At 64.3% G+C, this 223,057-nt stretch carries 209 protein-coding genes, 11 tRNA genes, 1 other RNA gene and 3 pseudogenes (1 of these 224 cut by a window edge); 130 read left to right on the forward strand and 94 right to left on the reverse strand.

All coding sequences use genetic code 11. The features are described 5' to 3' along the window. Nucleotides 1–167 precede the first annotated feature (167 nt). Complete coding sequence (locus tag BLW02_RS00005; protein ID WP_092696463.1) at nt 168–1,406, reverse strand: FAD-dependent oxidoreductase; 1,239 nt, start codon at nt 1,404–1,406, stop codon at nt 168–170. Nucleotides 1,407–1,456: 50 nt separating this feature from the next. Then, nucleotides 1,457–2,800 carry an amidase gene (locus tag BLW02_RS00010; RefSeq protein ID WP_092696464.1) on the reverse strand — a complete coding sequence of 448 codons (1,344 nt, stop codon included), beginning with the start codon at nt 2,798–2,800 and terminating at the stop codon, nt 1,457–1,459. A gap of 187 nt (nt 2,801–2,987) precedes the next feature. Between BLW02_RS00010 and rpsB the strand changes: the two genes are divergently transcribed. The 21 genes from rpsB (at nt 2,988) to kdoO (ending at nt 24,801) form a co-directional block, all read left to right on the forward strand. Then, entirely contained in the window at nt 2,988–3,740 is a 753-nt protein-coding gene (rpsB, locus tag BLW02_RS00015) for a 30S ribosomal protein S2 (protein ID WP_092696465.1), read from the forward strand. Nucleotides 3,741–3,846: 106 nt separating this feature from the next. Next, on the forward strand, nt 3,847–4,773 hold the full coding sequence (gene tsf / locus BLW02_RS00020) for a translation elongation factor Ts (RefSeq protein ID WP_092696466.1): 927 nt from the start codon (nt 3,847–3,849) through the stop codon (nt 4,771–4,773). 50 nt (nt 4,774–4,823) lie between these two features. After that, the gene (pyrH, locus tag BLW02_RS00025) at nt 4,824–5,546 is read left to right on the forward strand and encodes a UMP kinase (protein WP_092696467.1); all 723 of its coding nucleotides are present in this window, start codon (nt 4,824–4,826) and stop codon (nt 5,544–5,546) included. A 49-nt stretch (nt 5,547–5,595) separates the two neighbouring features. Beyond that, complete coding sequence (gene frr / locus BLW02_RS00030; RefSeq protein ID WP_092696468.1) at nt 5,596–6,156, forward strand: ribosome recycling factor; 561 nt, start codon at nt 5,596–5,598, stop codon at nt 6,154–6,156. Between the two features lie 30 nt (nt 6,157–6,186). Next, nucleotides 6,187–6,918 carry a polyprenyl diphosphate synthase gene (gene uppS, locus BLW02_RS00035; protein ID WP_092696469.1) on the forward strand — a complete coding sequence of 244 codons (732 nt, stop codon included), beginning with the start codon at nt 6,187–6,189 and terminating at the stop codon, nt 6,916–6,918. Between the two features lie 9 nt (nt 6,919–6,927). Then, nucleotides 6,928–7,785, forward strand: coding sequence for a phosphatidate cytidylyltransferase (locus BLW02_RS00040; RefSeq protein WP_092696470.1), 858 nt, complete (start codon nt 6,928–6,930; stop codon nt 7,783–7,785). Continuing rightward, on the forward strand, nt 7,782–8,972 hold the full coding sequence (ispC, locus tag BLW02_RS00045) for a 1-deoxy-D-xylulose-5-phosphate reductoisomerase (RefSeq protein WP_092696471.1): 1,191 nt from the start codon (nt 7,782–7,784) through the stop codon (nt 8,970–8,972). The genes BLW02_RS00040 and ispC overlap by 4 nt, the downstream gene beginning before the upstream one ends. Nucleotides 8,973–8,998: 26 nt before the next feature. After that, nucleotides 8,999–10,363: an RIP metalloprotease RseP gene (gene rseP / locus BLW02_RS00050; protein ID WP_092696472.1), complete on the forward strand. Its 1,365-nt coding sequence runs from the start codon at nt 8,999–9,001 to the stop codon at nt 10,361–10,363. A 44-nt stretch (nt 10,364–10,407) separates the two neighbouring features. Continuing rightward, nucleotides 10,408–12,705: an outer membrane protein assembly factor BamA gene (gene bamA, locus BLW02_RS00055; RefSeq protein WP_092696473.1), complete on the forward strand. Its 2,298-nt coding sequence runs from the start codon at nt 10,408–10,410 to the stop codon at nt 12,703–12,705. After that, entirely contained in the window at nt 12,705–13,223 is a 519-nt protein-coding gene (locus tag BLW02_RS00060; RefSeq protein ID WP_026436863.1) for an OmpH/Skp family outer membrane protein, read from the forward strand. The genes bamA and BLW02_RS00060 overlap by 1 nt, the downstream gene beginning before the upstream one ends. Nucleotides 13,224–13,247: 24 nt before the next feature. Then, nucleotides 13,248–14,228, forward strand: coding sequence for a UDP-3-O-(3-hydroxymyristoyl)glucosamine N-acyltransferase (gene lpxD, locus BLW02_RS00065; RefSeq protein ID WP_092696474.1), 981 nt, complete (start codon nt 13,248–13,250; stop codon nt 14,226–14,228). 16 nt (nt 14,229–14,244) lie between these two features. Further along, nucleotides 14,245–14,685: a 3-hydroxyacyl-ACP dehydratase FabZ gene (gene fabZ, locus BLW02_RS00070; RefSeq protein ID WP_026436865.1), complete on the forward strand. Its 441-nt coding sequence runs from the start codon at nt 14,245–14,247 to the stop codon at nt 14,683–14,685. A gap of 29 nt (nt 14,686–14,714) precedes the next feature. Further along, a complete protein-coding gene (gene lpxA, locus BLW02_RS00075; protein WP_092696475.1) occupies nt 14,715–15,503 on the forward strand; it encodes an acyl-ACP--UDP-N-acetylglucosamine O-acyltransferase in 789 nt (262 codons plus the stop codon). 9 nt (nt 15,504–15,512) lie between these two features. Further along, nucleotides 15,513–16,670, forward strand: a complete 1,158-nt coding sequence (gene lpxB / locus BLW02_RS00080; RefSeq protein WP_092696476.1) for a lipid-A-disaccharide synthase — start codon at nt 15,513–15,515, stop codon at nt 16,668–16,670. Beyond that, nucleotides 16,642–17,259 carry a ribonuclease HII gene (gene rnhB, locus BLW02_RS00085; protein WP_026436868.1) on the forward strand — a complete coding sequence of 206 codons (618 nt, stop codon included), beginning with the start codon at nt 16,642–16,644 and terminating at the stop codon, nt 17,257–17,259. The genes lpxB and rnhB overlap by 29 nt, the downstream gene beginning before the upstream one ends. A 46-nt stretch (nt 17,260–17,305) precedes the next feature. Next, nucleotides 17,306–18,079 carry a TrmH family RNA methyltransferase gene (locus BLW02_RS00090; protein WP_092696477.1) on the forward strand — a complete coding sequence of 258 codons (774 nt, stop codon included), beginning with the start codon at nt 17,306–17,308 and terminating at the stop codon, nt 18,077–18,079. Nucleotides 18,080–18,333: 254 nt separating this feature from the next. Continuing rightward, nucleotides 18,334–19,521, forward strand: coding sequence for a glutamine-hydrolyzing carbamoyl-phosphate synthase small subunit (gene carA, locus BLW02_RS00095; RefSeq protein ID WP_092696478.1), 1,188 nt, complete (start codon nt 18,334–18,336; stop codon nt 19,519–19,521). Then, nucleotides 19,521–22,787 (forward strand): carbamoyl-phosphate synthase large subunit, encoded by a 3,267-nt coding sequence (gene carB, locus BLW02_RS00100; protein ID WP_092696479.1) that lies wholly within the window; start codon nt 19,521–19,523, stop codon nt 22,785–22,787. Before carA ends, carB begins: the two co-directional genes overlap by 1 nt. Nucleotides 22,788–22,976: 189 nt before the next feature. Next, complete coding sequence (greA, locus tag BLW02_RS00105) at nt 22,977–23,453, forward strand: transcription elongation factor GreA (RefSeq protein WP_092696480.1); 477 nt, start codon at nt 22,977–22,979, stop codon at nt 23,451–23,453. Between the two features lie 11 nt (nt 23,454–23,464). Continuing rightward, on the forward strand, nt 23,465–23,884 hold the full coding sequence (locus BLW02_RS00110; protein ID WP_092696481.1) for a DUF4149 domain-containing protein: 420 nt from the start codon (nt 23,465–23,467) through the stop codon (nt 23,882–23,884). Nucleotides 23,885–23,925: 41 nt separating this feature from the next. After that, nucleotides 23,926–24,801 carry a Kdo hydroxylase KdoO gene (gene kdoO, locus BLW02_RS00115; protein ID WP_092696482.1) on the forward strand — a complete coding sequence of 292 codons (876 nt, stop codon included), beginning with the start codon at nt 23,926–23,928 and terminating at the stop codon, nt 24,799–24,801. A 22-nt stretch (nt 24,802–24,823) separates the two neighbouring features. Here kdoO and BLW02_RS00120 read toward each other — a convergent pair whose 3' ends face one another. After that, a complete protein-coding gene (locus BLW02_RS00120; protein ID WP_092696483.1) occupies nt 24,824–25,588 on the reverse strand; it encodes a glycosyltransferase in 765 nt (254 codons plus the stop codon). A 4-nt stretch (nt 25,589–25,592) separates the two neighbouring features. Continuing rightward, the gene (locus BLW02_RS00125) at nt 25,593–26,069 is read right to left on the reverse strand and encodes a YhbY family RNA-binding protein (protein WP_026436876.1); all 477 of its coding nucleotides are present in this window, start codon (nt 26,067–26,069) and stop codon (nt 25,593–25,595) included. 106 nt (nt 26,070–26,175) lie between these two features. Here BLW02_RS00125 and BLW02_RS00130 point away from each other — a divergent pair, with 106 nt between their 5' ends. The 9 genes from BLW02_RS00130 (at nt 26,176) to sixA (ending at nt 37,126) form a co-directional block, all read left to right on the forward strand. After that, a complete protein-coding gene (locus tag BLW02_RS00130; protein WP_092696484.1) occupies nt 26,176–26,838 on the forward strand; it encodes an RlmE family RNA methyltransferase in 663 nt (220 codons plus the stop codon). A 166-nt stretch (nt 26,839–27,004) separates the two neighbouring features. After that, nucleotides 27,005–28,924 carry an ATP-dependent zinc metalloprotease FtsH gene (ftsH, locus tag BLW02_RS00135; RefSeq protein ID WP_092696485.1) on the forward strand — a complete coding sequence of 640 codons (1,920 nt, stop codon included), beginning with the start codon at nt 27,005–27,007 and terminating at the stop codon, nt 28,922–28,924. Nucleotides 28,925–29,000: 76 nt separating this feature from the next. Then, on the forward strand, nt 29,001–29,843 hold the full coding sequence (gene folP / locus BLW02_RS00140) for a dihydropteroate synthase (protein WP_092696486.1): 843 nt from the start codon (nt 29,001–29,003) through the stop codon (nt 29,841–29,843). Nucleotides 29,844–29,965: 122 nt separating this feature from the next. Then, nucleotides 29,966–31,300, forward strand: a complete 1,335-nt coding sequence (gene glmM, locus BLW02_RS00145) for a phosphoglucosamine mutase (RefSeq protein WP_092696487.1) — start codon at nt 29,966–29,968, stop codon at nt 31,298–31,300. A 427-nt stretch (nt 31,301–31,727) separates the two neighbouring features. Then, complete coding sequence (locus tag BLW02_RS00150; RefSeq protein WP_425285631.1) at nt 31,728–32,465, forward strand: GNAT family N-acetyltransferase; 738 nt, start codon at nt 31,728–31,730, stop codon at nt 32,463–32,465. Beyond that, nucleotides 32,465–33,334: a UDP-2,3-diacylglucosamine diphosphatase gene (locus BLW02_RS00155; RefSeq protein WP_092696489.1), complete on the forward strand. Its 870-nt coding sequence runs from the start codon at nt 32,465–32,467 to the stop codon at nt 33,332–33,334. Before BLW02_RS00150 ends, BLW02_RS00155 begins: the two co-directional genes overlap by 1 nt. Further along, the gene (locus BLW02_RS00160; protein ID WP_092696490.1) at nt 33,331–34,392 is read left to right on the forward strand and encodes a glycosyltransferase family 4 protein; all 1,062 of its coding nucleotides are present in this window, start codon (nt 33,331–33,333) and stop codon (nt 34,390–34,392) included. Before BLW02_RS00155 ends, BLW02_RS00160 begins: the two co-directional genes overlap by 4 nt. Nucleotides 34,393–34,472: 80 nt before the next feature. Next, complete coding sequence (gene ppk1 / locus BLW02_RS00165; protein WP_092696491.1) at nt 34,473–36,665, forward strand: polyphosphate kinase 1; 2,193 nt, start codon at nt 34,473–34,475, stop codon at nt 36,663–36,665. Next, nucleotides 36,665–37,126, forward strand: coding sequence for a phosphohistidine phosphatase SixA (gene sixA / locus BLW02_RS00170; protein WP_092696492.1), 462 nt, complete (start codon nt 36,665–36,667; stop codon nt 37,124–37,126). The genes ppk1 and sixA overlap by 1 nt, the downstream gene beginning before the upstream one ends. 35 nt (nt 37,127–37,161) lie before the next feature. Here the strand turns inward: sixA and BLW02_RS00175 are convergent, their stop codons facing one another. From BLW02_RS00175 to BLW02_RS00190, 4 genes are all read right to left on the reverse strand, one after another. After that, the gene (locus tag BLW02_RS00175; RefSeq protein WP_092696493.1) at nt 37,162–37,680 is read right to left on the reverse strand and encodes a hypothetical protein; all 519 of its coding nucleotides are present in this window, start codon (nt 37,678–37,680) and stop codon (nt 37,162–37,164) included. A 53-nt stretch (nt 37,681–37,733) separates the two neighbouring features. Beyond that, nucleotides 37,734–39,215 (reverse strand): Ppx/GppA phosphatase family protein, encoded by a 1,482-nt coding sequence (locus BLW02_RS00180; protein WP_026436807.1) that lies wholly within the window; start codon nt 39,213–39,215, stop codon nt 37,734–37,736. Between the two features lie 70 nt (nt 39,216–39,285). Further along, nucleotides 39,286–40,380, reverse strand: coding sequence for an ABC transporter substrate-binding protein (locus BLW02_RS00185; protein ID WP_244273580.1), 1,095 nt, complete (start codon nt 40,378–40,380; stop codon nt 39,286–39,288). A gap of 117 nt (nt 40,381–40,497) precedes the next feature. Further along, a complete protein-coding gene (locus tag BLW02_RS00190) occupies nt 40,498–40,989 on the reverse strand; it encodes a fasciclin domain-containing protein (RefSeq protein ID WP_026436805.1) in 492 nt (163 codons plus the stop codon). Nucleotides 40,990–41,197: 208 nt separating this feature from the next. Between BLW02_RS00190 and pstS the strand changes: the two genes are divergently transcribed. The 7 genes from pstS (at nt 41,198) to phoR (ending at nt 47,879) form a co-directional block, all read left to right on the forward strand. Further along, a complete protein-coding gene (gene pstS, locus BLW02_RS00195; RefSeq protein ID WP_026436804.1) occupies nt 41,198–42,238 on the forward strand; it encodes a phosphate ABC transporter substrate-binding protein PstS in 1,041 nt (346 codons plus the stop codon). Between the two features lie 154 nt (nt 42,239–42,392). After that, nucleotides 42,393–43,319 carry a phosphate ABC transporter permease subunit PstC gene (pstC, locus tag BLW02_RS00200; RefSeq protein ID WP_348688363.1) on the forward strand — a complete coding sequence of 309 codons (927 nt, stop codon included), beginning with the start codon at nt 42,393–42,395 and terminating at the stop codon, nt 43,317–43,319. Further along, nucleotides 43,316–44,197 carry a phosphate ABC transporter permease PstA gene (gene pstA, locus BLW02_RS00205; RefSeq protein ID WP_092696495.1) on the forward strand — a complete coding sequence of 294 codons (882 nt, stop codon included), beginning with the start codon at nt 43,316–43,318 and terminating at the stop codon, nt 44,195–44,197. The genes pstC and pstA overlap by 4 nt, the downstream gene beginning before the upstream one ends. Nucleotides 44,198–44,212: 15 nt before the next feature. Next, nucleotides 44,213–44,998, forward strand: a complete 786-nt coding sequence (gene pstB / locus BLW02_RS00210) for a phosphate ABC transporter ATP-binding protein PstB (protein WP_092696496.1) — start codon at nt 44,213–44,215, stop codon at nt 44,996–44,998. A gap of 12 nt (nt 44,999–45,010) precedes the next feature. Further along, complete coding sequence (phoU, locus tag BLW02_RS00215) at nt 45,011–45,715, forward strand: phosphate signaling complex protein PhoU (RefSeq protein ID WP_026436800.1); 705 nt, start codon at nt 45,011–45,013, stop codon at nt 45,713–45,715. 15 nt (nt 45,716–45,730) lie between these two features. Then, nucleotides 45,731–46,438 (forward strand): phosphate regulon transcriptional regulator PhoB, encoded by a 708-nt coding sequence (phoB, locus tag BLW02_RS00220; RefSeq protein WP_092696497.1) that lies wholly within the window; start codon nt 45,731–45,733, stop codon nt 46,436–46,438. Between the two features lie 58 nt (nt 46,439–46,496). Next, nucleotides 46,497–47,879: a phosphate regulon sensor histidine kinase PhoR gene (gene phoR / locus BLW02_RS00225; RefSeq protein ID WP_092696498.1), complete on the forward strand. Its 1,383-nt coding sequence runs from the start codon at nt 46,497–46,499 to the stop codon at nt 47,877–47,879. Here phoR and BLW02_RS00230 read toward each other — a convergent pair. From BLW02_RS00230 to trxA, 5 genes are all read right to left on the reverse strand, one after another. Next, complete coding sequence (locus BLW02_RS00230) at nt 47,794–49,161, reverse strand: MATE family efflux transporter (RefSeq protein WP_092696499.1); 1,368 nt, start codon at nt 49,159–49,161, stop codon at nt 47,794–47,796. The two genes, phoR and BLW02_RS00230, sit on opposite strands and share 86 nt — an antisense overlap. Continuing rightward, complete coding sequence (locus BLW02_RS00235) at nt 49,161–50,882, reverse strand: hypothetical protein (RefSeq protein WP_092696500.1); 1,722 nt, start codon at nt 50,880–50,882, stop codon at nt 49,161–49,163. Before BLW02_RS00235 ends, BLW02_RS00230 begins: the two co-directional genes overlap by 1 nt. Before the next feature lie 103 nt (nt 50,883–50,985). Next, the gene (locus BLW02_RS00240; protein ID WP_026436795.1) at nt 50,986–51,243 is read right to left on the reverse strand and encodes a type B 50S ribosomal protein L31; all 258 of its coding nucleotides are present in this window, start codon (nt 51,241–51,243) and stop codon (nt 50,986–50,988) included. A gap of 142 nt (nt 51,244–51,385) precedes the next feature. Further along, nucleotides 51,386–52,648 carry a transcription termination factor Rho gene (gene rho / locus BLW02_RS00245; RefSeq protein WP_026436794.1) on the reverse strand — a complete coding sequence of 421 codons (1,263 nt, stop codon included), beginning with the start codon at nt 52,646–52,648 and terminating at the stop codon, nt 51,386–51,388. A 273-nt stretch (nt 52,649–52,921) separates the two neighbouring features. Continuing rightward, nucleotides 52,922–53,254 (reverse strand): thioredoxin TrxA, encoded by a 333-nt coding sequence (gene trxA / locus BLW02_RS00250; RefSeq protein WP_026436793.1) that lies wholly within the window; start codon nt 53,252–53,254, stop codon nt 52,922–52,924. Nucleotides 53,255–53,363: 109 nt separating this feature from the next. Here trxA and BLW02_RS00255 point away from each other — a divergent pair, with 109 nt between their 5' ends. The 3 genes from BLW02_RS00255 to BLW02_RS00265 all read left to right on the forward strand — a co-directional run bounded on the left by BLW02_RS00255 (nt 53,364) and on the right by BLW02_RS00265 (nt 60,909). Next, nucleotides 53,364–55,910 carry a PD-(D/E)XK nuclease family protein gene (locus tag BLW02_RS00255; RefSeq protein ID WP_092696501.1) on the forward strand — a complete coding sequence of 849 codons (2,547 nt, stop codon included), beginning with the start codon at nt 53,364–53,366 and terminating at the stop codon, nt 55,908–55,910. A gap of 165 nt (nt 55,911–56,075) precedes the next feature. Continuing rightward, nucleotides 56,076–59,513 (forward strand): UvrD-helicase domain-containing protein, encoded by a 3,438-nt coding sequence (locus tag BLW02_RS00260; RefSeq protein ID WP_092696502.1) that lies wholly within the window; start codon nt 56,076–56,078, stop codon nt 59,511–59,513. A 37-nt stretch (nt 59,514–59,550) separates the two neighbouring features. Then, on the forward strand, nt 59,551–60,909 hold the full coding sequence (locus tag BLW02_RS00265; protein WP_092696503.1) for a TIGR03862 family flavoprotein: 1,359 nt from the start codon (nt 59,551–59,553) through the stop codon (nt 60,907–60,909). A gap of 31 nt (nt 60,910–60,940) precedes the next feature. Here the strand turns inward: BLW02_RS00265 and mepK are convergent, their stop codons facing one another. The 4 genes from mepK to ffs all read right to left on the reverse strand — a co-directional run bounded on the left by mepK (nt 60,941) and on the right by ffs (nt 63,540). Next, complete coding sequence (mepK, locus tag BLW02_RS00270; protein WP_092696504.1) at nt 60,941–61,507, reverse strand: peptidoglycan L,D-endopeptidase MepK; 567 nt, start codon at nt 61,505–61,507, stop codon at nt 60,941–60,943. Between the two features lie 33 nt (nt 61,508–61,540). Next, nucleotides 61,541–63,139, reverse strand: a complete 1,599-nt coding sequence (locus BLW02_RS00275; protein ID WP_092696721.1) for a L,D-transpeptidase family protein — start codon at nt 63,137–63,139, stop codon at nt 61,541–61,543. Nucleotides 63,140–63,153: 14 nt separating this feature from the next. After that, the gene (locus tag BLW02_RS00280; protein WP_092696505.1) at nt 63,154–63,369 is read right to left on the reverse strand and encodes a hypothetical protein; all 216 of its coding nucleotides are present in this window, start codon (nt 63,367–63,369) and stop codon (nt 63,154–63,156) included. A gap of 74 nt (nt 63,370–63,443) precedes the next feature. Then, nucleotides 63,444–63,540: signal recognition particle sRNA small type (gene ffs / locus BLW02_RS00285), an RNA gene on the reverse strand. Between the two features lie 177 nt (nt 63,541–63,717). Here ffs and dnaX point away from each other — a divergent pair. The 4 genes from dnaX to BLW02_RS00305 all read left to right on the forward strand — a co-directional run bounded on the left by dnaX (nt 63,718) and on the right by BLW02_RS00305 (nt 67,431). Beyond that, nucleotides 63,718–65,712 carry a DNA polymerase III subunit gamma/tau gene (gene dnaX, locus BLW02_RS00290; RefSeq protein ID WP_092696506.1) on the forward strand — a complete coding sequence of 665 codons (1,995 nt, stop codon included), beginning with the start codon at nt 63,718–63,720 and terminating at the stop codon, nt 65,710–65,712. 41 nt (nt 65,713–65,753) lie between these two features. Then, complete coding sequence (locus tag BLW02_RS00295) at nt 65,754–66,086, forward strand: YbaB/EbfC family nucleoid-associated protein (protein ID WP_010457931.1); 333 nt, start codon at nt 65,754–65,756, stop codon at nt 66,084–66,086. Nucleotides 66,087–66,336: 250 nt separating this feature from the next. Next, complete coding sequence (recR, locus tag BLW02_RS00300; protein ID WP_092696507.1) at nt 66,337–66,927, forward strand: recombination mediator RecR; 591 nt, start codon at nt 66,337–66,339, stop codon at nt 66,925–66,927. A gap of 81 nt (nt 66,928–67,008) precedes the next feature. Then, nucleotides 67,009–67,431 carry an MAPEG family protein gene (locus BLW02_RS00305; protein WP_092696508.1) on the forward strand — a complete coding sequence of 141 codons (423 nt, stop codon included), beginning with the start codon at nt 67,009–67,011 and terminating at the stop codon, nt 67,429–67,431. Here BLW02_RS00305 and BLW02_RS19870 read toward each other — a convergent pair. Beyond that, nucleotides 67,422–67,559, reverse strand: a complete 138-nt coding sequence (locus tag BLW02_RS19870) for a hypothetical protein (protein WP_159433756.1) — start codon at nt 67,557–67,559, stop codon at nt 67,422–67,424. The two genes, BLW02_RS00305 and BLW02_RS19870, sit on opposite strands and share 10 nt — an antisense overlap. On the opposite strand from BLW02_RS19870, the gene BLW02_RS00310 reads away from it, so the two are divergent. Both BLW02_RS00310 and BLW02_RS00315 read left to right on the forward strand, forming a co-directional pair. Beyond that, a complete protein-coding gene (locus BLW02_RS00310) occupies nt 67,558–68,607 on the forward strand; it encodes an ABC transporter substrate-binding protein (protein WP_092696509.1) in 1,050 nt (349 codons plus the stop codon). The genes BLW02_RS19870 and BLW02_RS00310 overlap by 2 nt on opposite strands. A gap of 119 nt (nt 68,608–68,726) precedes the next feature. Then, nucleotides 68,727–68,879 (forward strand): DUF3096 domain-containing protein, encoded by a 153-nt coding sequence (locus BLW02_RS00315; protein ID WP_092696510.1) that lies wholly within the window; start codon nt 68,727–68,729, stop codon nt 68,877–68,879. 27 nt (nt 68,880–68,906) lie between these two features. Here BLW02_RS00315 and BLW02_RS00320 read toward each other — a convergent pair whose 3' ends face one another. Both BLW02_RS00320 and gloB read right to left on the reverse strand, forming a co-directional pair. Next, nucleotides 68,907–70,409 carry a transglycosylase SLT domain-containing protein gene (locus BLW02_RS00320; RefSeq protein WP_092696511.1) on the reverse strand — a complete coding sequence of 501 codons (1,503 nt, stop codon included), beginning with the start codon at nt 70,407–70,409 and terminating at the stop codon, nt 68,907–68,909. Beyond that, nucleotides 70,409–71,182: a hydroxyacylglutathione hydrolase gene (gene gloB, locus BLW02_RS00325; RefSeq protein WP_092696512.1), complete on the reverse strand. Its 774-nt coding sequence runs from the start codon at nt 71,180–71,182 to the stop codon at nt 70,409–70,411. Before gloB ends, BLW02_RS00320 begins: the two co-directional genes overlap by 1 nt. Between gloB and BLW02_RS00330 the strand changes: the two genes are divergently transcribed. The 4 genes from BLW02_RS00330 (at nt 71,181) to BLW02_RS00345 (ending at nt 74,790) form a co-directional block, all read left to right on the forward strand. After that, nucleotides 71,181–72,077: a class I SAM-dependent methyltransferase gene (locus tag BLW02_RS00330; protein ID WP_092696513.1), complete on the forward strand. Its 897-nt coding sequence runs from the start codon at nt 71,181–71,183 to the stop codon at nt 72,075–72,077. The genes gloB and BLW02_RS00330 overlap by 2 nt on opposite strands. After that, a complete protein-coding gene (gene rnhA, locus BLW02_RS00335; protein WP_026436780.1) occupies nt 72,074–72,523 on the forward strand; it encodes a ribonuclease HI in 450 nt (149 codons plus the stop codon). The genes BLW02_RS00330 and rnhA overlap by 4 nt, the downstream gene beginning before the upstream one ends. Before the next feature lie 222 nt (nt 72,524–72,745). After that, complete coding sequence (locus BLW02_RS00340) at nt 72,746–73,405, forward strand: SagB/ThcOx family dehydrogenase (protein ID WP_092696722.1); 660 nt, start codon at nt 72,746–72,748, stop codon at nt 73,403–73,405. Beyond that, entirely contained in the window at nt 73,402–74,790 is a 1,389-nt protein-coding gene (locus BLW02_RS00345; protein WP_092696514.1) for a phenylacetate--CoA ligase family protein, read from the forward strand. The genes BLW02_RS00340 and BLW02_RS00345 overlap by 4 nt, the downstream gene beginning before the upstream one ends. 114 nt (nt 74,791–74,904) lie before the next feature. On the opposite strand, the gene BLW02_RS00350 is transcribed toward BLW02_RS00345, so the two are convergent. Then, nucleotides 74,905–75,531, reverse strand: coding sequence for a c-type cytochrome (locus tag BLW02_RS00350; RefSeq protein WP_092696723.1), 627 nt, complete (start codon nt 75,529–75,531; stop codon nt 74,905–74,907). A 439-nt stretch (nt 75,532–75,970) separates the two neighbouring features. Between BLW02_RS00350 and BLW02_RS00355 the strand changes: the two genes are divergently transcribed. Then, entirely contained in the window at nt 75,971–77,128 is a 1,158-nt protein-coding gene (locus BLW02_RS00355) for an MFS transporter (RefSeq protein ID WP_092696515.1), read from the forward strand. Between the two features lie 167 nt (nt 77,129–77,295). On the opposite strand, the gene BLW02_RS00360 is transcribed toward BLW02_RS00355, so the two are convergent. From BLW02_RS00360 to moaA, 4 genes are all read right to left on the reverse strand, one after another. After that, nucleotides 77,296–77,631 carry a thioredoxin family protein gene (locus BLW02_RS00360; RefSeq protein WP_092696516.1) on the reverse strand — a complete coding sequence of 112 codons (336 nt, stop codon included), beginning with the start codon at nt 77,629–77,631 and terminating at the stop codon, nt 77,296–77,298. Between the two features lie 167 nt (nt 77,632–77,798). Next, complete coding sequence (gene moeA, locus BLW02_RS00365; RefSeq protein WP_092696517.1) at nt 77,799–79,154, reverse strand: molybdopterin molybdotransferase MoeA; 1,356 nt, start codon at nt 79,152–79,154, stop codon at nt 77,799–77,801. A 46-nt stretch (nt 79,155–79,200) separates the two neighbouring features. Beyond that, complete coding sequence (gene mobA / locus BLW02_RS00370; RefSeq protein WP_092696518.1) at nt 79,201–79,833, reverse strand: molybdenum cofactor guanylyltransferase MobA; 633 nt, start codon at nt 79,831–79,833, stop codon at nt 79,201–79,203. Between the two features lie 104 nt (nt 79,834–79,937). Continuing rightward, the gene (gene moaA, locus BLW02_RS00375; RefSeq protein WP_092696519.1) at nt 79,938–81,074 is read right to left on the reverse strand and encodes a GTP 3',8-cyclase MoaA; all 1,137 of its coding nucleotides are present in this window, start codon (nt 81,072–81,074) and stop codon (nt 79,938–79,940) included. Between the two features lie 203 nt (nt 81,075–81,277). Between moaA and BLW02_RS00380 the strand changes: the two genes are divergently transcribed. Further along, entirely contained in the window at nt 81,278–82,114 is an 837-nt protein-coding gene (locus BLW02_RS00380; protein ID WP_092696520.1) for a type IV pili methyl-accepting chemotaxis transducer N-terminal domain-containing protein, read from the forward strand. A 45-nt stretch (nt 82,115–82,159) separates the two neighbouring features. Here BLW02_RS00380 and BLW02_RS00385 read toward each other — a convergent pair whose 3' ends face one another. From BLW02_RS00385 to BLW02_RS00400, 4 genes are all read right to left on the reverse strand, one after another. Then, complete coding sequence (locus BLW02_RS00385) at nt 82,160–82,921, reverse strand: SDR family oxidoreductase (RefSeq protein ID WP_092696521.1); 762 nt, start codon at nt 82,919–82,921, stop codon at nt 82,160–82,162. 98 nt (nt 82,922–83,019) lie between these two features. Beyond that, on the reverse strand, nt 83,020–83,628 hold the full coding sequence (locus BLW02_RS00390; protein ID WP_092696522.1) for a DUF2889 domain-containing protein: 609 nt from the start codon (nt 83,626–83,628) through the stop codon (nt 83,020–83,022). A 97-nt stretch (nt 83,629–83,725) separates the two neighbouring features. Then, nucleotides 83,726–85,159, reverse strand: coding sequence for an aldehyde dehydrogenase family protein (locus BLW02_RS00395; RefSeq protein ID WP_092696523.1), 1,434 nt, complete (start codon nt 85,157–85,159; stop codon nt 83,726–83,728). A 213-nt stretch (nt 85,160–85,372) separates the two neighbouring features. Then, nucleotides 85,373–87,454, reverse strand: a complete 2,082-nt coding sequence (locus BLW02_RS00400) for a sodium-translocating pyrophosphatase (RefSeq protein WP_092696524.1) — start codon at nt 87,452–87,454, stop codon at nt 85,373–85,375. A 232-nt stretch (nt 87,455–87,686) separates the two neighbouring features. Here BLW02_RS00400 and ppa point away from each other — a divergent pair, with 232 nt between their 5' ends. From ppa to BLW02_RS00415, 4 genes are all read left to right on the forward strand, one after another. Continuing rightward, nucleotides 87,687–88,223, forward strand: a complete 537-nt coding sequence (ppa, locus tag BLW02_RS00405; protein ID WP_092696525.1) for an inorganic diphosphatase — start codon at nt 87,687–87,689, stop codon at nt 88,221–88,223. A gap of 98 nt (nt 88,224–88,321) precedes the next feature. After that, entirely contained in the window at nt 88,322–88,453 is a 132-nt protein-coding gene (locus BLW02_RS20295) for a hypothetical protein (protein ID WP_280140356.1), read from the forward strand. A gap of 205 nt (nt 88,454–88,658) precedes the next feature. Further along, the gene (locus BLW02_RS00410) at nt 88,659–89,849 is read left to right on the forward strand and encodes an NnrS family protein (protein ID WP_244273581.1); all 1,191 of its coding nucleotides are present in this window, start codon (nt 88,659–88,661) and stop codon (nt 89,847–89,849) included. A 96-nt stretch (nt 89,850–89,945) separates the two neighbouring features. Further along, complete coding sequence (locus tag BLW02_RS00415; RefSeq protein WP_092696527.1) at nt 89,946–90,236, forward strand: DUF2249 domain-containing protein; 291 nt, start codon at nt 89,946–89,948, stop codon at nt 90,234–90,236. 91 nt (nt 90,237–90,327) lie between these two features. Here the strand turns inward: BLW02_RS00415 and sufT are convergent, their stop codons facing one another. From sufT to BLW02_RS00450, 7 genes are all read right to left on the reverse strand, one after another. After that, entirely contained in the window at nt 90,328–90,873 is a 546-nt protein-coding gene (sufT, locus tag BLW02_RS00420; RefSeq protein ID WP_092696528.1) for a putative Fe-S cluster assembly protein SufT, read from the reverse strand. Then, nucleotides 90,873–91,352: a Fe-S cluster assembly sulfur transfer protein SufU gene (gene sufU, locus BLW02_RS00425; RefSeq protein WP_092696529.1), complete on the reverse strand. Its 480-nt coding sequence runs from the start codon at nt 91,350–91,352 to the stop codon at nt 90,873–90,875. The genes sufT and sufU overlap by 1 nt, the downstream gene beginning before the upstream one ends. After that, nucleotides 91,349–92,623 carry an aminotransferase class V-fold PLP-dependent enzyme gene (locus BLW02_RS00430; RefSeq protein WP_208859667.1) on the reverse strand — a complete coding sequence of 425 codons (1,275 nt, stop codon included), beginning with the start codon at nt 92,621–92,623 and terminating at the stop codon, nt 91,349–91,351. The genes sufU and BLW02_RS00430 overlap by 4 nt, the downstream gene beginning before the upstream one ends. Further along, nucleotides 92,616–93,857 (reverse strand): SufD family Fe-S cluster assembly protein, encoded by a 1,242-nt coding sequence (locus tag BLW02_RS00435; protein ID WP_092696531.1) that lies wholly within the window; start codon nt 93,855–93,857, stop codon nt 92,616–92,618. Before BLW02_RS00435 ends, BLW02_RS00430 begins: the two co-directional genes overlap by 8 nt. 3 nt (nt 93,858–93,860) lie before the next feature. Continuing rightward, nucleotides 93,861–94,631, reverse strand: coding sequence for a Fe-S cluster assembly ATPase SufC (sufC, locus tag BLW02_RS00440; protein WP_092696532.1), 771 nt, complete (start codon nt 94,629–94,631; stop codon nt 93,861–93,863). 83 nt (nt 94,632–94,714) lie between these two features. Beyond that, nucleotides 94,715–96,169, reverse strand: coding sequence for a Fe-S cluster assembly protein SufB (gene sufB, locus BLW02_RS00445; RefSeq protein WP_092696533.1), 1,455 nt, complete (start codon nt 96,167–96,169; stop codon nt 94,715–94,717). Nucleotides 96,170–96,376: 207 nt separating this feature from the next. After that, the gene (locus BLW02_RS00450) at nt 96,377–97,666 is read right to left on the reverse strand and encodes a GNAT family N-acetyltransferase (RefSeq protein WP_092696534.1); all 1,290 of its coding nucleotides are present in this window, start codon (nt 97,664–97,666) and stop codon (nt 96,377–96,379) included. Between the two features lie 83 nt (nt 97,667–97,749). Between BLW02_RS00450 and BLW02_RS00455 the strand changes: the two genes are divergently transcribed. Beyond that, nucleotides 97,750–99,408, forward strand: a complete 1,659-nt coding sequence (locus tag BLW02_RS00455; protein ID WP_092696724.1) for an NAD+ synthase — start codon at nt 97,750–97,752, stop codon at nt 99,406–99,408. A 50-nt stretch (nt 99,409–99,458) separates the two neighbouring features. Next, nucleotides 99,459–99,797 carry a P-II family nitrogen regulator gene (locus BLW02_RS00460; protein ID WP_026436763.1) on the forward strand — a complete coding sequence of 113 codons (339 nt, stop codon included), beginning with the start codon at nt 99,459–99,461 and terminating at the stop codon, nt 99,795–99,797. A 111-nt stretch (nt 99,798–99,908) separates the two neighbouring features. Here BLW02_RS00460 and BLW02_RS00465 read toward each other — a convergent pair whose 3' ends face one another. From BLW02_RS00465 to BLW02_RS00490, 6 genes are read right to left on the reverse strand one after another with little or no spacing between them, the layout of a single operon-like run. Continuing rightward, nucleotides 99,909–100,502 (reverse strand): LOG family protein, encoded by a 594-nt coding sequence (locus BLW02_RS00465; protein ID WP_092696535.1) that lies wholly within the window; start codon nt 100,500–100,502, stop codon nt 99,909–99,911. Continuing rightward, nucleotides 100,495–100,899, reverse strand: coding sequence for a diacylglycerol kinase (locus tag BLW02_RS00470; RefSeq protein WP_092696536.1), 405 nt, complete (start codon nt 100,897–100,899; stop codon nt 100,495–100,497). Before BLW02_RS00470 ends, BLW02_RS00465 begins: the two co-directional genes overlap by 8 nt. A 51-nt stretch (nt 100,900–100,950) precedes the next feature. Next, nucleotides 100,951–101,490, reverse strand: a complete 540-nt coding sequence (locus BLW02_RS00475; protein ID WP_092696537.1) for an RDD family protein — start codon at nt 101,488–101,490, stop codon at nt 100,951–100,953. A gap of 5 nt (nt 101,491–101,495) precedes the next feature. Beyond that, the gene (locus BLW02_RS00480; RefSeq protein ID WP_092696538.1) at nt 101,496–102,371 is read right to left on the reverse strand and encodes a DUF3106 domain-containing protein; all 876 of its coding nucleotides are present in this window, start codon (nt 102,369–102,371) and stop codon (nt 101,496–101,498) included. 17 nt (nt 102,372–102,388) lie between these two features. Then, nucleotides 102,389–102,829 carry a DUF3619 family protein gene (locus tag BLW02_RS00485; protein WP_092696539.1) on the reverse strand — a complete coding sequence of 147 codons (441 nt, stop codon included), beginning with the start codon at nt 102,827–102,829 and terminating at the stop codon, nt 102,389–102,391. Further along, nucleotides 102,826–103,395 (reverse strand): RNA polymerase sigma factor, encoded by a 570-nt coding sequence (locus tag BLW02_RS00490; RefSeq protein WP_092696725.1) that lies wholly within the window; start codon nt 103,393–103,395, stop codon nt 102,826–102,828. Before BLW02_RS00490 ends, BLW02_RS00485 begins: the two co-directional genes overlap by 4 nt. A 288-nt stretch (nt 103,396–103,683) precedes the next feature. Here BLW02_RS00490 and BLW02_RS00495 point away from each other — a divergent pair, with 288 nt between their 5' ends. The 6 genes from BLW02_RS00495 (at nt 103,684) to BLW02_RS00520 (ending at nt 111,250) form a co-directional block, all read left to right on the forward strand. After that, nucleotides 103,684–105,474, forward strand: a complete 1,791-nt coding sequence (locus tag BLW02_RS00495) for an acetolactate synthase 3 catalytic subunit (RefSeq protein ID WP_092696540.1) — start codon at nt 103,684–103,686, stop codon at nt 105,472–105,474. 143 nt (nt 105,475–105,617) lie between these two features. Further along, a complete protein-coding gene (ilvN, locus tag BLW02_RS00500; protein ID WP_015013659.1) occupies nt 105,618–106,109 on the forward strand; it encodes an acetolactate synthase small subunit in 492 nt (163 codons plus the stop codon). A gap of 158 nt (nt 106,110–106,267) precedes the next feature. After that, nucleotides 106,268–107,284, forward strand: a complete 1,017-nt coding sequence (gene ilvC / locus BLW02_RS00505) for a ketol-acid reductoisomerase (RefSeq protein WP_005796248.1) — start codon at nt 106,268–106,270, stop codon at nt 107,282–107,284. Between the two features lie 201 nt (nt 107,285–107,485). Continuing rightward, complete coding sequence (pssA, locus tag BLW02_RS00510; RefSeq protein ID WP_092696541.1) at nt 107,486–108,319, forward strand: CDP-diacylglycerol--serine O-phosphatidyltransferase; 834 nt, start codon at nt 107,486–107,488, stop codon at nt 108,317–108,319. Between the two features lie 207 nt (nt 108,320–108,526). Further along, the gene (locus BLW02_RS00515; protein WP_092696542.1) at nt 108,527–110,065 is read left to right on the forward strand and encodes a 2-isopropylmalate synthase; all 1,539 of its coding nucleotides are present in this window, start codon (nt 108,527–108,529) and stop codon (nt 110,063–110,065) included. Nucleotides 110,066–110,179: 114 nt separating this feature from the next. After that, on the forward strand, nt 110,180–111,250 hold the full coding sequence (locus BLW02_RS00520) for a serine hydrolase (protein WP_092696543.1): 1,071 nt from the start codon (nt 110,180–110,182) through the stop codon (nt 111,248–111,250). Between the two features lie 36 nt (nt 111,251–111,286). Here the strand turns inward: BLW02_RS00520 and BLW02_RS00525 are convergent, their stop codons facing one another. The 6 genes from BLW02_RS00525 to BLW02_RS00550 form a co-directional block, all read right to left on the reverse strand. Beyond that, nucleotides 111,287–112,096, reverse strand: a complete 810-nt coding sequence (locus BLW02_RS00525; RefSeq protein WP_092696544.1) for an IclR family transcriptional regulator — start codon at nt 112,094–112,096, stop codon at nt 111,287–111,289. A 30-nt stretch (nt 112,097–112,126) separates the two neighbouring features. Next, the gene (locus tag BLW02_RS00530) at nt 112,127–112,912 is read right to left on the reverse strand and encodes an arginyltransferase (protein ID WP_092696545.1); all 786 of its coding nucleotides are present in this window, start codon (nt 112,910–112,912) and stop codon (nt 112,127–112,129) included. A 17-nt stretch (nt 112,913–112,929) separates the two neighbouring features. Next, a complete protein-coding gene (aat, locus tag BLW02_RS00535) occupies nt 112,930–113,664 on the reverse strand; it encodes a leucyl/phenylalanyl-tRNA--protein transferase (protein ID WP_092696726.1) in 735 nt (244 codons plus the stop codon). 253 nt (nt 113,665–113,917) lie between these two features. Beyond that, nucleotides 113,918–113,993, reverse strand: a tRNA-Asn gene (locus tag BLW02_RS00540). Between the two features lie 51 nt (nt 113,994–114,044). Continuing rightward, nucleotides 114,045–114,120 (reverse strand) — tRNA-Asn (locus BLW02_RS00545). Between the two features lie 54 nt (nt 114,121–114,174). After that, nucleotides 114,175–114,603, reverse strand: a complete 429-nt coding sequence (locus BLW02_RS00550; RefSeq protein ID WP_092696546.1) for a YbaN family protein — start codon at nt 114,601–114,603, stop codon at nt 114,175–114,177. A gap of 86 nt (nt 114,604–114,689) precedes the next feature. On the opposite strand from BLW02_RS00550, the gene def reads away from it, so the two are divergent. From def to BLW02_RS20075, 14 genes are all read left to right on the forward strand, one after another. Beyond that, nucleotides 114,690–115,229 carry a peptide deformylase gene (def, locus tag BLW02_RS00555; protein WP_092696547.1) on the forward strand — a complete coding sequence of 180 codons (540 nt, stop codon included), beginning with the start codon at nt 114,690–114,692 and terminating at the stop codon, nt 115,227–115,229. A gap of 268 nt (nt 115,230–115,497) precedes the next feature. Continuing rightward, entirely contained in the window at nt 115,498–116,670 is a 1,173-nt protein-coding gene (locus tag BLW02_RS00560) for a DUF4382 domain-containing protein (RefSeq protein ID WP_092696548.1), read from the forward strand. 540 nt (nt 116,671–117,210) lie between these two features. Next, nucleotides 117,211–118,530, forward strand: a complete 1,320-nt coding sequence (locus tag BLW02_RS00565; RefSeq protein ID WP_092696549.1) for a tyrosine-type recombinase/integrase — start codon at nt 117,211–117,213, stop codon at nt 118,528–118,530. Between the two features lie 55 nt (nt 118,531–118,585). Beyond that, on the forward strand, nt 118,586–118,864 hold the full coding sequence (locus BLW02_RS00570) for a BrnT family toxin (protein ID WP_092696550.1): 279 nt from the start codon (nt 118,586–118,588) through the stop codon (nt 118,862–118,864). After that, the gene (locus BLW02_RS00575; RefSeq protein WP_092696551.1) at nt 118,851–119,132 is read left to right on the forward strand and encodes a BrnA antitoxin family protein; all 282 of its coding nucleotides are present in this window, start codon (nt 118,851–118,853) and stop codon (nt 119,130–119,132) included. The genes BLW02_RS00570 and BLW02_RS00575 overlap by 14 nt, the downstream gene beginning before the upstream one ends. Before the next feature lie 104 nt (nt 119,133–119,236). Next, nucleotides 119,237–120,478 carry a hypothetical protein gene (locus BLW02_RS19540; RefSeq protein WP_139285311.1) on the forward strand — a complete coding sequence of 414 codons (1,242 nt, stop codon included), beginning with the start codon at nt 119,237–119,239 and terminating at the stop codon, nt 120,476–120,478. 125 nt (nt 120,479–120,603) lie between these two features. Further along, entirely contained in the window at nt 120,604–120,858 is a 255-nt protein-coding gene (locus BLW02_RS00580) for a hypothetical protein (RefSeq protein WP_092696552.1), read from the forward strand. Nucleotides 120,859–121,027: 169 nt separating this feature from the next. After that, nucleotides 121,028–121,402, forward strand: coding sequence for a hypothetical protein (locus BLW02_RS00585; RefSeq protein WP_092696553.1), 375 nt, complete (start codon nt 121,028–121,030; stop codon nt 121,400–121,402). Beyond that, the gene (locus BLW02_RS00590) at nt 121,389–122,633 is read left to right on the forward strand and encodes a plasmid recombination protein (RefSeq protein WP_092696554.1); all 1,245 of its coding nucleotides are present in this window, start codon (nt 121,389–121,391) and stop codon (nt 122,631–122,633) included. Before BLW02_RS00585 ends, BLW02_RS00590 begins: the two co-directional genes overlap by 14 nt. 16 nt (nt 122,634–122,649) lie before the next feature. After that, nucleotides 122,650–123,063 (forward strand): hypothetical protein, encoded by a 414-nt coding sequence (locus BLW02_RS00595; protein WP_092696555.1) that lies wholly within the window; start codon nt 122,650–122,652, stop codon nt 123,061–123,063. Between the two features lie 1,298 nt (nt 123,064–124,361). After that, complete coding sequence (locus BLW02_RS00600) at nt 124,362–124,742, forward strand: hypothetical protein (RefSeq protein ID WP_208859668.1); 381 nt, start codon at nt 124,362–124,364, stop codon at nt 124,740–124,742. A gap of 2 nt (nt 124,743–124,744) precedes the next feature. After that, nucleotides 124,745–124,954 (forward strand): hypothetical protein, encoded by a 210-nt coding sequence (locus BLW02_RS00605; RefSeq protein WP_092696556.1) that lies wholly within the window; start codon nt 124,745–124,747, stop codon nt 124,952–124,954. A gap of 3 nt (nt 124,955–124,957) precedes the next feature. Continuing rightward, complete coding sequence (locus BLW02_RS00610) at nt 124,958–125,740, forward strand: hypothetical protein (protein ID WP_092696557.1); 783 nt, start codon at nt 124,958–124,960, stop codon at nt 125,738–125,740. 3 nt (nt 125,741–125,743) lie between these two features. Beyond that, nucleotides 125,744–126,562 (forward strand): hypothetical protein, encoded by an 819-nt coding sequence (locus BLW02_RS20075; protein ID WP_208859669.1) that lies wholly within the window; start codon nt 125,744–125,746, stop codon nt 126,560–126,562. A 459-nt stretch (nt 126,563–127,021) separates the two neighbouring features. On the opposite strand, the gene BLW02_RS00620 is transcribed toward BLW02_RS20075, so the two are convergent. From BLW02_RS00620 to BLW02_RS00645, 6 genes are all read right to left on the reverse strand, one after another. After that, nucleotides 127,022–127,097, reverse strand: a tRNA-Thr gene (locus BLW02_RS00620). Between the two features lie 12 nt (nt 127,098–127,109). Beyond that, nucleotides 127,110–128,117 carry a class 1 fructose-bisphosphatase gene (locus tag BLW02_RS00625; protein ID WP_026437633.1) on the reverse strand — a complete coding sequence of 336 codons (1,008 nt, stop codon included), beginning with the start codon at nt 128,115–128,117 and terminating at the stop codon, nt 127,110–127,112. A gap of 10 nt (nt 128,118–128,127) precedes the next feature. After that, complete coding sequence (gene pepN / locus BLW02_RS00630; RefSeq protein WP_208859670.1) at nt 128,128–130,854, reverse strand: aminopeptidase N; 2,727 nt, start codon at nt 130,852–130,854, stop codon at nt 128,128–128,130. Between the two features lie 8 nt (nt 130,855–130,862). Then, nucleotides 130,863–131,967, reverse strand: a protein-coding gene (prfB, locus tag BLW02_RS00635) for a peptide chain release factor 2 (protein ID WP_099049582.1) whose coding sequence is annotated in 2 segments (ribosomal slippage) — nt 130,863–131,885 and nt 131,887–131,967 — 1,104 coding nt in all. Because the reading frame shifts where the segments join, the coding sequence is not laid out codon by codon here. Between the two features lie 177 nt (nt 131,968–132,144). After that, nucleotides 132,145–133,068, reverse strand: coding sequence for an alpha/beta fold hydrolase (locus BLW02_RS00640; RefSeq protein WP_092696558.1), 924 nt, complete (start codon nt 133,066–133,068; stop codon nt 132,145–132,147). A 78-nt stretch (nt 133,069–133,146) separates the two neighbouring features. Continuing rightward, nucleotides 133,147–134,136, reverse strand: coding sequence for an NAD(P)H-dependent flavin oxidoreductase (locus BLW02_RS00645; protein ID WP_092696559.1), 990 nt, complete (start codon nt 134,134–134,136; stop codon nt 133,147–133,149). 204 nt (nt 134,137–134,340) lie between these two features. Between BLW02_RS00645 and BLW02_RS00650 the strand changes: the two genes are divergently transcribed. After that, nucleotides 134,341–135,165, forward strand: a complete 825-nt coding sequence (locus BLW02_RS00650) for an IclR family transcriptional regulator (protein ID WP_244273584.1) — start codon at nt 134,341–134,343, stop codon at nt 135,163–135,165. Nucleotides 135,166–135,213: 48 nt separating this feature from the next. On the opposite strand, the gene BLW02_RS00655 is transcribed toward BLW02_RS00650, so the two are convergent. Genes BLW02_RS00655 through BLW02_RS00665 form a run of 3 tightly spaced genes read right to left on the reverse strand, consistent with a single transcriptional unit; the run spans nt 135,214 to nt 138,187 of the window. Continuing rightward, a complete protein-coding gene (locus BLW02_RS00655; protein WP_092696560.1) occupies nt 135,214–135,831 on the reverse strand; it encodes a 2-hydroxychromene-2-carboxylate isomerase in 618 nt (205 codons plus the stop codon). A 52-nt stretch (nt 135,832–135,883) separates the two neighbouring features. Next, on the reverse strand, nt 135,884–136,612 hold the full coding sequence (locus BLW02_RS00660) for an SDR family oxidoreductase (RefSeq protein WP_092696561.1): 729 nt from the start codon (nt 136,610–136,612) through the stop codon (nt 135,884–135,886). A 36-nt stretch (nt 136,613–136,648) separates the two neighbouring features. Further along, on the reverse strand, nt 136,649–138,187 hold the full coding sequence (locus BLW02_RS00665) for a class I adenylate-forming enzyme family protein (protein ID WP_159433757.1): 1,539 nt from the start codon (nt 138,185–138,187) through the stop codon (nt 136,649–136,651). 187 nt (nt 138,188–138,374) lie between these two features. On the opposite strand from BLW02_RS00665, the gene BLW02_RS00670 reads away from it, so the two are divergent. From BLW02_RS00670 to plsY, 3 genes are all read left to right on the forward strand, one after another. Continuing rightward, nucleotides 138,375–139,436 (forward strand): aldo/keto reductase, encoded by a 1,062-nt coding sequence (locus BLW02_RS00670; RefSeq protein ID WP_092696563.1) that lies wholly within the window; start codon nt 138,375–138,377, stop codon nt 139,434–139,436. 62 nt (nt 139,437–139,498) lie between these two features. Continuing rightward, nucleotides 139,499–140,002, forward strand: a complete 504-nt coding sequence (gene ybaK / locus BLW02_RS00675) for a Cys-tRNA(Pro) deacylase (protein ID WP_092696564.1) — start codon at nt 139,499–139,501, stop codon at nt 140,000–140,002. A 48-nt stretch (nt 140,003–140,050) separates the two neighbouring features. Beyond that, on the forward strand, nt 140,051–140,704 hold the full coding sequence (gene plsY / locus BLW02_RS00680) for a glycerol-3-phosphate 1-O-acyltransferase PlsY (RefSeq protein ID WP_092696565.1): 654 nt from the start codon (nt 140,051–140,053) through the stop codon (nt 140,702–140,704). Between the two features lie 36 nt (nt 140,705–140,740). Here plsY and BLW02_RS00685 read toward each other — a convergent pair whose 3' ends face one another. The 3 genes from BLW02_RS00685 to BLW02_RS00695 all read right to left on the reverse strand — a co-directional run bounded on the left by BLW02_RS00685 (nt 140,741) and on the right by BLW02_RS00695 (nt 142,976). Next, the gene (locus BLW02_RS00685) at nt 140,741–141,766 is read right to left on the reverse strand and encodes an HD-GYP domain-containing protein (RefSeq protein WP_092696566.1); all 1,026 of its coding nucleotides are present in this window, start codon (nt 141,764–141,766) and stop codon (nt 140,741–140,743) included. A gap of 10 nt (nt 141,767–141,776) precedes the next feature. After that, nucleotides 141,777–142,427 carry a retropepsin-like aspartic protease family protein gene (locus tag BLW02_RS00690; RefSeq protein WP_092696730.1) on the reverse strand — a complete coding sequence of 217 codons (651 nt, stop codon included), beginning with the start codon at nt 142,425–142,427 and terminating at the stop codon, nt 141,777–141,779. Nucleotides 142,428–142,490: 63 nt separating this feature from the next. After that, nucleotides 142,491–142,976: a YajQ family cyclic di-GMP-binding protein gene (locus tag BLW02_RS00695; protein WP_026437620.1), complete on the reverse strand. Its 486-nt coding sequence runs from the start codon at nt 142,974–142,976 to the stop codon at nt 142,491–142,493. A 237-nt stretch (nt 142,977–143,213) separates the two neighbouring features. Between BLW02_RS00695 and murB the strand changes: the two genes are divergently transcribed. After that, entirely contained in the window at nt 143,214–144,287 is a 1,074-nt protein-coding gene (murB, locus tag BLW02_RS00700; protein WP_092696567.1) for a UDP-N-acetylmuramate dehydrogenase, read from the forward strand. A 104-nt stretch (nt 144,288–144,391) separates the two neighbouring features. Here the strand turns inward: murB and BLW02_RS00705 are convergent, their stop codons facing one another. The 5 genes from BLW02_RS00705 to BLW02_RS00725 form a co-directional block, all read right to left on the reverse strand. Next, complete coding sequence (locus tag BLW02_RS00705) at nt 144,392–144,757, reverse strand: SPW repeat protein (RefSeq protein ID WP_092696568.1); 366 nt, start codon at nt 144,755–144,757, stop codon at nt 144,392–144,394. A 194-nt stretch (nt 144,758–144,951) separates the two neighbouring features. After that, entirely contained in the window at nt 144,952–146,295 is a 1,344-nt protein-coding gene (gene argG, locus BLW02_RS00710) for an argininosuccinate synthase (RefSeq protein ID WP_026437617.1), read from the reverse strand. 77 nt (nt 146,296–146,372) lie between these two features. Next, a complete protein-coding gene (gene ppnP, locus BLW02_RS00715) occupies nt 146,373–146,690 on the reverse strand; it encodes a pyrimidine/purine nucleoside phosphorylase (protein WP_026437616.1) in 318 nt (105 codons plus the stop codon). 142 nt (nt 146,691–146,832) lie between these two features. Beyond that, the gene (locus BLW02_RS00720; protein WP_092696569.1) at nt 146,833–147,501 is read right to left on the reverse strand and encodes a glycine zipper 2TM domain-containing protein; all 669 of its coding nucleotides are present in this window, start codon (nt 147,499–147,501) and stop codon (nt 146,833–146,835) included. Between the two features lie 123 nt (nt 147,502–147,624). Beyond that, entirely contained in the window at nt 147,625–148,023 is a 399-nt protein-coding gene (locus BLW02_RS00725) for an ArsC family reductase (protein ID WP_208859671.1), read from the reverse strand. A gap of 68 nt (nt 148,024–148,091) precedes the next feature. On the opposite strand from BLW02_RS00725, the gene folC reads away from it, so the two are divergent. The 11 genes from folC (at nt 148,092) to BLW02_RS00780 (ending at nt 154,648) form a co-directional block, all read left to right on the forward strand. Then, the gene (folC, locus tag BLW02_RS00730) at nt 148,092–149,417 is read left to right on the forward strand and encodes a bifunctional tetrahydrofolate synthase/dihydrofolate synthase (protein WP_026437613.1); all 1,326 of its coding nucleotides are present in this window, start codon (nt 148,092–148,094) and stop codon (nt 149,415–149,417) included. A 22-nt stretch (nt 149,418–149,439) separates the two neighbouring features. Next, on the forward strand, nt 149,440–150,270 hold the full coding sequence (locus BLW02_RS00735) for an SPOR domain-containing protein (RefSeq protein WP_092696570.1): 831 nt from the start codon (nt 149,440–149,442) through the stop codon (nt 150,268–150,270). 27 nt (nt 150,271–150,297) lie between these two features. Next, on the forward strand, nt 150,298–150,786 hold the full coding sequence (locus tag BLW02_RS00740; RefSeq protein ID WP_092696732.1) for a CvpA family protein: 489 nt from the start codon (nt 150,298–150,300) through the stop codon (nt 150,784–150,786). Between the two features lie 73 nt (nt 150,787–150,859). Then, nucleotides 150,860–152,365, forward strand: coding sequence for an amidophosphoribosyltransferase (gene purF / locus BLW02_RS00745; protein WP_092696571.1), 1,506 nt, complete (start codon nt 150,860–150,862; stop codon nt 152,363–152,365). Nucleotides 152,366–152,462: 97 nt separating this feature from the next. After that, nucleotides 152,463–153,878, forward strand: coding sequence for a glutamate--tRNA ligase (gene gltX, locus BLW02_RS00750; RefSeq protein WP_092696572.1), 1,416 nt, complete (start codon nt 152,463–152,465; stop codon nt 153,876–153,878). A 66-nt stretch (nt 153,879–153,944) separates the two neighbouring features. Continuing rightward, a tRNA-Ala gene (locus BLW02_RS00755) sits at nt 153,945–154,020 on the forward strand. Nucleotides 154,021–154,060: 40 nt separating this feature from the next. After that, nucleotides 154,061–154,136: transfer RNA gene (locus BLW02_RS00760), tRNA-Glu, on the forward strand. A 51-nt stretch (nt 154,137–154,187) separates the two neighbouring features. Further along, nucleotides 154,188–154,264, forward strand: a tRNA-Asp gene (locus tag BLW02_RS00765). 64 nt (nt 154,265–154,328) lie between these two features. Continuing rightward, nucleotides 154,329–154,404 (forward strand) — tRNA-Ala (locus BLW02_RS00770). A gap of 40 nt (nt 154,405–154,444) precedes the next feature. Then, nucleotides 154,445–154,520 (forward strand) — tRNA-Glu (locus BLW02_RS00775). A gap of 51 nt (nt 154,521–154,571) precedes the next feature. After that, a tRNA-Asp gene (locus BLW02_RS00780) sits at nt 154,572–154,648 on the forward strand. A gap of 91 nt (nt 154,649–154,739) precedes the next feature. Here the strand turns inward: BLW02_RS00780 and BLW02_RS00785 are convergent. The 5 genes from BLW02_RS00785 to BLW02_RS00805 form a co-directional block, all read right to left on the reverse strand. After that, a complete protein-coding gene (locus BLW02_RS00785) occupies nt 154,740–155,498 on the reverse strand; it encodes a 3-hydroxyacyl-CoA dehydrogenase (protein ID WP_092696573.1) in 759 nt (252 codons plus the stop codon). Between the two features lie 135 nt (nt 155,499–155,633). Next, nucleotides 155,634–156,686 carry an extracellular solute-binding protein gene (locus BLW02_RS00790; protein WP_092696574.1) on the reverse strand — a complete coding sequence of 351 codons (1,053 nt, stop codon included), beginning with the start codon at nt 156,684–156,686 and terminating at the stop codon, nt 155,634–155,636. Between the two features lie 229 nt (nt 156,687–156,915). Beyond that, nucleotides 156,916–156,992, reverse strand: a tRNA-Arg gene (locus BLW02_RS00795). A gap of 87 nt (nt 156,993–157,079) precedes the next feature. After that, complete coding sequence (locus BLW02_RS00800) at nt 157,080–158,939, reverse strand: M14 family metallopeptidase (protein WP_425285629.1); 1,860 nt, start codon at nt 158,937–158,939, stop codon at nt 157,080–157,082. Between the two features lie 342 nt (nt 158,940–159,281). Then, nucleotides 159,282–161,030 (reverse strand): DEAD/DEAH box helicase, encoded by a 1,749-nt coding sequence (locus tag BLW02_RS00805; RefSeq protein ID WP_092696576.1) that lies wholly within the window; start codon nt 161,028–161,030, stop codon nt 159,282–159,284. A 243-nt stretch (nt 161,031–161,273) separates the two neighbouring features. Here BLW02_RS00805 and ettA point away from each other — a divergent pair, with 243 nt between their 5' ends. Beyond that, nucleotides 161,274–162,935, forward strand: a complete 1,662-nt coding sequence (ettA, locus tag BLW02_RS00810; RefSeq protein WP_092696577.1) for an energy-dependent translational throttle protein EttA — start codon at nt 161,274–161,276, stop codon at nt 162,933–162,935. A 59-nt stretch (nt 162,936–162,994) separates the two neighbouring features. Further along, nucleotides 162,995–165,376 (forward strand): DUF1631 family protein, encoded by a 2,382-nt coding sequence (locus BLW02_RS00815; RefSeq protein WP_092696578.1) that lies wholly within the window; start codon nt 162,995–162,997, stop codon nt 165,374–165,376. A 48-nt stretch (nt 165,377–165,424) separates the two neighbouring features. Here the strand turns inward: BLW02_RS00815 and BLW02_RS00820 are convergent, their stop codons facing one another. The 7 genes from BLW02_RS00820 to BLW02_RS00850 all read right to left on the reverse strand — a co-directional run bounded on the left by BLW02_RS00820 (nt 165,425) and on the right by BLW02_RS00850 (nt 170,694). Continuing rightward, on the reverse strand, nt 165,425–166,747 hold the full coding sequence (locus BLW02_RS00820) for a TAXI family TRAP transporter solute-binding subunit (RefSeq protein WP_092696733.1): 1,323 nt from the start codon (nt 166,745–166,747) through the stop codon (nt 165,425–165,427). Between the two features lie 198 nt (nt 166,748–166,945). Continuing rightward, entirely contained in the window at nt 166,946–167,950 is a 1,005-nt protein-coding gene (locus BLW02_RS00825; protein WP_026436992.1) for a P1 family peptidase, read from the reverse strand. 84 nt (nt 167,951–168,034) lie between these two features. Next, the gene (locus BLW02_RS00830; protein WP_092696579.1) at nt 168,035–168,421 is read right to left on the reverse strand and encodes a copper-binding protein; all 387 of its coding nucleotides are present in this window, start codon (nt 168,419–168,421) and stop codon (nt 168,035–168,037) included. Further along, nucleotides 168,418–168,942: a DUF411 domain-containing protein gene (locus tag BLW02_RS00835; RefSeq protein ID WP_092696580.1), complete on the reverse strand. Its 525-nt coding sequence runs from the start codon at nt 168,940–168,942 to the stop codon at nt 168,418–168,420. Before BLW02_RS00835 ends, BLW02_RS00830 begins: the two co-directional genes overlap by 4 nt. A gap of 41 nt (nt 168,943–168,983) precedes the next feature. Then, nucleotides 168,984–169,481 carry a cupredoxin domain-containing protein gene (locus tag BLW02_RS00840; protein ID WP_092696581.1) on the reverse strand — a complete coding sequence of 166 codons (498 nt, stop codon included), beginning with the start codon at nt 169,479–169,481 and terminating at the stop codon, nt 168,984–168,986. Nucleotides 169,482–169,606: 125 nt separating this feature from the next. Then, entirely contained in the window at nt 169,607–170,014 is a 408-nt protein-coding gene (locus BLW02_RS00845; protein WP_092696582.1) for a hypothetical protein, read from the reverse strand. Nucleotides 170,015–170,061: 47 nt separating this feature from the next. Beyond that, the gene (locus tag BLW02_RS00850; RefSeq protein WP_092696583.1) at nt 170,062–170,694 is read right to left on the reverse strand and encodes a YitT family protein; all 633 of its coding nucleotides are present in this window, start codon (nt 170,692–170,694) and stop codon (nt 170,062–170,064) included. A 247-nt stretch (nt 170,695–170,941) separates the two neighbouring features. Here BLW02_RS00850 and BLW02_RS00855 point away from each other — a divergent pair, with 247 nt between their 5' ends. The 5 genes from BLW02_RS00855 (at nt 170,942) to BLW02_RS00875 (ending at nt 176,650) form a co-directional block, all read left to right on the forward strand. Further along, the gene (locus BLW02_RS00855; RefSeq protein WP_092696734.1) at nt 170,942–171,742 is read left to right on the forward strand and encodes an MlaE family ABC transporter permease; all 801 of its coding nucleotides are present in this window, start codon (nt 170,942–170,944) and stop codon (nt 171,740–171,742) included. 34 nt (nt 171,743–171,776) lie between these two features. Then, nucleotides 171,777–172,775 carry an MlaD family protein gene (locus BLW02_RS00860; protein ID WP_092696735.1) on the forward strand — a complete coding sequence of 333 codons (999 nt, stop codon included), beginning with the start codon at nt 171,777–171,779 and terminating at the stop codon, nt 172,773–172,775. Beyond that, the gene (locus BLW02_RS00865; protein ID WP_244273585.1) at nt 172,772–173,464 is read left to right on the forward strand and encodes a hypothetical protein; all 693 of its coding nucleotides are present in this window, start codon (nt 172,772–172,774) and stop codon (nt 173,462–173,464) included. Before BLW02_RS00860 ends, BLW02_RS00865 begins: the two co-directional genes overlap by 4 nt. Before the next feature lie 322 nt (nt 173,465–173,786). Further along, nucleotides 173,787–175,895 carry a YjbH domain-containing protein gene (locus tag BLW02_RS00870; protein ID WP_092696584.1) on the forward strand — a complete coding sequence of 703 codons (2,109 nt, stop codon included), beginning with the start codon at nt 173,787–173,789 and terminating at the stop codon, nt 175,893–175,895. A 170-nt stretch (nt 175,896–176,065) separates the two neighbouring features. Beyond that, complete coding sequence (locus BLW02_RS00875; protein ID WP_139285312.1) at nt 176,066–176,650, forward strand: hypothetical protein; 585 nt, start codon at nt 176,066–176,068, stop codon at nt 176,648–176,650. A gap of 220 nt (nt 176,651–176,870) precedes the next feature. Here BLW02_RS00875 and BLW02_RS00880 read toward each other — a convergent pair whose 3' ends face one another. After that, entirely contained in the window at nt 176,871–177,053 is a 183-nt protein-coding gene (locus BLW02_RS00880) for a hypothetical protein (RefSeq protein WP_092696586.1), read from the reverse strand. Nucleotides 177,054–177,593: 540 nt separating this feature from the next. On the opposite strand from BLW02_RS00880, the gene BLW02_RS00885 reads away from it, so the two are divergent. The 14 genes from BLW02_RS00885 (at nt 177,594) to BLW02_RS00955 (ending at nt 193,960) form a co-directional block, all read left to right on the forward strand. Next, nucleotides 177,594–178,838, forward strand: coding sequence for a polysaccharide biosynthesis/export family protein (locus tag BLW02_RS00885; RefSeq protein WP_092696587.1), 1,245 nt, complete (start codon nt 177,594–177,596; stop codon nt 178,836–178,838). Nucleotides 178,839–178,851: 13 nt separating this feature from the next. Next, on the forward strand, nt 178,852–179,295 hold the full coding sequence (locus tag BLW02_RS00890) for a low molecular weight protein-tyrosine-phosphatase (RefSeq protein ID WP_092696588.1): 444 nt from the start codon (nt 178,852–178,854) through the stop codon (nt 179,293–179,295). Between the two features lie 42 nt (nt 179,296–179,337). After that, nucleotides 179,338–181,557 carry a polysaccharide biosynthesis tyrosine autokinase gene (locus tag BLW02_RS00895; protein ID WP_244273591.1) on the forward strand — a complete coding sequence of 740 codons (2,220 nt, stop codon included), beginning with the start codon at nt 179,338–179,340 and terminating at the stop codon, nt 181,555–181,557. 3 nt (nt 181,558–181,560) lie between these two features. After that, nucleotides 181,561–182,289, forward strand: coding sequence for a polyprenyl diphosphate synthase (gene uppS, locus BLW02_RS00900; RefSeq protein ID WP_092696590.1), 729 nt, complete (start codon nt 181,561–181,563; stop codon nt 182,287–182,289). Between the two features lie 23 nt (nt 182,290–182,312). Beyond that, on the forward strand, nt 182,313–183,449 hold the full coding sequence (locus BLW02_RS00905) for an MraY family glycosyltransferase (RefSeq protein ID WP_092696591.1): 1,137 nt from the start codon (nt 182,313–182,315) through the stop codon (nt 183,447–183,449). Continuing rightward, nucleotides 183,446–184,885 (forward strand): mannose-1-phosphate guanylyltransferase/mannose-6-phosphate isomerase, encoded by a 1,440-nt coding sequence (locus BLW02_RS00910; RefSeq protein ID WP_092696592.1) that lies wholly within the window; start codon nt 183,446–183,448, stop codon nt 184,883–184,885. The genes BLW02_RS00905 and BLW02_RS00910 overlap by 4 nt, the downstream gene beginning before the upstream one ends. A 48-nt stretch (nt 184,886–184,933) precedes the next feature. Next, nucleotides 184,934–186,028 (forward strand): GDP-mannose 4,6-dehydratase, encoded by a 1,095-nt coding sequence (gene gmd / locus BLW02_RS00915; RefSeq protein WP_092696593.1) that lies wholly within the window; start codon nt 184,934–184,936, stop codon nt 186,026–186,028. Next, complete coding sequence (locus tag BLW02_RS00920; protein ID WP_092696594.1) at nt 185,976–186,962, forward strand: GDP-L-fucose synthase family protein; 987 nt, start codon at nt 185,976–185,978, stop codon at nt 186,960–186,962. The genes gmd and BLW02_RS00920 overlap by 53 nt, the downstream gene beginning before the upstream one ends. Further along, nucleotides 186,959–188,125 (forward strand): DegT/DnrJ/EryC1/StrS family aminotransferase, encoded by a 1,167-nt coding sequence (locus BLW02_RS00925; RefSeq protein ID WP_092696595.1) that lies wholly within the window; start codon nt 186,959–186,961, stop codon nt 188,123–188,125. The genes BLW02_RS00920 and BLW02_RS00925 overlap by 4 nt, the downstream gene beginning before the upstream one ends. A 649-nt stretch (nt 188,126–188,774) precedes the next feature. After that, nucleotides 188,775–189,821 (forward strand): EpsG family protein, encoded by a 1,047-nt coding sequence (locus BLW02_RS00935; RefSeq protein ID WP_139285313.1) that lies wholly within the window; start codon nt 188,775–188,777, stop codon nt 189,819–189,821. Between the two features lie 212 nt (nt 189,822–190,033). Next, nucleotides 190,034–190,972 (forward strand): glycosyltransferase family 2 protein, encoded by a 939-nt coding sequence (locus tag BLW02_RS00940; RefSeq protein ID WP_092696598.1) that lies wholly within the window; start codon nt 190,034–190,036, stop codon nt 190,970–190,972. Next, complete coding sequence (locus tag BLW02_RS00945; RefSeq protein ID WP_092696599.1) at nt 190,973–192,154, forward strand: hypothetical protein; 1,182 nt, start codon at nt 190,973–190,975, stop codon at nt 192,152–192,154. After that, nucleotides 192,151–193,029 carry an alpha-1,2-fucosyltransferase gene (locus BLW02_RS00950; RefSeq protein ID WP_092696600.1) on the forward strand — a complete coding sequence of 293 codons (879 nt, stop codon included), beginning with the start codon at nt 192,151–192,153 and terminating at the stop codon, nt 193,027–193,029. The genes BLW02_RS00945 and BLW02_RS00950 overlap by 4 nt, the downstream gene beginning before the upstream one ends. 100 nt (nt 193,030–193,129) lie before the next feature. Next, nucleotides 193,130–193,960, forward strand: coding sequence for a glycosyltransferase (locus BLW02_RS00955; protein WP_092696601.1), 831 nt, complete (start codon nt 193,130–193,132; stop codon nt 193,958–193,960). Nucleotides 193,961–194,011: 51 nt separating this feature from the next. Here the strand turns inward: BLW02_RS00955 and BLW02_RS00960 are convergent. The 5 genes and pseudogenes from BLW02_RS00960 to BLW02_RS00975 all read right to left on the reverse strand — a co-directional run. After that, nucleotides 194,012–194,236: pseudogene (locus BLW02_RS00960) on the reverse strand (transposase); the annotation flags it as partial. Between the two features lie 63 nt (nt 194,237–194,299). After that, nucleotides 194,300–194,410, reverse strand: a pseudogene (locus tag BLW02_RS20130) (transposase); the annotation flags it as partial. Nucleotides 194,411–194,532: 122 nt separating this feature from the next. Further along, nucleotides 194,533–196,416 (reverse strand): acyl-CoA synthetase, encoded by a 1,884-nt coding sequence (locus BLW02_RS00965; protein ID WP_092696602.1) that lies wholly within the window; start codon nt 196,414–196,416, stop codon nt 194,533–194,535. A 21-nt stretch (nt 196,417–196,437) separates the two neighbouring features. After that, nucleotides 196,438–197,412: an NAD(P)H-dependent flavin oxidoreductase gene (locus tag BLW02_RS00970; protein WP_092696603.1), complete on the reverse strand. Its 975-nt coding sequence runs from the start codon at nt 197,410–197,412 to the stop codon at nt 196,438–196,440. 89 nt (nt 197,413–197,501) lie between these two features. Beyond that, nucleotides 197,502–198,449 (reverse strand): Bug family tripartite tricarboxylate transporter substrate binding protein, encoded by a 948-nt coding sequence (locus BLW02_RS00975; RefSeq protein ID WP_425285632.1) that lies wholly within the window; start codon nt 198,447–198,449, stop codon nt 197,502–197,504. A gap of 186 nt (nt 198,450–198,635) precedes the next feature. Between BLW02_RS00975 and BLW02_RS00980 the strand changes: the two genes are divergently transcribed. Further along, entirely contained in the window at nt 198,636–199,550 is a 915-nt protein-coding gene (locus tag BLW02_RS00980; protein ID WP_092696604.1) for a LysR family transcriptional regulator, read from the forward strand. Between the two features lie 120 nt (nt 199,551–199,670). Here the strand turns inward: BLW02_RS00980 and BLW02_RS19875 are convergent, their stop codons facing one another. After that, on the reverse strand, nt 199,671–199,814 hold the full coding sequence (locus tag BLW02_RS19875; protein ID WP_159433758.1) for a hypothetical protein: 144 nt from the start codon (nt 199,812–199,814) through the stop codon (nt 199,671–199,673). 342 nt (nt 199,815–200,156) lie between these two features. Between BLW02_RS19875 and BLW02_RS00985 the strand changes: the two genes are divergently transcribed. Together BLW02_RS00985 and BLW02_RS00990 are read left to right on the forward strand one after the other, a co-directional pair. After that, nucleotides 200,157–200,435: a prevent-host-death protein gene (locus tag BLW02_RS00985; RefSeq protein ID WP_092696605.1), complete on the forward strand. Its 279-nt coding sequence runs from the start codon at nt 200,157–200,159 to the stop codon at nt 200,433–200,435. Continuing rightward, nucleotides 200,432–200,854, forward strand: a complete 423-nt coding sequence (locus BLW02_RS00990) for a PIN domain-containing protein (RefSeq protein ID WP_092696606.1) — start codon at nt 200,432–200,434, stop codon at nt 200,852–200,854. Before BLW02_RS00985 ends, BLW02_RS00990 begins: the two co-directional genes overlap by 4 nt. A gap of 55 nt (nt 200,855–200,909) precedes the next feature. On the opposite strand, the pseudogene BLW02_RS19460 reads toward BLW02_RS00990, so the two are convergent. From BLW02_RS19460 to BLW02_RS01010, 5 genes and pseudogenes are all read right to left on the reverse strand, one after another. Continuing rightward, nucleotides 200,910–201,060 (reverse strand): annotated as a pseudogene (locus BLW02_RS19460) (IS5/IS1182 family transposase); the annotation flags it as partial. Nucleotides 201,061–201,082: 22 nt separating this feature from the next. After that, complete coding sequence (locus BLW02_RS00995) at nt 201,083–201,715, reverse strand: DUF2026 family protein (protein ID WP_092696607.1); 633 nt, start codon at nt 201,713–201,715, stop codon at nt 201,083–201,085. A gap of 169 nt (nt 201,716–201,884) precedes the next feature. Further along, nucleotides 201,885–201,974 (reverse strand) — tRNA-Ser (locus tag BLW02_RS01000). A 73-nt stretch (nt 201,975–202,047) separates the two neighbouring features. Next, nucleotides 202,048–202,962, reverse strand: a complete 915-nt coding sequence (locus BLW02_RS01005; RefSeq protein ID WP_026437361.1) for an SPFH domain-containing protein — start codon at nt 202,960–202,962, stop codon at nt 202,048–202,050. Nucleotides 202,963–202,998: 36 nt separating this feature from the next. After that, entirely contained in the window at nt 202,999–203,424 is a 426-nt protein-coding gene (locus BLW02_RS01010; RefSeq protein ID WP_092696608.1) for an NfeD family protein, read from the reverse strand. 140 nt (nt 203,425–203,564) lie between these two features. On the opposite strand from BLW02_RS01010, the gene BLW02_RS01015 reads away from it, so the two are divergent. Further along, nucleotides 203,565–205,928 carry an arginine/lysine/ornithine decarboxylase gene (locus tag BLW02_RS01015; RefSeq protein WP_092696609.1) on the forward strand — a complete coding sequence of 788 codons (2,364 nt, stop codon included), beginning with the start codon at nt 203,565–203,567 and terminating at the stop codon, nt 205,926–205,928. Between the two features lie 78 nt (nt 205,929–206,006). Here the strand turns inward: BLW02_RS01015 and BLW02_RS01020 are convergent, their stop codons facing one another. After that, a complete protein-coding gene (locus BLW02_RS01020) occupies nt 206,007–206,858 on the reverse strand; it encodes a DNA ligase (protein WP_092696738.1) in 852 nt (283 codons plus the stop codon). A gap of 82 nt (nt 206,859–206,940) precedes the next feature. Beyond that, nucleotides 206,941–207,741, reverse strand: coding sequence for an enoyl-ACP reductase FabI (fabI, locus tag BLW02_RS01025; protein ID WP_092696610.1), 801 nt, complete (start codon nt 207,739–207,741; stop codon nt 206,941–206,943). 104 nt (nt 207,742–207,845) lie between these two features. Between fabI and BLW02_RS01030 the strand changes: the two genes are divergently transcribed. The 6 genes from BLW02_RS01030 to BLW02_RS01055 all read left to right on the forward strand — a co-directional run bounded on the left by BLW02_RS01030 (nt 207,846) and on the right by BLW02_RS01055 (nt 214,387). Beyond that, nucleotides 207,846–209,645, forward strand: a complete 1,800-nt coding sequence (locus BLW02_RS01030; RefSeq protein ID WP_092696611.1) for an extracellular solute-binding protein — start codon at nt 207,846–207,848, stop codon at nt 209,643–209,645. A gap of 116 nt (nt 209,646–209,761) precedes the next feature. After that, nucleotides 209,762–210,793, forward strand: coding sequence for a microcin C ABC transporter permease YejB (locus tag BLW02_RS01035; protein WP_092696612.1), 1,032 nt, complete (start codon nt 209,762–209,764; stop codon nt 210,791–210,793). Between the two features lie 58 nt (nt 210,794–210,851). Beyond that, nucleotides 210,852–211,139 (forward strand): type II toxin-antitoxin system Phd/YefM family antitoxin, encoded by a 288-nt coding sequence (locus BLW02_RS01040; RefSeq protein WP_026437368.1) that lies wholly within the window; start codon nt 210,852–210,854, stop codon nt 211,137–211,139. A 5-nt stretch (nt 211,140–211,144) separates the two neighbouring features. Then, nucleotides 211,145–211,549, forward strand: a complete 405-nt coding sequence (locus tag BLW02_RS01045) for a type II toxin-antitoxin system VapC family toxin (protein WP_026437369.1) — start codon at nt 211,145–211,147, stop codon at nt 211,547–211,549. Further along, nucleotides 211,546–212,580, forward strand: coding sequence for an ABC transporter permease (locus tag BLW02_RS01050; protein ID WP_026437370.1), 1,035 nt, complete (start codon nt 211,546–211,548; stop codon nt 212,578–212,580). The genes BLW02_RS01045 and BLW02_RS01050 overlap by 4 nt, the downstream gene beginning before the upstream one ends. A 166-nt stretch (nt 212,581–212,746) precedes the next feature. Then, nucleotides 212,747–214,387, forward strand: coding sequence for an ABC transporter ATP-binding protein (locus BLW02_RS01055; protein ID WP_034713080.1), 1,641 nt, complete (start codon nt 212,747–212,749; stop codon nt 214,385–214,387). Between the two features lie 40 nt (nt 214,388–214,427). Here BLW02_RS01055 and BLW02_RS01060 read toward each other — a convergent pair whose 3' ends face one another. Beyond that, on the reverse strand, nt 214,428–214,703 hold the full coding sequence (locus BLW02_RS01060; protein ID WP_026437372.1) for a metal/formaldehyde-sensitive transcriptional repressor: 276 nt from the start codon (nt 214,701–214,703) through the stop codon (nt 214,428–214,430). Between the two features lie 66 nt (nt 214,704–214,769). Between BLW02_RS01060 and dmeF the strand changes: the two genes are divergently transcribed. Both dmeF and BLW02_RS01070 read left to right on the forward strand, forming a co-directional pair. Then, complete coding sequence (gene dmeF, locus BLW02_RS01065) at nt 214,770–215,729, forward strand: CDF family Co(II)/Ni(II) efflux transporter DmeF (RefSeq protein WP_026437373.1); 960 nt, start codon at nt 214,770–214,772, stop codon at nt 215,727–215,729. A gap of 89 nt (nt 215,730–215,818) precedes the next feature. Next, complete coding sequence (locus BLW02_RS01070) at nt 215,819–216,787, forward strand: cation diffusion facilitator family transporter (protein ID WP_026437374.1); 969 nt, start codon at nt 215,819–215,821, stop codon at nt 216,785–216,787. Between the two features lie 33 nt (nt 216,788–216,820). Here the strand turns inward: BLW02_RS01070 and BLW02_RS01075 are convergent, their stop codons facing one another. Both BLW02_RS01075 and BLW02_RS01080 read right to left on the reverse strand, forming a co-directional pair. Then, complete coding sequence (locus BLW02_RS01075) at nt 216,821–219,454, reverse strand: cation-translocating P-type ATPase (protein ID WP_034713085.1); 2,634 nt, start codon at nt 219,452–219,454, stop codon at nt 216,821–216,823. Nucleotides 219,455–219,475: 21 nt separating this feature from the next. Then, nucleotides 219,476–220,102: a class I SAM-dependent methyltransferase gene (locus BLW02_RS01080; protein ID WP_026437376.1), complete on the reverse strand. Its 627-nt coding sequence runs from the start codon at nt 220,100–220,102 to the stop codon at nt 219,476–219,478. Between the two features lie 381 nt (nt 220,103–220,483). Between BLW02_RS01080 and BLW02_RS01085 the strand changes: the two genes are divergently transcribed. The 3 genes from BLW02_RS01085 to BLW02_RS01095 all read left to right on the forward strand — a co-directional run. After that, on the forward strand, nt 220,484–221,956 hold the full coding sequence (locus BLW02_RS01085; RefSeq protein ID WP_026437377.1) for an RNB domain-containing ribonuclease: 1,473 nt from the start codon (nt 220,484–220,486) through the stop codon (nt 221,954–221,956). Nucleotides 221,957–222,009: 53 nt separating this feature from the next. Next, nucleotides 222,010–222,546, forward strand: a complete 537-nt coding sequence (locus BLW02_RS01090) for a flavin reductase family protein (RefSeq protein WP_026437378.1) — start codon at nt 222,010–222,012, stop codon at nt 222,544–222,546. Nucleotides 222,547–222,610: 64 nt separating this feature from the next. Next, nucleotides 222,611–223,057: the 5' portion of an acetate and sugar kinases/Hsc70/actin family protein gene (locus BLW02_RS01095; RefSeq protein ID WP_202900055.1), read on the forward strand. The gene runs 123 nt beyond the window's last position; the window shows 447 of its 570 coding nt (coding positions 1–447); the start codon lies at nt 222,611–222,613; its stop codon lies beyond the right edge, outside the window.

Genomic DNA, 223,057 nt, shown 5'->3' on the forward strand with positions numbered 1-223,057 from the left:
TTTTGCAGCAGGATCGACAAAATAAAAAGGGAACGTGAAACACGTTCCCTTTTTACTGCCAATCAGATCAAGCCAAGCTTAACTGACTGGCATTGGCCATCGGCCCCCTTGTTTTATGGCGGTGTGGCGCACGCGGTCGCACGCCGCCATCTCCCGCCCTTGGCCATTCAAAAGCGCTGGATTCCGAGCCCCTCCAGGCTGATATCCGGGCTGCGCTGGCCGATCAGGTCTGCCACGGCGCGGGCGCAGCCGCTGGCCAGTGCCCATCCGCCCGCGCCATGGCCGGTGTTGAGCCACAGGCCCGGCACGCCGCTGGCACCCACCACGGGCGCGCCGTCGGGCAGCGTGGGGCGTGCGCCGCGCCATATCTGAAGCCCGGATGAGAGCAGGGCGCCACCGGGGAACCAGTCGTTCAGGGTCCGGTAGAGCTGCTGCAGCGTGGGGGCGTGGTGTGCGGCATCCGGCGCGCCCAGTTCGGCGCCACCCGCGATGCGCACACGCTGGCCCAGCCGCGTGATGCTGATCTGCAACTGACTGTCCACCACGCTGGCCACCGGCGCATGCAGGGTCTCGCGCAGCGGGGCACTGACGGAATAGCCATGCACTGCCGCCATCGGCAGGCGCGGGCCCAGGGGGCGCAGCAGGGCGGCCGATGCCATGCCGGCGCACAGCACCACGGCATCGAAGGACCGCGTGCCGCTTTCGCCCTGCACCTGCACGCCCAGGGGCTGGGAAGTCAGCCGGGCCACGCGGGTGCCAAACGCAAAATGCACTCCGCCGGCCTGGGTGCCCTGGCGCAGCAGTTGGGCGAAGAGTCGGCAGTTGCCGGCCTTGGCGTCGGGCAGGTGCAGCGCCCCCGCCAGCGGGGTTTCGGGGCACAGGCCGGGCTCGATCTGGCGTGCGGCGTCGGCATCGATCTCGCGCAGCGCAATCCCGGCGTCGCGCAGAACCTGCAGGGTGGGTTGCCAGCGGGCCTGTTCCTGCGCGGTGCGCAGCAGGATGAGGCGCCCCTGGCTGCTTTCAAAATCCAGCTCGTGTTGCACGGCGATGTGCTGCAGGCGCCGCTGGCTGTAGCGTGCCAGGCTTTCCAGTGTCGACAGCTGTGCGGCCGATGCGCCGCGCCGCGCTGCGCGCCGCCAGCGCCACAGCCATGCCAGGTCTGTGCCTTTGAAGCCTTCGGCCAGCCGCAGCGTGGCGCGGCGGCCCAGGAGCTTCAGAGGCGTGCCCAGGCCGGGTGTGCCCCAGGGTGTGAGCAGGTGCGGCGCCAGCAGGCCGGCGTTGGCAAAGCTGGCCTCCTCGGCGGCGGCGTTGCGTTGTTCGAAGACGGTGACCTCGTGGCCGTCATGGGCCAGCTCGTATGCGGTGGACACGCCGACAATGCCGGCGCCCACGATGGCGATTTTCATGAATTTGAATGTTTTTTCTCTAGCGCTTGATGGTAAAGCGCTGACAGCTATTATTTTTGTAGTATCTGCTCGATCTGCAGGCCCACGTTGAGTACCGCGTCGTCGTGCAAGGCAGCGTGCCAGACCATCAGCCCGACCGGGAGTTCCCCGGCCACATGGCAGGGCAGCGACAGCGCACAGCCATCGAGCATGTTCACCACGCTGGTGTTGCGCAGCAGCAGGGCGTTGATGCGGAAGAACTCGGCATCGTGCTTGGCGCCGGGCGCCACCTCGGCGATGGGGGGCGCCACCATCGGCACCGTGGGCGAGAGCAGGGCGTCGTAGGGGGCCAGTGCGGCTTCCATGCGGGCTATCCAGTTCTGGCGGGCCTGCAGCAGATCGATGTAGTCTGCGGCCGCCATGGTGGCGCCACGCTCGATGCGGCTGCGCACCCGTGGATCGTATTGCGCCGCCTGCCGTGCCAGCAGGCGGCGGTGCCAGGCATGGCTTTCTGCCGCCGACAGGCTGCCGCCCGCCTGCATGGGCCCAAGTTCGGCCGTCAGCGGCAGGTCGATTTCTTCAATGTGGGCGCCCGCTTGGCGCAAGGTATCCAGCGTGCGGCCGAATGCCCGCGCCACTGTGGCATCCAGGTTGTCGAGGAAGGTGGTGGATGGCACGGCCAGACGCCACCAACGCAGGGGAGCGGGGCTGCGCGTGACGCGTCGCGCGGCCAGTACCTCGTGCACCACGATGGCATCGCGCACGCTGCGCGTCATGGCGCAGGCCGTATCCAGCGTGGTGGCCAATGGAATGGCGCCCGCCGTGGGAACCAGCCGGGCCGTGTTCTTGAAGCCCACGATGCCGTTGAGCGCCGCGGGAATGCGGATGGAGCCGCCTGTGTCCGAGCCCAGGCCCACAAAGGCCGCGCCAGTAGCCACCGATACGGCCGCGCCCGAGGATGAGCCTCCGGGAATTCTCGGCGCCCCCGGCAACGCGCCAAAGCGCCCATCCCATGCTGCAGGCGTGCCGAAGTGCGGATTCACGCCGACACCCGAGAAGGCAAATTCCACCATGTTCGTGCGGCCGATGACCGTGCCGCCGGCGGAGCGCAGGCGGGCGACGGCGGGGCAATCGTGCGGCGCCGGCGCCGCGTCGGCCAGGGCCGTGGAGCCGGCGGTGGTGGGTTGGCCAGCGATGTCAAACAGGTCCTTGACCGACACGGAAAGCCCGGCCAGCGGCAGCCGGAGGGGATCGCCTTGCACCACGATGGTGCGCACCGCCTCCGGCATCAGGCGCAAGAAGGCATGGCCGCAGGCGGCAGACTGCGCCGCATCCAGGCACTGCTCCAGTTCCGCGGTGGCGGTGTGGGTGCCGTCCTGCAGGCGTTGGCGGGTGGAGGTGAGGTCAATAAGCATGGCTGTGCTAGAATCTTTGGGTTTTGCTGAGAGCCGCGGCGCGTGCAATGCCTTCGGTGGTGTATGCGCTGCGAAGGCGGCAAAACCAATCGCAAACCAGCCCTGTCAAGGTGTTGCGTCTTCGTGCAGATGCACGGCGGCGCAAGTATTGGGGCTGGATTTTAGACCCAACCTTTGGAGTATTTTTATGTCCGTTACCATGCGCGAAATGCTGGAAGCCGGTGTCCACTTCGGTCACCAGACCCGCTTCTGGAACCCCAAGATGGCCCCCTACATCTTCGGCCATCGCAACAAGATTCACATCATCAACCTGGAAAAGTCGCTGCCACTGTTCCAGGAAGCCCAGAAGTTCGCCAAGCAGCTGGCTGCCAACCGCGGCACGATCCTGATGGTCGGCACGAAGCGCCAGGCCCGTGAAATCCTGGCCACCGAAGCACAGCGCGCTGGCGTGCCTTTTGTGGACCAGCGCTGGCTGGGCGGCATGCTGACCAACTTCAAGACCGTCAAGACCTCGATCAAGCGCCTGAAGGACATGAAGGCCCAGCTCGAAACCGGCCTCGACAGCCTGAGCAAGAAAGAGCAGCTGACGTTCAGCCGCGAAATCGCCAAGCTTGAAAAGGACATCGGCGGCATCCAGGACATGGCAGCCCTGCCCGACGCGATCTTCATCATCGACGTGGGTTTCCACAAGATCGCCGTGGCCGAAGCCAAGAAGCTGGGCATCCCGCTGATCGGCGTGGTGGATACCAACCACTCGCCCGAAGGCATCGACTACGTGATCCCCGGCAACGACGACTCGGCCAAGGCTGTGACGCTGTACGCCCGTGGCATCGCTGATGCGATCATCGAAGGCCGTGCGAACGCCGTGAACGAAGTGGCCAAGGCGGCTGCTCCTGAAGGTGGCGACGAATTCGTGGAAGTGCAAGAGTCCGCTGCCTGAAGTCCCGGCTGCGCGATGTATCGCGGATAAAAGCGGGGCCCCTGGTGAGCCCCCTTTTTTTTAGCCCGAATCTGAACTGACTGAACTGAATACTGAAGGAATAAAGATGGCTGCAATTACCGCAAGCATGGTGGCTGAACTGCGTGGCAAGACCGACGCTCCCATGATGGAATGCAAGAAGGCCCTGACCGAAGCCGACGGCGACATGGCCAAGGCCGAAGAGCTGCTGCGTGTCAAGCTCGGCACCAAGGCTGGCAAGGCTGCATCGCGCGTGACGGCTGAAGGCGTGGTCGCCAGCTACATCGACGGCACCACCGGTGCTCTGGTCGAAGTCAACAGCGAAACCGACTTCGTCTCCAAGAACGACAGCTTCATCGCCATGGCCAACGCCGCTGCCAAGCTGGTGGCACTGCACAACCCCGCCACGGTGGAAGCCCTGGGTGCACTGCCCTACGAGCAAGACAGCTTCGGCCCCACGCTGGAAGACGTGCGCAAGGGCCTGATCGGCAAGATCGGCGAGAACATGTCGTTCCGCCGCTTCAAGCGCTTCAGCGGCTCCAGCCTGGCTGCCTACCTGCACGGTTCGCGCATCGGCGTGGTCGTCGAGTTCGACGGTGACGCCACCGCTGCCAAGGACGTTGCCATGCACGTGGCCGCCATGAAGCCCGTGGCCCTGACCAGCGCCGACGTGCCTGCCGAACTGATCGCCAAGGAGCGTTCGGTTGCCGAAGGCAAGGCCGACGAAGCCAACAAGGAGCTGGTGGCTGCCGGCAAGCCTGCGCAAAGCGCGGAAATCACCGCCAAGCGCATCGACGGCGCTGTGCAGAAGTACCTCAAGGAGGTCTCGCTGGCCGACCAGGTCTTCGTGAAGGCTGCCGACGGCAAGCAGACCGTGGCCCAGATGCTCAAGGCTGCCAGCACCAACGTGAAGGGTTTCACGCTGTATGTCGTGGGTGAAGGCATCGAGAAGAAGGTGGACGACTTCGCCGCCGAAGTGGCTGCGCAAGTGGCTGCTGCCAAGGCTGCCGCCTGATCGTTTCCGTTATCCCCAAAGCCCCGTTCCTATCACCGGAGAAAATCCCCATGTCCCACGCTGCACCAGCCCACAAGCGCATTCTGCTCAAGCTGTCTGGTGAGGCGCTGATGGGGGATGATGCCTTCGGCATCAACCGCACCACCATCGTTCGCATGGTGGAGGAGATCGCCGAGGTCACCCGCCTGGGCGTCCAGGTGGCGGTGGTGATCGGTGGGGGCAATATTTTCCGTGGCGTCGCGGGTGGCTCGGTCGGCATGGACCGGGCCACCGCCGACTACATGGGCATGCTGGCTACCGTGATGAACGCGTTGGCTCTGGCTGACGCCATGAACAAGCAGGGCCTGGTGGCGCGTGTGATGTCTGCCATCGCCATCGAGCAGGTGGTTGAGCCCTACGTGCGCCCCAAGGCCTTGCAGTACCTCGAAGAGGGCAAGGTCGTCGTGTTTGCTGCGGGCACGGGCAATCCTTTCTTCACCACCGACACCGCCGCTGCCCTGCGCGGTGCCGAAATTGGCGCCGAGCTGGTGCTCAAGGCCACCAAGGTGGACGGCGTTTATACTGCCGACCCCCAGAAGGACCCTTCGGCCACGCGCTACACCAAGCTCAGCTTCGACGAGGCCATGTCCCGCAATCTGGGCATCATGGATGCGACCGCTTTTGCCCTGTGCCGCGACCAGAAGCTGCCGGTGAAGGTGTTCTCCATCATCAAGCATGGCGCCTTGAAGCGCGTGGTGATGGGTGAAGACGAAGGTACATTGGTTTACGCTTGATCACGATGGATGGACCTGCACCGGATGCAGGTCGGCCCCAGGAGAAAACATGACGATTGCCGACATCAAGAAGACTGCCGAAACCAAGATGGACCAGTCCATCACAGCATTCAAGAACAACCTGCAGAAGATCCGCACCGGCCGTGCCAATCCTGCGCTGCTCGACACGGTGCAGGTGGAGTACTACGGCTCCATGGTGCCCCTGAGCCAGGTGGCCAACGTGGCCCTGATCGACTCGCGCACCATCAGCGTGCAGCCCTGGGAAAAGGGCATGGGCGCCAAGATCGAAAAAGCCATCCGCGAAAGCGATCTGGGGCTGAACCCTGCGTCCATGGGCGATCTGATCCGGGTGCCCATGCCGCCCATGAGCGAAGAGCGCCGCAAGGAAATGACCAAGCTGGCGCGCAATGAAGGCGAGAGCGCCAAGATCGCCGTGCGCAACCTGCGCCGTGACGCCAACGAATCCGTCAAGAAGCTGGTCAAGGACAAGCTGGCATCGGAAGACGACCAGAAGCGCGCCGAAGCCGAAGTGCAGAAGTTCACCGACAGGCACATCGCCGAAATCGATGTTCTGGTAGCGGGCAAAGAACAGGAAATCATGGCGGTCTGAGCCGTCCATTGACGGGCCTGATCGTTCTACATGTCTGAACCAAAGGTGGTGCCACACCACATTGCCATCGTCATGGATGGCAACGGCCGCTGGGCTACACGCCGCTTCCTGCCGCGCCTGGCGGGCCACAAGCAAGGGGTTGATTCGCTGCGCCGCTGCGCACGCGCTTGCGTGCAGCGGGGCGTGGCCGTGCTGACCGTCTTTGCGTTCTCATCCGAAAACTGGAACCGTCCGGTCGATGAGGTCTCTGGCCTCATGGAACTGTTGGCGATGGCGCTGGCGCGCGAGGTGCCGCAGCTCAAAAAAGATGGCGTTCGCCTGTACTTTGTGGGCGAGCGCGCGGGTCTGTCGCCCAAGGTGCGTGACGGTCTGGCGCAGGCGGAGGCCGCCACAGCGGAAAACACCCGCCTCGTGCTCAACGTGTGCTTCAACTACGGCGGCCGCTGGGACATCGCCCAGGCCGCTGCGTCGCTGGCCGCGCGCGGCGAGCCCATCACCGAGGCCAGCCTGAATGGCGCGATGGGCCTGGCCCATGTGCCCGACCCGGACCTGGTGATCCGCACCGGGGGCGAAATGCGGATCAGCAACTTTTTGTTGTGGCAGGCTGCATACTCCGAGTTGTTTTTCAGCGACCGGCTCTGGCCGGATTTCGACGAGTCGGCACTGGACGAGGCGATTGCCGCCTTCAGTGCACGCGAGCGCCGTTTTGGCAAAACCTCCGAACAGATCCTGACCGCGCATCCCGTCCCGGTGCTCGGCTGAATAGGCCCCATGCTTCTACAGCGTGTCATCACCGCTCTTGTCCTGCTGGCCATTCTGCTGCCCGCGCTCTTTTATCCCTCCGCGGTGCCATTCACGCTGGTCGTGCTGGTGCTCATGGCTGCCGGCGCATGGGAGTGGGGGCGCCTGAGCGGTTTTGGCCAGGCAGGTTCGCTGGCCGTGGGCGCCGCCTGCGTTGCCCTATGTGCAGCGTCGTGGGTGCTGGGCTGGATTGATCGGCCCCTGACCGCCCTGTGGATCGTTGGTGGCGGCCTGTGGGTGCTGTGCGCTGCCTGGCTGTTGCGCGCCGGCGTGCCGGGCTGGCCCCGCATTCCTGCGGGCGTTCGGCTGGTGGCCGGGGTGCTGGCACTTTGGCTCGCCTGGCTGGCCGTGGTGCAGGCCCGCCATCTGGGCGTCAATTTTCTGCTGTCGGTGCTGGTTCTGGTGTGGGTGGCCGATATCTTTGCCTACTTTGCCGGCCGTGCCTTTGGTTTGCGTTTCACCAAGAACAAACTGGCACCTTCCATCAGTCCCGGCAAGAGCTGGGAAGGGGTGTGGGGCGGGCTGGCGGGCGTGGTCGTGCTGGCATTTGCCTGGGTTGCCGCAGATACCTACTGGCAGGCCGCAGTGCCCAGTTTTTATAGCCGCCTGGCGCAGCAGGGGGGTTGGCTGCTGGTGATTTCGGTCCTGTTCATGGTGGCCATGAGTGTGGCAGGTGACCTGGTGGAGTCGCTGATCAAGCGCAGTGCGGGTGTGAAAGACAGCAGTGGCCTGCTGCCGGGGCATGGCGGGGTACTGGACCGCGTGGATGCCTTGTTGCCCACGCTTCCTCTGGCCCTGATGCTGACGCGCCTGACGACACCCCTATGAAACAACGACTCACTGTTCTGGGCTCTACAGGCTCTATCGGTACCAGCACGCTCGACGTGGTGGCGCGCCATCCGGATCGATTCGAGGTGTTTGCCCTCAGCGCAGCCACCCAGGTGGACCTGATGCTGGCGCAGTGCGCGCAATTCAGGCCCTGCTTTGCCGTGATGGCCAGTGCACCCCATGCCCGTTTGCTGGCGGAGAAAATCAAGGCAAATGGGCTAAAAACGCACGTTCTTCAATCCCCTGATGCTCTTGAAATAATAGCCTCCAACGAGGAGGTGGATACGGTCATGGCGGCCATTGTCGGGTCGGCGGGGCTGGCGCCTTGTCTTGCGGCGGCCTGGGCCGGAAAGCGCCTGCTGCTGGCCAACAAGGAGGCGCTGGTCGTGGGGGGGGACGTGTTTCTGGACGCGGTGCGCGAAGGGGCGGCCACGTTGCTGCCAATCGACAGTGAGCATTCGGCCATCTTCCAGTCCTTGCCCGAAGATGCCGCCACCTGGGGCCAGCGGGTCGAGAAAATCATTCTGACCGCCTCCGGGGGGCCGTTTCGCACCCGGTCGCCCGACACGCTGCGCGATGTCACGCCGGAGCAGGCCTGCGCCCATCCCAACTGGAACATGGGGCGCAAGATTTCGGTGGATTCGGCCACCATGATGAACAAGGCACTCGAAGTCATCGAGGCGCGCTATCTGTTTGGCCTGGCTCCGTCGCAGCTGGATGTGGTGATCCACCCCCAAAGCATCATCCACTCCATGGTGCAGTACCGGGACACTTCGGTGGTGGCGCAACTGGGCACCCCGGACATGCGTGTTCCCATCGCGTACGGCCTGGCCTGGCCCGAGCGGGTCGAGTCGGGGGCTGCGGCGCTGAATTTCCATGCGCTTTCCGCCATGACCTTCGAGGCCATCGACGACCATGGGCATCGTGACCGCTTTCCTGGGCTGCAGCTGGCGTGGGACGCCCTGGTGGCCCCGCAGGGCACGACGGCGGTGCTGAATGCGGCCAACGAGGTGGCCGTGGCGGCGTTTCTGGAGCGCCGCATCCGTTTCGATCAGATACACCATCTCAATCTTGCAACTTTGGAAGCGGTTGCTCCCTCCAACCCCGATTCACTCAAGGCCTTGCTGGCTCTGGATGCCCAGGCGCGCAGTGTGGCCGAGCAGGTTGTTGGCCGTCTGGCCGGCTGAATGCGGTTGATTCACGGAGCCATTGCATGCTGTTGACCCTTGTCGCGTTCGTTGTTGCCCTGGGTGTGCTGATCGCAGTGCACGAGTATGGGCATTACCGGGTGGCGGTGGCCTGTGGCGTCAAGGTGCTGCGGTTTTCTGTGGGTTTTGGCAAGCCGCTCCTGCGCTGGCAACCCAAGGGTTCAGCCACCGAGTTTGTGCTGAGTGCGTTCCCGTTGGGGGGCTATGTGCGCATGCTCGATGAGCGCGAGGCACCCGTGCCCGAGGCTGAGCGCCATCTTGCGTTCAATACCCAGCCCCTGCGCTCGCGTGCGGCCATCGTGGCGGCAGGTCCACTGGCCAATCTGCTGCTGGCCGTGTTGCTGTATTCGGCGGTCAACTGGATCGGGATCCAGGAGCCCAGGGCGTTGCTGGCCAGTCCCGTGGCAGGTTCGGTGGCGCAGGCTGCGGGTTTGCGCGGCGGTGAACTGGTGCACAGCGCGGCCCTGGGGGCGAACGAACTGGAGCCCGTGCGTTCTTTCGAGGACTTGCGCTGGTTGTTGACCCGCGGCGCGCTGGAAGGCGAAAGGGTCCGGCTGGAGGTCGAGCCAGCACCCGGTGCCATGCACCGGGAGGTGTTGCTGGATATGGCGCAGCTCGACACGCGCGAGGCCGATGCGCAACTGTTTCGCAAGGTGGGGCTTCTGGGGCCCTGGACGCGTCCGGTGCTGGGTGAAATCATGGCCGGCGGTGCTGCGCAGCGCGCGGGGCTTCGCCAGGGCGATGTGGTGCTCCGGATTGGCGCGGCAGAGGTGGTGGATGGCCAGCAGCTGCGTGAACTGATTCGCCAGTCCGTGCGCGCCGAGGCGGCCGTGGTGCAACCCTGGCGTATCGATCGCGGTGGCCAGCAGATCACCGTGGATGTCATGCCCGATGTCCAGAAGGAGCAGGGTGGCAGTGTGGGCCGCATCGGTGCCTATGTGGGCGCACCGCCTGAGCTGGTGATCGTGCAGCACAGTGCGGTGGAGGGCTTGTGGAATGGCGTTGTGCGTACCTGGGACGTGTCCGTCCTGACGCTTCGCATGATGGGCCGCATGGTGCTGGGTCAGGCGTCCCTGAAAAACCTCAGTGGACCCTTGACGATTGCCGACTATGCCGGCCGCTCGGCCAGCATGGGTTTCACGCAGTACCTGGTGTTCCTGGCGCTCATCAGCGTGAGTCTGGGTGTGCTGAACCTGCTGCCCTTGCCAGTCCTCGATGGGGGGCACCTGATGTATTATCTTTGGGAGGGTGTGACCGGCAGGAAGGTGTCGGATGCTTGGATGGAGCAGTTGCAGCGCGGTGGCGTGGCAGTGCTTCTTCTCATGATGTCCATTGCCCTATTCAACGATATCACCCGGCTATTTGGCTAACCTTTTTGCCGCTTTCCCCTGCGTCTGCGGCCTCCGCTTCACTCATGAAAAAACACATCAATCGCCTGGGCGTGCGTACTGCAGCGGCCGTTGCCGCCATGGTTTTTGTCGCCAATGCGGCCTGGGCTCTGGAGCCCTTCAAGGTGCAGGACATCCGGGTGGAAGGGCTGCAGCGTGTGGAGCCTGGGACCATTTTTGCTTCCATGCCGCTGCGGGTGGGCGATGACTACAACGATGAAAAGGGCGCGGCCGCCATCCGGGCACTGTTTGGTCTGGGATTGTTCAAGGATGTGAGGCTGGAAGCCACCGGCAATGTGCTGGTGGTGGTGGTGGAAGAGCGCCCCACCATTGCAGATGTCGATTTTGCAGGCTCCAAGGAGTTCGACAAGGAGGCCCTCAAGAAGAGCATGCGCGACGTGGGGCTCACCGAAGGGCGTCCCTATGACAAGGCGCTGGCCGACCGGGCAGAGCAGGAACTCAAACGCCAGTACATCAACAAGAGCCTGTACGGCGCCGAAGTGGTGACCACTGTGACGCCGATTGAGCGCAACCGTGTCAATCTCACCTTCACGGTGGTGGAGGGCGAGCCTGCACGCATCAAGGAAGTGCGCATTGTCGGCAACAAGGCGTTCAGCGAGTCCACGCTCAAGGGGCTCTTTGACCAGGACACCGGCGGCTGGCTGAGCTGGTACACCAAGTCGGACCGCTATGCCCGTGCAAAGCTCAACGCCGATCTGGAGACCCTGCGTTCCTACTATCTGCAGCGCGGCTATCTGGAGTTTCGCGTGGACTCCACCCAGGTGGCCATCTCGCCCGACAAGCAGGACATCTCCATTGTGGTCAATGTCACCGAAGGCGAGCGTTTCGTGGTGTCGGGGGTCAAGCTCGAAGGCAATTACCTCGACCGCGACGACGAGTTCAAGTCGCTGGTCACCATTCGCCCGGGGGAGCCCTACAACGCCGATCAGGTCACTGAAACGACCAAGGCTTTTTCCGAATATTTTGGGCGTTTCGGTTTTGCCTTCGCGCGCGTCGAGGCGGTGCCCGACATCGATCGCGAAAACAACCGCGTGACCTTGGTGCTGCAGGCCGAACCGGCCCGCCGCGCGTATGTGCGGCGCATCAATGTGAGCGGCAACAACCGCACCCGTGATGAAGTCGTGCGCCGTGAATTCCGACAGTACGAGGCCTCCTGGTATGACGGCGAGAAGATCCGCCTGTCGCGCGACCGCGTGGACCGGCTTGGCTACTTTACCGAGGTGGGCATCGAAACCCAGGAAGTGCCCGGATCGCCAGACCAGGTCGACCTCGTGATCAATGTGGCCGAGAAGCCCACTGGGTCACTGCAATTGGGCGCCGGTTTTTCCAGCGCTGAAAAGGTGGCCTTGTCCTTTTCCATCAAGCAGGAAAACGTTTTCGGTTCCGGCAACTATCTGGGGGTGGATGTCAACACCAGCAAGTACCGCCGCACCTTGGTGTTCAGCACCACCAATCCGTATTTCACCCAGAATGGCATTTCCCGTACGATGGATCTCTACTACCGTACCGACAAGCCCTATGACCATCAGGGTGGCAATTACCAGCTGGTCACCACGGGTGCATCCATTCGTTTCGGGGTGCCCTTCAGCGAAACCGACACCGTGTTCTTCGGTGGCGGGGTGGAGCAGATCAAGATCAAGGCAGGCACCCTCATACCGGCCGCTTACCTGGCCTACGCGGACACCTATGGAAGCAGCAGCATCGCCGCCCCCCTGACCATTGGCTGGTCGCGCGATGACCGCGACAGTGCGCTGGCACCCAATTCGGGGCGTTATCAGCGGCTCAATTCCGAATGGTCTGTGGCAGGTGATGCGCGCTATCTGCGGGCGAACTACCAGTACCAGCAGTACATCCCGCTGAACAAACGTTTCACGGTGGCCTTCAATGGCGAACTGGGCTACGGCAAGGGCATGAACGGTCGGCCGTTCCCGGTGTTCAAGAATTTTTATTCCGGTGGTCTGGGTTCCGTGCGTGGTTTCGATCAGGGCACACTGGGGCCGCGCGATGTCACGGGCGCTTCCTTGGGCGGACCCAAGAAAGTCACGCTCAATGCCGAGTTGATGGCGCCTTTCCCGGGGGCCGGCAATGACCGCACGCTGCGCATTTTCACTTTCGTGGATGTGGGCAATGTGTATGGCGAAGATGACAAAGTCAGTTTTAATGACATGCGTGCATCCGCAGGTGTGGGCCTGAGCTGGATTTCCCCCCTGGGTCCGCTGCGTCTTGCCTATGCGCAGCCGGTGCGCAAGTTCGCCGGCGATAGAATCCAGAAACTTCAATTCCAGATTGGTACGTCCTTCTAATGAAATCCCTTTCCCGCCATTTCACTCTGGGTCTGCTGCTGAGCGCACTGGCCGTGGCTGCTCCTGCGCTGCAGGCACAAGAATTCAAGGCCGGTTTTGTCAATACCGACCGTATCTTCCGCGAAGCCACCACCGCCAAGGCGGCCCAGGCCAAGCTGGAGCAGGAGTTTTCCCGTCGCGAGAAAGAGCTCATCGACATGGGCAACACCTTGAAGACGGCGACGGAGAAATTCGAGCGCGAGGCCCCTACCATGGCCGAGAGCCAGCGCACCACCCGCCAGCGCCAGCTGGTGGACCAGGACCGCGAATTCCAGCGCAAGCGCCGTGAGTTCCAGGAAGACCTGAATGCCCGCAAGAACGAAGAGCTCGCACAGGTTCTGGAGCGCGCCAACAAGGTGGTCAAGCAAGTGGCCGAGGCGGAGAAGTACGACGTCATCCTGCAGGAAGCTGTGTACATCAATCCCAAGCACGACATCACCGACCGGGTGATCAAGGCGCTGAATGCCGCTGGCAAATAAGCTGCGGCTCAGGGTGGGTGGCGCGTGAGTTTGCTCCTCGGGAACATTGTCGATGCGCTGGGCGGATCGCTGGAAGGGGGGCTGCGGGAAACCGAGGTTCTTCGCATTGCGCCGCTCGAAACCGCCGGGCCGGGAGACATCAGTTTCCTGAGCCACCCGCGTTATCAGCAGCAACTGGCCGCCTCCCGGGCGGCCTGCGTCATTGTGGCGCCTGCCATGCGCGAGCTTGCGCTGGCGCGCGGCGCGTGCATCGTGGCGGACAACCCCTATGCCTATTTCGCCCGGGTGACGCAGCTTTGGCGGCAGCGCCATGGCGAAGCCGTGCCAGCCGGTGTGCACCCCAGCGCCGTGGTGGATGCGACCGCCGTGGTGCATCCCAGCGCTTCGGTCGGTCCGCTGTGCGTTGTCGAGCGCGGTGCCCGCATTGGCGCAGGCACGGTGCTCAAGTCGCGCGTGACGGTGGGTGCAGATTGCCACATCGGTGCGCGCTGCATCGTGCACGCCGGTGTGGTGATTGGGGCCGACGGATTTGGTTTTGCACCAGAAAACGGGCAATGGATCAAGATCGAGCAACTGGGCGCCGTGCGCATTGGCGACGATGTCGAGATCGGTGCCAACACCTGCATAGATCGCGGTGCGCTGCAGGACACGGTGATCGAAGACGGGGTGAAACTCGACAATCTGATCCAGGTGGGCCACAACGTGCACATCGGCAAGCATGCTGCGATGGCCGGGTGTGTGGGCATCGCGGGCAGCGCCACCATTGGAGCGCATTGCACCGTTGGTGGGGGCGCGATTGTGCTGGGCCACCTGGAATTGGCCGACAACGTGCATATTTCCGCGGGCACGGTGGTCACACGCTCCTTGAACAGGCCGGGCCAGTACACCGGCATGTTCCCCATCGACGACAATGCCCGCTGGGAAAAGAACGCTGCGACACTCAAACAACTGCACAGCCTGCGCGAGCGCATCAAGGCGCTGGAGCAGGCCCTGAAGGCAGCATGAACGGAAGAACAACTCGATGATGGATATCCACGCAATTCTCAAGCAGCTGCCCCACCGCTACCCGTTTCTGTTGGTAGACAAGGTGATCGAGCTTGAGAGCAACACCCGCATCAAGGCCATCAAGAACGTCACGTTCAACGAGCCTTATTTCATGGGGCATTTCCCAGGTCGTCCCGTGATGCCCGGTGTGTTGATCCTTGAAGCCTTGGCGCAAGCCGCAGGCCTGCTGGCTTTTGATGCCATGGGCAAGGTGCCCGATGAAAACAATATCTATTATTTTGTCGGTATCGACGGCGCGCGTTTCAAGCGCCCCGTGGAGCCGGGTGACCAGCTGATCCTGTCCATCACCATCGACCGCGTGCGCGGCGGCATCTGGAAGTTCAAGGGCGTGGCCAGCGTGGGCGACGAGGTGGCTTGCGAAGCCGAACTCATGTGCACCATGCGCAGCGTAGGCTGACTGGCCAAACTGTTCAGACCTGTTGGACCGTGAGCAATATTCATCCCACAGCCATTGTCGAGGCGGGTGCCCGCATCGATCCCTCCGTGACGGTGGGGCCGTACACCGTGATAGGCCCTGATGTTTCCATCGGTGCCGGCACCACCGTGGGACCGCATTGCGTGATCGAAGGGCGCACCACCATCGGTGCGGACAATCGCATTTTCCAGTTTGCATCGCTCGGTGCCGCGCCGCAGGACAAGAAGTACGCGGGCGAGCCCACACGGCTTGTCATCGGAGACCGCAACACCATCCGCGAGTTTTGCACCTTCAACCTGGGAACCACCCAGGACAAGGGCGTGACGACCATAGGCGATGACAACTGGATCATGGCCTACGTGCACATCGCGCACGACTGTGTGGTGGGCAACCAGACCATCCTGGCCAACAATGCCACCCTGGCGGGGCATGTGCAGGTGGCGGACCAGGCCATCATCGGCGGGCTCACGGGCATTCACCAGTTTGTGAAAGTGGGCGCGCATGTGATGGCCGGTTTTGCCAGCCATATCTCGCAGGACGTTCCGCCCTTCATGATGGTGGACGGCAACCCGCTGGCTGTGCGCGGCCTGAACCTCGAAGGCCTGCGTCGCCGTGGTTTTTCGGCTGCGCGGATGGCTGGCATCAAGCAGATGCATCGCGTTCTGTACCGGCAGGGGCTGACCCTGGAGTCTGCCCGCACCGCCATCGCCGAGTTGCCGCTCACCCATCCGGAAGCCAGCGCCGACATCGCTCTGGTGCTGGCCTTTCTGGATGCCTCCACGCGCGGCATTGCGCGCTGAGGGGCTCCCATGAGTATTTCCCCCCGCGTCGCCATGGTGGCGGGCGAGACTTCGGGCGATCTGCTCGCAGGCCTGCTGATCGACGGAATGCAGGCCCACTGGCCACAGTTGCAGTCCTGCGGCATTGGTGGTCCGCAAATGCAGCGGCGTGGTTTTGAGGCCTGGTGGCCCAGCGAGAAGCTGGCCGTCCATGGCTACAGCATGGAAGTGCTGCGCCGGCTGCGGGAGTTGCTCCGAATCCGCAAACAGCTGCGCGAGCGTTTGCTCAGGGACCGTCCCGATGTTTTCATCGGTGTGGACGCCCCCGACTTCAATCTGGGGCTGGAGGCCGACTTGCGTGCTGCCGGCATCAAGACGGTGCACTTCGTGTGTCCGTCCATCTGGGCCTGGCGTGCTGACCGGGTCGAGAAGATCCGCCGCAGCGCGGACCATGTGCTGTGCATTTTCCCGTTCGAGCCGGAGCTTCTGGCGCACCATGGCATTGCGGCCACGTACGTGGGCCACCCCCTGGCGGGTGTGATTCCCATGCTGCCAGACCGCGCTGCTGCCCGGGCGCAACTCGGTCTGCAAGATTCGGACGAGGTGCTGGCCATCCTGCCCGGCAGCCGTTCTTCCGAGATTCAGTACATTGCCCAGCCCTTCTTCGAGGCGGCGGCGCTGGTGCTGAAAGCGCGACCCGCCATCAAATTGATCGTGCCGGCGGTGCCCGCCTTGCGTGACCGGATCGTTCAGATCGCCCACCACTGTGGCCTGGGTGGGGCGGTGCAGATCATTGCGGGGCAGTCCCACACCGTGCTTGCCGCCTGTGATGCCACCTTGATCGCCAGCGGTACTGCAACGCTGGAAGCGGCACTCTTCAAGCGCCCCATGGTGATCGGCTACCACATGCATCCCTGGAGCTGGTGGCTCATGCGCCGCAGGCAGTTGCAGCCCTGGGTGGGGTTGCCCAACATCCTTTGCCGCGAGTTTGTGGTGCCTGAACTCATCCAGGATGCGGCCACGCCGCAAGCGCTTTGCGCGGCAGCGTTGGACTGGCTGGATGCGCGGCGCAGCAACCCCCAGAAAATCGCGGCCCTGGAGCGGCGCTTCACGGCGCTGCACGAAAGCCTGCAACGCAACACCCCTCAACTGGCTGCCGATGCGATCCAGAAAATCCTTGCCGCCTGAACAGGCCAGCCTGCCCTGGCATCCCCCGGGTCTGGTGGCGGGGGTAGACGAGGCTGGCCGCGGCCCGTTGGCCGGGCCCGTGGTGGCCGCAGCGGTCATCCTCGACGACCTGCACCCCATCGCCGGACTGGCCGACTCCAAGAAGCTCACCGCTGCACGGCGCGAGGCCCTGTTTGACGAGATCCGGGCCAAGGCGCTGTGCTGCAGCATTGCCGAAGCCAGTGTCGAGGAAATCGACCGTCTGAACATCCTGCAGGCCACGCTGCTGGCCATGCGCCGCGCCGTGCTGGGCCTGCGGCTCAAGCCGAAGATGGTCCTGGTCGATGGCAACCGGCTGCCCACGCTGGACATGCCGGCCGAGGCCATTGTCAAGGGCGATGCGCTGGTGCCTGCCATTTCGGCGGCCTCCATCCTGGCCAAGGTGCACCGGGACCGCTGGTGCGTGCAGGTCGATGCGCAGTACCCGCAATACGGCTTTGCCGGCCACAAGGGCTACGGCACGGCCATGCACATGGCCGCCCTGCGCGAGCATGGTGCCTGCATTCACCATCGGCACAGCTTCGCGCCCGTGGCCAGGGTGCTGGCCTGAATCGCCGGGTGCTGCACGCCATTTCATTGCTCGCACGGGACACCGCATGACCTCCGCACCCCTGACCGTGATCCACTCGCGTGACAACGCCTTTGTCAAAGACCTGCGCCGGCTGGCGCAGGACAGCACGGCCTACCGCAAGCAGGGCCGTGTCTGGCTGGAGGGCGACCACCTGTGCAGCGCGGCCCTGCAGCGTGGCGTGCGGCCCGTGGTGGCGGTGTTTTCGGAGTCTTTTTGGCCTCTGGCGCCTGCTGCATATGCGCAAGCAGCTATGAAGCTAGTAGTGATCGCCGATGCCCTGTTTGCCGACATCAGTGGCCTGGAATCACCGGCGCCCGTGGGGTTTGTGGTGGATGTCGCCGCGCCGAGGGGGTTGCAGACGGGGGTGGCCACGGTGGTGCTGGACCGCGTGCAGGATGCCGGCAATGTGGGTTCCATCCTGCGCAGTGCATCGGCATTTGGCTTCCGGCAGGTGGCGGCGCTCAAGGGCAGCGCGGCGCTGTGGGCGCCCAAGGTGCTGCGCGCGGGCATGGGCGCGCACTTTGCGCTCGATCTCGTGGAAGGGCTGGAGGTGCAGGATCTCCAGGCGCTTCAGGTGCCACTGCTGGTGACCCATGTGCACGATGGCGACTTCCTGCACCGCGCCGCCTTGCCGTGGCCTTGCGCCTGGGTGCTGGGCCATGAGGGGCAGGGCGTGTCGCCCGCGCTGGAGGAGCGTGCCACCCGGCGTATCCGCATTGCGCAGCCTGGCGGCGAGGAGTCCCTGAACGTGGCGGCCGCCGCAGCCATCTGCCTGCACGCCAGTGGCGCCACGCGCTGAAATTTGGAACGCGCCGGCTGGGTCGGTTGTGAAGGAGAGGCGCATTGCGTGGCGTGCTGCAGCCCCTGTCTCGATGCCGCATTGCAGCATGAGGGCATTCGAAGCGGGACTCAGCTGGGTATAATCAAGGGCTTTTCTCGCAACAGCGTCGCCCGATCGCACCCAAAGCAACAACCCATCTGAGAGCAGCCGCCGGCACACCTTGCGCGAGCGGCCTGCAGGCGCCGGGCGACCGTAACCATCCGGAGAATCCAGTGCTCTTGTCTCTACAGGGAAACTTCCCGCCCGCCATCCTGGCGCTCGCAGACGGCACGGTCTTTATCGGTAATTCGATCGGTGCTTCATCCGCAGATGCGGGCACCACCGTCGGCGAAGTGGTGTTCAACACCGCCATCACCGGCTACCAGGAAATCCTCACCGACCCCAGCTATTGCCAGCAGATCGTGACGCTCACGTATCCGCACATCGGCAACTACGGCGTCAACACCGAGGATATCGAAGCCGACAAGGTCCATGCCGCAGGCCTCATCATCAAGGACCTGCCCCTGCTGGCCAGCAACTTCCGCCAGACCGAAACCCTCTCGCAATACCTTGTGCGCCACAAGACGGTGGCCATTGCCAACATCGACACCCGCAAGCTGACCCGCCTGCTGCGCAACAAGGGCGCGCAGAACGGCGCCATCGTCGGCCTGGCGGCCGGCGAAACCGTGACACAGGCACGCGTTGACGCAGCGCTGGCTGCAGCCAAGGCCGCGCCCAGCATGAAGGGCCTGGACCTGGCCCAGGTCGTGACCACCCCTGCCGCCTATTCCTGGGAGCAGACCGAGTGGAAGCTGGGCTCTGGCTACGGCAAGCAGGAGTCGCCGCGCTTCCATGTGGTGGCCTACGACTACGGCGTGAAGCTGAACATCCTGCGCATGCTGGCCGAGCGCGGCTGCAGGCTGACGGTGGTGCCTGCCAAGACGCCGGCCGCCGAAGTGCTGGCCATGAACCCCGACGGCGTGTTCCTGTCGAACGGCCCTGGCGACCCCGAGCCCTGCGACTACGCCATCACGGCGGTGCGCGAGATCATCGACAGCGGTATTCCCACTTTCGGTATCTGCCTGGGCCACCAGATCATGGCCCTGGCCTCTGGCGCCAAGACCTTCAAGATGCAGCACAGCCACCATGGTGCCAACCACCCGGTGAAAGACCTGGACAACGGGCGCGTCAGCATCACCAGCCAGAACCACGGCTTTGCGGTGGAGCTGGAGTCATTGCCCGCCAACCTGCGCGCCACGCACATCAGCCTGTTCGACGGCACGCTGCAGGGCCTGGTGCGCACCGACAAGCCCGCCTTCTGCTTCCAGGGGCACCCCGAGGCATCGCCCGGCCCGCACGACATTGCCTACCTGTTCGACCGCTTCACGGCATTGATGGCCACGGCCCAGGAGAAAAAATAATGCCAAAGCGCACAGACATTAAAAGCGTCCTCATCATCGGCGCCGGCCCCATCATCATCGGCCAGGCCTGCGAGTTCGACTACTCCGGCGTGCAGGCCTGCAAGGCCCTGCGCGAAGAGGGCTACAAGGTCATCCTGATCAACAGCAACCCTGCCACGATCATGACCGACCCGGCCACGGCCGACGTCACCTATATCGAGCCCATCACCTGGCAGACGGTCGAGAAGATCATCGCCAAGGAACGCCCCGACGCCATCCTGCCCACCATGGGCGGCCAGACCGCGCTGAACTGCGCGCTGGACCTGTGGCACCACGGCGTGCTCGACAAGTACCAGGTCGAACTGATCGGCGCCACGCCCGAGGCCATCGACAAGGCCGAAGACCGCCTGAAGTTCAAGGATGCCATGACCAAGATCGGTCTGGGCTCCGCGCGCTCAGGCATCGCCCACAGCATGGACGAGGCCTGGGCGGTGCAGAGGCAAGTGGGTTTCCCCACCGTGATCCGCCCCAGCTTCACGCTGGGCGGCACGGGTGGCGGCATTGCCTACAACCCCGAAGAGTTCGAGACCATCTGCAAGCGCGGCCTCGAAGCCTCGCCCACCAACGAGCTGCTGATCGAAGAGTCGCTGCTCGGCTGGAAAGAGTACGAGATGGAAGTGGTCCGCGACAAGGCAGACAACTGCATCATCATCTGCTCGATTGAAAACCTCGACCCCATGGGCGTGCACACCGGTGACTCGATCACCGTGGCTCCCGCGCAGACCCTGACCGACAAGGAATACCAGGTCCTGCGCAACGCCAGCCTGGCAGTGCTGCGCGAGATCGGCGTGGACACCGGTGGCTCCAACGTGCAGTTCTCGATCAATCCGCAGGACGGCCGCATGGTCGTCATCGAGATGAACCCGCGCGTCTCCCGCTCCTCGGCGCTGGCCTCCAAGGCCACGGGCTTTCCGATCGCCAAGGTGGCGGCCAAGCTGGCCGTGGGCTACACGCTGGATGAGCTCAAGAACGAAATCACCGGCGGCGCCACGCCCGCATCGTTCGAGCCCTCGATCGACTACGTGGTCACCAAGATCCCACGTTTTGCCTTTGAGAAGTTCCCCACTGCCGACAGCCGCCTGACCACGCAGATGAAATCGGTGGGCGAGGTCATGGCCATGGGCCGTACCTTCCAGGAGTCCTTCCAGAAAGCCCTGCGTGGCCTGGAAGTGGGGGTGGACGGCATGAACGAGAAGACCCAGGACCGCGAAGTCCTGGAGAAGGAGCTGGGTGAGCCCGGCCCCGAGCGCATCTGGTACGTGGGCGATGCGTTTGCCATGGGCCTGTCGGTCGATGAGGTGTTTGACCTCACCAAGATCGACAAGTGGTTCCTGGTGCAGATCGAGCAGATCGTGAAGATCGAGCTCGATATCGACAAGCTGGTGGCCGAGAAGGGCGCGGGCGCCCTGGCGGCAATCGATGCCGGCACGCTGCTCACGCTCAAGCAAAAGGGCTTCTCCGACCGCCGCTTGGCGAAACTGCTCAAGACCACCGAGAAGGCTGTGCGCGAAGCGCGCCGTGCGCTGAACGTGCGCCCGGTGTACAAGCGCGTGGACACCTGCGCGGCCGAGTTCGCCACCGACACCGCTTACCTGTACTCCACTTACGAGAATGCCACCTACGGGGGCGTCGCGGAATGCGAGGCAGAGCCCACCGCCAACAAGAAGATCATGGTGCTGGGCGGTGGCCCGAACCGGATCGGCCAGGGCATCGAGTTCGACTACTGCTGCGTGCATGCGGCCCTCGCCATGCGCGAGGACGGCTACGAGACCATCATGGTCAACTGCAACCCCGAGACCGTCTCCACCGACTACGACACCTCCGACCGCCTGTACTTCGAGCCCGTCACGCTCGAAGATGTGCTGGAGATCGTGGACAAGGAAAAACCGGTCGGTGTGATCGTGCAGTACGGCGGCCAGACGCCACTCAAGCTCGCCCTGGGCCTGGAAGCCGAAGGCGTGCCGATCATCGGCACCAGCCCCGACATGATCGATGCGGCCGAAGACCGCGAGCGCTTCCAGAAGCTGCTGGGCGAGTTGGGCCTGCGCCAGCCACCCAACGCCACGGCCCGCACCGAGCCGGAAGCGCTGGAAAAGGCATCCGCCCTGGGCTACCCCCTGGTGGTGCGCCCCAGCTACGTGCTGGGTGGCCGCGCGATGGAAATCGTGCACGAGCAGCGTGACCTGGAGCGCTACATGCGCGAGGCCGTCAAGGTGAGCAACGACTCGCCCGTGCTGCTCGACCGTTTCCTCTCCAACGCCATCGAGTGCGATGTGGACTGCGTGCGTGATTCCGCGGGCGTCACCTTCATCGGCGGCGTGATGGAGCACATCGAACAGGCCGGCGTGCACAGCGGCGACTCGGCCTGCTCGCTGCCCCCGTACTACCTGTCGCAGCCCACCATCGACGAAATCAAGCGCCAGACGGCCGCCATGGCCGAGGGCCTGAACGTGGTGGGCCTGATGAACGTGCAGTTCGCCATCCAGGAAGTGGATGGCAAGGACATCATCTATGTGCTGGAAGTGAACCCCCGCGCATCGCGCACGGTGCCCTTCGTCAGCAAGGCCACCGGCATCCAGCTGGCCAAGGTGGCTGCGCGCTGCATGGCGGGCCAGACCCTTGCCAGCCAGGGCATCACCCAGGAAGTGACGCCCCCGTATTTCAGCGTGAAGGAGGCCGTGTTCCCGTTCGTCAAGTTCCCTGGCGTGGACACCATCCTCGGCCCCGAGATGAAGTCCACCGGCGAGGTGATGGGCGTGGGCAAGACCTTCGGCGAAGCCTTCGTGAAGAGCCAGCTGGGCGCGGGCACCAAGCTGCCCACCTCGGGCAAGGTGTTTCTCACCGTGAAGAACAGCGACAAGGCACGCGCCGTGGCCATTGCCCGCGACCTGGTGGCGATGGGCTTCGAGCTCGTGGCCACCAAGGGCACGGCGGCGGCCATTGCCGAGGCCGGCGTGCCAGTGGCGGTGGTCAACAAGGTGACCGAGGGCCGCCCACACATCGTGGACATGATCAAGAACGACGAGATCGCCATGGTCATCAACACGGTGGAAGAGCGCCGCAACGCGATCGCCGACTCGCGGGCCATCCGCACCTCGTCGCTGCTGGCGCGCGTGACCACGTTCACCACCATCTTTGGTGCGGAAGCCGCGGTCGAGGGCATGAAGTTCCTCGACAAGCTCGACGTGTATTCGGTGCAGGAACTGCACGCCCAGCTGGCCGCCTGATGGTGGTCGGCACCCGGGCAAACGCGGCATAATCTGCCCTGACCAGACACCGCCGCGCGGCAACGTGCGGCGGTTTCCTTTTTAGGGTCGCCAAAGGCATGGACAGCGAAGCTTCCTGTCCATGTCGGGTGACTGACCGGCGGGGTTGCTTCGTGCCCCCACCGCTTTGTTTGACGGAGATTCATCGCAATGGCCACCATTCCCATTACCAAGCGCGGCGCTGAAATGCTCAAGGCCGAGCTGCACCGCCTCAAGACCATAGAGCGGCCCGCAGTGATCACGGCAATTGCCGAGGCGCGTGCGCAGGGAGACCTCAGCGAAAATGCCGACTACGACGCAGCCAAGGACCGCCAGGGCTTCATCGAGGGCCGCATTCAGGAAATCGAGGGCAAGCTCTCGGTGGCGCAGGTCATTGATCCGAGCGGTGTGGACGGCGGCGGCAAGGTGGTGTTTGGTGCCACGGTCGAACTGGAGGATGAAGACTCGGGCGACACGGTGAAATACCAGATCGTGGGCGAGGACGAGGCCGATCTGAAGCAGGGCCTGATCAATATCTCCAGCCCGATTGCCCGGGCCCTGATCGGCAAGGAAGAGGGCGACACGGCGGAAGTGCAGGCGCCGGGCGGCGTGCGCCGCTATGAAGTGGTGGCCGTCAGCTACCTGTGATCCGAAGCACCATGCACACCCGCCTTCCTGCCTTTCTGGCGGCCCTCTGGTGGGGCAGTCTGACGACCATCGGGCTGCTGGTGGTGCCGTTGTTGTTTGCCCATTTGCCCACCCCGGCACTGGCGGGCGGCATGGCGGCAAGGCTGTTTGCCGCCCAGACCTGGGTGACGGTAGTGTGTTGCGTGCTGTTGCTGCTGGTTTCAAGGCCAAAAGGCGAGGTGACCCAATATCCATGGGCGCAAGCGACTATGGTTTTCATAGTTGCAGGCCTGCTGCTGGCATTGCTGACCCAGTTTGGCGTGGCGCCGCGCATCGTCGCCCGGCAGGATTTGCGCCTGTGGCACACGGTGGGTAGCCTGATGTATGCCGTGCAGTGGGTGTGTGCCGGCATGGCGCTCTGGCGAACGCTGCCGGCCCGACATCCACAATGACGGCTGGGTCGTGGCTCTGTGATCGCAACGGGAGGCAGGTGATGGTTTCGCAAGTCGTACGCATCGAAGCAACGCAATGGCAGGGGCTGCAGGGCAATCCCGCCTGGACGACTGCGGTGGAGGGGGGGCAGGTGCTGTTCTTTCCCCAGCTCGCTTTTGCACTGCTGCCGGAGGAGAAAACATACCTGCGCCCGGACATCCGCGACCCGGGCGCACGCAACATCAGCCTGGATGCCCAGGGCCGCCTGAAGGGGGCGGCGGGCGACGCGGCAACGCAGGCGGGCCTGGCGGCGATGGTGGGGCGCTTTCGGGAGCAGGCCATGGCGCTGGTCTCGGGTCTGCTGCCGGACTATGTGCCCGCGCTGCGCCTGGCGCCCACGAGCTTTCGGCCCATGCAGGTGGAGTCGCGCGTGCAGTCGTGGCGCGCGGACGACCGTCGCCTGCATGTGGACGCCTTTCCATCGCGCCCCAATTACGGTGAGCGCATTTTGCGCGTGTTCACCAATGTCAATCCCGAGGGCCAGCCCCGGGTGTGGCGGCTGGGTGAACCGTTTGAAACGGTGGCGCGTAATTTCCTGCCCAAGGCCAAGCCCTATGTGCGCTGGCAGGCCCATGCCCTCCAGGCGTTGCATGTGACCAAGTCGCTGCGCAGTGAATACGATCACCTGATGCTGCAACTGCACGATGGCATGAAGCGCGACCTGGCCTACCAGAAAGAGGCGACGCAGGAAACCGTGCCATTTCCTGCCGGATCGACCTGGATCTGTTTTTCCGACCAGGCTTCGCATGCGGTGATGTCGGGCCAGTACATGCTGGAGCAGACCCTGCACCTGGCCCCCGGCCATGAGTACGACCCCGCAGCGAGTCCGCTGGCGATCCTGGCGCGCCTGACGGGACGCCCCCTGGTGGGGGTTTGAGGGCCCGCCCGGTCGGGCGTGGCTATTCGTTCCAGTAGCGCGCAATCCAGCGCGCGGGCTCCATGTGCCGAAAGCGCTTGTTGCGGCGGCCGGCGAGGGCGTCGGGCGGGTTGCACTCGCCATGAAATATCACCACCCGCGCATCTGCAGGCACGATCGGCTCGCACCAGTAATTGCTGGGCCAGGCGGGAATGCAGCTGTACTTGAAACTGGGGCACCAGGCTTGCGGCCAGTACTGCAGTTTTCCCTGGCTGTGCAGCCGGTGTGACAGGTAGGCCTGCTCATTGCGAAATTGTGAGCGTACCTCGTTGATATGGGTGCGGAAGTAGTCCAGCAGGTCGGCGTGTGCGCCCAGTTCGAAGCGGTAGATCGACGAGTTGCCGGTGATGCGCCCGAACTGCCACGGCCGCACATAGTCGCGGATGATGCGAAAGCTGCCGGGTTGCTCGAAAAAACCATCGAGGCTGCCCACCACCACCACGTCCAGGTCCATGAACAAGGCCGTGCCGCGCAGGCCATGCAGATCCGCTTCGAAGGTGGTGAGCTTTTGCCAGGCGCCATCGCGCTCGCCGGGCGCCAGATTCAGGTCCAGATCGGGAATCGGCAGGCAATGCACCTCCTGGCGAATGCCTGTGCTGTCGTCGGTCAGGCAAACGAAGTGAAAATCACCCGTGAGGTTGCGGCGCACCATCGCGTACAGCCGGTTGACGTATTCGGGGCCGTATTTTGTGCCCCATTTCATGCAGATCACATGGCGCTGCTGCGCCGCGGCAGTGGGTGCGGCCATGGCGTCAGTCAGCCTGGCTTTTCTTGATCGACTTCAGCTTGGGCTTTTTTGCCCGCTTGATCTGCCCGCCGGACGTGAGGCGCTGGTTGCCCAGCACGCGCAGTTGCTTGATTTCGGGCCGCTGGCCGCCGCGTTTGCTGTATTTGAGCACCTTGACGTCGCGCGGGCCGGGCATGCGGTCTTCGTCCGGTGTGCGCTCCTTGGCGGGCTGGGGGCGCCAGAGCACCAGAAGTTTGCCGATGTGCTGGATGGGGGCCGCGTTCAGCTCCGCAGCCAGCTGCTGGTACATCAGTTCACGGGCCGTGCGGTCATCGTTGAAGATGCGCACCTTGATCAGCCCATGGGCGTTCAGGGCGGCATCGATTTCTTTTTGCACCGCGGCGGTCAGGCCATCTCCCCCTACAAGGACCACGGGGTCGAGGTGGTGGGCATTGGCGCGATGTTCCCGGCGCTCCGCGGGAGTCAGTTGAATTTGGGGCATGGCCGTATTATGTCTGCGGCCCGTCGCGGAGCGACTTCACCCCGTTGCGCGTGGTGAGCCCTTGACGCAATCAGCGGTGCCGATTGTCGAGAGACAATGGAGCGGTATGAAAGTCAAAACCCAAAGCAAGAAGGTCAACAAGGCCTGGTTGAACGACCATGTCAATGACACCTACGTCAAGCTGGCCCAGAAAGACGGCTATCGCGCGCGCGCGGCCTACAAGCTCAAGGAAATCGACGAGCAGCTGGGGTTGATCAAGCCGGGCCACACGGTCGTGGATCTGGGCTCCACCCCCGGGGCCTGGAGCCAGTATGTGCGCCGGCGCCTGTCACCTGCAGGGGCGGCGGCCGGGCAGCTCAATGGCTGCATCATTGCGTTGGACATTCTGCCCATGGAGCCCGTCGAGGGCGTGACTTTCCTGCACGGCGACTTGCGGGAGCCCGAGGTATTGCGGCAGCTGGAGGACGCATTGCAGGGCAGGGCGGTGGATGTGGTGGTGTCCGACATGGCGCCCAACCTGTCCGGCATCGAGTCGGCCGATGCGGCGCGCATTGCGCATCTCGTGGAGCTTGCCGTGGACTTTGCCTGCCAGCACCTGAAACCCGAGGGCGCGCTGGTGGTGAAGCTGTTCCATGGCAGCGGCTATGGCGAGCTGGTGGCGCTGTTCAAGCGCAGCTTCAAAACCGTCAAGCCGATCAAGCCCAAGGCCTCACGAGACAAGTCCTCCGAAACTTTCCTGGTGGGCATGGGTCTCAGAAACAACGCCTGAGTGGGGTGGGTCGGGGCCATGATTTATGCCATTTGGCGCCAAAGTCCGTGCTGAGTCCATGGCAGGCAGGGGGAATAAGACCCCCCAAGGCTTGAAACACTTAAAATGGGACATACGTAAGCCGTGACGGCTTCGTGACCGTTTTTTCCCGCGACTGGAGTCCTGCTTGAACAATCAGTGGTTTTCAAAAATTGCCGTGTGGCTTGTCATCGCCATGGTGCTGTTCACTGTGTTCAAACAGTTCGACACCCGCACCGGTGCGAGTGCCGGCCATGTCGGCTATTCGGAGTTCCTGGAGGAAGTCCGCAGCAATCGCATCAAGAGCGCCACGATCCAGGAAGGCCAGGGTGGCACCGAGATCGTTGCCGTCACCAACGATGACCGCAAGATCCGCACTACCGCCACCTACCTTGACCGCGGCCTTGTCGGCGATCTGATCAACAACAACGTCAAGTTCGACGTCAAGCCGCGCGAAGAAGGCTCTTTGCTCATGACCCTGCTGGTCAGCTGGGGCCCCATGCTGCTGCTGATCGGCGTGTGGGTGTATTTCATGCGCCAGATGCAGGGTGGCGGCAAGGGCGGTGCCTTCAGCTTTGGCAAGAGCAAGGCGCGCATGCTGGACGAAAACACCAACCAGGTCACGTTCGCCGACGTGGCTGGCTGCGATGAGGCCAAGGAAGAAGTCAAGGAAGTCGTCGACTTCCTGAAAGATCCCCAGAAGTTCCAGAAGCTCGGTGGCCGCATCCCCCGTGGTCTGCTGCTGGTCGGGCCACCGGGTACCGGCAAGACCTTGCTGGCCAAATCCATTGCCGGTGAAGCCAAGGTGCCGTTCTTCAGCATCTCGGGTTCGGACTTTGTGGAAATGTTCGTCGGTGTCGGCGCGGCCCGCGTGCGCGATATGTTCGAGAACGCCAAGAAGAACGCCCCCTGCATCATCTTCATCGACGAAATCGACGCCGTGGGCCGCCAGCGCGGTGCGGGCCTTGGCGGCGGCAACGACGAGCGCGAGCAGACCCTCAACCAGATGCTGGTCGAGATGGATGGCTTCGAGACCAACCTGGGCGTGATCGTGGTGGCTGCCACCAACCGCCCCGACATTCTGGACGCTGCTCTGCTGCGCCCGGGCCGCTTCGACCGCCAGGTGTATGTGACGCTGCCCGACATCCGCGGCCGCGAACAGATCCTGAACGTGCACATGCGCAAGATTCCGATCGGCCAGGACGTGAATGCCGGCATCATCGCCCGTGGCACGCCCGGCATGAGCGGTGCCGACCTGGCCAACCTGTGCAACGAAGCCGCCCTGATGGCTGCCCGCCGCAATGCCCGCACCGTCGAGATGCAGGACTTCGAGAAGGCCAAGGACAAGATCCTCATGGGTCCAGAGCGCAAGAGCATGGTCATGCCCGAGGAAGAGCGCCGCAATACGGCCTACCATGAGTCCGGCCATGCACTGATCGGCAAGTTGCTGCCCAAGTGCGACCCGGTGCACAAGGTCACGATCATTCCCCGTGGCCGCGCCCTGGGCGTGACGATGAGCCTGCCTGCGCAGGACCGCTACAGCTACGACCGTGAATACATGCTGAACCAGATCAGCATGCTCTTTGGTGGCCGTATTGCCGAAGAAGTGTTCATGAACCAGATGACGACCGGCGCCAGCAACGACTTCGAGCGGGCCACCCACATTGCCCGCGACATGGTCACGCGCTACGGCATGACCGATGCCTTGGGGCCGATGGTCTATGCCGAGAATGAAGGCGAGGTGTTCCTGGGTCGTTCGGTGACCAAGACCACCACCATGAGCGAGCAGACCATGGAAAAGGTGGACATGGAAGTGCGCCGCATCATCGACGAGCAGTACAACCTGGCCCGTCGCCTGATTGAGGAGAACAGCGACAAGATGCACGCCATGGCCAAGGCTTTGCTCGAATGGGAAACCATCGACACGGAACAGCTCGACGACATCATGGCTGGCAAGGCACCGCGCCCACCCAAGGACTGGACACCGCGTACGCCCCCATCCTCCGGCGATGGCCCCAGCGGTGGGTCGCCCGCTGTGACCACGGAGCCCGCCCCTACCGTTGCTTGACGCGGGAGCACCTTCATCACCAAAACGGGGCTTGTGGCCCCGTTTTTGTTTTCACCACCCATTTTCCCGGAGTCCTATGTTCTGGCAAACCACCCGATTCACCCTGGATCTGACCCGCCCTCACACCATGGGCATTGTCAATGTGACGCCAGACTCCTTCTCCGACGGGGGGTGCCATGGATCCACTGCGGCGGCGCTGCGCCACTGCGAGCAACTTTTGAAGGATGGCGCCGACATCCTCGACATCGGCGGTGAATCCACCCGTCCCGGCAGCCCGGCCGTGGGTCTCGATGAGGAACTGGCGCGTGTACTTCCCCTGGTGCGCGAAGCGGTGGGCCTGGGCGTGCCGATCTCGGTGGATACCTACAAACCCGAGGTCATGCAGGCGGTGCTCGATCTGGGGGCCGATATCGTGAACGACATATGGGCTTTGCGCCAGCCCGGCGCGGCGCAGGTGGTGGCGCGGCACCCGCACTGCGGTGTGTGCCTGATGCACATGCACGGCGATCCGCAGACCATGCAGGTGGCACCCATGGTGGGTGATGTAATGCCGCAGGTGCTCTCATTTTTAGAGCTTTCAGCGCATGACCTGCAGGCGCTGGGGGTCAACAAGACCAGAATTGTGCTGGACCCGGGTATTGGCTTTGGCAAAACAGTGGCACAGAACTTCGCCCTGCTGGCGCGCCAGCGCGAGTTGCTGGCACCGGGCTATCCGTTGCTGGCAGGCTGGTCGCGCAAATCATCACTGGGTGCGGTGACGGGCCTGGACGTGGAGCAACGGCTGCAGCCCAGCGTGGCCGCTGCGCTGCTCGCAGTGGAGCGCGGCGCCCGCGTGGTGCGCGTGCACGATGTCCGCGAAACGGTGCAGGCACTGGCGGTCTGGCGTGCCATGGAGTCAGACCCCGTGGTGGCTGGGTAAGGGCAGTCTGGCGCTATTGGCAACGCCTCGCGGGGTACTTGGCTGCGATGGGGTCGCAGGACGGAGGTGGGCTTGCCATGCGCTAGACTCAAAATTCACAATATCAGCGCAAAGCCGTTTCCATGACTCAAAAATATTTTGGTACCGATGGCATTCGTGGCACCGTCGGGCAGTTTCCCATCACCGCTGACTTCGTATTGCGTCTGGCGCATGCCGTCGGTCGGGTATTGAAACAGGCCGAAGAGCGCCCCACGGTGCTGATTGGCAAGGACACGCGCATTTCAGGCTATATGCTGGAGAGCGCCCTGGAGTCGGGCTTCAACTCTGCGGGGGTGGATGTGGTGCTGCTGGGGCCTATACCTACACCGGGTGTGGCTTACCTGACCCGGGCGCAGCGGGCCAGTCTGGGGGTGGTCATCAGTGCCAGCCACAACGCCTATCCCGACAACGGCATCAAATTCTTCAGCGCCCAGGGTACCAAGCTGCCGGATGCCTGGGAACTGGCCGTGGAAGCCGCACTGGATGAGCCCCCCAAGTGGGCTGATTCGGCCTCCCTGGGCAAAGCCCGCCGCCTGGACGATGCGGCAGGCCGGTACATCGAGTTCTGCAAGAGCACGGTCCCGCACGCGATGTCCTTGCGAGGCCTCAAGATCGTGGTGGATGCAGCCCATGGTGCTGCCTACCAGGTGGCTCCCAAGGTGTTCCATGAACTCGGTGCCGAAGTGCTGACCATAGGCTGTGCGCCGGATGGTCTCAATATCAACCACGAGGTGGGGGCCACCCATCCCGATGCACTGGTACGGGCGGTGCGCGCCAACCATGCCGACTATGGCATCGCGCTCGATGGGGATGCCGACCGGCTGCAGATGGTGGACGCGGCGGGACGTTTGTACAACGGGGATGAGTTGCTGTACCTCATGGCAGCCGATCGCATGGGGCGCGATGAGCATGTGCCTGGTGTGGTGGGCACCGTGATGACCAACATGGCCGTCGAGGTCGCTTTGCATGCCCGTGGCGTGAAGTTGGTGCGGGCGCGCGTGGGCGACCGCTATGTACTGGAAGAATTGGCACGCCACCACTGGGTGTTGGGTGGCGAGAGCTCGGGCCACCTGTTGGCGCTGGACCGCCATACGACGGGCGACGGCATCGTCAGTGCCTTGCAGGTGCTGCAGGCATGCGTGCGCAATGGGAAAACCATGGCACACATGCTGTCTGACGTGGTGCTTTATCCCCAGGTGCTCTTGAATGTCCGCCTGGTGCCGGGGCAGGACTGGAAGTCCAACAAATTGCTTGCACAGACCACTCAGGCTGTTGAGCAGGAGTTGGGTTCCACCGGGCGCGTCCTGATCCGCGCCAGCGGCACGGAGCCCCTGCTGCGGGTGATGGTGGAGGCGCGTGATGCGCAAATGGCCAGTCGCTGCGCGCAGGCGCTGGCCGATGCGGCCCGCGCGGGCTGAGTTTTTGTGCCTGAAGGGCGGGAAAGCGCCGGAGCGTTTTCCTGAGCGCTAAGGAGCAGGGTACTCCGGCATTTCGCTCGCGCTCTTGAGTGCGCCGCTGAACCTGTGGCAAATGTTGAGTGGCTGCAGGGCAATCCCTGGTTGCCGGCATCGTCTTGTGGACGGCGTTTGCCCGGTGCCACCGTTGTTTGTGGGCAATGCGTCATGCAATCGACATGACAACGACATGGCGTTGTCACGGGAGTCTTTCACACTGCTTTGCGAGGAAGCGGTGCCCGAATAGGTAGCGATTTCCGGAGAAAGCCATTTTCCTGCCCCTCGGAGACGTCCCATGAATGAGTTGACCAACCTGCCGCTGCTACCTGCTTCACCGTCAACCGGGGGGGCGCATGCGCGCACAGAGGGCAAAAGCAGCGTTGCCCCGTTGATGCAGGTGCAGGGCAATATTCAGGTGGGTTGGGCGCGGCACCTTGATGAAGTGCGTCAGGCGCAGCGACTGCGCTTCGATGTCTTTGCCGCAGAAATGGGCGCCCGGCTGGCAACGACCCTGCCGGGCCACGATGTGGATCTGTTTGACGACTACTGCGAGCATCTTTTGGTGCGCGATGTACCAAGCCAGCAGGTGATCGGAACCTACCGGGTGCTCACCCCGGCACAGGCAAAGCGTGTGGGGGGGACCTACAGCGACAATGAGTTTGATCTGACCCGATTGCGCAGTTTGCGTCCCCGCATGGTCGAGCTGGGCCGCAGTTGCGTGCATCCGGACCATCGCCATGGGGGTGTCATTCTGGCCCTGTGGGGGGCGCTGGCGGACTTCATGGTGCGCAACCAGCTCGATACGATGATTGGCTGCGCCAGTATTCCGATGCTGCACAACGGCGTGGTGAGCGGCGATGCAGCTGCCAGCATCTGGCAGCAATTGCGCCAGACCCACATGGCGCCCATTGATTTCCATGTGCGGCCCCGGCTGCCATTGCCGGTAGAGCAGCTCGATGGTTCTCTGCTGATCGAGCCACCTGCCTTGATCAAGGGCTATCTGCGCCTGGGAGCCCGGGTTCTGGGGGCGCCGGCCTGGGATCCGGATTTCAATACGGCCGACCTGCCGATGCTGATGCGCATTGCCGATCTGCCCTCCCGCTATCGCAAGCACTTTCTGGGGGCCTGATGCGTACGGCGTTCGACGCCTTGGGACCGTGGAGCGCAGCCTTGGGCACGGAGGGAGTCGCCAGCCATACGGGTGACGTGCATGTGCCCGAGCCGCACCGTTTCCGGGCGGTGTTCATTTCCGATCTGCACCTCGGAACTCCGGGCTGCCAGGCAACGGCGCTGCTGGATTTTCTCAAGCACCATCCCAGCGAAACGCTTTATCTTGTGGGGGATATCGTGGACGGGTGGCAGCTGCGTCGCAGATGGTTTTGGCCGCAGGCCCACAACGATGTGGTCCAAAAACTGCTGCGCAGTGCCCGCAAGGGATGTCGCGTGGTGTTCGTGCCGGGCAATCATGATGAATTTGCCCGTGCGTTCGTCGGCCATTCGTTCGGCGGTATCGAAGTGGTTGCCGATGCCGTGCACCTGACGGTCGATGGCCGGCAGCTTTGGGTCACCCATGGTGACTACTTTGACGGAGTTATCCAGTGTGCCAAGTGGCTGGCCTACCTGGGAGATAACCTCTATGAGTTCACTCTCAAGCTCAATCGGCATCTCAATTCGTTGCGTGCGCGCATGGGCTTGCCGTACTGGTCGTTGTCGGCCTATCTCAAGGGCAAGGTGAAAAAAGCGCTCAACTATGTAACGGACTTCGAGATCGCCGTTGCGGCAGAGGCGCGCCGGCGGGGGCACCATGGCGTGGTTTGCGGACATATCCACCGTGCAGAAATGCGGGAGATCGACGGCATTCTGTATTGCAACGATGGCGACTGGGTCGAGAGCCGTACTGCACTGGTGGAGCATCTCGATGGTCGATTGGAGTTGTTGCAATGGCCTGCCCGGCCCGCGGTGCCATCTATAGCCCCGGTCTCGGAATTGGTTGCATGAAGATTGTTCTGGTGACGGATGCGTGGCATCCGCAGGTGAATGGGGTGGTGACCACTCTTGTGGAGTTGGTGCAGCAACTGCAGGGGCTGGGGCACGAAGTCCATGTGATTCACCCAGGCCAGTTTCGCACCCGCCCTTGTCCCGGCTATTCAGGCATCGATCTCGCGGTTCGACCGGCAGCGTCTTTGGGGCGCGCCATGGACGCCATCAAGCCGGACGCCATCCACCTCGCCACGGAGGGGCCTCTTGGATGGGCTGCCCGAGGCTATTGTCTGCGCCACAAACTGGCTTTCACCACGGCATTTCACACGCGATTTCCTGAAATATTGAATGCAGCCGTGCGTGTTCCGCTGGCATGGGGCTATGCATTGTTCAGGCACTTCCATCGTCCGTCCTCGGGAATCATGGTGCCCACGCAAGGAGTCCTGCAAATGCTGGAGCGTCGTGGGTTTCGCAATTTGCGCCAGTGGACCCACGGTGTGGATACGCAGGCGTTCCCTTTCCAGGGGGAGGCTTCACCCAGCCCCCTGGTTGGCGCATTGGCCCATCCCGTGAGCCTGTATGTGGGTCGCGTTTCGTACGAAAAGAACATTGAGTCCTTCCTGCAGATCAGGATGCCCGGCACCAAGATTGTGTGCGGCGTGGGTCCATTGGAGCAGCGGTTGAAGGAGCGTTATCCCGAGGTGCGGTGGGTGGGCCTGCTGGATCGGCAATCCCTTGCAGCACTGTATGCCTGTGCCGATGTGTTCGTATTTCCCAGCCGCTCAGAGACCTTTGGGTTGGTCATGCTGGAGGCCATGTCCTGCGGAACCCCCGTGGCGGCGTTTCCGGTGGATGGTCCGCTGGAAGTCCTGGGGGCTCTGGATCCACAAGGCGTGCGGGGCGGTGTTCTGCATGAAGACCTGCTTTCGGCATGCCAGGCAGCATTGGCTGTGCCGCGTCACGAGGCCCGTCGCCGGGCGCTGGATTTCACCTGGGCCAATGCAACAAAACTCTTCGTTCAGCATCTGGTTCCCGCCCGATCAGATGGGTTGTTGCATCTTATGTCTGTCACATAAAGCGCCATATGAATTGACACAAGAATGTCATATTCGTATTGAATACTGGGAAAGTCTGTACAACCCCTGATTGCGTGCCCATGTCTCCACTGTCCCCTGACGCTGCCGTGGCCCCATCGCGCGCCAAACTACCTGTCGTCGCAGCGGGTTCTGGCGCCGCAGAAATACTGGATCCGCAGCCCGCAGCACCGGTGGCGCAACTTTCTGTGGTGGAGCTTCTGGACAGGGACCACAGCATTCTGGCCTTCAATGAGCGTGTGTTCGATTGGGCTGTCCGGACCGACGTGCCGCTGCTGGAACGGCTGCGCTATCTTTGCATCGTGTCTTCCAATCTGGATGAGTTCTTTGAGGTGAGGGCTGCGCCGCACATCACCGCAGCCAAAAACGGAGAGACCAAGGGTCTCTACACCGAAGCATCATTCGAGGCCCTGTCGGTCTTGGCGCACGACCTGGTGGCGCGGCAATATGCTCTGTACAACGAATCCCTGGTTCCGGCTTTTGCAGCGCACGGAATTCGCATTGTTCCGCATGGTGAGCGCTCAGCTATCCAGAAGCGCTGGGTGCACGACTATTTCATGCGCGAAGTGCGGCCGCTGCTCATTCCCGTGGGGCTGGATCCTGCCCATCCATTTCCGCAGGTCGCCAACAAATCCTTGAATTTCATCGTGCGACTCAAGGGGCGCGATGCGTTTGGGCGTGAAAACGAAATTGCCATTGTCAAGGTCCCCCGCGCCTTGCCGCGGCTTGTTCGCATGCCGCCGAAGGTTGCACCCAAGGAGGCCTTGTTCGTCAGTCTCTCCAGTATCGTGCGGGCGCACCTGCATGACCTTTTCCCGGGGCGGGAGGTCACCGAGTTTTCGCAGTTCCGCGTGACCCGCCATTCCGATCTGGCACTCGATGAAGAGGACGTCCGCAACCTGAGAACGGCACTGCGCCAGGGCTTGCAGCATCGCCACTATGGCCAGGCGGTTCGGTTGGAAGTTTCTGCCGGCTGTTCGGCGTTTCTTTCGAACTTTTTGCTTGAGCAGTTTGAATTGCCCGCTGCCGCGCTTTACCGTGTCAGTGGGCCGGTCAATCTGGTGCGCCTGACCCAGTTGGTGGATCTGGTCAACGATCCCGCGTTGCTGTTTTCCCCCTGGCGTTCTGCCTGGCCGCGGCAGATTCAGCCCGGTGTTTCCATCCTGGAGCAATTGCGGCACCGCGATATCTTGATGCACCAGCCGTTCGAGAGCTTTGACGGTTTGCTGGCCTTTCTGCGCGAGGCGGTCAATGACCCCCAGGTGCTGGTTATCAAGCAGACCATTTACCGCACCGGTTCAGACTCTGAGCTCATGGATCTGTTGACCGAGGCAGTGCGCCGCGGCAAGGAGGTCATGGCCGTGGTGGAACTCAAGGCGCGCTTTGACGAAGAAGCCAATATCAACTGGGCTGAAGCGCTGGAATCCATTGGTGCCCAGGTGGTGTACGGTGTGGTGGGGCTCAAGACACATGCCAAGATGCTGCTGGTCACCAGGCGGGAGGGGCGTCAGCTTCGTCGCTATGGCCATTTGTCCACGGGCAACTACAACATGCGCACCGCGCGCCTGTACACCGACCTGAGCTATCTCACCGCGGACGAAGAAACCACCGCCGACATGGATGGGGTGTTCAACCATCTGGCCAGTCAGAATCGCCCACCCAGGTTGCGCAGGCTGCTGTTGGCGCCGTTTCACCTGCACCGCCGCATGCTGGAAAAAATTGAGCAGGTGGGGCTGGCAGCCAGCCGAGGAGAAGATGCGCGCATTGTGGCCAAAATGAACGCCCTGACGGATGAAGCGTTGATCCGGGCGCTGATCCTTGCCGGGCAGCGCGGTGCTCGGATTGACCTCATTGTGCGGGGTGCCTGCATGCTGCCGGCCCAGTTGCCAGGAGTCACTGAAAACATCCGGGTGCGCTCGGTGATTGGCCGTTTTTTGGAGCACACACGGGTGTTCTATTTCCGCTCAGGCAGCCAGGAAGATTTGTACCTGTCCAGCGCCGACTGGATGAACCGCAACATGATGCGGCGGGTGGAACTGGCCTGGCCCGTGACGGACCCGGTTTTGCGTCAGCAGATCGTGGACGAATGCCTGGTCGCCTATCTTCATGACGACAAGGACGCCTGGATGCTCAAGGCGGATGGAACCTATGAGCGCGCCAGCCAGCCTATCGCCGGCCAGGGGGCTCAGAATGCACTGATGGTGCGATACGGCGGCATGTCGGCTGCGGCTCTGCAGGATCAGGGAGCGGCGTGATGGACCTCATCCTCTGGCGTCACGCCGAAGCCGAGGAGGCGGCTGATGGTGTGGATGATGCGGCGCGTCCTCTTACGCCGCGAGGCGAGAAGCAGGCGGCACGCATGGCAGCCTGGCTGGACCGGCAATTGCCGGAAGGTTTGAGGGTGCTCGCAAGCCCGGCTCGGCGTACGGAGCAGACGGCCAGGGCTTTGGGGCGCAAGTTCAAGATGCGTGCCGAGCTTCTGCCCGGGGGCAGCGTGCAGGACTTGCTGGAACTGGCCCAGTGGCCGCGTGCCCGTGGAGCCGTGCTGATCATCGGGCATCAGCCTGTGCTCGGACAGGCGATTGCTCAATTGCTGGAAATGCAATCACCCGAATGCACCGTGCGCAAGGGCGCCGTGTGGTGGCTCCGCCAGCGCCAAAGACTGGACCATAGCCAGACCGTGCTCATGACAGTGCAGTCCCCGGAATTCCTCTGACCTGCAATCACCGGGCCATTCCGGTACTGTCCAGCTCACTTGCCTTGCTTGCGGACTGTTTTTGCCGAGGGCTTGGCGGCTGGGGTCTCCGCTTTGGGACGCCCCGTCTTGATGGATGGAACCGCTTGCAAGGCATTGCGCAGGGCCGCGTCCGACAGCCCTGCCAGCACCTTCAGACCGGCGCGCAGCAGTTCGCTTTTCTTGGCTGGCTGGGCGAGCAAGTTCGCGCGTTGCTTGAGTGTCTCGATGACGGCGTACTCGTCCTTGGGGATGGTGAAGCTGTCGCGAACCAGTTTGGGCTTTTTGGCGCGAACTTCCTTGGCTTGCAAGGCGGGCGCAGGCGCTGGTGCTGCCTTGGCTGGAGCGGGCGTTGCCGAACGCTTGACGGGTTTGGCCGGTGCCTTTTTGGCAATTGTCTTGGGTTGACTCGTCGCTGATGTCTTTGCACCGGCCGCGGTTGCCGTTGCAACGGTGCTCGCTGCTGCGGTCTTGGCGGCAGGTTGTGTGGGTGTTGTGCTGGCGTTTTGGCCTGGAACAGTGCTGGAGGTGTTCATGGTGAATGAATGAATAAACGGTATAAACAGTTTATACCGTTTATTGCATCACGTCACCCAAGTCTGAGTTCCAGCTCCCAGGGCGTTTTTTGCCAGGCTACCAGTTCTTCCCGCAGCAGGTAGGCCGATTGGGGGTAGGCAGCCGTCCATCCGGCCCGGGTGCTGACGGTGTGGCGCGTGCCCAGTGTCTGCAAGGACAGGCCTTCCACATCCGGGTCGCGTCGTGCATGGCAGAGCGCGACCGCCATGCGCAAACTCAACAATTGCAGGGCAAAGCCAGGGTCGTTGATCAGGGCTGCCTCCAGCTTGCGGACTTTGCCCCGCTGCCCCAGCACCAGCGCCCCGAGCCTGTGCAGTTCGGACACGGCAAACCCTGCCGCGTCGGTGTGATCCAGGATGTAGGCGCCATGGCGGTGGTATTCGCTGTGAGAGATGATGCCGCCAATCTCGTGCAGGCGAGCGGCCCATTGCAGCTTCCGTGCTGCGCGCTCGCTGTTCTGGGGCGCCGCCTGGGTGAAGAGGTCGGAGGCAACGCGTGCCACCCGTTCGGCCTGTGCTGCGTCCACCGAGAAACGCTGCATGAGGCCTTTCACCGTGGTGGTTCTCAAGTCGGTCTCGGGCTGCTCGCGGTCCAGCAGGTCGTAGAGTGCGCCCTGGCGCAGCGCGCCCTGGGCCACTTGCATCTGCCGGATCTCGAGAAGATCAAAAACAGCCCGCAGCACGCTGATACCTCCGCCAATCACTGCCCGCCGGTCTTCCTTGAGCCCCTCCAGGCGAACGCGATCTGCATGGTGCGCGCGCAGCAGGCGGTCATGCAGCCATTCCAGTCCTTCCAGGGTGATCAGCCCCTGCGGGCCACCCGCGGCAAAGAGGATGTCGCCTACTGCTCCAGCCGTACCCGAAGACCCATAAGCGATATCCCAGGTTTCTGGCCGGAATGTGCCAAGGGCCTCATCGAGCACCGCCTTGGCCGCGATTTCTGCGGCCATGAATGCCTGCCGTGTGAACTGGCCATTGGCAAAGTAGCGCGTGGACCATGCCACGCTGCCAACCCGGAACGAGGCCACCGTGTGGGGGTTGAATTGCTGGCCGAGAATGAACTCCGTGGACCTGCCGCCAATGTCCACCACGAGCCGGCGTTCGTCCGATTGGGGTAGCAGGCGTGCAACCCCCTGGTAGATCAGCCGGGCTTCTTCCGGGCCTGACACCACATCGATGGGGTAGCCCAGAATTTCTCCACCGCGGATCAGGAAGTCTTCCCGGTTGCGGGCTTCGCGAAGGGTCTGGGTTGCCACGGCGCGCACTTGTGCGCGCTCAAACCCCGCCAGGCGCTCGCCAAAGCGCGCCAGGCAATCCCAGCCGCGCTGCATGGCTTCGGGGGTGAGGTTGAATTCTTCGTCAAGGCCATTGCCCAGGCGCACGGTTTCCTTGAGATATTCCATCCGTTGGATGTGACCGTGCTCGTAACGGCCGATTTCAAGGCGAAAGCTGTTCGATCCCAGATCGACAGCTGCGAGCAGTGTTCCGTTGTGCATGTTTCTGCGCGTGATGCGCTTGATCTCCAGCGGGCAGCATAGCACCCGCGCCCCTTTTCTCGGGCCTGTATCAACCGATGATGCGCCCGTCCTGCGTCAGCATGCTTTGCGTGACGTAGGCGTTTGAACGCTTGGTTCCTTGATAGGCAACGGTATACCCGCCCACATTGACGTCGGCACGCCTTTGCAATGCCGAGAGCATGCTGGCGCGCGTCAATGGTCCTGAAATTCCGCCCAGGATTTCGGCGGTATAGCGCGCTGCAATGAACCCGGCCAGACCTTGCGGGGAGGGGGCCTCATCAAAGAATCGGCTTAGCGCGGCACGGTATGCGCGCACCACGGGCAGGCTGGATGTGATCAATGGAACGGGCTGGGTGGCAATGATGGAGATGCCTTTGGGCGTGCCTCCCATCTGGGCCAGCACCTGCAGGTTCACATCGGCCAGGGCCACGACAAAGCACTGGCGGCCTGCCGGGGCAATCAGCTTGCTGGTGAATGCATGCAGCTCTGGTGTTCCGCCCACGAACAAGATGATGGTCTGGGTTGGATTGATGAGCTGATTCGCTGCCTGTCCTTCCGTGCCCGGAAGCGGCAATATCTGTGCCTGCAAACCCAGGCTCTTTGCTGCCTGGAAAACATAGGCTTGAGATTGGTGTTGTACCTGTGCGGAAGCAAACACCACGCCGATCTGCTTTACGCCCAGGGATGCATGGGTCTGGATGGCATGCGCTATCTGAATCTGGTGGCCCGGGAACACCTCGAACACTGTCTCTGCCTCGTTGTCGGTGACGGCGTTGTGCAGCCACGGGGCCACGAGCGCCAGGGGTGACGCCGAACCCGCCGAAGTCTGCAGGGCCACAAGCCCGGCGGCTGCGGCATTGCCCACGCAACCAGACAGCGCTATGCACTCGGGTTGACGGTGGGCGGCCTGCCATGCGGCCGCGAGGCCTTGGGGGGTGCCATCGGTCTCGATGGTGACGTGCCGCACTGTCCGCCCGCGTACACCGCCGCGCGCATTCAGGTCTTGCCAGGCCGATCGGGAGCCCGCCAGAAAGTCGCGGCTCACATCCTGCTGGCCGAAAGTCAGGTCAACAATCTGGGCCACCACCAGCGAGCGTTCTCCGTCGCTGTTGCGAGGAGGGCTCGCCGAGGAGGGCTGGGCCATTACTTCGCCTGCCATGACGGCACTTGCAGCAGCGGACCATTGAATCCAGTGTCGGCGATTCAGTGAAACCGCGGGGAAGTCGGAGAAGTACATGGCCATGGAAGCTCTGAGCGGTGCTTATTTCTTCGGCGGCATCAGCACGCGGTCCACCACATGCACCACGCCATTGGTGGCCGCGATGTCGGCTTGCTCCACCATGGCGTCTTCCACGGTCACGAACGTGCCAGCGCGCGCCAGTGCGACGTTTGCGCCCTGCACGGTCTTGAAATTACCTGGCTTCACTTCTGCAGAGGCCAGGCGCGATGGCACGATGTGGTAGCTGAGCACGGATTTCAGCAACGCTTTGTCTTGCTTGAGTGCTTCCAGGGTCTTGGCGGGAACTGCTTTGAATGCCGCATCGGACGGCGCAAAAACGGTGTAGGGGCCTGCAGCCTTGAGGGTGTCCGTCAGGCCGGCTTCTGCAACCAGGGTATTGAAAGTCTGCAGCGAGGGGGTCTTGGCGACCGTGTCGGCCAGCGTCTGGGATGTTGGGGCGTGCGTGGCGCAGGCGCCCAGAGCGGTCACTGCCACCAGGGCGATGGCAGATTGAAGTGCATGACGGCGAAACATGGAATTCTCCTGGAAGTAGATAGCCGACGCATGTCGGTCGCAGGAGACTACGCAACGGCCGTGACAAAAATATGACGATTTGATTCAATACGGCCCCGTGGGAACGGGAAAATAGGTGTGTGACAGGTATTGGTAAATGTCACGGTGTTGTCATATATGACACCTAGAGTCGCGGCATCCCAACTTTTTCAACCCAAAAGGTATCTTCATGAAAATGTCCGTGATTCGAGTTCTGGTGGCTGGTGTCGCTTCTGCTGGAGCATTCTCCAGTGCCATGGCGCAGCAGGAAGCCACGGGGGCTGGTGCTAGTTTTCCTGCGCCGCTGTACTCCAAGTGGGCGTCTGACTACCACAAGGCCACTGGCGTGAAGATCAACTACCAGTCGGTGGGTTCGGGTGCTGGCCTGCGCCAGATCGAAGCCAAGACGGTGGATTTCGGTGCTTCCGACGCGCCCCTCAAGGACGAGGATCTCGCCAAGAAGGGCCTGGTTCAGTTTCCCACCGTGATCGGCGGCATCGTTCCGGTGGTCAATATCAAGGGTATTGCACCCGGGCAGCTCAAGCTGAACGGTCAGGTGCTGGGGGATATCTATCTGGGCAAGATCACCAAGTGGAGCGATCCTGCCATCAAGGCGCTGAATCCTTCGCTGCCGCTGCCGGATGATTCCATTGCGCCAGTGCGTCGCGCCGACGGTTCGGGCACCACTTTTGGCTTTACGAACTACCTGTCCAAAGTCAACGCCGAGTGGAAGAGCAAGGTGGGTGAGGGTACCGCCGTGAACTGGCCCACGGGTGCGGGCGGTAAGGGCAATGAAGGTGTGGCTGCATTCGTGGGCCGCCTGCCCAACTCGATCGGCTATGTGGAGTACGCCTATGTCAAGCAGAACAAGCTGACCTACGCACAGCTGCAAAACTCGGCTGGCAATTATGTTTCACCCGATGATTCGACCTTCAAGGCGGCTGCCGCGGGTGCTGACTGGGCCAAGAGCTTCTATCAGATCCTGACGAACCAGCCAGGCAAGGATGCGTGGCCAATCACTTCTGCCACGTTCATTCTGTTCCAGAAGACCCAGGACAAGCCGGTGCAGGCTGGTACGGCTCTGAAGTTCTTCGAGTGGGCTTACAAGTCGGGTGACAAGACGGCGTCCGAACTGGACTATGTTCCCATGCCAGACAGCGTCAAGAACGTCATCATCAAGTCCTGGGGTGACATCAAGGACACCTCTGGCAAGGCTGTGTCGTTCAAGTAATCTCCTGGGCCGGCATCCTGCCGGCCATTTGATTTAACCTTTCAAGGCTACCAACGTGTCTACTACGATGCCGGCTCGCCAGAGTTCGCCCTCAGAGGCTGCCTCTGGCATCAAGCGGAGCACGCCTCCACCCCGCAAACCGCTGATATCAGGCATGTTGGCAGACCGAATTTTTGGATGGCTCGCGCGTGGCGCGGCCATCCTCACGCTGTTGCTGCTGCTGGGCATCATGGCGTCGCTGGTGGCGGGGGCCTGGCCCTCCATTTCCCAATACGGCCTGAGTTTCCTCGCCCGCAGCGTCTGGGATCCCGTGCAAAACGAGTACGGCGGCCTGGTCATGATCTATGGCACGCTGGCCACGTCGTTCATCGCGTTGCTGATTGCCGTACCTGTGAGCTTTGGTATCGCCTTGTTCCTCACCGAGCTGTCTCCCGCCTGGCTGAAGCGGCCCCTGGGAACGGCGATCGAGTTGCTGGCCGCCGTGCCGTCGATTGTGTATGGCATGTGGGGGTTGATGGTTTTTGGCCCCATCCTCGCGCGTTTTGTGCAGCAGCCCTTGCAGTCCTTGTTTGCCGGTATTCCCTATCTGGGTGCGCTGGTCTCGGGTCCCCCGGTAGGCATTGGCATTTTGTCGGCGGGCATCATTTTGGCCATCATGATCATTCCCTTCATTGCTTCGGTGATGCGGGATGTTTTTGATGTCACGCCAGCGCTCCTCAAGGAGTCGGCTTATGGCCTGGGTTCGACCACCTGGGAGGTGATGTGGAAGGTGGTGCTGCCCTATACCAAGACGGGGGTGCTGGGGGGCATCATGCTGGGGCTGGGGCGTGCGCTGGGGGAAACCATGGCGGTAACGTTCGTCATCGGCAACATGAACCAGCTCGATTCCCTGTCGATTTTCGAGGCAGCCAACAGCATCACGTCGGCCCTGGCGAATGAATTTGCAGAGGCTGGCGAAGGCCTGCACCAGGCATCGCTGATCTATCTGGGGCTGGTGCTCTTCTTTATCACTTTTGTGGTGCTGGCCTTGTCCAAGGTCTTGCTGTCACGCCTTCAAAAGAACGAAGGAGTCCGCACATGACCACCTCGCAGCCTCTTATCTCGGCGGCCGATGTCGCGAAGGCGCGCCAGGCACGCTACAACGGTCGCAAGCGCGTCAACCAGATTGCCCTGACCCTGTCGTTGGCCGCCATGGCTTTTGGCTTGTTCTGGCTGGTATGGATCTTGTGGGAAACCGTGCGCCTCGGGGTTGGGGGGTTGAGCCTGACACTGTTCACCGAAATGACGCCGCCGCCCAATGAGGCGGGGGGCATCGCCAATGCCATCTACGGCTCGGTGGTGATGGTATTGCTGGCCACTTTCGTGGGAACCCCCATCGGCATCATGGCCGGGGTTTACCTGGCCGAGTACGACGTGCGCGGCTGGCTGGCATCCACGACACGCTTCGTGAACGACATTCTGCTGTCGGCACCCAGCATCGTGATCGGCCTTTTTGTTTATGCCGTGGTGGTGGCGCGCTTCAAGAGTTTTTCGGCCTACGCCGGGATTATGGCCCTGGCATTGATCGTTATTCCGGTGGTCATCCGGACCACTGAAAACATGCTGATTCTGGTGCCCGCCAGCCTGCGCGAGGCGGCCTACGCCCTGGGCACACCCAAGTGGAAGGTGATCACCATGGTCACCCTGCGGGCGGCGCGGGCCGGCGTCATTACGGGGGTATTGCTGGCGGTGGCGCGCATTGCGGGTGAGACGGCGCCCTTGCTGTTCACGGCGTTGAGCAACCAGTTCTGGACCTCGGACTTGTCCAAACCCATGGCCAGTCTGCCCGTCACCATTTTCAAGTTCGCCATGAGCCCCTATGAAAACTGGCAGCAACTGGCCTGGGCGGGAGTGTTCCTGATCACACTCGCCGTTCTCGGACTCAATATCCTCGCGCGGGTTCTGACCCGGCAGAAATAAGCAAGGAAGACTTTCATGCCCTCCACTCTCCAAAAATCGCAACCGGGCCCGTCGAAGATCACGGTCAGGGACCTGAACTTCTATTACGGCAAGTTCCACGCCCTCAAGGCCATCAATCTGGATATTCCGGAAAACAAGGTCACGGCCTTTATCGGACCGTCCGGTTGTGGCAAGTCCACGCTGTTGCGCACCTTCAATCGCATGTTCGAGCTGTATCCCGAGCAGCGTGCCGAAGGCCAGATCGTGCTGGATGGCGAAAACCTGCTGACCACCAAGCAGGATGTGGCGCTGATCCGGGCCAAGATCGGCATGGTGTTCCAGAAGCCAACGCCTTTTCCCATGTCGATCTACGACAACATCGCCTTTGGTGTGAAGCTGTTTGAAAGCCTCAGCGCCACGGACATGGATGACCGCGTGGAGTGGGCATTGCGCAAGGCGGCGCTGTGGAATGAGGTCAAGGACAAGCTCAGTCAGAGTGGCTCCAGCCTCTCGGGTGGGCAACAGCAGCGCCTTTGCATTGCGCGTGGCATTGCCATCAAGCCAGAGGTGCTGTTGCTGGACGAACCGTGCTCGGCCCTCGACCCGATCTCCACCGCCAAGATCGAGGAGTTGATCGCCGAACTGAAGGAAGACTACACCGTGGTGATCGTCACGCACAACATGCAGCAGGCAGCGCGTTGCAGCGACTACACCGCCTACATGTACCTGGGGGATCTGGTGGAGTTCGGTGAGACAGAACAGATGTTCTTCAAGCCCCAGCGCAAGGAAACCGAAGACTATATTACCGGCCGTTTTGGCTGAGGAGGCAAATTCATGGCTGACAAGCACCTTTCATCGCAGTTCGACAGCGAACTCAACGGCGTCTCTGCCCGCGTCATGGAATTGGGGGGACTGGTGGAATCGCAGATTCGCCAGGCCATTTACGCGCTTTCACATTTCAGTCTCGAAGCGGTGGAGCAGGTGGCATTGATAGAGCAGCGCGTGAATGCCATGGAAGTCGAGATTGACCACGAACTCGCGTCCATCATTGGCCGGCGCCAGCCCACTGCCCGCGACTTGCGGCTGCTGCTCTCCATTTCCAAGGCCACCGCCAACCTGGAACGCGTGGGTGACGAGGCCAACAAGATGGCCCGCATGGTGAAGTCGATCATTGAGAGCGGTGCGGCCCGTTCACTGCCATCGAGCGACCTGCGCGTATCGGCCGACCTGGCCTCGGGCATGCTGCGCAAGGCGCTGGATGCCTTTGCGCGCCTGGACACCAAGGCGGCGCTGGCCATCCTCAAGGAGGACGATCTCATTGACAAAGAGTTCGATGGCTTTGTCCGCAAGCTCATCACCTACATGGTGGAAGACCCGCGCACCATCTCCGCCAGCCTGGACCTGTTGTTCCTGGCCAAGGCGATCGAACGCATTGGCGATCACTCCAAGAATGTGGCCGAACTCGTCATCTACCTTGTCAAGGGCAAGGACGTGCGGCACACGGCACTTGATGAAATTGAAACCACTTTGTTGCAGTGAGCGATTGGCGTTGACATGAAAAAGCTTCCTCGCGTATTGATTGTGGAAGATGAGCCGGCGATTGCCGAGCTGATTGCCGTCAATCTGCGCCACAACGGTTTTCAACCCATCTGGTCGGAAGATGGTGATTCGGCCCAGCGTGAACTCGATGCTGTCCTTCCCGATGTCATCCTGCTCGACTGGATGCTGCCCGGTCAAAGCGGCCTCGTGCTGGCGCGTAAGTGGCGTGCAGACAGTCGGACCAAACCCATCCCCATCCTCATGCTGACCGCCCGGGGTGATGAGCCCGACAAGGTGGCCGGGCTCGATGCGGGGGCGGACGACTACATCACCAAGCCGTTTTCCACGCAGGAGCTGCTGGCGCGCATCCGGGCGGTGCTGCGGCGCCGCGCGCCCGAGCAGGTGAGCGACAGCGTCACCATTGGCGATCTCGTGCTGGACGCGGGTACCTACCGGGTCACTTTCCATGGGCAGCCGCTGAAGGTGGGGCCGACCGAGTTCAAGCTGCTGCATTTCTTCATGAAGCACTCGGAGCGCGTGCACAGCCGCTCACAACTGCTGGACAAGGTGTGGGGCGACCATGTGTTCATTGAAGAGCGAACCGTGGACGTGCATGTGAAGCGGCTGCGGGAGGCCCTGGGTGCGGCGGGCGTCATGGTGGAAACCGTGCGCGGCGCGGGCTACCGGCTCACCGCCCAGCCGCCCGCGCTGATGCAGGCCTGAATGTTGCAGTCCGGGGGCGGAGTGCCTTCGTGACCCCCGAGAAAGTTGTGTAGTCCGCATGCTCTGGCGTTTTCTTTATTTTCTGGCCTGGCAATTGGCTGGAGGCGCGCTCGGCTGGTGGCAAGGTGGCCCCTGGGGCGCAGTGCTGGGGGCCGGGGTGGCTGCATGGTTGTGGTTTGTCGGAGATTTGTGGCGGGGGGTGCGGGTGCTGCAGTGGCTGCGCTCGGGTGACCTGTCGGCGGCTCCGTCAACCTTCGGCATGTGGGGTGAAGCGGCAGATCGCGCGCGGCGTCTGTTGCGCCAGCGCCAGGCGCAGGTCAACGAAAGCGAGGATCGTCTGCAGGAAATTCTGGCGGCACTCCAGGCCACGCCCAATGGCATTGTCCTGCTCGATGGTGAAGGGCGCATTGAATGGTGCAATCAGCTTGCGGCTGCACAGTTTGGGTTCGATGCCCAGCGGGATGTCATGCAGTCTGTCGGCAACCTGGTACGGGATCCTGATTTCAGTGCCTACTATGCGGCCCAGGATTACACCCACGATGTGGTGCTGCAGGGCAGGAACAGCACGCTGTCCCGGCCCGTGCGCATTTCGGTGCATCTGCATCCGTATGGCGATGGGCGCAAGCTGATGCTGTCCCGGGATGTCACGGCGCTGGAGCAGGCCGACGCCATGCGCCGCGATTTTGTGGCCAATGTGTCACATGAAATCCGCACGCCCCTGACCGTGCTGACGGGTTTTGTGGAAACCCTGCAAACCCTGCCGCTGGATGCCGAGGAGCGTGCACGCTACCTGGCCATGATGGCCCAGCAGGCGGCGCGCATGCAGAGCGTGGTGCACGATTTGCTGACGCTCTCGCGCCTGGAAGGCAGTCCCCTGCCTGGTATTTCCGAATGGACGTCGGTACAGGTCCTGATGCTGCGGTGCGAGGAAGAGGGCCGGGCCTTGTCGGCACTGTTGACGCAAAACAACCATCGGCACCATGTGCTGCAGTTTCCTGCGGCGCAGGATTTGCGATCCGCGGGCGAAATTGCCGGTGTGCAGGCCGAGTTGCAAAGTGTGCTGTCCAACCTCATCAGCAATGCCGTGCGCTACACGCCCGCAGGCGGCACCATCACGGTGCAATGGCGCTACACGACCGATGGCAATGCCATCTTTTCCGTGAGCGACACCGGGCCCGGCATTGCGCCGGAGCATATTCCGCGCATCACCGAGCGGTTCTACCGCGTCGACCGCAGCCGGTCGAGGGAAACGGGTGGCACGGGCCTGGGGCTGGCCATCGTCAAGCATGCCGTGCAGCGGCATGGCGCCACGCTTGATATCACCAGTGCACTGGGCAAGGGATCGGTCTTCTCGGTTACTTTTCCTGCCAACCGGCTTCGCCGCTCCGCGTTGCCGGCCGAATTGCAACCCGCAGCATCAGCACAAACAGCCCTGCCGTGATGGCCAGTGCCAGGGCACTGGCCGCCCAGAACGGCACGGGAGACGTTATGGGTGCCCAAGGGCCCAGCCCTTGGTACGCCAGCACATAGCCCCCGCCAAGCCCGGCGCCCCACAGCAAGGTGCAATAAACCACCAAGGGGGCGATCGTGACGCGGTAACTGCGCAGCACAAAGACACACAGGGTCTGCACGGCGTCAGCGGCATGGTAGGTCGCAACCCAAAGCAGCAATCCACCGGTGGTTGCCACCACGGCGGCACTGCTGGAATACAGGGCAGCGACGGTTTCATTTGCTATGAATAATAGAGCTGATAGCGCAATACCCACAGGTACTGCGAGCCTGAAACCTATCAAAACGACGCTGCGTGCCTGCACAGCGTTGCCGGCACCCAGCCAGTAGCTCACCCGGGCGCTGGTGGCAATGGCCAGTGAAAGGGGCGCCATGTACAGCACGGCCGCCACGTTGGCAGCGATCTGGTGGGCTGCGGTGGCCACCGTGCCCTGGCGGGCAATGAAAAGGGCCATCAGGGTGAACGAGGTCACTTCCACCAGGATGGCAAGCCCCGCAGGCACGCCCAGCCGGGCGAAGCCGAGAAGGGTGGGCCAATGGGGTGGCTCCATGCGCTGCCAGATGCGCAGCGGCCTGTAGAGATCCTGGCTGCGCAACAGCCAGAAAGCCAGGGCCAGCATGCTTACATTCACCACCAGGGTGGCCCAGGCGCAGCCCACGGCGCCTTGCGCCGGCAGGCCGGCGCCGCCAAAAGTGAACCAGATGGACAGGGGCACCTTGATGAACAGCGACCCCACCTGCAGCCAGGTCACCAGTTGCGGTCGTCCAATGGCTTGGTTCAGCGTGCTGTACAGGCGAAAGAGCAGGGCGGGTGGCAGCGCCAGGGCCAGCACTGCAAGGTATTGTTCTACCTCGGTGCGCAACGCCTGTGGTACCTCGGTCCAGCGCAGCAGCGGACCGGGCGACAACAGGATGAGCATGCCGACGGCTGCCGTCACGGCACACAGATAGAGCGCCTGGCGCAGCGATTGGCCAATGGCGCCGGGGTTGTGCGCACCCCGCTGCTCGGCCCAGACGGGCATGAGGGCCTGGAAGATGCCCATCAGGGCGACATAGACGCTGATGAAGATGGCCGAGCCCACCGACAGTGCCGCCAGAGAGGTTTCGCCGTGGCGCCCGGCCACGATGGTGTCGGTCACGCCGAAGGCCATCACGGCCAGCTGCCCCGTGAGCACGGTCAGTGCGTGGCGGGAGATGGTGGAATACTCCGACATCAGTCGGGCGATTCCGTTCTCCGGAACAGCAGGATGGACTCCTTCTTGTCGGTAGGGCGGCCGATGGTGGCTTGCCTCTTCCAGTGGTCAGGATTCACCAGGTTTGCGGGTGCCGGCCAGGCGTTGTTGTCTGCAATCAGCCAGGGGCAGTGAATTGCCGGGTTGGTCGGTTGCAGGCGCAGCCGGGCGTGGTATTGCAGTGCGGCCACCTGCGCCCGGCTCAGGCCGACCATCTGCACGCATCCGGGGTGTGGGCCCAAGGCAGCCGCCAGTTTGTGCGCCTGCGGTGCATAGCTGCGGGCATAGTCGAGCAGCGGGAGCCACAGGGTGGTCAGCAGCAGCCAGCCCAGAGCCGCCCCGCTGGCGGGCAATACCAGGCTTTTCCAGATGGCGGCACGGTTGCGTGCTGCGCGCCACCAGACCAGCCGGCACCAGGCCGCCGAGGCGGCCAGTGCCACCGCCAGTGCCAGCCATGAGAACTCGGGCGTGAATCCGGGGGCTAGTTTGGCCACGTTGGCTGCAGGCTGTGCCGGAACGCCCGTCTGCATGGCAAACCAGATGACCCAGATGGCCAGGGCCGATATGCTGAAGAACAGCAAGGTGAACCAGTCGATCAGCGACGCCATGCTGCGCCGGAATGTGGGCAACGCAAACGCGGCCAGCGTGGCGATGGCCGGCAAACCGACGAGCAACGCCCGGTCTGCCGGCTGTGTGGTGAAGGTGGCACCCACCGAGACCAGCGAAAACCACAGGGGCAACCACAGGTGTCGATGCAACTGGCGGCTGAACAGCTGTCTGCGCCAGCGCCACAGCGTCCAGGTGGCCATGGGCCAGGCTGGCCAGCCAAACCAGAGCAGCAGCCGTATCAGGCTTCTGAATTCCTTGCCCTCGGTGGCCGCATCGACCAGGCGCCAGCGCCACAGATCCAGTTGCCATGCCACGGCGGCGGCCAGCAGCGTGATGGCCGCCAGCGCCGCGACCCAGTGCAGACGTCGATCGGAGTGATGGGCCGGGTCGGCGGGGCCGGGTGGGGCCAGCGCAACCAGAGCAATGCAGCCCCCCCCCAGCAAGGCGGCGAACGTGGGCGCGCCGGCCAGCGTGAGTCCCATCATGCCCGCAACCAGAGCCACGGCGGGCACCACCGTGCGGTAAGGCAAGGTGGCTACGGCAAAGAAGATCAGTGCCGCACATGCCAGTTGCAGCAGATAGCCGGTGGCTTCGTGCGAAAGCTGTGCCAGGCCCAGGCAGGCGATCAGGGCCAGCAAGGCGCCATCGGCGATGGCGCGGGCGTAATCCAGGGGTTTGGCCTCGCCGCCAAAGGCAAATGCCACAGGCTGAGCGCCCGGACTGCGCGCCAGGTAGTAAACGCCATACCAGGTGGCAGCCAGCGTCAGCGCCAGCAGCAACATGAAGGGCAGGCGGGCCGCCATCTCGGGCGCCATCAGACCATCGGGCGTGATCCGGATGGCCCAGGCTCCCAGCCAGTAGGGCAGCAAACCGTCGGTTTCGGGGGGGACCCCCCCCAGCAGCGGTTTCAGCCACGGGGTGTGCCCGTTGGCCAGTTCCAGCATGTAGCCAAAGGCCGTCACATCGGCGTTCTTCCACGGGCCTCGGCCGACAAAGCCAGGCACCACATAAGCCAGGCACAGCAGCAGCAAGGCCCAGCGAGGAAGCTGGCGTGCAGCATTTCGGGTAACGATGGCAGGGGTGGGAGCGTTCACGCGTCAGGAGGATGGCAATGGCTGGCTGTCGAGAATAAGGGCAAATCCAAACAAAAAGGCAGCGCGGTTGCCCGTGCTGCCTTTTTGGCGGAAACGCGGTGAATTACTTCGCTGCGGTCTTGCCGAAACGGTTGCGGAAACGCTCCACACGGCCGCCCATGTTGTCCACGGATTTTTGCGTGCCGGTATAGAAAGGATGCGATTCGCTGGAGGTGTCCAGCTTGAACAGGGGCAGCTCACGGCCGTCGTCGGTCTTGCCCATTTCCTTGGTGTTCACGCACGAGCGGGTGACAAACTTGAAACCGTTGGACAGGTCCACGAACAGAACTTCGCGGTAGTTGGGGTGAATGCCTTCTTTCATGATCAATCCTTGTCAAGTGCGGGAGCCGTGCGGGACCCGAAGCAACCTTTGCCTCGTGAAACATCCAGCGTACTTTCCGCAGAAAAAGCCTTCCATTATAGCCCGGAGCGGCAGTCGGCGATGTTTGCCGTGGCGCGCGGAATTATCCGCCCCTTCGCATCATGTCGAAAAACTCGACATTGCTCTTGGTGGCCTTCATGTTCTTGATCATGAGCTCCATGGACTCGATCTCGTCCATGTTGTACATGAACTGGCGCAGGATGCGGGTTTTTTGCAGAATCTCGGGGGCCAGCAGCAGCTCTTCGCGGCGCGTGCCGCTCTTGTTGAGCTCGATGGCGGGGAACACGCGCTTTTCATACAGGCGGCGGTTCAGGTGGATTTCACAGTTGCCCGTGCCCTTGAATTCTTCAAAGATCACCTCGTCCATGCGGCTTCCGGTATCGACCAGCGCCGTGGCGATGATGGTGAGCGAGCCACCTTCCTCGACCTTGCGTGCGGCACCGAAGAAGCGCTTGGGGCGCTGCAGCGCGGCGGCGTCCACACCGCCCGACAGCACCTTGCCGCTCGACGGCACGACGTTGTTGTAGGCGCGGGCCAAGCGGGTGATGGAGTCCAGCAGGATCACCACGTCTTTTTTCAGCTCGACCAGGCGCTTGGCGCGCTCGATCACCATCTCGGCCACGTGCACGTGGCGGGCGGCGGGCTCGTCAAAGGTGGAGGCGATGATTTCGCCCTTCACCGTGCGCTGCATTTCCGTCACTTCTTCAGGGCGCTCGTCCACCAGCAGCACCATCAGGTGCACATCGGGGTTGTTGGCCGTGATGGCATGGGCGATGTGCTGCATCATCACCGTCTTGCCGCTCTTGGGCGGAGCGACGATCAGGGCGCGCTGGCCGCGGCCGATGGGCGCGATGATGTCGATGATGCGGCCGGTGATGTTCTCTTCGCTCTTGACGTCGCGCTCCAGGCGCATCTGCTCCTTGGGGAACAGGGGCGTCAGGTTCTCGAACATCACCTTGTGCTTGTTCTGCTCGGGCGGACCACCATTGACGGAATCGAGCTTGTTCAGCGCGAAGTAACGTTCACCGTCTTTGGGGGTACGGACCTCCCCTTCGATCATGTCGCCGGTGTGCAGGTTGAAGCGGCGCACCTGGCTGGGGCTGATGTAGATGTCGTCCGTGCTGGCCGTGAAGCTCGTGTCGGGGCTGCGCAGGAAGCCGAAGCCGTCGGGCAGGATTTCCAGCACGCCGTCGGCAATGATTTGTTCCCCGGTCTTGGCGCGCTTCTTGATGATGGCAAACATCAACTCCTGCTTGCGCATGCGGCCCGTGTTTTCGATTTCGAGTTCTTCGGCCTGCTTCAGGACTTCAGACACGTGCAGTGCCTTGAGTTCGTTTAAGTGCATGGATTGACTCCTTGGCGGAGCTGGTATGAATCTTTGGGGAGGGGGGCCGGGGCCGGATGGGCTGCTGTTTGCAGCTCCGGCGCGCCTGGGATCTTGGTCCGGCTGCCAATGCATGCAGCCCGGTGATCTGGAAGAATTATGACAGGAAAAAAAGCGAGGACTTCATGCGAGCGCAATTGAGTCGATGATTGCCGCCGACCCTGGTGCCTGTGTGTGCACAATGCATCCGATAAAAAGCCCCGGTGGCGGCACAGCCAGCGGGGCGTCGGTGAATCAGGCCAGTTGCTGATCGATGAAGGCGGTCAGTTGCGCCTTGCTCATGGCGCCGACCTTGGTGGCGGCCAGCTGGCCGTCCTTGAACAGCATCAGCGTGGGGATGCCGCGGATGCCGAACTTGGCAGGGATCTCGCGGTTTTCATCCACGTTCATCTTGGCGATCTGCAGCTTGCCCTGGTAGGTGCCAGCCACTTCATCCAGGATGGGGGCGATCATCTTGCAGGGGCCGCACCATTCGGCCCAGTAGTCCACCAGCACGGCGGTGCCGGGTTGGAGCACGTCGGCTTCAAAGCTGGCGTCAGAGACATGTTTGATGAGTGCGCTGGCCATGGCGGATTCCTTGATTTTGAGCGGTTTGCTACCGGTGTACGTTTAAAGTCTGGGCATTGTGACAGAAACCAATCCCATGTTCACCGGTGTGGCCGGGTCTTGCGACGCTATGACAGTCATAGCGAAAAGCGATCAGTGCGCGGCCTTGTGGCAGCGCGTTCTGGCCCAGGTGGAGGCGCACATGCTGGGGTTGCAGGCCCATCCGGCGCGCACCGTGGTGCTGCTGCCCTATGCCCAGCTCATGCCCTGGGCGCAGCGTTACTGGGCCTTGCACCATGCCGACGGATTTGCACCCCGTTTCGAAACCACGCGCAACTGGGCCCGCCAGCTGGCCGCTTTTGTACCGCAAGGCGACGATCTGGCCGGTGACGTGGCGCGCGACACGCTCACCGCACGCGCCTTGCTCGACCGCGCCGGCTTGGCCGCGCAACGCGACGTGCTGGCGGTGCCCTTGCAAGAGGCTGCCGCCCAGCTGGCAGTGGCTGTGGCCGCCATGGCCCCGGCGCAGCGCGAGACTTGGGGGATGCAGGCGCGCAGCCTGATGACGGAGCCTGACGAAGGTTCGACCCTGCGTTTCGAGGCCGTCGTAGCCCGCATTGCGTTCGAATGGGTACTGGCATCGCGCCATGCCACCGATGTGTTGTTCGAGCCCGGCGTGCGCCAGTCGGTTGATGCCCTGGTGGTTCTGCAAGGCTTTCAGGTGGAGCCCTTGGCACAGGCCCTGCAGGTCCATTGGGGCGACAAGGCAGCGGCCCTGGCATTGCCGCCTGCGGCACCGGATGCCAACGCGCGCGGCCGCATTGCCCTGCATGCGGCCCAGGATGCCGAAGACGAAGCCCAGCGGGCGGCGGCCTGTGTGCTGGCCCATCTGGTGGCGGGCCGCACACCAGTGGCGCTGGCGGCCAACGACCGCGCCCTCACGCGCCGCATCGGGGCGCATCTGGCCAGCTGTGGTGTGGCGGTGCGCGATGAAAACGGCTGGACGCTCTCGACCACCCGGGCGGCCGCGCAGCTGATGGCCGCGCTCAAGGCCTGCGCCTGGAACGCATCGGCCGACGAGGTGCTGGACTGGCTCAAGCATGCACCGGCCATTGAGCCCGCTGTGCTTGGCGCCTTGGAGCGTGCGTTGCGCAAGGCTTCGGTGGCCGCCTGGGCGGGCGCGGCCGGACGCAACTGGGCCGACAAGCCCGCGCTGGCGGCCTGTGTGGCCCAGGTGCAGGAATGGTGCGAAGGCCTGCGCGCGCCGCGTCCGCTGGCGCAGTGGCTGCAGTCCCTGCGTGGCCTGCTGGTGGCCAGTGGCCAGTGGCCCCGGCTCGAAGCGGAGGCCGCAGGCGCCCGCGTGCTGACGGCACTGCGCCTGCAAGCGGGCCAGGAGGCCGAGCTGGAGGGCTGGGGCAGCGCCGGCCGGCGCATGGCCCTGGCCGAGTTCACCCGCTGGGCCAACGAGGTGCTGGAAGCCGCGCGCTATGTACCCAGCCAGATGGGCGATGCGCCCGTGATCGTATTGCCCATGCCCCAGTTGCTGGCCCGCCCGTTTGCCGCCCTGGTGCTGCCCGGCTGCGATGAAAAGCGCCTGCAGCCCTCGCCCGAACCAGTCGGCGACTGGACCCCCGCGCAGCGCCAGGCCTGGGGCCTGCCCACGCGCGAATCGCTGGAGACCGCCCAGCGCGCCGCCTGGCAGCATGCTCTGCAGACACCGGCCGTGGATGTGCTCTGGCGCACGGGCGACGAAGGCGGCGAGCCCCTGCTGGCCAGCGCGCTGGTGCTGGCGCTGCACCTCGAAGGCGCGGCCACCCAAGGTGCCGACGACCGCAGCCAGCGCACCGTGGCGGCGCATCCCACGGCGCGGCCCTTGCCCGATGGGCGCGCGCTGCCCGTGCTGCGCCTGTCGTCCACCGCGTATTCCGATCTGCGGCATTGCCCCTACCGTTTTTTTGCGCTGCGCCAGCTGGGCCTGCAGGAGGCCGACGAGCTGGCCGCCGAGGTGGACAAGCGCGACTTCGGCAACTGGCTGCACGCGGTGCTGCAGCACTTTCATGAAGGCTTGCTGGCTGAGCCAACGGACGACGCAGCCACCCGCATCGCCCGCATGGATGGCGCAGCGCAGGCCGTCACGCTGCAACAAGGCTTGGGCGAGGGTGACTTTCTGCCGTTTGCCGCAGGCTGGCCGCAGGTGCGTGACGGCTATCTGCGCTGGCTCGCGCAGCATGAACAGGCCGGGGGGCACTTTCGGCAGGCCGAGGTGCAAGCCAGCCAGCCGCTGGGCGCCCTGCAGCTCGTGGGCACCATCGACCGCATCGATGCCGTTTCGTCCACGGGTGAGCCCGCGCCGCTGGTCATCGACTACAAGACCGAGAACGACACCGCCACGCGCCAGCGCATCAAGGCGGGCGCGGAAGACACCCAGCTCGCGTTCTACGCCGCCTTGCTGAGCCACGACACGCTGCGTGCCGCCTACGTGAACGTGGGCGAGCGCGGCGAGACGCAAATGCACGAACAGGACGAGGTGGTGCACCTGCGCGACCTGCTGGTGGAGGGCATTCAGCACGACTTCGCCCGCATTGCGGCTGGCGCGCCCATGCGCGCGCTGGGCGAGGGCAGCGTGTGCGACTACTGCGCCGCGCGGGGACTGTGCCGAAAAGACTTCTGGAAATGAACAGGAACACCCCCCTGAGCCGCTTCGCGGCTTCCCCCCTCTCTCGGCTGCGCCGGGAGGGGGAACGACGCCAGCGCGGCGGGGTGGCCCTTGCGCGACGTCTCTCGCCCGGGCGCGCGCCGGGTTCACAGATCACTTGCGGGCAGAGCACCGTGGATCACCAGAATGACTGAACAAGCGGCTTACGAACACAACGGCCACCCGGTCTCGCGCGCGGCCTTCTACGCCATCGCCTGCGACCCCGCGCGCAGCGTGGCCGTGGAGGCCTGCGCGGGCGCGGGCAAGACCTGGATGCTGGTCTCGCGCATGCTGCGCGCCTTGCTCGACGGCGCTGCGCCGCATGAAATTTTGGCCATCACCTTCACCAAGAAGGCCGCCGGCGAAATGCGCCAGCGGCTGCAGGAGTGGCTGGAGACGTTTGCCCAGGCCCCGCTGGATACCTTGGGCGCAGAGCTGGTTTCAAGAGGAGTCAGCCCCGAGCGCGCCCTGGAAAAACGCGAGGCGCTGCAAAATCTATACCGCCAGATACTGGCCAGCGGCCGTCCGGTGCAGATCCGCACCTTTCACAGCTGGTTTGCGGCGCTGCTCGGCACGGCCCCGCTGGCGCTGCTGCAGGCGCAGGGGCTGCCGGCCAATTTTGAGCTGCTCGAAGACGATGCCGAGGCCGTGCGCGAGGTGTGGGGGCCGTTCCTGCAGACTGTCGCCACCAGCGCCTCGCTGCGTGCCGACTACGAGGCCGTGGTGGCCCGCCATGGCCGCTCGCAAACGCACAAGGCGCTGGCGGCGGCGCTGGCCAAGCGGGTGGAGTTTGACCTGGCCGATGCGGCGGGCGTGGTCGATGCCTCGGTGCCGCCGGCAGGGGCGCTGTTCCCCGATCTGTCGGACGAAAACGACCCGGCCCTCGCGCTGCTGCGCCGTGAGCGCGATGCCCTGTTGGCCGCGGCGCTCGCGTTGGGGCGGGCCAGTGCGCCCACCTTCTCGGCCAAGGGCGTTGCGCTGGAAACGGCGGTCAGCCACGAAGACGCCGATGGCCTGATCGACGCCTTGCTCACCCAAAAGGGCGAGCCGCGCAAGTTCAACGACAAGCTGGCCGGGATCGAGCAGGTGCGCCACGTCCAGACGCTGTGCCAGCGCGCACTCACCGCCCGCCGCCAGCACGAGGCCTGGCAGCACCAGCAGCGCATGGCCCGCCTGGCGCGCTGCCTGATTGCGGAGTTTGCCGCCGTCAAGCACCAGCATGGCTGGGTGGACATGAACGATGTGGAACGCACGGCCCTGGTCATGCTGGCCGACCCCGTGCTCTCGGGCTGGGTGCAGGAGCGGCTCGATGCGCGCATCCGCCACCTGCTGGTCGATGAGTTCCAGGACACCAACCCGCTGCAGTGGCAGGCACTGCACGCCTGGCTGGCGGGCTATGCGGGCTCGGGCGGCGGTGCCACGGCGCCCAGTGTGTTCATCGTGGGCGACCCCAAGCAGAGCATCTACCGCTTTCGCCGCGCCGAGCCGCAGGTGTTCATTGCCGCGCAGGCCTTTGTGCGCGACGGCCTCTCGGGTGACCTGCTCAGTTGCGACCACACGCGCCGCAACGCCACGGGCGTGATCGCCGCTGTGAACCATGTGATGGGCACAGCGCAGGCGCAACACGAGACGAGCGGATTTGGTGAAACCTTCGGTTTTCGCGACCACACCACCGAATCCAAAGACCCCGGCGTGTTGCTGCGCCTGCCCGCCATCCTGCCGCCCGATACGGGTGGTGGTGGGGCGGCCGACCCGCTCGCCTGGCGCGACAGCCTGACCGAGCCACGTCACGAAGCCGAAGAAACCCAGCGCATGCGCGAATGCACGCAGGCCGCCGCCTGGGTGGCGGCGCAGATTGCGCAAGGCACGCCGCCCAACGAAGTGCTGGTGCTGGCCCGCAAGCGCGACCGGCTCGCTGTCATGCAGGAGGCCTTGCGTGCCCTGCATTTGCCCTGCGTGCAGCCCGAAAAGGCCGACCTGTTCGATGCGCCCGAGGTGCAGGACATGGTGGCGCTGCTCGATGCGCTGGTTTCCACCGGGCATGACCTGTCGCTGGCCCGTGCGCTCAAGTCGCCGCTGTTCGGGCTGAATGATGATGCCCTGGTAGCGCTGGCCTTGCTGCGCCGCCAGCCCGGGCATGCCAGCAGCAGCTGGTTTGAGTTGCTTCAAAAAAGTGAGCTGCTACCGATTGAGCTGCAAGCGCTAGCGACCCATCTGATTCAGTACAAGGCGTGGGTGGATGCGCTGCCGCCACACGATGCGCTGCACGCCATCTACCAGCATGGCGACGTGCTGGCCCGCTTTGCCGGCGCCGCCCCCGCCGCGCAGCGCATGGCGGTGCTGGCCAATCTGCGCGCGCTGCTGTCGGCCGCGCTGCAGCACGACGGCGGCCGCTACCTCACGCCCTATGCCTTTGTGCGCGCCATGAAAAAGGGCGGCGTGCGCGCACCCGGCCGGGTGGATGCGCAGGCCGTGCGCCTGCTCACCGTGCATGGCGCCAAGGGGCTGGAGGCGCGCTGCGTGCTGCTGCTCGACACCGACACCCGCCCGCAGAAGGCAGAGACCATGGGCGTGCTGGTGGATTGGCCCGGCGAGCAGGCCGTGCCCGCAGGTTTCGTCTTTCTGGCCAGCGAATCCAGCCCGCCGCCCAGCGCTGAAGCCGCCCTGGCCACCGAGCAGCAGGCCCGCCAGCGCGAAGAACTCAACATGCTCTACGTAGCCATGACGCGCGCCAAACACTGCCTGGCGCTGTCGTCGGTGGCGCCCAGCGTGTCTGCGCCGGGCAGCTGGTGGAACCGGCTGGAGCCGCTGCTGGCGGATGTGGAGGCCTTGGACGAAGCGGTTGCATCCGATGGGTTTGTCGCCACGACGGACAGCGTTCACGACCAGTTCACCTTGGCTGAGTTGCCGGGGCTTCCTGCCGAATTGCGCGCCACTCCCGGGGCTGGGCAAGAGGGCGTCGGCCCGGCTGACCCGGAGGCATCGCTGTCCACCCCCGCATCGCGCTTGGGCGAGGCCATGCACCAGTTGCTGGAGCAGGCCGGTGTGGCCGGTGCGCCGCTGGCCGAGCTGCGTGCCAACGGCTGGTCCATGGCCCGCATCGCGCGCCTGGCGCAGGACTTCGACATCACCGTGGGCGCCGCGCGCACCGCCGCCCAGACCGCCCGGCGCATCCTGGCGGGCGAGGGTGCCTGGGCCTGGGATGCCACGGTGGTGGACACCGCCATCAACGAGGCGCCCCTGCGCCACCAGGGCCAGAGCCTGCGCATCGACCGCCTGGTGCACTGCCACCAGCCGCCCGAGCGCAAGGGCTGGTGGGTGCTGGACTACAAAAGCGCTGCCGAGCCCGAGCGCCAGCCCGCGCTGATGGCGCAGTTGCAGCGCTACCGCGCGGCGGTATCGGGGCAGGCACCCGGCGAGCCGGTGCGGGCGGCGTTCCTCACGGGCGACGGGCGCATGGTGCCGCTGTCCGATGGCGCCCCTCCCGCCGAAGCTGCCTTGACGGCTGGCGCGGATCGGGCGGCGCAGGCCTTGCGGCATACTCTCGCCCCCGCGCCGGGGCCTGCCCAAGGCTCCTTGTTCTGAGCGCCGAACGTTGTCGATGGATTGAAAGGTTTTCCCCATGAATGCACCTACCCCCCTGGCCACCGATGCGTCCAGCCCGTTGCACTGCGATGCCGTCATCGTGGGGGGCGGCCCCGCCGGGCTGATGGCGGCCGAGGTGCTGGCGCAGGCGGGTGTGGCGGTGCATCTGTTTGATGTCATGGCCTCGGTGGGACGCAAATTCCTGCTGGCGGGCAAGGGCGGGCTCAACCTCACGCATTCCGAGTCGCACGCGCCTTTTGTCAGCCGTTACGCCGGGCGCCAGCCGCAGATCGAGCCGCTCGTCCAGGCCTTTGGCGGGCCCGAGGTGCGTGCCTGGGCGCAGGGGCTGGGGGTGGAAACCTTTGTGGGCACGTCGGGCCGCGTGTTCCCGACCGACATGAAGGCCGCGCCGCTGCTGCGTGCCTGGCTGCAGCGCCTGCGCGGGCTGGGGGTGCGGTTCCACATGCGCCACCGCTGGCTGGGTTGGGGCGGGGACGGCGCCCTGCGTTTCGCGGCGCCTGTGGGTGAGGTGCAGGTCACGGCGCGCGCCGTGGTGCTGGCGCTGGGCGGCGGCAGCTGGGCGCGTCTGGGGGCCGATGGCGCCTGGGTTTCGCTGCTGGCGCAACGCGGCGTGGCCGTGGCGCCGCTGCGCCCCGCCAATTGCGGCTTCGATGTGCCGCGCGTGGATGCACCCGCCGGCGAAACCCGCCGCGCATTCCTGCAGGAGCTGCTGGGCCGCTCGCCCGAGGGCGCCGTGGGCTGGACGCCGCACTTTGCCGAGCGGTTTGCCGGCCAGCCTTTCAAATCGGTGGCGCTCAGTTTTACCGACAGCCAGGGCCGCCATTTCAGCCGCCGCGGCGAGTTCGTGGCCACGGCCACGGGCGTGGAGGGCAGCCTGGTCTATGCCGCATCGCAGCTGCTGCGCGACGAGATCGAGGCCCATGGCCATGCCACGTTCCACCTCGATCTGCTACCGGACCATGCGCCTGAGCGTGTTTTGGTGGAAGTGCGCCACCCGCGCGGCTCACGCTCGCTGTCCAGTCACCTCAAGAGCCGCCTGGGGCTCGACGGCATCAAGGCCGGCATCCTGTATGAACACTTGGGCAAGGACGGCATGAACGACCCGTTAGCTCTGGCCCATGCCATCAAGGCCCTGCCCATCACCGTGGTGGCCGCGCGCCCGCTGGACGAGGCCATCAGCACGGCCGGCGGCGTCGCGTTCGAGGCGCTGGACGAGCACCTCATGGCCATCGCCGCGCCCGGTGTGTTCTGCGCGGGCGAGATGCTCGATTGGGAGGCCCCCACCGGGGGCTACCTGCTCACGGCCAGCCTGGCCAGCGGCATGCGGGCGGGGCAAGGGGTTTTGAGGTTTTTGGGCACCGGCGCTGGAGGATAAAGCGCCAGCAGCTGTTGAAAACAGAGCTTTTTCACCACCGGCGCACGGGGCCGGTGTCCACATGCACGAACTGCTCGCGCGGGTAAAAACCCACGCCGCCCAGGCCCAACGCCAGCGCCGCGTCGCGCAGGCTGGCCAGTTGCACGCCGGGCAGGCGCACGTCGATGGCCTTGCCTTCCATGTGCAGGCTGCGCTTGGCCACACCGCCACCGCGCGTGGTGCGCAGCGTCTGGTTGGTGGCCGCGCTGCGGTAGCCTGAAATGACCTGGAAGGGCTGCTGCGCGCGCAGCTCCTGCCTGATCTGGTGCAGCAGGTTGAAGAGCTGCGGGTCCATCAGGCCCGCCTCGCCGCTGTAGTGGTCGCGCAGGAAATGGTTGAGGCTGCTCAGCGCCTGGGGTACGAACTGCTCGCCCAGCGCATACACCAGGGCCAGGCGCTCGCTGGTGTGGGTGTGGTCCAGCGACAGGCTGCGGGCGTCGGGCAGGCCGGCCAGGGCGGGCTGCGCCAGCGGCAGCAGGGCTCCGGTTACCAGCCAGCGGCCGCCCGTGCCCAGAAAGCGGCGGCGGCCCGATGCAAGAGGGTGGGTGGGCTGGGTCATGGCATGTTCCAGGAAGGGGTGAAACCGGTTTGTTCAGGGTACACCGGCGCGCATGCGGCGCTGCTCGGATTGCTGGCGCAGGGCCTGCTCCAGCAGCCTGTCCTGCCCGTACAGGTCGGCAAAGAAGTGCAGCTGGCCCTGCTTGACGATGGTGGTGCTGTAGGCAATCACCACGGGCAGGGGTTCGGCCAGGCGCAGTGTGGCCGACTGGCCCCGGGCCATGGCTTCGCGGATGCGCGCTTCGGGCCATGCCGGGTCGTTGCGCAACACAAACTGGGCCAGCGCCACGGGGTCTTCGACGCGGATGCAGCCATGGCTGAAGTCGCGCCGGTCGCGCTGAAACAGCAGCGGTGCGGGCGTGTGGTGCAGATAGATGTTGCTGTTGTTGGGAAACACGAACTTGATGTCGCCCAGTGCATTTTTTGGCCCGGGGCGCTGGCGTATGCGCATCTGCCCGCGCAGCACGGCATCCAGGTACTCCGGCGCCAGAGTGCTGTGCACCTGTCCGTTGGCGCCTACAAATTCCATGCCCTGCTGCTGCAAATAACCAGGGTCGCGCCGCAGCCGGGGAATGGTTTCGCTGCGCGCAATGGAAGGCGGAATGTTCCAGTAGGGGCTGAATTCGATGAAGCGCATGTCTTCGTCGAACAGCGGCGTGCGGGTGTCCAGCGCCTTGCCCACGATCACCTTCATGGCCAGTTGCAGCGACACCCGTCCGTCCTGCACCTCGTAGGCGCGCAGCACGAATTCGGGGATGTTGACCACGATCATGCGCGGGCCGCGCAGCAGGGGCGTCCAGCGCAGCCGCTCCATGGCCAGCTCGATCTGGCGGACGCGGGCGGCGGGCGAAATGGCCAAGGCATCCAGCGTGGCCTTGCCGATCACGCCGTCAGAGGCGAGCGCGTGGCGTTGCTGGAAGGCCTTCACGCCGTTCTGCAGGGCCTCGTCGTAGAGCGCTGGCGGCTGCGCATCCGCAGGCAGGTCGCCCAGCACCACCAGGCGCTGGGTCAGCTGTGCCAGGCCTGCCCAGGCCTGGCCGGCCTCCAGCTTGCGGCCCGGCAGCGCTGGCAGGGGCGTGGCCCAGGCAGCGGGGGCGCCCAGCGCCCGGTAGCGGGCCAGTTCGGTGCGCAGGCTGGCATACAGCGGCACCTGGGGCGCGGCGGCACGCACGGCATCGGCCAGCGAGGGGGCGGCCAGGGCCTGCTGCAGGGTGGTGGTGGCGTCGATGCGGGGGGCTGCGGGCGGGGTGTAGTTCTGCTGGATCTGGCGCGGATCGATGCGGCCCGATCGCAGGTCACCCAGGTAGCGCTGCAGGGCGGTGGTGAGCGCATTTTCGAGCTGCTGTGCGGCATCGGGGCCCAGCGCGGGGCCGCGGGCTGCGGAGGCCACGGCCTGCGCCAGCGCGCTGGCGCGGTAATCGTCGGGTTGCAGGCCTTCGGTGGCCGCTGCCGCCAGAATGTCCACGGCCTGCTGCGCCACAGGCGCGGGGCGCCCGTCCACCAGCCAGGGCGCGGCGCCTGCCACAGGGGCGCAAACAGCCAGCCAGAGCGCCAGCCATGTGCTGCGCCAACTCAAACGGATGCCAAGGCGTGGAAACAAAGTGGATGCAAGGGCGAGAAAGGGGCTGGGCATGCGCCGCATCGTGGTCAATGGTCGCTCATGCCGGGCCATTCACCGACCAGACCGCAGGCCGGGCACTGGGCGTAGAGGCTGGGGCTGACCTGGAACTTGGCCTGGTGCTTGTCGGTTTCCGGCGCCTTGTCGTGGGCTTCGCCGTCGATTTCGACCAGCCCCGTGGCGTGGCAACGTGGGCACCTGGCAGCGGCCAGGGCAGCGAGGGGGTTGAAGTTCTCTGCGAACACGGGCGCCTCGTCGTGTTGTCTGGTGGCTGCAGGGTTTTCGCAACCCTGCCTGTCGCAAGCAATATCAGAAAGAAGTTGACGAGCCTTACCCCCGGCACTGGCTCCACAGTTAGGGCTGCTTGGTTCCCCACCTGACCCGGTTGGCCGCTTCACCATGCGGGGAGGCCCGTCAACCAGCATTCTACCCCCTGTGGCGCTTCGCGCCTTCCCCCTTCTCTCGAATTGCTGCGCAATTCGGAAAGGGGGGCGACACCAGTGCGGCGGGGCGGCCCTTGCGCGGTGTCCCTGGTGTGGGGCGCACGCCGGTTTTAGAAGGTGGTGGCGTTGCGGGCCCTAGAATCACCCCCCATGTCCTACCTCGTGCTCGCCCGCAAGTACCGTCCCCGCAATTTCACCGAAATGGTGGGGCAGGAGCATGTGGTGCAGGCCCTCACCAACGCGCTCACCCAGCAGCGGTTGCACCACGCCTACCTGTTCACGGGCACGCGCGGCGTGGGCAAGACCACGGTATCGCGCATCCTGGCCAAGTCGCTCAACTGCCAGGGTACAGACGGGCAGGGCGGCATCACGGCCACGCCCTGCGGCGTGTGCCAGGCATGTACCGATATCGACAGCGGCCGGTTCGTGGACTACACCGAACTCGACGCCGCCTCGAACCGTGGCGTGGACGAGGTGCAGAGCCTGCTGGAGCAGGCGGTGTACAAGCCGGTGCAGGGGCGCTTCAAGGTCTTCATGATCGACGAAGTGCACATGCTCACGAACACGGCGTTCAACGCCATGCTCAAGACGCTGGAAGAGCCGCCCGAATACCTGAAATTCGTGCTCGCCACGACCGACCCGCAGAAAGTGCCCGTCACGGTGCTGAGCCGCTGCCTGCAGTTCAACCTGCGGCCCATGGCGCCCGAGACCGTGCTGTCTCACCTCACGCAGGTGCTGGCAGCCGAAAACGTAGCGGCCGAGCCGCAGGCCTTGCGCCTGCTGTCGCGCGCGGCGCGTGGCTCGATGCGCGATGCGCTGTCGCTCACCGACCAGGCCATTGCCTTTGGCAGCGGCCAGTTGCAGGAAGCCGCCGTGCGCCAGATGCTGGGGGCGGTGGACCGCTCCTACGTGTTCCGCCTCATCGAAGCGCTGGCCCGGGGCGATGGCAAGACCGTGGTGGAAACCTCGGACACGCTGCGCCTGAATGGCCTGTCGGCCGCGTCCACGCTCGAAGAAATGAGCGCCGTGCTGCAGCGCATGGCGGTGTTCCAGGCCGTGCCGCAGATGGCCGGCGCCGTGGATGCCGACGACCCCGAGGCCTCTGAGACGGCCCGCCTGGCCGCCCTGATGCCCGCTGACGAAACCCAGCTGCTCTACAGCCTGTGCCTGCACGGGCGGGGCGAGCTGGGCCTGGCGCCCGATGAATATGCCGCGCTGACCATGGTGCTGCTGCGTCTGCTGGCCTTCAAGCCCCAGAGCGAACCGGCTGAAAAAAAAACTCTGACGCGGCCTGAGGCGGCGTCTTCGGGCCGGGTAGCCGCTGGTTCTGTCGGGTTCCAGGCTTCCCCTGCGCGCCCTGCTGCCCCTGTGTCGGCACCGATGGCCCCTGCGGTAGCGGATCCTGGGGCGCAGCCCGCAGCGTTGGTTGCCCCGGCTGCCACCGCCCCGGTCCTGTCGGTTCAACCGTCCCCGTCCGCCTCCGCGCCGTCAGAAGACGTACCTTCCGATGCCTCCGAGCCGCCTCCTTGGCCGGGTTCGGACGAGCTGGATACCGTGCGGACCGAAGCGCCCACTGCCACCGTTCTGCCGGTGCGCACCACCGAAGATTTTGATGGGAACCAGGCCCCGGTGCATGCCGTTCTTGCGCAAAATGCTCCTGAATATGTAGCGATTCCCGTGCGAGAGTTGCCCGAGCCTGGTGAGCGACTGCAGCCGTTGCCCCTGTCTGCGCCCACCCCCGTCTCGGCGCGCTACACCCCTACGGACGAAGGCGACATATGGCACCGCACCGTGCAGCAGCTGGTGGTGGCCGAAACCATTACCGCCCTGGTGCGCGAGCTGGCCCTGCAGTCCCAGCTGGTGGCGCGGGATGGCGGCCACTGGCTGCTGCGCGTCGAGCGCGAATCGCTCAACCAGCCCCTGGCCCGCGAGCGGCTGCGTGCCGCGCTGGAGGCCGCCGGCCATGCCAACCAGATCAGCGTGGAAGTGGGCGTGGTGATTGACAGCCCCGCCCGCCGCAACGCCGCCGCCGCCGCCGAGCGCCAGCGCGTGGCCGAAGACATCGTGATGAACGACCCCTATGTGCAGTCGCTGGTGCGCGACTACGGCGCGAAAATCGTGCCGGGCAGCATCAAGCCTGCGTGACCAACAACCTCCATTCCACAGAAACGAAAAGGAAACACACCATGTTCAACAAGGGACAACTCGCCGGCCTCATGAAGCAAGCCCAGGCCATGCAGGACAACCTCAAGAAGGCACAGGACGAGCTGGCTTTCATCGAGGTGGAAGGCGAGTCGGGCGCGGGCCTGGTCAAGGTGCTGATGACCTGCAAGCACGACGTCAAGCGCATCACCATCGACCCCAGCCTGCTGGCCGAAGACAAGGACATGCTCGAAGACCTGGTGGCGGCAGCGTTCAATGCGGCCGTGCGCAAGGCCGAGGAGACTTCGGCGGAGAAGATGGGCAAGCTCACGCAAGGCATGCCAGGCCTCCCCGGCGGCATGAAATTCCCTTTCTGATGCCCTGGCTACTGCGCGCCAGCCATGCGTCGTTGGGCGGTGCTCGCAATCCTCACGTACAGGAAGTACGTTCCGGTTGCTGTGCTCCGTCCGCCTAGCCTGGCAGGCGCTCGCTACGCCCTTGAGGGCGGAGTTTTGGGGAGTTTCAAGTTGAAACTGCGCCCTCCGCATACCGTTCGGGCTGAGCCTGTCGAAGCCTGGCCCCGATTCCTCCTCCTCCCACACCGTCACCCCGATCGCTCACCCACCGATGTCCACCACCAACTCCCTCGACGTTCTGATCCAGGCGCTGCGCCGGCTGCCTGGGGTGGGGGTGAAGTCTGCGCAGCGCATGGCGTTTCATTTGCTGCAGCATGACCGGCAGGGGGCGCTGGCGCTGTCGCGGGCGCTGGAGGAGGCCGTGGGGTCGGTGCGCCACTGCACGCTGTGCCATACCTTCACCGAGGCCGAGGTGTGCAGCACCTGCCTGGACCCGGAGCGCGACGCCACGCGGCTGTGCGTGGTCGAGACGCCCGCCGATCAGTCGGCGCTGGAGCGCACGGGGGCGTTCAAGGGGCTTTACTTTGTGCTGATGGGGCGGCTCAGTCCGCTCGACGGCATCGGCCCCCAGGAGATTGGCCTGCACAAGCTCATGGAGCGGGCCTGCAACGGCGTGGTGCAGGAGGTGATCCTGGCCACCAATTTCAATGCCGAGGGCGAGGCCACGGCCCATGTGATCAGCGAGGCTCTCAAAAGCCGGGGCCTGCATGTCACGCGGCTGGCGCGGGGCGTACCCGTGGGCAGCGAGCTGGAGTATGTGGACCTGGGCACCATCGCGCATGCGCTGGTAGACCGTCGCTAGCCTCTTTTCGTCGCTAGAATACTCCCGATTTAATAGCGAACAGCGCTTGTCGGTGCTGCGCTATATCCGTCTAGGGACAAAATGAATTCCTTGCATGTGGCGCGTTTCACGGTGGCCTACTGGTGTGTTTTCATGGCCGTGCTGCTGCCCCTGGTGTGCGCGTGGCTGGCCAAGAGCGGTGGCCTGGGCAGGCCGCGCCGCGAAGGGGGCTACGACAACCATGACCCGCGTGCCTGGATGGCCCGCCAGTCCGACTGGCATGCCCGCGCGAACGCAGCGCAGGCCAACAGTTTCGAGGCGCTGCCATTCTTCATCGGAGCGGTCGTCATTGCACACCAGCTGGGTGCGGCGCAGACCCTGCTCGACATCCTCGCTTTCCTGTTCATCATGCTGCGCGTTTTCTACATCCTGATGTATGTCTCGGACATGCCCAAGGCCCGCAGCGCGGTGTGGGGTGCGGCGTTCCTGGTGAACATCGCCATTTTCTTCATCGGCTACCGCTGAAACGGTGTGGGCTGATGCCCGCACAGCAATACGTAGAAGCGCTCAGGGGAAGACCCTGATGCGCCCATGCAGCGGCTGCGGCACGATTGTTGCGTTGCAGCAATTTCCTGCTTTTCCGTTTTTTCCATGTCCCTTCCTCCTGTCAGCCGCCGTGCCTTTGGTGCCCTGTCTGCCCTGTCGGCAGTCGCGGCATGCACTTCTGGCGCCTGGGCGTATGCGCCCGGCGCCGCGGCGCGGCGCGTCACCATCGCGGTGGGCGGGCAGGCCGTGCTGTACCACCTGCCCCTGACCATCGCGGGCCGGCTGGGTTTTTTCCAGGCCGAAGGACTGGATGTCACGGTGCTTGACTACCCCGGTGGTGCCCTGGCCTTGCGGGCGGTGCAGGACGGAGTGGCCCAGGTCTGCTCGGGTGCCTATGAACACACTCTGCGCCAGCAGAGTCGGGGCCACGATTACCGCGCTTTCGTGGTGCAGGGGCGGGCGCCGCAGCAGGCGCTGGGCGTGTCGCTGCGGGCGGTGCCGAGCTATCGGGGGCCATCGGACCTGCGGGGACGGCGCATCGGTGTTTCGGCCCTGGGCTCGTCCACCCAGGTGATGGCGAGCATGCTGCTGGCCCGCGCGGGCGTGGATGTGCACACTGTCTCCTTCGTGGGCGTGGGAACGGGGCTTGCTGCCCTGGCGGCGCTGCGCACAGGCCGCATCCATGCGCTGTGCCATGCCGACCCCATCATGGCGCTGCTCGAGCAACGGGGCGAGGTGCGCCTTGTCGGCGACCTGCGCACGCTCCAGGCCACGCAGGAGGTGTTTGGCGGCGCCATGCCTGCCAGTTGCCTGGTTGCCCCCCAGTCATTTCTGCACCAGGAGCCCGTGGTGGCACAGGCGCTGGTCAATGGCATCGTGCATGCGCTCAAGTGGCTGCAGACAGCAGCGCCGGCCGATCTGGTCAAGGCGGTGCCTGCCAGTTACCTGCTGGGTGACAGGGCGGTCTATCTGGCGGCGTTCAACCGGGTGCGCGAGACGTTTTCGCCCAATGGGCTCATGCCCGAGGACGGGCCGGCAACCGCCTTGCGGGCGCTTGCGCAGTCCTATCCCGGCATGTCTGGCACACGGGCCAGCCTGGCACGCACCTTCACCGATGACCTGACCCGAAAGGCGCGGCAGAAATTCGGGGTGTGAGATGTGCGCCCTGGCGGTGCGAAGGCGCTGATGGCCTGCGCAGTGGGTGAGAATGCCGGGCCAACGGGGCTGTGCCCGGTGTTCGCCACTCTTCCTCACTCATTTCAAGGGACCCTCTCATGTCGCTGAGCCTCAGCATTGGCCCGCTCGTTTCCCTGATCGCGGGCATCCTCATCCTGGTCATGCCGCGCCTGCTGAGCACCATCGTGGCGCTTTACCTGATCGTGATCGGCGTGTTGGGCTTGCTGGGCATGCACACCCTGCGCTTGTAAGTGCCCACGGCACAGCAGCACTCGTGCTCAGCGGCGTTTCTTGGAGGGCTTGCCACCCTTGCGTGTGGGGGCTGGGGCCTTGCTTCCTGTTGTGCGACTGGCTGAGCCGCTGGCCGATGATCCTTTGCTCATGCGCACCGGCAGGAACATCACCACCTGCTGGCCGGCCTTGAAGGCTGCGCCGGTCTTCACATCGTTCCAGTCGGCCACGTTGTCGACGCTGACGCGGTAGCGCTGTGCCATGCTGCGCACGGTGTCGCGCTTGCCGGCGCGCACCGTGGTGCGGCGGGTCACGATTTCAGGTGTGAGGGCCAGCTGGCCGTTGTCTGCCAGGTGGGCCGAAACATCCTGGCGGGTAGTGGTGGTTCGCGGCACCATCAGCGCCGATCCGGCCTTGATCAGCATGCGCGGCGGAATGTTGTTGAGGCTGCGCAGGTCGTTTTCGCTCATGCCGGTACGCTGGGCGGCATCGGCCACGCTCATGGTGGTGGGCACGGACCACACCGTCCAGCTGGCGTATTGCCCCTGGTTTTTGGCGTCAAGGTTGCGCTGGAAGACCCGCGCGTTGTCCCAGGGCAGCAGGATCTGGGGGGTGCCTGCGGCAAAAATGGTCGGACGGTGAAACGAGGGGTTCAGCGCACGAAAATCCGCTTCGCGCACCCCTGCCAGCTGGGCCACCACCGCCACGTCGATGTCGTGGGTGATGTCCACCATCTGGAAATAGGGGTGGTTTTCGATCAGTGGCAGTTCGGTGCGAAAGGCCTCGGGGTTGGCCACGATGTTTTTGACGGCCTGCAGCTTGGGCACATACAGCCGCGTTTCCGCAGGCATGTTCAGGTCGGTGTAGCGCGTTCCCAGCCCGGCTTTCTGGTTGCGGGCAATGGCGCGGCCCACGCTGCCTTCACCCCAGTTGTAGGCGGCCAGGGCCAGGTGCCAGTCGCCAAACATGCCGTACAGCTTTTGCAGGTAGTCGAGCGCGGCGCGGGTGGATGCCAGCACGTCGCGGCGGTCGTCGCGAAAGGCGTTCTGCTTGAGATCGAAGTAGTTGCCCGTGGCCGGCATGAACTGCCACATGCCGGCGGCCTTGGTGCTGGAGACGGCCTGCGGGTTGAAGGCACTTTCGATGTAGGGCAGCAGCGCCAGCTCGGTGGGCATGCCCCGGCGTTCGAGCTCTTCAACGATGTGGAACAGGTATTTGCTGGAGCGCTCGGTCATGCGCTGCATGTAGTCGGGGCGGCTGGCGTACCACTGCTCGCGGTCCTGCACCAGTTCGTGCTGCAGGTCGGGCATGGCAAAACCGCGGCGAATGCGCTCCCACAGGTCGGCGGGCGTGAACAGCGAGGCCACTTCGCTGCTGGCGGCGCGGCCGGCCGTGATCGGGCTCAGCGGCCCATTGGGGATGACGGGGATGTGGCTGGCGGTGCCCGCGGGCGAATCGGTGTCGAACGGGTTGCTGGAGGGGGTGCCGGTGGTGGCGCAGCCGGTGAGCCACAGCAGTCCTGCAAGGCAGGCGAAGCGCAGAATTTTCATCAGAAGTCGTTTTTCCATTGGCGCAGGGCGGCAAATACCGCCACGGCGTCGTGTTGTGGGACCCGGGCGTCAAAGCCCTGGGCAGCTGCGGCGACTGTGGTTTCGCGCACACGCAGAAAGGGGTTGATGTCACGTTCCAGCGCCATGCGTGATGGCAGCGTGGGCTGGTTTTGCGCCCGCAAGGCCGTGCAATGGCTGCTGTAGTGGAGCAAGGTGGCGTTGCCGGGTTCCACGGCACGCGCAAATTTCAGGTTGGACAACGTGTACTCATGGGTACAGCACACCAGCGTGCTGCCCGGCAGGGCGGCCAGCTGGTCGAGCGATGCCAGCATCTGCGTGGGCGTGCCTTCAAAAAGGCGCCCGCAGCCGCCCGAGAAAAGGGTGTCCCCGCAAAACAGCAGGGGCGCGCCCTCCATATCGGGGCAGTAATAGGCGATGTGGCCAGCCGTGTGGCCCGGAACATCGAGCACGGAAAACCGCAGGCCCAGCAGATCCACGCTGTCGCCCTGCGCCAGGCGCACCAGCGGCTCGGGGATGCGCTCGCGCGCCGGGCCGAACACCTGGGCGCCGGTGGCAGCGCGCAAGGCATCCACGCCGCCCACATGATCGGCGTGGTGGTGCGTGACTAGAATGGCCTGCAACTGCAGCCCCTGGGCCTGCAGCGCCTGCAGCACGGGCGCCGCGTCACCGGGGTCCACCACGATGGCCTGGCGGCCGTTGTGCAGCATCCAGATGTAGTTATCGGCAAAGGCGGGCAGCGGTAGCAGGTTCATGAGCGATCAAATTATAAGTTTGCACCACTGGTTCGACTCCCCCCCCGGCCGTTACCTGCTGGCGTGGGAGCAGCAGCGCTTCGATGAGGCGGTGGTGGACATCTTTGGTTACCACGGCCTGCAGATCGGCATTCCGATGCTCGACGGCCTGCGCGCCAACCGCATGCCGCACCAGTGGCTGGCCCTGGGCGAAGAGGGTATGGCCCTGCTGCCGGGCACCTGCGCTGCAGGCCCGCCACCCGCTGGCGCCGCGCCCGCGCCAGACCCCCTGCGCCTGCTGGCCCTGCTGGCCGACCCGGTGGCGCTGCCGTTTGCGGACAACAGCCTGGACCTCATCGTGCTGCCGCACACGCTGGAGCAGAGCGTGGACCCGCATGCCGCGCTGCGCGAGGTGGAGCGCGTGCTGGTGCCCGAGGGGCGGGTGGTGATCAGCGGGCTCAATCCGGTCAGCCTGTGGGCCTTGCGCCAACACCGCGCGCGCCTGTACCAGCGCCTGGGGCGGGGCCGCCTGTACCTGCCGGATGCGGGCGAGTTCATTGGCTACCGGCGGCTGCGCGACTGGTTGCGGCTGCTCAATTTCGAGGTCGAGTCGGCGCGCTTTGGCTGCTACCGGCCGGCCGTGCGCAGCAGCCACTGGCTGGAAAGATTTGCCTGGATGGACCGCCTGGGCGATCAATGGTGGCCGATACTCGGGGCCGCGTACTTTCTGGTGGCCGTCAAGCGCGTGCATGGCATGCGCCTGCTCGAACCCGCCTGGCGCACCGCACCGCAGCGCGCTGCCGCGTCGGTGCCGGTGGCCCACCGCGGTGCCAGCCAGAAACCGTCGCACCGCACCAGCCTGGTGCCCACCATGGCACCGGGCGCCACAGACCGCACCCACAGGAAAAAAGTTTGAATCAGATTGAGATCTACACCGATGGCGCCTGCAAGGGCAATCCGGGCCCCGGCGGCTGGGGCGTTTTACTGCGCTCCGGTGCCACTGAAAAAGAGCTGTTTGGCGGCGAGCTCGGCACCACCAACAACCGCATGGAACTGCTGGCCGTCATCGAGGCGCTGTCTGCGCTCAAGCGGCCTTGCGCGGTGACGCTGTACCTCGACAGCGAATATGTGCGCAAGGGCATCACCGAATGGATCCACGGCTGGAAGGCGCGCGGCTGGCGCACCGCCGCCAGGCAGCCGGTGAAAAACGTCGAGCTGTGGCAGCGCCTGGATGCGCTGGTCACCGGGGCCGGCCACCGCATCGACTGGCGCTGGGTGCGGGGGCATTCGGGCGATCCGGGCAACGAGCGGGCCGATGCCCTGGCCAACCGCGGTGTGGAACAGGCCCTGGGGCGGCGCTGAAGTTCTCGACCAGATCTGGCGGGTATGCGCTACCGATTTCTTGTTGATTGCTACTTTATTGGTAGCTACAAGCGCACATGACTTAGGCGCTTCAGGTGTTTTTACCCAAATTCCTGGTGTGTGAGCGCTCTGCCGGTGGGCGTCGGCCTACGCCTTTCCAGTAGGCAGCGGCGCGGCGCTGTGGTCTGATGGCGGCCGGTGGAACTCTGCACAGGAGTGAACGTGAACCCGCTGACCAAGATGGCGCTGGGGCTGATAGGGCAGTTGCGCCCCGAGCCCCCCACGGGCGATGGCAGTCCGGTGCTGGCCTTGCCCCCGCCGCGGTGCGACGGCGGCATGCCGCTCATGCAGGCGCTGGCCCGGCGGCAGTCGCAGCGCGAATTCGATCCCGTGGCGCTGCCAATGCCGGTGCTGTCGGACCTGCTGTGGGCTGCGGCGGGCGTCAACCGGCACGACAGCGGCGGGCGCACGGTGCCGAGCGCCATGAACGCGCAGGAGGTGGACCTGTACGTGGCCCTGCCCGAAGGCCTGTACCTCTACGACCCCCAGGCCCACGCACTGCAGCGCACGGTGGTCACCGATGTACGGCGCGTCACGGGCTACCAGGACTTTGTGGACAGCGCGCCGCTCGACCTCGTCTATGTGGCCGAACATGCACGCATGAAGCTGGTGCCGGCCGAACAGCGCAGCACCTACGCCGCAGCCGCGGCGGGTGCCATGGCGCAAAACGTCTATCTGCAGGCCGCATCCACCGGGCTGGCCACCGTCATCCGCGCCTGGCTGGACCGCACCGCACTGGCGCAGGCCATGGGCCTGGGCACCAACCAGCAGGTGCTGCTGGCGCAAACCGTGGGCTGGCCGGCCGGGGCGGCGCCGCCATGAGCACCGTGTTCGACCCGCTGCGCCTGTCGGCGGTGTCGCTGGAGGTGATGGCGGCCAACCGCGATTCGGTGCAGGGCCTGGCGCGGCGCCAGCAGGCGCGGCTGGCGCGGCTGCTGGAGGCCGCGCTCAAGGGCTCGCGCCTTTACCGCGAGCTGCTGCCCGCAGGCACCTCGGCCCGCACGCCGTTGCAGGATTTGCCGGTGGTCACACGCCACCAGCTGATGGCGCGCTTTGACGACTGGGTGACCGACCCGTGCCTCACGCTCCATGCGCTGCGCGCCTTCACCGCCGACCCGGCGCGCATCGCCACGCCCTGGCAGGGCCGCTACATGGTGTGGGAAAGCTCGGGCACCAGCGGCCAGCCGGGCATCTTTGTGCAGGACGCACAGGCCATGGCCGTGTACGACGCGCTGGAGGCGCTGCGCCGCAGCACGCCGCGCCCCCTGCTGCGCTGGCTGGACCCGCTGTGCCTGTCCGAGCGCATTGCCTTCGTGGGGGCGACCAGCGGGCATTTCGCCAGCTATGTCTCGGTGCAGCGGCTGCGCACCCTCAACCCGTGGCTGGCGGGGCGCATCCGCAGTTTTTCCATCCAGGAGTCCGCACCCGAGCTGGTGGCCGCCCTGAATGATTTTGCACCCACGGTGCTGGCCACCTACCCCACCGCGGCCGCGCTGCTGGCCGACGAGGCGGACCGGGGGGCCTTGCGCATCGCGCCGCACGAGGTCTGGACCGGCGGTGAAACGCTGAGTCCGGCCGTGCGCGCGCACATCGAACGGGCGCTGGGCGCCGTGGTGCGCAACAGCTATGGCGCCTCGGAGTTCCTCTCCATGGGCTGGGAGTGCGCCCACGGCCAGATGCACCTGAACGCCGACTGGGTGATCCTGGAGCCCGTGGACGAGCACCACCGCCCCGTGCCGGTGGGCCATGCCGCCTGCAGCGTGCTGCTGACCAATCTGGCCAACACCGTTCAGCCCCTCATCCGCTACGACCTGGGTGACCAGGTGACGCTGCAGGCCGGGCGCTGCGGCTGTGGTTCACCCTTGCCGGTGATGGTGGTGCAGGGGCGCCACGACGACCTGTTGCACATGGCAGGGCCGGGCGGGCGGCCGGTAACGCTGTTGCCGCTGGCCTTGTCCACGGTGCTGGAGGACGACGCGGGCGTGTTTGATTTCTATCTGCGCCAGCAGGACGCGCACACGCTGGTGCTGCGCCTGCCCGTGGCGGGCGAGGCCGGGCAGGCGGCCATGGAGCGCGGCTGCAAGGCGCTCAAGGCCTTTGCCAGGGCCCAGGGCCTGCCGCGGCTGCGGGTGCTGCAGGAACTGGACCTGCCCGTGCCACGCGGGCGCAGCGGCAAGGCCTGCCGCATCATGGCTTGTTGTGTCTGATACGGTCTTGCATTCAAGCGGATAACTAGGCGGGAAGCCGCAGACAGTGCTTCAGCACGGCAAGGCAAACCAACGAAGTGATACGTTTGGAGGCAAGACCGTATGAAACGGCGTTCAAGGCATGGACGACACATAGGCCACCACCGCTTCGATGTCGGCATCCGACATCTGCCTGGTGTTGGGGGTCATGATGGAACCGGCGCGCGCCCCCGTATCTTCTCGGTAGCGGTGCAGGGTCATGCGCAGGTAGTCGGGCTGCTGCCCGGCGATGCGGGCAATCTGCTCGTTTCCCCGGCCTGCGGCGCCATGGCAGCGGACGCAGGTTTTCTCGAAATAGGCCTGCCCCTTGGCGGTCAGTGCGGGGCTGGCGGTGGTCTGGTGGGCCACTGGCTGTGCTGCATAGAACAGCACCATGCCGATTTTTTCGTCGCTGTTCATGGCGCGGATCATGCCTTCCATGAATTCGTTGCGCCGGCGGCCGTCGGCAAACTGCCGCATCTGCTCCAGCAGATAGGCCGGATTCTGGCCGGCCAGGTTGGGAATGGACGGCTTGATGCTGGTGCCGCCTTCGCCATGGCAATGGGCGCACACGGCGGCCACCTTGCGGCCCACCTTGTAGAGGTTGTCGGCCAGCGGTGCGCTGGTTTGCGCTTCCTTGAAGCGGGCGTCCAGATCCACGTTGGCGGTGGCGCGGGCCTTGGCTTGCTGGGCCACCACGGGCGGGACCACGAGTGCAGCCATCCATCCGATCGTCAGAGCTGTGCGCAGGAGCATGGCGGTAACCACTTTATTGAAAAGGTCATTCTAGGCCCGGGATTCGCCACCGTTCGCACGCGCAGGCGGGGTTGGATCAAAGAGTGTGCTTTGGGCGGGGGAGGGGGTGCAGGCGGCGCCCGGGGCAGGCAATGGCACGCCTGCCGGTAGGGGCAGGGCCTGCGGCGCAGGCGCGCTTGGGGGTGTTCTTCGTAAAATGACCGCCCGGGAATGCACCGTCGTGGCTGCTTTGCACCCCATCGGATGCAACCCTGGAGCCTGAGAAAGCCGTGTGCGCCCCTGGGTCGCATGCGGCTTTTGCCGTTTTTCCCCCGTCCGTTTTTTCGCCAACACGGCCCTCTCGCGGCCGGTCGGCCTACCATTTATGCCACGCCATTGGCCTCCATTTGCCTGGGTTTGTTTTGCCATGTGCGTGGGTGTCATGGGCACCGCCCTGGCCAGCCCGCTGTACCCGCTGTACCAGGCCCACTGGGGCCTGCAGCCCAGCCACATCACGGGCATCTACGTGGCCTACATGTTTGGGGCGCTGGCCAGCCTGCTGTTCCTGGGGCGGCTGAGCGACCGGTTCGGCTTTCTGCCCGTGTTGCGCCATGGCCTGGTGCTGGTCACGGCCGGCGTGTTGCTGTCGGCGCTGGCCTGGAGCGTGGCGTCGTTCGTGGTCAGCCGTGTGCTGATCGGCATTGCCTCGGGAATGATCACCACCTCGGCCTCGATCGGCCTCACGCAGCTCAACCGCAGCCGCAACGTGATGCGCGCCTCGGCCATGACCAGTTTTGCCATGGCGCTGGGTTTTGGCCTGGGGCCGCTGGTGGGCGGCCTGATGGCGCAGTGGGTGCCGCTGCCGCTGGTGACGGCCTATGCGCCCAGCGTGGTGCTGGGGGTGCTGGCCATTTATGCCCTGTACCAGGTGCAACGGGCTTCACCGGGTGCGGCCGCGGTGCAGCAGCCTTTGGCCTTGCGCGACTGGCTGCCGCGCATCACCCTGCCGCAACCCACCCTGCGGCGCCCGTTTCTGATTGCCAGCCTGGGGGCGTTCAGCACCTTCGGCATCTTTGGCCTGTATGCGTCGCTGGCACCGAGTTTCATGGCGCACATGGTGCCCTGGCACGGGCCGGCCGTGAGTGGCCTGTCGATTGCCATGATCCTGTTTCTCTCGGCCGGCTTTCAGTGGCTGGCCCGGCCGGTGCACACCAAGACCTGCGCCATCGCCGGGCTGGGGCTGCTGGCGGCCTGCAATCTGCTGCTGATTGCCACCACCTACACCAACCTGCCGCTGCTGTTCGTGCTGAGCGTGCTCAGCACCGCCGCAGGCCATGGCCTGGTGAACCTGGCAGGCATTGCCATCGTGAACAAGGTGGCGGGCCCCGAGAACCGGTCCGGGCTGCTGTCCACCTACCTGGTGGTGGGCTATCTGGGCACCATCGTGCCCATTCTGGGCGTGGGCTGGCTGTCGGACCACCTGGGCCTGCGGGTGGCCATCGTGGTTTTCTGCGGAGCGATGGCGGCGCTGACCGGCGTGCTGGCCTGGCTGGCCCAGCGCACCCCGGTGATCGAGCAGGCTTGAAGCGAGACACCCCTCTGAGCGGCGTTGCCGCTTCCCCCCGCTCTCGCACCGCTGCGCGCTGTGGGCAGGGGGACGCAGCCCTCGCTGCGGGGCGGCCCTTGCTTGGCTGCCCTGGCCTGGGCTGCGTCTGTTTCATGGGTCGCTGGCGGTGCAGGACACCATGAAAATCAGCCCGGTGCCGGCCGGTCTGCGCCAAGCAGCTGTTCCATGGTCAGGGCGTCCTGGGGCCGCACCACACGCGCCAACTCTTGTCCATCGCGCAGCAGCACCAGGGTGGGCCAGAGCTTCACGCCAAAGCTGCGGCCCAGGCGCTGGCCGGGGCCGTCTTCCACCTTGATGTGGGCCATATCCGTCCGGTCGCGCAGGGCCTGCTCGATGAGGGGCTGGGCGCGCTGGCAGTGGCCGCACCAGGGGGTGCCGAATTCGAGCACGGTGGCGCCGGGCAGGCGGTCCACTTCGGCGCGGGTGGGTGCTTGTGCAAGGTGTTGGGCGGCGTAGGGCATAGGCTCAATGATTTCAAGAAGAGGGCAGATACGAAACCCATTGTGCTGCGCGTCGCCCGCTCGGCGCGCAACTGGCGCGTCACCTGCCAGGGACGCCGAGCAAGGGCCGCCCCGCAGCGAGGGCGTCGTCCCCCTCGGGGGAAGGCGCGAAGCGACACAGGGGGGGCTCAAATTACTCCGTCGAACATCATCACATCCACCGTGTCGCCCACGGCCACGTTGCCCTGGCCGTGGTGCAGCACGATCAGGCCGTTGGCCTGCACCATGGAGCTGAGCACGCCTGAACCCTGGTTGCCCGTGGTGCAGACCTGCAGCGTGCCGTCGGCAGCGGTGGTGACGGTGCCACGCTGGTATTCGGTGCGGCCGGCCTTCTTGCGGAGGACCTCGGTGCTCACGGCGCGCAGCAGCGGCGGGGCCGGGCGGGTGCTGCCCATCATGCGCAGCAGGGCGGGGCGCACAAAGGCCAGAAAGGTCACCATGACCGCCACGGGGTTGCCGGGTAGGCCGAAAAGAACGGCACCGGTGGCGGCTTTGCCAGTATCGTTCTGATAGCTGTCAGTGCTTTCTGCATCTGCGCTGGAGGCCTCTTTTTTCTGAAAACCTGCGCTGGCAATGCGTCCCACGGCCATGGGCCGGCCGGGGCGCATGGCGATGCGCCAGAAAGCCACGTCACCGAGCTGCTTCATCATGGTGCGCGTGTGGTCGGCCTCGCCCACGCTCACGCCGCCACTGGTGATGATGGCGTCGGCCCGCTGCGCGGCATCGCGGAAGGCGGCCTCCAGCAGGGCGGGGGTGTCGGGCACTACGCCCAGGTCGATCACCTCCACGCCCAGCCGCGTGAGCAGGCCGAACACGGTGTAGCGGTTGCTGTCGTACACCGCGCCTTCGCGGGGCGGCTCGCCCAGGCTCAGGATTTCGTCGCCGGTGGAAAAATAGGCCACGCGCAGGCGGCGGTACACCGCCACGGTTTTCAGCCCCAGACTGGCCACCAGCCCCAGCGCGGCAGGAGCCAGCAGCGCTCCTTTGGATAGCGCCACACCGCCTTCCATGAGGTCTTCGCCCTTGAAGCGGCGGTTGTCGCCCAGGCGCAGCACGTTGGCGGCAATGGTGATGTGGTCGCCATCGGCGGCGGTGGTGAACTCCTGCGGCACCACGGTGTCCAGGCCCGGGGGCATGATGGCGCCGGTCATGATCTTCAGGCATTCGCCCGCGCCCACGGTGCCGGTCCAGGCCTTGCCCGCCAGCGCCGTGCCCACCACGCGCAGCGTGAGCGGCTGGCCCGCCACCAGTTGCGCACCGGCAAAGGCGTAGCCGTCCATGGCCGAGTTGTCGTGGGGCGGCACGCTCAGGGGCGAGACCACGTCGCGTGCCAGCACGCGGCCCAGGGCCTCGAAAATGCCGATCTCTTCGGTGGCCGTGACCGGCTGCACCAGCTGTTCCAGAAAGGCCGACACCTGGTCGGCACTGAGTGCCTGGGGGTCGTAGCCCTGCAGTTCGGCGGCAATCTGTGCAATGGTTTTCATGGGTGCGTTCGCGCTGAGCGGGTGGGGGTGCAACCGGTGCACCCGGTCAGGGAATGCCGGCGCTTTCAAGGCGGTGCAGCTCGTCCAGCGTGTTGGCGTTGAAGAAGGCCAGCGGGTCGTCGCCCGGCTGGTCGAAGGGCACCACCACATGCGGGTGCTGTGCGGTCCAGGCGTCGATCTTGCGGCCACCGGCCTGGGTGAAGGCGACCAGGCTTTCGAGCAGGTCCACACGCAGCAGGCAGAACACGGGCTGGGTGCGCACGGCGGTGCCGCCCGCGCCATCGTCCTCGGGGGCGGCGGCCATGGCGATGTCGGCCCCTTGGGCGTCCGCAGCGGCCGCCAGCCGTGCCGCCAGGTCCAGCGGAAACAGCGGGGTGTCGCAGGGCACGGTGAGCAGCCACGGGGTTTCGCAACGCTCCAGCCCGGTCAGAAAGCCCGCCAGCGGGCCGGCATAGTCGGCAATCACGTCGGGCCACACGGGTGCGCCAAAGGCCTCGTAGGCGGCCAGGTTGCGGTTGGCGTTGACCATGGTGGCGCCCACCTGCATCTGCAGGCGCATCAGCGTGTGCAGCGCCAGCGGCAGGCCGCGAAAATTCTGCAGGCCCTTGTCCACGCCGCCCATGCGGGAGCCGCGACCGCCGGCCAGCACGAGGCCGGTGATGTCGTTCGTTTCAATCATGTCTTTGATGGTCGTTGCCGATTCAGCGAGGGCTGCGTCCCCCTGCCCGCGCGCAGCGCAAGAGATGGGGGAAGCGGTGAAGTCGCTCAGGGGATTGTTGCATCTCATCCGCCGATGTAGCTCATTTCCACCCGGCGCGCGCCCTGCGTGGTGTCGGCCGGCAGGCTGCTGCGCAGCTCCGAATAGCGGTCGGTGCGTTGCTGCCAGATGGGCGCAATGGCCGATGCAATGGCCTCGTCGCTGGCGCCGCCGCGCAGCAGGCTGCGCAGATCGTAGCCCTGGGTGGCAAAAAGGCACAGGTACAGCCGGCCTTCGGTGGAAAGGCGCGCGCGGTTGCAGTCGCCGCAGAAGGCCTGCGTCACGCTGCTGATCACGCCCACTTCGCCCAGGGCCGGGTCGTGCTGGCCTGCAGCGCTGGCGTAGCCCCAGCGCTCGGCGGTTTCGCCGGGGCTGGTGGGGCTGAGCTGCACCAGCGGCAGTTCGGCGCGCAGGCGGGCTATCAGTTCGGCGGACGGCAGCACCTCGTCCATGCGCCAGCCGTTGGTGGCGCCCACGTCCATGTATTCGATGAACCGCAGCGTGGTGCCCGTGCCGCGAAAGTGGCGCGCCATGGGCAGGATTTCGTGGTCATTGGTGCCGCGCTTGACCACCATGTTCACCTTGATCTGCGACAGCCCCGCCGCGTGCGCCGCCTCGATGCCGGCCAGCACATCGGCCACCGGAAAATCCACATCGTTCATGCGGCGGAACACCGCGTCGTCCAGGCCATCGAGGCTCACGGTGACGCGGTTCAGGCCCGCCTCCTTGAGGGTCCGCGCCTTGCGCGCCAGCAGCGAGCCGTTGGTGGTGAGGGTGAGGTCGGGCGCGGTGCCGTCCACCGTGCGCAGCCGGGCCAGCTGGGCCACCAGTTCTTCAAGGTTCTTGCGCAGCAGGGGCTCGCCCCCGGTCAGGCGGATCTTGCGCACGCCGTGGGCCAGAAACAGCCGCGCCAGCCGCGTGATCTCCTCAAAGCTCAGCAGGGCGTTGTGCGGCAGGTAGGCATGGTCCTTGTCGAACACTTCCTTGGGCATGCAGTAGTTGCAGCGGAAGTTGCAGCGGTCGGTCACGCTGATGCGCAGGTCGCGCAGGGGGCGGCCCCGGGTGTCGGTCAGCAGGCCGGTGGGGGCGGCGGCCTGCGCGGGCACCCTGGCCGCCAGAGCGGCGATACGTTGGTCCACCAGAGGAATCACACGTTCAGACATGGGGTGATTCTGCCGTATCGCCCCCGCCATCGAGGCCATGCCCCTGCTGGCGAGGTTGACTGGGGTCAATGGAGCGGGTCAATGCGGGTTCGTCCCGCCAATGTCCCGCCAATGTCCGGCGAATGGCAGTTGCTTGACATGGCGCAGGGGGCGCAGGTGGTGTGTCACAACAATCGCAGCACACAAAGTTTCAAGGAAATGACATGACGAATGCGAGGTCGATTGCACAAGCGCTTCCCTGCCAGCGCCGGGTGGCCGTGCAGTGGGTGGCGGCGGGCATCCTGCTGCCCACCTGGGCCGGCGGGGCCCAGGCGCAAATGGCACTGTCGGGGGCCATCAACCACGCGGGATGGTTTCGGGCACTGTCGCAGCGCATGGCCAAGGCGTATTGCCAGCAGTATTTGCAGGTGCTGCCCGAGGCTGCCAGGGACGTGCTGGGCCATGCGCGCAAAAGGGTGCAGCAGGGATCTGGCGAGCTGGCGCGCGGGCTGCAGTCGGGCCAGTGGCCCGCCGAAGTGGCGCGGCAGCTGGACGAAGTGCAAAAGCAGTTTGCACTGCTCGATCAGTTGACAGCGGCGCCCACGTCGCGGGCGGCCTTGGCCGCGGTGTCCGAGCAGTCCGACCGCACGCTGCTGGTGGCCCAGGCGGTGACCGAGTCCATCGAAAAGATGGCACGGGTGGCCAGTGCGCGGCTGGTGAACCTGGCCGGGCGCCAGCGCATGCTGTCGCAGCGCCTGGCCAAGAACTATTTTCTGGTGGCCGCCAAGGCGGACACCAAGCTGGTGCACGCGCAACTGGCGGCAGACGCCGCCGATTTCCGGCAGGCCATGCAGACCCTGACGGCCGCACCGGTCTCCACGCCCGCCATTCGTGGCGAGCTGGAGCTGGCGGCCCCGCAGTGGGTGTTTTTTGAGGCGGCCCTGCGCCGGCCCGCCGACGAGCAGGGACTGAGCGCGGTGGCCACTACCAGCGAACGCCTGCTGAGCGTGATGGACCGGCTCACCGGCCTGTACGAAGCCGCCTTGCGCGAGGTGCTGTAGCCAGGGGCTTGCCGGCAGCGCCGTCCGGGGGGCTGTGGTGTGCTGCTACACGCAGCGTGCCCCATCCACCTCGATGCACACGCCGCTGATGAAGGCGGCCTCGTCGCTGGCCAGGTACAGCGCGGCGTTGGCCACGTCGAGCGCCGTGGAAAAGCGGCCCAGCGGAATGGTGGCCAGGAATTTCGCGCGGCGCGCTTCGTCCACCGGTCCCCCCGCAAACTCGGCGACCAGGCCCGTGTCGGGGTTGAACACGGGGTTGATGCAGTTCACGCGGATGTTGTCGGGGCCCAGCTCGGCGGCCATCGACTTGCTGGTGGTGATGACGGCGCCCTTGGAGCCGTTGTACCAGGTCAGGCCCGGCCGGGGGCGCAGGCCCGCCGTGGAGGCAATGTTGATGAAGCTGCCGCCGCCGCCCTGGCGCATCGCGGGCACGGCGTGGATGGCCGAGAGGTAGATGCTCTTGACGTTGATGGCATAGACCTTGTCGAACTCGTCCTCGCTCACTTCCAGCATGGGGCGGTTGCGGTGCGTCCAGCCGGCGTTGTTGACCACCACGTCCAGCCGGCCATGCAGGCGCACGGCCTCGTCGACCAGGGCCTTGACATCGGCGGACTTTGTCACATCGGCCTGGAAGAAGGCCGCCGTGCCACCCGCCGCGATGATCTCGGCCACCACACGCTGGCCGCCAACTGCGTTGACGTCATTCACGATGACCTTGCCCCCTTCAGCCGCCAGGCGCTTGGCAATGCCTTCGCCAATACCGTTGCCGGCGCCGGTGACGATGATGGATTTGTGCTGCACGCGCATGGTGTTGTCTCCTTGCTTTATAAATTGGATAGCGGCTTGCGCTTTAGGGGTAGGCGATAGCGCCTGTTTTTATTCATATTGTTCCCCCGCCACACGGGCTAGGGCTGCAGCGCGGGGCGGGCGTCGTCGGTCGCAGGGGGCGGGCCCACCGGCACCGTCAGACCGTCCGGGCCGCGGCGGTAGAACTGCGGAAAATATTCCTTCACGCCGTTGCCGTTGAAGTCCCAGCCGGTGCACTGGCCCAGGTGGCGGGGCGGCTCGTCCGCATTGGCGGCAGCAAACACCGCGGGCACCGACTGGAATGCTGCCGTGGCCAGGTTGAACAGCAGTTCGCGCAGGTGGGTGCAGCTGGCCACGCCGCCCAGGTTCTTCTGGATGGCCTGGCGCCAGCCGCGCGCCATGCTGCAGCCCACCATGGATTGCAGCGCGGGCTGGGCCTGGGGACAGTCCTTGAGCGGGTGGGTGTCCATGGCCACGTCGATGGCCTGCACCACCAGCTGGCGGTTGACGGTGACGCGCAGCCACATGTGGTGGATGGGCTCGCCAGCGCGGCGCAGGCCGGCCTCGCGGAACGAGGGCGCATCGTAGGTCTTGCTGTCGTGCAGCTCGCCTTCGATGTCCCACAGCCCATCGTCGCGTTCAAAGCCTTGGTAATGGACGCGGCGCTGGTGCCGGGCGGTGCGGGGGGCGGGGGGGCTCAGGGGCATGGAGAAAAGAAACCGTCGGGCAAAAAGGAAGGGCGAGAACACATGCTACCGGCACACCGCCGCGCCGCCTTGCGCGGGCGCGACAGGCGGGCCTGGGTCAGCCGTGCCGGATGGCCACGGTCTTGAGCGTGGTGAAGCCGTGCAGCGCCTCCAGGCCCTTTTCGCGGCCGTAGCCGCTCGATTTGACGCCGCCAAACGGCAGCTCCACGCCGCCGGCAGCGCCGTAGTTGTTGATGAACACCTGGCCGCTGTGCACGCGCCGGGCCATGCGGAACTGGCGGGCGCCATCGCGCGTCCAGATGCCGGCCACCAGGCCAAACTGGGTGGCGTTGGCCAGCTCCACCGCATGGTCCTCGTCCTGGAAGGCCATCGCGCTGAGCACGGGGCCAAAGACTTCCTCCTGCGCCAGGCGGTGCTCCACCGGCACATCGCGCAGCAGCGTGGGGGCCTGGTAGAAACCGGTTTCGGGCGCATCGTCCACGATCTGGCCCTGGGCCACCATGGGGATGCCGGCCACCTGCGCGTCGGACAGAAAATCCCATACGCGCTGCTGCTGCGACTGGCGGATCAGCGGGCCCACGTCCAGGTCCATCGCGGCGGGGCCCACGCGCAGCGCTTCAAAGGCCTGGCCCAGGCGCTCCAGCAGGGGCTCGTAGATGAGCGAGTCGATCAGCACGCGCGAGCCGGCCGAGCAGGTCTGCCCCGCGTTCTGCACGATGGCATTGATGACCACGGGCACGGCGGCGTCCAGGTCGGCATCGGCAAAGATGATCTGCGGGCTTTTGCCGCCCAGCTCCAGCGTCACGGGGCAGTGGCGCTCGGCGGCCACCTGCTGGATCAGCGTGCCGATCTTGGGGCTGCCGGTGAAGCTGATGTGCTGGACGCCCGGGTGGCGCGCCAGTGCGTCGCCCACCTCGTGGCCGTAGCCGGTAACGATGTTGAGCGCACCCGCCGGAAACCCCACCTCGGCCGCCAGCTGCGCCACGCGGATCAGGCTCAGGCAGGCATCTTCGGCCGGCTTGACCACGCACACATTGCCCGCCGCCAGCGCGCCGCCCACGCTGCGGCCAAAGATCTGCATGGGGTAGTTCCACGGAATGATGTGGCCCGTCACGCCGTGGGGTTCGCGCCAGGTGAGCACACTGTAGCCATCGGCGTAGGGGATGGTCTCGCCGTGCAATTTGTCGCAGGCTCCGGCATAGAACTCGAAGTAGCGCGCCAGCGCCAGCGCATCGGCCCGGGCCTGGCGGGTGGGCTTGCCGCAGTCGCGCCGCTCCAGCGCGCTCAGCTCGTCCGCGTGTTCCAGTATCTTGGCCGAGAGCTGGTGCAGCAGGCGGCCCCGGTCGGCGGGCGCCATCTTCTGCCACACGGCGTGGTAGCACTGCTGCGCCGCGCGCACGGCGGCGTCGATGTCCTCGGCCGTGCCGCGCTGGATCTCGTCGAACGGCTGGCCGTCGGAGGGGTCGATCACCGGGATCGTGCGGCCGGAGGTGGAGGGAACGGGGGCATTGGCGATGAAGTGCAGTGGCATGGCCAAATTGTGCGGTAAAAGCCAGGTGTTCCTCGGGGGATGATGTCAAAAATGGATTCAGCGCTTGTCTGTAAAGCACTTATAGCTATTGATGTAATAGCGTTTTGGTGAATCGCTGCCCGCTGGCGGTGCTGCCTATCATCTGAAAAACGGCGTTGTCGGGCACAAAAAAGGCCCGCCGCAGCGAGCCTGTGGGGAGAGGCGGCGGTGGAATCAGCCGCCGTGGAATTTCACGACCAGCGGCACGATCAGCAGTGCCACGATGTTGATGATCTTGATCAGCGGGTTGATGGCGGGGCCGGCGGTGTCCTTGTAGGGGTCGCCCACCGTGTCGCCGGTGACGGCGGCCTTGTGCGCCTCGCTGCCCTTGCCGCCGTGGTGGCCGTCCTCGATGTACTTCTTGGCGTTGTCCCAGGCGCCGCCGCCGGTGCACATGGAAATCGCCACGAACAGGCCGGTCACGATGGTGCCCATCAGCAGCCCGCCGAGCGCCTTGGGCCCCAGCAGCAGGCCCACCACGATGGGCACCACCACGGGCAGCAGGCTGGGGATCACCATTTCCTTGATGGCGGCGGTGGTCAGCATGTCCACGGCCTTGCCGTACTCGGGCTTGCCCGTGCCGTCCATGATGCCCTTGATGGTGCTGAACTGGCGGCGCACCTCCACCACCACGGCGCCGGCGGCGCGGCCCACGGCCTCCATGGCCATCGCGCCGAACAGGTAGGGGATGAGGCCGCCGATGAACAGCCCGATGATCACGAGCGGATCGCTCAGGTCAAAGCTGATGGCCCGGCCATAGCTTTCGAGCTTGTGCGTGTAGTCGGCAAACAGCACCAGCGCGGCCAGGCCCGCCGAGCCGATGGCGTAGCCCTTGGTCACGGCCTTGGTGGTGTTGCCCACGGCGTCGAGCGGGTCGGTAATGTCACGCACGCTGCTGGGCAGCTCGGCCATTTCTGCGATGCCGCCCGCGTTGTCGGTGATGGGGCCATAGGCATCGAGCGCCACCACGATGCCCGCCATGGAGAGCATGGACATGGCCGCCACGGCAATGCCATACAGGCCCGCAAGCTGGTAGGCCGACAGGATGGCCAGGCACACAAAGATCACCGGCCAGGCGGTGGAGCGCATGGACACGCCCAGGCCGGCAATGATGTTGGTGCCGTGACCCGTGGTCGATGCCTGGGCGATGTGCCGCACGGGCGAGTATTGCGTGCCGGTGTAGAACTCGGTGATCCATACCAGCGCGGCCGTCAGCACCAGCCCCGTGGCGCAGGCGCCAAACAGCTTCATCTGGCTGCCGGTGGCGGTGATGGCGTTGTCCGGCATGATCCAGACGGTGACGAAGTAGAACGCGACGAGCGACAGCACGCCCGCAATCGCCAGGCCCTTGTACAGCGCGGGCATCACGTTCTTCATGCCGGGCGATGCCTTCACGAAGAAGCAGCCGATGATGCTGGCCACGATGGACACGGCACCCAGCGCGAGCGGGTACACCACGGCGTTGACCGGGGCGGTGGCCACCAGCAGCGCGCCGAGCACCATGGTGGCGATCAGCGTCACCGCGTAGGTTTCGAAGAGGTCCGCCGCCATGCCGGCGCAGTCGCCCACGTTGTCGCCCACGTTGTCGGCAATCACGGCGGGGTTGCGCGGGTCGTCCTCGGGGATGCCGGCCTCCACCTTGCCCACCAGGTCGGCGCCCACGTCGGCGCCCTTGGTGAAGATGCCGCCGCCCAGCCGCGCAAAGATAGAGATCAGCGACGAGCCAAAGGCAAAGCCGATCAGCGGGTTGAGCAGCACGGACAGCTTGGCCGTGGGCGTGAGGTTGCCGTTGCCCGCCAGAAACCAGTAAAACCCGGTAACGCCCAGGAGGCCCAGGCCCACCACCAGCATGCCGGTGATGGCGCCGCCGCGAAACGCCACATCCAGCGCCGGGCCAATGCCCTGCGTGGCCGCCTGTGCCGTGCGCACATTGGCGCGCACCGACACGTTCATGCCGATGAAGCCGCAGGCGCCCGAAAGCACTGCGCCCACCACGAAGCCCACGGCCGTGGTGCCGTCCAGGAAGATGCCGATGAGAATGGCCAGCACCACGCCGACGAGGGCAATGGTCTTGTACTGGCGGGCCAGATAGGCGGCGGCGCCGGCCTGGATGGCGGCGGCGATTTCCTGCATGCGGGCGTTGCCGGGGTCTTTGGCAAGAATCCATCCCCGGGCCCAGATGCCATAGGCCACCGCAATCAATCCACACACCACAGCCAGTATCAGAGGGGCAGTCAGCGCTGTATTTCCAGCCATTCGTCACTCCTTGAAATATTCACTTGCACGGAAGGAAACACAACGCATCGGCGTGCTTCCGCTGCGTTGCTTCCTCGTGCCCCAGCGTACCGGAGTCGATTGGCCAACAGGGTCAATTTACAGCCAAACCCCCATTTGCAAGCCGGCAGAAAGGGCCATGTGCCTAAAATCAGGGTTAATCCCGACGCGGCATGCTGCGCGGATTGCCGTCCATCAACTTTTCATACAAGACATGTCCCTCAACAACGTCCCCCCAGGCAAGAACGTTCCCGATGCCTTCAACGTCGTCATCGAGATCCCGATGAACTCCGACCCCATCAAGTACGAGGTGGACAAGGAATCGGGCGCCATTTTTGTGGACCGTTTCATGACCACGGCCATGCACTACCCCACCAACTATGGCTATGTGCCGCAGACCCTGTCGGGCGACGGCGACCCGGTCGATGTGCTGGTGATCACGCCTTACCCCCTGCATCCCGGCGTGGTGGTCCCCTGCCGCCCCCTGGGCATCCTGATGATGGAAGACGAGGCCGGTGTGGATGGCAAGGTGATTGCCGTGCCCACGTCCAAGATCCTGCCCATGTACGACCACTGGAAGACCATCGACGACGTGAACGCCATGCGCCGCAACGCCATCGCCCATTTCTTCGAGCACTACAAGGACCTCGAAAAGGGCAAGTGGGTCAAGGTGCTGGGCTGGGAAGGCATCGACGCCGCCAAGAAGGAAATCACCGACGGTATCGCGAGCTTCCAGAAGGGCGCTGCCTGAAGTTCGTTCACCGATTTTTCGGTGAAATAGGGGCTTTGCGCTTTACCATAAAGCGCTGACAGCTATCACGATAAAAGCATGCAAACCGCCTGGTTTGCATGCTTTTTGCGCCACTGGACAGCATGGCGAACGGTGCTGCAACGGCCAGGCGGGGTATGGGGCGCGTGGTGGATGCCGTGGCGGATGTGGTGGCCCTCACGGCCCGGCGCCCTCTGAACCGTTCGCCCTGAGCGCCTCGATGGATTTCGGCCGGCGCACGCTGAACGGTTTCTGATCCATAAAGAACGAAGAACGGGCTCCATGGCATGCATCGGAGCTTGCATTGGTGGGTGCACTGCGTTAATATTCATTTGAAATGAATCTTATAAGCACCCACTCTCGCCCTTGTTCCCGCGCAGTGGGCATCACCGTATGAAACCACTCTCCACACCCGTCATGTCTGCCGCGAGCGGGGCTGCGGCCCCCGCTCTCCAGGGGATGCCCCTGCTGCGGCTGGGTTTTCGCCCGTTTTATCTGGGCGCAGCCCTGGTGGCGTGCCTGGCCGTGCCACTGTGGATCGCTTCCATGATGGGGTGGGTGGTGCTCAACCTTCCGGTCGCTCCCTTGCTGTGGCACGCCCATGAAATGCTGTTCGGGTTTGCCGCCACCGTCATCATCGGGTTCCTGCTCACGGCCGTGAAGGCGTGGACCGGCCTGGCCACTCCGCGCGGCGCGCTGCTGGGGGCTCTGGCCTTGCTCTGGCTTGCCGCCCGGGTGGCGGCCGTTGTGGCGCCCTATGTGGTCTATGCCGTGCTGGATGTCGTCTTGCTGCCCGTGGTGGCTGGCTTGCTGCTTGCGGTGCTGCTGCGGGCGCGCAACCGCCGCAACCTGCCGCTGATGGGGGTGCTGGTGCTGCTGTCCGTGGCCAACGGGGTGTTCCACCTGGCGGTGCTGGGTGTCCTCAACCTGCCGCCCGTACAGGCGCTGTACGCGGGTCTGACGCTGATCGTGATGATCGAGTGCGTGATGGCAGGGCGTGTGGTGCCGGCTTTCACCATGAGCGTGAACCCGGGGCTCAAGCTGCAGGCGCAGCGTCCGCTGGAGCTCGTGATTCTGGCCGTGACGGCGCTGGCACTGGCGTCCTGGGTGTGTGCTCCTTTCGGCGTGGGTGCGGTCACGGCGGTGCTGGCCGGGTTGGCAGCGCTGCTGCATGGATGGCGCATGTGGCGGTGGAAGCCATGGATCACGCGCAATCGCCCCATCTTGTGGATCCTGCATGCATCGTATGCATGGATTCCTGTGGGGTTGGTTCTGCTGGCATTGGCGCAACTGGGTGCCGTGGCGGTGTCGGCCGCGGTGCATGCCTTCGCCGTGGGCGCCACGGGCGGACTCATCGTCGGCATGATCACCCGCACGGCGCGCGGCCACACCGGCAGGCCGCTGCAGGCCGGGCGGCTGGAGGTGCTGGCCTATGGGCTGGTGATGGGGGCCGCTGTGCTGCGGGTCCTGCTGCCGCTGGCTGCACCGCAGTGGTATGCCGCCGCACTGGTGCTGGCGGCGCTGGCCTGGGCCACGGCCTTTGCCATCTACCTGGGCCTGTACACCCCTTGGCTGACCCAGACGCGGCTGGACGGCAAGGACGGTTGATGTTTTCGCCATGCAGGCCCTGGCTGCCTGCATGCATGTGCCGCTCGGCCAGAGCGGTTCCTTTGGTTTTTCACACCCTTTCAGAAAGGTCTTGCCATGCTTCCTACCCAGAGCTCCGTCATCGATGTCCGCGAGATTGCACCCCGCGAGCGCCACACCCTGATTTTTGGCCGCTTTGACGCGCTGTTGCCCGGCGAGGCGTTGCAACTGGTCAACGACCATGATCCGCAGCCCCTGCACCACCAGTTCCAGGCCCGCTCAGCCGGTGCCTTCAAGTGGGCCTATCTGCAGCAAGGCCCGGATCTTTGGCGCGTGCTGATCAGCAAGACCGAGCCTGCCGCGGCCCGGGAAGACTCCTGCTGCTCGGGTGGCGCCTGCGGGGGCTGAGGCACCATGGCACCGGCGGTGCAATGCCGCCGGGATCGCACCCGCAGGACGGGACCAGCGCCCGCAAGGGGCTTCCGGTGATGGCAGTTTGCTACAGGCCCAGGGCCAGCATCGCGGCCTCGGACATCCTGGATCGATCCCAGGGGGGATCGAACACCAGATTGAGGGTGATCTCGCCCACGCGGGGCAGTGCCAGCACCTTGTCGCACACTTCCTCGGCAATCGATTCGCCCATGCCGCAGCCCGGCGCGGTGAGCGACATGTCGATCCAGACCTTGACCTGGTCGCTGTCCAGCGGCTCGATGTCACAGCGGTAAATCAGACCCAGTTCGACAATGTCCACGGGGATTTCCGGGTCGTAACAGGTCTTGAGGGTCTGCCAGACCAGGTCGCTCACATCCTCCAGTTCAACCTTGTCGGGCAGAGCCAGGGTGGCTGGCGGGGGTTTGCCGATGGCATCGGCATCCACGCCCTTCAGGCGCACCAGCTGCCCGTCCACCAGCAGCGTGAACGACGATCCCAAAGCCTGCGTGAGTTGCGCGAGCTCGCCCGCTGCAAGATCCAGTGGCGAGCCTTCGGGAATGCGCTCCACCCGTACCGGACGGTTGATCAGCACGTCTTCGCGGTGTCGTTTCATCATGGTGTGTTCCCCGGCGGCGTGGCATCCGCTGCAGCAGGCGATGCGTCGGGTGCCTGCGCCAATGCGTGCATCAGGGCATGCCAGCCCAGCAGGGCGCACTTGATGCGGCTCGGGTAGCGGCGCACGCCGGCCAGGCTGACGAGCTTGCCCAATTGCGCTTCCTCGGGTTCGATCTCGCCGGTGAGCACGGCACGGAAATGCTGCTGCAACTGCTGCGCCGCCTCCACGTCGTGGCCCTTCACGGCCTCGCCCATCATCGAGGCCGAGGCGATGCAGATGGCGCACCCTTGTCCGCTGAAGCGGATGTCGCGCACCTGGCCGGCCTGCACATCCAGCTCCACGCTCAGGTCATCGCCGCACTGCGGGTTGGTGCCGCGCGCCTGGTGGTTCGGAGCGGGCAGGTGGCCGAAGTTGCGCGGGGCGCGCTTGTGGTCCATCACCACCTCCTGGTACAGGTCGTTTTCAGCAGCACTCATCGCAGTACCTCCAGGGCATGTGCCACGCCGGCGATGAGCCGTTCCACCTCGTCATGGGTGTTGTACAGACCGAACGAGGCGCGCGTGGTGGGGCCGGTGCCCAGGTGGTCGAGCAGCGGCTGGGCGCAGTGGTGGCCGGTGCGCACGGCAATGCCTTGCGCGTCGAGCAGGGTGCCGATGTCGTGCGGGTGCGCGTGCGGCGTGACGAAGGAAGCAATGGCAGACGTGGTGGCATGCGGCGCCAGCACCGTGATGCCTTCGATGGCGGCGAGGCCGGCCACGGCGTGCGCTCGCAGTGCCTGCACATGGGCATCGATGGCGGCGCGGCCGATATGGCCGATGAACGTAGCCGCCGCCGCCATGCCGACGGCGCTGGCGACGTTGGGCGTGCCGCCTTCGAGCCGGCTGGGAAGCGGGGCAAAGGCCGCGTCGGTGTAGCTCACCCGCTCGACCATGTCGCCGCCATAGCGCAGCGGCGCCAGGCGCTCCAGTGCCGCCATGCGTCCGACCAGGGCGCCGGTGCCCATGGGGCCGTACATCTTGTGGCCCGAAAAGGCCATGAAATCGCAGGCCAGGGCCGACAGGTCGATGACCGTGTGTCCCACGGCCTGCGCGGCGTCGAGCACGGTGAGCGCGCCGGCTTGCGCGGCCTGTGCCAGCAGGGCCGCGAACGGCGGTGTTTCGCCCGTGGCGTTGGCGCAGGCCGTCAGGGCGAAGACGCGGGTGCGCGGGGTGAGCAGGCAGGCCAGGTCTTGCGCATGCAGTCGGCCCTGTGCATCGGGCAGCAGCACGCGAAGCATGGCGCCGCTACGCCGGGCGGCCTGCTGCCACGGTACCAGGTTGGCGTGGTGCTCCAGGCCGCTGACGATGATCTCGTCCCCCGGCTGGAGGAAAGCGCCACCCGGCTGCGCGGCCGAGAGCCCGTGCGCCACCAGGTTCAGCGCCTCGGTGGTGCCCGAGGTGAAGACCAGCTCGTGCCCGGCGCCCGCACCAACGAAGCGCTTGAGGTCGCTGCGGGCCTGCTCGAAAGCGTCGGTGGCGCGCTGGCTCAAGGTGTGCACGCCGCGGTGGATGTTGGCGCGGTCATGCGCTTCGAAATGGCGCATGGCGGCCAGTACCGGCAGCGGCACCTGTGTCGTGGCGGCGTTGTCGAGGTAAGCCAGCGCCGCGCCGTGGATGCGCTGCTCCAGCACCGGAAACAGGGTGCGCACGCCGCTGGCGAGTGCGCCGGGGGTGGCGACCAGTTCCTGCAGGAAATGCATTTCACCCATGGTGTGGCTCCTCGGTTGTGGTCAGGTGGCGTGCCAGGGTGCGCGCCAGCAGGCCATCTTCCTCCAGCGTGGCCAGCAGGTCGGGGGCGTCGAAGCAACGTTCCAGCAGCGCGGTGGCCATGCCTTGGATGATCAGCGTGCGCGCGCTGGCTTCGTCCAGGCCCCGCTGGCGCGCGTAGAACAGGGCGTCTTCGGGCAGTGCACCCCAGGTGGCGCCGTGCGCGGCCTGGACGTTGTCGTGGTGGATTTCCAGGTGCGGGCGCAGCACCAGCCGGGGCTGGCCCGCCAGCGGGATGCCGCTCAGGCGCTGGCGCACATTGGCTTCGCTGGCGCCCGGGGCGATGCGGGTGTGGGCGTTGGCCACCGCATGGGCCTTGCCGCTGGCCAGCACCAGGGCCTCCACGGCACTGTGGGTGTGGGCGGCGTTGTGCAGGGTCTGCACCTGCTGCTCCAGCACCGAGCTGCTGGCCAGCAGCACGCCGGCGGTGCGCGTGCTGGCGTGGGCACCCTGCAGATCCAGCGCGCTGCGTTGCAGATGGTATGCGCTGTCCGACGCGATGAGCGCCTGCGCATACTGCGCGCCCTGGTCCAGGTGCGCCTGCACGATGTGGGAAATCTGGTCCTCTGCGGCGGGGGTTGCCATGCGCAGATGCTGCAGCGTCGCGCCTTGCCCGACATGGAGGTGGATGCGCAGGTTCTGCACGAGCGGGGGCCCGCATGGGGCTGGCTCGCGTTCGTGGGTCTCGATCAGCACGCAGCGCACGCCGTCCTGCACTTCCACCACGAGCAGCGGGGCTTCCACCCGGGTGCGTGGCTGGTGGCGCAGGTGCAGCCACACGGTTTGGCCCGTGTGGGTAACGGGCGTGCCACCGATGCGCAGGCGCAGGCCCTGGCGGCACAGGGCGCGGTGCGCCCAGGCAAAGGGGGCGGCGTCGCCTTCGCCGGGCAGCGGCAGGCCGGCGAACAACTCGGCGCGCTGGGCCGGATCGCTGGCATCCAGCCAGCGGGCGCTGACGCCCACTGGCGGTGTGCCGCCCACCGGGTGCAGTGTCCAGCCGGCACCCGCAAGGGATGAAGCGTTGCCGTCTGCCGTGGCAGGAGGGGCGGCGTCTCCCAGCCAGGTCTCAAGCCCGGGTGGTGGCAGGTGGCGAAAGGATTCGCTGCGTGCGGGTATCCAGCCCCGCAGGGCCAGGTGCTCCCGGGCGGTCAGTGCGTCGGCTCTTGCGGTGTCCATGGCTCAGGCCTCCACGGGTTCGGCCGCGCGCGCGAAGCCGGTGCGGGCAATGCCGCGCGCCAGTTCCAGGTTGCCGGTGTCAGCGATGCAGCCTTGATCGAGCCGCAACACGGTGTCGGGCTGCAGCGATTCGATGAGCTGCAGGTAGTGCGACACCACCACGAAGGCAGTGCCCTGGGCGCGCAGCTTCTGCACGAGCTGGACCACGGCGCGCACGCCATCGACGTCCATGCCCGAATCGATTTCGTCGAGCAGCGCCAGGCGCGGCTGCAAGAGCGCGAGCTGCAACAACTCATTGCGCTTGCGCTCGCCCCCCGAGAAGCCTTCATTGACCGGGCGGCCCAGCATGGCTTCGGGCAGGCCCAGCTGCCGGGCAGCGGCGCGGGCACTGCCCAGGAAATCGAAGGCATCCAGTGGCGCCTCGCTCCGGGCCTCGCGCACCGCGTTGAGCGCAGTGCGGATGAACAGATTGTTCTTCACGCCCGGGATGTCGGGCGGCGTCTGGAACGACAGGAACAGGCCGGCCCTGGCGCGCTCCTGCGCATTCATGGCCAGCAGATCCTGCCCGGCAAACTGCGCCTGGCCGCTCGCGACGCGGTAGTTCGGATGGCCGGCCAGCGTCAGGCCCAGCGTGCTCTTGCCGCTGCCGTTGGCGCCCATCAGCACCACCAGGGAGCCGGGTGCCACATCGAGCGAGACCGAGTGCAACACGGTGCGCTCGCCCACATTCACGCGCAGGTCGCGCACTTGCAGCAGGGGGGAGGGGGTTGTCATGGGGTGTCCTTGGTTCAATTGGATAGCTTGCAGCGCTTGATGGATAAGGGCTAAAGGCGGTTTTTTGACTGCAAACCGGTGTTTCAGCCCACCGCGCCTTCGAGGGATACCGCCAGCAGAGCCTTGGCTTCGAGGGCGAATTCCATCGGCAGCTCTTCGAGCACCGCCTGGCAGAAGCCGCCGACGATGAGCGCCGTGGCTTCCTGCGGGTCGATGCCGCGCTGCTGGCAGTAAAAAAGCCGCTCCTCGGAGATGCGCGTGGTGGTTGCCTCATGCTCGACCACGGCGTCGCTGCGTGCGGTGTCGATGTACGGGAATGTGTGGGCGCCGCAATCGGGACCGATCAGCAGCGAATCGCATTGCGTGTGGTTCGCGGCGCCGGCGGCGGTGGGTGCCACGCGCACCAGGCCGCGGTAGCTGTTGTGCGCGTGTCCGGCGCTGATGCCTTTGGAGACGATGCGGCTTTTGGTGTTGCGCCCGAGGTGGATCATCTTGGTGCCGGTGTCGGCCTGCTGGAAGTGGTTGGACACCGCGATCGAATGGAACTCGCCGCTCGATTCGTCGCCGCGCAGCACCACGCTGGGGTATTTCCAGGTGATGGCCGATCCGGTCTCGATCTGCGTCCAGGCGATGTGGGCACGCTTGCCGGCGCACAGCCCGCGCTTGGTGACGAAGTTGTAGATGCCGCCGCGCCCGTTCTCGTCGCCGGGGTACCAGTTCTGAACGGTGGAGTACTTGATGTGCGCGTCCTCGTGCGCCACCAGTTCCACCACGGCGGCGTGCAGCTGGTGTTCGTCGCGCTGCGGCGCCGTGCAGCCTTCGAGGTAGCTCACATGGCTGCCTTCCTCGGCAATGATCAGCGTGCGCTCGAACTGCCCGGTGTTGCGCGCATTGATGCGGAAATACGAGGACAGCTCCATTGGGCAGCGCACACCCTGGGGGATGTAGACGAACGAGCCATCGGAGAACACCGCTGAATTCAACGCGGCATAGAAGTTGTCGCCCGGCGGCACCACGGTGCCCAGGTAGCGCTCGATCAGCGCGGGGTGGTGCTCCACCGCATGCGAGAACGAGCAGAAGATCACGCCGACCCTGGCCAGCTGCTCGCGGAACGTGGTGCCCACCGAGACCGAGTCAAACACCGCATCCACGGCCACGCCGGCCAAACGCGCGCGTTCGTGCAGCGGCACGCCGAGCTTTTCGTAGGTTTCCAGCAGTTTGGGGTCCACATCGGCCAGGCTCTGGGGTCCGTCCTGGAGCGATTTGGGGGCCGAGTAGTAGCTCAGCGCCTGGAAGTCCACCGGCTCCATCTGCAGCTGGGCCCAGGCGGGCAGGGGCATGGACAGCCAGCGTTCAAAGGCCGCCAGGCGCCATTGCAGCAGAAATTCGGGCTCGCGCTTGCGCCGCGAAATGGCGCGGATGGTGCCTTCGTCCAGGCCTGGCGGCAGGGAATCGGACGCAATGTCGGTCACAAACCCGTGCCGGTAAGGGCGCTCCAGCGCCTGGGCCAGCGGCGCGGCCTGTTCAACGGTGGACATGGCATTTCCCCCACAGGTTGACGGTTGCTGCCCGGATGGCCCGGCGATAGGTGGCTGCGGGGTGGGGAACCATGGTGAGCCCTTTGGAGAGAGTGTGTTTTAAAGATTCATATGTTATGCATGTTTATTGATGGGTACAAGCATGGCAGGTGGTAACCGTGCCTGGCCCATGGGCATCGGCGGGTGCCGCGGTGGGTTTTTGCGGGGTTAGGTGGCGCGAAACGGGCTGCGCGCCTGCAGGTGGTCCAGATAGTCTTCCACGCCGGCGCCTTCGCGCTGTAGAAATCGCTCCACCGCATCGGCAAACGCCGGGTGTGCCAGCCAGTGCGTGCTGGTCGCCTGCACCGGCAGCAGGGCGCGCGCCATCTTGTGTTCGCCCTGGGCTCCCCCTTCAAAGCGCTGCACGCCTTGGGCTATGCACCATTGCAGCGGCTGGTAGTAGCAGGCCTCGAAATGCAGGCAGTCCACGCGCTCCAGCGCGCCCCAGTAGCGGCCATACGCGGCGCGGGGTGGGTTTTTTGCAGGATGAATTGCGCTGGTGCAGGTCGGATCATCGTCAATAGCTATCAAACTGCTAGCGATTGATCGGCCCTCCCGCTCGGCAATGAACAGCAGCCAGTGCCCGGGCATCCGGTCGGCCATCTGCTGAAAGAAGGCCTGCGTGAGGTAGGGCGGGTTGCCATGTTCCAGGTAGGTGCGCTCGTAGCAGCGGTAAAAGAAGTCCCAGTCGGATGTACTGATGTCGGCCCCCAGCGCCCAGCGGAAGGTGACGCCCGCATCGGCCACGCGCCGGCGTTCCTGGCGGATCTTCTTGCGCTTGTCCTGGGACAGGCTGGCGAGGAAGTGGTCGAAGCTCTCGAAAGCCAGGCCTGGGCCGTCGTCGGGCCGTCCCAGGGCGGCGAGCGCCCCCTCGGAGGGCTGCGAACCACGCGAAGCGGGGAGCGTGGGGGCCGCATTCTGCCAATGGAACTGCACCGTATGCCGCAGCATCAGACCTTGCCGAGCGCTGGCCAGCACGTCGTCGTCGCTGGCAAACAGCATATGCAAGGACGACAGGCCCTCGTCTTCGCACCACCGGCGCAGCGCCTGCACCAGCAGCTGGCGTGTGGTTTCGTCGCGCGCCAGCAGACGGGATCCGGGCACGGGCGTGAAGGGCACGGCCACCACCGCCTTGGGATAGTAGGGCACGCCATGCTGCTCGTAGGCACTGGCCCAGGACCAGTCGAACACGTATTCGCCGTAGGAGTGGCTCTTGAGGTACAGCGGGCAGGCGGCCACCAGCACCGCGTGTTGATCCTGGCCCTCCCAGAGCGTCATGAAGCGGGGCGTCCAGCCCGTGCGGGGAACGGCGCTTTCGCTGGTGTGCAGGGCCGCCAGGTATTCGTGGCGCATGAAGGGCGTGGCGTGCGGGTGCCGCGCCAGCAGGGCGTTCCAGGCGCTGGCGTCCACCTCCAGCGGCGATGCCAGCACGCGCGCGATAATGTTGCCTTCAGCCATGCTGCCTCCATGGGCCGCCGCCCAGCGCGGGGCTCCAAGGGGTGGCGGTGTCCAACCTGGCCGCAGGGGCCGATCCCAGTTCCATGACGCTCTCCATTTGCACCGCTCAGCTCAATTTTGTCGTGGGCGACATGCCCGGCAATGCGCAAAAAATCATCGCTGCCGCGCGTGAGGCCCATGCGCAGGGCGCGCGGCTGCTGCTGACGCCCGAGCTGGCCATCTGTGGCTACGCGGCAGAAGACCTGTTTTTGCGCCACGCATTTCTTGCGGCCTGTGATGATGCCGTGAAAACCGTGGCCCGCGAGACCGCAGGGTTGAGGGGCCTCGCGATCGTGCTGGGTCATCCGCAAAAGCAGGCGCCGGATGACCCGGCGTTCAGCCCCTGCCTGAATGCGGCCAGCGTGTTGCGGCATGGCCAGATCGAGCAGACCTATGCCAAGTGCGAGCTGCCCAACTACCAGGTGTTCGATGAGCGCCGCTATTTCGTTGCCGGCCAGTCGCCCTGCGTGTTCGAGGTGGAGGGCGTGCGGGTGGGCGTGCTGGTCTGCGAGGACGCGTGGTTTGCCGCGCCCGCGCGCGCTGCAGCACAGGCGGGGGCGCAGCTGCTGGCGGTGATCAATGCCTCGCCCTTTCATCTGGGCAAGAGCGCCGAGCGCGAGCAGACCATGCGCGAGCGGGTGGCCGAGACAGGCCTGCCGCTGGTCTATGCCCACCTGGTGGGCGGGCAGGACGAGGTGGTTTTCGAAGGCCGTTCCTTTGCCCTGAATGCCGATGGCTCGGTGGCCGGTCGGGCACCCGGTTTTGAAGAGAAGCTGGTGTTTGCGCGCATCCATGAAGCGCAGGAGGCTATCAAAATAGAAGCAGAGGTGGCGCCCGAGCGCAGCCTGGAGGCCGACCTGTGGGACGCGCTGGTGCTGGGCGTGCGCGACTATGTGCGCAAGAACGGCTTTCCGGGCGCCTTGCTGGGCCTGTCGGGCGGCATCGATTCGGCGCTGGTGCTGGCGATTGCCGTGGATGCCCTGGGCGCCGACAAGGTGCGCACCGTGATGATGCCCTCGCCCTACACGGCGGACATCAGCTGGATCGACGCGCGCGACATGGCCGAGCGCATGGGCGTGCGCCATGACGAAATCGCGATTGCACCCCAGTTCGAGACCTTCAAGGCGGCGCTGGCGAGCCAATTTGCCGGCCTGCCCGAGGACACGACCGAGGAGAACCTGCAGGCCCGCATCCGCGGCACGCTGCTGATGGCGTTGTCGAACAAGTTTGGCGCCATCGTGCTGACCACCGGCAACAAGAGCGAGATGGCCACCGGCTACTGTACGCTGTATGGCGACATGGCCGGCGGCTTTGCGCCCATCAAGGATGTGGCCAAGACCCGGGTGTTCGATCTGGCGCGCTGGCGCAATGCCCACGATCCGTATGGCACCGGCACCAACCCCATCCCCGAGCGCATCATCACGCGCCCGCCCAGTGCCGAGTTGCGCCCCGACCAGAAAGACCAGGACAGTTTGCCGGCCTACGAGGTGCTCGATGCGATCGTGGCGCGTTACATGGAAAATGACGAGCCGATAGAGTCCATCATTGCCGCCGGTTTTGAGCGCGCCGATGTCGAACGCGTCACCCGGCTGATCAAGCTGAATGAATACAAGCGCCGCCAGGCCCCCGTGGGCGTGCGCGTCACGCGCCGCAGCTTCGGCAAGGACTGGCGCTACCCTATCACCAGCCAATTCAGGGCCTGACGGGCACCCGCCAGTTCCACCGCCTTTTTTATCCTCCAGGAGACTCCCCCATGAAAATGATCACCGCCGTCATCAAGCCGTTCAAGCTGGAAGAGGTCCGTGAAGCCTTGGCCGAATGCGGTGTGACGGGCCTCACCGTGACCGAGGTGAAGGGTTTCGGGCGCCAGAAAGGTCACACCGAGCTGTACCGCGGGGCGGAGTATGTGGTGGATTTCCTGCCCAAGGTGAAGGTGGAAGTCGTGGTCAAGACAGAAGACCTGGAGCGCTGCGTGGACGCCATCGTCAATGCGGCGCGCACGGGCAAGATTGGCGACGGCAAGATTTTTGTGACCGCCGTGGAGCGCGTGGTGCGCATCCGCACGGGTGACCTGGACGACGCCGCGGTATAGGCTCCCCCTGTGTCGGTTCGCGCCATCCCCCTGAGGGGGGGGCGCCCCCAGCGCGGCGGGGTGGCCCTTGCGCGGGGGCGCTGGCTTGGGTCGCGCTCGTTTTGCGGGCTGTCAGATCACCGAGCGCAGCGGTACCTGCTCCAGGCTGTGGCCCGCCGACTGCACCAGGGTGCGCAGCAGGGCGTCGCTGTCGGTTGCGATGTGCAGCAGGTCCATCTGCCACCCTCTCATGAACCCACTCGCCACGCTGGTCTGCAAAAAGGCCAGCAGACCGTCGTAGTAGCCGCCCACGTTGAGCAGGCCCAGTGGCTTGTCGTGGTAGCCCAGCTGGCGCCAGGTCCAGACTTCAAACAGTTCCTCGAAGGTGCCAATCCCGCCGGGCAGCGCCACAAAGGCGTTGCTGCGCTCGGCCATCATGGCCTTGCGCTCGTGCATGGTCTGCACGATGTGCAACTCGTCGCATTGGCGATTGGCCAGTTCCTTGTCCACCAGCGTCTGCGGTATCACGCCCACCACCCGGCCACCGGAAAGGCGTGTGGCCTCGGCCACCGTGCCCATGAGGCCGCTGAGGCCACCGCCGTACACGAGCTGGCCACCATGCGAGCCGATCCACTGGCCCACGGCCTGGGCGGCCTGGGAAAACGCCGGATTCTCACCGGGACGCGAGCCGCAGTACACGCAGATGGAGAAAGCGGGTTCAGCCATGGAAAAACCTCTGAAAAAGAGCGGCACACCAGATGCCGATGCACAGCAGCAGCGACAGCAGCACCGCAGCGCTGCCCATGTCCTTGGCACGCTTGGACAGGTCATGCCACTCGGGGCCGATGCGATCAATGGCGGTCTCGATGCCGGTGTTGAGCAGCTCGACGATCATCACGATGATGACCGACCCGGCCAGCAGCGCCACCTCCATCCAGTTGCGGCCCAGCCAGAACGCCAGCGGAACCAGGACCACGGCCGCAATGACTTCCTGGCGAAACGCCTTTTCGTTCCAGCCGGCACGCAGGCCTGCGATGGAGTAGCCCGTGGCATGCCAGACCCGGTTCAGTCCAGTCCGGGCTTTCTGGGGGTTGGCGGGGTGCGGGGAGTCGAGTGATGGCATGCGGCAATTGTCGGGGCCGGATGTGTCCGGCAAGGGCATATCCGAGCAAGTTTATTTTTTGACAGGTTCGTGGTGCACCAGGCGGGTGCCCGCCAGTGCGTCGTGCCAGAACTGTTGCTGGGGGTGAAAGCGGCTCAGCAGCGCCCATACGGCGACCCAACCCAGCATGATCACCGTGGCTTCCCCGCCCGGTAGCGAAAAGGGTGCCACCGCGGCCAATGGCGGCAGAAACCACAGCCAGGAAAGAACATAGCGCAGCAGCGCACGCGCCTGCGTGAGCGGGCGGCCGCCACGGTCCACCACACGGATGTTCCAGGTTTTCATGGCCAGGGTCTGCCCCTTGGCCCAGAACCAGGTGAAGTAGATGCCAAACACCACAAACAGGAAGGCCTGCAGGGCATGGCGGTTGTCCAGGGCATTGCGGGTCTGGCTCAGGGTGCCAAACAGGTAGCCGGCGATGAAGACCACGCCGAACATCAGGATGCCTTCGTACATCCAGCATGCCATGCGGCGGACCAGGCTCGGGGCCTGAAGCTTCGTGGAGGCGGGGACCGGGGAAGGCAGCGCTTCAGGCGGGGGCAGGACGGGCATGCAAATTACTGGGGAGTCAGGAGGGGCGCATCGGGTACGGCCGGGGTCGCATGGTCGCTGGCAACTGGCGCAGCCGGCAGTGGTGGCAGCGTGATTGGCACAGCCATCGGGACGTTGACGGGGGCGGTTTCCACCAAGGCTGGGGGTGGTGAAACCGGTGCATCACTTCCGTGCCCCGCAGCGGCAGGGGTGGACAGTGCTGGCTTCGCCAGCCGTGGCGAGAGGCTTTGTACCGGTGGGATCTTGGGCTGATTGGGGCGGTTGGGGTTGGCCTCCGAGGCCGCCGGAATCTGTGCCAGCTTGCGGGGGGAAACCGGTTTGAGCGCAGTGGCTGCACCTTGCGGCTTGGGGGCCGCGCGCGCAGCCAGCTTGCGCTTTTCTTCATCGCTCAGCGCCTGGTAAGCCTGCCATTGGGCGAGCTTGTTGTCACGGGCCAGGCGATTGGAGTCGGCATAGTTGAGCCGTGCCTGGTTGCGCTGCTGCACGCTCAGGCTGGCCCATTCCGTCATGCGGTCGTGGAGTTTTTCCTGCTCATGTTCTGGGAGCGTGGGGAAATTCTGGGCCAGGGCGAGCCAGCGCCGTTTCTGCGCTTCGCTGAGCAGCGCCCAGCGTTCCGCGAGAGGGTAGAGCGCCAGTTTCTGCGGAGTGTTCAGAACCTCCCAGCCCGGGCCCGCAGGGGTTTGTCGGGATGGATGGACTGCCGTGCCTGCACCTTTGCCATTGGGGCTGGAGGCCAGCGCGGCCACGGGTACCAAGGTGCCCGGCGCCATGCGCACCTGGTTGAGCACCGCCATGCCGCCGGCTGCAAGCGCACCCAAAAGCACCAAAGCCAGCACGAAGGCTGGCATGGTGGGATGGCCGTCAGGGGGACTTGCGTGCATGCAGAAAAAGAAGTCGATCAGTTGCTGGAATGGGCGGTTTTCAGGAACTGTACAAAACCCGGGTCGGAGTAAGCCGCTGGGGGCAACTCGTCGGTCAGCAGGGCGGCATCCACTTCCGCCACCTCATTCGTTCCCTGTTCGTCCTGGGCCACATTGATGACTACCAGACCCACCAGCAGTGCCATCACGGGAACCGCCGAAACCAGGGCGCTCCACCAGCCACTCCGTTCGCTGCCACCACCGAGCGCTGCGGCATGGCCCGAGTGCACAACGGCGGGTGCAATGCGACGCACCTGGACGGTGACTTTGCGCTTGGCCAGCGCCTGCGTGCGGGCCGCGCGCAACCGCTCGGAAATATCGTAGGGCAGATCATTCGCTCCACTGCTTAACCGTGCAGTGATGCGGCGAGCAAAACGATCCGCCGCCATTTCATGGGAGGGGGTGTTTGCGGTGTTCATGGTTCGATTCCTTTTGCCTTCAGCGCCTTGCCGAGAGTCTGTACTGCACGAAAACAGTGTGTCTTGACGCTGCCTTCGGAGCAACCCATGGCGGCTGCTGTTTCTGCTACATCCATTTCTTCCCAGTAACGCATGAGAAACGCTTCCCGTTGACGTGCCGGCAGCGCCTCGATTTCTTCTTCAATGCCCTTGAAGATCTGTGCGCGCCGGGTCAGATCTTCCGCGCTTTCGGCCCGCTCCCCATTGTCTGGGCCGGTGTAGGCTTCGAGCAGATCAAATTCCGTGCCGTCTTCTCCGGGTCCGTCAAAGTCGCTCATGCTCGAAAACAGTGCATTGCGGGTCTTTTGGCGGCGAAACCAGTCGAGTGTGCAGTTCGACAGGATGCGCTGAAACAGCATGGGCAATTCGCTCGTGGGCTTGTCGCCGTAATGCTCGGCCAGCTTGAGCATGCTGTCCTGGACGATGTCCAGGGCCGCTTCCTCATTGCGGACGTGGTAGAGCGAGCGCTTGAATGCGCGCCTTTCTACACTTTTGAGGAAGTCGGAGAGTTCTTGTTCAGTGGCCAAGAGGAAGCAGCCCGGAAGGGGCGATGCAGTCATGCGTGAAAGCGCGGTGCAGCCCGCGCAACAGTTCGATTATTGCATTGCCCCCCGATTTTTTTGGAAGCGGCTGGTTTTGCGCGTGTTGCAGTGCGATAATTTCAACTGCAATTCAAAAGGCAAACGGGTCACGGTCCGGCGCGGCAATCATCCCGCCCATGTCCTTGGCCTCAAGTTCCGAGCTGGCTTCACAAGAGTCCGTGCAAGGAGCACCCAAGGTTTTTCGTCAGAGAAATTCACAAAGGTTGATCGATCATGGAAATCTCCAAGGCTGAACTCACTTCAGCAGCCGCTGCCTCCCACGGCAATTCTCCCGCCTCCGGCTCGCAGGACCTCATGGGTTCTGAAATTCTCGTCAAGGCGTTGCAGGCGGAGAACGTGCAGTACATCTGGGGCTACCCCGGCGGCGCAGTTCTCTATATCTACGACGCGCTCTACAAGCAAGACACCATTCAGCATGTGCTGGTGCGCCATGAGCAGGCCGCGGTGCATGCTGCCGATGGCTACGCGCGCGCCACCGGCGAGGTGGGCGTGGCGCTGGTCACTTCGGGCCCCGGGCTGACCAATGCCGTCACCGGCATCGCCACGGCCTACATGGACAGCATTCCCATGGTGATCATCTCGGGCCAGGTGCCCACGGCGGCCATCGGTCTGGATGCGTTCCAGGAATGCGATACGGTGGGTATCACGCGCCCCATCGTGAAGCACAACTTCCTCGTCAAGGACCCGCGCGATCTGGCCATGACGCTGAAGAAGGCCTTCCATATCGCCCGCACCGGCCGACCCGGCCCCGTGGTGGTCGATATCCCAAAGGACGTTTCGTTCAAAAAGGTGCCCTACACCGGTTATCCCGAGAGCGTGGAAATGCGCTCTTACAACCCGGTGAGAAAAGGCCATGGCGGCCAGATCCGCAAGGCGCTGCAACTGCTGCTGGCAGCCAAGCGCCCCTATATCTATACCGGGGGCGGCGTGCTGCTGGGCAATGCCACCAACGAACTGCGCACGCTGGTGGATATGCTGGGCTACCCAGTGACCAACACGTTGATGGGCCTGGGCGCCTATCCCGCGTCGGACCGCAAGTTCCTGGGCATGCTGGGCATGCACGGCACCATCGAAGCCAACAACGCCATGCAAAACTGCGATGTGCTGCTGGCCGTGGGCGCCCGTTTTGACGATCGCGTGATCGGCAACACCAAGCATTTCGCGCAGAACGAACGCAAGATCATCCATGTGGATATCGACCCGTCGAGCATCTCCAAGCGCGTCAAGGTCGATATTCCGATCGTCGGCGACGTGAAGGATGTGCTCACCGAGCTGATCTCCATGATCCGCGAAAGCAGCACCCGCCCCGACGCCGGCGCACTCGCTGCGTGGTGGGACACCATTGAAGGCTGGCGCAAGCGCGACTGCCTCAAATACAGCATGGGCAGCGGCGATGTGATCAAGCCGCAGTATGTGGTCGAAACGCTGTGGAACATGACCAAGGACGCGGACACCTACATCACGTCCGACGTCGGGCAGCACCAGATGTGGGCCGCGCAGTACTACCGTTTTGACGAGCCACGCCGCTGGATCAATTCCGGTGGCCTGGGCACCATGGGCGTGGGCATTCCCTATGCCATGGGGATCAAGCTGGCCAAGCCACAGTCCGAGGTGTTCTGCATCACCGGCGAAGGCTCGGTGCAGATGAACATCCAGGAACTGTCCACCTGTCTGCAATACAACACGCCGATCAAGATCTGCTCGCTCAACAACCGCTACCTGGGCATGGTGCGCCAGTGGCAGGAGATCGAATACTCCGGCCGCTACAGCCACAGCTACATGGACGCGCTGCCCAACTTCGTGAAGCTGGCCGAGGCCTATGGCCACGTCGGCATGCTGATCGAGCACCCCAAGGACGTGGAGCCCGCGCTGCGCGAAGCCCGCAAACTCAAGGACCGCACGGTGTTCATGGACTTCCGCACCGACCCCACCGAGAACGTGTTCCCGATGGTGCAGGCCGGCAAAGGCATTACCGAGATGTTGCTCGGGTCGGAAGACCTTTAAGACAAATTGGCCTCTGGCGTATGCCCTGCATGCGCTCTTAGCTATCGAATGGGTAGCGTTCAATTTTTTGACGAATCTATTGCCTGTCAAGCCTGCGCATTACCGTGCGCGGGGGAGGGCAGCGAAAAGAGGAATCTCTCATCATGAAACACATCATTGCTGTTCTGCTGGAAAACGAGCCTGGTGCTCTTTCCCGCGTCGTGGGCCTGTTCTCGGCCCGTGGCTACAACATCGAATCGCTCACCGTGGCGCCCACCGAGGATGCATCGCTCTCGCGCATGACCATCCAAACCACGGGCTCCGACGATGTGATCGAGCAGATCACCAAGCACCTGAACCGCCTCATCGAGGTCGTGAAGGTGGTGGATCTCACCGAAGGTGCTTACACCGAGCGCGAGCTCATGATGGTGAAGGTGCGCGCGGTGGGCAAGGAGCGCGAGGAGATGAAGCGCATGGCCGACATCTTCCGTGGCCGCATCATCGACGTGACCGAAAAGAGCTACACCATCGAGCTCACCGGTGACCAGTCCAAGAACGATGCTTTCCTGCAAGCCATCGATCGCACGGCCATCCTGGAAACCGTGCGCACCGGTGCCAGCGGCATCGGTCGCGGCGAGCGCATCCTGCGCGTGTAACGGATTTGCCTTCGACCGGCTGGCGTCGTTGGAGAGCCTTGCGGTGCTAAAGCACTGTCTGCGGCTCCCCGCCTAACCATCCGGCCGAATCCAAATCCGATGTAAGACAATCGACTGTTTATTTTTCAACCCCATACGAATTTCAACCGGAGCGACCCATGAAAGTTTTCTACGACAAAGACTGTGACCTGAGCCTGATCAAGGGCAAGACCGTTGCCATCATCGGCTACGGCTCGCAGGGCCACGCCCATGCACAAAACCTGAACGACAGCGGCGTGAAGGTCGTGGTCGGCCTGCGCAAGGGCGGAGCCTCGTGGGACAAGGTCGGCAAGGCCGGCCTGACGGTCATGGAAGTCAACGATGCCGTGAAGGCCGCTGACGTGGTCATGATCCTGTTGCCTGACGAGCAGATCGCCGAGGTCTACACCAACAATGTGGCCCCGAATATCAAGCAAGGCGCTTCGCTGGCTTTCGCCCACGGCTTCAACGTGCACTACAACCAGGTCGTGCCCCGCGCCGACCTGGACGTGTGGATGGTGGCGCCCAAGGCCCCTGGCCACACCGTGCGCAACACCTACACCCAGGGTGGCGGCGTGCCCCACCTGGTGGCGGTGCACCAGGACAAGTCCGGCAAGGCCCGCGACCTGGCCCTGAGCTATGCCATGGCCAACGGTGGCGGCAAGGCCGGCATCATCGAGACCAACTTCAAGGAAGAGACCGAGACCGACCTGTTCGGCGAGCAGGCCGTGCTGTGCGGTGGCGCCGTCGAGCTGATCAAGATGGGTTACGAGACCCTGGTCGAAGCCGGTTATGCCCCCGAGATGGCCTACTTCGAGTGCCTGCACGAGCTCAAGCTCATCGTGGACCTGATCTACGAAGGCGGCATTGCCAACATGAACTACTCGATCTCGAACAACGCCGAGTTCGGCGAGTACGTGACCGGTCCCGAAGTCATCAACGAGCAGTCGCGCGCCGCCATGCGCAACGCTCTGAAGCGCATCCAGAACGGCGACTACGCCAAGATGTTCATCCAGGAAGGCCGCCTGAACTACCCGAGCATGACGGCTCGTCGCCGCAACACGGCCGACCACAGCATCGAAGTGGTGGGGGCCCAGCTGCGCGCCATGATGCCCTGGATCGCCAAGAACAAGCTGGTCGATCAGACCCGCAACTGATGCTGCCTCGCCAAGGCATTGCCAGCATCCAAAGGCCACTTCGGTGGCCTTTTTTGTGGGCGGGCACGGTGTTGACTGGCGCTACACTGCTGCCCTCGCCTGGTACCCGTGCGGCGTTCTGCCAGCACAGCGGGTCAAAATCGAACGCTATAAATTTGAGAGCTTCTTGCGCCTGACAGGCAAGGGCTGGAGGTCTATTTGATGCATGATGGCAATGAATCCACCGAGAATGCTGGTGTGATGGTGCGCAAGCGGCGCAAGGGCATTTACATCCTGCCCAATCTGTTCACGCTGGCGGCATTGTTCGGTGGTTTCTATTCCATCGTGATGGCCATGAACGGACGTTTCGACATGGCGGCCGTGGGTGTGTTCTGTGCCATGGTGCTGGACAGCCTGGACGGCCGCGTGGCCCGCATGACGAACACCCAGAGCGCTTTCGGCGAACAGATGGATTCGCTGTCCGACATGGTGTCGTTTGGCGCGGCGCCTGCCCTGATTGCATACGAGTGGTCGCTCCGGGGGCTGGGCCGCTGGGGCTGGATTGCCGCCTTCGTATATTGCGCCTGCGCTGCACTGCGCCTGGCGCGCTTCAACGTCAACACCAGCGTGGTGGACAAGCGCTATTTCCAGGGATTGCCATCGCCCGCCGCTGCGGCGCTGGTGGCGGGTTTCATCTGGTTGCTGACCGAGCTGGGGGTGCACCGCGACCAGGACGCCTGGCTGACATGGTCGCAGGTGAGCTGGGTCATGTTTGCCTTCACGCTGTATGCGGGCCTCACCATGGTGACCAATGTGCCGTTCTACAGCTTCAAGGACGTGCAGATGAAAAAGAGCGTGCCTTTCGCCGCCATCGTGCTGATTGCCCTGGGCATTGCCGTCATCAACATCCATCCGCCCATTGTCCTGTTTGGCGTGTTCGTACTGTACGGCCTGAGCGGCTATGCCGTGTATGCGTGGCGCAAGGCCAAGGGACAGCACAGCAGCGTGATCAGCATATCGACCGATGAGCCCGATGAGCGGGGTTTGCACAAGTGATGGCGGCGGTATGCAGAAAACTGTGCTACATTGATCCGCATGAACACGTTTGCACTGGCCCTACTGCTACCTCCCCACGGGCGGAGACGGTAGGCGCACGCGCACACTTTTTCCACAAAGGCCCGTATGCACCCGCAACGGGCCTTTTGTTTTGGGCGCCAGAATTTCGACGTTGCGGGCAACCCCACCAGTACCAGGAGAGACCAAATGGCTGACAAACTCATCATTTTTGACACCACCTTGCGCGATGGCGAGCAATCGCCCGGCGCCTCGATGACCAAGGACGAGAAGCTGCGCATTGCCCGCCAGCTCGAACGCCTGAAGGTGGACGTGATCGAAGCCGGTTTTGCTGCCAGCTCCAACGGGGATTTCGAGGCGGTGCAGGCGATAGCCAACGCGATCAAGGATTCGACCATCTGCTCGCTGTCGCGCGCGAATGATCGCGATATCGCGCGCGCCGCCGAGGCCCTGCAGGGCGCGGCCAGTGCACGTATCCACACCTTTATCGCGACGTCTGCGCTGCATATGGAGAAAAAGCTGCGCATGACACCCGAGCAGGTGCTGGAGCAGGCCAAGCAGTCGGTGCGCTTTGCCCGCAACCTGGTGGGGGATATCGAGTTCAGTCCCGAGGATGGTTATCGCAGCGACCCGGATTTCCTGTGCCGCGTGATCGAAGCCGTCATTGCCGAAGGCGCCACCACGATCAATGTGCCTGACACCGTGGGTTATGCCGTGCCCGAGCTGTACGGCAACTTCATCAAGAGCCTGCGCGAACGGGTGCCCAACAGCGACAAGGCCATCTGGTCGGTGCACTGCCACAACGATCTGGGCATGGCGGTGGCCAATTCGTTGGCTGGAGTGAAGATCGGCGGCGCACGCCAGGTGGAGTGCACTATCAATGGTCTGGGCGAGCGCGCAGGCAACTGCTCGCTCGAAGAAGTGGTCATGGCGGTCAAGACGCGCCGCGACTACTACGGGCTGGACGTGGGAATCGACACCAGGCACATCGTGGCGGCCAGTCGCATGGTGAGCCAGACCACGGGCTTTGTGGTGCAGCCCAACAAGGCCGTGGTGGGGGCCAATGCCTTTGCCCACGCCAGCGGTATTCATCAGGACGGTGTTCTGAAGGCCCGTGACACCTATGAAATCATGCGGGCGGAAGATGTGGGTTGGAGCGCCAACAAGATCGTTCTGGGCAAGTTGAGTGGACGCAATGCCTTCAAGCAGCGCTTGCAGGAATTGGGTGTGCAGCTCGAAAGCGAAACCGACGTCAACAACGCCTTCGCCAAGTTCAAAGAGCTGGCCGACCGCAAGAGTGAAATCTTTGACGAAGATATCCTGGCGCTGGTGAGTGATGAAAGCGTGACCAGCGAGAAGGAGCAATTTGGATTTGTTTCGCTCGCGCAGCACAGCGAGACCGGCGAGCGGCCGCAGGCTTCGATTGTGTTCACGGTGGATGGCAAGGAGGTGCGCGGGCAATCCGACGGCAATGGCCCGGTGGATGCGTCGCTGAAGGCCATCGAATCGCATGTCCAGAGTGGTGCTGAAATGGTTCTGTACTCGGTGAACGCCATCAGCGGTTCGACCGAGAGCCAGGGGGAGGTCACGGTGCGCTTGCAAAACAGCGGTCGGGTAGTGAACGGCGTGGGAGCTGACCCCGATATCGTGGTTGCGTCAGCCAAAGCCTACCTGAGCGCGTTGAACAAATTGCAAAGCAAATCCGACCGTGTCGCAGCACAGGGCTGAGATGTGAACCTGTAATTCACTCACTTTATTGAAAAGTCGTGCAACGTATTGATCTTGCGCGACTTTTTTCAATTCTGTACACTGCCCACACTTATTACCGTTTGGAGCATTCTGATGCACCATCGCCGCCCCACTGCAGTGAATCGTCTCTTCCAGATTTTTGGCCTGTTTGTTGTCAGCGTTGCGCTGCTATCGCCCTCCGCCCAGGCGAGCGAACGGAAGAAACCCGTCGCCAAGAAGCACCAAGCCCAGACCGTCAGCGCCAAGCGTGCCGCAGCGCCGCGCAAGGCTGCCAGCGCGGGCAAGGCGGTGCGTGCCACGGCGCGCACTGCAAAGGCCCCCGTGCGGGTTGTCTATGAGCCGGCCAAGCCGACTTTTGGTCAGATGGCTGGACTTCACCAAGTTGCCGATCCCCTCGATCTCAAGTCCAGTGTGGCATTCGTGATTGATCAGGACACGAACGAGGTTCTGGTCAGCAAGAACGACCATGCGGTGCTTCCCATCGCATCGCTGACCAAGTTGATGACAGGCCTTCTCATCACCCAGGCCGGCTTGCCCATGGACGAGCCCCTGACCATTACCCAGGATGATGTGGATATGGAAAAGGGGAGCCGTTCGCGCCTGAGCGTAGGCACCACCTTGACCCGTGGCGAGATGCTGCATCTGGCGCTGATGTCCAGTGAAAACCGCGCTGCGCACGCACTGGGCCGGACCTATCCGGGCGGACTCGATGCTTTTGTGGCACTGATGAACAGCAAAGCGCGTTCGATTGGCATGATCGACACGAAGTATGTCGAGCCCACCGGTCTGTCTAGCCGCAACCAGTCGAGTGCCCGCGATCTGGCCCGGCTGGTGAACGTGGCCCACGGGGATCCGGTCATGCGGGAGTTTTCCACCTCTCCCGGTTATGAGGTCGCAGTGGGGCAAAGGACACTGCAGTACAACAATACCAATGGACTGGTGAAGAATCCGGAATGGACGATCGGGTTGCAGAAGACGGGGTATATCTCGGAAGCTGGCCGGTGCCTGGTGATGCAGACCCACATCGCTGGGCGCAAGCTCATCATGGTTTTTCTTGACTCGGCAGGCAAGTTCAGCCGGCTGGGAGATGCGCAGCGGGTGCGCCATTGGGTGGAATCCTTGCCCACGCTGGGCGCCAAACTGCAGGCCACCCGCGCGGGCTGACCTGCCCCCTTATTGCGCAAACCTTCTGCTGCTGCTTCAGGATTCGCGGTTCGTGCGGGTTGTGTCCTGGGTGGAGAGGTAGCCCAGAGCCAGGGAGATCTCATGGGCGGTGGCCTGAAGCTTGGGCAGCCAGCCTTCATCAAGGCGATCGGCCGGGGCCGATATGGACAGGCCGGCCACCAGCTTGCCCTGATCGTCAAAGACGCCTGCCGCCATGCAGCGCACACCAAGTTCCAGCTCTTCATTGTCACGGGCGATGCCGTATTGGCGTGCCTTGGCCAGTTCTCGTTCAAGTGTCTGAAGCTGGGTGATGCTGTTGCGTGTGTGCCCCGCCAGTCCGGTGCGCGTGGCATATGCGCGCACGCGTTGCGGATCGTCGAGCGCCAGAAACAGCTTGCCAGTGGATGTGAGGTGCAGCGGTGCCCGCCCGCCGATGGCGCGCACCACCTGCATGCCAGATCGCTCGCTATAGGCGCGCTCGACATAAACAATTTCATCGCCCTGGCGCATGCTGAGATTCACCGGCTGTTGAATGAGCTTGTGCAGATTGCGCATCGGGCCAAGTGCCGCGTCGCGCACACTCAGGCGTGCCTTGACGAGATTGCCCAGCTCCAGCAGTCTCATGCCCAGCCGGTAACTGCCTGACTCGGGCCGGTCAACGAACCGGCCAATCGTCAGGTCGTTCAGGATGCGATGGGTCGTCGAAGGATGCAGGCCTGTCTTTTCGCTGATTTCCTTGAGCGAAATTGCTTCTTCGCGTGATGCCAGTACATCCATCAGCGTGAACATGCGTTCCAGCACCTGAACGCTGGGCTTCACGGGGATGCCTGGATCTCTTTTCTTCATGGGGTGGAATATGGGGGAGAGTTTGTAATTTTATCTTGTGAAATTTGATGTGTGCCGTGGGGCACCACCTGCATGCTGATCGGTCGGGCGCATCCACTGGTCGGCCTCCAGAATCTCGTGGGGAATGAACCGGGCTTTGTAGTTCATCTTGGCACTCTGCTGGATCCAGTAGCCCAGGTAGACATGGGGCAAGCCCAGGGAGCGAGCCTGCTCAATCTGCCACATCACGTTGTAGGTGCCGTAGCTGCAATGTGGTTCCGGCGCATAAAAGGTGTACACGGCCGAGAGACCGTCTTCCAGGATATCAAGGATGGACACCATCTTCAGCGGACCTGCCTCGCCCGATGCATCGACTTCGCGAAACTCCACGAGGCGGGTGTTCACCTGGCTTTGCAGCAGAAACTGCGTGTATTGGTCAACGCTGTCGTGGTCCATGCCTCCGCCGGGATGGCGGGCATTCTGATACCGCCGATACAGGTGGTAGTGCTCAGGAACGAAACAAAGCCTCAGCACCCGTGCCTGCAGGTGCCCATGGCGTGCCGCAGCTCTGCGCTGGCTGCGATCGGGCTTGAAATCGTGGGCCTTGATGCGCAGGGGTACGCACGCCTGGCAGCCGTCGCAATAAGGGCGATACGTGAACATGCCGCTGCGCCTGAACCCCTGGGCCACCAAGTTCGAATAGACATCGCCTTGAATCAGATGGCTGGGGGTGGCGACTTGGGAGCGCGCCTGCCGGTCGGGCAGATAACTGCACTGGTAGGGTGCCGTTGCGTAAAACTGCAGCGTTTGCAGCGGTAGGTCGTTGAGTTGCGTCATGCCGTGGGTACCGCCGATTACAGCAGCGCATTCCAGTATACGGGCTCAAAGTGCCATGCCATCGGGGGCTGGGTGGTCTGCTTCTGCACGTGTTGCATGAATTCAGCGCGTGGCATTTCGCGTGCGCCCAGGGATGCCAGATGCGCGGTGTTTTGTTGGCAGTCAATCAGTTCAATGCCGTTGCGCAGACACATGCAAACCAGTGCCGCCAGTGCGATCTTGGAGGCATCGGTAGCGTGGGAAAACATGGATTCGCCAAAGATGGCGCCGCCGATCGCCACACAATATAGGCCCCCTGCCAACTTTCCATCCACCCACGTCTCGACGCTGTGGGCCGTTCCATGCGCATGCAGCGCTTCGTAGGCAACCACCATCTCGGGGACGATCCAGGTGCCGTTCTGACCATCCCGTGGTGTGCTGGAACATGCCCGGATGACCTGGCCAAAGGCCGAGTCGATGCGGATTTCACAGGCTGCGCTGGCGCGAAATCTCTGCAGGGTTTTTCGCAAGGACCGATGCAGCCGGAAATCGGCCACCTTCAGAACCATGCGGGGGTCAGGCGCCCACCAGAGAATGGGCTGGCCTATGCCGAACCAGGGAAAGGTGCCCTGAGCATAGGCAGCGTGCAAATGGGCCACATCAAGGGCTCCTCCCGCTGCCAGCAGGCCCGGAGCGGGGCTGGTCTTTCCCCAGGCGGTGGAGGGGTCGGGCAGAAGGTCCTCTGGCTCCAGCCAGGGCAGTTGAGGGGGCATGTTGCGAGGCTTCAGGGCGGCGTTCGATTGTGTGGCAAAGGACCCGTCATGTGTGATGTGATGGCTGCACATGCATTTTCGCCACCCGCACGGCGCTCAATCGGGGAGGGCATCGGAATGGCCAAATCAGTTGCAGCTGGCGTAGGCACGCAAGAGGGGTGGAGATATCGCGCGCGAGCCGTACCGTCTTTTGCTAGTGCGGTACTGCAAAGCAAAAAGGCCACCCAGAAGGGTAGCCTTTGGCTGCCAGTATTGGCTCCTCGACCTGGGCTCGAACCAGGGACCTACGGATTAACAGTCCGGCGCTCTACCGACTGAGCTATCGAGGAATGATCGGTATGTAAAAGGCCCCGCGTTCACATGCGGGGCCTGCAAATTCTTGGCTCCTCGACCTGGGCTCGAACCAGGGACCTACGGATTAACAGTCCGGCGCTCTACCGACTGAGCTATCGAGGAACAAGACTTAAATTATATACATAAAAATGTGCATTTCTGCGTGAATGCCGTGCATCAGGCAGAATTCCGAGCAGGCTCAGGTCTGCGCCACAGCCATGCCAGTACGCAGGCCATGCAAATGCTTGCCAGTGCCACGGCCCAGAGGGGCGCTTGGGTGAACGACAGGATGATGCTGCTCAGCCCCATCATCAAGGTGGCGCTCCACTTGGCTCGGCGGCTCACGCAGCCGCCGTTGGCCCAGTTGCGCAACATGGGGCCAAACAGGCGATGGTGCCAAAGCCATCGATACAGTGCTGGCGAACAGCGGGCTGCGGCCCAGGCGGCCATGAGGATGAAAACGGTGGTTGGCAGCCCAGGCACAAATACCCCTACCAGACCCAGAATCAGACACAGGACCGCAAAAACCTTCAGCAGCCAGCGCAACGGTAGCGGTAGCTCCGTGGGCGTCCGGGTGTCGGGAGGATCGTCGGTGGGTGAGGCCATTGAATGCAATTGTGCATGGGGGCAATGGCCTTGCGCGCGCGTTATGCTCAACCAACCCATCATGCACGCCTTGAACTGCTGCTGTCATGACCATTCATACCATCTTGAAAATGGGCGATCCACGCTTGTTGCGCATCGCTCAGCCTGTCCTTGAATTTGATACCGATGCGCTGCATCTGTTGGTGCGCGATATGTTCGAAACCATGCGATCCGTCAACGGTGCGGGTTTGGCCGCCCCTCAGATCGGTGTGGATCTGCAGGTCGTGATTTTTGGCTCTGCCAACCCCAATCCCCGTTACCCTGATCGGCCGCTGGTGCCGCCCACGGTGCTTGTCAATCCGGTGATCGACCCGGTGGGCGATGCGGAAGATGAAGACTGGGAGGGGTGCCTGTCGGTGCCAGGATTGCGTGGCAAGGTGCCGCGCTGGTCGCGCATTCGCTATAGCGGGTTTGACCCCTATGGCGACCCGATCAACCGGACGGTAGAAGGGTTTCATGCCCGCGTAGTGCAGCACGAATGCGATCACCTGGTGGGCAAGTTGTATCCCATGCGGGTGCGTGATTTTGCGCAGTTTGGATATACCGAGGTGCTGTTTCCGGAGATGGGCGCGGAGCAGGATGAATAGGTGCCGGAAGGTGGGGCGTTGTTTGCGGTTCATGACGGTTTCACCTCACTGCTGACCATCCTGATGGGGCTGGCCTTGCAGGTTGATGCCCTGCCTGACGGCGATGGATCGTGTGCTGTCGCACATTCGTTCGCACGTTGTCACATTTGTTGCGCTGCTAAAGGCTTTGTCCTACAGGTTCGGGGTTTTGGGGCACTTATTCTCTTGATGTGAAAAATTCACATCCACGTGCGCTGTTCTGGCAGCGCGCTAACCCGAGAGGTCCAACATGAAATTGCTCCAAAATCTGAAATTCGCTGCGGGTGCCGTCCTGCTTGCCGGCTTGGCTGCCTGCGGGGGCGGTGGCGGTGACAACACCGCCGGTAGCGGCACGCTGCGCCTGGCGTTGACCGATGCACCTAGCTGTGGCTATGACACCGTGAACGTGACGGTCTCGAAAATTCGTGTTCACCAGAGCAGCAGCGCCGGTGATGCTGATGCCGGCTGGTCCGAGATCGTGCTGAACCCCGCCCGTCGGGTGGATCTGCTCAGTCTCACCAATGGCGTGCTGATGGAACTGGGGCAGATTCCCCTGCCTGCGGGCAAGTACACCCAGATGCGCCTGGTGCTGGCTGACAACAGCACCACCCAACCGCTGGCCAATTCGGTGATGCCCACCGGGGGCACTGAAGTGGCGCTCAAGACCCCCAGCGGCCAGCAGTCGGGTGTCAAGACCAACATCAATATCGATATCGCCGCGAACAAGATGGCCGATTTCGTGCTGGACTTCGATGCCTGCAAGTCGGTGGTTCGGGCCGGCGGTTCGGGCCAGTACCTGCTCAAGCCGGTGGTGACGGTCATTCCGCGCTATGTGTCGGGTGTGCAGGGGTATGTCGACCCGGCACTGGGCGCTGGCACTACGCGGGTGTCGCTGCAACTCCCCAACGGCACCATCGTGAAGGCGACCGTGCCTGACAGCACCGGCAAGTTCCTGCTGCAACCGGTGGCCCCGGGCAACTACACCCTGGTCATGGCGGCTTCCGGCCGTACCTCCGCCGTGGTGACGGGTGTGCCTGTGGTGGCGGAAACCGTGACCCCGGTGGCCAGTGCGGCATCGCCCATCGCCCTGGCTGCATCGGCCAGCGCCAGCGCAACCGGTACTGCACCGGCGGATACCCTGGTGCGCGCCCTGCAGTCGCTGACAGGTATCGCCGTGGAAATCGACGGGCAGTATGTGGACAGCGTCACAGGCCCAGGCTCCTATGCTTTCTCGCTGCCGGTCAATGCACCGCTCGTTGCCGCTTATGCCGCAGCGCCCACACCGTTGGCATTTACGGCCAACACGCAGGCGGCCGCCCGGTATACCCTGCGCGCCAGCCTGCCTGGCTTTGCCGACAAGGACGTCGTGCTGCCCGCACTCGCCGCCGGAAGCAGTGTCGCCACCAACTTCACCTTCCCGTGAGGGGCAGGGCGCCTGGGGCATAAGGCATTTCACGCCGAAATGAAACCTGGCGCCTGCCAGTCAAGCGTTGTTGGCTATTGAGCTGCTAGCAATGCAATCATTGGGGCCGCCGTGTGCGGCCCCTTTTCGTTGAGGGGGCTGCGCGGTAACCTGCGCTGGCAAGTCTTCGACAGTTCCGAGCGGGAGACGCAGGATGAGGCCACTGGCAGGAGAGTGTTGTCGGGGGGGCTTTCTCGATGTCCGGAGACTTTCCGTAAGAGTCGTCTTGCATCGAACGCAAAAATAAAAACCCCGCTACCTTTTCGATAGCGGGGTTTTTTACTGACTTGGTGCCGGAGAGATGAATCGAACACCCGACCTTCTCATTACGAATGAGGTGATTTGCATATTCGCCCCTGTTGATTGTTGCTGATAGAATCAATACAAATCAACGGCTTAGAAGAGAAAAACTGGACAAGTGAACAGTTTGAGCGTTGATTGGAATTCGGCAATTTCTACCAAATTTGCCTACAGATTGCCTACAGATTCCAAAGGGGCGCCATGAGCAAGCCACAAAACCGCGTGAGGCTTACCGCTGGCCGGGTTGACGCTTTCACCTGCCCGGCTGGTAAATCCCAGGCTTTCCTGTGGGACACCGATACCCCCGCCCTGGCGCTGCGCGTGACGCCCACGGGCCGCAAAACCTATGTGTTTGAGTCCCGACTGCATGGGGACACCATCCGCATGAGCATTGGCACCGCAACCGATTGGCCGATTGAAAAGGCCCGAGGTGAGGCGCAGCGCCTAAAGGTGCTGGTGGACAGTGGACAAGACCCCCGAGAGCTTGAGCGCCAGCAACAGGCGCAGAAGGCCGCAGCGAAGGCCGCAGCAACAGCCAAAGCACTGACCGTGGGCGAGGTGTGGCCGCTGTACCTGGAGGGCGGCAAGCCCAAGCGTAAGGACGCATGGAAGCCCCGTTACCGTGCCGACCTTGAGGCGATGGCCGCCCCAGGTGGCGAGAAGAAGAAGCGAGGGCAGGGCACGACAAGGCCGGGGCCGCTGTATCCGCTGCTGGCGCTGCCCCTGGCCGGGGTGAATGAGGATGTGCTGAAAAGCTGGTACGACCGCGAAGCAGTGGCAGGTAAGCACCAAGCCGCCCGCGCCCTGATGATGTTTCGTGGTTTCCTTCGCTGGTGCGCTGCCCGCCCTGAGTATCGGAGCCTGACAGACCGCGATGCAGGCAAGGCCGCCGCCATTGTGGAGAGCTTGCCCGGCAATACCCGCCGTACCGACGCCCTAGAAGCTGCCCAGGTGCCCGGCTGGTGGGCTGGTGTGGAGCAACTGAGCAACCGCACCGCAAGCGCCTATCTGCGCGCCTTGCTGCTGACTGGTGCCCGCCGTGAAGAACTGGCAGCCCTGACATGGGCAAACGTAGATTTTCAGTGGCGCAAACTGACAATTGCCGACAAGGTGGAAACAACGCGAACCATTCCCCTGAGCCCCTACATGGCGCAAATGCTGTCGATGCTGCCCAGGATGGGACCGTATGTGTTCGCCAGCACGGGTAAGGCAGGGCGAATTACAGACACCCGCGCCAGCCATGCCAAGGCGCTGCAAAGCGCTGCAATCGAGGGCCTGACTATCCACGGGCTGCGCCGCTCCTTTTCGCTGCTTGGAGAGGCTGCCGGGGCTCCTGCTGGGGCCATCGCGCAAGTGATGGGGCACAAGCCAAGTGCCACAGCCGAGGGGTACAGGCCGCGCAGTATCGACGCCCTGCGCCCGTTTGTGGAGCAAATAGAAGCGCACATCCTGGCCCTTGCCGGGGTGAAATTCGACGCCCAGGCCGAACCGGGAAAGCTGCGAGTGGTGAGCGTTACATGAAAAACGCAACTACAAATAATCCTTGAACTTCAAATAAACGTAGCTACAATAAACTATGAATGTGACGTTCGACCCGGCCAAAGATGCCGCCAATCTGGCAAAGCATGGCGTCTCACTGACCGAGGTAGCGGGCTTTGAATGGGGCACCGCCGTAGTGTGGCCGGACACGCGCCGGGACTATGGCGAGGCCCGCATGGTGGCGCTGGGGTACATCGGGCTGCGCATCATGGCTGTGGTGTTTGTTGACCGCCCAGCCGATAAGCCGACCGAGCGCCGCGTTATCAGTTTGAGAAAGGCCAACAGCCGAGAGGTGAAACGCTATGCCGAAACTTAAAGTCGGAACCATTCTGCCTACTGCTGCCGAGGATGCAGCCATCACTGCCGCCGCAATGGCTGACCCCGATGCCCGGCCATTCACTGATGCTGACTGGGCGCAGGTTAAGCCGTTGGTGCGCCGTGGCCGACCGCTGGGCAGCGGCACCAAAGCCCAAGTCACACTACGCCTGGACGTGGACGTGTTGGAGAAGTTCAAGGCATCGGGCGATGGCTGGCAAACCCGCATCAATGAAGCCCTGAAAAGCTGGGTGCAGACCCACGCCTGACAGTTTCGCCCCAGCTAGGCAGGGCCGCAATCCTGCCGAAAGGCCAGTTCCTCCCGCTGGCCTGCTGGGGCTCCTGCTTGGGGAGCAGCATTCGGGAGGATGCTTTGCACGTCATCACAGAAATCAACGGCAGGGGTGCCCTACCTGTCAGAGCCATTCCACTACTGACAGATTGGCGAGGGCTAACCCCTGACGGGCTGGCGCAAATTCTTGCCGGGGACTCAGACTATTGGCCTTCTTTTGATGACTTGAAAGCCTACCGCCTGCACTCCGATGGCAGCATAGAAGCAATACCGCCGCGTTGGTGGCGAAGCTGGGTTGTGGACATACTTCAAGCCATCAGTCACACCATCAAGGCCAATCAAACCAGCCACGAAACGGGCAGGCAGCAATGGCGGTGCGCGTCGCTGGCGCAGTTGCCTGCTTGTGTGTTTGTATGGCGCGACGAGTTCGAGACCGCCCACGCCATGGAGTACGGGCCTGAAGGCGCGCGCGCCCGTGGTAACCCCGAAGGTTTCGACCCAAGCGTTCATATCCTGAATTTCAATCCGCATCCAGACCCTGCCATTGCGACGCAGGGAATGGTTCTGGAGGGGTTCAACCGTGCCGCAGACGGTAGGCCGTTTGACTTCCCACTGACGCCAGTGGATGCAAATAGGTGGCAGCGGCTCGGAGAACTGACGATAGAGGAGGCAGCCTTTGTCGTTGCGGGTTTTGAGCCCCCGCCCCTCAAAGTCATTCGATATCAGCCTATCCAGTACCAAGAGCGTCCCGGCAAAACATGGGCACGCCCTGATGAATACGCTGATTTTGTTCGGGCCGCCACATCTGCCATAGAGCGCGGGATTGTTTCGGCGCGCAGCAAAATTCAGGACATGTACACGGTACAGCTTGTCAAACTTTTCGATGTTCTTGAATGGGCCGAGGCAACAGGGTTTACCGTTAGGCTGAAGTTGGACAGGCCACGACCAGTCCGGGAAATACCGGAGCAGTCGGTGGAAACCAATACCGCAGCAGAACCAGCGCAACCCCAGGCAGCAGCGCCTGCGCCCGTCGTGGCAGCCAGCGCCAGCAATGCGCCCGTGGTGCCGTTCAAAAAATCCGCGCTGGTAGCCGCGCACGTTCACGAATGGCCCACCATCGAACGTGATATTTCAGACGCGAAGGCGAACGGGCTTGCCACTGCCGCTAAGGCAGGCACACGGGGATGGAGGGAAGCTGACGCACTGACTTGGGCACGGGCAAAGGGCAAGCTGATAAGCGCTGCAAAAACCCCAGATTCACTGACGCAAGCAATGCACAACTTGGGCAAACTTCCACGCCAAAAACACACGATGCAAGGTTGATTTTCGGGAGATTCTCCGAAACTTCTCCGGACTTTCTCCGGGCCTTCTCCGCAGTTTTTCCGCTGCGCTGATATGCAAAGAATTGGGTTCCATACATCGCCATTCGGTGGTGTTTGGAGCACCCAATGCAAGCAACCAATCACAGCGCACACACCCGCCGCGCTGAATCTGAGCCCCAGCACTTCCCCCCGCTGGAACTGGTCAACCGCCCCACGGTGCCGACCGAACAGGCAGCCCATTACCTGCTGCGCCGCCCTCAAACCTTGCGGGGCTGGGCCTGCGCTGAAACCTTCCCAGACGGCCTGCGCCCCGTGCGTGTCAATGGCCGTTTGTGCTGGCCTGTAGCTGGCATCAAAGCCGCGCTGGGGGTGGCAGCATGAGCGCCGCAATCAATCGCCTGCTGCTGGCGCTGTGGTGCGCTACCCCGTCCCGCTGGTTGAACAAGGGGGCTCGCAAATGAAAACGCCCGAGCCTTCCAAAGAAAACCCGAGCGCCCCGAACACGCGCATTTTTACATACCCAAAGCGCCGGGCGAGCGCATGTGCTGAAGTGCTGGCCCGCCTGCTCTCCGGTGAAGTGCTGACCGCCGCTGACACCCTGAGCGGTGCCGCCACGATGCGCGCTGCTGCGCACGTCCATTACCTGGCGGAACGCTACAACTGGCCTATAGAAGCCGACGAGCGCGCAGTGGGTTGCACTGATGGCCGTGTAGCCACCGTGTCCGCCTACAAGCTGCCCGCCGATTGCATCCATGCTGCTCGTGCTGCTGGTGCTCGCGGCTGGATTGCCGAGGTCAAGGCCGCACGCGCCGCATTGCGGGCAAGAGCCCCTGACGCCTACCGCCGTGCCACAGCGATGAACAAGGCCCACAAGCGCCCCACGCCCCACCCGGGGCAAAAGGGATTGTTTGATGAGGGCTTTTGACGTGGCCGGGGACATTGCCTACTTTGCGGCAAAGACCATCGGCATGAGCAAGGTCAACGGGCGCAAGCCCTGCGACCTACTGACCGCCGCCCGTCACAACCTGCGCGAGATTCAGGCCGAGATGGGCAGCATAGGCAGGATTAACCCAGGCCGCAGCGCAACCAATGTTGTCCTGGCTGGGCCTGCCGATGCCGCCCAGGTGCAGGCCACGGCAATGTCCCTGATGGCCGCTGCCGGGCTCAGTCCTGCCGCCATGCGCCGTGACCACGTTCAGGCACTGGAGTTTGTTTTCAGCCTGCCGCCATCGTCCGGGGTGGATGCGGACGCCTACTTCGCCCGCTGTCTTTCGTGGCTGATGGGGGCTCTGCCGCTGCCGGTGCTGTCGGCCGTGAGCCATGCCGATGAAGTTGCGCCGCACCTTCACGTTCTGCTGCTACCACTGGCTGAAGGCATATATGCCGGAGGCAAGCCCGTGGAACGTCCCAAGCTGCTGCAACTGCGGGAGAGCTTTTTCAACGCGATTGCTGGACCCGCTGGGTTGCAGCGCGAATCGGCCAAGTTGCGCGGGGAGGCCAAACGCTGGGCTTTAGCTGCCGTCCTGGCCCACTGTGAAGCAACTGGGCTCCCCGCTGCCAATGGCCCGCTTTGGCCGGTCCTGGTGGCAGCCATCGAGCGCGACCCGACCGCCGCAGTTCGCGCGCTTGGAATTGAGTTGAGCGCCAAGAAAGACCGCCAAACCCAGGCCGAGCCAAACCCTATAGGGATTGAAGGGGACACGATGAGCAGCACAGCAAACCCTATAGGGATTGAAAAACAGGTTGAAAAAATCCAATCCCTATCCTGTGTAGGGATTGCCTCAGAAACCACCCTAAAAACCGCCTCCGCCGCCCGCCCAAGCAGAGCCCCAACGGTGCCCGAACCGACCCAAGGCGACCGTCCGGGCGCTGGCTCTGATGGCGTCGGGAAGCGCAAGGTCATCGAGACCCTGGATGAGCTGTGGCAGCGGGTAGGCATCCGTGCCATGGCCCAGCCCAGGGTTGGCAGCGCCGGTGCTCTGCTGGCTGACCAGGCAACCGCACAACGCCGCGACCGCGTAAGCGTGGCGAGGGCCGCCCAGGATGCCGCCATCACCCGGCACGCCCGCACCTCCGCGCCTGTAACGGCCTACCCAGACGACAGCCGCATGGTCGACCGCTCCGAAGCCCAAGACCTGAACGCCTGGAACGACTGAACCAGGGGACACCACCATGACCAACAAACTGACCCACCACCACCTGAGCGCTGAACTGGTCAACGACCAACACGGCACGGCCATCATGCTCACCCAGCAGGACGGAATTGAAGAACCGCAATCTGTGCTGGTGCACCCCTGGCAGCTTCTGGCAGTCTGTGAGCAGTTCGGAATCATCGCCAGCGACCAGCAGGCCGCAAAGACCATCACCGCTTTGCAACGCCGTATGGTGGGCCTGCGCGACCGCATCGACAACCTGGCCGACTGGATGGCAAAGCACAGTGACCACCGGCACGCCGACCTGAGCTATGAAATGACCAAGCTCCAAGCACTGCAAGACCTGGCGGGCGAGTGGTGCGCAGATTTTGAGGAAGGGTTGCCTGAAGGCTCCAATGTGCAGCAACCAGCACCCACCGAGGGCGGGTACTGAGTGCCCACCCTAAAGCAATACGGAGCTTCGGCCATCGCCCGGCAGTGGTGAGGTTTTGAATAGGGTGGACGACAAGGTTTCGTCAAGGGCCTAGTTTCGTGCGCAAGGGGCATGGGAGGCCGCAGGAAGGTCGGCGCCACGCCTGCCAACGTCCGCCAAGCCGGAAGCATTGCAGGGGCTCCAGTGCGTGGCTACGACAGAACCTCAGAAAACCTCATATTGCCGAGCGTTTGAACCAGACAAAACCATACATGTCACCTTGTTGGCAAAAGTTAACATGCGCGCGAATGGTACGGTCGTCAGTGACGACCACACCAAAGTTGTCTGATGCCATGTAACGCAAGTGCAAAAAAATACAACAATTGCGGATGCCCTGAGTTTTCAGAACAGTACGCACGCGCGCGCGAGGCAGGCGACTTGCTAAGGGACCATTACGCACGCGCGCGAGGCTGGTATCCAATCTGGTATCAATGCACTCCGCACTCAGTGCGGAGTGGTTACCAGGCCGGTTACCACTGAAACGTGCAATGCTTGCGGGTGCTGCGTTACAGTGCCTATGACGCTTAGTTTTCCTTAGCTTTTATGCCAGTCGAACCAACCAGCGAAGGCCTTAGTCCTGAGCCCGCAGAGGCAGTGATTCACTGGAATTACGGCCCTGCGAGTCGCAAGCCGCAAGTCCCATCAGGCGACACACGATACGACCCTGATTGGTACAAGCGGGACTCGAAACGCGGGACTGGCCTGTGGGCGCGACTGGTCACCGGTCGGCGCAGCCCCAGTTTGGCCGGGGCGATGCAGGCCATGCTATGCGACAGCGCCAAACCCGGCGCGTAGCCAGTCGGAAAGCTCGCGGTGGTGGAGAACTTGGCCTGCTGCCAGCCAGAACGTGCCCGATGACCTTTTGACGGCCACAAAGGGACCGTCCGATGTGTCAGCAAACCCAATGCACAGGCCGTGGTGGGAAGGGAGTGGTTTCTGTGCCCACCGGATTTCTTCCGGCGCAGGGACAAACTTTTCTGGCTTTGCTGTGGATGGGGTATCGACCCAAACATAGGCGCGAGCAGTACGGACGTAAGGCATATTTTCTCCTTGAGACGTAGAAAAGCACAGCACGACTGGTGCTGTGCAACGGTTCATCTCAAGAAGGGTTGGCTTACAACATGGCGCGAATTCTACAGGCACGAATTGCACTCACCGACTGGCGGCCATGCTACAGTCCGCCCAAGCCGAGAGGCCCGGTGCGTTCAAACACCACATCCGAAGCGGTAGCGGCCCCCACCGATAAGCGGGGTTTTGTCATGCCTGAATTTCCGGGGCTGGTGCGCATGCACGGCTCTGACATGGTTTCGGGCGGGATGGGCCTACCCGCAAGGATGGCCGCACGGCTTCGGACGTGTTTGAAACATCCCGCCCACCTGATGCGCGTTCAAACGCAAACGGTGGATTTCCTTGCCACTCCCGAAGGAGCCAAGACCATGACCGCAATCACGGCGCGTAAACCTGCGCCCACCCCGTCCACTCCGGACACCATCCCCACTACGAACCTGACCGCCGTTCTCGCAGCCTTCAATGCGGCAAACCTTGCCAGCAGCTACATAGAGCGCGGCAACTTCGCCGCAGCCCGCCGCAAGCTGGTGCAGGCCCTGGCATCTATCGGCCAACTGCAAGCGGAGGGCTGACCATGAGCATCCACCACCACACCGCCTACCCCCAGGGCGAAGCTGCCGCATTGCGTGAAGTCCTGCGCCTGGCATTGGCCGCGCTGGAGAAGGCCATTGATGACGGCTGCGCCATCGAGGCGCACGACCGGATGACCATTGACGGCAACACTTGGACCATCGGTGGCATCTGCGCCCTGGCCCATGACGCCCTGACCGGCAAGGAGGGGTAAGCCATGGCGTACTTCATCCCCTCAGATACCCCACTCAACCCGACCGAGGCCAGAGCCCACGCAGCCCCCGCCGCTGGGCCACGGACGCCCGCCAACCACCTCAAAGATGGAGTAACCAAGCCCATTCGCTTGCTGGCGCTGGGCACAGGGGAATACGGAAAGACCGCGCTGCTGGAGTTTCCCGGCGGCTGGCAACGCACGATTGACCTTCCTACCGAGGCGGACGCCTGGCATCCACTTTTCTCGGAACTGTCCCAAGAGGACTGCGCAAAATTGCGCAGCCACGCGGCCCCACCCGTCATCCGCCGCCCTGACGGCACCCGCACACGCCGGGGGGCTCTATCCTTTATCACCAAAGATATCCACCGAGGGAGGTGGGTGAAGAGGGTTAACAGCTTTGATGTTCCTGCCGAGAATGGCTGCGCAGGGAGCGTCACAGGCTACCGCTGCGCCGCCGAGCTACTGGATGCCCTGGCCCGCGACTACGGGCCGTGCATCGACAAGCGAGACATCATCAAGGCGGCATTACAGGCTTGCAATGAGCCATACGGCAAGCCATCCCGGCGCAATGCAGGCCTAGCTTTTATGGACATAGTTGAGGAAGCCCTTAACTTCATGGCGAAGCATGCCAAGCACAGGGAATACATGGCCGCCAAGATTGCCCAGGCCGAGCATGTGCAGGCATACATGGCGGACCATGACGCCAGAGAGAAAGCCGCATTTGTGGAACGCATGAAGGCAGCCAAAGCAGCCAAGCGCAGCAAGGCCCAGCGCTCGGACGCCTGAGCCATGGCAAACGGACGCAACAAGCTGCGCCGGGGCGATGCAGGCCGGGATGCTGGCGGGTTTGTGGCGCTGCCGTGGGTGGTGCTGGACAGTCCCGCCTACGCCCAGCTATCCATGCACGCCCGCGCCCTGCTGCTGGAGGTGGCCCGGCAGTTCACGCGTGACAACAACGGCTGGCTGCTGCTGTCACGGGGCTACATGGCAGGCAGGGGCTGGAATTCGGTCGATATGCTGACCAAGGCCAAGCGCGAGTTGCTGGATGCCGGGTTCATCTTTGAGACGGTGAAGGGCCAACGCCCGAACAAGGCCGCCCGGTATGCCGTGACATGGCGGGCGCTGGACCGGCATCCGGGCTACGACATCGGCGCCACCGAGGCATTCCAGCGCGGTGCGTATCGCATGCACAACGCTGTGAAAATTGACCCACCTGTACCGCCACACGGTACAGAGAAAAACGCATCCCTTGTACCGCCCCACGGTCCAATAGAGCGCCCCATTGCACCGTCCCACGGTACAGAGAGGGCGCCCACTGTACCGCCCCACGGTACTATCCGGGCGCATTTTGGTGCTTCCCCTGTACCGCCACACGGACACCTATCTAGAGAGCCATCTAAGGTGAGCGCAGCGAAGGATGTTCAGGGTGTTGCAGGGGTGCAGAAGGTGCGAGCGAATATCGGGCGGGCTGACAGCCGCCAGAAACGCGAGGCAGCACCACGACCGACCAGCCCTATGCGAAGGTTGAGGCAACAGGTACGCGATGAAGCGGTACGCGGCATGGTGCGCACGGAATCGACCGCGCAACTGGAACTGATGCTGAGGTAATGGGGTAGGCATTCCTGCGCCCTCATTGCCCAGCCCTGCATTGCAGGCGATGAGCCGTTCCCGAACCTGAAAAAACCTGAATTTGCCGGACGCACAGCGCGCGTGAGGCCAAAGCGCCCAGCGGTTGTTGCCTGCGTATCCGTGTGATTCACACAAATAGCGCGGGGCACCCTTTCTGGATGGGGCGAATGGTGAGGTTTTGGTAAGGGGCCGAAGGGCCTGCGGAGGCTCACGCCTGCCCCCGAATTTTGGTTAGTGCAGAAGTTAGCGCGGAAACCTGACCCTCACGCCCCTGAGCAGGAGTCTCTGCTTTGCCCCAACCAAAACGGCATTGTTGGGGCTTTTCTTTTGTTCTGTGCTGGGTGTCGCATTCCGGCAACTTGCCTACAGATTGCCTACAAGTCACACCAAAAGAAAAACCCCGCTACCGTATTGATAGCGGGGTTTCCTTTACTGACTTGGTGCCGGAGAGATGAATCGAACACCCGACCTTCTCATTACGAATGAGCTGCTCTACCGACTGAGCTACACCGGCGTAAGCCTGCAATTATAGCGTGGAATGGTAGCTTGTCACCCGCTCGACTTCATTTTTTGAACCCAGAATCACACTGACGCGTTCGTGCAACTGGGTAGGCTGGATGTCGAGGATGCGTTGTTTGCCGTTGGTCGCGGCGCCGCCGGCCTGCTCGATGAGCCAGCCCATGGGGTTGGCCTCGTACATCAGGCGCAGCTTGCCGGGCTTGTTGGGTTCGCGCTTGTCCCAGGGGTACATGAAGATGCCGCCGCGGGTCATGATGCGGTGCACGTCGGCCACCATGCTGGCGATCCAGCGCATGTTGAAGTCCTTGCCGCGCGGGCCTTCCTTGCCCTGCAGGCATTCGTCGATGTAGCGCTTGACCGGTTCGTCCCAGTGGCGCATGTTGCTCATGTTGATGGCGAATTCCTTGGTGTCCTCGGGAATGCGCACATTCTCTTGCGTCAGCACGAACGAGCCCTGCTCGCGGTCGAGCGTGAACATGGCCACGCCGTCGCCCACGGTGAGCACCAGCGTGGTTTGCGGGCCATAGACGCAATAGCCGGCGGCCACCTGCTGGCTGCCCTTTTGCAGGAAATCGCCTTCGTCCACGCCGCGGTCGTCTTCGGGCATCTTGAGTACGCTGAAGATGGTGCCGATGCTCACGTTGACGTCAATGTTGCTGGAGCCGTCGAGGGGGTCGAACAGCAGCAGGTATTCGCCCTTGGGATAGCGGTTGGGCACCACGTAGATGCCGTCCATCTCCTCGCTGGCCATGCCGGCGAGGTGGCCACCCCATTCGTTGGCCTCGATCAGCACCTCGTTGGCGATGATGTCGAGCTTTTTCTGCACTTCGCCCTGCACGTTCTCACTGCCGGCACTGCCGAGCACGCCCCCGAGGGCGCCCTTGTTGACGGCGTGGCTGATGCTCTTGCAGGCGCGTGCCACCACTTCGAGCAGCAGGCGCAACTGGCCGGGAATGAGGCCGTCCACGCGCTGTTGTTCGACGAGGTAGCGGGTCAGGCTGACTTTGTTTGCCATGGATATCTCCTTAATCGGCCAGTGCGCGGGTGACGACCTCGCGCACATCGTTGCTCAGGTCGGGGCGTGCGGCCACGCGGGCGATGGCCTCGCGGGCGCCACTGCGCCAGGGTTCGGCCAGTTTCTTCCAGCGGTCCAGGGCGCGTGCCAGGCGGGCGGCTACCTGTGGGTTGAGGGCGTCGAGCTCGATCACGCGGTCGCTCCAGAACACGTAGCCTGCTGCGTCCGCACGGTGAAACGCGCCCGGGTTGGCGCTGCAGTAGCTGAAGATCACGCTGCGCGCGCGGTTGGGGTTCTTGAGGCTGAAGTCCGGGTGTTGCAGGAGCTGGCGCACGGTGGGTAGCACGTTGCCAGCGCGGTCGGGCGCGCCCGCCTGCAGGGCAAACCACTTGTCGATGACCAGCGGCTCGTCCTTGAACAGCGTGTGAAAGCGCGCCAGGGCGGGGGCGGCCAGCTCGCTGCCGCTGGCCACCAGCGCGGTCAGGGCGTTGAAGCGGTCGGTCATGTTGGCTGCCACCTTGAAGCGCTGATACGCCTTGCCGGGCCAGACCCCATCGCCCGCACGCTGGGCCGCGATGCACAGCATGTGCAGCGCCAGACCGCTGAGCGCGCGGCGGCCGGACGAAACCGGGTCGGGGCGGTAGCCGCCGGTGTCCTGGTGCTGCTCCCAGGCCCAGGCCCAGTCAGGCTGCAGCGACAGGGCCAGCTGCTCGCGCATGGCTTCGCGCACGGCGTGAATGCGCTGGGGATCGACCACGTCGAGCTGCTCGGCGATGTAGGTCTCGGACGGCAGCGTAAGGACCAGTTCCTTGAAGGCCGCGTCCAGTGCCGGATTGCGCAGCACGGAGCGCATGGCCTCGACAAACTCTGGCGAGAGAATATTGCGGTCGAAACGGCCGTGGGCACCCGTCTGCTGTTCGCTATCAGCTATTGCATGGATAGCGGTGCGCAGTGCCAGGCGCTGGCCTGCCTCCCAGCGGTTGAATGCGTCAGCGTCATGGGCCAGCAGCGTGAGCAACTGGGCATCGGTGTACTCGATGTCCAGTACCACGGGGGCGCTGAAACCGCGCAGCACCGAAGGCACGGGCTCGGCATCCAGGTTCGTGAAGGTCAACGTCTGCGAGGCTTCGGTCAGCACCACCACGCGGGAGGTGGTGACCGCACCGGCTTCGTTCGCCAGTTGCAAGGGCAGGGCGGCGCCGGTGCTGGCGTCGATCAGGCCCAGCTCCACCGGGATGACGAAAGGCTGCTTCTCACTTTGGCCGGGCGTGGGCGCGCAGCTCTGCGACAGCGTGAGCGCATAGCTGCGCGTGGCGGCGTCGTAGTGGCCGGTGGCGCGCACGCGGGGCGTGCCGGCCTGGCTGTACCAGCGCTTGAACTGCGGCAGGTGCTGCGCCAGCGGGCTGAGCGGGTTGGCATCGGCAATCGCCTGCACGAAGTCGTCGCAGGTCACGGCCTGGCCATCGTGGCGCTCGAAGTACAGCTTCATGCCCTTGGCAAAACCTTCGCGGCTCACCAAGTTGTGCTGCATGCGCACTACCTCGGCACCCTTTTCGTAGATGGTGACGGTGTAGAAGTTGTTGATCTCGATGTAGCTGTCAGGCCGCACGGGGTGGGCCATGGGGCCTGCGTCCTCGGGGAACTGCGCCGTGCGCAGCACGCGCACGTCCTCGATGCGCTTGACGGCGCGGGCCGAGGGGCTGCCCGCCAGGTCCTGGCTGAACTCCTGGTCGCGGAAGACCGTGAGGCCTTCCTTCAGCGACAGCTGGAACCAGTCGCGGCAGGTGACGCGGTTGCCCGTCCAGTTGTGGAAATACTCGTGGCCCACCACGCTTTCGATGTTGGCGAAATCGGTATCGGTGGCGGTGGCCTCACTGGCCAGAACATACTTGGTGTTGAAGATGTTCAGGCCCTTGTTTTCCATGGCGCCCATGTTGAAGTCGCTGGTGGCGACGATCATGAAGCGCTCCAGATCCAGCGGCAGGCCGAAGCGGGCTTCGTCCCAGGTCACGCTGTGCATCAGCGCGTTCATGGCGTGCTCGGTCTTGCCCAGGTCGCCGGGGCGCACATACACCTGCAGCAGGTGGTCGTTGCCCGAGCGGCTCTTGATCTTCTGCTCGCGTGCCACCAGCTTGCCGGCCACCAGGGCGAACAGGTAGCAGGGCTTCTTGTGCGGATCGACCCACTTGGCGAAGTGGCGGCCGTCTTCGAGCGCGCCGCTGTCCACCAGGTTGCCGTTGGAGAGCAGCACCGGGTACTGGGCCTTGTCGGCGCGCAGCGTGACGGCGTAGCTGGCCATCACGTCCGGCCGGTCGAGGAAGTAGGTGATGCGGCGAAAACCCTCGGCCTCGCACTGCGTGAAGAACGTGCCCTGGCTCACATACAGGCCCATGAGCTGTGTGTTCTTGGCCGGGGCGCAGGTGGTGAAGATTTCCAGGTCGAAGGGCTCGGCGCCTTCGGGCAGGTTCTCCAGCACCAGCTGGTTGCCGTCCATCTTGAACGAGGTGCCGCCGCCGTTGACCATGACGCGCGCCAGGTTCAGCGCTTCGCCGTCCAGGCGCAGCGGCTGTGCCGCCACGTCGGGGTTGCGGCGCAGGCGCATCTTGTTGAGCACGCGGGTCTTGGCGGGGTCCAGGTCGAACGTCAGGTCGACGGTGTCGATCCACCAGGCCGGGGCCTGGTAGTCGGCGCGGTGGATGGCGGGCGCCTGGCCCTGGCCGTCACGCAGTTGCAACATGGTTTTCCTTAAACGCCCTGCTTGAGGGAGGCTTCGATGAATGCGTCGAGATCGCCGTCCAGCACCTTCTGGGTGGCCGAAATTTCGACGCCGGTGCGCAGATCCTTGATGCGGCTGTTGTCCAGCACGTAGCTGCGGATCTGGTGACCCCAGCCCACGTCGGTCTTGGTGTCTTCGAGCTTTTGCTGCTCTTCCTGGCGCTTGCGCATCTCGTGGTCATACAGCCGGCTGCGCAGGCGCTGCCAGGCGATGTCGCGGTTGCCGTGCTGGCTGCGGCCGTCCTGGCATTGCACCACGATGCCCGTGGGGATGTGGGTCAGGCGCACGGCCGAGTCGGTCTTGTTGATGTGCTGGCCGCCCGCGCCGGAGGCTCGGTAGGTGTCGGTGCGCACGTCGGCCGGGTTGATGTCGATCTGGATCGAGTCATCGATCTCGGGATAGACGAACAGGCTGGCAAAGCTGGTGTGGCGGCCGCCCGAGCTGTCGAACGGGCTCTTGCGCACCAGGCGGTGCACGCCGGTTTCGGTGCGCAGCAGGCCATAGGCGTATTCGCCCTCGACCTTGATCGTGGCGCTTTTGATGCCGGCCACGTCGCCAGGGGTTTCTTCTTCGACCGTGGTCTTGAAACCCTTGCGCTCGGCATACTTGAGGTACTGGCGCAGCAGCATGCTGGCCCAGTCGCAGGCCTCGGTGCCGCCGGCGCCGGCCTGGATGTCCACAAAGCAGTTGAGCGGATCGGCCTCGTTGCTGAACATGCGGCGGAATTCGAGCTGCTCGATCTCGGGCTGGAGCTTGGCGGTTTCGGCCTCGATGGTCATCAGGCCGGCCTCGTCGCCTTCTTCCTTGCTCATCTCGTACAGCTCGGCGTTGTCGGCCAGCTCACGCGTGAGCTTGTCGAGCGTGAGCACCACGCCGTCGAGCGACTTTTTCTCTTTGCCCAGCTCCTGGGCCTTCTTGGGATCGTTCCAGACCGTGGGGTCTTCCAGCGATGCGTTTACCGTGCGCAGGCGTTCGAATTTGGCATCGAAGTCAAAGATACCTCCGTAACTCTTGCGTGCGCACGGCCAGGTCGGAGAGGGTGTTGCCGATGAGGTTGATACGTTCTGCGTCCATGGTCTTGTCCTGGGTGTCTTGTGGAATAACCCGCGATTTTCTCATGGGACGCGATCTCTGGCGCCCAATGCCCCCCGACCGGCCCGGCGCCTGCCGCTGCCACCCGAATGCCACCCCGAAAATTTCAGAATGAACAGCTGCTTGCGGTGGATGCATCAGCGCTTGCAAGCATTTTCTTTATGAGTCACCCACGAACTGCTCGATCAGCGCCGCCACGGCCTGGGGCTGGTCGTGGTGCAGCATGTGGCCGGCATCCGGCACCACGGCAATGCGGCAGTCGCGCACATGGGTCAGGCGCTGGTGGTATTCGTCCAGGCTGTATCGGCCCTTCCACCACTGGCCCAGGCTGTCGTCTGCCGCTTCCACGGCCAGCGTGGGCGCGCTGATGGCTTCGTACAGCGCCAGCACCTCGTCCAGGCGAAACAGTTGCGCGTTGATGATTTTGTGCGCTGCGTCGCCCAGGATTTCCCACTGGCCCAGGGCGTTGGGGCGGGCCCAGTGCCGCGCCAGCCAGTCGGCCTTGTCCTGCGACAGGCGCGGGTTGGTCTTCATGAGGCGCTGCGCCACGCCGGCCGCGCTGTCGTAGGTGTTCAGTGCCATCTCGCCGCGCCGCAGGGCCTTGAGTTCGTCCATCCACTGCGCATAGCGCCCGGGCGCCTTGGCGGGTTTGTTCGCGGGCATGCCGAAGCCTTCGAGGTTGACCAGGCGGCGGATGCGCGCGGGCCGGACTCCGGCATAGAACATGGCGACGTTGCCACCCATGCTGTGGCCCACCAGGTCCACCGGGGTGCCGGGCGCGTAGTGGTCGAGCAACTGGTCCAGGTCGGCCAGGTAGTCGGGGAAGAAGTAGTGGTCGGTGGGCACGGGCGGCGCCGTGAGGCCAAAGCCCCGCCAGTCGGGCGCGATGATGCGGCGGCTGCGCAGGAAGTCTTCGCCGAAGGCATCGACGACGAACTGGTAGGACGCGGCCACGTCCATCCAGCCATGCACCAGCACCAGCGGCGGCAGGGCCGCGGTCTCGGGCCCCCACAGGCGCACGTGGTAGTTCAGCTGGCGGATGGCAACGAATTCGCTGCGCGAGGTCTGGCGGGTGACATACATGGCGACGATGTTACCCAGCGGCCGCGGAGCCCATGTCAATCGCGGGACAGCGGGCCCTGCTGCCTGGCGATGAAGCCATCAATGCGCCGGGGCTGTTGCGAACATGCCGGCCAGGCGCTGGCTGACGATGTGTTCCGCCTCGTTCATGATGCGGTCCATCAGCTCCCGTACCGTGGGAATGTCGTGGATCAGGCCCGCGACCATGCCGCAGGACCATGCGCCGGCGTCCAGCTCGCCGTTCTGCATCACCTTGGGATAGACGCCGCCCACTTCGGACACGATGTCGGCAAACGTGATGGCTGCGCCCAGCTGGCGCTCCTTTTCCAGCAGCCGCTCGACCGCTTTGTTGACCAGGACCCGCTCCGTGTTGCGCAGCGGCCGCATCACCAGGCGGGTGTCCAGCTCCGTCGCGGCCAGAATGGCCTGTTTGACGTTCTCATGAACCGTGGCCTCCTGGGTGGCGATGAAGCGTGTGCCCATGTTGATGCCGTCTGCGCCAAGGGCCAGCGCAGCCACCAGTGACCGCGCGTCTGCCATGCCTCCCGACGCGATGAAGGGCACCTTGAGCGCCTCGGCCGCGCGGGGCAGCAAAATGAAATTGGGCACATCGTCCTCGCCCGGATGGCCGCCGCACTCGAAGCCGTCCACACTGACGGCATCGCAGCCTATGTTCTGTGCCTTCAATGCGTGTCGCACGGCGGTGCACTTGTGGATGACCTTGATGCCTGCGTCCTTCAGCAGGGGCATCCACTGCTGCGGGTTGTTCCCGGCCGTTTCGACGATTTTCACGCCACCATCGATGATGGCGCGGATGTAGCCGGCATAGTCGGGCGGCGTGCGCACGGGCAGGAAGGTCAGGTTGACGCCGAACGGCTTGTCCGTCATCGACCGGCACCGCGCGATCTCGGCCGCGAGCGCGGCGGGTGTGGGCTGGGTCAGCGCGGTGATGATGCCCAGTCCGCCGGCATTGGACACGGCGGACGCCAATTCGGCGAGGCCGACGAAATGCATGCCCCCCTGGATGATGGGGCGTTCAATACCCAAAAGCTCGGTGATACGGGTGCGCATGCGGGTCTCCTGGAGGAATGTGGTGGAAAGGGCGGTGTGGCGCGGCTGGTCCGGAAACTCCGATTGTCGCGTCGAATGGCGCCGAGGGAATGCCTTGACGGGTATTCAAAAACTGCAATGCAGAACATCGAGCGATAAAACCCTCTGGCGACTTCATATTCGTTCTGCCTGGTGGCATGATCTGTGCCCACAGGGGGATACATCGTGACATTGGTGGAAAAGCCAGCAGGGGGATCGCCCCGCCGATCGGGCCCTCCCAAGGAAGACCGCCACTTCGTGACGGCGCTTGCGCGGGGGCTGGAGGTCTTGCACGCGTTCAAGTCGGGCGAGGAGAGGCTCGGAAACCATGAGCTTGCCGAGCGCTGCAGCCTGCCCAAATCCACCATCACGCGGTTGACCTACACGCTGACCAAGCTGGGCTACCTGCACCACATCGCCGAGTCGGGGCGCTACCGCCTGGGCCTCATGGCGCTGACGCTGGGGGGCACGACCTTGTCGCGCCTGGATGTCAAGGAGGTGAGCAACCCCTTTTTGCAGCAGCTTGCCAACGAGACGGACACCATGGTGGCGCTGGCGACCCGCGACGACCTGTCCATGTTCTACATCGAGAACTGCCGCAGCGAGACGGCCATCCTCACGCTGATGCTGGGCATCGGCTCGCACATTCCGCTGGGCACCACGGCCGCCGGGCGTGGCTACCTGGCCGGTGCGCCAGAGGGGGCGCGCCAGACGCTGGAGGCGCGGCTCCAGGCCATCGACCCGGTGGGCTGGCCGAGGGTCGAAAAGGGCATTCGCCAGGCGATGACCGATCTTGCCGAGTTCGGTTGCGTGCGTTCCTTTGGCGATTGGCGGCGCGAAATCCATGGCATCGCGGTGCCCGTGCGCCTGGGTTCGGGCCTGCCCCTGATGGTGGTGAATGCCGCCGCCGCGGCCTCTTCGATTTCGGCCGAAACGTTCATGGATGAAGTCCGGCCACGGCTGATCGCCACGGTGCGCGGCATCGAGGCCCAGTTCCACGCCAAAAGCTGACACCGGCATGGGACTTGGCTTGTGCTTGCAGGGGGAATCGGGCGGTGCTCAGTGGCCCGTGGCCTGCAGGATGGCTTCCTCCATGTCGTGCAGTCGGTCCTTGCCGAAGTACATCTCCTGGCCCATGAAGAACGTGGGGCTGCCAAAGGCGCCGCGCGCATGGGCCTGCTGGGTGTTCGCCAGCAGGCGTTCCTTGACGTCGGGCTCCTGGCTGGTGGCCAGAATGGCCTGGGAGTCCAGTCCGGCGGCGTCGAGTTCGGCCGCAATGACCTGCGGGTCCGCCATGTTGCATCCGCGCTCCCACATGCTGGCGTACACCGTGTCCACATAGCGGTCGAAGCAGTGGAGCTTCTGCGCGGCCACGGCCCCGCGCATGATGTGCAGCGTGTTGACGGGAAAGTGGGGATTGCGCTGGAAGGCCGTCAGGCCGTGCTTGTGGATGAAGCGCTGCATTTCCAGGCGCTCGTAGGCGAGCTTGTGGGGGATGTGCGCGTAGGCCTCGACCGGCGAGCGGTTGTTGGCGAGCTTGAACAGTCCGCCGAGCAGGATGGGGATGTACTCGAACCGTGCGCCGGTCTTTGCCGCCATCTGCGGGATGACCTTGTGGCACAGGTAGGCGTTGGGGCTGCCGAAGTCGAACAGGAACTCGACGGTGGTGGGGGTCATGGTGTCTCCTTCCAATGATCAAAATTGCCGGGGGCGATCCCTGCCGGGTCCGTCACCATGGCTCCATCCAGGGGCGAATCTCGGTTTCATGCGTCCAGGCGTCGCGCGGCTGCATGTGGATCTGCCAGTAGAGGTCGGCGATGTGATCCGGGTTGACGATGCCTCCCTGGTCCTTGGTGGCGTAGCGCTCGGGGAAATTGGAGCGGATGAACTCCGTGTCGATGGCGCCATCCACGACCGGATGGGCCACATGGATGCCCTTGGGCCACAACTCGCGCGCCATGCTCTGCGCCAGCGCCCGGAGCGCGTGCTTGGCGCCGGCGAAGGCCGCGAACCCGTCGCGGCCGCGCAGGCTGGCCGTGGCGCCGGTGAAGATGATGGTTCCCCGGCCCCGCGGCAGCATGACCTTGGCCGCTTCGCGCCCCATCAGGAAGCCGCCGAAGCACGCCATCTCCCAGACCTTGAAGTAAACACGGGCCGTGGTCTCGGTGATGCCGTAGCGCACGTTGGCGCCGATGTTGAAGATGGCGGCCTCGATCGGGGCGATCTCGGCCTCGATTTTCTGCACCAGCGCCACCATGTCTTCTTCCTTGCGGGCGTCGCTGCCGAAGCCGTGGGCCTCGCCGCCCTCGTTGCGGATCTGCTCCAGCAGCGGAGCGAGCTTGTCTTCGCTGCGGCGCGTCACGCAGGCGACGTAGCCTTCGCGTGCGAATCGCCGCGCGATGGCACCGCCGGTGGCGTCGCCGGCGCCGATGATCAGAACAGCTTTTTTGCCTTCCATGGGATCTCCTGGGGTTTCGAATGGGGTGATGCGGTTTCAGGCGTGCGATGCACGGCCTTGCGCTGCCATCTGTCTGAGCACGTTCTTGAGCAGCTTGCCGGTGGGCGCCGCCGGCAATTGCTCCATGACGTGGATCTCTGTGGGCTGTTTGTAGGGCGACAGCTGCCCGCGCAGGTGGTGCCGCAGGGCCTGTTCGTCGATGGGGTGGTGGGCCGGTACCTCGACGTAGGCGATGACCTCCTCGTTGTGGTCCACGGTTCGCCCGACGACGGCAGACTGCACCACGCCCGGAAATGCGTTGATGGCCTGCTCGACCTCCAGCGGATAGACGTTGAAGCCGGAGCGGATGATCAGCTCCTTGGTGCGTCCGGCGATGTGCAGTGCACCGTCATCGCCCTGGCGTGCCATGTCGCCGGTGTTGAACCAGCCCTCGGCGTTGATCACCTGGCGCGTGAGTTCGTCCTGGCGGTAGTAGCCTTGCATCACATGGGGTCCCCGCACCCACAGTTCGCCGACCTCGCCCGGCGGCACGCCGACGCCCTGGGCATCCACGATGCGTGCCTCTATCCCGGGAATCGGCAGGCCCACTGCACAGTCGGTGCGTGGGGCCTCGGGCCGCACCTGGGCGATGGTCGGACTGGTTTCGGTCAGGCCGTAGCCGTTGAGCAGCGGCAATTGAAGCTGCGTCTCCACAGCCGCCTTCAGCGCGGGTGTGAGGGGCGATCCGGCAACGCTGATCACGCGCAGCTTTGGCGCCTGCAGGAGGTGCCCCGGGTCACGCAGCCAGTCGAGCAGGCGGGCATACATCGCGGGCACCCCGGTGAAGGACGTGATGCCCTGGCGCAGCGCGGCGGCAAGGAGTTCCGGCGAGAAGCGAGGTTCGAGCACCACCGAGGCGCCGGCAGCCAGGCTGCCCAGCAACTGGGTGGACAGGCCCACGACATGCGCCATGGGCAGGACGCCATAGATCACGTCGCCCGGCCCGACGCGCCGCAGGTTCGTGCCTGCCACGAAGGCGAGATTGGCGTGTGTGAGCATGACCCCCTTGGGGGCGCCCGAGGTGCCGGAGGTATAGATCAAGGCGGCCACCTGTTCGGTCGCGGCGGCATGGCAGGGCTCCGGGACAGCCGCCTGGTTCAGCGGCCCCAGATGCAGCGGGCCCAGGCCAGGCCACTGGCAGGCCTGCGCGCCGTGGCGCTGGGCATGCTGCAGCGCGTCGGGGGATACCTGGGTGGTGTAGATGACGCGCCGGGGCAGGGCGTGCGCGATGATGCCGTCGATCTCGCGCGGGCTCAGGCGACCATTGACGATGCACACCCAGGCGTCCAGGCGGCTGAGCGCAAAGGCGATCACGCCCGCCGCGGCGCAGTTTTCGCCGACGATCAGCACCCGGTCGCCGGCACGCACGCCCCAGTCGCCCAGCTGCACGGCAGCGTCCATGCTGGCCTGCTGCAATTGGGCGAAAGTGTAGGCGTGGTGCGCATCGGCCAGCGCGGGCCGGTGGGGCTGGTGCGCGACCCATGGGTCCAGCAAGGCATGGAACCGGGCAGGCCCGGCAGGGGTGGAGGTGCGCATGAAAACCTGGGTGCTGGTGAACGATGCAGGCCAGTCTATTGCGATATGCAGTCTTGCGCGCCCGCAAAACACGGCCTGAGCGCAAACGAAAACTGCAGTGCAGTTCAAGCGCGATGCGCCGTGGTCTGCCGGACGCAGTGGGCACGGTCCCCGTAAACTCCTGCCTTGCTTATTTACGGGAGCCTGCATGAAAACCATCCAGCTCGGTCAGTCCGGCCTGCATGTCACCCCCATCTGCCTGGGCACCATGACCTTCGGCGAGCAGGTGGGCGAGAGCGATGCCCACGCCATTCTCGACCGCTCGCTGGCGCGCGGGGTCAATTTCATCGACACCGCCGAGATGTATGCCGTGCCGGCCCGGGCGCCCACCTTTGGCGCCACCGAAACCATCATCGGCCGCTGGTTTGCCAAGAACCCCGGGGCGCGCCAGAAGCTGGTGCTGGCCAGCAAGGTGGCCGGCCCCTCGCGCGGCATGCCCTGGATTCGCGAAGGCAAAGGCATGACGGCCGCCGACATCGTGGCTTCGTGCGAGGGCAGCCTGCGCCGCCTGCAGACCGATGTGATCGACCTCTACCAGATCCACTGGCCCGAGCGCCATGTGCCGGCCTTTGGCACCAAGTACTACGACCCGGCCAAGGAAACCGCGCAGACGCCCATCCACGAGCAGCTGCAGGCACTGGCTGGGCTGGTCAAGGCCGGCAAGGTGCGCCATGTGGGCCTGTCGAACGAAACGCCCTATGGCGTGCATGAGTTCGTGCGCCTGGCCGAGGCGCATGGCCTGCCGCGCGTGGCGACGGTGCAGAACCCGTATTGCCTGATCAACCGCAGCTACGACAACGCCCTCGACGAAACCTGCCACCGCCTGAACGTGTCGCTGCTGGCCTATTCGCCGCTGGGCTTTGGCCTGCTGACGGGCAAATACGACGCCAGCGGCATCGAAGGGCCCAGCGCACCCCGGGGCGCCCGCATTGCCAGCTATGAGTCGGTGCGCAGGCAGCGCTGGGGCCGCCCCGAGGCGCTGGACGCCGCGCGCCGCTACAACCAGCTCGCGCGCGAACATGGCCTCACGCCCACGCAGCTGGCGCTGGCCTTTTGCTACGGCAACTGGCGCGTGGCCAGCACCATCATCGGCGTGACCTCGCTGGCGCAGCTCGACGAAGACCTGGCCGCCTGGGACACCGCGCTCTCGCCCGAGCTGCTGGCGGCCATCGACCAGATCCGCTGGCAGGTGGGTGATCCTGCCATTTGAGATGAAGTAGGCTTTCAACACTTTCTGAGTGAGCGCCACCAGCTATTATTTTTGAAGTAATCATGGCCAAAAAGGACAGCAAGGGCGTGCATGTGAGCGAGACCCCCGCGACACAGATGCTCAAGGCGCACCAGGTGGAATTCACCGAGCACCCTTATGACTATGTGGAGCATGGCGGCACCGCGCACAGCGCGGCCAGCCTGGGACTGCATGAGCACACCGTCGTCAAGACGCTGGTGATGCAGGACCAGGACGCCAGGCCGCTCATCGTGCTCATGCATGGCGATTGCAAGGTGTCCACCAAGAACCTGGCGCGGCAGATCGGCGCCAAGTCGGTCGAGCCCTGCAAGCCCGAGGTGGCTAACCGCCACAGCGGCTACCTGGTGGGCGGCACCTCGCCGTTTGGCACGCGCAAGGCCATGCCGGTGTTCATCGAGGAAAGCATTCTTGCGCTGCCGCGCATCGCCATCAACGGCGGGCGGCGTGGTTTTCTGGTGCAGATCGACCCGCAGGTGTGCGTGCAGCTGCTGGGGGCCACGCCGGTGCATTGCGCGCTGGCAGAATAGGCCGCCCCGGCGCACCGCGCCGTGTCGTTGTCCCCCGAAGGAGCTGATTTGAACGCCGTGTACCCCGTCCTTGCCACTGTGGCTGCCTACCTGCTGGGCTCGCTGTCGTTTGCCGTCATCGTGACGCGCCTCATGGGGCTCAATGACCCGCGCACCTACGGCAGCAAAAATCCCGGTGCCACCAACGTGCTGCGTTCGGGCAGCAAGGCCGCCGCCATCGTCACCCTGCTGCTCGACGCGGTGAAAGGCTGGCTGCCCGTGGTGCTGGTGCGCTGGTTTGGCAAGCCCTATGGCCTGGAGGAGGGCACGATGGCGCTGGTGGGGCTGGCGGCTTTCCTGGGGCACCTGTGGCCCGTGTTCTTCCGCTTCGAGGGTGGCAAGGGCGTGGCCACCGCGTTGGGCGTGCTGCTGGGCATCAGTGGCTGGCTGGGGCTGGCCACCGCGCTCACCTGGCTCATCGTGGCGTTCTTCTTCCGGTATTCGTCGCTGGCCTCGCTGGTGGCTGCGGTGTTTGCACCGGTGTATTACCTGCTGGTCAGCGGCGTGGTCTGGTATGCCGAGACCAGCATTGCGGTGGCCGTTGCCGTCATGTCCATGCTGCTGGCCTGGCGCCACAAGGACAACATCCGGCGCCTGATCGAAGGCAAGGAGTCGCGCCTGGGGCGGTCCAAGGCGGCCCCGGAGTCGAAACGCAAGCCGTAACGTACAGCTGGGTACTGCAGGCGCGCCCTGGAAGGCTCAGAGCGCGCCGGACGCCGTCACCAGCCCCATCAGGCTCGAGTTGTGCGGAGTGGCCGCATACAGCCCCAACTGCACCATCGTGCGGTGGTTGAGCTCCATCGTCACGGTAGAGCGGGCCAGGGCCGACTGGATGCGCGGCTTGCCCACCGCAGCGGTCTGGTAGATGCCGGGCCGCGCATGGTGTGCCCCCGTGCGGTCCAGCAGGCTGGCCACGAGGGGCTGGTTGGCCTTTTCACCTCGGCGCAGCACGATGGCCGTATCACCGTTGTCCAGGCGCACAAAGGTGCCCGGCGGGCACAGGCCGACCGAACGCACCAGCGCGTAGCCCACTTCGTCGCGCTGGTCGACTTCGTGGCCGACGATGGCGCGCACGGAGTCGGTGGCGCTGCGGCCGGCGCGCGATTTGCGCGGGCTGATCATGGCGGCGTAGCGGTCGATGGTGCCCAGGATGCGGGTCAGCCGGTCCCGTGGCTCCTGGTCGGCCAGCGGCACGTGGTTGGAAATGCTGGCGTGGTGCTGTCCCACCACGTCCAGCCAGAGGTCGTCGGTGATGAACAGGCGTTCGAGCAAGGCCTGGCTCTCCTGGGGGTGGTTGCGGATCGCTTCCTGCTGCGCACCACTGGGCTTTTCTCGTTGTTCGGCCAGCACGTCCTGCAGCGCCGTCATGGCGATATTCATGGTGAGGGCTGCGCGCACCAGGCTGTCGCGCTCCCGGGCGGGCAATTGCAGCTCCTGCGCCATGATGTGGCACAGGGTGCCGCACACCACCGCGTGCGATGCGCTGTAGCCCACCGTGGAGGTGGAGGCCAGCTGGAACATCAGGTACAGCGCGGCGTCTATGTCGTGGGTCACCAGGTCCTGCAGCCAATGGTCGAGCTGGCGCACCTTGGCCGGAAAATCCTGTACCCGAAGCGGCGTGGAAAGCACGACGGACAGTGCCGACTCCAGGTCGGACCACAGACCCAAAAGGTCTTCGTACTCGCCATCGTGGCGCTGGTTGCCAGGGGGAATTCGGGCGGACATGGGCGAGGGATCAGTAGCGCTTTTCCAGCACCATCTGATCGTTGGTGCGGGTGATCTGGAACTCGGTGAGAAAGCTGTTGCCCAGCAACACGAAGGGCATGGGCTGGGGCGTGACGATGGCCTCGACGCCGTACACCTCGACATCGCCGATGCGCACCGAATCGAGTGTCATGAGCCAGCCCTCGGTGACGCCGTTGGCGGTGCTCATGCGCACGGGCTGGCCGCTCAGGTACTTGAGTTCCATGCGCTCCGCATCGGGGCGGCCGATGGCCACGGTGGAAGCGCCCGTGTCCACCATGTATTGCATGGGGCTGCCATTGATGGTGCCGCTGTTGACGAAATGCCCCTGGCTGTCGGCCGTCAGGACCACGCGCCGGCTGCTGCTCTTGCTGCCCACGCTCACCGGCGCTTCACCCAGGCGCAGGGTGCGCTGGCTGCCCGCGATCTCCACCAACGCCTCGTCCTTGCCGACGGCGACCACCTTCACGCCCAGATGGGATTCGCCGGCGCCCACACTCCGGGGGGCACCGTTGTTGACGACGAGCAGGGCCTTGCTGCCCAGAATGCCGCCCAGGGCCGCCGTCTGCGCGCGCGCACACAGGGGCGCGAGCAGCAACGCGGCCAGCATCGCCAGGGCAGGGCGGAAAGGGTGCCGGTTCATGGTGCGGTGCCGGCGCCAGAGGTGCATTGCGTGCGGTGGGCGCAAAGGGTCGGGCCCGGGCTATCAGTCGCGGAAATTGTCGAAAGACAGCGGCACGTCGTTGATTTCCTTGCGGATCAGCGCCATGGCCGCCTGCAGGTCGTCGCGCTTGGCGCCGGTCACGCGCACCTTGTCCTCCTGGATGGCGGCCTGCACCTTGAGCTTGCTCTCCTTCATGAGCTTCTGCAGCTTCTTGGCCAGCTCGCTTTCGATGCCATTGCGCACCTTGATGACCTGCTTGACCTTGTCGCCGCCCATCTTCTGCACATCGCCCATGTCGAGAAAGCGCACATCCACGTTGCGCTTGGTGAGCTTGTTGCGCAGCACGTCCTCGATCTGGGTGAGCTGGAACTCGGCATCGCCCACCAGGGTGATTTCCTTGTCCTTGATTTCAATGCTGGCCGAGGTGCCCTTGAAATCAAAGCGGGTGGTGATTTCTTTCACGGTGTTTTCCACCGCATTCTTCACTTCAACGAGGTTGGCTTCACAGATGGTGTCAAAAGAGGGCATGGCGGTTCTCGGTCTTTAGGAGGCTGTCGGACTTGGAAATCGTCGGCTGCAAATGGGCCGCAGCGGTCCATTTTTTACCGTCTTTTTGCCCCATAGCCGGGCTATGGGCTGCAAATCCGGCAAAAACTGTCCTCGCTGGGGCCCATTTTCGCTATCGACGCTCCAAGTCCGGCAGCCTCCTAGCAAAACGGGGTGGTCCGGACGGGCGCGCAGGCCCCCGGTGCGACAATCGGGCCAATGGTAGTCGAGAAAAACGTCCCTTTGCAGCCCTGCAACACCTTTGGCATCGTGGCGCGTGCCCACACCCTGGTCCGGGTGCGCTCCGTGGAAGATTTGCACGCTGTCCTGGCAGATGCGCAACTGGCCCCCTTGCCCAAACTGGTTCTGGGCGGCGGCAGCAACATCGTGCTGACCGGGGACGTCAGGCCCGTGGTGCTCAAGATGGAGATCAAGGGCCTGCGCCTGGTGGAAGCAACCGACCGGGCCTGGATCGTCGAGGCCGGCGCGGGCGAGGTCTGGCACGACACGGTGGCCTGGACGCTGGCGCAAGGGTTTGCGGGGCTCGAAAACCTGGCGCTGATCCCCGGCACGGTGGGCGCAGCGCCGGTGCAGAACATCGGGGCCTATGGCGTGGAGCTGCAAGACCGTTTTGAGTCGCTGGATGCGGTCGACCTGGCCACCGGCCAGTGTTTCACGCTCGATGCCGCCCAGTGCGCCTTCGGCTACCGGGATTCGGTGTTCAAGCATGCGCCTTCGCCGTCGCCGGCCGAAGGTGGCCTGCCGCGCGGCATGGGCCTGGCCGGCCGCGCTGTCATCACCCATGTGCGCTTTCGCCTGCCCAGGCCCTGGAAGCCGGTGCTGGGCTATCTGGACCTGGAGCGCCGGCGCGCCGAGGCGGGTGTCGATCAGCCCACGGCGCAGCAGATATTTGAATGGGTGTGCGACATCCGCCGCGCCAAGCTGCCCGACCCGGCTGTCATCGGCAATGCCGGCAGCTTCTTCAAGAACCCCACGGTGACGCCTGAGCAGTGCGCCGACATCATTGCGCGCGACCCCAAGATCGTGCACTACCCCATGCCCGACGGCAGCATCAAGCTGGCGGCTGGCTGGCTGATCGACGCCTGCGGCTGGAAGGGCAAGAGCGTGGGCAAGGCCGGTGTGTACGAAAAGCAGGCGCTGGTGCTGGTCAACCGTGGCCAAGGCGCCAGCAGCGTGACCGGCGGCGAGGTGATGACGCTGGCCCGCGCGATCCAGACCAGCGTGTACGAGCGTTTTGGCATCCGGCTGGAGCCCGAGCCCGTGGTGTGGTGAGTAGATTGGCTCTGAATTAATAGCTGATAAAGCAATCGGTAAAAGGACTTGCAGCCAACATGCCATGAAAAACCGCCCGAGAGCGGTTTTTCATGGCGCGCATTTCAATGCGCCGTGCGGTTATGCCACCAGGCGATGTAGTCCTTGTCGGTCGCCAGTACCCACAGGGCCAATCCGAGCACAACGATGCCGGAAACGGTGGCATTGCGTGTCGCGTCCATGAGCGTTCCAAAGCCCAGCACCCAGGGCGAAGCGATCATCCACAGTCCCAGCACGCCCTCGGTCCACTCCTCCCAAGCCCGCGGCACAAGAGTTGCGCCCAGTGCGGCGGCGATCAGCAGCAGGCCGACGACCACGCCGTTGGCAGTAGGCGTCAACTGATCCTGATAGCGCAGCACCCAAGGCGAAAGCGCAAACCAGGCACCTATCAACGCATTGGCAGGGTCTTGCCAGTGTTTCACTTGCTTCATGGCTGTTCCTCCTGCCGCCGCAAATCAGTTCGGCGGCAATGGATTGGAGTGCCTGGCGGGACGGGAGGTTCCTTGGTGGGGGTGCAGCGGTGTGCTGTGCGCGCCCATGAAAAAACCGCCCGGCCGGATGGCGGGGCGGTTACTCTGTTTCTGATAGCTGTCCGCTTTGATACGGCAAGCGTCAGAGGTAATTTTTATTTTTTAGGGCTTTCATCGCTCAGCTGCGGCAGTGGCGAACCCTGGCCCAGCGTCAGCAGGCCCGACTGGGCGTAGGTCATGAGCTTGGCGCGCGTGTCCACGATGTCGAGGTTGCGCATGGTCAGCTGGCCGATGCGGTCGAGCGGCGAGAACGGCGCGTCTTCCACCTTTTCCATCGACAGACGCTCGGGCGCATAGGTCAGATTGGGCGACTCGGTGTTCAGCAGCGAATAGTCGTTGCCGCGGCGCAGCTCCAGCGTGACGGTGCCGGTGATGGCGCGCGCCACCCAGCGCTGGGCGGTCTCGCGCAGCATGATGGCCTGGGGGTCGAACCAGCGGCCCTGGTAGAGCAGGCGGCCGAGTTTCAGGCCGTTCATGCGGTACTGCTCGATGGTGTCTTCGTTGTGTATGCCGGTCACCAGGCGCTCGTAGGCGATGTGCAGCAGCGCCAGGCCGGGGGCTTCGTAGATGCCGCGGCTCTTGGCCTCGATGATGCGGTTTTCGATCTGGTCGCTCATCCCGAGGCCGTGGCGGCCGCCGATGCGGTTGGCCTCCAGGATCAGTTCGACCGGGTCGGTGTATTCCTTGCCGTTCAGGGCCACGGGCTGGCCTTCGTTGAAGGTGACCGATACTTCCTCGGCCTTGACCACTACATCGTCCTTCCAGAATGCCACGCCCATGATGGGGTTCACGATCTTGATGCCGCTGTTCAGGAATTCGAGGTCCTTGGCCTCGTGCGTGGCGCCCAGCATGTTGCTGTCGGTGCTGTAGGCCTTTTCGGCGCTCATCTTGTAGCCAAAGCCTTCCTTGGTCATGAAGGCCGACATTTCGGCGCGACCGCCCAGTTCGTCGATGAACTGCTGGTCAAGCCAGGGCTTGTAGATGCGCAGCGAGGGGTTGGTGAGCAGGCCGTAGCGGTAAAAGCGCTCGATGTCGTTGCCCTTGAAGGTGGAGCCGTCGCCCCAGATGTGGACGTCATCCTCCTTCATGGCAGACACCAGCATGGTGCCGGTCACAGCGCGGCCCAGCGGGGTGGTGTTGAAGTAGGTCACGCCCGCGGTGCTGATGTGGAAGGCACCGGCCTGCAGCGCAGCGATGCCTTCGTGGGCCAGCTGCGTGCGGCAGTCGATCAGGCGTGCGGCCTCGGCGCCGTATTCCATGGCCTTGCGCGGAATGGCGTCGTAGTCGGGCTCGTCGGGCTGGCCCAGGTTGGCCGTGTAGGCGTAGGGCAGGGCGCCCTTGTTCTTCATCCAGCGCAGGGCCGCGCTGGTGTCGAGGCCGCCGGAGAAGGCGATGCCGACCTTCTGGCCAAGGGGCAGGTTCTGGAGGATGGTTGCCATGGAATATCTCTCAAAAATGATAGCTGATAGCGCTTATTTCATAAGCGCTATAGGCCCAAAAAAGCGCTCGGTCAATATCAGCCGAAGTGGCAGATGTAGTGGTAGGCCTCCGTCACGCGGATGTCGAACTTCGAGTTGCCGGGCACGCTGAATCGCTCGCCCGCGCCCGACTTCACCCAGGTGTCCGTACCGTCGAGCCTGTATTCGCAGGAGCCGCCCACGCCTTCCATGATCTCGGGTGCGCCGGTGTTGAAGGTCAGCGTGGCGGGCAGGATCACGCCCACCGACTTCTTCGTGCCGTCGGGGAACGTGATGCCATGGCTCACGCACTTGCCGTCGAAATACACACTGGCTTGGGTCGTGACGGACACGCCGTCGATTTTTTCGGTGGTCATGGATGCGCGGGTAGAAAGAAGGAAACCCAGGATTTTAGGACAGGGGCGGGCATGGTCGAGACGCCAGCCTTGCGCAGGGCTGGCCAGGCAAAAAAAAGAGCCCCGTGCAGGGGCTCTGTTGCCGCAGGGCGCTCGATGCGGTTCAGCGCCAGTAGGGGTTGCGGTGGGACGGGTAGTAGGGGCGGCCATAGCCGTACTCGATCACCGTCACGGGTGGGCTCCCATAGGTGGGCGGGGCCGGGTAGCTGGGTTGGACCTGGTAGGTGGATGTGACCATGCCCGGCTGCGCATACAAGCCCTGCGGCCCGTACGGATCGGGCTGGGTGGAGTAGAACTGCCCCTGGTTGCCCGTCAGCGGCTGGACCCGGATGGGGATCCAGCCCCCCGGATCGGTCTGGGTGCGGGTGCTGTACTGGCGCCCGGCATATTCATACACCACGTCATAGCCCACGGTGCGGTTCTCGTAATACGTTTCGGTGGTGCAGCGCTGCACGTTCTGGTACTGGGGCTGGCCGCTGCCTTCGACCTGGTTGCCCAGCACGGCGCCGCCGACGATCCCCAGGGCGGTGGCTGCCGCGCGCCCGCCGCCACGGCCCACGGCATTGCCGGCCGCGCCACCGGCAATCGCGCCCAGCAAGGCGCCCGCACCCGAGTTGCGCGAGCCGCTGTACACGGTTTCGTTGCCGCACACCTGCTGCGGAACACCCACCTGTTGCACCACGGGGGTGGCCGACAGCACACGGCCTTGTTCCTGCGCCGCCGCAGCGGTGGCCACGGCGACCAGGATGGAAAATACGGCAATCTTTTGCATGACGAAGCTCCTGACAGTTCGGTACATAACGCACCAGACCGGGAAAAAGTTGCGGCCAACCGCGTCCATCCGGCGGCCGGGCCGCGTAAATCTGCGTAAAGATCTGTGCGGCGGTTCGTCGATTCAGTCCCTGGACAGTTCTGCCTGCAGTTCCTGCCACCGCCCTGCATCAAAGCCGACCGTGACGGTGGTGTGCCCGCCCTGGCGCCACTCCACCACCGGGCGCTTGATGACGCTGGGTTGCGCCAGCATCAGCTGGCTGGCGCTGGCATCGTCGTGCACGGCTGCCTGGGCGCCAGGGTCCAGCTTGCGCCAGGTGGTGCCCTGCCGGTTCACCAGCTTTTGCCAGCCCACGGCAGCCAGCCAGTCGGGCAGGCCTGCCGCCGGAACGCCTTGTTTCTTGAAATCGTGGAAGCTGTATTCCAGCCCCTGCCCGGTGAACCAGGCGCGCGCCTTCTTGACCGTGTCGCAGTTGGGGATGCCGTACAGAGTGATGTGAGGTGTCTTCATGGCCGCCATCATGCCAAGGGATGACCTGCATAACTCCCCGCGGTCTGTGATAGCGCGGCCTCGGCGACAATTCGCGGTGTATGCACACCAAAATCCACACCCTGGAAGGCTGGCTCAGCCATTGCGAGCGCCTGCACCCTCAGAACATCGACATGGGCCTGGAGCGGGTCCGCGAAGTGGCCACCCGCATGGACCTGCGTTTTGACTGCCCGGTGATTACCGTGGCCGGCACCAATGGCAAGGGCTCCACCTGCGCCATGCTGGAGGCCGTGGCCCAGCAGGCCGGTTTTCGTGCCGGGGTGTACACCTCGCCGCACCTGGTGCATTTCGAAGAACGCTGCCGGGTGCATGGCGAGGCCGTGAATGCCTCTGATCTGATAGCGCACTTCGAAGCCGTGGAAAGCGCCAGAACCCAAAATGGCAACGATGTTTCGCTGACCTATTTCGAGTTCACCACCCTGGCCATCCTGCGGCTGCTGAGCCACTCGCTGCTGGATGTCGCCATTCTGGAGGTGGGGCTGGGCGGCCGGCTGGACGCCACCAACGTGATCGATGCCGACTGCGCCATCATCACCAGCATCGACATCGACCACACCGAATACCTGGGGCCCGACCGCGAGAGCATCGGCCGGGAAAAAGCCGGCATCATGCGCACGGGGCGTCCGGTGGTGGTGAGCGACCCCATGGCGCCGCAGAGCGTGATCGACCATGCGCGCGAAATCGGCGCCGACCTCTGGCGCTTTGGTCATGATTTCAATTTTTCGGGCGACAAGCAGCAATGGAGCTGGGCCGGGCGCGGGCGCCGTTATGCGGGGCTGGCCTATCCGGCGCTGCGCGGGGCCAACCAGCTGGTCAACGCCTCGGGTGTGCTGGCGGCATTCGAAGCGCTGCGCACACGCCTGCCCGTGACGGCGCAGGCCGTGCGCAACGGGCTGGCGCTGGTCGAGCTGCCCGGCCGTTTCCAGATCGTGCCGGGGCAGCCCACCCTGGTGCTGGATGTGGCCCACAACCCGCATTCGGTGGCGGCGCTCACGGCCAACCTGGACGCCATGGGCTATTTCCCGGCCACGCACGCCGTCTTTGGCGCCATGGCCGACAAGGACCTCGCCCCCATGCTGGCCAAGGTGGGGCCCCTGGTGGACCACTGGTATTTCACCGATCTGCCCACGCCACGCGCGGAAACGGGTGCTGTCCTGCAGCAGAAATGGAATGCGCTGCAGATGGTGTCCGGCGGGCGGCGGCAGGTGGGCACCAGCGTCCACGCCGATCCCCAGCAGGCCCTGCAGGCGGCCGTGGCCGCGGCAGACCCCGCTGATAGAATCGTGGTCTTTGGCTCGTTTTACACGGTGGGTGGTGTGCTGATCGATGGTATCCCCCGCCTGCACGCCAAACATCTGGACGCTTAAGCTCCGCACGAGTCCCTACTCCATGGCATTTTTCAAGTTTCGTTGGCCCGGTCAGAGTGAGCAGGCTGACAAGCAGGCCAAGCGCTCCCGTTCGGCCCAGGGCGAAAGCATCGAAGTCATGCGCCGGCGCGCACGGCATCGTCTGATTGGCGCTGCGGTGCTGGTTTTGCTCGGCGTCCTGGGGTTTCCCCTGCTGTTTGATACGCAGCCGCGCCCCATTGCGGTGGACATTCCGATCGAAATCCCCGACCGCAACAAGGTGGCGCCGCTGGTGGTGCCCGCCGCCAAATCCGATGCGCCTGCAGCGCGGTCCGCTGCCGCGCCATCACAGCCGGAGCGCAGCGCTGCTGGTGCGGGCCTGGGCGATGGCGAGGAACTGGTGGCCAGCAGCCGCGCTGCCAAACCGGCATCGGAGGAGCCTGCGGCGGCAAAGGCCGTTGCCAAACCCGAGGCCAAGCCCAAGCCTGCGGCCGTGCCCGAACCGAAGCCGGAGCCCAAACCCAAGCCCGATCCCAAACCATCAGCCCCCGAGCACAAGCCGGCAGCGGCCGATGAGTCGGTGCGAGCACGGGCCTTGCTGGAAGGGCGCACCACACAGCCCGCTGCCAGCGCACAGGCCGAGGACGGCCGGTTCATCGTTCAGGTGGGCGCTTTTGCCGATGCCGACAAGGCCCGCGAGGCGCGCTCCAAGCTGGAGCGGGCCGGGCTTAAAACCTATACCCAGGTGGTGGATACCAAGGATGGCAAGCGTGTGCGCGTGCGCGTGGGCCCGCTGGCCAGCCGGGCCGAGGCCGACAAGGCAGCCGGCCGCATCAAGGAGCTGGGGCTGTCCGCCTCGGTTCTGACGCTGTAGCCGCGGTTGGCTGCGCCATTGCACACCATGGCATCGCTGGACTGGATTTTTGCGGCGATTTTGCTGGCCTCGATGGTGATCGGCGCCTGGCGGGGTCTGGTCTTCGAGGTGTTGTCCGTGGCGGGCTGGGTGGCGTCATTTTTTGTGGCCCAGTGGTTTGCGTCCGACATGGCTTCGGTGCTGCCTCTGGGTGATTCCGATGGAGCACTGCGCTATGCGGCGGGCTTCATCGTGGTCTTTGTCGGTGCGGTGTTTGCCTGCGGCTTTCTGGCCTGGCTGGCCAAGAAACTGGTGGAAGCCATGGGGTTGCGTCCCGCGGACAGAACGCTGGGGGCCATGTTTGGCGTGGTGCGGGGTCTCGTCTTGCTGCTCGTGGTGACGGTGGTGGTGGGCTTGACGCCCCTGCAGGAGGCGGCGTGGTGGCAGGAGTCGCACAGTGCACCGGTGCTGGGTGGCTTGCTCAAGAGCCTGAAGCCCGCATTGCCCGAAGAATTCGGAAGGCATCTGCCTTCCTGACAGGGTAGCGGCCACAAGCTGCTGCCGAGGAAATTGGCGCGGGGCTTTTCCCGCAAATGGATGGAATCAAACTATGTGTGGAATCGTCGGCGTCGTCAGCACAGCGCCCGTCAACCAGCTGATCTATGACGCCTTGCTGCTGCTGCAGCACCGGGGCCAGGATGCTGCGGGCATCGTGACCCAGCAGGGCCGCAAATTCTTCATGCACAAGGCCAAGGGCATGGTGCGCGATGTGTTTCGCACGCGCAACATGCGGGCCTTGCCGGGCAATGTGGGTCTGGGCCAGGTGCGCTACCCCACGGCGGGCAATGCCTTCAGTGAAGAAGAGGCGCAGCCGTTTTATGTGAACGCGCCGTTTGGCATCGTGCTGGTGCACAACGGCAACCTGACCAATGCGCTGTCCCTGCGCACCGAGCTCTTCCAGACCGATCACCGGCATACCAATACCGACAGTGACTCGGAAGTGCTGCTCAACGTGTTTGCCCACGAGCTTGAGCGCGCCACCCGCGGTGTGCCGCTGCAGCCCGAGGATGTCTTTACGGCAGTGCGTGCGGTGCACAAGCGCATCAAGGGCTCGTATGCCGTCATTGCCCTGATCGCAGGCCATGGCTTGCTGGCTTTCCGCGATCCCCATGGCATCCGCCCCCTGGCCATGGGGCGCAGCCAGGATGGCACCGTGATGGTGGGCAGCGAGTCGGTGGCGCTGGAGGGTACCTCGCATGTCTTCGAGCGCAATATCGACCCGGGCGAAGCCATCTTCATCACGCTCGACGGCCAGGTGCATGCGCGCCAGTGCGCCGAGAATCCGCGGCTGAACCCCTGCATCTTCGAATTTGTCTATCTGGCACGGCCCGATTCGGTGCTCGATGGCATTTCGGTCTACCAGGCGCGGCTCAATCTTGGCGAGACGCTCGCCAAGCGGGTGATCTCCACCGTGCCGCCGAACGAGATCGATGTGATCATCCCCATCCCCGAGTCGAGCCGCCCCAGCGCAACCCAGCTGGCGCATCTGCTGGGCATTCCGTACCGCGAGGGTTTCGTCAAGAACCGCTACGTGGGTCGCACCTTCATCATGCCGGGGCAGGGCGTGCGCAAGAAGTCCGTGCGTCAGAAGCTCAATGTGATCGGCAGCGAGTTCAAGGGCCGCAACGTGCTGCTGGTGGACGACTCCATCGTGCGCGGCACGACCTCGCGGGAAATCGTGCAGATGGCACGCGACGCCGGTGCCCGCAAGGTGTATCTGGCCAGCGCTGCGCCGCCGGTGCGTTACCCCAATGTGTACGGCATTGACATGCCCACCAGCAGCGAGCTGGTAGCCCATGACCGCACGGTGGAAGAGGTGCGCCAGGCCATTGGCTGCGATGCGCTGATCTACCAGGATGTGGAGGGCATGAAACGGGCCGTTGGCGCCCTGAACCCCGCCATCGCCGAGTTTGATGCCTCCTGTTTCGACGGCGTGTATGTCACCGGTGACATCACCGCCGACGATATCGCGCGCCTCAACGAAGGCCGCGTGGGCGTGGAGGAGGGTGAAGAAGACACTTCCCGCCTGGCACTGCCCAACGCCCAGCTCGCCTGAGCGTGATGCCGCAGGGGCAGGCCCGTGGGCGGCCGGCTTCTGCCCCGCTTGCCGACCAAGACAACGATGCCGGCCCGAGGCGGCCGGCCTGAATGCAATGACTGAACAGAATTTTCCCGTGCATGTGCGCACCCGTTTCGCACCATCGCCTACCGGCTTCATTCACCTGGGCAACATCCGCTCGGCGCTGTACCCCTGGGCATTTGCCCGCGCCACGGGCGGGGATTTCATCCTGCGCATTGAAGACACGGACCTGGAGCGTTCCAGCCAGGCTGCGGTGGATGTGATCATTGAAGGCATGGCCTGGCTGGGGCTGGACCACGATGAAGGTCCGTTCTACCAGATGCAACGCATGGACCGCTACAAGGAAGTGCTGGCCCAGCTGCAGGCCACCGGCCATGTGTACCCTTGCTACATGAGCGTGGCCGAGCTCGATGCCTTGCGCGAAAAGCAGATGGCCGCCAAGGAAAAACCCCGCTATGACGGCACCTGGCGTCCGGAGGCCGGCAAAAACCTGCCGCCCGTGCCGGAAGGCGTGCAGCCCGTTTTGCGCTTCAAGAACCCGCAAGGCGGCGTGGTGGCATGGGAAGACAAGGTCAAGGGCCGCATCGAGATCCGCAACGACGAACTGGACGATCTGGTGATTGCCCGCCCGGACGGTACGCCCACCTACAACTTCTGTGTGGTGGTGGACGACATCGACATGGCCATCACCCATGTGATCCGGGGTGACGACCATGTGAACAACACGCCGCGCCAGATCAACATCTTCCGCGCCCTGGGCAAGGAACCGCCGGTCTATGCCCACCTGCCCACCGTGCTCAATGAGCAGGGCGAGAAGATGAGCAAGCGCAATGGCGCCAAGCCCGTCACGCAATACCGCGACGAGGGTTACCTGCCCGATGCCATGGTCAATTACCTGGCACGCCTGGGCTGGAGCCATGGTGATGACGAAATCTTCAGCCGCGAGCAGTTCCTGCAGTGGTTCAACCTCGACCATCTGGGGCGCAGCGCCGCGCAGTTCGACGAAGCCAAGCTGCGCTGGGTGAATGCACAGCACCTGAAAGCCATGGCCGATGACGCACTGGCGGCCCTGGTGGCCCCCCAGCTGGAAAAGCGCGGTATTGCCGCCGCCGATCTGGCCGATGGGCGACTGCCCCGCATCTGCGCGCTGTTCAAGGACCGCTGCGATACCACGGTGGCCCTTGCAGACTGGGCCTTTGTGTTCTATGGTGCCGTGCTGCCCGTGGAGGCAGAGCGCACCCAGCATGTGACCGATGCCATTGCCCCTGCCCTGGATGCGCTGGCCGATGCGTTGTCCGCTTGCGCATGGGACAAGGCATCCATCAGCGCGGCGTTCAAGCAGGTGCTGGCGGCACACGGACTCAAGATGCCCCAGCTGGCCATGCCGGTGCGGGTTCTGGTCGTGGGCACGGCCCACACTCCTTCGGTCGATGCCGTGCTGGAACTGGTCGGACGCGAAAAAGTTGTAGCGCGTTTGCGAAACCGCTAAAAATCTGTCTATAATTCAAGGCTCAGATGATGACAACGGTTGCAATGTGATCGGTGCCATCGAAGTGGGGGTATAGCTCAGCTGGGAGAGCGCTTGCATGGCATGCAAGAGGTCATCGGTTCGATCCCGTTTACCTCCACCAAAATTTGTCGGTTGTTGTTATCGGTTAGTTCCAAGGTTTTGACCCCATCGTCTAGAGGCCTAGGACATCACCCTTTCACGGTGAGTACCGGGGTTCGAATCCCCGTGGGGTCGCCAAGTCGTAGCGCTTGGCTTGCATGAAGAATGCAAGCGAAAAGCTGCCTGCCAGGAGTGGTAGTTCAGTTGGTTAGAATACCGGCCTGTCACGCCGGGGGTCGCGGGTTCGAGTCCCGTCCACTCCGCCAGTCAAAAGCCCTTGCAGGTCTTTTCTGTGCAAGGGTTTTTCTTTGGTGAAAACCAGAGAGGTTTGGGGGTATAGCTCAGCTGGGAGAGCGCTTGCATGGCATGCAAGAGGTCATCGGTTCGATCCCGTTTACCTCCACCAAAATTTGTCAGTTGTTGTTATCGGTTAGTTCCAAGGTTTTGACCCCATCGTCTAGAGGCCTAGGACATCACCCTTTCACGGTGAGTACCGGGGTTCGAATCCCCGTGGGGTCGCCAAGTCGTAGCGCTTGGCTTGCATGAAGAATGCAAGCGAAAAGCTGCCTGCCAGGAGTGGTAGTTCAGTTGGTTAGAATACCGGCCTGTCACGCCGGGGGTCGCGGGTTCGAGTCCCGTCCACTCCGCCAGATAATAAACCGCTGCAGTCGCAAGGCCGCAGCGGTTTTTTTGTGCTTTCTTGCAAGAAAACCCGCGAGTTTTGCTTGCGGGGTTTTTTCTTCAGCGAGGCGCCAGGCGGATGGCCCCGTCCAGGCGAATCACCTCGCCATTGAGCATGTCGTTTTCAAAGATGTGCTGCACCAGCTTGGCATAGTCCTGCGGTGTGCCCAGGCGGCTGGGGAACGGCACGCCGGCCGCGAGCGCGTCCTGCACATCCTGTGGCATGCCAAACAGCATGGGGGTGCCAAAGATGCCGGGGGCAATGGTCATGTTGCGGATGCCGTTGCGGGCCAGGTCGCGGGCGATGGGAAGGGTCATGCCCACCACGCCGCCCTTGGACGCCGAATATGCTGCCTGGCCGATCTGGCCGTCATAGGCCGCCACGCTGGCGGTGGAAATCATCACGCCGCGCTCGCCGGTGGCTTCGGGTTCATTCCTGCACATGGCTTCTGCCGCCAGGCGGATCATGTTGAAGCTGCCAATCAGGTTGACCGTGATGGTCTTGCTGAAAACAGCCAGGGCATGGGCGCCGTTCTTGCCGACGGTCTTTTCCGCGGGCGCGATGCCTGCGCAGTTCACCAAGCCCATCAGCTTGCCTAGGGACACGGCTTGGGCCACCACGGCCTGGCCATCGGCTTCGCTGCTGACGTCGCATTTCACGAAGGCGCCGCCAATTTCTCGGGCCACGGTTTCACCTTTTTCCGCCTGCATGTCGGCAATGACGACCTTGCCGCCTTGCGCTGCCAGCATGCGTGCCGTGCCTTCGCCCAGGCCCGACGCGCCGCCGGTCACGATGAATACCTTCCCTTTGATTTCCATGTTGTGTCTCCAGTAAGTGACGTTGACGTTCACGTCAATTATCACCCATGGACTGGGGCACTGACAGGCAAAAAAATGCCCGGACAGTGCCGGGCAGGTGCAGGCAACCCCCTTGGCAGGGGGCAGTGCGTGAATTTACGGAAAACCCACCCGGTCCAGCATCTGCTGCACCTTGGTGACGTTGGCGCCCACCGCGCTGATCGGAATGGTTTCGCTCTTGAAGGGCTGGTCTTGCGCCATGGCCTTGAGCGCAGGGTTGTCGACGTTCAGCCCCTTGACGGCGGGCCATTCATTGTTGCCATTGGCAAAATAATTTTGTGCTTCAGGGCTGGCCAGGTATTCAAGAAACTTGACGGCGTTGGCCTGGTTCTTGGCATGGCGGGCAACGGCGCCACCGGCGATGTTCATGTGGGTGCCCCAGGACTGCTGGTTGGGAAACACCACGCCCACCTTGTTGACCACGGCCACATCTTCGGGCTTGCTGGACCGCATCATGCGTGCCAGGTAATAGCTGTTGGTGACGGCGATGTCGCATTCGCCCGCCGCAACGGCCTTGATCTGGTCGGTGTCGCCGCCCTTGGGGGCACGGGCGAGGTTGGCCACCATGCCCTTGAGCCAGGCCTCGGCCTTTTGCTCGCCAAGGTGCTCGGTCACGGAGCCGAACAGGCTCAGGTTGTAGGGGTGCGATCCCGAACGAATGCACAGCTTGCCCTTGTTCTTGGGATCGGCGAGTTCCTCATAGGTGTCCACATCGCTTTTCTGCACCTTGGCCTTGTTGAACACGATCAGCCGCGCGCGGGTGGAGAGCCCAAACCAGGAAATGCCGCCGTCCGCTGCTGGCTGGCTGCGCAGATTGGCAGGGATGGCATCTTCCAGCACCTTGGAGCGGATGGGCTGGAACAGGCCGTCTGTCTCGCCCCGATAGAGCCGCGCAGCATCCACCAGCAGGATCACGTCGGCAGGGGAGGCCGTGCCTTCGGCCTTCAGCCGCGCCAGAATGCCTGCATCGTCCGCATCCACCCGGTTGATCTTGATGCCCGTGGCCTTGGTGAAGCCGGTGTACAGGGCTTCATCGGTGGAATAGTGGCGGGCCGAGTAGAGGTTGACCACCTGTTCCTGGGCGATGGCGGTTCCCGCTGCAGCGGCCAGGGCGCAGGCGGTGAGCAGGGCTTTGACAGTCTTCGACATGGGTTACATCTCTGGAGGTTGGAATGGTGGGATGATAAGGCAAACGCGAATTATTCGCAATAAATTTGCGCAGCGAGCCAGTGCGCAGGAAGAGCTAACGTATCCTGGGTGCTCCGAGAATGGCGCGCGGGCCGGCTTGGCGGCATCGGGGAAAAAGGCCTGGCGCAGGCCAAGGAAAGACGGTGCACGGGGCTTCGGATTGTGTCCGCAAGTGCAGCAGATTCAGGCCTGGCCTGCCCGGAGGGACTCGAACCCCCGACCTATAGCTTAGAAGGCTATTGCTCTATCCAGTTGAGCTACGGGCAGATGGATGTGCTGGGCGCCTGGCTGGCGCCCCGGGTGCAGTGAGGCACTCACCCGAGGGGATGGATCATACCCGGCGCAGGAGCCGTGCTACTCGTCCATTTCTTCAAAAACCAGCGAGGGCACCGTCATGACGCGGGCCGTGCTGGCGAGGTCGTCGATCAGGCGGTTGGCAAAGTAGCTGCTCTGGGTGTCGGGCTCCAGCGCCGCAACGGCCAGGTTGGCCAGGCCCTGGTTCAGCGGCACATAAAAGCTGCCGGCGGGTACGTCGATGGCGCGGCGCACCGGCGTCACCTGGCTGCGGATGATGCTGGCGCCGCCTGCAACGGTGCCGCGCACGTCCGCGCGTTCGGTGGTGTCGCGTGCGGTTTCGTTGTAGGTATCCGCCAGCAACGCGCCGGGTTCGGCGATGCGCAGCACCTGCACCCCCAGCAGTTGCAGGCGCTCCACCGCCGTGGTGGCGCTGGGCGCCAGCCAGTAGCCGCAGGGCCGGGCGCGTGATTTCACCGTGCGCAGGGCGAGCGACGAATTCCAGTCCACCTTCAGTGTGCGGTCGGCGCCGGTCTCCGGGTCGAGCATGGTCAGCTCCCGCTGCATGGGTGTGGCCTGGGCTTCCACCACGACCTGGCCGTTGCAGGCCTTGGAGGCGATGTCGCGCGCCACAAAAGAGCGCACCTGTTCCAGATGGGTGGCGCGCTCGGCGGTGCTGCGCAGGGCGCTGGTGATGGCCGTGACCTGGGTGTGGACGCGGCGCTGGATGTGCATGCGCCCCAGGCCCACGCCACGGGTTTCCACCAACAGGCTGACGGCATTTTTCAGGCCGTTCACGTTGCGTCCCGTGTCGGGCTGTGCACCGCCCATGGAGATGCGCCGGTCGTCCGGCCGGGTGGAGGTGGTGTAGTACCACTCGCTCGACAGGCCCTGCGACTGGAGTGCGCCGAGCATGGGCTGGTGGTACCACTCCTCGGAGGCCTTGGTGAGAAATTCCGGGTAATTGGCCGTGGTGGTGTATTGCAGCAGGGCGTCGTAGCGCTGGATGGCGTTGAACTTCTGCAGATAGCGCCCGACCACAGTGAATTCGTGCGCATCCAGCACCAGGATGGGGCGGTAATCGCGCACCACACGCGCCAGTGCCTGGGCTTCGGGGGTGTTCAGGAGCAGGTGGTCGCGGTTCATGTCCACGCCATTGGCCGTGGTGCGCGTGCCGCGGGCCGCACCGTCGGGGTTGGCCCGGGGAATCACGACCACGTTGATGCGATCGAGCAGGGGTTCGAGCAGGCCTTGTGCGAGTTCTCTGGCAATCACCAGCAGGGCTTCGCTGCCCGCCGGTTCGTCGCCGTGCTGCTGGCCGATGAGAACGACGGTGGAACGGCCATTGGCTTCCAGGCTGGCAATGTCCGTGTCCTTGGCGCGGGTCAGGAGCAGGCCCTCGATGGGCTCCCCGTGCTGGGAGGCGCCCAGGCTGAGAACACGGGCCAGCGTGGCGCCGCGTGGCGCGGTGCCGGCCACGTCGCGCAGCCAGGCGCCCAGTTCGGCGTTGGTGGTGAAGCTGCTGCGTTCTGCGGCGAGCCCAGGCGTGTGGTAGGAGGTGGGCGGGGCAGCAAACCGCGCAGCCACGGCCGGACCATAGGGCGCGGCCGCAGCGGTGTCCGCAGCGGCGGGCGCGGGCGGGCTGGACGGCAGCGGTGTGACCACCACGCCGTCGCGCGCCTGCCCCAGCGGTGCGGGCACCACGGTGCCGCGTTGCACGCGCGGCAGGGCCTCGGGTGCACGGGCTTGCGCGGCGGGGGGCGTGCCGGGCCAGGGGGGGAGTGGCGTGCTGGCGCAGGCGGACAGCAGCAAGGCCACCAGGGCCAGGGAACTGCGCCACGGTGTGCGACGCGCCATCAGCGGTGTGGGCTGTGCTGCGCGGGAGGTGGCTGAAACAAAGAGAGTGGGGCGCTGGGTCATGGTGTGCCTTGCCTGGGAGCCTGTCGAACCTGGCGCGATGTTAACTGCGCGCGCCTTGGCTGGTGTGTCAGTGGCCGCCACGTCGAAAGTCCGCCGGAGGGGACGCACGCCGCCCTGGCGCCTGGGCAGGCAAGCGTCTGTTGCCGCCCGCACCGCCACTTGGGCCGTTACCGGGCTGAACCAGTCCGGGGCCTGCAGGCCCCGCTCCATCGCGCCGTTCGCGCGGCCATGGAAGGTGGTGGCGCAGAGCCGTCACGGTCTGCGCCATCCTGTTGCCCGCCGGGGCAGTGGAGCCTGGTGCCCCACTGCATGCCGGCAAGGGAGTGGCCTGCCTGGGGGCTCTCAGCGGTTGAAAGAGCCGCGAGAACCGCCCGGCCCACGGGAGCCGTTGCCCCGGCTACCCGAGCCGCCGTCATAGCCGCCACCGCCCGAGTTGCCGCGGTATCCACCGCCGCCACCGCGGCGGCCGCTGCCCGCCATGCTGTCCACGCTGGTGCGCATCGGGTCGGGCTGGCCGCCAGCCGAATGGCCTGCGTTGCGCTGGCCCGGATTGCTGTGGCCCGAATGGGTGCCCAGGTGGGCATTGGCGCGCGGGGGCTGTGCGTCGTCGTAGCGGTTGCCGCCTTCATAGCCGCCGCCAGCCGGGCGCGCACGGCCGCGTGCAGGTGCCTGGGCACCCCCGCGTGCGCCGCCGCCCTGGCCGCCACCACCGCCACCGCGGCCGGAGCGGGAGCTGTTGCCGCCGCCATTGCCACCACCGCTGGCCTGGCGTGGGCCGCGGTCACCGCCGCCGCCACCCTGGCCGGCCTTGTTGGTGCGGATGCGTTCCATCATCTCGCTGCGCGCCGCCTTGGCTGCCGCCTGCATCACGTCACGGCTCGGAGGCTTGCCTGCGCCGCCCCAGATGGTCTGGCGGCCCATGGCGATGGGCTCGGCCTTTTCGCCGACGTCGGGGCCGAAGCCTTCGATGACCTGCACCGGAATCTGCTGCTTGGTGAAGCGCTCGATGTCCATCATGAAGCCTTCCTCGTCCATGCAGACCAGGCTGACGGCTTCGCCGCTGTTGCCCGCGCGGCCGGTGCGGCCGATGCGGTGCACGTAGTCTTCCGACACGTTCGGGATTTCGTAGTTGACGACGTGGGGCAGCTCGTCGATGTCGATGCCGCGCGCAGCGATGTCGGTGGCCACCAGGGCGCGGATGTCACCGCTCTTGAAGCCCGCCAGGGCCTGCGTGCGGGCGCTCTGGCTCTTGTTGCCATGCAGGGCCATGGCATTGACGCCATTCTTGGTCAGGAACTCGGCCACGTTGTTGGCGCCGAACTTGGTGCGGGTGAACACCAGCACCTGGCTCCAGTTGTGCTGCTGGATGATGTGCAGCAGCACCTGCTTTTTCTTGCCGCGGCCCACGGGGTGGATCACCTGCGTGATGCGCTGCACCGTGGTGTTGCTGGGCGTGACCTGGATGCTTTGCGGGCTCTTGAGCAGGGTGTTGGCCAGGTCGCGGATCTCGTCGCTGAACGTGGCCGAGAACAGCAGGCTCTGCTTTTCGCGGGGCACCAGGGCCAGCACCTTCTTCACGTCGTGGATGAAGCCCATGTCCAGCATGCGGTCGGCTTCGTCGAGCACCAGCACCTGCACGGTGGACAGGTCCAGAAAGCCCTGCTGCTGCAGGTCGAGCAGGCGGCCGGGGGTGGCCACCAGGATGTCCACGCCGCGCTTGATGCGGTCGATCTGCGGGTTCATGCCCACGCCACCGAAGACCACGGTGGAGTTGATATCGAGGTATTTGCCGTATTCGCGGACCGACTCTTCCACCTGGGCGGCGAGTTCGCGGGTGGGGGTCAGCACCAGGGCGCGGATGCCCTTGCCGCCAAACTTGTTCTTGGGCGCTGCGCTTTGCGACAGGCGGTGCAGCATGGGCAGGGTGAACGCGGCGGTCTTGCCGGTGCCGGTCTGTGCGCCGGCCAGAAGGTCATGGCCCGCCAGCACGGCCGGAATGGCCTGTGCCTGGATGGGCGTGGGGGTCTCGTAGCCTTGTTCGAGCACGGCCTTCAAAATGGCAGGAGCCAGGTTCAGTTCTTCAAATTTCATGTCAGTGAATGCGCCCGTCCGGGGCGCTGGGTATCGGCCTGTCGTGGCAACCGGTGGGTTGCCGAGCCAGTCTCAGGCAGATGAGGTTCAAGGGTGGGAGCCCGGAAGATGCTCTTCCTTCGTCCCCAGCAGACTGCTGATGTGGCGGGCAACTGGAGCCCGCAACGCCGCGTATTGTCGCATGGGCCGATAATCGCGGTTTGTACGCAGAATTTCTGCCCACTTTTGCAGGTTAGAGAACGAATGGCCCAATACGTATTTTCCATGAACCGTGTCAGCAAGACCGTGCCGCCCAAGCGGCAGATCTTGAAGGACATCTCCCTGAGCTTCTTCCCCGGCGCCAAGATCGGCGTGCTGGGTGTCAACGGCTCCGGCAAGTCCACCTTGCTCAAGATCATGGCGGGCGTGGACAAGGAGATCGAAGGCGAAGCCATCGCCATGCCGGGCATCAAGATTGGCTATCTGCCCCAGGAGCCGCAGCTCAACCCGGACCACACGGTGCGTGAAAGCGTCGAGGAAGCCATGGGCGAGGTGTTTGCCGCCAAGGCCAAGCTCGAAGAGGTGTACGCAGCCTACGCCGAACCCGACGCCGATTTCGATGCGCTGGCCGCCGAGCAGGCCCGCCTGGAAGCCGTCATTGCCACCGCGGGCACCGACTCCGAGCACCAGCTGGAAATCGCCGCCGACGCCCTGCGGCTGCCATCCTGGGATGCCAAGGTAGGTGTGCTGTCGGGCGGCGAAAAGCGCCGCGTGGCGCTGTGCCGCCTGCTGCTGTCCAAGCCCGACATGCTGCTGCTCGACGAGCCCACCAACCACCTGGACGCCGAATCGGTGGACTGGCTGGAGCAGTTCCTGCAGCGCTATCCCGGCACCGTGGTGGCCATCACCCATGACCGCTACTTCCTGGACAACGCGGCCGAGTGGATTCTGGAACTCGACCGGGGCCATGGCATTCCGTACAAGGGCAACTACAGCGACTGGCTGACCCAGAAGCAGGCGCGCCTGGAGTCCGAGCAAAAGGGCGAGGAATCGCGCGCCAAGGCCCTGAAAAAAGAGCTGGAATGGTCGCGCCAGAACCCCAAGGCCCGCCAGGCCAAGAGCAAGGCCCGCCTGGCGCGTTTCGAGGAGCTGTCCGATTTCGAATACCAGCGGCGCAACGAAACGAACGAGATCTTCATTCCCGTGGCCGACCGCCTGGGAACCCAGGTGATCGAGTTCAGGAACGTCACCAAGTCGTTCGGCGACCGTGTGCTCATCGACAACCTGAGCATGAACATTCCGGCCGGCGCCATCGTCGGCATCATCGGCCCGAACGGTGCCGGTAAATCGACCCTGTTCAAGCTGATTGCCGGCCGCGAGCAGCCCGACAGCGGCGAAGTCGTGATCGGCTCCACCGTGAAGATGGCCTTCGTGGACCAGCACCGCGATGCGCTGGCGAACGACAAGACGGTCTGGGAAGACATCTCCGGCGGCCTGGACATGATCAACATCGGCAAGTTCACCATGGCCAGCCGGGCCTATGCCGGGCGTTTCAACTTCAATGGCGGCGACCAGCAAAAGAAGGTGGGCATGCTCTCGGGCGGCGAACGCGGACGCCTGCACCTGGCCAAGACACTGATCTCCGGTGGCAACGTGCTGCTGCTCGACGAGCCCTCCAACGATCTGGACGTGGAAACCCTGCGTGCGCTGGAAGACGCTTTGCTCGAATACGCGGGCACAGTGTTGGTAATCAGCCACGATCGCTGGTTCCTGGACCGCATCGCCACCCATATCCTGGCCGCCGAGGGCGACAGCCAATGGACCTTCTTCGATGGCAACTACCAGGAGTACGAGGCCGACAAGAAGCGGCGTCTGGGTGAAGAGGGCGCGAAGCCCAAGCGCATGCGTTTCAAGGCGTTGAAGTAAAAGGAAGGCTTCCAGTCAAGTAGCATTGCAACTGGAAGCTTTTCTTTCATTTCTCCACCATGTTCCCAACAGCGTCCCGATCGAGAACGGTATTTCGCGCCTGTGTTGTCAATGCAGTGCGCGGGGGCGAAGCCCTCGTGGGGCAGCTGGTGCGGGCCACCAGGAGCGCGCTGGCAGGCGAGGAATCGTCCACCCACGATATCCAGCATCGCGCTCTGGTGGACGATGCGCTGCGGTTGCTGACACAGCACGAGCCATCGCTGGCCAAGGCGTATCCGATGGCCCTGCTGGAAATCTTCGCCGAAGGGCCCCCCAGAACGGGTGCGCACGCAGCCGATGACTCGGGCATGGATTTCGGTGAGCTTTCGCTCATGGACGAAACCGAGGTGCAGGACCAGGTGGAACTGTCCCGGGCCCAGCAACTGGCCGCGCATGCCACCGATGCCGTGCTGACGGAGCTCAACACCCTGGTCAGCTCCGCCCAGGGCTTGCGCAGCGTCCAACCCGAGCGCAACCCCCTGCGCCCGGAAAACTACATCCGCGCACTGCAAAGGGTGGTGGCCGAGACCGGGGTGGCCCCGCCAGTGCGGCAGCTGTGGATGCAGCACATGCGCGAAGTTCTGGGCCGGTTGCTGGTAACCGAGTACAAGAGCGCCTGCGCCAGTCTGCGGGAGCATGGCATCGAGCCGGTGGGATATGCCGTTCTCGGCGTGTCCGCCGGTGGTGCCGGACGCAGCAGATACGGTACGCCCCACCAGAGCACGGGGTATGGCGGGGGCTATTCGACCGGTTATGACCGATATTCCATGGGCGGGCCCGTGAGCGGGTACGGCATGCCGACAGCCCCTGGCGTGGATGCCGCGACCGGGTGGCAAGGCGATTCGTTGCCGGCGCCCATTTCCTCTGCGGCCGAGGAAGCGTTGCTGACGGTAGGCATCCTGCGCCAGATGCTGGCCGGCGGTGGCGACCCCTATGCCTTTGATGCGCGTGCCTATGCGGGTGGGGATTCGCAGCCCGCCAGTGTGCACTCTGCATGGTCCGACCCTCCGGGTGCCAGTGCGCAGGCAGGGCTGGCGGGCCAGGCGGGCGGATTTCTCTCGACTGGTGCCGTGGCGGAGGCCATGCAGGATATGGCACAGCTCGAACGTCTGGTGGGGCGCCTGTCGGGCAACCCTGCCGCAGGCGGCGCGGGTCGGTTGGGGGCCATTGCGGTTCCCAGTGTCCCTCCCGCCGATGGACAGGCGTACTCGTCGGCGGCTGCCATGGAAGTGGTGGGCCGCATGATGGAAAACATTGCGCAGGACGCCCGCCTGCTGGCGCCTGTCCAGAGTGCCGTCCAAAGCCTGGAGCCGGCGATCAAGAAGCTGGTGCAGCATGACGGACACTTTTTCACCGATGAAGCGCATCCGGCGCGGCGCCTGCTGGACGAGCTGACCCAGCGCAGCCGCACTTTCACCACCGAGCGCGCGCCAGGTTTCAGCCAGTTCATGCGCTTGCTGAACCAGGCGGTCGAGCATCTGGCTGTCACGGATATCCAGGACGCAGGGCCTTTTGACACCGTGCTCAGGGCCTTGCATGCGGTCTGGGACACCCAGGAGGAAAAGGTCAGGGCCCAGCAGGAGGCCCAGGAGAAAATCCTGCGGCAGGCTGAACAGCGTGAAATGCTGGCCGGGAAAATTGCGGCGGATATCCGCAAGCTGCCAGACCTGGACCAGGTGCCTGCTGACATCCTGGACTTTGTCACTGGCCCGTGGGCCGATGTGGTGGCGCTGGCCCAGTTGACGCAGCCGGAGGGACTGAACGGTTCCGAAGGGGATCCTGGCGGATATCTGGCCCTGGTGCCCCTGCTGCTGTGGAGCGTGCAGCCGGCATTGACGCGTGCCGAACCTGAGCGCCTCACCAAGGCCATGCCCGGCATTCTGGCCACGGTGCGCGCAGGCCTGAAGACGATCGAGCATTCCCCGACCCGCACCAGCAGCTTCTTGCAGCGGCTCGTGGGCCTGCACCAGGAGGCTTTCGACAAGCCGGCCCCTGTGGCTGCGGTTGCCGAACCTGTACCGGCATTGCCCGTTGCCGATCCGGCCGGCGAGGTGCCCGTGGTGGCGGCTTCGGAAACGGAGGCCCCAGAGAGCACCACGGCAGCGCTGGCAGACGACAAGCTCTACCCCGAGTTGGTGGTCGGTGCCTGGGTCGAGCTGATCACCAACCGCCGTGCCGTGCGCACCCAGCTGACCTGGGCCAACCCCCATGGAACCCTGTTCCTGTTCACCGCGGCCGACGGCAGCACCCAGTCCATGACGCGGCGCATGCGCAACAAGCTTGCCTCCGAGGGGGCCCTGCGCGTGGTGCCCGATGCAGCGCCGGCCACGGCCCGCACCCACGATACCAAGGCGGCGCCGCTGCCACCGCAAAAGCCTGCCAAACCCGGTAGAACCCGCTGACGAGGCCGGCACCGGAGGGCACCGCCGGGCGTGTGTCCATCCAGCCGCTCAGGTGCGCAGGATCTTTTTGCGCACCAGATGGATGTGGTTGCGCAGCGCATACAGCTCGTCGGCATATGACAGCGGCACGCTCACTTTCTCGGCCTGGGCCTCCAGCCTGTCCAGTGCCACCAGCAGGTCTTGCGGCAAGGCCTTGCCCGATTCGTGATCGTTTTCGATTTCACGCAGACGCCCATACCAGCGGAACACCCGGGAGCGCACCCGGAACTGGTAGATCGGCGGCACCACCCGCGACAGCGGCAGCATCACGGCCAGCAAGATGCCCAGCACCAGCCACATGCGCTCGACCAGGTTGGCAATCCAGAACGGCAGGTAGCGTTGCAGCAGGGGCACCGGCTCGTTGATGGCGCGCTCGCCTTCCTTGGCAATGGGCAGCTCGCTGTGCCGGGTGCTGGGAAACTCGCGCGCCCGGTTGAACCAGCCTGCACCCCCATGCAGCGCCTGCGCATTCTGGGCAAACAGCGTCAACAGCGCGGGGTGGGTGCCCTCGCGGGCCAGCAGCGAGGTGGTGGAGGCCACCAGCCGCACATCGTGCGCGGGCACGTTGCCGGCCAGGTCCACCACCCCGCGCGGCAACGTCACGGGGGTGAGGAAGGGAAACTTGCGGCCATAGGCCTCGTGCTGCGCAAAATCCATGAGGTGCACGCCCGGGGTCTGCAGCAGCATCTGCACCATGAGGGATTCGGGCGCCGAGGCAAACACCAGCGCGTCCAGCTTGCCCGCCAGAAAGGCCATCGTGGCGGGCGTCTGCTCCAGCCGCGACAGCTTCACCTGCCCTTTCTCCACCCGGTTCGCATCGAGCAAGCGGTCCATCAGGGTGGGCACGCCGCTGCCTTCCGAGCCCACGTTCACGCGCAGGCCGCGCAACTGGCGCAGGCTGTCAAGGCGTCCGCCAGCCGCCACTTTCAGGGCCGCATCGGTGCGATAGAAAAGCCACACCGGCTCGACAAACAGGCTGCCCAGCGACACCAGCTGATCGGGGTCGTCTGGCTGCAGCTCTGCCGTGCCGCCCTGTACAAAGGCCACGTCGGCCTTGCCCTCGCGCAGCAACTGCAGGTTGGCCAACGAGCCCTCGCTGGGCAGCAGCACCACCTCGATGCCGTCGGCGGCCAGCGCTTTCTGGTAGCGCTTGCCAAACTCCTCGTAGGCGCTTTGCGCGGGGCCGGTGGCCAGCGTGACCTGGTTGGGCGGGTTGGGGTTCAGCCACCAGTAGGCGGCCGCCACCAGCCCCAGGGCCAGAAAGGCCAGCGGGCCGGCAGAGACGATGAGGTCGCGCAGGGTGAGAAGGGTGTTGCGAAAAGCCTGGGGCATGGGTTGCGGGGTCATTTGCGCCGGGGGCGCGGGTTAGGGTGATGCTGAATAAGTCCGCGCGATGGTGCGCGCCCTGGTTTGGGATGGGCTGCAAGGCGCAAAGCGCAGCAATAGCCAACGCTATTGCGAGCATTTGCAACGCCGCAGACTGCCCAAAGCAGGGATGCGCGGCACGCGGGGGACTTGTTCAGCATTGCCTTAGGCCAGATCTGCGCAGCAGGGCAGGTGCAGGCCGTCGGAAGTGGTGAGGGCCTGTGCGGCGCGCACCGCACGGGCGGTGGCGATGGCCGTGACCTCTGCGGCCAGGGTGGCCAGCACCAGCATGCCAGGATTTTTGCCTGCCAGCCCGGTGCCCAGGGTGAACAGCGTGTCGCCGTCCGACAGGGTATGCACCGGGTTGATGCTGCGCGCCAGCCCGTCGTGGGCGGCCACTGCCAGGCGGTGGGCCTGCACCTTGCTGATGGCGGCGTCGGTGGCCACCACGCCGATGGTGGTGTTGGTGCCGGCCAGCAAGGGCTGGGGCCGCTCGCCGCGCAGCAGGGCGCGGCGGGTGTCAAGCAGGCGCAGGCCGTCTTCGGTGCGCGCGCCGGCAATCACCTGGGCGGTGTCGGGGTCGAGCACATCGCCCACGGCGTTGCAGGCGATGAGCGCCCCCACGGTGACGCCGCCCACGGTGATCGAAGCGGTGCCCACGCCGCCCTTCATGGCCCGCTGCATGCCAAAAACCTTGCCGACGGCGGCACCGGTGCCGGCGCCCACGTTGCCTTCGGCGGGGTCATCGCGCGACGCGGCGGCGCAGGCGGCGTAGCCCGCGGCGGCGTCAGGGCGGATGTGCATGTCGCCCACCAGCAGGTCGAACAGCACGGCGGCGGGCACGATGGGCAGGCGGCCCACGGCCACGTCGAACCCCACGCCATGTTCCTCCAGCCAGCGCACCGCGCCGGTGGCGGCTTCCAGCCCCCAGGCGCTGCCGCCGGCGAGCACGATGGCGTGCACTTGTTCGACCAGATTGCAGGGGGCCAGCAGGTCGGTCTCACGCGTGCCCGGTGCCGCGCCGCGCACATCGACACCGCCTACCGCACCCTCGCGCGCCATGACCACGGTGCAGCCGGTGGGGCGGCGCGTATCGGTGAAGTGGCCCACCTCGATGCCGGCCACGCGGGTGATGCTGCCAGCATCGCTGGCGGGAATGGGTGCGATCATGGCCGGGATTATGGTGCCCTGCGGCGCCACGGCATGCGCCGCGGTGAACCCGTCGGCGTGCCCATCGCCCCGCGCAGGCCGTTCTTAACGCGCGGCTTCGATGCGGGTGATGAAGTACCCGGTGGTTCGCCGCTCCACCCGGAAGCGCACCTTGTCGCCGGGCTGGAAGGGGGCCAGCATGCTGGCGTCGTTCACGCGGAACACCATGGTCATGGGCGGCATGCCCAGGTTCCTGACCTCGCCGTGGCGCAGGGTGACCTTGAGCGTGCGCGGGTCCCAGCGGGTGATTTCGCCTTCGCTCAGTTCACTCTGGTCTGCCGGTGTGCTGCCGGGGTTGCCTTGCGCGCCCTGTGCGGCAGAGGCTGCGCCCGGGTGGTGGCTGTCGTGCGCGTCCGCCGGGGCCAGCGCCCAAGCGGGGCTGAGTGCACCAGCCAGCAGCAGGGCGGCGGTGCCATAGGCGAGTGGTTTCATGACGAGGCCTTCTGGTTATAGCTTTTGAACACACGGGTGCTGCCATTGCGCGCCACCAGCAGCACATCGTAGGGGTCGCGGCGGTTGCCGTACACCGCGCCGTCCATGCCGGGCGAGCCCACGGGCATGCCCGGTACCGTAAGGCCCAGGGCCTGGGGTTTTTGCTGCAGCAGGGCACGCACATCGCTGGCGGGCACATGGCCTTCGATCAGGTAGCCGCCCACCAGCGCGGTGTGGCACGAGCCCAGCTTTTGCGGCAGGCCCAGGCGCGCGCGCACGGCGTTGTTGCCGGTGTCGTGCACGGTGAAGCTGAAGCCGTTGGCCTCCATGTGCGAAATCCAGTCGTGGCAGCAGCCGCAGTTCGGGTCTTTCCAGACCTCGATGGGCGTGCCCGTGGCGGCGCGCACCAGGCGTGGCGCGACAAGGGCCGCGCCCACCAGGGGCAGGGCGGAGAGCAGGTGGCGGCGGCGCAGGCCGCTGTGCGGCGTGGCGGGGGCAGAGAAAGCAGCGGTGTTGTGCATGGTGGATACCTTGACGACGAATGAATGGAGGGTGGAAGAAGTCAGCGGTTGCGGGGCAGCACGGTGATGGTTCCGGTCATGCCGGCCTGGTAGTGGCCGGGGATCAGGCAGGCAAAGTCAAAGCTGCCGGGGCGGTTGAAATGCCACACGATGTCGCCACGCCGGCCTGCGCGCACATGGGCCATGTGGGGCTCGTCGTGTTCCATGCCGGGAAACTTCTGCATCATCTGCGCATGCTGGGCCAGCTCGGCCTGGGTGCCCAGCACGATCTCGTGCAGCACCTTGCCGCGGTTCTCGGCGCGCAGGCGCACGGTGTCGCCCTCGCGCACTTCGATGTGGCTGGGGGTGAAGCGCATGTCGTCGTTCATGCGCAGCGTGATGGTGCGGCGCACGGCCTGGGCATCGCCCGCAATGCCCCAGTCTTTCTGTTCCTTGGCCACGGGGGCGCTGGCGTTGTGGTGGGGCATGTTTTCATGGCCAAAAGAGCTTGTGGTGCTTACCAGTAATGCGCAAGTAGCTATGAATTGAATGATTTTCATGGTTCTTTTCTGGTTTCAGCATGGGTGCCCGTGGGCGGCAGAATGTTTCCCCCGTTATGCCCGCATGGCCGCGCGCGCAGGCGCGACCGGGCAGGCCATGGCAGACGCACTTCGGGCGTCAGAGATCAGGCGATGGGTGGTTTGATGGTGCGCGCTGCCTGCACGCTGGCGAACGGCACGGTGTTCGCAGGCCGCACTGTGCTGCGCAGATGCAGGGGCTGCAGTGGCAACGCAGGCGGCGCCAGCACCGCCGAATGGCAGACGTCGCAGTCAGCGCAGCTGGGGCTGTGCTGGTGCGGGCTGCAGTCGGTGGCGGGGGTGCCGTGGCAGCTGGCCGGGGCGGCGGCCTGGTGGGCATCGCCATGGTCGGCATGCACTGCGTGCCCCGCGTGGTTCCCGGCGGAACCCGCTGGCGTCTGCATTTCTGCGCCCTGCACCGGCAGGGTGGGCATGACCCCGGCGGCCAGGGCGGTGCCCACGAGGCCCCGAAGGACCAGCATGACCACCAAAGCCAGGGACAGGATGCGACGCATGCCTGAATGATAGGCGCCAGCGCCAAAAGGTTCCATGCCGCCCGCCGCTACACCGCCATGTAGCGCCCGGGCCGGTGGTTCATGGCCAGCACCAGGTTCAGGGCCACGGCGCCGGCAATCGACCAGGCCACGCGCACCGGCTCCACCGTCCACAGCGCCAGCAGCACGATGCAGCAGTCCACCGCCATCTGCACCTTGCCCGCGCGCCAGCCGTAGCTGTCTTGCAGGTACAGGGCCGCTATGCCCACGCCGCCCAGGCTGCAGCGGTGGCGGAACAGCACCAGAAAGCCCGTGCCCGTGATCAGGCCACCCGCGATGGCGGCATACAGCGGCTGCAAGTGGGAAAATTGCAAGAACTGCGCCTGCCATTCGGTCAGCACCGACAGCAGCAGCACCGCGGCAAAGGTCTTGAGCGTGAACTCGCGCCCCAGCTTGCGCAGCGCCAGCCAGTAAAACGGCAGGTTGAGCACAAAGAAGATCTTGCCAAAGCCGATGCCCGTGGCGTAGTGCAGCAAGAAGGCCAGCCCCGCCGTGCCCCCCGTCAGCAGCCCGGCGCTGGTGAAAAAGGCCACACCCACCGAGATCAGCAGCACGCCGGTGAAGATCGCCACCGCATCTTCGGTGGCGCTGTGCGGCACGGTGGCTGGCGGTGTGGCGGGGGCGGTGGTCGAGCGGGTCATGGGGCGGCGTGGGCGTGGCGGGAGTGGATTGGACCATGCAGGGGCCATGCCCGGCTTGCTTTGCGTCAAGTTCGGGGGTAAGGGCCTGTTTTGCCGGGCGGTCTGGCCCTTTGCGTCTCCGGGAATGGAGGTCCCTGCCCAAAACTCCGTGGTGCTACTTAATTAATAGCTTCTTGCGCATACGCATCAAGCGCTTGCGTGGTATTTTGTTTCAAATTCCATGGTGGCTGGCCGCTATGATTCGCCCATGCTTTTCCACTTGCCCGGATATTCGCTGCCCGAGCGCCTGTGGCGCACCGCGCGGCGCTGGGCGCTGGCCTGGGGGCGTATCGTGTACCTGGGCGCGGTGGTGCTGGTGCTGGTGCTGTCGCCGTCCAGCTACAGCCCGTCGGCCCGCCGCACGCTGGCGCGCCAGATCTACCTCGACACGGCGCCCATCCTGTTGGGGTTCACGGTGCTGGCGGCGTTGCTGGCCCTGGTCATCACGCGCATCGTGGTGGTGACGGCGCTGAGCTATGGCCTGTCGCGCTACGCGCTCGAAATGGTGATTCGTGTGCTGGTGCTCGAACTCATCCCGCTCACGGCCACGCTGTTCGTGGCCATGCGCTGCACCATCCCCCACGGCACGCAACTGGCGCTGCTGCGCCAGTCGGGCCATTTCGAGGCCCTGCGTGCCCACGGGGGCGACCCGGTACGCATGGAGCTGCTGCCGCGTGTGGTGGCCGGTGTGTTTGCCAGCATCACGCTGGCCGCGCTGTCGTGCGTGGTGGCGCTGGTCATGGCCTACATCAGCGTGTATGGCTTCAACCTGGCCGGCCTGCCCGGCTACACGCGCATGTTCGGCCATGTGTTCTCGCCGGCGGTGACGCTGGTGTTTGTCCTGAAAACGCTGTTTTCCAGCCTGGCCGTGGCCCTGATCCCCACGGCGGCCGGCATGTACGACGCGGGCGAGGGCGCTGCGCCCGACTCCGAGCTGGGTGGCCTCGCGCGCATGTTTGCGGTGCTGCTGCTGATCGAGGTCGGCTCGCTCGTCGGCAACTACTATTGAGATGGATGGCTTTACCGAACCCCTGCAACGCGCCATGACAGAACCTACCCCTTCCTCACCGCAGCCACCGCCGCCGCTGGTGGAAACGCTGCGCCCGGTGGCCCATCTGCAGCTCAAGGCCACGGCGCTGCTGCTGTTCACGCTGGCGCTCATCGTGGGTTCGGGCCTGTACCTGCTGTATGCGCGCGGCGCCTTCGAGCCCACGCAAACGCTGGTGCTCACGGCCGACGACTCCGAAGGCGTGGTGGTGGGCATGGACATGACGTTCTCGGGCTTTCCGATCGGCCGCGTGCGGCGCATCGAACTGTCCGACGACGGCAATGCCCGCATCGTCGTGGACGTGCCGCGCAAGGACGCGCACTGGCTGCGCCAGTCGAGCGTGTTCACCCTGGTGCGCGGCGTGGTGGGGGGCACCAATATCCGCGCCTACAGCGGCATGCTGTCCGACCCGCTGTTGCCCGACGGCGCCGTGCGGTCCGTGCTGCGCGGCGACGCCACGGCCGAAATCCCCCAGCTCATGGCATCGGCGCGCGAGCTGCTGGGCAACCTCAACGCCCTCACGGCCCAGGACGCCGCCCTGGGCAGCAGCCTCGGGCAGGTGCAGGAACTGGCCGCGCGGCTGAACGGGCCGGGCGGCGCTTTGGGCGTGCTCATGGGCAACGAGGCCGATGCCGGCAAAGTGGTGGCCACGCTGGAGCGCACCAACGCCTTGCTGGCCCGCCTGGACGGCATGGTGGCGCGCGCCGACCGACAGGTCTTTGGCCAGGGCGGCAAGGATGCCCTGGTGCCCGAGGTCCGCGCCACCGTGGTGCAGCTCAACGGCCTGCTGGCCGAAACCCGGGCCAGCCTACGCAAGGTGGATGCGGTGCTGGTCGAGGCGCAGGCCATTGGCGCCAACGCCCGCGAGGCCACCACCGACCTGGGCGCCCTGCGCGCCGAGGTGGAAAGCAATCTGCGCAAGGTGGAAAGCCTGGTCAACGAAATCAACCGCAAATGGCCCTTTGCGCGCAACACGGAGCTGCAACTGCCATGACCATCGCCCCTGCACCGATGAAGGCACTGACCCGCTGGGGCGTGCTGTGCGCGGTTGGGCTGCTGGCGGCCTGTGCCAGCGGCCCGCCCACCCCCGAATGGCAGATGGACGCCCATGGCGCATCGCAAAAGGCCCAGAGCGCCTACCTTGCCGGCGACAACCGGGTGGAACAACTCGAATGGACCCGGGCCCGCGAAGCCCTGGCCCGTACCGGCCGCCTGGATCTGCTGGCCCGGCTGGAGCTGCTGCGCTGCGCCGGGCGCGTGGCCAGCCTGGTGTTCGAGCCCTGCGCCGCGTTTGAAGCACTGCGGCGCGATGCCCCCGCCAGCGAAAAGGCCTACGCAGATTACCTGGCCGGCCAGCTCGCCGCACAGAACGCAGCGCAACTGCCCCCCGCCCAGCGCAGCATGGCCCAGGCGGGGCCGGCACAAGCCGGGGCCGGGCTCTCCGGCATCCACGATCCCTTGTCGCGCCTGGTGGCCGCGGGCGTGCTGCTGAAAACCGGCCGCGCCACACCGGCCACCCTGTCGGTGGCGGTGGAAACCGCATCGGCACAGGGCTGGCGCCGACCCTTGCTGGCCTGGCTGATGGTGCAGGCCGAGCGCGCCCAGGCCGCAGGCGATACCGGGGCCGCTGCCGCCCTGCAGCGGCGCATCGCCATCGTGGAGCGCGGCGGCAAGCCTGATTGAGGGGAGAGCCGAGGAGGCAGGGCGGGCGCACAGTCGCCACCGGCGTGCGCATGGGCATCCTCAAGAAGGCATCTCCATCCGATACCGTGGTATACATGGGGTTACTGATTTTTCAATCTCGGGGCCGAGAAAGCCGGGGTTTCATGCGCCTCGCAGTGCGATCGCAGCCACGAAAAATCAGTCATATCGCCTAACCGCTTGATTCTGTTCAGCTTTTCACAGAACAGTCGTATTGATATCGTTACACTCCGTATCAATGTGACCGGTGTTCGGACAAATTCGGAAGCGGCGCGTTTTGGTTTTATCTCCTTTGTCCCACCGCATGAAACACGTTCACATCGTCCTGCCCCTCGCCAGTCTGCTGCTGTGGCTTGCCTCGGCCGCTCAGGCCCAGGGGCTGGGTGTGGCCAGTATTGGCGCCACGGGGGGGCTGCATATCCCCTCGGCCTATGTGCTCGGCACTGGCGAGATGGCGGCCAGCCTGGGTAGCGAACAAGACCCCAAGCTCGGCACTTTCAGCCGCCGGCGCAACTACACGCTGGGCTTTGGCCTGGGGGGCGGCGTCGAACTGTTCGGCCGACTGGCCGAATACCAGAACCCGCGCCCCACGGCGCCCGGCCTGCCAGACATTAACGGACCACGCGACCTGTCCGCCAACGTCAAATGGCAGTTGCCCACCGAAGGGCTTGGCCTGCCCCTGCCCAGGCTGGCCGTCGGTCTGACCGACGTTCAAGGAGGTGCATCCTTTTTCCGGTCCGCCTATGCAGTGGCCAGCGACGACTGGGGCCCCCTGCGCTGGTCGCTGGGCTATGCACACAGCAAAGCCCGTGGCCAGGCCCGCGTGCTCGACGGCCTGTTTGGCGGCGCTGAAATGCGCCTGTGGGACACGCGCGCCACCGCACTGCTGGAGACCGATGGCACGCGCCGCCACGCCGGCCTGCGCTACTACAGTGAGCCTCTGCCCTGGCTGGGCGACGCGCAGCTGATCGGTTCCGTGCAGCGCTCTTTCGGCGCCACCGGCACGCTGGGCCGCCCGGCCGACGCCAACAGCTTCAACCTCACCCTGGTGCTGCCGCTGGAAACCGACGACGCCACGCGCGATCGCCGCGCGCTCGCGGCGGCCAAGGCACAGGCAGCCTTGCCCCCTCTGGCGCCTGTCGCGGGGGCGGTGGCTGCCGCGCCTTTGACCGACCCGCTGCCCGCGCTCCAGGCCTCGCTGCGATCGGCCGGTCTGGATCGCGTGCGCGTGGGCACCCTGGGCGACAACCTGGTGGTCGAATATGAGAACCACCGCTACCTGCAAAACGAGGTCGATGCCCTGGGGGTCGTGCTCGGTCTCGCCGCCGAGCAAGCCCCGTCCGGGGTGCACCGTGTCCACGCGATCACGCTCAAGGCCGGCCAGGTCGTGTTCGAAACCTCGGTCAACCTGGCTGCCTTCCGGATCTACCTGCGCGAGGGCGATGCCGCCGCCGTTCAGGCCAGCATGGGCTTTGGCCGCCTGCCGGGTTACGAATCCGAGTCTGTGCAGTGGCTGCAGGCAAAGGCGTCTTCCGCCACCCGCGTGCGCGTGGCCTTCTCGCCGCTCCTGAACCACGCCACCGCCACCGAATTCGGCCTGTTCGACTACTCGCTGGCCGTGCAGGCCCGCACCAGCGCCAACCTGTGGCGCGGTGGCGTGCTGTATGCCGACCTCGTGCAGCGCGTCGCCAACAGCGACAACATGGAGCCAGGCCGCATCTATGCCGGTTCGCGCCACCGCAACGGCCTGCAGACCCTGGCGCTGCAGCAGTCATTCTGGCTGGGTGAGCGCGTCTTTGCCAGCGTGGGCGCCGGCCGCTACCAGCATGACCGGATCGGCGCCGAGGGCGAGGCCATCTTCTTCGTCCCCGGTCGGGACGACACGGCCCACCTGCGCGCGAGCGTCAACCGGCGCACGGCAGACGCCGCCCTCCACACCACCCTGCCGCGCACCGTCGATGCCGTCTCGGCCCTCTACCGCTGGCGCCTGTCCTCCACCACCTGGGCCGAGGGGGGCGTGCACCGCTACACCGATGGTTCGAGCGGGCCTGCGCTCGGCTTCACACGCTGGTTTGGTGATGTCGCCCTGCAGCTCTATGCCCGCCGTGGCGGGAGCAACACCTTTGTCGGTCTGGAGCTGAGCCTGCCCATCACCCCGCGCCAGGGCATGGGTGCCGCGCCCGTTCAGTTCACCGGCAGCCCGCGTTTTGTCCCCGGCATTCGTACGCTGATGACCAGTGACAGAAACAGTGGCAATTTCGTCAAGCCCGACGCCGTGCGCCCCGTCGACCTGGCCTACGAGCCCGAGGTCGAAATGCTCAACTCGGGCCGCGTGACACCTGATTACATGCGCTCGCAACTGCCCCGGTTGCGCGAATCGTTTTATCTGCATGCGCTGCCGCTGATGCCGTAGCGAGTGCTGGATTGGCAACCTCCCTCAGGGCCAACGGATCGACGCAGAGGAGCCTGAGGCGCGTTGCTGATCAATAAAGAGTTTGACGCTGGCCCGAAGAGAAGGCGGAGGCGTCTTTCACCAAGTTCCTCGATGGGACGTTTTTCAATTCAACTAAAGGGGTAAGAATGATGAAACTGAAGAAAATGGCCATGGCCGGCCTGGTTGTCTCTGGCGGCATTCTGCTTTCCGCTTGCGGTGGCGGCGGCAGCTCGTCACCTGCGATGGTGGCACAGACGAACACCACCGCAACGATCGACAAGACCTCCGGGGCCGCGATCGTTCCTGCCGTGATCGACAAGCCCATTACCTTCTCCTCCGGCGTGCCCCTGCTGGGCACCAGCAGCAGCACCACCGTGACGATCGGCGGCACTGGTGCCGCGCCCACCTTCAACATCGGGTCGGCGGGTGCCACCGCGACCGGTGACATGACCTTTGGCTCCTGCATCTTCACCGTGAAGACCTCGACCTTCCTGGCAGGCCATGCACTGTCGGTCGGCAAAGTCATCACCATCAACCCCTGCTCCCTGACCGTGGGCACCAGCGGCACACCGGTTGGAACCTCGGCCAACCTGCCCGTGACCCTGGTGCTGGGAACCACCAGCTCGGCTGCGTTGACACTGCCCGCCCTCATCGGCTCCGACGGTTCCGTGGCGGTGAACGGTGCCACGGTGGGCACAACCCCGGTGGTTTCCGCCACCGGTGCGGGCGGTTAATTCGCCACCTGTCAGTCGCCTCCTGAAGCGGCTGGCGCCTTGCCCCGGGGCGGGTCTGCCGCCCGTACCGGGTTTTTCGGCCGTGGCATGCGCCTTTGCGGAATGGTCCCTTGCCGTTCAGGCTGCGCTTGCCGAAGAACCCTTCGACCAGCGCAGGGCGCACGCTTCCAGCCGCATGGGGCCGAATCCATAGGCGGGCCGTCGGCGCAAATGCCGCGTCTCAGTCGAACAGCCCGGTCGGCAGCAACTGGTCCAGTTGGTCGGGCAAACGCGTCATGGAATCGGCGGACTGCACCGCAACATCGGGCAGCAAGCCCAGCACCGCGGCCAAAACCGACAGAACCACCGTGGCGGCGAATGCCGCGATGGCACGGGTACCGGATGGAGTGGGGTGGTGGTTCATGGCGGTAATCCTCCGCAAGGGAAAACGATCGGAAGGTCTCAACAACCTCCAGCGAGCCTCGATGGCTTGCTGGTGAGATTTCAGCAAACCGTACCGGTTCCGTCTGTAAGACAACAGCGAAACCTGCAACGCTTGATGTGAGGTTGTTTTGTTACATGTTTGGCGCATCCCGCAGAGGTCTGAATCGCAGGCCTTGCCCTGCAAGATGGGCATTGGCAGCGCGTGCAGTCCGTGCGAAGGGCACTACGGGCACCGATGCAGCAAGGCACGCCCCCGCATGGAAAGCATGGATGGGGGCCGTGGAGGTTGTAACCAATAGAACGAGTTGACACATTTCGAGCGCATAATGGCTGGATATCCATGCAGCGTGGTGTGAGCGCGTGTGTTGACAGAAGCATCGCGCTTCACGTTTTCCCTCTCCACTGCCGCGCTGACCCATCTGGCGTACCCGTTCAGCGGGCACCAATCCCCCCATTGCTGGTTTATTGAATGCTCTTTGCGTGCAGCCGTTGCCAATGCGGCGCAGCATCTTTAACGCTTATGTTCCTGAACTCGCTCTTCCTTGCCAGGCACACATTGCAGCGCGGCGCTCTGGCCGTTGTTGCGGCCGCCACGTTGGGCGGCTGTGCCTATGCGCCCGGTCTCTCCATGGGCCAGGGCCTGCAGGGTGCCAAGCCGTCGGCCAATCCCTATTCCATCAGCACCCTGCGTGCGGCACCGTCCTCTGATGCATCTGGCCCGGTTGGCCAGGCGCCGCCTGCCGGCGCACTTGTCAGCATCACCCCCGAACTCATCCGCCAGCAGCGCGCCGGGCAAAAAACCGAGGTGGACGACGATGTGAGGCGCCTTTTTGGCGAAGCCAGGCCCTATACCATCGGCCCCGCCGATGTGGTCAATATCGTGGTCTGGAATCACCCCGAACTGGTGCTGGCCCCCGCAGGCGCAACGCTGACCACGGACGCCGCAGGCCTGGCCGTTGTGGGCAACGGCTACAACGTCAGCCCCGATGGGCTCATCCAGTTTCCGCTGCTCGGCACCGTCAAGATCGCCGGCCTTACCGAAAACCAGGCCCGCACTCTGCTCACCCAGCGCCTGGCCAAGTTCCTGCAAGACCCGCAGGTCACGCTGCGCGTTCAGGCCTACCGGGCCGGGCGGGTCTATGTGGATGGTGAAGTGCGCATTCCAGGCCTGCTGGCCATCAACGACATTCCCATGACCTTGCCCGAGGCTATCAGCCGCGCTGGCGGGCTCACCCCTGTGGCCGACCGGGCCACCATCGCCATTACCCGCAACGGCGCCACCACCGAAGTCAACATGCCGCAACTCACGGCCATGGGTGTGAATCCGTCGCGTATTTTGTTGTCCGCTGGCGACCTGGTGCGCGTGGGCAATCGCGACGACGCCAAGGTGTACGTCATGGGCGAAGTCACCCGGCCCGCCGCCTTGCCCTTGCGCAATGGCCGCCTCACGCTCAACGAGGCGCTGGGCGAGTCCGGCGGCGTCAACGCCACCTCGGGCGATCCGCGCCAGATTTTTGTCGTGCGCAGCCGCAGCGGCATTCAGGGCGCGGCGGCAGCCGGTGCCGGTGCCGCATCTGCTGGGCCCGAGATTTACCACCTCGATGCCCAATCTCCCCTGGCCTACGCTTTGGCCGAGGGCTTTGCGCTCCAGGCCCGCGACGTGGTGTATGTCGATCCCGTGCCGCTGGTGCGCTGGAACCGCGTGATCAGCCTCGTGCTGCCCAGCGCCCAGGCCGTCAACGTCACGCGTGACGCCGCCAAGTGAGCCAGGGCCGGGAATGAACAACATCCTCACGGTGTGCGTGGGCAACATCTGCCGCAGCCCGGTGGCCGAAGCCCTGCTCAAAGACCAGCTGCCCGGCCGCAAGGTCTGGTCCGCCGGCTTGCAAGCGGTGGTGGGCCACCCCGCAGAGTCCATGGCCTGCGAGATTGCCGCGCAGCAGGGCCTCGATCTGTCGGCCCACCGTGCCCAGCAGCTGGCCGGCTGGATGTGCGCCCATGCCGACCTGGTGCTGGTCATGGAGGCGGCTCACCAGCAAGAGCTCGAAAAACTCTACCCCACGGCACGCGGAAAAATCCGCCGCCTTGGCGAGTTTGGCCCCCAGGGCGCCTTTGACATTGCCGACCCTTACCGCGAGCCACGTGCCGCCTTTGAAGCTGCCCACGCCGCCATCGCCCTGGGTGTGGGCGAATGGGTGCGCCGCATCCAACTCGTTTCGTGATTGCCTGACCGTATGAACTCCCCCCAATTACCCGTGTCCACCATGCCCCCGGCCGAGCTGCAGGACGACGACGAAATCGACCTGCTGGGCCTGCTCGACGTGCTGCTGGAGGCGCGTTGGCTTGTTGCCGGCGTGGCCGCACTGGTGCTGCTGCTCGGTGGCGCCTATGCGTTTCTCACCAGCCCCACCTACGAGGCCAACTCGCTGATCCAGGTGGAAGACAGCAAGCCCGGCGCCGCTGGCGCCCTGGGCGAGGCGGCAAGCCTGTTCGACATCAAGTCGCCAGCCACCGCCGAGATTGAAATCCTGCGCTCGCGCCTGGTGGTCGGCAAGTCGGTCGATGACCTGCAGCTCTATGTGACGGCAAGCCCCCGATACCTGCCACTGGTGGGCGGCTGGCTGGCGCGCCGCGCCACCACGCTGTCCAACCCCGGTTTTTGGGGCATGGGGGGCTATGTCTCGGGCACCGAATCCATCCGCCTGGGGCTGCTGGAAGTGCCCGCCGAACTGCAAGGTGAGCCGCTGCTGCTGGTGGCCACCGACGGCGGCTTTGAGCTGCGCGACCCCGACGACCAGGTCCTGGTCAAAGGCCAGACCGGTGTGGCCGCGGAGTTTGGCAGCGACGACGCCAAGGGGCGAATCCTGGTGAGGGAGCTCCAGGCCAAACCGGGCGCGCATTTCACGGTGCGGCGCGATTCACGCCTGGGCGTGATCGAGCAGTTGCAAAAAGACCTGGCCATTGCCGAGCAGGGCAAGCAATCCGGCGTGATTGCCGTAACGCTGCAGGGCAACGACCCCGAAAAAATCGCCCGCACCCTCAACGCCGTGGGCACCAACTATGTGCGCCAGAACACCGAGCGCAAGTCGGCCGAGGCCGAGAAGTCGCTCGACTTTCTGGGCGGCTTCCTGCCCCAGCTGAAAAAGCAGCTCGAAGAATCGGAGGAGAAGTACAACAACTTCCGCAACCGCAACGGCACCTTTGACCTGGGCGTTGAAGGCAAGAACTACCTCGACATGGCCGTCAAGTTGCAGGCCAGCCTGCTGGAGCTGCAGCAAAAGCGCCGCGAACTCAGCGCGCAATTCACCCCGGCCCACCACGTCATCCAGACACTGGATGCCCAGATTGCCGCCGTCAGCAAAGAAATCGCCGTACTCACCAGCAAAGTCAAAACCCTGCCCAGCACCGAGCAAGACCTGCTGCGCCTGACGCGCGACGTCAAGGTCAATGGCGAGCTGTACCTCAACCTGCTCAACAGCGCCCAGCAGCTGCGCCTGGTCAAGGAAGGCAAGATAGGCAACGTGTGCGTGGTCGATGCCCCCGTGGTGCCTGAAAAGCCCATCAAGCCCAAGCGCGCGCAGATACTGGCCATCAGCCTGGTGCTGGGCCTGCTGCTGGGCATGGGCCTGGCTTTCCTGCGCAACAGCCTGCGCCCCGGCATCCGGGATGCCGCCGACATCGAGTCGGCCACCGGCCTGCACGTTTTTGCCACGGTGCCGCAATCGCTGGAGCAGGTCCAACTGGCCAAGCTCATCAAGAGCCATGCACCAGGCAACCACCTGCTCGCCGTGGTGCATCCCGAAGACCCTGCCATTGAAAGCCTGCGCAGCCTGCGCACCGCGCTGCAATTTGCCATGCTCGATGCGCGCAACAACGTGGTGTTGTTCAGCGGCCCGACTCCGGGTATTGGCAAGTCTTTTGCCAGCTCCAACTTCGCGGCCGTGCTGGCCGCGGGTGGCAAGCGCGTGCTGCTGATTGACGCCGACATGCGCAAAGGCCACATCCACCAGTTCTTTGGACTGCAGCGCGGCCACGGCTTGAGCGAGCTGATTGCCGGCACCCGCACCCTGGGTGATGTGGTGCACCGCAATGTGGCACCCCACCTCGACTTCGTCACCACCGGCATGCTGCCGCCCAACGCCGGCGAGCTGCTGCTGTCGCACTCCATGGTGCAGCTGTTGCAAACCGCGTCCGCCCAATACGACCTGGTCCTGATCGACACCCCGCCCGTGCTGGCGGTGTCGGACACCCAGGTGCTGGCACCCCACGCCGGCACGGTGTTCCTGCTGGCGCGGGCCGAGGTGACGGCGCTGGGCGAGCTGCTGGAGAGCACCAGGCGCCTGGGCCAGGCCGGCGTGCCGGTCAAGGGCGTGGTGTTCAATGGCCTGGACACCAGCCGCCAGCGCTATGGCGGCTATGGCTACAAATACAGCCGCTACCGGTACACCAATTACCAGTACGGCAACACCAGTGGGCGGGAATGAAACATGCAGGCCACCCCTCCAGCAGCCGTGCCGCAACATGTCGCAATCATCATGGATGGCAACCGCCGCTGGGCTGCCAAGCGCAGCCTGCCGCGCGCTCTGGGCCATGCCAACGGCGCGCGGCGCGTGCGCCAGATCGTCGAGGCCTGCTCTGCGCGTGGCGTGAGCCACCTCACGCTGTTTGCCTTCAGCACCGAAAACTGGCAGCGCCCGGCCGAGGAAGTCACCAGCCTCATGGGCTTGCTGGTGCACTACCTGCAAAAAGAAATCAGCGACATGCACCGCACCGGCGTGCGCCTGAAGATCGTGGGCGACCTGAGCCGGTTTGATCAGCGCCTGCAAAACCTGATGGCCAGCGGACAGGCCCTGACCGCCCACAACACCAAGATCACCCTGACCATTGCCGCCAACTACGGCGGGCGCTGGGACATGGTGCAGGCCGTGCGGGCCTGGCAGGCTGACAACCCCGCCTTGAGCATGACCGACATGGACGAAGCCGCGCTGCGCCCATACATGAGCATGGCTTACGCGCCCGACCCCGACCTCTTGATTCGCACGGGTGGCGAGTCGCGCATCAGCAACTTCCTGCTGTGGCAAATGGCCTACACCGAACTGTTTTTTACCGACACGCTGTGGCCCGACTTCTCGGCGCCCCTGCTTGACGAAGCGCTGCAGTGGTACAGCGCACGCGATCGTCGCTTTGGCGTTTCCAGCGCGCTGGCGGCCAGTTAACTTTCTTCAGAACAGGCTCGACCATGCTTGATATTTTGGGCTTCATTCCACTGCCTGCCCTGGTTGCAGGATGCGTAGCGTTGCTGGTAGCACTGTTGCTGGTGGTCACGCAGGGCTGGCATGGCCGTCACACCATGGATTCGGACGAGGGGATTCAAAAGTTCCATACCGAACCTACGCCCCGCGTGGGCGGCATTGCCATTGCAGCAGGCGTTCTTGCTGGCTACCTGTTGGCAAATTCCGAAAGGCAATCCCTGCTGGGGCCGCTGATACTGGCGGGCATTCCTGCCTTTGCCTTTGGCCTGCTGGAAGACATCACCAAAAACGTCAGCGTGCGCACCCGGTTGCTGGCCACCATGGGGAGCGGTTTTCTGGGTTGGGCCATTACCGACTACTCGATTACCGACGCCAACGTATGGGGCCTGGACTGGTTGCTGAGTTTTTCGCTGGTCTCTATTGTCTTTACCGCGTTTGCCGTAGGCGGCATTGCCAATGCCATCAACATCATCGACGGATTCAATGGCCTGTCTGCCGGAACCGTTCTCATTATTCTGGCTGCGTTTGGTGCCATGACCACTGCCTTGGGTGACCCCGATTTGGCCCAGGTGTGCCTGGTGCTGGCCGGTGCCGTGGCTGGTTTTTTGCTGGTCAACTGGCCGCTGGGCAAGATATTTTTGGGCGATGGTGGCGCTTATTTTCTCGGGTTTTCCCTGGCGTGGCTGGCCGTGCTGGTGCTGCACCGCCATGCGGAGGTGTCTGCCTGGGCACCCATGCTGGTGTGCGGCTTTCCGGTGCTGGAGGTGCTGTTCAGTATCGCGCGTCGCCACCGCCGCAACCTGAGCCCCGGCGACCCAGACCGCCTGCACCTGCACAGCCTCGTCAAACGCCGCCTGGTGCGCCGCCTGTTGCCCAAGGCCAGCAACCTGGCTCGCAACTCTGCCACTGGCGCCATCATGTGGAGCGCCGCGCTCATTCCGGCCCTCATCGCTGTGCAGTGGCCCGCCAAGACGTACATGCTGGTATTGGGCTTTGTGGTTTGTGCCTTGCTGTACTCCGCCGTTTATGCACGGCTCACGCAGTTCAGGTGGTGCTTCAGCGCAGCCACCAAACGCACCGTAATACCCGTAAAACAGTGGGCGCTTGAAAAAGAAAAATCATGAGCATTCAAGCCATTACCCCCGTTATTCTGTGCGGCGGCTCGGGCACCCGTTTATGGCCGCTGTCGCGCAAGAGCTTTCCCAAGCAGTTCGTGCCCTTGATCGACGGCAAAAGCCTGTTGCAGTTGACTTTGGAGCGTGTGGCACACATCAGCCCCGAAGCGCGCACCAACACTCTGTGCGTGGCGGCTGAAGATCATCGTTTTCTCGTGGCCGAGGCCATGCACGCGGCCAGCGTTGGCACGTCCGTTATTTTGGAGCCGTGCGCCAGAAACACCGCTGCCGCCATGGCGCTCGCTGCCCTGCAGGCCCAGCCACAAGACCTGTTGCTGTTTTGCCCCGCAGACCACCACATCCCGGATGCGGCTGCGTTCACGGCCATGGTGCAGCAAGGCTGCGCTGCGGCCACTGCGGGCGCCATCGTTACCTTTGGCGTGGTGCCCAGCTTTCCCAGCACGGCCTATGGCTACATCCAGCGCGGCGCTCTCAACGCGGAAGGCCATAGCAGCCAGGTGGCCCGTTTCATTGAAAAACCCACGGCCGACAAAGCCCAGCAGTTGCTGCTGCAGGGTGATGTGCTGTGGAACGCCGGCATCTTTCTGGTTCAGGCCCAGGTACTGATCAAGGCCTTGCATGCCCACGCGCCTGACATTTTGCAAAGCTGCCGGGAAGCCATGGTGGGCGCCAGCCAGGACCAATCTTTTATTCGCCCCGAGGCCGCAGCCTTTACCACCTGCCGCGCCGAGAGCATTGATTACGCCGTGCTCGAACAGCACGCCAATGTGGCGGTCGTGCCGTTTTCGGGCGCCTGGAGCGACGTCGGCAGCTGGAACGCGGTGGCTAATCTGACCCCGCCAGATAATGAAGGCAACCGCATCGACGGTCAGGGCTTGGCCCTGCAGGCGTCCAACACCTACATCCATGCACCGCACCGCCCCGTGGTGGCCCTGGGCACGCAAGACCTGCTGATCATTGACACGCCCGACGCGCTGCTGGTGGCCACCAGCAGCCATGCCGAACAGGTCAAGCAAGTGGTGGCGCGGCTCGAATCCCAGCAAACCCCGCAGGCCGCGCAGCATCGCAAAGTAGCCCGCCCATGGGGCTGGTATGACAGTGTGGACGCGGGCGAGCGCTACCAGGTCAAGCGCATCACCGTGCGCCCCGGCGCCAAGCTCAGTCTGCAGATGCATCACCACCGCGCTGAGCACTGGATCGTCGTCAAAGGCACGGCCCTCGTGACCCGGGGTGATGAAGAAATTTTGCTCACCGAAAACCAGAGCACCTACATCCCCCTGGGCGTCAAGCACCGCCTTGAAAACCCTGGAAAAACCGAACTTGAACTCATTGAAGTGCAATCGGGCGGCTATTTGGGCGAAGACGACATTGTGCGGTTTGAAGATACCTATGGCCGTGTGGTCGTTCAGATCATTGAAGCCTGAAACATGAACATGACCAATACCGCTCGACATCGCCAAAGCTAAACAACCATGATCATCACACCTAAAACCGCACTCATCACTGGCGTTACCGGCCAAGACGGCTCCTATCTCGCCGAGTTCTTACTCGAAAAAGGCTACACCGTCCACGGCATCAAGCGCCGCGCATCCAGCTTCAATACCGATCGGGTTGACCACATCTACCAGGACCCGCATGTTGAAAACGCCCGCTTCAAGCTGCACTACGGCGACCTGAGCGACACCAGCAACCTGGTGCGCATCATCCAGCAAACCCAGCCCGACGAAATCTACAACCTGGGCGCGCAAAGCCATGTGGCCGTGAGCTTTGAAAGCCCCGAATACACGGCGGATGTAGACGGCATGGGCACCCTGCGCATCCTCGAAGCCATCCGCATCCTGGGGCTGGAGAAGAAAACCCGCTTCTACCAGGCCAGTACCTCCGAGCTGTATGGCCTGGTGCAGGAAACCCCGCAAAAGGAAACCACGCCCTTCTACCCGCGCAGCCCCTACGCCGTGGCCAAGCTCTACGCCTACTGGATCACCGTGAACTACCGCGAGGCCTACGGCATGTATGCCTGCAACGGCATCCTGTTCAACCACGAAAGCCCGCGCCGGGGCGAAACCTTTGTCACCCGCAAGATCACCCGCGGCCTGGCCAACATTAGCCAGGGCCTGGAAGACTGCCTGTACATGGGCAACATCGACGCCCTGCGCGACTGGGGCCACGCCAAAGACTATGTGCGCATGCAGTGGCTGATGCTGCAGCAAGACCAGCCCGAAGACTTTGTGATTGCCACCGGCGTGCAATACAGCGTGCGCCAGTTCATCGAATGGACCGCCGCCGAGCTGGGCATGCCACTGCGCTGGGAAGGGCAGGGCGTGAACGAAGTGGGCTACTGGAACGGCAAGCCCATCGTGAAGATCGACCCCCGCTACTTTCGCCCCGCCGAAGTCGAAACCCTGCTGGGCGACCCCACCAATGCCAAGCAAAAACTGGGCTGGGTACCCGAAATTACCGTGCAGCAAATGTGCCGCGAGATGGTGGCGCACGATTTGGCGCAAGCTAAACAGCATGCGTTCCTTAAGCAGAACGGCCACGAAGTACTCCTTAACAAGGCTGACTAACGTGACAAAACCCCGCATCCTGCTCACAGGCGGCCGCGGTATGGTGGGCCAGAATATTCTGGAGCATCGGCGCGCGGGCAACTGGGACTTCATCGCGCCCACCAGCACAGAGCTTGACCTGACGGATTTCAGCGCCACTCGCCGCTTCATGGCCGAGGTGCGCCCTGACGCAGTCATTCACTCGGCTGGCAGAGTGGGCGGCATCCAGGCCAACATCGCCCATCCCGTGGATTTTTTGGTGACCAACGTGGACCTGGGCCGGAATGTGATCCTGGCCGCGCGTGAAGCGGGTGTCGGCAAACTGCTCAATCTGGCGAGCTCGTGCATGTACCCGCGCAATGCTCCCAATCCGCTGGGCGAGGCGCTGGTGCTGCAGGGTGAGCTCGAACCCACCAATGAGGGTTATGCGCTGGCCAAGATTTTTGCCACGCGTCTTTGCGAATACATCAACCGCGAAACCCCTAGCGTGCATTACAAAACACTGATTCCATGCAATCTGTATGGACGGCACGACAAATTCTCTCCAGAGCATTCGCACTTGATCCCCGCCATCATCCACAAGGTGCACCAAGCCAAGACCCAGAATCTGTCAGAGGTTGAAATTTGGGGCGATGGAACGGCGCGCCGCGAATTCATGTATGCGGGCGACCTGGCCGACGCTGTACTGCGTGCCTTGGATGATTTCGACCATCTGCCAGAGTTGATCAACATTGGCTTGGGCCATGACTACAGCATCAACGAGTACTACGCCGCCGCTGCGCAAGTCATTGGCTGGCAAGGGCAGTTTGTACACGACACCACCAAGCCCGTCGGCATGAAACAAAAACTGGTTGACATCGGCAGGCAGCGCGCCTGGGGATGGATGCCCGCCACCGCCCTGCGCGAGGGCCTTGAAAAAGCATACCGATATTACCTTCAGGACAATAACGCATGAGCTACAAATACCCCCTCGCAACCGCCACCTGGGACCAAGCTGAATATGACGCGCTCCAGCGCGTCATCACTTCAGGTATGTTCACGATGGGTCCGAACGTGTTTGAATTTGAAAAGCAGTTTGCCAGTTACCTGGGCGCCAAACACTGCGTGATGGTGAACTCGGGTTCCTCGGCCAATTTGCTGATGGTGGCCGCACTGTTCTATTCCAAAAATCCTGATCTGGCGCTCAAACCCGGCGACGAAGTCATCGTGCCCGCCGTTTCCTGGAGCACTACCTACTACCCGCTCCATCAGTACGGGCTCAAAATCAAGTTCGTCGACATCGACCTGCAAACGCTCAACTTCGATCTGGACGCGCTCGAAAAAGCCGTGACCGACAAGACCCGCCTCATCATGGCGGTGAACCTGCTTGGCAACCCGAACGACTTTGACCGCATCAAGTCCATCATCGGCAGCCGCAAGATCACGCTGATCGAGGACAACTGCGAGTCGCTCGGTGCCCAGTTCAAAGGCAAGCAGGCCGGCACGTTTGGCGTGATGGGCAGCTACAGCTCGTTTTTCTCGCATCACATCTCGACGATGGAAGGCGGCCTCATTAGCACCGATGACGAGGAGCTCCATCACATCCTGCTGTCGCTGCGCGCGCACGGCTGGACCCGCAACCTACCCAAGTTCAACCGTGTCTGCGGCGAGAAAAGCGATGACCCTTTCAAGGAGTCCTTCCGTTTTGTGCTGCCCGGCTACAACGTCAGACCGCTCGAAATGTCAGGTGCTCTCGGCATCGAGCAGGTTAAGAAGCTGCCTTCGTTGGTGGTTGAACGCCGTAAAAACGCGGCCATGTTGCAATCAGTCATGCAGGATCATCCGACGGTTTTGATCCAGAAAGAGATCGGCGAAAGCAGCTGGTTTGGCTTCAGCCTGGTGATCCGACCCGGCGTGGACCTGACGCGCGAGGCCCTGGTTGGCAAGCTCAACACGCTCGGCTTTGAAGTGCGTCCGATTGTGGCTGGTAACTTTGCAAAAAACGAAGTCGTCAAGTATTTCAATTCAGAAGTCTCGGGCGAGCTTAGCAACGCCGAGCATATTGACAGTAACGGACTGTTTGTCGGCAACCACCACTATTCCATTGCGGACGCGGTCAAGCAGCTGAAAAGCATTTAAGGCAATGCTGATTAAGTCCGTCCACGCAGCGGAAGGCGCAAACATTTTTAACCGATGAAGCAACAGATCTTGGTCATAGCCGCCGATCAAGTCGCAGAATACCAGCAGCATCGCGAGCCCACGCGGCGAGATGAGTTTCTGGCGACGATGAATTCGATCATGCCTGGACTGAGCTGTGTTTTGTGGTGGAGCCCTACTGGCCCAAGAGGGGAAACGGTCGCTTACGCCTGGGTTTTGATCGTGAAATAAGGAACAAATCGCATGCACATCACCATTCAGGAGTTGGCCCAAGCCGTGATGAAAACGGTGGGCTTTGGCGGTGAGATTGTTTTCGGCAAATGCCAGCCCAATGGCACGCCATGCAAACTGCTGGAGTGAGCCGCCTGGCGGTATTGGGCTGGCGTGCCCGTACATCGCTGCAAGATGGGGTTCGAAAAACTACGACTCTGCGCCCTTTTGCTAGTAGCCTGCGCAGCCTGAACTCAATTAAAAAAATTGGCTGTCACGAATGACACTTACCTCTAGCATTTTCGCGTATTGGTCAACTCGAACGAGAAGATCCCGCGCTTCGTCTGTTGCGTCAGGGCGCCCTCCATGGTGGGTGCCGACGTTGATCCTTGCGTGTTTCGGGGGATTGCTGCAACTTTCGTTGTCCAAACTCAATCCCGATTGGCTGTCCTACCAACGCATCTACGAATCTGGTGGGGCTTGGCTGAGTGAACAAGGCCGAGATCCGGCTTTTTTGACGCTAAACGCCTTCCTGGCGAGTGTTCTCGGGGCTAACAGTTACGAAACCTACCGTGTTTTATTAGCTCTTTACTTCATGGTCTTCATGGCTTTGCTGTCTGCAGGACGGATCTTCAAGATAAACCCAGCAGGTGGTGGATACGTGTCGTTGCTGCTGTCGCTGGTGTATTTAGGCTTCACGCGGTTCACCATCCAGATTCGCGAAGGTATTGCTATCTCGATAGTCATTTTTGTGCTGGCTCTTTTCGCGAAACACTCGTGCAGCCAAAAACTGGGCATGCCTTGGGCCGTTCGCAAGGGAAATGTCCGGCGGGCGTTGCAGACTAGTTGGGCGTGGATCCTTTTAATTTTGGCCGGCATGACACATGCGTCGATGCTGTTTGTGTTGCTGATTGCGTTGGCTGCCTGCTGGGCTACGGCGCGAGGAAAGGTACGAAGCAGGCGTTTAGGACCGATCCATGTGCGGCCATGGCGCATGCGTTTGCTTTGGGTGTTAGCGTTTTTCCTCGCGGGTGCAGCAGTCATGCAGCTTTACCTTGGGGCTTCGCTGATGAGTGTCGCGGCGGAGTCCGTCGGAGACCGATTCGTTAATGTAAAAGCCTTGACTGCGGTGCAGCTGGGTTTTTGGTGCCTCTATGGTGGAGCATGCTGGCTTGTATATCGAGAAGTCCGCGTTGGCGTAGCGCAAAGGCAGGTCACCGGCATGTTTGCCACATTCTTGCGTGTTCTCAGCGGCCCGGCGGTGATGGCGACCTACGCCTCCATAGTGTTGGCCTTGCTGTTAGCAGTGACTCCGCTGTTCATTGTTAGCTACGTTCGCTTGCTGCACATGTTTCTTGCGCTCGCGCTGTTATGTTTGGCAGTCATCGGACGCCGTGGTTTGTCAATGCAGGTTATCGGAGTGTTTCTAATAGCGGATCAGGTTCGCTCAATTGTCGATTCGATATAGATTAACTATGGCGTGAATTTTTTGGCTCCACCATAAACCCATGAATCGAATTACCTATTTGTACACTGCGCGGAGCTGGGCGATTTTGCTTGTTGTACTCGGCTACGCCATTCAGTACACGGTGCCGAATTTCGACGAGCACCTTACCTTAATAAGCGCCTTGGCTTTGACCTGATTGATGTCTATTCATCCTTTATTTTGCAAGCTGTTCTATGAACGCTGACATCAAGGCGCCGATCTTTGGCCTCGATCACCCGACGCCCCGCATAGGCGCGCCGTGGCTTAGCGTGCTGATACCTGCTTATGAGTTCCCGCTGGGCGTGCTGCGCATTCTGGATCGGCTGCAGGCTGGTGGCTGCGAAGGCGTGGAATGCCTGATTGGGGACGACTCGCGCACGGACGCCGTAGAGCAGGCCGTGCGGTTACACGCTTTATTTGCCAGCGGGGCGGTGCATTACCGGCGCAATCGCCCGCCGTTAGGCGCGGTAGCTAACTGGAATGATCTGCTCGTTCGGGCGCAGGGGGACTATGTGCTCCTGATGCATCACGACGAATGCCCTGAGCATGACGATTTTTTTGAGAGCCTGTTGCGGGCTTTGCAGCGTCACGAACATCCCGACGTGCTGTTACTGGAATGCATGTTGCCCACACTGGCAGGGCGTCGGTTGCGGCATCATGTTCCGCCGCTGCTGCGTCGGGTTCTGATGGCCTGGAGTCCCGATCATCTGCTTCGCCACAATACCTTGGGTGCACCCAGTGTCGTGGTTGTGCGCCGATCGCATTGCCAGGCGTTCAATCCTTCGCTGAAATGGCTGGTGGACGTGGAGTGGATGGTCCGGCTGTTGCGCGCATCGGGGACCCGAGTCGCATTTGCTGTTGGCTTGGCAGTGGTGTCGTTGCCGAATGCAGAAACCTCCATAACCGCAAGCCTCGAGGGTCAGATTCCTGCACTGCGGGAGATGGAAGCTCGTCAGATCCGTGCACAGTGGGGCCCGGCTCCCGTGTTTGCGCTGCTGGTGCCCGCTACCCGTGCCCAGCGCCTTCTGAAAAGCGTCGAGAACTTGGTATGGCTGGCACTGCGTGCATTGACCCGGTCCGCTGGCTGGGTTTGGGGGCGACCGCTGCCTCTATGGCTGCGAGGAGGTCGCTAAATGCCGCGGCTGTTGCAACAGGCTACGCTCCATCTCGGTGCCCGTTTGGGCTCCGTCGGCCTGTCGTTCCTGCTGTTCGCATGGATTGGGCGCGTGTTACCCGCACCAGACGCCGCACGAGCGTATTTCTTCAGTTTTGCGCTGGGCTTTGGCCTCGCGACGGCTCGTATGTGCCTGCAATTGGGGGCTGGGGTGGACGGGCTGGCACGAGGTGCTCAGCGCAACCGTGAGGCCCAACGTGGTCTGCAGATTCAGCGTCGTATGCTGCCACTGTTGGCTATTGGTATCGGTGCCGTGACTTGGATTCACACCGGGCAAGTGTTGCTGGTGCTGGCTGCGATGGTGGTGACGGTTCTGGCGGCCCCTGACCTTGATCTGTTGAGAAGTATCGTGGGCCGGGCGTCGTTGTTTTCGCTGACTTTTGCGCTGGGCAGCCTGTTGGCGCTTGCAATGCTTCAATGGGTTTTGCCGCACACGCTGACGGGCGTGGTGCTGGCATTACTGATTCAGTGGCTGCCGGTTTGCGTGGTCAACATATTCGCTGTGAAGCGCGTTTTCTGGAGGTCGCGTGGTTCCGCGCCAAGTCTCGGTATGGTCGTCGGGATTTTGGCACTTGCCGGTTTCGACGGTTTGGTGCTCAACGCGCCATTTCTGGGCTGGTTGCAACTGTCTGCAAACACCTCACTGGACTTGGCTCTGGTAATGCGTGTCTTTGTGGCCTCTTTGCCATTACTGCCGCTGTTGTTGCACTGGACAAATTCCCCGGCATTCAGTCAGTTATGCATGCGCTGGCACCTGCAGCCCAAAACTGGATTTGTTTTAGGCCTGCTGGCCAGTGGTTTGGCGGCCGGTGGTGTATTTCTCGGGGTCTATATCGGAATTGCACGCCAACCTGTTAGGGGCGATGTGGTTCTTCTTTTTGCACTGCTACTGGTGGCTTACAGTCTTTATGCATCGCAGATGCGATTCGCCAGCATCCGGCTGGGGGCTCTGCAACGTCTTCGCATCCTGATTCCGGTCGCGCTGGTTTATCTGGGGGCTTTGGGTGCCCTGGTCACTTGGGGTTCGCAGCGGGCCTTGGGTCTCGTGGTGCTTCAGGCGCTGACATTGGCTGGAACCGGCTGGTTGCTGGCGAGCGCAGCGGAATTCAACGGCAGAGCGATCTGCGAGACATCTTCATGATCATCACAAACATCATCGGCGGTCTGGGCAACCAAATGTTTCAGTACGCTTCCGGACGCAGTCTGAGCCTGCGCACCGGTCGGTCATTGCGGCTGGCTACAGACCAGTTTGAGGCCTACACGCTACACAATGGCTTCGAGCTGCAACGGGTGTTCCACATCGAGGCACCGTTGGCTACCGAGGCTGAGGTGCGACAGTTGCTCGGGTGGCAGGCGTCACCTGCTTTGCGTCGGTTGTTCGGTCGACCGGCCATGCGCTGGCTTACGGGCAATCGCTGGGGTAACGAGCCGCATTTCCAGTTTTGGCCCGGATTAGCTGCGTTGCAGGGTCCGCGGTACCTGCACGGCTACTGGCATACCGAGCGCTACTTTCAGGAATACGCTGACCAGATACGAGCAGACTTTGCATTTCGTATGGAGTGGGATGCGCAGGACGAGGCCGTTCGGCAGCGTATGCGTGCGCAGCCCAGTGCCAGCCTTCACGTGCGTCGTGGTGACTACACGCATGCAAAGAATCAAGGCGTTTACGCATTGTGCGGTCTTGACTACTACCGTGAGGCGATACGCCTGCTGCGCGAGCGCGTACCGGGCGTGCGGTTGTTCGCCTTCTCGGACGACCCCGACTGGGTGGACGCGCATCTGGGTACCGAGTTCGGCCCCATTGAGACCGTGCGCCACAACTCGGGCAACCGTAGCGTACACGATATGCGGCTGATGTCTCAGGCCGATCATCACATTATTGCCAACAGCAGCTTCAGCTGGTGGGGTGCCTGGTTGAACCCCGCGCCGGACAAGATCGTGGTGGCGCCACGCCACTGGTTTCTGAATGGCACTGACGATCGAGATCTGATTCCCACTTCATGGATACGAGTATGAATTTACGAAGAAATACTCTTCACAACGCCCGTGCGGGTCAGGGGCAACTGATAAAAAGAAGCAGGATGGACGAAATTACAGATACTGATTGCTTAAATCCATGAAAACGAAGATCGCCACCCTTATGGCCGTTTACCGCGGCGACAACCCCGTGGCACTGGTTGCCGCGCTTGAATCGGTACAGGGCCAGCAGTTTGTTGACAACGTTGAGTCGCGGCTTTACGTTGCTATCGATGGACCAGTGCCTGCTGCCATCAACACTGTACTGGCAGAGCACGAAAAAAACATCTACCGCGTCGTCCGGCTGGAACGCAATGGTGGCCTAGCAGCTGCTCTGAATGTGCTGATTAAAGAATTGAGTGACGAAGAGTTTGTATTTCGAATGGATGCGGACGATCGTTCGTACCTCGGGCGCTACCAAGCTCAGTTGACCTATTTCAGGCAGCACCCTGACATTGATATCTTGGGCACTGACATTATTGAGTTAAACACGGAGAGTGGTGTCCGGCGCCACGTTAGCTTCTGTCGTGGGCCCGATGACGCGTTGGCCCGGTTGTGTCGGGGTGTACCGGTGGCTCATCCTACGGTATGTTTTCGTCGTCATGTCCTTGACCGCGTTGGTGGCTATCCACAGGCAGGTTCTAACGAAGACATCGCGCTTTGGTTTCGCTGCGCGAAGGAAGGGTTCAGGTTCGCCAACGTACATCAGCCGCTGCTCGAGTTCACAGTGGGACCCAATTTTTGGAGCCGACGTAGTGTCGATAAAGCTTATGGTGAGTTGCGCATTTACACCAAAGGTATTTGGGTTTTGCATGGTATGACGTTTAAATACGTATACCCGCTTCTTAGATTCATGCTCAGATTGGCACCGCACTGGCTATCCCGCCTTATTTACAATTCATCTTTAAGGCGTTCAACACGAGTGGGCTGACTTATCTTATTGTGCCGCGTGCCGCGTGCCGCGTGCCGCGTGCCGCGGATCCGCCTGCACCATGCCCAAGCTCTGACGCAACGGTTGCCCAAACAGGCACTTGATGCTCAGGCAACACTGGATAGCCGCATCCGAGAACGTCTTGTTGCGACCTCGCTTGCCGTTTGGCGCCGCCAGTCATTGCATGTCTTTGTCCAGCCAGATCGACAGCGATCCTCGTGGCTTCAACGCCGCGTTGTACTGCGCCCATTTCTTCGTGTGGTACTTCGTCCGCATCTTCTTTCTTGCGTCATCCGCTCAGTCTACCCGTTTGACGCATGGGACTTGTGCAACAAAGCCCACGGCATCCACAAACAGTCGGTTGTTTTTGGCAGTGACTCCCGGTTGTCCGGCCTGGCCTGGTAGCAGATTCTCAATCTGTGCCCATTGGGAGTCACTGAGAACGTATATGGACGCCCTGAATAAGCCAAGCCCTCACTCACTGAAGTCAAGACGGTAAAGATTGCACCCGTATATCCGGACACGTCCGATGCTGAAAAAGTGCTCTTACATGTTGCGCGCATGGAGAAGCATCAGGCTTCGACATGTATATTGGCTCCGGTGAATTGCGTCTGCTTTGCAAGCGTTTGCAGGTCCGTATCCGAGAGGCAGCGTTGTGGATCTCGCAGGATGAAGCCTTGTGCGTCGTCAAAGCGCACTTGCGGCCAACAAGAAGCTGGCTGCTGGTTTCGCTGCATGATGGTTGCGAGTTCTTTCTCCAGATACCGCTTCATGGCCATGCCGCGCAGTTCGGGCTTGAAGACTTTGCCCACGTTGGTGGTGGGCAGTGCGGGCAGGATTTCAACGTATTTGGGGCGCGCGGGCGGCTCGTCCACGTGGCGTGCCGCAAAGTCGCGCAGGGATTCGGCATCCGCTGTCTGACCTTCTTTGAGCGTGACGAAGGCCACCGGCACTTCCCCTGCATACCGGTCTGGCGCACCCACCGCGGCGCAGGCCTTTACGGCGGGGTGTCTCTCCAGGGCTTGTTCTATCACTTGCGGGTCAATGTTGTGGCCGCTGCGAATGATCAGATCTTTCGAGCGTCCTTGCAGCTTGAGTAGGCCATCGGGAGTCAGAGAACCCAGGTCGCCTGAGATGAGCCAGCCGTCGTCGGTGAAATAGCGCTTTCTCTCGATCTGACCCAGGTAGCCTGCAAACAGATTGGGCGACTTGAACAGCACCATACCGGTCTCGCCGGCCACTGCTTCGTCTGGCGTGAGGTTGCCGTTGGCATCCATCTTGCCGATGCGGATGCGGGCATGCGGCGTCCTGAAACCAACATGGCCAACGCTGGCATGCACGCCGGGCGGAGTGATGGTGGAGATGCCGGTCATCTCGGTCATGCCCAGGCTTTCGTGCACATGGAAACCCGTACGCTCCTTGAAGCGTCGTGCCGTTTCCTGGCTGAGCGGCGCGGCGCCCGTGCGGAAGTAGCGGATGGAGGAGATATCTGCTCCACCCAGGTCGATGTCCGAGAGCGCGGACAGCACCGTGGGTACGGCGGACATGATGGTCGGCGTATGGCGGTCCGCGAGCCGCCAGAAATTGGCAATAACGTCCTTGTTGCGGAACAGTTCCTTGGTCGGGATGATGACCTCGGCGCCCGCGGAGAAGCAGGCCAGCGAACCAGGCAACACCCCGGCCACGTGAAACAGCGGGTAGCCGTTGATGGTGCGGTCGCTTGGGGTCAGGCCCTGCATCTGCACGCTGGCCCAGGCGGTATAGACCTGGGCCCCATGCGTCTGCGCCGCCAACTTGGGCGAGCCAGTGGTGCCGCCCGTATGGAAGTAGGCTGCGACATCGCTCGGTTGGATCTTGCGCCCCGAGAGCAGTCGGTCCGCAGGCTGGCGGGCAATGAGCTCGGAGAAGCTTTGCACGGACGCGCGGATGCCAGTGGCATCGGGCACGGTGCCCGTGTGGCTCACGTACAGAACATGTTCGATGCCGGTGGCGAGCTGCGCCACCTTGCCCCAGATGCTGGCATCGTCCCGGTCTGCCCAGGCAACAAGGACCTTGGCGCCGGTGGCGTTCAGCAGTGACGAGATTTTCTCTACCGTGAGCAAAGGATTGATCGGCTGTACGATGGCTGCGGCCTCGCCGCCCCACAGTGCAAAATGGTATTCAGGGCAGCCCGGCAACATGATGCCGACGGTGTCCTGCCTGCCCAGCCCCAGGCTATGCAACGCATTGGCGGTTTGGTTGATCTTGCCCAGCAGTTGCGCGTAGGTGTAGCGCTCGATGTCGGCGTCGTCATCGGCGGTCTTGAGGAAGGTCAGGGCCACCCCTGCGCCATGGCTGCGGGCTGAGGCCTCGAACAACGCATGGGTGGATTGGGGCTGGATCAGCGCATCCAACGGCGTTTGCTCGATGGCCTCGATGTCCGCGAGACAGCGTATGGCGCGTATGGGATAGAACATGGTGTCTCCAGGGTGCCGCGATCAGGATAGGAACAGTCCGGTTCCCCGCGCGAAGGCAGCGCGGCAATCACGCACCATGCGGTCTATCAGCTCCTGGCAGGTGGGAACGTCATCGATGAGCCCCACGCACTGGCCGGTAGCGATCACGGCGTCGTCTATGTTGCCCGACTGCAGCGCCGCCTTGCCGCGCTGTCCGGTGACGAGGTGGCGCAGGTCTTCGAATTGACAACCTCCCGCACGGCGCTCCATGTCCACAACCTCTTGTGTCACGCTGCTTTGCAGTGCGCGGGAGGTGTTGTTCAGGCTGCGCAGCACCAGTTGCGTATCGGTTTCCTTGGCGTTGACCAGGGCTTGCTTCAAGTCATCGTGGACCGGAGCTTCCATGGTGGCCAAAAAGCGCGTGCCCATGTTGACGCCCTCGGCGCCCAGCGCCAGTGCCGCCGCCATGCCGGCACCCGTGGCGATGCCACCAGAGGCGACGACGGGTATGTCGAGGACCTTGACCGCGGCGGGAATCAACACCAGGCCCGGAACATCGTCTTCGCCCGGATGGCCCGCGCACTCGAATCCGTCGATCGAGACGGCATCCACCCCGATCTTCTGAGCCGAAAGCGCATGCCGCACCGAAGTGCATTTGTGGATCACCTTGACGCCGCCCTGGTGCAGCCGACCCATGTATTCCCTGGGGTTGTTGCCCGCGGTCTCCACGATGCGGATACCGCTTTCGATGATGACGTCGATGAATTCGTCATAGGGCGGCTTGTTCTGCGCGGGCAGGAATGTCAGGTTCACCGCGAACGGGGCACTGGTGAGCGCCTGTGTTTTCTGGATTTCCTTGCGCAGGTCTTCGGGCGAAGGCTGCGTCAACGCGGTGAGCACACCGAGTCCGCCGGCGTTGGAGACAGCGGCCACCAGCGGGCTGAGGGCTACCCACTGCATGCCACCCTGAATGATGGGATAGCGGATTCCGAGCAGCTCTGTGATACGTGTTTTCATGATGCGTCTGGTGTTTTTCCCATTGCGAAGACGCGGCTTGCCTTCAGCCGCGTCTGGGTGGGCTGATCCGTTTGGATGCTGGGAGAGGTTTATTCGGCGGTGAGCTGGTTGTCCTTGACCACCTTGCCCCAGCCGGTGAAGTCGGACAGCAGCAGCTCCTGCGTTTTGCCCGGGGTGAGGTAGGCGGGAAGAATGCCAATCTGCTCGAAGCGTTGGTTTATCTCGTCGCTGGCCAGAATCTGCCGGGATTCTTCGCTCACGCGGTCAATGATGTTCTGCGGCGTGTTTTTCGGCGCCACCAGGCCGCCCCAGGAGGATGCTTCGTAGCCGCCAAAGCCCTGCTCGGCCATGGTGGACACCTCGGGCAGCACCTTCACACGCTTGGGCGTGCCCACCGCCACTGCCTTCAGCCGGCCCCCCTTGATTTGCGGCAGGGCCGTGACCATGTCCGCATAGATCACCGGTACCACGCCGCCCAACGTGTCGTTCATCGCGGGTGCGCTGCCCTTGTAGGCAACGTGCTGCATGTTGCTGAAGCCCTTGGACTTCATCAGTTCCATGCTCAGATGCCCCGAGCTGCCGGCTCCCGAGCTGGTGTACATCAGCGGTTGCGCGCTTGCCTTGGATTTGGCGAACAGCGACTTCAGATCGGTCAGGTCGGGCAGCGAGTTTTTGTTGACCGCGATCACGTTGGGCAGGTCGTAGATCTTGGTGATGGGGGCAAAACTGGTCGCGGGATTGAATGTGGCTGTCTTGAAGAAATGCGGCGCCAGGATGGTGGGCGTCACCATCATCATGAAAGTGTAGCCATCAGCCGGCGTGTTCATGAACTGGCCCGCCGCCACCGCGCCCGAGGCGCCGGGCTTGTTGTCCACCACGATCGGTTGCCCGAGCCGCTTGCTCAGCGCCTCGGCATATACGCGGGCCGCGGAATCCGTGGGGCCTCCCGCTGGGAATGGCACCACCAGCTTGATAGGTCGATCGGGCCAGTCTGCAGCCGACGATTGCAGGGTGGTGGAAGCCAACAGCAGACCCATGGCCGTAAGCGCCGAGGTGCGCAAAAATTTTGAACGTGTCAGTGTCATTATGTCTCCTTGAATATCCAGTTTGTGTTGTCTGCTCGCTGGTGGTTTGGTGATTCTTTCAGACAAGATCGCCATTGACAACGACAGCATTGATGTACACCATGGTCAAAAATATTTGACATGAAGTGACCGTCATACATGGACCTGCTCGCACTGACCATCTTTGTAGAAATCGTGGACGGGGGAAACCTCAGCCAGGCTGCCCGCGCCTTGAACATGTCACGCGCTAATGTCAGCTATCACGTCGCCCAGCTGGAGAAGTCGCTGGATGCCGAGTTGCTGCGCCGTACACCGCAGGGTGTGGAGCTGACCAATATGGGCCAGCAGGTCTACGAGCATGCCAGGAACATCGTTCATGAAGCAGCGCTGATGCGCGATGCCGTCAGCGCGAGCGAAGACCAGCTGACAGGGAAGATCGGCCTGAGCGCGCCTACCGGTTTCGGGCAGCTGGTCATGGGGCCTTGGCTAATTGAGTTCAAGAAGAAGTACCCCGGCATCATCCTGGAGGTGCGGCTGGAGAACTTCATCGACAACCTGGTCAAGGACGGAGTGGATGTTGCAATCCGCGTGACCCCGGAGCCTCCCCCCATGGTCGTGGCCCGGGATTTGGGGCCTGTTCACTACACCTTGTGCGCTTCCGCCGAATGGGCTGCCCGGGAGCGTTTGCCACAGAATTTGGGGGAGCTCAGGCGCACGCCCATCATCACATCGGGCGGGGTGAGCGGCCGTGTGCGCATGACTGCCGCTCAAAATGGCCATGAAGAGGAGATCGAGTTTGTTCCGACCCTCATGTCGCGCAGCTACCCCTTTGTGCTCGATTGCATTTTGAGCGGCATCGGCGTGGGCTTGGTGCCCGACTATGTGATCCGGCCGCGTCTCCAGACAGGTGAGTTGGTGCAGGTGCTTGCCGAATATCAGTTCGGCATCGACGGGAACCACCTGTACCTGATGTACATGCCCAACCGCTATCAGTCGCGCGCCGCCATCACTTTCATCGATTTCTTGACTGACAAGATGGGGCTTCTGCGGATGGTAAGGAGATCTGGCGTTTGAGTGGTTGTGGCAGGGACGGGGGTTTGGTCACGGTAGCTGTGTTCAGCCAGAAGGCCGCATGAAGCCTCAGTTTTCACCCGGCCCGGGTTTCTGGATACCACCAAAAGTACCACCATGCTGTCAGGCTTGCCTTTGCAGCGTCTGAAACGCGTTGCGCAGCAGGCTCACCACCTCGGTCAAGTCCAGGGGCTGCAGACGGTTCTTTTTCAGGAAGGCCGCCCACTGAGCCTGTTTCATCGCGTCCAGCGCGAACGCATCGCTCAACCCTGTGGGAATGGTTTTGGGCATCGCCAGTTGCCGCCGTGAGAATGTGGCCTCAACGGCTCGGCAAGGCGCAAGCTGATGGCCTGCCTAGGACAGGTGCGCGTGCAGGGGGCGTAATGCCCCACGAAACCGGGCAATTGCCCTGGCGCAGCGCCTGCTGGGCGCCCTGCACACGCCCAAACTGCTCAACGTGAGTGCTATTTGAGCTCACACATCGCCGTGGCACAGCCAGAACCGATTCGTGAAGAGCTTCTCTAGCAGTAGCGCCCCTATGTACTTTGACAGCCTCTAGCGCGCAGCTTAAAATGTGTACACAATGATTCACAACTAAGGAGTTCGACCATGGAAGCCACAAAGGTAGGAATCCGCGAGTTCCGAGCGGACTTGGCCGAGTACATCGCGGCTAGCAGCCCTGTTGCTGTGACTCGCCACGGACAGACAGTCGGCTACTTCATTCCCGTACACGGTCAAGCCGAGGCGGACTTGGTGGCGCTGAAGAAAGCCAGCCAGTCACTCGATAAGCTGCTGTCTGCGCAGGGTGTGGATGTAGAGGACATCGTTGCCGACTTCAAGAAAGCCCGCAAGAAGAGCACTACCGCCGCCAGTGCCAAAGCCAAATGAGCAGCGCGGCCATCGTTCTGGATGCCAACATCCTGATCCGCGCTGTCCTGGGTAAACGTGTCCGTGAACTGATCCAGGCGCACGCAGCCTCCGTCAAGTTCTTTGCCCCTGATGTGGCGTATGCGGATGCACGGAAATACCTGCCCGCGCTGCTGACAAAACGAGGCGTTGAACCAATCCCTGCCATGCTGGTGCTCGATGCTCTTGAGCGCATCGTTCACCCCATGGATATGGAGGTTTATGGAGGACTCCAGCAGCAGGCGCTGCGCCGCATCGAGATGCGAGACGCCGACGACTGGCCTGTACTGGCGTGTGCGATGGTGCTTGGTTGCCCCGTTTGGACTGAGGATACAGATTTCTTCGGTACTGGCGTCGCAACGTGGACAACCGACCGGATTGCGCTGTTTTTAGGTAGCTAAGGGCTTTGTTGCACAAATCCAGTTGCAGGCGTGATAACCCCAACCCAAGACGTGGCTATGCCACAGCCGCCACGGGTACCGTGGTCGGGCATCCCAACTGCGTGCAGCGGTTGGGCAAGGCCACGCGCACGTGCAACTCTGCTACCTGTCGCTCAAACGTGCGTGCCATCATCCGTTCCCCCCAACCGTTTGAAACAATGCATCTTTGGGACCCCATACCCGTCAGCCTCACCACACACCCGTGATAGATGGGGCGCAGGCAACCAATCGTTTTGGCTGGCCGTGGCAGTCGCCCATCATCAATTCCTTCAAGGCCCTTGGAGGACGCCTAAACCACGCGACACACACTTTCGCAAGGTCAATCGAGCCCGCCGATTGGGAGTCAAGCAGCGATTCGGCAAGCGCGGAATCATGCTCAAGGTAAATGTCCCCGACCCGCTGTAGCTCGTTGATGTCGGACTTCCGTTCAGCCAATGGTTTCTGAAGCATCCAGCGCGGCACGTCCAGCGGGTGTTCATCTTCCTTGAAGGCCATGCCCATGATGGGTGCCATGAAGTCAATCAGCCAACCTTGGCATTCGACCCACGCATGAAATGACTGTCTGTCACTTTCTGGCCCGTCACCCATGCGGTCATACATGGCGACGGTTGAGCTTTTCTCGTCAACCATCATCCCCATGAATCCGGCGCTAATCGTGGCGGGCAGCTTGTAGTGCTCCCGAAGGATCAACGTCCCCGCGATAGTGAACAGGATGCAGGCCCGATGCGTGCGGGCAACCTCACTTGCATCAAGAACGCTGTAAACGACCTGATAAATGCGCTGGTAGTCCGGCAGAGGGAGCAAGGGGCGTTTGTGCTTCATGCTGCCACCTTACTCCGAGTCGTTGGTCCTGCAACGTCACCACTGCAATCAATTGCAGACACCCCAAACCACGCGAAGCCTAGCGGGTTAACTTTGGGCGGGTGTTTGGGTGGGAATGCAACCCACCAAAGAAAAAACCCTAAGTGAATCAATCACTTAGGGTTGTATATGGCGGAGAGGGCGGGATTCGAACCCGCGGTGGGGATTAGCCCACACACGCTTTCCAGGCGTGCGACTTAAACCGCTCATCCACCTCTCCGAAGCCCACGATTATAGCCACAGGTCAGGGGGTGTTGGGGTTTGCGGCCTGGCTGGCCCCAAAAAAACCGGCTTCAACTGGCCTTCTGGGTCTGAACCATCTTCATGGCGGAACCAATCAGTGCCGACACCTCGGTCATGTTGCTGGGAACGATGAGGGTGGTGGTGGCGTCGGTGGCCACCTTGCCATAGGCTTCCACGGCTTTTTCGGCCACCTTGAGTTGCACGGCCTGCTCGCCGCCGGGCTGGCGGATGGCGGCGGCCACGCGTTCGATGGCTTCGGCATTGGCTTCGGCCACGGCCTTGATCGATGCGGCTTCGCCCTGTGCCTTGTTGATGACGGCCTGCTTTTCACCCTCGGAGCGGGCAATGAAGGCCTCGCGCTCGCCGGTGGCGATGTTGATCTGTTCCTGGCGGCGGCCTTCCGAGGCGGCGATCAGGGCGCGCTTTTCGCGTTCGGCGGTGATCTGGGCCTGCATGGCGTGCAGGATTTCCTTCGGGGGCGTCAGGTCCTTGATTTCGTAGCGCAGCACCTTCACGCCCCAGTTCAGCGCGGCCTCGTCGATGGCCTGCACCACCTGGGCGTTGATGATGTCGCGCTCTTCAAAGGTCTTGTCGAGTTCGAGCTTGCCGATCACGCTGCGCAGCGAGGTCTGGGCCAGCTGGGTGACGGCCATGATGTAGTTGCTCGATCCATAGCTGGCGCGCATGGGGTCGGTGACCTGGAAGTACAGGATGCCGTCCACCTGCAGCTGCGTGTTGTCGCGGGTGATGCAGATTTGGCTGGGCACATCGAGCGGGATTTCTTTCAGGCTGTGCTTGTAGGCCACCTTGTCCACAAACGGCACCAGAAAGTTCAGGCCCGGCGTGAGCGTGCCGGCATATTTGCCCAGCCGCTCTTTCACCCAGGCGTTTTGCTGGGGCACGACCTTGACGGAGCGCGCAATGAAGACGACGGCGATGGCGAAGAGGATGAGGGCGATTTCCATGGGGGCCTTTCCGGGCGTTGGGTATGGGCGGTGGTTTCAGAGCGGGTCCACCAGCAGGCGGCTGCCCACCAGTTCGGCCACGCGGTGCATGCCGGTGGAGGGCGTGACGCCGGGGCGATGGATGGCGGTCCACTGGGTGCCGCGGTATTTCACCGTGGCGGTGCCGTCGGCACTCCAGCTGTCGATCATGACGGTTTCGCCCACATCCAGGTTCACGCTGCGGTCGGCGCGGGCAGGCGGGTCGCCAGGGCGTTTCTTCTTGAACTGGTGCCATGCGACCACCGCACCGCCGCCCACCACCGCGGCCGTGATGATCTGCACGGTCAGCGGCAGGCCCAGGTGGGCGGCCAGCGCTGCGGCGGCCAGCCCCACCGCCAGCATCAGCAGATAGAAAGTGCCGGTCAGCAGCTCGGTGACCACCGCCACGCCTGCCAAAAGCCACCAGATCGTGGATTCCTCCATGCCGACTCCTTGTTCGTCTTTAGTGCACCACATTCTGGGTCAAAAGAATGGCGCTTCAAAGGCGCGTCATGCTTATTCCTTACACTTCGCGCCTGTTTCGTTTTTTGGCCGGGCATGGCACGGTTGCACGGAGGCTGCACATGAAGTTTCGCTTTCCCATCATCATCATCGATGAGGACTATCGTTCCGAGAACACCTCGGGCCTGGGCATCCGCGCTCTGGCGCAGGCCATCGAGGCCGAGGGCTTCGAGGTGGTCGGGGTCACCAGCTATGGCGATCTGAGCCAGTTCGCCCAGCAGCAAAGCCGCGCCAGCGCCTTCATCCTGTCGATTGACGATGAAGAATTCACGGCGCAGGAGGGGCTCGATCCCATCGTGCTGAGCCTGCGCAACTTCATTGGCGAAGTGCGGCGCAAGAATGCCGAGGTGCCCATCTACGTGCACGGCGAAACCAAGACCAGCCGCCACCTGCCCAACGACATCCTGCGCGAGCTGCACGGGTTCATCCACATGTTCGAGGACACCCCCGAATTCGTGGCCAAGCACATCATCCGCGAGGCCAAGAGCTACCTGGAAGGCGTGCAGCCGCCGTTCTTCAAGGCGCTGCTCGATTACGCCGAAGACGGCTCGTACAGCTGGCACTGCCCAGGCCACTCGGGTGGCGTGGCGTTTTTGAAGAGCCCCGTGGGCCAGATGTACCACCAGTTCTACGGCGAGAACATGCTGCGCGCCGACGTCTGCAATGCCGTGGAAGAGCTGGGCCAGCTGCTGGACCACAACGGCGCCATTGGCGAATCGGAGCGCAATGCCGCGCGCATCTTCAATGCCGACCACTGCTTCTTCGTGACCAACGGCACATCCACATCCAACAAGATGGTGTGGCACCACACGGTGGCGCCGGACGACGTGGTGGTGGTGGACCGCAACTGCCACAAGTCCATCCTGCACAGCATCATCATGACCGGCGCGGTGCCCGTGTTCATGAAGCCCACGCGCAACCACTTCGGCATCATCGGGCCCATCCCGCAGAGCGAGTTCGAGCCCGTGGCCATCCAGGCCAAGATCAAGGCCAACCCCCTGCTCAAGGGCGTCGATCCGAAGAAGGTCAAGCCCCGCGTGCTCACGCTCACGCAGTCCACCTACGACGGCGTGCTCTACAACACCGAAACCATCAAGGCCATGCTCGATGGCTACGTGGACAACCTGCACTTCGATGAAGCCTGGCTGCCGCACGCGGCCTTCCACCCGTTCTATGGCAGCTACCACGCCATGGGCAAGAAGCGCATGCGGCCCAAGCACTCGGTGACCTACGCCACGCAGTCCATCCACAAGCTGCTGGCGGGCATCAGCCAGGCCAGCCATGTGCTGGTGCAGGACTCGCAGACCACCAAGCTCGACCGCCACCTGTTCAACGAGGCCTATCTGATGCACACCAGCACCAGCCCTCAGTACAGCATCATCGCCAGCTGCGACGTGGCGGCCGCGATGATGGAGCCGCCCGGCGGCACCGCGCTGGTGGAAGAGAGCATTCTCGAAGCGCTGGATTTTCGCCGCGCCATGCGCCAGGTGGAGGAAGAGTTCGGCAAGAACGACTGGTGGTTCAAGGTCTGGGGGCCGGAAAAGCTGGTGGACGAAGGCATTGGCCGGGCCGAGGACTGGATCATCCGCAGCGACAGCAAGAGCAAGAAGAACGGCAGCAAGTGGCACGGTTTCGGCCAGCTGGCCGACGGCTTCAACATGCTCGACCCGATCAAGTCCACCATCGTCACGCCGGGCCTGAGCCTGGACGGCAAGTTCGACAAGACCGGCATTCCGGCGTCCATCGTGACCAAGTACCTGGCCGAGCACGGCGTGGTGGTCGAAAAGACGGGGCTCTACAGCTTCTTCATCATGTTCACCATCGGCATCACCAAGGGCCGCTGGAACACGCTGCTCACGGCGCTGCAGCAGTTCAAGGACGACTACGAGAAGAACCAGCCCATGTGGCGCATCCTTCCCGAGTTCTGCCAGCAGCACAAGCGCTACGAGCGCATGGGCCTCAAGGACCTGTGCCAGCATGTGCACGAGATGTATGCCAAGTACGACATCGCGCGCCTGACGACCGAGATGTATTTGTCGGACCTCACGCCGGCCATGAAGCCCAGCGACGCGTTTGCGCACATCGCCCACCGCACCACCGAGCGCGTGGAGATCGACCACCTCGAAGGCCGCATCACCGTGGGCCTGGTCACGCCGTACCCGCCGGGCATTCCGCTGCTGATTCCGGGCGAGGTGTTCAACCGGAAGATCGTGGACTACCTGAAGTTCGCCCGTGAATTCGCCAAGCTGTGCCCGGGCTTCGAGACGGATATCCACGGCCTGGTCGAGGTGGAGGATGAAAGCGGCCAGGTGCGCTATTACGCCGACTGCGTGGCCGAGAAATTCGCCAGACAACCCAAGCCGCTGACCACTTCCGACAATCTGGTGCAGATGGGCGACGATGGCCCTTACGGCCGCAATGTGTGACGGCTCCGGCGGCCTTTGCGGTCGCTGGATTTTGGGTTGAACTGGCTGCCAGCCGCTCGCCCGTTCAACCCGTTCACTTCACTGGGCCGGCATGTCCTCGCGCACTCGCACAAAGCTGGCAAAGCGCGGCAGGCCGCCGTCGTGGGTGCCGCGAAAGCGGTAGGTCACCCAGCTGCCGACGGGCGGCGGGCGTTCGCGGTCGGCATCGCTGAAGCCTGCACCCAGCCGGAAACGCTGGCCGGTGGGCATTTCGACCAGCAGCGCACCCATGCGCCCGGCGTGTCTGCCCTTGCCGGGCAGGTGCGCGACCACGCGGGCCTCGGTGTCCTCGTGCGTCTTGAGCTTGATGAGATCGTCGCTGCGGCCCGCGCGGTACAGCGATGCGCCCCGGTGCAGCATCAGCCCCTCGCCACCGGCGCGCACGGTGCGGGCCAGCAGCGCCTGCAGCGCTGCGTCGCTGGCCACGCGCCGTTGCGGCACGGCCTGCACCCAGGGCTGGCCCAGGTGCTCGACGAGGGCGGCCAGGGCCGGCAGGCGCTGGTCGAATGTGCCGCCATGCGCGGGCAGGTCAAACACCATGAAGCGCATCTGGCGCCAGGCCGTGTCGTCGGCTTGTTGCTGGCGTGCGGTGGACTGGGCGTGGCTGAAACGCCCGCGCCCGGCCCACAGCTCGCCGTCCATCGGCACCTGGGGCCAGCCGGCGGTGAACCAGGCGGGGGCCTGCACCGTCTCGCCACCCCGGGTGCGCAGCGTGCGGCCATCCCAGAAGCCGCGCACGCCGTCGTATTTCTCGCTCACCCAGTAATCCTGCAGCGCCAGGCCGGGGCGATAGACCTGGGCCAGCAGCAGGGCGGGTGCCTCTGCGGCCAGCGCGGGCAGGGCAGGCAGGGCGGCCAGCGCCAGCAGGGCGAGGCAGCTTCTGCGGCGCATGGTGCGATGGATCATTTGGCTGCTGGCGCTTGATTGGTAAACGCTAGCAGCCGATTTGACCAAGAATACCGGCGCGCGGTATTCAGACCTGGTCGGCGCTCAGGCCTGCCGTCTGGCTGAAGCCGCCGTCCACATAGCTGATCTCGGCCGTCATGCCGCTGGCCAGGTCGGACAGCAGGAAGGCTGCCACGTTGCCCACGTCCTCGATCGTCACGTTGCGGCGCAGGGGCGCGGCGTCGGCCACGCGGCCCAGCAGCTTGCCGAAGTCCTTGATGCCGCTGGCCGCCAGGGTCTTGATGGGGCCGGCGGAGACGCCGTTGACGCGGATGCTGCGGCCGTCTTCGGTGCGGCCCACGGCCTCGGCCAGGTAGCGCACGCTGGCTTCCAGGCTGGCCTTGGCCAGGCCCATGGTGTTGTAGTTGGGAATGCTGCGCAGCGCGCCCAGGTAGCTCAGCGTGAGCAGCGAGGACTTGTCGTTCAGGTAGGGCAGGGCGGCCTTGGCCATGGCCGGGAAGCTGTAGGCGCTGATGTCGTGCGCAATGCGAAACGCTTCGCGCGAGAGGCCTTCGAGGAAGTTGCCGGCAATCGCCTCGCGCGGCGCAAAGCCGATGCTGTGCACGAAGCCGTCGAATTGGGGCCAGGTCTGGGCCAGGTCGGCGAACATGCGGTCGATCTGTTCGTCGCTGCCCACGTCGCAATCAAAGATCAGCTTGGAATCAAACTCGGCGGCAAAGTCGGTGATGCGGTCCTTGAAGCGCTCGCCCACGTAGCTGAAGGCCAGCTCGGCGCCCTGTGCGTGGCAGGCCTTGGCGATGCCGTAAGCGATGGAGCGGTTGGACAGCACGCCCGTGATGAGCAGTTTCTTGCCGGTCAGAAAACCCATGGTTTTTCTCCTGTGGAATGCGATGTGGGGGTGAACGGCGTGGTTACTGGGGTCGGCCCCGCAGTTTGCGCAAAGGCCCCGCCGACGTAGGGCAGAATTGTCGCATGCGGTTTTGGTTGATTTTTTCGATGTGCTTGTGTGCGGCGCCAGCCTGGGCTGCGCATGCCTATGCGCTGTGGGGCGCGCCGCGCTACCCGGCCGGGTTCACGCATTTCAGTTACGTGAACCCCGATGCCCCCAAGGGCGGCGAGCTGCGGCTGGTGAGCAACCTGCGCACCTCCACCTTCGACAAATACAACCCGTTCACCATCAAGGGCAGCGCGCCGGCCTACCTGTCGGCGCTGATGTTCGACTCGCTGCTGGCGGGCTCCATGGACGAAACCGCCACCGGCTACGGCCTGCTGGCCGAGGATGTGGAGGTGGCCCCCGACGGGCTTTCGGCCACGTTCCGCCTGCGGCCCGAGGCGCGCTTTCACAATGGCAAGCAGGTGGCGGCGCAGGACGTGAAATACAGCTACGACACCCTGGTGGGCCCGTTCACGTCGCCCGCCTACAAGACCACGCTGATCGATGTGGCGGGGGTCGATGTGCTGGACGAGCGCACGGTGCGCTACCGCTTCAGGCAGCCCAACCGCGAGCTGCCGCTCACCGTGGGCGGCCTGCCGGTGTTCAGCCGCGACTGGGGCATGGAGAACGGCCAGGCCAAGCCCTTCGACCAGGTGGTGATGGACATCCCCATTGGCAGCGGGCCCTACAAGATCGGCCCGGTGCGCTTCGGCAAGGACATCACCTACGTGCGCGACCCGGGCTACTGGGCCAAGGATTTGAACGTGCGCAGGGGCACGGCCAACTTTGATCGCATCACCGTCAAGATCTACAAGGACGCCACGGCGCGGCTCGAAGCCCTCAAGGCCGGCGAGTTCGACCTGATGCGCTTTTTCAGCGCGGGCGATTGGGCGCGGCGCGTGAATGGCAAGAAGTTCGACACCGGTGAACTGGTCAAGGGCGAATTCGCCCACAAGCTGCCCTCGGGCTTCCAGAGCTATGTGCTCAACACGCGCCGCCCGCTGTTGCAGGATGTGCGCGTGCGCGAGGCGCTGGGCCTGGCGATCGACTACGAGTGGATGAACCGCCAGATGTTCTACGGCGCCTACCAGCGGGTCAACGGCCTGTTTGGCAACACCGCCTGCGAGACCCGCGGCACGCCGTCGCCGCAGGAGCTGGCGCTGATGGGGCCGTTTCGCAAGGACATCCCACCAGCGGCTTTTGGCCCCATGACCGTGCCACCGCGCACCGACGGGGATTCGTCGCTGCGCGCCAACCTGCGCCGCGCGCAGCAGCTGCTGAAAGAAGCGGGCTGGGAGGTGCGCGATGGTGCCCTGCGCAATGCCCAGGGGCAGGCCATGGTGCTGGAATACATGGACAGCAACGAGGGCGGCGTGCGCACCGTCACGCCCTGGATGCGCAGCCTCGAAAAGCTGGGCATCACGCTGCGTTTCCGCTCGGTGGACTTTGCCCTGTACCAGCAGCGCCTGCAGAAGTTTGACTTCGACATCACCTCCATGGCCTTCCAGGGCACGCACAACCCGGGCCAGGAGTTTGCCGACCTGTTCGGCAGCAAGGCCGCCGACACCGAGGATTCGGGCAACTTCGCCGGCGTGAAGAGCCCGGCCGTGGACGCCATGATCAAGGCCATGACCGCGGCCAGGACCGCGGCGCAGCTGCTGCCCGCCTGCCATGCGCTGGAGCGCATCATCGCGCACAGCCACTACCTGCTTCCCCAGTGGACGGCGCCCACCCACCGCATGGCCTACAACGGCTGGCGCCTGGCCAGACCCGCCACGGTGCCGCCCTACACCAGCGGCGAGGGCTGGGTTATCGACACCTGGTGGGCACGCCAATGATGCCCCCACGCTCCACCGTTGCGCGGGTCGCTGTTCCCCGAGGGGGCTGGCCTTGCTGGTGGCGGCCCGGCGCGGCGGCCGCCACCACCACTGCTGAAAACAAGGGTTGATCGAAGATGCTGGCCTACATCCTCAAGCGCGTGCTGCTGATGCTGCCCACCCTGCTGGGCGTGCTGCTGCTGACCTTTGTGGTGATCCAGTTCGTGCCCGGCGGTCCGGTGGAGCAGTACATGGCCGAGGCCAAGGCCGGCGCGGGTGGTGGTGGCGCCGAAGGCGGCGGCCTGGCCTACCGGGGCGCGCAGGGCGTGGACCCGAAGCGGCTGGAGCAGATCAAGGCGCTGTATGGCTTCGACAAGCCTGCGCACGAGCGTTTCTGGCAGATGCTGGGCCAGTTCGCGCGCTTTGACCTGGGCAAGAGCTTCTTCCAGAACAAGGACGTGTGGCAGCTGGTGGTGGAGAAGCTGCCCGTGTCCATCAGCCTGGGGCTGTGGACCTTCTTCATCAGCTACCTCGTGGCCGTGCCCCTGGGCGTGGCCAAGGCGGTGCGCGCGGGTTCGCGCTTCGATCTGGTGACCACGCTGCTCATCCTGGTGGGCTATGCGATTCCGGGCTTCGTGCTGGGTGTGGCGCTGCTGGTCATCTTCGGCGGACAGCTGCAGTGGTTTCCGCTGCGCGGGCTGACCTCGTCGAACTGGGAGGAGTTGGGCTGGGGCGCGCGCATCGTGGACTACCTGTGGCACATCACCTTGCCCATCACCGCCATGGTGCTGGGCAGCTTTGCCGTGACGGCCATGCTGACCAAGAACGCGTTTCTCGAAGAAATCCGCAAGCAGTATGTGCTGACGGCGCGCGCCAAGGGCCTGAGCGAGCGCCAGGTGCTGTGGAAGCATGTGTTCCGCAACGCGCTGATTCCCATCATCACCGGCTTTCCGGCGGCGTTCATCGGCGCGTTCTTTGCGGGCTCGCTGCTGATCGAGACGCTGTTTTCACTCGACGGCCTGGGCCTCTTGAGCTACGAGAGCGTGATCCGCCGCGACTACCCCGTGGTACTGGGCACGCTGTATTTGTTCACGCTGATCGGGCTGGTGACCAAGCTGATTTCCGACCTGTGCTACGTGTGGGTGGACCCGCGGGTGAAATTCGATTGATGGCTGATCGAGAGTTGGACATAATAAGTGCCCAACTTGTCCATTTGAGGGGTTCATCATGACCTGGAACATCGCCAGCGCCAAGCAGCAATTTTCTGAAGTGGTGCGCCTGACCGCCGAGGAGCCGCAAGCTATCTACAACCGAGACAAACCTGTCGCCGTGCTGATTTCGGCGCAGGAGTTTGAGGAATTCAAACGATGGAAGGCCGAGCGCCAGCGGCCCACGCTGGCGCAGCAGTTTGACGAAATACGCGCTTTGCTTGCAGCACAGGGATTGGATGGCATCGAGATACCGCCCAGAACCAATCGCCCCAATCCCATGGATGAACCTGGATACTGGGACTGACAGCCATGCAGCTTGCAGACACCAACATCATTAGCGAGCTGATGCGCCGCCAGCCCCACCCAGGCGTTCTGGCGTGGCGCGACACGGTCGATGCTGTGCATGGCAAGCTCACTTTGTCTGTCATCACGATCGATGAAATTTTTTATGGCTTATTGCGCAAACCCCACCCCACCTTAATGGCATGGTTTGACGAGTTCATTGGGCGCAATGAGGTGCTCGACACCACGCCATCCATAGCTCGCCGCGCTGGAGAAATGCGCGGCATGTTCGCCGCACGCGGGCAGGTGCGCAGCCAGGCCGACATGCTGATAGCCGCCACCGCCCAGGTGCACGCGCTCACGGTGGTCACGCGCAATGTGCGCGACTTTGATGGCTGCGGCATTGGGCTGCTCAACCCGTTTACGGCATGAGTCCAGCCAGCCCGTCCTTGTCCCCCTCCCGCCGCGCCTGGCTGCGTTTCAAGCGCAACCGCCTGGGCTACTGGAGCCTGCTGATTTTTTGCGCGCTGGTGCTCGTGAGCCTGTGCGCCGAGCTGGTCAGCAACGACCGGCCGCTCATCGTGCGCTACGAGGGGCAGACCTACTTTCCCATGCTCAAGGACTACCCCGAGAAGACCTTTGGCGGCGACTTCGAGACGCCCACCGACTACCTCGATCCCTTCATCCGCGAGCGCATCACGCAGGGCAGCAACTGGGCGCTCTACACCTTGAACCCCTACGGGCCGAACACGCTCAACTACTTTGCCAAGGCGCCCAACCCCTCGGCGCCCACGCCGGAGAACTGGCTGGGCACCGACGACCGCGGGCGCGACCTGCTGGCGCAGCTGATCTACGGCTTTCGCGTGAGTGTGCTGTTTGCGCTGGCGCTCACCGTCACGGGCGTGGCGCTGGGCGTGATCACCGGCGCCATCCAGGGTTTCTTTGGCGGCAAGACCGATCTGGCGTTTCAGCGCTTCATCGAGATCTGGGGCTCCATGCCCGAGCTGTACCTGCTCATCATCTTCAGTGCCGTGTTCGCGCCCAGCATTTCGCTGCTGTTGATCTTGCTCAGCCTGTTTGGCTGGATGGGGCTGAGCGACTACGTGCGCGCCGAGTTTTTGCGCAACCGCCAGCTTGATTACGTGAAGGCGGCGCGCGCCCTGGGCGTGGGCAATGCGCAGATCATCGGGCGCCACATCCTGCCCAACAGCCTCACGCCCGTGGTCACCTTCCTGCCGTTTCGCATGAGCGCGGCCATCCTGGCGCTGACCTCGCTCGACTTCCTGGGCCTGGGCGTGCCGCCGGGCACGCCCAGCTTGGGCGAGCTGCTGAGCCAGGGCAAGAACAGCATCGATGCCTGGTGGATCTCGCTGTCCACCTTCGGCGTGCTGGTGGTCACGCTGCTGCTGCTGACCTTCATGGGCGATGCGCTGCGCGATGCCTTGGACCCCCGGAAACAATGAACACCCCCCTGAGTCGCTTCGCGCCTTCCCCCCTCTCTCGGCTTCGCCGGGAGGGGAGACGCCGCCAGCGCGGCGGGGCGGCCCTTGCGCGGCGTCCGCTGGCCTGGTGCGTGCCAGTTGCTGACATCCGATCCTGCATCAGCCCGTTGCGAACGACAGCAAAGCCATGATCGCCACACTCCAACCCCAGTCCCCGCCTGCACCGCTGCTGCAGGTGCACGACCTTTCCGTGCGCTTTGGTGCCAAGGAGGTGGTGTGCGGCGTGGGCTTCAGCATCGCGCCGGGCGAGAAGCTGGCGCTGGTGGGCGAGTCGGGCTCGGGCAAGACCATCACCGCTTTGAGCCTGCTGCGCCTGGCGGGTGATGCCAGCATCAGCGGCCAGGCCTTGCTGCGCGGGCGCGACCTGCTCTCCTTGTCGGAACGCGAGATGCGCGGCGTGCGCGGCGGTGACATCGCCATGGTGTTCCAGGAGCCCATGACGGCGCTGAACCCGCTGATGACCATTGGCCAGCAGATTGCCGAGGTTCTGGCGTTGAAAAGGGCTTTGGCGCCCGCCCAGTCTGCGCAGCAAGCGATGGAGTTGCTGGCAAAGACCGGCATCCCCGAGCCCGAACGCCGTGCCAACAGCTTTCCGCACCAGTTGAGCGGCGGCCAGCGCCAGCGCGCCATGATCGCCATGGCCCTGGCCAGCGAGCCCGCGCTGCTGCTGGCCGACGAGCCCACCACGGCGCTCGATGTCACGCTGCGTGGCCAGATCCTGGATTTGCTTTCTGATTTGCAGCGCCAGACCGGCATGGCCGTGCTGCTCATCACGCACGACCTGAACCTGGTGCGCCGCTTTGCCGACCGCGTGGCCGTGATGGAGCAGGGCGTGCTGGTGGAGCAGGGCCGCGTGGCCGATGTGTTTGCTGCCCCGCAGCATGGCTACACCCGCCGCCTCATCGCCAGCCAGCCCCGGCGCGATGTGGTGGAGACCGAACCCGCCGAAGGGATCGCCCCTGTGGTGCAGGCGCAAGACCTGCGCGTGGTTTATCCCACGCCCTTGCCCGGCGTGCGCGGCTGGTTCAAAAAAGGTGAATTCGTCGCCGTGCTGGGGGCCACGCTGCAACTGCTGCCCGGCCGCACGCTGGGCGTGGTGGGCGAATCGGGTTCGGGCAAATCCACGCTGGCGCAGGCTATTTTGGGCCTGCTGCCGCATGGCGGCGAGCTGGCGGTGGCGGGGCAGGGCTGGCAGCAGCCGGCCGCGCGCAACACGCCCGCCAACCAGCAGTTGCGCCGCCAGGTGCAGGTGGTGTTCCAGGACCCGTTCTCCTCGCTCTCGCCGCGCCTCACCGTCGAAGAGATCGTGGGCGAGGGCCTCCAGGTGCACGAGCGCGCGCTGGACATGGCGGCGCGTCGTGCCAGGGTGGAGGCCGCGCTGGCCGAGGTGGGGCTGACCGAGGCGCAGTTCCCCGGCCTGCTGGCGCGCTACCCGCATGAATTTTCCGGCGGCCAGCGCCAGCGCCTGGCCATTGCCCGTGCCCTCATCGTGCAGCCGCGCGTGCTGGTGCTCGACGAACCCACCAGCGCGCTCGATGTCACCATCCAGCAGCAGGTGCTGGGCCTGCTGCAGCGCCTGCAGCGTGACAAGGGCCTGAGCTACCTGCTCATCACGCACGACGTTCAGGTCATCCGCGCCATGGCGCACGACGTGCTGGTGATGAAGGATGGCGAGGTGCTGGAAAGCGGCACGGTGGCCCAGGTGCTGGATGCGCCCCGGCAAGCCTACACCCAGCGCCTGGTGGCAGCGGCCGCAGTGCCGGGCTGACGCACTGCGCGGGCGAGTGCCTGTCGTGCGGCCATTCTGCCTATCGCAGGTAGGAGCGCAGCACGGCGGTCACCTGATCCATGCCTGCGTCGCGTGCCGCATCCGACAGCCCTTGCGCGCCCACATGCTCGCGCAGGTGGCCTTCCAGCACCTGGGCCATCAGGCCATTGACGGCACCGCGGATCGCGGCGATCTGCTGCAGCACGGCGGCGCAGTCGGACTGCGCCAGCAGGGCTTTTTCGAGTGCGCTGGCCTGGCCCTGGATGCGGCGCACGCGTGCCAGCAACTGCTTGTGTCCGGTGATGGTGTGTGCCATGGAATTGGGGGGTGATGGATACTGGGGTGGAGTATATTGCGGGGCAATTTCATCCCCCTCCATTCCATGCCATCCACTGCCACGCCCTCTGACGGGTCCCATTCCCACCACTTCCACCAGGGCAACCCGCTGGCCGAGCGCAACACGCGCTGGGCCGTGGCCCTGACCGTAGCGATGATGGTGGCCGAGATCGCCGGGGGCTGGGTTTTCAACTCCATGGCCTTGCTGGCCGATGGCTGGCACATGAGTTCGCACGCGCTGGCGCTGGGCCTGTCGGCCATGGCCTACGCGGCGGCGCGGCATTACGCGCACGACCGGCGGTTTTCGCTGGGTACCTGGAAGATCGAGGTGCTGGCAGGCTACACGAGCGCGCTGGCACTGGTGCTGGTGGCGGGCGTGATGCTGGTGCAGTCGCTGCAGCGGCTGCTGGCGCCCCAGCCCATCCACTACGACGAGGCCATCGCCATTGGTGTGGTGGGCCTGCTGGTCAACCTGGCCTGCGCCTGGCTGCTGCGCGGTGGCCACCACCACGGACACGATCATGGCCATGGGCATTCCCACGGGCATGGGCATTCGGACCACCACCACGACCTGAACCTGCGCTCGGCCTACCTGCATGTGCTGGCCGATGCCGCCACCTCGGTGCTGGCCATCGTGGCGCTGTTCGGCGGCAAGCTGTGGGGGGCGGACTGGCTGGATCCGGTGATGGGCATCGTGGGCGCGGTGCTGGTGGCCGTGTGGGCCCAGGGCCTGCTGCGGGATACGGGCAAGGTGCTGCTCGATGCCGAGATGGACGCGCCGGTGGTGGCGGAAATCCGCGAGGTCATCGCGGCCAGCCCCGTGCCGGCGCGCATCAGCGACCTGCATGTCTGGCGCGTGGGCCGGGGCGACTACGCGTGCATCCTGTCGCTGGTCACGTCGCCCGGCGTGGCGCCGGAATATTTCAAGCGGCAGCTGCGCGTGCACGAGGAGCTGGTGCACATCACGGTCGAGATCCATGCGCCTGGCGCGGCGGCGCCGGCCTGATTTTCCGCCGTCACTTTCGGCTGTAGCCCCGTGCCGGGGCACAATCCTCTGCAGGGCGCACCTGCGCACCCCCTTCAGAGACCACGGCCATGCAATTCAGCGATCTTGACAGCGATACCGAAGACACCGTGCACACGCCCCAGGAGCGCGCTGCCGCCGCATCGCGCAGCACCTGGGTGAGCGTGGGTGTCAACCTGGTGCTGTCCACCATCCAGATCGTGGTGGGCGTGCTGGCCAAGTCGCAGGGCCTGATCGCCGATGGCATCCACTCGCTGTCCGACCTCGTGGCCGATTTCGTGGTGCTGTTCGCCAGCCACCATGCCAAAAAGGATGCCGACGAGGGCCACCCCTACGGCCACCACCGCTTCGAGACGGCGGCCTCGCTGGTGCTGGGTCTGCTGCTGTTGGCGGTGGGCATGGGCATGGTGTGGTCGGCGGTGCTCAAGCTGGAGAACCCGCAAACGGTGCCGCAGGTGCATAGGGTGGCACTGTGGGTGGCCGGTGCCGCTCTGGTGGGCAAGGAACTGCTGTTTCGCTACATGCTGGCCGTGGCCAAGCGCGTCAAGTCCAGCATGCTGGTGGCCAATGCCTGGCACGCGCGCTCGGATGCGGCCTCGTCGCTGGTGGTGGGCATCGGCATTGCCGGCAACCTGGCCGGCTATCCCATCCTGGACCCGATTGCCGCGCTCATCGTCGGCTTCATGGTGGGCAAGATGGGCTGGGAGTTTGGCTGGGATGCGCTGCACGACCTGATGGACCGTTCGGTGGACGAGCAGGAAGTGCAGGCCATCCGCCAGACGCTGCTCGACACGCCGGGCGTGAGCGGCGTGCACGATGTGCGCACGCGCAAGATGGGCGACATGATCGTGGTCGATGCCCACCTGGAGGTGGACGCAGCGCTCACCGTGGAGGCCGGCCACGACATCGCCGTGCAGGCGCGCCAGCGCGTGCTGCAGCGCCACCGCGTGCTCAACCTCATGACCCATGTGGACCCGTGGCGCCGGCCCGATCTGGACCACGCCGCGCCTTTGGTGCGCGGCAGCGCCGTGGCGCAGTAGGCGTTCTTTGCCGGGGCGCGGGCCGGGCCGGAGTCAGCGTCCGCCAGGTCCGGGCAGCCGGGTCCGCACCAGGCTCCGGCCCGCGCGCCGCACCAGTTCCAGCCAGACCAGGCAAAGCGCCAGCAGGCAAGCGGCCACCGCCACGCCCTGGGCGCCGGGCAAAGCCAATCCCATCAGCGCGCGCAGCCCCGGAATGCCCAGCACCGCGGCCAGCAGCAAGGCCATTGCGGCGGCAATGCGCCACAGCCAGGGGTTTGGCCGGGTGATGCCCAGCAGCGCCGGGCGCGACAGGTCGCGGTTGGCCAGGATCAGCAGCATGACGCACAGCACCAGCGTGCCGAACACCACGGTGCGGCTTTGCGCGCTGCCCCAGCCCTGACCCGCCAGCCAGGACTGCCCGCCCAAGAGCAAGGCCGCCACGCCCAGGCCCTGCAGCACGGAGTAAACCAGTGGGCCCATGGCAAACGGCGAGTCGGAGACGGGGCGGGGCGGCCGCTCCATGGTGTTGCTGTCTTCGGGTTCGGCCTCCAGCACGACCGCGCAGGTGGGGTCTATCAGCAACTGCAGCAGCACGATATGCACCGGCATCAGCAGCGTGGGCCATTTCAGCAGCGTTGGCCCCAGCACCAGCGCGATGATGGGGACGTGGACCGCGAAGGTGAAGCGCATGGCCTTGCGCACGTTGCCGTCGATGCGCCGGCCCTGGCGGATGGCGGCGACGATGCGCGCGAAGCTGTCGTCCAGCAGCACCAGCGCGGCGGCCTCGCGCGCCACGTCGGTGCCGCGCTCGCCCATGGCGATGCCCACGTCGGCAGCCTTGAGCGCGGGGGCGTCGTTCACGCCGTCGCCGGTCATGGCCACCACTTCGCCGCTGGCACGCAGCAGCTGCACCAGGCGCAGCTTGTGCTGGGGCTTGAGGCGCGCGCACAGATCCACATGGCGCAGCCGCTCGGCAAGGGCCGCGTCGTCCAGCGCTTCCAGCTCGGGGCCGGTGAGCACCTGGGGCCGCTCCGACAGGCCCACCTGCTGCGCAATGGCGCGGGCCGTGGCCGGGTGGTCGCCGGTCATCATGATCACGCGCACGCCCGCGCGCCGGCATTCGGCCAGCGCGGCGGGCACTTCGGGGCGGGGCGGGTCGGCCAGCGCCACCAGGCCGAGGAAATCAAAGTCGAAGTCGTGCTGGCTTTGCGGCCAGGGCGGGCTCTGGTCGGGCGCCGGGGGCGGGCCCCGCCAGCGCCCCCGTGCCACGCCCAGCACGCGCAGGCCACGCTCGGCCATGGCTTCGACCTGGCGGCGGATGGCACCCAGCCGCGCGGCATCGAGGTGGCACAGGTCGGCCACGGCCTCGGGCGCACCCTTGGTGGCCAGCAGGTGCAGGTCGGGCTCGTCGCTGGCAAACACCCGTGTCATGGCCAGGATCTCGCCCGAGAGCGCGTATTCGAACTCGGGCTCGCGCCCGTCGTGCACATGCTCGGTGCCTTCGAGCCATTGGTGGCCGAAATGCTGGATGGCCTTTTCCATGGGATCGAACGGATCGCCCGGCGTGGCCAGCATGGCGAATTCGGCCAGCAGGTGGAAATGTTCGGGCATTTCGCTGGCGCCGTCGGCGGGCCTGAAGCGCTGGTCGGCGGTGGCGATTTCGGCCACGGCCATGCGGTTCAGGGTGAGCGTGCCGGTCTTGTCCACGGCCAACACCGTGATGGCGCCCAGCGCCTCGACGGCGGTGACGCGCCGCGTCAGCACCTTCTGGTGCGCAATCCGCCAGGCGCCCAGCGCCAGGAACACGGTGAGGATGACAGGAATCTCCTCGGGGAGGATGGCCATGGCCAGCGCAATGCCCGAGAGCAGGCTGTCGAGCAGCGGCCGGCCGTTCCACCACCAGCCCAGCAGCACCTGCGCCAGGGCCAGGACGAGGGCGGCCGTGCCCAGCGTGCGCACCAGCCGGCGCGAGCCCTGCTGCAGCGCCGAAGGCGGCTCCACTGTTGCTGCGAGATCGGCGCCGATGCGCCCCACGGCGGTGTGGGCGGCGGTGGCACACACCTGGGCCACCCCCACGCCGCGCGTGACCACGGTGCTCGCGAAGAGACTGGGTGTGCCATCTCCTCCCGGTGTTGGTGACGGTGTTTGTTGGGTATCCGGTGCAGCGCCTTGTGCTGCGGGCAGCTTGGCCACCGGCACGGCTTCGCCGGTGAGCAGGGATTCGTCCACTTCGAGCTGGCCGTCGATCAGCAGGGCGTCGGCGGCGATGCGGTCGCCCTCGTGCAGCACCAGCAGGTCGCCGCGCACCACGTCGCGCCCGGCGATGCGCTGCTCCTGGCCGTCGCGGATGACCAGCGTGCGCGGGGCCGACAGGTCCCGCAGCGACTCCAGCGCGCGCTGCGTCTTGCGCTCCTGCGCCAGCGTGATGCCGATGACCACGAACACAAAGCCCAGCAGGAAGAGGGCTTCGCCCCGGTCGCCCAGCGCCAGGTAGATGCCGCCAGCCGCCAGCAGCATGAGGAACATCGGCTCGGTGACCACGTCGCGCACAATGGCCAGCGTGGACTTGGGCGCGCTGCCTGGCAGCAGGTTGGGGCCTTCGGCGGCCAGGCGGTGTGCGGCGTCGGCGGTGCTCAGGCCGGGTTGTGCGGGCGTTGGCCTGGGCGTCGGGATTTCTGGAGCGGGCATGGCTTTGCGCTGGGGCGCATATCAGGGCTTGCGCGCCACCAGCCCCAGCAGGGCAGACGGGCCTTTGTGCTGGGTGCCCTCGCTCAGCACCGCCTCATAGTCGCGCAACTCGATGATCTCCAGGCCGCTGAAGGCCGAGCGGATCATTTCCGGCGTGTACAGGTGCGACAGGATGGGTGGCCCGCCGGTCTTGTATTCCAGTTGCCGGGGCGTGTAGCCCTGCAGCACCAGCACGCCACCGGGCCTGAGCGCTGCCACCATGTGGGCGAACAGGCGCGCGCGCATGGCGGGGTCGGCAAACTGTACAAAGATGGCCACCACGGCGTCGTAGCTGGCGGTGGGCCAGGGCCACTGGTCGCAATCGGCCACGCTGTAGTGCACGGTGACCTGGGCTTGCGCGGCCAGTTGCCGAGCCCGGCCCACGCCCACGTCCGAGATGTCGAAAGCGTCCACCTGCAGGCCCTGGCGCGCCAGCCAGACGCTGTTGCGCCCGTCGCCATCGGCCACGCACAGCACGCGGCCGCCGGGTGCGAGGTGGTGGGCCTGGGTGCGCAGGTAGTCGTTGGGCTCCTGGCCAAACAGGTGGGGGTCGCTTGCGTAGCGCTGGTTCCAGGTGGCAGCGGCGTCGGGGAAGGGTGTTGCGGTCATGGTAGGTGCCTTGTGCAGTCGTGGGCTAGAACATACAGGCCGGGCGCTTGCCGTTGTCGTTCACGGCGATGGTGGGCCGATGGTGCCACAGGCCGTGATGCGGCTGCGCGTGGCCGGAGTTTTTAGGGCAAGAATGGCCTGTAGCGCTTTTTGATAAAGCTCTGAAAGCTATTAAATTGATAGTATTTGATCTGCTCGCCTCGCCACCATGGCCGGCGCCTCGACCGCCTTGCCGGGGCTGATCGAGGACCTGGCCTTCGGGCTGGCTGCCGTGCTGTCGGTGGCGGCCAGGGTGGTGTTTGGGGTGCTTCGGTCTGCCGCAGCCGGGCGCCACTGGGCACCCGTGCACCGCATCTTCCCGCGACAACTTACATTGGAGCCATGGACAAAAAACACACCTTTCACCGCAGCGACCTGGTGCGCATTGCCGTTGACGCCATGAAGGAGCGCGGCCTGGAGCCCGAGTTTCCGCCCCGCGCGCTGCAACAACTGCAAACCATCGCGGCCGCCGGGCAGGATGACGATCCGCGCATCCGCGACCTCAGCGCGCTGCCCTGGTGCTCGATCGACAACGATGACTCGCTCGACCTCGACCAGCTCACGGCCTGCGGTCCCTTGGGCAACGGCGCCGTGAAGATCTTTGTGGCGGTGGCCGATGTGGACGCCCTGGTCCGGAAGAACTCGGCCATCGACCAGCATGCGCACATCAACACCACGTCGGTCTATACCTCGGCGCGGGTGTTTCCGATGCTGCCCGAGCGCCTGTCCACCGACCTGACCTCGCTGAACCCGGGGCAGGAGCGCCTGGCCATCGTGACCGAAATGGTGGTGGATGCCGAGGGTGCGGTCACCCATTCCACTGTGCACCGGGCGCGGGTGCGCAACCACGCCAAGCTGGCCTACGATGCCGTGGCCGCATGGATCGAGGGCGAAGGCGAGCTGCCCGAAGCAGCGCGCGCCGTGCCCGGCATGGACGAGCAGCTGCGCACCCAGGACATGGTGGCCCAGCGCATGCGCGCGCGCCGGCGCCAGCAGGGCTCGCTGGACCTGGAGACCTTCCAGCCGCGGGCCGTGTTCGACGGCGACCGCGTGGTGGACATCCGCCAGCAGGAGCAGAACCGGGCGCGCCAGCTCATCGAAGAGTTCATGATCGCCACCAACACCTGCACGGCGCAGTTTCTGGCGCGGCACGGCGGCAGCGCCTTGCGGCGGGTGGTGCGATCGCCCGAGCGCTGGCTGCGCATCGTGGAAGTGGCCAGCAAATATGGCGAGGCACTGCCCAAGACGCCCGATTCGCGCGCGTTGGAGGGTTTCCTGGCGCGCCAGCGCCAGGCCGATCCGCTGCGCTTTCCCGATCTGTCGCTGGTCATCATCAAGCTGATGGGTTCGGGCGAGTATGTGGTCGAGCACCCCCGGGGCGAGCCCATCGGCCACTTCGGCCTGGCCGTGCGCGACTACACGCATTCCACGGCGCCCAACCGCCGTTACCCCGATCTGGTGAGCCTGCGCATGGTCAAGGCGCTGCTGTCGGGCGAGCACCCGCCCTATGGCCTGGCCGAACTGGCCACGCTGGCCGAGCATTGCACCCACCAGGAAGACGCGGCGCAGAAGGTGGAGCGCAGCGTGCGCAAATCCGAGGCGGCGCTGTTCCTGCAGGGGCTGATCGGCCAGAAGTTTGACGCCATCGTCACGGGCCGCACCGAGAGCGCCACCTGGGTGCGCATCTTCACGCCGCCGGCCGAAGGGCTGCTGATGGCGGGCGATTTCAACCTGGAGGTGGGGCAGAAGATCCGCGTGAAGCTGCTCAGCACCAACGTGGAGCGCGGTTTCATCGATTTCGAGCAGGCGCGCTGAAATTCTGTGCCCACCCGGCGCCAGCGTCCGAGCCCCCAGCAGGAGACTTCACCATGGCCAAGCGATCCTTTCCCCTGTCCAAGGTCTATGGGCTGCTCGAACCCGGCCCGGTGCTGCTGCTGAGCACGGCGCACAAGGGGCGGATCAACGCCATGGCGATGTCCTGGCACACCATGATGGAGTTCGAGCCGCCTCTGGTGGGCTGCGTGGTCAGCAGCCGCGATTTCAGTTTCACGGCCCTCAAAGCCACGCGTGAGTGCGTGCTGAACATCCCCGCCGTGGAGCTTGCGCAGAAGGTGGTGGACTGCGGCAACAGCTCGGGCCGCAGCGTGGACAAGTTCGCGGCGTTCGGCCTGACGCCCGCGCCGGCCTCGCTGGTGGCCGCGCCGCTGATCGCCGAGTGCCATGCCCACCTCGAATGCAAGGTGGTGGATACGCGTTTTGTGAACCGCTACAGCTTCTTTGTGCTGGAGGTGGTTCAGGCCTGGACCGATCCGGCCTGCAAGGACCCGCGCACGCTGCACCACCGGGGCTGGGGCGCCTTCATGGTGGCGGGCGAGACGATCCGGTTGCCGTCCAAAATGAAATAGCCGGGTCCGCCTTTGTCCACCGCGGCCCGCCGCAACACCGGCGCATCCAGCGCAAGGAACATCCATGAACGAACCGTCACCCATTCATCCGTCAACGGTCCCCGGCGCAGCTGCCGAAGCCGATATCCGCACCCGTTTCCGTGGCCTGCGGGCCCACGCCGGTCCGCAAGTGGCCGTCACGGTGCTGCACATCGGCGCCGAACACACGGCCATTGCCACCGGGCAGGGCGACGAGGCTTCCGGCGTGCTGGTGCTGGACATTGGCGCGCACAAGACGGCGCGGCAATTTTTCAAGCGCAGCCCGCCCACGCCGCTGGAGATGGAACACGCCATTGCCACCGTGGAAGACGAGGTGATCCGCGCGGTACCGGTGCTGGCGCCGGGCACTGCCTTGCTGTGCGCCGACGCGCTGGTGCGCGAGGTGGCCCTGCTGGCAGGGCTGGCGCCGGGTGAGTGCATGGTGATGCCGCTCGATGCCATGGAACGCGTGTTCGAGCGCCTGGCCGCCGTG

The sequence above is a fragment of the Acidovorax soli genome, assembly GCF_900107605.1.
GTDB lineage: Bacteria > Pseudomonadota > Gammaproteobacteria > Burkholderiales > Burkholderiaceae_C > Acidovorax > Acidovorax soli.

What these genes read in the sequence shown, in the direction of transcription:
- BLW02_RS00005 (WP_092696463.1), bottom strand. Translation starts at nt 1,406, where the DNA reads ATGAAAATCGCCATCGTGGGCGCCGGCATTGTCGGCGTGTCCACCGCA.
- BLW02_RS00010 (WP_092696464.1), bottom strand. Translation starts at nt 2,800, where the DNA reads ATGCTTATTGACCTCACCTCCACCCGCCAACGCCTGCAGGACGGCACC.
- rpsB (WP_092696465.1), top strand. Translation starts at nt 2,988, where the DNA reads ATGTCCGTTACCATGCGCGAAATGCTGGAAGCCGGTGTCCACTTCGGT.
- tsf (WP_092696466.1), top strand. Translation starts at nt 3,847, where the DNA reads ATGGCTGCAATTACCGCAAGCATGGTGGCTGAACTGCGTGGCAAGACC.
- pyrH (WP_092696467.1), top strand. Translation starts at nt 4,824, where the DNA reads ATGTCCCACGCTGCACCAGCCCACAAGCGCATTCTGCTCAAGCTGTCT.
- frr (WP_092696468.1), top strand. Translation starts at nt 5,596, where the DNA reads ATGACGATTGCCGACATCAAGAAGACTGCCGAAACCAAGATGGACCAG.
- uppS (WP_092696469.1), top strand. Translation starts at nt 6,187, where the DNA reads ATGTCTGAACCAAAGGTGGTGCCACACCACATTGCCATCGTCATGGAT.
- BLW02_RS00040 (WP_092696470.1), top strand. Translation starts at nt 6,928, where the DNA reads ATGCTTCTACAGCGTGTCATCACCGCTCTTGTCCTGCTGGCCATTCTG.
- ispC (WP_092696471.1), top strand. Translation starts at nt 7,782, where the DNA reads ATGAAACAACGACTCACTGTTCTGGGCTCTACAGGCTCTATCGGTACC.
- rseP (WP_092696472.1), top strand. Translation starts at nt 8,999, where the DNA reads ATGCTGTTGACCCTTGTCGCGTTCGTTGTTGCCCTGGGTGTGCTGATC.
- bamA (WP_092696473.1), top strand. Translation starts at nt 10,408, where the DNA reads ATGAAAAAACACATCAATCGCCTGGGCGTGCGTACTGCAGCGGCCGTT.
- BLW02_RS00060 (WP_026436863.1), top strand. Translation starts at nt 12,705, where the DNA reads ATGAAATCCCTTTCCCGCCATTTCACTCTGGGTCTGCTGCTGAGCGCA.
- fabZ (WP_026436865.1), top strand. Translation starts at nt 14,245, where the DNA reads ATGATGGATATCCACGCAATTCTCAAGCAGCTGCCCCACCGCTACCCG.
- lpxB (WP_092696476.1), top strand. Translation starts at nt 15,513, where the DNA reads ATGAGTATTTCCCCCCGCGTCGCCATGGTGGCGGGCGAGACTTCGGGC.
- rnhB (WP_026436868.1), top strand. Translation starts at nt 16,642, where the DNA reads ATGCGATCCAGAAAATCCTTGCCGCCTGAACAGGCCAGCCTGCCCTGG.
- BLW02_RS00090 (WP_092696477.1), top strand. Translation starts at nt 17,306, where the DNA reads ATGACCTCCGCACCCCTGACCGTGATCCACTCGCGTGACAACGCCTTT.
- carB (WP_092696479.1), top strand. Translation starts at nt 19,521, where the DNA reads ATGCCAAAGCGCACAGACATTAAAAGCGTCCTCATCATCGGCGCCGGC.
- greA (WP_092696480.1), top strand. Translation starts at nt 22,977, where the DNA reads ATGGCCACCATTCCCATTACCAAGCGCGGCGCTGAAATGCTCAAGGCC.
- BLW02_RS00110 (WP_092696481.1), top strand. Translation starts at nt 23,465, where the DNA reads ATGCACACCCGCCTTCCTGCCTTTCTGGCGGCCCTCTGGTGGGGCAGT.
- kdoO (WP_092696482.1), top strand. Translation starts at nt 23,926, where the DNA reads ATGGTTTCGCAAGTCGTACGCATCGAAGCAACGCAATGGCAGGGGCTG.
- BLW02_RS00120 (WP_092696483.1), bottom strand. Translation starts at nt 25,588, where the DNA reads ATGGCCGCACCCACTGCCGCGGCGCAGCAGCGCCATGTGATCTGCATG.
- BLW02_RS00125 (WP_026436876.1), bottom strand. Translation starts at nt 26,069, where the DNA reads ATGCCCCAAATTCAACTGACTCCCGCGGAGCGCCGGGAACATCGCGCC.
- BLW02_RS00130 (WP_092696484.1), top strand. Translation starts at nt 26,176, where the DNA reads ATGAAAGTCAAAACCCAAAGCAAGAAGGTCAACAAGGCCTGGTTGAAC.
- folP (WP_092696486.1), top strand. Translation starts at nt 29,001, where the DNA reads ATGTTCTGGCAAACCACCCGATTCACCCTGGATCTGACCCGCCCTCAC.
- glmM (WP_092696487.1), top strand. Translation starts at nt 29,966, where the DNA reads ATGACTCAAAAATATTTTGGTACCGATGGCATTCGTGGCACCGTCGGG.
- BLW02_RS00150 (WP_425285631.1), top strand. Translation starts at nt 31,728, where the DNA reads ATGCAGGTGCAGGGCAATATTCAGGTGGGTTGGGCGCGGCACCTTGAT.
- BLW02_RS00155 (WP_092696489.1), top strand. Translation starts at nt 32,465, where the DNA reads ATGCGTACGGCGTTCGACGCCTTGGGACCGTGGAGCGCAGCCTTGGGC.
- BLW02_RS00160 (WP_092696490.1), top strand. Translation starts at nt 33,331, where the DNA reads ATGAAGATTGTTCTGGTGACGGATGCGTGGCATCCGCAGGTGAATGGG.
- ppk1 (WP_092696491.1), top strand. Translation starts at nt 34,473, where the DNA reads ATGTCTCCACTGTCCCCTGACGCTGCCGTGGCCCCATCGCGCGCCAAA.
- sixA (WP_092696492.1), top strand. Translation starts at nt 36,665, where the DNA reads ATGGACCTCATCCTCTGGCGTCACGCCGAAGCCGAGGAGGCGGCTGAT.
- BLW02_RS00175 (WP_092696493.1), bottom strand. Translation starts at nt 37,680, where the DNA reads ATGAACACCTCCAGCACTGTTCCAGGCCAAAACGCCAGCACAACACCC.
- BLW02_RS00180 (WP_026436807.1), bottom strand. Translation starts at nt 39,215, where the DNA reads ATGCACAACGGAACACTGCTCGCAGCTGTCGATCTGGGATCGAACAGC.
- BLW02_RS00185 (WP_244273580.1), bottom strand. Translation starts at nt 40,380, where the DNA reads ATGGCCCAGCCCTCCTCGGCGAGCCCTCCTCGCAACAGCGACGGAGAA.
- BLW02_RS00190 (WP_026436805.1), bottom strand. Translation starts at nt 40,989, where the DNA reads ATGTTTCGCCGTCATGCACTTCAATCTGCCATCGCCCTGGTGGCAGTG.
- pstS (WP_026436804.1), top strand. Translation starts at nt 41,198, where the DNA reads ATGAAAATGTCCGTGATTCGAGTTCTGGTGGCTGGTGTCGCTTCTGCT.
- pstC (WP_348688363.1), top strand. Translation starts at nt 42,393, where the DNA reads ATGTTGGCAGACCGAATTTTTGGATGGCTCGCGCGTGGCGCGGCCATC.
- pstA (WP_092696495.1), top strand. Translation starts at nt 43,316, where the DNA reads ATGACCACCTCGCAGCCTCTTATCTCGGCGGCCGATGTCGCGAAGGCG.
- pstB (WP_092696496.1), top strand. Translation starts at nt 44,213, where the DNA reads ATGCCCTCCACTCTCCAAAAATCGCAACCGGGCCCGTCGAAGATCACG.
- phoU (WP_026436800.1), top strand. Translation starts at nt 45,011, where the DNA reads ATGGCTGACAAGCACCTTTCATCGCAGTTCGACAGCGAACTCAACGGC.
- phoB (WP_092696497.1), top strand. Translation starts at nt 45,731, where the DNA reads ATGAAAAAGCTTCCTCGCGTATTGATTGTGGAAGATGAGCCGGCGATT.
- phoR (WP_092696498.1), top strand. Translation starts at nt 46,497, where the DNA reads ATGCTCTGGCGTTTTCTTTATTTTCTGGCCTGGCAATTGGCTGGAGGC.
- BLW02_RS00230 (WP_092696499.1), bottom strand. Translation starts at nt 49,161, where the DNA reads ATGTCGGAGTATTCCACCATCTCCCGCCACGCACTGACCGTGCTCACG.
- BLW02_RS00240 (WP_026436795.1), bottom strand. Translation starts at nt 51,243, where the DNA reads ATGAAAGAAGGCATTCACCCCAACTACCGCGAAGTTCTGTTCGTGGAC.
- rho (WP_026436794.1), bottom strand. Translation starts at nt 52,648, where the DNA reads ATGCACTTAAACGAACTCAAGGCACTGCACGTGTCTGAAGTCCTGAAG.
- trxA (WP_026436793.1), bottom strand. Translation starts at nt 53,254, where the DNA reads ATGGCCAGCGCACTCATCAAACATGTCTCTGACGCCAGCTTTGAAGCC.
- BLW02_RS00255 (WP_092696501.1), top strand. Translation starts at nt 53,364, where the DNA reads ATGACAGTCATAGCGAAAAGCGATCAGTGCGCGGCCTTGTGGCAGCGC.
- BLW02_RS00260 (WP_092696502.1), top strand. Translation starts at nt 56,076, where the DNA reads ATGACTGAACAAGCGGCTTACGAACACAACGGCCACCCGGTCTCGCGC.
- BLW02_RS00265 (WP_092696503.1), top strand. Translation starts at nt 59,551, where the DNA reads ATGAATGCACCTACCCCCCTGGCCACCGATGCGTCCAGCCCGTTGCAC.
- mepK (WP_092696504.1), bottom strand. Translation starts at nt 61,507, where the DNA reads ATGACCCAGCCCACCCACCCTCTTGCATCGGGCCGCCGCCGCTTTCTG.
- BLW02_RS00275 (WP_092696721.1), bottom strand. Translation starts at nt 63,139, where the DNA reads ATGCCCAGCCCCTTTCTCGCCCTTGCATCCACTTTGTTTCCACGCCTT.
- dnaX (WP_092696506.1), top strand. Translation starts at nt 63,718, where the DNA reads ATGTCCTACCTCGTGCTCGCCCGCAAGTACCGTCCCCGCAATTTCACC.
- BLW02_RS00295 (WP_010457931.1), top strand. Translation starts at nt 65,754, where the DNA reads ATGTTCAACAAGGGACAACTCGCCGGCCTCATGAAGCAAGCCCAGGCC.
- recR (WP_092696507.1), top strand. Translation starts at nt 66,337, where the DNA reads ATGTCCACCACCAACTCCCTCGACGTTCTGATCCAGGCGCTGCGCCGG.
- BLW02_RS00305 (WP_092696508.1), top strand. Translation starts at nt 67,009, where the DNA reads ATGAATTCCTTGCATGTGGCGCGTTTCACGGTGGCCTACTGGTGTGTT.
- BLW02_RS00310 (WP_092696509.1), top strand. Translation starts at nt 67,558, where the DNA reads ATGTCCCTTCCTCCTGTCAGCCGCCGTGCCTTTGGTGCCCTGTCTGCC.
- BLW02_RS19870 (WP_159433756.1), bottom strand. Translation starts at nt 67,559, where the DNA reads ATGGAAAAAACGGAAAAGCAGGAAATTGCTGCAACGCAACAATCGTGC.
- BLW02_RS00315 (WP_092696510.1), top strand. Translation starts at nt 68,727, where the DNA reads ATGTCGCTGAGCCTCAGCATTGGCCCGCTCGTTTCCCTGATCGCGGGC.
- BLW02_RS00320 (WP_092696511.1), bottom strand. Translation starts at nt 70,409, where the DNA reads ATGAAAATTCTGCGCTTCGCCTGCCTTGCAGGACTGCTGTGGCTCACC.
- BLW02_RS00330 (WP_092696513.1), top strand. Translation starts at nt 71,181, where the DNA reads ATGAGCGATCAAATTATAAGTTTGCACCACTGGTTCGACTCCCCCCCC.
- gloB (WP_092696512.1), bottom strand. Translation starts at nt 71,182, where the DNA reads ATGAACCTGCTACCGCTGCCCGCCTTTGCCGATAACTACATCTGGATG.
- BLW02_RS00345 (WP_092696514.1), top strand. Translation starts at nt 73,402, where the DNA reads ATGAGCACCGTGTTCGACCCGCTGCGCCTGTCGGCGGTGTCGCTGGAG.
- BLW02_RS00350 (WP_092696723.1), bottom strand. Translation starts at nt 75,531, where the DNA reads ATGGCTGCACTCGTGGTCCCGCCCGTGGTGGCCCAGCAAGCCAAGGCC.
- BLW02_RS00355 (WP_092696515.1), top strand. Translation starts at nt 75,971, where the DNA reads ATGTGCGTGGGTGTCATGGGCACCGCCCTGGCCAGCCCGCTGTACCCG.
- BLW02_RS00360 (WP_092696516.1), bottom strand. Translation starts at nt 77,631, where the DNA reads ATGCCCTACGCCGCCCAACACCTTGCACAAGCACCCACCCGCGCCGAA.
- moeA (WP_092696517.1), bottom strand. Translation starts at nt 79,154, where the DNA reads ATGAAAACCATTGCACAGATTGCCGCCGAACTGCAGGGCTACGACCCC.
- mobA (WP_092696518.1), bottom strand. Translation starts at nt 79,833, where the DNA reads ATGATTGAAACGAACGACATCACCGGCCTCGTGCTGGCCGGCGGTCGC.
- moaA (WP_092696519.1), bottom strand. Translation starts at nt 81,074, where the DNA reads ATGTCTGAACGTGTGATTCCTCTGGTGGACCAACGTATCGCCGCTCTG.
- BLW02_RS00380 (WP_092696520.1), top strand. Translation starts at nt 81,278, where the DNA reads ATGACGAATGCGAGGTCGATTGCACAAGCGCTTCCCTGCCAGCGCCGG.
- BLW02_RS00385 (WP_092696521.1), bottom strand. Translation starts at nt 82,921, where the DNA reads ATGCGCGTGCAGCACAAATCCATCATCGTCACCGGCGCCGGCAACGGT.
- BLW02_RS00390 (WP_092696522.1), bottom strand. Translation starts at nt 83,628, where the DNA reads ATGCCCCTGAGCCCCCCCGCCCCCCGCACCGCCCGGCACCAGCGCCGC.
- BLW02_RS00395 (WP_092696523.1), bottom strand. Translation starts at nt 85,159, where the DNA reads ATGCCACTGCACTTCATCGCCAATGCCCCCGTTCCCTCCACCTCCGGC.
- BLW02_RS00400 (WP_092696524.1), bottom strand. Translation starts at nt 87,454, where the DNA reads ATGGCTGGAAATACAGCGCTGACTGCCCCTCTGATACTGGCTGTGGTG.
- ppa (WP_092696525.1), top strand. Translation starts at nt 87,687, where the DNA reads ATGTCCCTCAACAACGTCCCCCCAGGCAAGAACGTTCCCGATGCCTTC.
- BLW02_RS20295 (WP_280140356.1), top strand. Translation starts at nt 88,322, where the DNA reads ATGCTTTTTGCGCCACTGGACAGCATGGCGAACGGTGCTGCAACGGCC.
- BLW02_RS00410 (WP_244273581.1), top strand. Translation starts at nt 88,659, where the DNA reads ATGTCTGCCGCGAGCGGGGCTGCGGCCCCCGCTCTCCAGGGGATGCCC.
- BLW02_RS00415 (WP_092696527.1), top strand. Translation starts at nt 89,946, where the DNA reads ATGCTTCCTACCCAGAGCTCCGTCATCGATGTCCGCGAGATTGCACCC.
- sufT (WP_092696528.1), bottom strand. Translation starts at nt 90,873, where the DNA reads ATGAAACGACACCGCGAAGACGTGCTGATCAACCGTCCGGTACGGGTG.
- sufU (WP_092696529.1), bottom strand. Translation starts at nt 91,352, where the DNA reads ATGAGTGCTGCTGAAAACGACCTGTACCAGGAGGTGGTGATGGACCAC.
- BLW02_RS00430 (WP_208859667.1), bottom strand. Translation starts at nt 92,623, where the DNA reads ATGGGTGAAATGCATTTCCTGCAGGAACTGGTCGCCACCCCCGGCGCA.
- BLW02_RS00435 (WP_092696531.1), bottom strand. Translation starts at nt 93,857, where the DNA reads ATGGACACCGCAAGAGCCGACGCACTGACCGCCCGGGAGCACCTGGCC.
- sufC (WP_092696532.1), bottom strand. Translation starts at nt 94,631, where the DNA reads ATGACAACCCCCTCCCCCCTGCTGCAAGTGCGCGACCTGCGCGTGAAT.
- sufB (WP_092696533.1), bottom strand. Translation starts at nt 96,169, where the DNA reads ATGTCCACCGTTGAACAGGCCGCGCCGCTGGCCCAGGCGCTGGAGCGC.
- BLW02_RS00450 (WP_092696534.1), bottom strand. Translation starts at nt 97,666, where the DNA reads ATGGCTGAAGGCAACATTATCGCGCGCGTGCTGGCATCGCCGCTGGAG.
- BLW02_RS00455 (WP_092696724.1), top strand. Translation starts at nt 97,750, where the DNA reads ATGACGCTCTCCATTTGCACCGCTCAGCTCAATTTTGTCGTGGGCGAC.
- BLW02_RS00460 (WP_026436763.1), top strand. Translation starts at nt 99,459, where the DNA reads ATGAAAATGATCACCGCCGTCATCAAGCCGTTCAAGCTGGAAGAGGTC.
- BLW02_RS00465 (WP_092696535.1), bottom strand. Translation starts at nt 100,502, where the DNA reads ATGGCTGAACCCGCTTTCTCCATCTGCGTGTACTGCGGCTCGCGTCCC.
- BLW02_RS00470 (WP_092696536.1), bottom strand. Translation starts at nt 100,899, where the DNA reads ATGCCATCACTCGACTCCCCGCACCCCGCCAACCCCCAGAAAGCCCGG.
- BLW02_RS00475 (WP_092696537.1), bottom strand. Translation starts at nt 101,490, where the DNA reads ATGCCCGTCCTGCCCCCGCCTGAAGCGCTGCCTTCCCCGGTCCCCGCC.
- BLW02_RS00480 (WP_092696538.1), bottom strand. Translation starts at nt 102,371, where the DNA reads ATGCACGCAAGTCCCCCTGACGGCCATCCCACCATGCCAGCCTTCGTG.
- BLW02_RS00485 (WP_092696539.1), bottom strand. Translation starts at nt 102,829, where the DNA reads ATGAACACCGCAAACACCCCCTCCCATGAAATGGCGGCGGATCGTTTT.
- BLW02_RS00495 (WP_092696540.1), top strand. Translation starts at nt 103,684, where the DNA reads ATGGAAATCTCCAAGGCTGAACTCACTTCAGCAGCCGCTGCCTCCCAC.
- ilvN (WP_015013659.1), top strand. Translation starts at nt 105,618, where the DNA reads ATGAAACACATCATTGCTGTTCTGCTGGAAAACGAGCCTGGTGCTCTT.
- ilvC (WP_005796248.1), top strand. Translation starts at nt 106,268, where the DNA reads ATGAAAGTTTTCTACGACAAAGACTGTGACCTGAGCCTGATCAAGGGC.
- pssA (WP_092696541.1), top strand. Translation starts at nt 107,486, where the DNA reads ATGCATGATGGCAATGAATCCACCGAGAATGCTGGTGTGATGGTGCGC.
- BLW02_RS00515 (WP_092696542.1), top strand. Translation starts at nt 108,527, where the DNA reads ATGGCTGACAAACTCATCATTTTTGACACCACCTTGCGCGATGGCGAG.
- BLW02_RS00520 (WP_092696543.1), top strand. Translation starts at nt 110,180, where the DNA reads ATGCACCATCGCCGCCCCACTGCAGTGAATCGTCTCTTCCAGATTTTT.
- BLW02_RS00525 (WP_092696544.1), bottom strand. Translation starts at nt 112,096, where the DNA reads ATGAAGAAAAGAGATCCAGGCATCCCCGTGAAGCCCAGCGTTCAGGTG.
- BLW02_RS00530 (WP_092696545.1), bottom strand. Translation starts at nt 112,912, where the DNA reads ATGACGCAACTCAACGACCTACCGCTGCAAACGCTGCAGTTTTACGCA.
- aat (WP_092696726.1), bottom strand. Translation starts at nt 113,664, where the DNA reads ATGCCCCCTCAACTGCCCTGGCTGGAGCCAGAGGACCTTCTGCCCGAC.
- BLW02_RS00550 (WP_092696546.1), bottom strand. Translation starts at nt 114,603, where the DNA reads ATGGCCTCACCCACCGACGATCCTCCCGACACCCGGACGCCCACGGAG.
- def (WP_092696547.1), top strand. Translation starts at nt 114,690, where the DNA reads ATGACCATTCATACCATCTTGAAAATGGGCGATCCACGCTTGTTGCGC.
- BLW02_RS00560 (WP_092696548.1), top strand. Translation starts at nt 115,498, where the DNA reads ATGAAATTGCTCCAAAATCTGAAATTCGCTGCGGGTGCCGTCCTGCTT.
- BLW02_RS00565 (WP_092696549.1), top strand. Translation starts at nt 117,211, where the DNA reads ATGAGCAAGCCACAAAACCGCGTGAGGCTTACCGCTGGCCGGGTTGAC.
- BLW02_RS00570 (WP_092696550.1), top strand. Translation starts at nt 118,586, where the DNA reads ATGAATGTGACGTTCGACCCGGCCAAAGATGCCGCCAATCTGGCAAAG.
- BLW02_RS00575 (WP_092696551.1), top strand. Translation starts at nt 118,851, where the DNA reads ATGCCGAAACTTAAAGTCGGAACCATTCTGCCTACTGCTGCCGAGGAT.
- BLW02_RS00580 (WP_092696552.1), top strand. Translation starts at nt 120,604, where the DNA reads ATGCAAGCAACCAATCACAGCGCACACACCCGCCGCGCTGAATCTGAG.
- BLW02_RS00590 (WP_092696554.1), top strand. Translation starts at nt 121,389, where the DNA reads ATGAGGGCTTTTGACGTGGCCGGGGACATTGCCTACTTTGCGGCAAAG.
- BLW02_RS00595 (WP_092696555.1), top strand. Translation starts at nt 122,650, where the DNA reads ATGACCAACAAACTGACCCACCACCACCTGAGCGCTGAACTGGTCAAC.
- BLW02_RS00600 (WP_208859668.1), top strand. Translation starts at nt 124,362, where the DNA reads ATGCCTGAATTTCCGGGGCTGGTGCGCATGCACGGCTCTGACATGGTT.
- BLW02_RS00605 (WP_092696556.1), top strand. Translation starts at nt 124,745, where the DNA reads ATGAGCATCCACCACCACACCGCCTACCCCCAGGGCGAAGCTGCCGCA.
- BLW02_RS00610 (WP_092696557.1), top strand. Translation starts at nt 124,958, where the DNA reads ATGGCGTACTTCATCCCCTCAGATACCCCACTCAACCCGACCGAGGCC.
- BLW02_RS20075 (WP_208859669.1), top strand. Translation starts at nt 125,744, where the DNA reads ATGGCAAACGGACGCAACAAGCTGCGCCGGGGCGATGCAGGCCGGGAT.
- BLW02_RS00625 (WP_026437633.1), bottom strand. Translation starts at nt 128,117, where the DNA reads ATGGCAAACAAAGTCAGCCTGACCCGCTACCTCGTCGAACAACAGCGC.
- pepN (WP_208859670.1), bottom strand. Translation starts at nt 130,854, where the DNA reads ATGTTGCAACTGCGTGACGGCCAGGGCCAGGCGCCCGCCATCCACCGC.
- BLW02_RS00640 (WP_092696558.1), bottom strand. Translation starts at nt 133,068, where the DNA reads ATGTATGTCACCCGCCAGACCTCGCGCAGCGAATTCGTTGCCATCCGC.
- BLW02_RS00645 (WP_092696559.1), bottom strand. Translation starts at nt 134,136, where the DNA reads ATGCGCACCCGTATCACCGAGCTTTTGGGTATTGAACGCCCCATCATC.
- BLW02_RS00655 (WP_092696560.1), bottom strand. Translation starts at nt 135,831, where the DNA reads ATGACCCCCACCACCGTCGAGTTCCTGTTCGACTTCGGCAGCCCCAAC.
- BLW02_RS00660 (WP_092696561.1), bottom strand. Translation starts at nt 136,612, where the DNA reads ATGGAAGGCAAAAAAGCTGTTCTGATCATCGGCGCCGGCGACGCCACC.
- BLW02_RS00665 (WP_159433757.1), bottom strand. Translation starts at nt 138,187, where the DNA reads ATGCGCACCTCCACCCCTGCCGGGCCTGCCCGGTTCCATGCCTTGCTG.
- BLW02_RS00670 (WP_092696563.1), top strand. Translation starts at nt 138,375, where the DNA reads ATGAAAACCATCCAGCTCGGTCAGTCCGGCCTGCATGTCACCCCCATC.
- ybaK (WP_092696564.1), top strand. Translation starts at nt 139,499, where the DNA reads ATGGCCAAAAAGGACAGCAAGGGCGTGCATGTGAGCGAGACCCCCGCG.
- BLW02_RS00685 (WP_092696566.1), bottom strand. Translation starts at nt 141,766, where the DNA reads ATGTCCGCCCGAATTCCCCCTGGCAACCAGCGCCACGATGGCGAGTAC.
- BLW02_RS00690 (WP_092696730.1), bottom strand. Translation starts at nt 142,427, where the DNA reads ATGAACCGGCACCCTTTCCGCCCTGCCCTGGCGATGCTGGCCGCGTTG.
- BLW02_RS00695 (WP_026437620.1), bottom strand. Translation starts at nt 142,976, where the DNA reads ATGCCCTCTTTTGACACCATCTGTGAAGCCAACCTCGTTGAAGTGAAG.
- murB (WP_092696567.1), top strand. Translation starts at nt 143,214, where the DNA reads ATGGTAGTCGAGAAAAACGTCCCTTTGCAGCCCTGCAACACCTTTGGC.
- BLW02_RS00705 (WP_092696568.1), bottom strand. Translation starts at nt 144,757, where the DNA reads ATGAAGCAAGTGAAACACTGGCAAGACCCTGCCAATGCGTTGATAGGT.
- argG (WP_026437617.1), bottom strand. Translation starts at nt 146,295, where the DNA reads ATGGCAACCATCCTCCAGAACCTGCCCCTTGGCCAGAAGGTCGGCATC.
- ppnP (WP_026437616.1), bottom strand. Translation starts at nt 146,690, where the DNA reads ATGACCACCGAAAAAATCGACGGCGTGTCCGTCACGACCCAAGCCAGT.
- BLW02_RS00720 (WP_092696569.1), bottom strand. Translation starts at nt 147,501, where the DNA reads ATGCAAAAGATTGCCGTATTTTCCATCCTGGTCGCCGTGGCCACCGCT.
- BLW02_RS00725 (WP_208859671.1), bottom strand. Translation starts at nt 148,023, where the DNA reads ATGATGGCGGCCATGAAGACACCTCACATCACTCTGTACGGCATCCCC.
- folC (WP_026437613.1), top strand. Translation starts at nt 148,092, where the DNA reads ATGCACACCAAAATCCACACCCTGGAAGGCTGGCTCAGCCATTGCGAG.
- BLW02_RS00735 (WP_092696570.1), top strand. Translation starts at nt 149,440, where the DNA reads ATGGCATTTTTCAAGTTTCGTTGGCCCGGTCAGAGTGAGCAGGCTGAC.
- BLW02_RS00740 (WP_092696732.1), top strand. Translation starts at nt 150,298, where the DNA reads ATGGCATCGCTGGACTGGATTTTTGCGGCGATTTTGCTGGCCTCGATG.
- purF (WP_092696571.1), top strand. Translation starts at nt 150,860, where the DNA reads ATGTGTGGAATCGTCGGCGTCGTCAGCACAGCGCCCGTCAACCAGCTG.
- gltX (WP_092696572.1), top strand. Translation starts at nt 152,463, where the DNA reads ATGACTGAACAGAATTTTCCCGTGCATGTGCGCACCCGTTTCGCACCA.
- BLW02_RS00785 (WP_092696573.1), bottom strand. Translation starts at nt 155,498, where the DNA reads ATGGAAATCAAAGGGAAGGTATTCATCGTGACCGGCGGCGCGTCGGGC.
- BLW02_RS00790 (WP_092696574.1), bottom strand. Translation starts at nt 156,686, where the DNA reads ATGTCGAAGACTGTCAAAGCCCTGCTCACCGCCTGCGCCCTGGCCGCT.
- BLW02_RS00800 (WP_425285629.1), bottom strand. Translation starts at nt 158,939, where the DNA reads ATGACCCAGCGCCCCACTCTCTTTGTTTCAGCCACCTCCCGCGCAGCA.
- BLW02_RS00805 (WP_092696576.1), bottom strand. Translation starts at nt 161,030, where the DNA reads ATGAAATTTGAAGAACTGAACCTGGCTCCTGCCATTTTGAAGGCCGTG.
- ettA (WP_092696577.1), top strand. Translation starts at nt 161,274, where the DNA reads ATGGCCCAATACGTATTTTCCATGAACCGTGTCAGCAAGACCGTGCCG.
- BLW02_RS00815 (WP_092696578.1), top strand. Translation starts at nt 162,995, where the DNA reads ATGTTCCCAACAGCGTCCCGATCGAGAACGGTATTTCGCGCCTGTGTT.
- BLW02_RS00820 (WP_092696733.1), bottom strand. Translation starts at nt 166,747, where the DNA reads ATGCCCCAGGCTTTTCGCAACACCCTTCTCACCCTGCGCGACCTCATC.
- BLW02_RS00825 (WP_026436992.1), bottom strand. Translation starts at nt 167,950, where the DNA reads ATGATCGCACCCATTCCCGCCAGCGATGCTGGCAGCATCACCCGCGTG.
- BLW02_RS00830 (WP_092696579.1), bottom strand. Translation starts at nt 168,421, where the DNA reads ATGAAACCACTCGCCTATGGCACCGCCGCCCTGCTGCTGGCTGGTGCA.
- BLW02_RS00835 (WP_092696580.1), bottom strand. Translation starts at nt 168,942, where the DNA reads ATGCACAACACCGCTGCTTTCTCTGCCCCCGCCACGCCGCACAGCGGC.
- BLW02_RS00840 (WP_092696581.1), bottom strand. Translation starts at nt 169,481, where the DNA reads ATGAAAATCATTCAATTCATAGCTACTTGCGCATTACTGGTAAGCACC.
- BLW02_RS00845 (WP_092696582.1), bottom strand. Translation starts at nt 170,014, where the DNA reads ATGCGTCGCATCCTGTCCCTGGCTTTGGTGGTCATGCTGGTCCTTCGG.
- BLW02_RS00850 (WP_092696583.1), bottom strand. Translation starts at nt 170,694, where the DNA reads ATGACCCGCTCGACCACCGCCCCCGCCACACCGCCAGCCACCGTGCCG.
- BLW02_RS00855 (WP_092696734.1), top strand. Translation starts at nt 170,942, where the DNA reads ATGCTTTTCCACTTGCCCGGATATTCGCTGCCCGAGCGCCTGTGGCGC.
- BLW02_RS00860 (WP_092696735.1), top strand. Translation starts at nt 171,777, where the DNA reads ATGACAGAACCTACCCCTTCCTCACCGCAGCCACCGCCGCCGCTGGTG.
- BLW02_RS00865 (WP_244273585.1), top strand. Translation starts at nt 172,772, where the DNA reads ATGACCATCGCCCCTGCACCGATGAAGGCACTGACCCGCTGGGGCGTG.
- BLW02_RS00870 (WP_092696584.1), top strand. Translation starts at nt 173,787, where the DNA reads ATGAAACACGTTCACATCGTCCTGCCCCTCGCCAGTCTGCTGCTGTGG.
- BLW02_RS00875 (WP_139285312.1), top strand. Translation starts at nt 176,066, where the DNA reads ATGAAACTGAAGAAAATGGCCATGGCCGGCCTGGTTGTCTCTGGCGGC.
- BLW02_RS00880 (WP_092696586.1), bottom strand. Translation starts at nt 177,053, where the DNA reads ATGAACCACCACCCCACTCCATCCGGTACCCGTGCCATCGCGGCATTC.
- BLW02_RS00885 (WP_092696587.1), top strand. Translation starts at nt 177,594, where the DNA reads ATGTTCCTGAACTCGCTCTTCCTTGCCAGGCACACATTGCAGCGCGGC.
- BLW02_RS00890 (WP_092696588.1), top strand. Translation starts at nt 178,852, where the DNA reads ATGAACAACATCCTCACGGTGTGCGTGGGCAACATCTGCCGCAGCCCG.
- BLW02_RS00895 (WP_244273591.1), top strand. Translation starts at nt 179,338, where the DNA reads ATGCCCCCGGCCGAGCTGCAGGACGACGACGAAATCGACCTGCTGGGC.
- uppS (WP_092696590.1), top strand. Translation starts at nt 181,561, where the DNA reads ATGCAGGCCACCCCTCCAGCAGCCGTGCCGCAACATGTCGCAATCATC.
- BLW02_RS00905 (WP_092696591.1), top strand. Translation starts at nt 182,313, where the DNA reads ATGCTTGATATTTTGGGCTTCATTCCACTGCCTGCCCTGGTTGCAGGA.
- BLW02_RS00910 (WP_092696592.1), top strand. Translation starts at nt 183,446, where the DNA reads ATGAGCATTCAAGCCATTACCCCCGTTATTCTGTGCGGCGGCTCGGGC.
- gmd (WP_092696593.1), top strand. Translation starts at nt 184,934, where the DNA reads ATGATCATCACACCTAAAACCGCACTCATCACTGGCGTTACCGGCCAA.
- BLW02_RS00920 (WP_092696594.1), top strand. Translation starts at nt 185,976, where the DNA reads ATGCGTTCCTTAAGCAGAACGGCCACGAAGTACTCCTTAACAAGGCTG.
- BLW02_RS00925 (WP_092696595.1), top strand. Translation starts at nt 186,959, where the DNA reads ATGAGCTACAAATACCCCCTCGCAACCGCCACCTGGGACCAAGCTGAA.
- BLW02_RS00940 (WP_092696598.1), top strand. Translation starts at nt 190,034, where the DNA reads ATGAACGCTGACATCAAGGCGCCGATCTTTGGCCTCGATCACCCGACG.
- BLW02_RS00945 (WP_092696599.1), top strand. Translation starts at nt 190,973, where the DNA reads ATGCCGCGGCTGTTGCAACAGGCTACGCTCCATCTCGGTGCCCGTTTG.
- BLW02_RS00950 (WP_092696600.1), top strand. Translation starts at nt 192,151, where the DNA reads ATGATCATCACAAACATCATCGGCGGTCTGGGCAACCAAATGTTTCAG.
- BLW02_RS00955 (WP_092696601.1), top strand. Translation starts at nt 193,130, where the DNA reads ATGAAAACGAAGATCGCCACCCTTATGGCCGTTTACCGCGGCGACAAC.
- BLW02_RS00965 (WP_092696602.1), bottom strand. Translation starts at nt 196,416, where the DNA reads ATGTTCTATCCCATACGCGCCATACGCTGTCTCGCGGACATCGAGGCC.
- BLW02_RS00970 (WP_092696603.1), bottom strand. Translation starts at nt 197,412, where the DNA reads ATGAAAACACGTATCACAGAGCTGCTCGGAATCCGCTATCCCATCATT.
- BLW02_RS00975 (WP_425285632.1), bottom strand. Translation starts at nt 198,449, where the DNA reads ATGGGTCTGCTGTTGGCTTCCACCACCCTGCAATCGTCGGCTGCAGAC.
- BLW02_RS00980 (WP_092696604.1), top strand. Translation starts at nt 198,636, where the DNA reads ATGGACCTGCTCGCACTGACCATCTTTGTAGAAATCGTGGACGGGGGA.
- BLW02_RS00985 (WP_092696605.1), top strand. Translation starts at nt 200,157, where the DNA reads ATGGAAGCCACAAAGGTAGGAATCCGCGAGTTCCGAGCGGACTTGGCC.
- BLW02_RS00990 (WP_092696606.1), top strand. Translation starts at nt 200,432, where the DNA reads ATGAGCAGCGCGGCCATCGTTCTGGATGCCAACATCCTGATCCGCGCT.
- BLW02_RS00995 (WP_092696607.1), bottom strand. Translation starts at nt 201,715, where the DNA reads ATGAAGCACAAACGCCCCTTGCTCCCTCTGCCGGACTACCAGCGCATT.
- BLW02_RS01005 (WP_026437361.1), bottom strand. Translation starts at nt 202,962, where the DNA reads ATGGAAATCGCCCTCATCCTCTTCGCCATCGCCGTCGTCTTCATTGCG.
- BLW02_RS01010 (WP_092696608.1), bottom strand. Translation starts at nt 203,424, where the DNA reads ATGGAGGAATCCACGATCTGGTGGCTTTTGGCAGGCGTGGCGGTGGTC.
- BLW02_RS01015 (WP_092696609.1), top strand. Translation starts at nt 203,565, where the DNA reads ATGAAGTTTCGCTTTCCCATCATCATCATCGATGAGGACTATCGTTCC.
- BLW02_RS01020 (WP_092696738.1), bottom strand. Translation starts at nt 206,858, where the DNA reads ATGCGCCGCAGAAGCTGCCTCGCCCTGCTGGCGCTGGCCGCCCTGCCT.
- fabI (WP_092696610.1), bottom strand. Translation starts at nt 207,741, where the DNA reads ATGGGTTTTCTGACCGGCAAGAAACTGCTCATCACGGGCGTGCTGTCC.
- BLW02_RS01030 (WP_092696611.1), top strand. Translation starts at nt 207,846, where the DNA reads ATGCGGTTTTGGTTGATTTTTTCGATGTGCTTGTGTGCGGCGCCAGCC.
- BLW02_RS01035 (WP_092696612.1), top strand. Translation starts at nt 209,762, where the DNA reads ATGCTGGCCTACATCCTCAAGCGCGTGCTGCTGATGCTGCCCACCCTG.
- BLW02_RS01040 (WP_026437368.1), top strand. Translation starts at nt 210,852, where the DNA reads ATGACCTGGAACATCGCCAGCGCCAAGCAGCAATTTTCTGAAGTGGTG.
- BLW02_RS01045 (WP_026437369.1), top strand. Translation starts at nt 211,145, where the DNA reads ATGCAGCTTGCAGACACCAACATCATTAGCGAGCTGATGCGCCGCCAG.
- BLW02_RS01050 (WP_026437370.1), top strand. Translation starts at nt 211,546, where the DNA reads ATGAGTCCAGCCAGCCCGTCCTTGTCCCCCTCCCGCCGCGCCTGGCTG.
- BLW02_RS01055 (WP_034713080.1), top strand. Translation starts at nt 212,747, where the DNA reads ATGATCGCCACACTCCAACCCCAGTCCCCGCCTGCACCGCTGCTGCAG.
- BLW02_RS01060 (WP_026437372.1), bottom strand. Translation starts at nt 214,703, where the DNA reads ATGGCACACACCATCACCGGACACAAGCAGTTGCTGGCACGCGTGCGC.
- dmeF (WP_026437373.1), top strand. Translation starts at nt 214,770, where the DNA reads ATGCCATCCACTGCCACGCCCTCTGACGGGTCCCATTCCCACCACTTC.
- BLW02_RS01070 (WP_026437374.1), top strand. Translation starts at nt 215,819, where the DNA reads ATGCAATTCAGCGATCTTGACAGCGATACCGAAGACACCGTGCACACG.
- BLW02_RS01075 (WP_034713085.1), bottom strand. Translation starts at nt 219,454, where the DNA reads ATGCCCGCTCCAGAAATCCCGACGCCCAGGCCAACGCCCGCACAACCC.
- BLW02_RS01080 (WP_026437376.1), bottom strand. Translation starts at nt 220,102, where the DNA reads ATGACCGCAACACCCTTCCCCGACGCCGCTGCCACCTGGAACCAGCGC.
- BLW02_RS01085 (WP_026437377.1), top strand. Translation starts at nt 220,484, where the DNA reads ATGGACAAAAAACACACCTTTCACCGCAGCGACCTGGTGCGCATTGCC.
- BLW02_RS01090 (WP_026437378.1), top strand. Translation starts at nt 222,010, where the DNA reads ATGGCCAAGCGATCCTTTCCCCTGTCCAAGGTCTATGGGCTGCTCGAA.